Source organism: Stappia sp., from assembly GCF_048261845.1.
GTDB lineage: Bacteria > Pseudomonadota > Alphaproteobacteria > Rhizobiales > Stappiaceae > Stappia.
The window spans coordinates 1-223,190 of record NZ_JBLXFR010000001.1 but is presented as its reverse complement, the minus strand read 5'-3'; the positions used below and the strand labels follow the sequence as shown (position 1 = coordinate 223,190).

219 protein-coding genes, 2 tRNA genes and 3 pseudogenes (1 of these 224 running past the window's edge) are annotated in these 223,190 nt (G+C 63.0%); 161 read left to right on the top strand and 63 right to left on the bottom strand.

What is annotated here, in order from left to right; genetic code table 11:
• From ccoN to ACN0T5_RS01090, 7 genes are all read left to right on the top strand, one after another.
• A protein-coding gene (gene ccoN, locus ACN0T5_RS01120; RefSeq protein ID WP_417766772.1) for a cytochrome-c oxidase, cbb3-type subunit I crosses the window boundary here: on the top strand, positions 1 to 432 show its 3' portion. The gene continues 1,221 nt to the left of window position 1, outside the view; 432 of the gene's 1,653 nt are visible here — the last part of the coding sequence; its start codon lies off the left edge, out of view; the stop codon is at positions 430 to 432.
• A 13-nt stretch (positions 433 to 445) separates the two neighbouring features.
• Positions 446 to 1,180 (top strand): cytochrome-c oxidase, cbb3-type subunit II, encoded by a 735-nt coding sequence (ccoO, locus tag ACN0T5_RS01115; RefSeq protein WP_417766771.1) that lies wholly within the window; start codon positions 446 to 448, stop codon positions 1,178 to 1,180.
• Between the two features lie 16 nt (positions 1,181 to 1,196).
• The gene (locus tag ACN0T5_RS01110) at positions 1,197 to 1,352 is read left to right on the top strand and encodes a cbb3-type cytochrome c oxidase subunit 3 (RefSeq protein WP_417766770.1); all 156 of its coding nucleotides are present in this window, start codon (positions 1,197 to 1,199) and stop codon (positions 1,350 to 1,352) included.
• 4 nt (positions 1,353 to 1,356) lie between these two features.
• On the top strand, positions 1,357 to 2,244 hold the full coding sequence (gene ccoP / locus ACN0T5_RS01105; protein ID WP_417766769.1) for a cytochrome-c oxidase, cbb3-type subunit III: 888 nt from the start codon (positions 1,357 to 1,359) through the stop codon (positions 2,242 to 2,244).
• A 167-nt stretch (positions 2,245 to 2,411) separates the two neighbouring features.
• Positions 2,412 to 2,951, top strand: coding sequence for a hypothetical protein (locus ACN0T5_RS01100; protein ID WP_417766768.1), 540 nt, complete (start codon positions 2,412 to 2,414; stop codon positions 2,949 to 2,951).
• A gap of 7 nt (positions 2,952 to 2,958) precedes the next feature.
• The gene (locus tag ACN0T5_RS01095; protein WP_417766767.1) at positions 2,959 to 3,381 is read left to right on the top strand and encodes an SH3 domain-containing protein; all 423 of its coding nucleotides are present in this window, start codon (positions 2,959 to 2,961) and stop codon (positions 3,379 to 3,381) included.
• A 45-nt stretch (positions 3,382 to 3,426) separates the two neighbouring features.
• The gene (locus ACN0T5_RS01090) at positions 3,427 to 5,187 is read left to right on the top strand and encodes a peptidoglycan-binding domain-containing protein (protein WP_417766766.1); all 1,761 of its coding nucleotides are present in this window, start codon (positions 3,427 to 3,429) and stop codon (positions 5,185 to 5,187) included.
• Between the two features lie 20 nt (positions 5,188 to 5,207).
• On the opposite strand, the gene ACN0T5_RS01085 is transcribed toward ACN0T5_RS01090, so the two are convergent.
• Both ACN0T5_RS01085 and ACN0T5_RS01080 read right to left on the bottom strand, forming a co-directional pair.
• Positions 5,208 to 6,239: a helix-turn-helix domain-containing protein gene (locus tag ACN0T5_RS01085; RefSeq protein ID WP_417766765.1), complete on the bottom strand. Its 1,032-nt coding sequence runs from the start codon at positions 6,237 to 6,239 to the stop codon at positions 5,208 to 5,210.
• A 95-nt stretch (positions 6,240 to 6,334) separates the two neighbouring features.
• Positions 6,335 to 8,350 (bottom strand): tyramine oxidase, encoded by a 2,016-nt coding sequence (locus tag ACN0T5_RS01080; RefSeq protein WP_417766764.1) that lies wholly within the window; start codon positions 8,348 to 8,350, stop codon positions 6,335 to 6,337.
• Between the two features lie 512 nt (positions 8,351 to 8,862).
• On the opposite strand from ACN0T5_RS01080, the gene ACN0T5_RS01075 reads away from it, so the two are divergent.
• The 6 genes from ACN0T5_RS01075 (at position 8,863) to ACN0T5_RS01050 (ending at position 16,232) form a co-directional block, all read left to right on the top strand.
• A complete protein-coding gene (locus ACN0T5_RS01075) occupies positions 8,863 to 10,746 on the top strand; it encodes an amidohydrolase (RefSeq protein WP_417766763.1) in 1,884 nt (627 codons plus the stop codon).
• A gap of 398 nt (positions 10,747 to 11,144) precedes the next feature.
• Positions 11,145 to 12,602, top strand: a complete 1,458-nt coding sequence (gene ccoG / locus ACN0T5_RS01070) for a cytochrome c oxidase accessory protein CcoG (RefSeq protein ID WP_417766762.1) — start codon at positions 11,145 to 11,147, stop codon at positions 12,600 to 12,602.
• Between the two features lie 104 nt (positions 12,603 to 12,706).
• A complete protein-coding gene (locus tag ACN0T5_RS01065; protein WP_417766761.1) occupies positions 12,707 to 13,231 on the top strand; it encodes a FixH family protein in 525 nt (174 codons plus the stop codon).
• Between the two features lie 51 nt (positions 13,232 to 13,282).
• A complete protein-coding gene (locus ACN0T5_RS01060) occupies positions 13,283 to 15,505 on the top strand; it encodes a heavy metal translocating P-type ATPase (protein WP_417766816.1) in 2,223 nt (740 codons plus the stop codon).
• On the top strand, positions 15,505 to 15,681 hold the full coding sequence (ccoS, locus tag ACN0T5_RS01055; RefSeq protein ID WP_417766760.1) for a cbb3-type cytochrome oxidase assembly protein CcoS: 177 nt from the start codon (positions 15,505 to 15,507) through the stop codon (positions 15,679 to 15,681). Before ACN0T5_RS01060 ends, ccoS begins: the two co-directional genes overlap by 1 nt.
• Positions 15,682 to 15,731: 50 nt before the next feature.
• Entirely contained in the window at positions 15,732 to 16,232 is a 501-nt protein-coding gene (locus tag ACN0T5_RS01050; RefSeq protein ID WP_417766759.1) for a response regulator, read from the top strand.
• Positions 16,233 to 16,300: 68 nt separating this feature from the next.
• Here the strand turns inward: ACN0T5_RS01050 and ACN0T5_RS01045 are convergent, their stop codons facing one another.
• Positions 16,301 to 16,525, bottom strand: coding sequence for a hypothetical protein (locus ACN0T5_RS01045; RefSeq protein WP_417766758.1), 225 nt, complete (start codon positions 16,523 to 16,525; stop codon positions 16,301 to 16,303).
• Between the two features lie 201 nt (positions 16,526 to 16,726).
• On the opposite strand from ACN0T5_RS01045, the gene ACN0T5_RS01040 reads away from it, so the two are divergent.
• A tRNA-Thr gene (locus tag ACN0T5_RS01040) sits at positions 16,727 to 16,801 on the top strand.
• Between the two features lie 534 nt (positions 16,802 to 17,335).
• Here the strand turns inward: ACN0T5_RS01040 and ACN0T5_RS01035 are convergent.
• Entirely contained in the window at positions 17,336 to 17,875 is a 540-nt protein-coding gene (locus tag ACN0T5_RS01035) for a helix-turn-helix domain-containing protein (protein ID WP_417766757.1), read from the bottom strand.
• Positions 17,876 to 18,013: 138 nt separating this feature from the next.
• On the opposite strand from ACN0T5_RS01035, the gene ACN0T5_RS01030 reads away from it, so the two are divergent.
• Positions 18,014 to 18,310, top strand: coding sequence for a helix-turn-helix domain-containing protein (locus ACN0T5_RS01030; protein WP_417766756.1), 297 nt, complete (start codon positions 18,014 to 18,016; stop codon positions 18,308 to 18,310).
• A 99-nt stretch (positions 18,311 to 18,409) separates the two neighbouring features.
• Here the strand turns inward: ACN0T5_RS01030 and ACN0T5_RS01025 are convergent, their stop codons facing one another.
• Positions 18,410 to 18,673 carry a hypothetical protein gene (locus ACN0T5_RS01025; RefSeq protein WP_417766755.1) on the bottom strand — a complete coding sequence of 88 codons (264 nt, stop codon included), beginning with the start codon at positions 18,671 to 18,673 and terminating at the stop codon, positions 18,410 to 18,412.
• 196 nt (positions 18,674 to 18,869) lie between these two features.
• Here ACN0T5_RS01025 and ACN0T5_RS01020 point away from each other — a divergent pair, with 196 nt between their 5' ends.
• From ACN0T5_RS01020 to ACN0T5_RS00775, 50 genes are all read left to right on the top strand, one after another.
• The gene (locus ACN0T5_RS01020; protein WP_417766754.1) at positions 18,870 to 19,103 is read left to right on the top strand and encodes a hypothetical protein; all 234 of its coding nucleotides are present in this window, start codon (positions 18,870 to 18,872) and stop codon (positions 19,101 to 19,103) included.
• Entirely contained in the window at positions 19,100 to 19,966 is an 867-nt protein-coding gene (locus tag ACN0T5_RS01015) for a ParB N-terminal domain-containing protein (protein WP_417766753.1), read from the top strand. The genes ACN0T5_RS01020 and ACN0T5_RS01015 overlap by 4 nt, the downstream gene beginning before the upstream one ends.
• A 3-nt stretch (positions 19,967 to 19,969) precedes the next feature.
• A complete protein-coding gene (locus ACN0T5_RS01010; protein ID WP_417766752.1) occupies positions 19,970 to 20,434 on the top strand; it encodes a hypothetical protein in 465 nt (154 codons plus the stop codon).
• Positions 20,431 to 22,620 carry a DDE-type integrase/transposase/recombinase gene (locus ACN0T5_RS01005; protein WP_417766751.1) on the top strand — a complete coding sequence of 730 codons (2,190 nt, stop codon included), beginning with the start codon at positions 20,431 to 20,433 and terminating at the stop codon, positions 22,618 to 22,620. The genes ACN0T5_RS01010 and ACN0T5_RS01005 overlap by 4 nt, the downstream gene beginning before the upstream one ends.
• A gap of 66 nt (positions 22,621 to 22,686) precedes the next feature.
• On the top strand, positions 22,687 to 23,448 hold the full coding sequence (locus ACN0T5_RS01000; protein ID WP_417766750.1) for an AAA family ATPase: 762 nt from the start codon (positions 22,687 to 22,689) through the stop codon (positions 23,446 to 23,448).
• A complete protein-coding gene (locus tag ACN0T5_RS00995) occupies positions 23,448 to 24,080 on the top strand; it encodes a hypothetical protein (RefSeq protein ID WP_417766749.1) in 633 nt (210 codons plus the stop codon). The genes ACN0T5_RS01000 and ACN0T5_RS00995 overlap by 1 nt, the downstream gene beginning before the upstream one ends.
• The gene (locus ACN0T5_RS00990; RefSeq protein ID WP_417766748.1) at positions 24,077 to 24,457 is read left to right on the top strand and encodes a transcriptional regulator; all 381 of its coding nucleotides are present in this window, start codon (positions 24,077 to 24,079) and stop codon (positions 24,455 to 24,457) included. The genes ACN0T5_RS00995 and ACN0T5_RS00990 overlap by 4 nt, the downstream gene beginning before the upstream one ends.
• Positions 24,447 to 24,716, top strand: a complete 270-nt coding sequence (locus ACN0T5_RS00985) for a hypothetical protein (protein WP_417766747.1) — start codon at positions 24,447 to 24,449, stop codon at positions 24,714 to 24,716. Before ACN0T5_RS00990 ends, ACN0T5_RS00985 begins: the two co-directional genes overlap by 11 nt.
• On the top strand, positions 24,713 to 25,171 hold the full coding sequence (locus ACN0T5_RS00980) for a hypothetical protein (RefSeq protein ID WP_417766746.1): 459 nt from the start codon (positions 24,713 to 24,715) through the stop codon (positions 25,169 to 25,171). The genes ACN0T5_RS00985 and ACN0T5_RS00980 overlap by 4 nt, the downstream gene beginning before the upstream one ends.
• Positions 25,168 to 25,818, top strand: coding sequence for a DUF3164 family protein (locus ACN0T5_RS00975; protein WP_417766745.1), 651 nt, complete (start codon positions 25,168 to 25,170; stop codon positions 25,816 to 25,818). The genes ACN0T5_RS00980 and ACN0T5_RS00975 overlap by 4 nt, the downstream gene beginning before the upstream one ends.
• The gene (locus ACN0T5_RS00970) at positions 25,818 to 26,468 is read left to right on the top strand and encodes a regulatory protein GemA (protein WP_417766744.1); all 651 of its coding nucleotides are present in this window, start codon (positions 25,818 to 25,820) and stop codon (positions 26,466 to 26,468) included. Before ACN0T5_RS00975 ends, ACN0T5_RS00970 begins: the two co-directional genes overlap by 1 nt.
• 4 nt (positions 26,469 to 26,472) lie before the next feature.
• Positions 26,473 to 26,862 carry a helix-turn-helix domain-containing protein gene (locus ACN0T5_RS00965; protein WP_417766743.1) on the top strand — a complete coding sequence of 130 codons (390 nt, stop codon included), beginning with the start codon at positions 26,473 to 26,475 and terminating at the stop codon, positions 26,860 to 26,862.
• A gap of 96 nt (positions 26,863 to 26,958) precedes the next feature.
• Positions 26,959 to 27,906: a glycoside hydrolase family protein gene (locus ACN0T5_RS00960; RefSeq protein WP_417766742.1), complete on the top strand. Its 948-nt coding sequence runs from the start codon at positions 26,959 to 26,961 to the stop codon at positions 27,904 to 27,906.
• The gene (locus ACN0T5_RS00955; protein WP_417766741.1) at positions 27,903 to 28,103 is read left to right on the top strand and encodes a hypothetical protein; all 201 of its coding nucleotides are present in this window, start codon (positions 27,903 to 27,905) and stop codon (positions 28,101 to 28,103) included. Before ACN0T5_RS00960 ends, ACN0T5_RS00955 begins: the two co-directional genes overlap by 4 nt.
• A complete protein-coding gene (locus ACN0T5_RS00950) occupies positions 28,100 to 28,492 on the top strand; it encodes a hypothetical protein (protein WP_417766740.1) in 393 nt (130 codons plus the stop codon). The genes ACN0T5_RS00955 and ACN0T5_RS00950 overlap by 4 nt, the downstream gene beginning before the upstream one ends.
• Positions 28,493 to 28,498: 6 nt before the next feature.
• Complete coding sequence (locus tag ACN0T5_RS00945) at positions 28,499 to 28,837, top strand: DUF2730 family protein (RefSeq protein WP_417766739.1); 339 nt, start codon at positions 28,499 to 28,501, stop codon at positions 28,835 to 28,837.
• Positions 28,834 to 29,130 carry a hypothetical protein gene (locus ACN0T5_RS00940; RefSeq protein WP_417766738.1) on the top strand — a complete coding sequence of 99 codons (297 nt, stop codon included), beginning with the start codon at positions 28,834 to 28,836 and terminating at the stop codon, positions 29,128 to 29,130. Before ACN0T5_RS00945 ends, ACN0T5_RS00940 begins: the two co-directional genes overlap by 4 nt.
• A 2-nt stretch (positions 29,131 to 29,132) precedes the next feature.
• Positions 29,133 to 29,720, top strand: coding sequence for a DUF3486 family protein (locus tag ACN0T5_RS00935; protein WP_417766737.1), 588 nt, complete (start codon positions 29,133 to 29,135; stop codon positions 29,718 to 29,720).
• Positions 29,717 to 31,402, top strand: coding sequence for a hypothetical protein (locus ACN0T5_RS00930; RefSeq protein WP_417766736.1), 1,686 nt, complete (start codon positions 29,717 to 29,719; stop codon positions 31,400 to 31,402). Before ACN0T5_RS00935 ends, ACN0T5_RS00930 begins: the two co-directional genes overlap by 4 nt.
• Positions 31,399 to 32,994 (top strand): DUF935 domain-containing protein, encoded by a 1,596-nt coding sequence (locus ACN0T5_RS00925; protein WP_417766735.1) that lies wholly within the window; start codon positions 31,399 to 31,401, stop codon positions 32,992 to 32,994. The genes ACN0T5_RS00930 and ACN0T5_RS00925 overlap by 4 nt, the downstream gene beginning before the upstream one ends.
• The gene (locus ACN0T5_RS00920) at positions 32,984 to 34,249 is read left to right on the top strand and encodes a phage minor head protein (protein ID WP_417766734.1); all 1,266 of its coding nucleotides are present in this window, start codon (positions 32,984 to 32,986) and stop codon (positions 34,247 to 34,249) included. Before ACN0T5_RS00925 ends, ACN0T5_RS00920 begins: the two co-directional genes overlap by 11 nt.
• A gap of 256 nt (positions 34,250 to 34,505) precedes the next feature.
• Entirely contained in the window at positions 34,506 to 35,108 is a 603-nt protein-coding gene (locus ACN0T5_RS00915; RefSeq protein ID WP_417766733.1) for a hypothetical protein, read from the top strand.
• A gap of 628 nt (positions 35,109 to 35,736) precedes the next feature.
• Entirely contained in the window at positions 35,737 to 37,650 is a 1,914-nt protein-coding gene (locus tag ACN0T5_RS00910; protein ID WP_417766732.1) for an ATP-dependent nuclease, read from the top strand.
• Entirely contained in the window at positions 37,647 to 39,563 is a 1,917-nt protein-coding gene (locus ACN0T5_RS00905) for an ATP-dependent helicase (RefSeq protein ID WP_417766731.1), read from the top strand. Before ACN0T5_RS00910 ends, ACN0T5_RS00905 begins: the two co-directional genes overlap by 4 nt.
• A 512-nt stretch (positions 39,564 to 40,075) precedes the next feature.
• Positions 40,076 to 41,059: a phage protease gene (locus ACN0T5_RS00900; protein WP_417766730.1), complete on the top strand. Its 984-nt coding sequence runs from the start codon at positions 40,076 to 40,078 to the stop codon at positions 41,057 to 41,059.
• A 31-nt stretch (positions 41,060 to 41,090) separates the two neighbouring features.
• Complete coding sequence (locus ACN0T5_RS00895; RefSeq protein ID WP_417766729.1) at positions 41,091 to 41,492, top strand: hypothetical protein; 402 nt, start codon at positions 41,091 to 41,093, stop codon at positions 41,490 to 41,492.
• 39 nt (positions 41,493 to 41,531) lie between these two features.
• Positions 41,532 to 42,431 carry a Mu-like prophage major head subunit gpT family protein gene (locus tag ACN0T5_RS00890; protein ID WP_417766728.1) on the top strand — a complete coding sequence of 300 codons (900 nt, stop codon included), beginning with the start codon at positions 41,532 to 41,534 and terminating at the stop codon, positions 42,429 to 42,431.
• Positions 42,432 to 42,502: 71 nt separating this feature from the next.
• On the top strand, positions 42,503 to 42,832 hold the full coding sequence (locus ACN0T5_RS00885; protein ID WP_417766727.1) for a hypothetical protein: 330 nt from the start codon (positions 42,503 to 42,505) through the stop codon (positions 42,830 to 42,832).
• Between the two features lie 32 nt (positions 42,833 to 42,864).
• Entirely contained in the window at positions 42,865 to 43,281 is a 417-nt protein-coding gene (locus ACN0T5_RS00880) for a phage protein Gp36 family protein (RefSeq protein WP_417766726.1), read from the top strand.
• On the top strand, positions 43,278 to 43,757 hold the full coding sequence (locus ACN0T5_RS00875; RefSeq protein ID WP_417766725.1) for a phage virion morphogenesis protein: 480 nt from the start codon (positions 43,278 to 43,280) through the stop codon (positions 43,755 to 43,757). The genes ACN0T5_RS00880 and ACN0T5_RS00875 overlap by 4 nt, the downstream gene beginning before the upstream one ends.
• The gene (locus ACN0T5_RS00870) at positions 43,754 to 44,272 is read left to right on the top strand and encodes a hypothetical protein (protein WP_417766724.1); all 519 of its coding nucleotides are present in this window, start codon (positions 43,754 to 43,756) and stop codon (positions 44,270 to 44,272) included. Before ACN0T5_RS00875 ends, ACN0T5_RS00870 begins: the two co-directional genes overlap by 4 nt.
• Positions 44,269 to 44,835 (top strand): phage baseplate protein, encoded by a 567-nt coding sequence (locus tag ACN0T5_RS00865; RefSeq protein ID WP_417766723.1) that lies wholly within the window; start codon positions 44,269 to 44,271, stop codon positions 44,833 to 44,835. The genes ACN0T5_RS00870 and ACN0T5_RS00865 overlap by 4 nt, the downstream gene beginning before the upstream one ends.
• A gap of 12 nt (positions 44,836 to 44,847) precedes the next feature.
• Positions 44,848 to 45,060 carry a hypothetical protein gene (locus ACN0T5_RS00860; protein ID WP_417766722.1) on the top strand — a complete coding sequence of 71 codons (213 nt, stop codon included), beginning with the start codon at positions 44,848 to 44,850 and terminating at the stop codon, positions 45,058 to 45,060.
• Between the two features lie 3 nt (positions 45,061 to 45,063).
• Entirely contained in the window at positions 45,064 to 45,471 is a 408-nt protein-coding gene (locus ACN0T5_RS00855; RefSeq protein WP_417766721.1) for a GPW/gp25 family protein, read from the top strand.
• Positions 45,468 to 46,313 carry a baseplate J/gp47 family protein gene (locus tag ACN0T5_RS00850; protein WP_417766720.1) on the top strand — a complete coding sequence of 282 codons (846 nt, stop codon included), beginning with the start codon at positions 45,468 to 45,470 and terminating at the stop codon, positions 46,311 to 46,313. The genes ACN0T5_RS00855 and ACN0T5_RS00850 overlap by 4 nt, the downstream gene beginning before the upstream one ends.
• Positions 46,310 to 47,458: a phage tail protein gene (locus ACN0T5_RS00845; protein ID WP_417766719.1), complete on the top strand. Its 1,149-nt coding sequence runs from the start codon at positions 46,310 to 46,312 to the stop codon at positions 47,456 to 47,458. The genes ACN0T5_RS00850 and ACN0T5_RS00845 overlap by 4 nt, the downstream gene beginning before the upstream one ends.
• A gap of 7 nt (positions 47,459 to 47,465) precedes the next feature.
• Positions 47,466 to 50,675, top strand: a complete 3,210-nt coding sequence (locus ACN0T5_RS00840; protein WP_417766718.1) for a DUF4815 domain-containing protein — start codon at positions 47,466 to 47,468, stop codon at positions 50,673 to 50,675.
• A gap of 10 nt (positions 50,676 to 50,685) precedes the next feature.
• On the top strand, positions 50,686 to 51,867 hold the full coding sequence (locus ACN0T5_RS00835; RefSeq protein WP_417766717.1) for a hypothetical protein: 1,182 nt from the start codon (positions 50,686 to 50,688) through the stop codon (positions 51,865 to 51,867).
• The gene (locus ACN0T5_RS00830) at positions 51,864 to 52,367 is read left to right on the top strand and encodes a hypothetical protein (protein WP_417766716.1); all 504 of its coding nucleotides are present in this window, start codon (positions 51,864 to 51,866) and stop codon (positions 52,365 to 52,367) included. Before ACN0T5_RS00835 ends, ACN0T5_RS00830 begins: the two co-directional genes overlap by 4 nt.
• A gap of 177 nt (positions 52,368 to 52,544) precedes the next feature.
• Positions 52,545 to 53,807, top strand: a complete 1,263-nt coding sequence (locus ACN0T5_RS00825) for a phage tail sheath C-terminal domain-containing protein (protein WP_417766715.1) — start codon at positions 52,545 to 52,547, stop codon at positions 53,805 to 53,807.
• Positions 53,808 to 53,833: 26 nt separating this feature from the next.
• Positions 53,834 to 54,352: a phage major tail tube protein gene (locus ACN0T5_RS00820; protein WP_417766714.1), complete on the top strand. Its 519-nt coding sequence runs from the start codon at positions 53,834 to 53,836 to the stop codon at positions 54,350 to 54,352.
• Between the two features lie 35 nt (positions 54,353 to 54,387).
• Positions 54,388 to 54,789: a phage tail assembly protein gene (locus tag ACN0T5_RS00815; RefSeq protein WP_417766713.1), complete on the top strand. Its 402-nt coding sequence runs from the start codon at positions 54,388 to 54,390 to the stop codon at positions 54,787 to 54,789.
• Positions 54,789 to 54,914 (top strand): hypothetical protein, encoded by a 126-nt coding sequence (locus tag ACN0T5_RS00810; protein ID WP_417766712.1) that lies wholly within the window; start codon positions 54,789 to 54,791, stop codon positions 54,912 to 54,914. The genes ACN0T5_RS00815 and ACN0T5_RS00810 overlap by 1 nt, the downstream gene beginning before the upstream one ends.
• Before the next feature lie 12 nt (positions 54,915 to 54,926).
• Entirely contained in the window at positions 54,927 to 57,422 is a 2,496-nt protein-coding gene (locus ACN0T5_RS00805; protein WP_417766711.1) for a phage tail tape measure protein, read from the top strand.
• A complete protein-coding gene (locus ACN0T5_RS00800) occupies positions 57,422 to 57,853 on the top strand; it encodes a phage tail protein (RefSeq protein WP_417766710.1) in 432 nt (143 codons plus the stop codon). The genes ACN0T5_RS00805 and ACN0T5_RS00800 overlap by 1 nt, the downstream gene beginning before the upstream one ends.
• Positions 57,850 to 58,110: a tail protein X gene (locus ACN0T5_RS00795; protein ID WP_417766709.1), complete on the top strand. Its 261-nt coding sequence runs from the start codon at positions 57,850 to 57,852 to the stop codon at positions 58,108 to 58,110. The genes ACN0T5_RS00800 and ACN0T5_RS00795 overlap by 4 nt, the downstream gene beginning before the upstream one ends.
• Entirely contained in the window at positions 58,110 to 59,105 is a 996-nt protein-coding gene (locus ACN0T5_RS00790; RefSeq protein WP_417766708.1) for a phage late control D family protein, read from the top strand. The genes ACN0T5_RS00795 and ACN0T5_RS00790 overlap by 1 nt, the downstream gene beginning before the upstream one ends.
• A gap of 181 nt (positions 59,106 to 59,286) precedes the next feature.
• On the top strand, positions 59,287 to 59,457 hold the full coding sequence (locus tag ACN0T5_RS00785) for a Com family DNA-binding transcriptional regulator (RefSeq protein WP_417766707.1): 171 nt from the start codon (positions 59,287 to 59,289) through the stop codon (positions 59,455 to 59,457).
• A complete protein-coding gene (locus tag ACN0T5_RS00780) occupies positions 59,458 to 60,459 on the top strand; it encodes a DNA cytosine methyltransferase (protein WP_417766706.1) in 1,002 nt (333 codons plus the stop codon). It abuts the gene before it with no gap.
• Between the two features lie 134 nt (positions 60,460 to 60,593).
• A complete protein-coding gene (locus tag ACN0T5_RS00775) occupies positions 60,594 to 60,911 on the top strand; it encodes a hypothetical protein (protein ID WP_417766705.1) in 318 nt (105 codons plus the stop codon).
• A gap of 228 nt (positions 60,912 to 61,139) precedes the next feature.
• Here the strand turns inward: ACN0T5_RS00775 and ACN0T5_RS00770 are convergent.
• A pseudogene (locus ACN0T5_RS00770) lies at positions 61,140 to 61,379 on the bottom strand (IS3 family transposase); the annotation flags it as partial.
• Between the two features lie 294 nt (positions 61,380 to 61,673).
• Between ACN0T5_RS00770 and ACN0T5_RS00765 the strand changes: the two are divergent.
• The 6 genes from ACN0T5_RS00765 to ACN0T5_RS00740 all read left to right on the top strand — a co-directional run bounded on the left by ACN0T5_RS00765 (position 61,674) and on the right by ACN0T5_RS00740 (position 68,246).
• Entirely contained in the window at positions 61,674 to 61,904 is a 231-nt protein-coding gene (locus tag ACN0T5_RS00765; protein ID WP_417766704.1) for a YtcA family lipoprotein, read from the top strand.
• A gap of 48 nt (positions 61,905 to 61,952) precedes the next feature.
• Positions 61,953 to 62,960, top strand: a complete 1,008-nt coding sequence (gene mdtN, locus ACN0T5_RS00760) for a multidrug transporter subunit MdtN (RefSeq protein WP_417766703.1) — start codon at positions 61,953 to 61,955, stop codon at positions 62,958 to 62,960.
• A gap of 115 nt (positions 62,961 to 63,075) precedes the next feature.
• On the top strand, positions 63,076 to 64,779 hold the full coding sequence (locus ACN0T5_RS00755; protein WP_417766702.1) for an FUSC family protein: 1,704 nt from the start codon (positions 63,076 to 63,078) through the stop codon (positions 64,777 to 64,779).
• A 21-nt stretch (positions 64,780 to 64,800) separates the two neighbouring features.
• A complete protein-coding gene (locus ACN0T5_RS00750; protein WP_417766701.1) occupies positions 64,801 to 65,916 on the top strand; it encodes a linear amide C-N hydrolase in 1,116 nt (371 codons plus the stop codon).
• A gap of 49 nt (positions 65,917 to 65,965) precedes the next feature.
• The gene (locus ACN0T5_RS00745; RefSeq protein WP_417766700.1) at positions 65,966 to 67,345 is read left to right on the top strand and encodes a glutamate decarboxylase; all 1,380 of its coding nucleotides are present in this window, start codon (positions 65,966 to 65,968) and stop codon (positions 67,343 to 67,345) included.
• Positions 67,346 to 67,418: 73 nt separating this feature from the next.
• The gene (locus tag ACN0T5_RS00740) at positions 67,419 to 68,246 is read left to right on the top strand and encodes a hypothetical protein (protein WP_417766699.1); all 828 of its coding nucleotides are present in this window, start codon (positions 67,419 to 67,421) and stop codon (positions 68,244 to 68,246) included.
• Here the strand turns inward: ACN0T5_RS00740 and ACN0T5_RS00735 are convergent.
• The 7 genes from ACN0T5_RS00735 to ACN0T5_RS00705 all read right to left on the bottom strand — a co-directional run bounded on the left by ACN0T5_RS00735 (position 68,243) and on the right by ACN0T5_RS00705 (position 75,330).
• Positions 68,243 to 69,736: a TolC family protein gene (locus ACN0T5_RS00735; RefSeq protein WP_417766698.1), complete on the bottom strand. Its 1,494-nt coding sequence runs from the start codon at positions 69,734 to 69,736 to the stop codon at positions 68,243 to 68,245. The two genes, ACN0T5_RS00740 and ACN0T5_RS00735, sit on opposite strands and share 4 nt — an antisense overlap.
• 315 nt (positions 69,737 to 70,051) lie before the next feature.
• Positions 70,052 to 70,789: an SDR family NAD(P)-dependent oxidoreductase gene (locus ACN0T5_RS00730; protein ID WP_417766697.1), complete on the bottom strand. Its 738-nt coding sequence runs from the start codon at positions 70,787 to 70,789 to the stop codon at positions 70,052 to 70,054.
• Positions 70,786 to 71,739, bottom strand: coding sequence for a branched-chain amino acid ABC transporter permease (locus tag ACN0T5_RS00725; RefSeq protein ID WP_417766696.1), 954 nt, complete (start codon positions 71,737 to 71,739; stop codon positions 70,786 to 70,788). The genes ACN0T5_RS00730 and ACN0T5_RS00725 overlap by 4 nt, the downstream gene beginning before the upstream one ends.
• A gap of 10 nt (positions 71,740 to 71,749) precedes the next feature.
• The gene (locus tag ACN0T5_RS00720) at positions 71,750 to 72,634 is read right to left on the bottom strand and encodes a branched-chain amino acid ABC transporter permease (RefSeq protein WP_417766695.1); all 885 of its coding nucleotides are present in this window, start codon (positions 72,632 to 72,634) and stop codon (positions 71,750 to 71,752) included.
• A gap of 2 nt (positions 72,635 to 72,636) precedes the next feature.
• Complete coding sequence (locus ACN0T5_RS00715) at positions 72,637 to 73,350, bottom strand: ABC transporter ATP-binding protein (RefSeq protein WP_417766694.1); 714 nt, start codon at positions 73,348 to 73,350, stop codon at positions 72,637 to 72,639.
• Positions 73,350 to 74,114, bottom strand: a complete 765-nt coding sequence (locus ACN0T5_RS00710) for an ABC transporter ATP-binding protein (RefSeq protein ID WP_417766693.1) — start codon at positions 74,112 to 74,114, stop codon at positions 73,350 to 73,352. Before ACN0T5_RS00710 ends, ACN0T5_RS00715 begins: the two co-directional genes overlap by 1 nt.
• Positions 74,115 to 74,124: 10 nt before the next feature.
• Entirely contained in the window at positions 74,125 to 75,330 is a 1,206-nt protein-coding gene (locus ACN0T5_RS00705) for an ABC transporter substrate-binding protein (RefSeq protein ID WP_417766692.1), read from the bottom strand.
• Positions 75,331 to 75,608: 278 nt separating this feature from the next.
• Here ACN0T5_RS00705 and ACN0T5_RS00700 point away from each other — a divergent pair, with 278 nt between their 5' ends.
• The 4 genes from ACN0T5_RS00700 (at position 75,609) to ACN0T5_RS00685 (ending at position 80,773) form a co-directional block, all read left to right on the top strand.
• Positions 75,609 to 76,538, top strand: a complete 930-nt coding sequence (locus ACN0T5_RS00700) for a LysR family transcriptional regulator (RefSeq protein ID WP_417766691.1) — start codon at positions 75,609 to 75,611, stop codon at positions 76,536 to 76,538.
• A 188-nt stretch (positions 76,539 to 76,726) separates the two neighbouring features.
• Positions 76,727 to 78,820 (top strand): alpha-ketoacid dehydrogenase subunit alpha/beta, encoded by a 2,094-nt coding sequence (locus ACN0T5_RS00695; protein WP_417766690.1) that lies wholly within the window; start codon positions 76,727 to 76,729, stop codon positions 78,818 to 78,820.
• 3 nt (positions 78,821 to 78,823) lie between these two features.
• On the top strand, positions 78,824 to 80,089 hold the full coding sequence (locus ACN0T5_RS00690; protein ID WP_417766689.1) for a dihydrolipoamide acetyltransferase family protein: 1,266 nt from the start codon (positions 78,824 to 78,826) through the stop codon (positions 80,087 to 80,089).
• Between the two features lie 234 nt (positions 80,090 to 80,323).
• The gene (locus ACN0T5_RS00685; RefSeq protein ID WP_417766688.1) at positions 80,324 to 80,773 is read left to right on the top strand and encodes a VOC family protein; all 450 of its coding nucleotides are present in this window, start codon (positions 80,324 to 80,326) and stop codon (positions 80,771 to 80,773) included.
• A gap of 559 nt (positions 80,774 to 81,332) precedes the next feature.
• Here the strand turns inward: ACN0T5_RS00685 and ACN0T5_RS00680 are convergent.
• From ACN0T5_RS00680 to phnF, 3 genes are read right to left on the bottom strand one after another with little or no spacing between them, the layout of a single operon-like run.
• Positions 81,333 to 82,889 carry a hydantoinase/oxoprolinase N-terminal domain-containing protein gene (locus tag ACN0T5_RS00680; protein ID WP_417766687.1) on the bottom strand — a complete coding sequence of 519 codons (1,557 nt, stop codon included), beginning with the start codon at positions 82,887 to 82,889 and terminating at the stop codon, positions 81,333 to 81,335.
• Complete coding sequence (locus ACN0T5_RS00675; protein WP_417766686.1) at positions 82,886 to 83,965, bottom strand: DUF917 domain-containing protein; 1,080 nt, start codon at positions 83,963 to 83,965, stop codon at positions 82,886 to 82,888. The genes ACN0T5_RS00680 and ACN0T5_RS00675 overlap by 4 nt, the downstream gene beginning before the upstream one ends.
• 26 nt (positions 83,966 to 83,991) lie before the next feature.
• Positions 83,992 to 84,795, bottom strand: coding sequence for a phosphonate metabolism transcriptional regulator PhnF (gene phnF, locus ACN0T5_RS00670; RefSeq protein WP_417766685.1), 804 nt, complete (start codon positions 84,793 to 84,795; stop codon positions 83,992 to 83,994).
• A 96-nt stretch (positions 84,796 to 84,891) separates the two neighbouring features.
• Here phnF and ACN0T5_RS00665 point away from each other — a divergent pair, with 96 nt between their 5' ends.
• The 6 genes from ACN0T5_RS00665 to ACN0T5_RS00640 all read left to right on the top strand — a co-directional run bounded on the left by ACN0T5_RS00665 (position 84,892) and on the right by ACN0T5_RS00640 (position 91,766).
• Positions 84,892 to 86,496: a sulfatase-like hydrolase/transferase gene (locus ACN0T5_RS00665; RefSeq protein ID WP_417766684.1), complete on the top strand. Its 1,605-nt coding sequence runs from the start codon at positions 84,892 to 84,894 to the stop codon at positions 86,494 to 86,496.
• Positions 86,497 to 86,524: 28 nt separating this feature from the next.
• A complete protein-coding gene (locus ACN0T5_RS00660) occupies positions 86,525 to 88,066 on the top strand; it encodes an ABC transporter substrate-binding protein (protein ID WP_417766683.1) in 1,542 nt (513 codons plus the stop codon).
• 68 nt (positions 88,067 to 88,134) lie between these two features.
• On the top strand, positions 88,135 to 88,962 hold the full coding sequence (locus ACN0T5_RS00655) for an ABC transporter ATP-binding protein (protein ID WP_417766682.1): 828 nt from the start codon (positions 88,135 to 88,137) through the stop codon (positions 88,960 to 88,962).
• Positions 88,955 to 89,962: an ABC transporter ATP-binding protein gene (locus ACN0T5_RS00650; protein WP_417766681.1), complete on the top strand. Its 1,008-nt coding sequence runs from the start codon at positions 88,955 to 88,957 to the stop codon at positions 89,960 to 89,962. The genes ACN0T5_RS00655 and ACN0T5_RS00650 overlap by 8 nt, the downstream gene beginning before the upstream one ends.
• The gene (locus ACN0T5_RS00645; RefSeq protein ID WP_417766680.1) at positions 89,959 to 90,897 is read left to right on the top strand and encodes an ABC transporter permease; all 939 of its coding nucleotides are present in this window, start codon (positions 89,959 to 89,961) and stop codon (positions 90,895 to 90,897) included. The genes ACN0T5_RS00650 and ACN0T5_RS00645 overlap by 4 nt, the downstream gene beginning before the upstream one ends.
• Positions 90,894 to 91,766 carry an ABC transporter permease gene (locus ACN0T5_RS00640; RefSeq protein WP_417766679.1) on the top strand — a complete coding sequence of 291 codons (873 nt, stop codon included), beginning with the start codon at positions 90,894 to 90,896 and terminating at the stop codon, positions 91,764 to 91,766. The genes ACN0T5_RS00645 and ACN0T5_RS00640 overlap by 4 nt, the downstream gene beginning before the upstream one ends.
• Here ACN0T5_RS00640 and ACN0T5_RS00635 read toward each other — a convergent pair.
• Genes ACN0T5_RS00635 through ACN0T5_RS00610 form a run of 6 tightly spaced genes read right to left on the bottom strand, consistent with a single transcriptional unit; the run spans position 91,755 to position 97,845 of the window.
• Entirely contained in the window at positions 91,755 to 92,699 is a 945-nt protein-coding gene (locus ACN0T5_RS00635; protein ID WP_417766678.1) for a DMT family transporter, read from the bottom strand. The genes ACN0T5_RS00640 and ACN0T5_RS00635 overlap by 12 nt on opposite strands.
• 18 nt (positions 92,700 to 92,717) lie before the next feature.
• On the bottom strand, positions 92,718 to 93,764 hold the full coding sequence (locus ACN0T5_RS00630) for a glutamate cyclase domain-containing protein (RefSeq protein ID WP_417766677.1): 1,047 nt from the start codon (positions 93,762 to 93,764) through the stop codon (positions 92,718 to 92,720).
• Between the two features lie 54 nt (positions 93,765 to 93,818).
• Positions 93,819 to 95,393 (bottom strand): asparagine synthetase B family protein, encoded by a 1,575-nt coding sequence (locus tag ACN0T5_RS00625; protein ID WP_417766676.1) that lies wholly within the window; start codon positions 95,391 to 95,393, stop codon positions 93,819 to 93,821.
• Positions 95,394 to 95,443: 50 nt separating this feature from the next.
• Positions 95,444 to 96,337: a GHMP kinase gene (locus ACN0T5_RS00620; protein WP_417766675.1), complete on the bottom strand. Its 894-nt coding sequence runs from the start codon at positions 96,335 to 96,337 to the stop codon at positions 95,444 to 95,446.
• Between the two features lie 22 nt (positions 96,338 to 96,359).
• The gene (locus tag ACN0T5_RS00615; RefSeq protein WP_417766674.1) at positions 96,360 to 97,184 is read right to left on the bottom strand and encodes an NTP transferase domain-containing protein; all 825 of its coding nucleotides are present in this window, start codon (positions 97,182 to 97,184) and stop codon (positions 96,360 to 96,362) included.
• Positions 97,185 to 97,218: 34 nt separating this feature from the next.
• The gene (locus tag ACN0T5_RS00610; protein ID WP_417766673.1) at positions 97,219 to 97,845 is read right to left on the bottom strand and encodes a CDP-alcohol phosphatidyltransferase family protein; all 627 of its coding nucleotides are present in this window, start codon (positions 97,843 to 97,845) and stop codon (positions 97,219 to 97,221) included.
• Positions 97,846 to 98,280: 435 nt separating this feature from the next.
• Between ACN0T5_RS00610 and ACN0T5_RS00605 the strand changes: the two genes are divergently transcribed.
• From ACN0T5_RS00605 to ACN0T5_RS00580, 6 genes are all read left to right on the top strand, one after another.
• Positions 98,281 to 99,075 carry a DeoR/GlpR family DNA-binding transcription regulator gene (locus ACN0T5_RS00605; protein ID WP_417766672.1) on the top strand — a complete coding sequence of 265 codons (795 nt, stop codon included), beginning with the start codon at positions 98,281 to 98,283 and terminating at the stop codon, positions 99,073 to 99,075.
• Positions 99,068 to 100,579, top strand: coding sequence for an alkaline phosphatase family protein (locus ACN0T5_RS00600; protein WP_417766671.1), 1,512 nt, complete (start codon positions 99,068 to 99,070; stop codon positions 100,577 to 100,579). The genes ACN0T5_RS00605 and ACN0T5_RS00600 overlap by 8 nt, the downstream gene beginning before the upstream one ends.
• An 88-nt stretch (positions 100,580 to 100,667) precedes the next feature.
• Complete coding sequence (locus tag ACN0T5_RS00595) at positions 100,668 to 102,236, top strand: ABC transporter substrate-binding protein (protein ID WP_417766670.1); 1,569 nt, start codon at positions 100,668 to 100,670, stop codon at positions 102,234 to 102,236.
• A gap of 12 nt (positions 102,237 to 102,248) precedes the next feature.
• Entirely contained in the window at positions 102,249 to 104,219 is a 1,971-nt protein-coding gene (locus ACN0T5_RS00590; protein ID WP_417766669.1) for an oligopeptide/dipeptide ABC transporter ATP-binding protein, read from the top strand.
• Complete coding sequence (locus ACN0T5_RS00585) at positions 104,216 to 105,157, top strand: ABC transporter permease (protein ID WP_417766668.1); 942 nt, start codon at positions 104,216 to 104,218, stop codon at positions 105,155 to 105,157. The genes ACN0T5_RS00590 and ACN0T5_RS00585 overlap by 4 nt, the downstream gene beginning before the upstream one ends.
• The gene (locus ACN0T5_RS00580; protein ID WP_417766667.1) at positions 105,154 to 106,020 is read left to right on the top strand and encodes an ABC transporter permease; all 867 of its coding nucleotides are present in this window, start codon (positions 105,154 to 105,156) and stop codon (positions 106,018 to 106,020) included. The genes ACN0T5_RS00585 and ACN0T5_RS00580 overlap by 4 nt, the downstream gene beginning before the upstream one ends.
• Positions 106,021 to 106,023: 3 nt before the next feature.
• Here the strand turns inward: ACN0T5_RS00580 and ACN0T5_RS00575 are convergent, their stop codons facing one another.
• A complete protein-coding gene (locus ACN0T5_RS00575) occupies positions 106,024 to 106,926 on the bottom strand; it encodes a LysR substrate-binding domain-containing protein (protein WP_417766666.1) in 903 nt (300 codons plus the stop codon).
• Positions 106,927 to 106,952: 26 nt separating this feature from the next.
• On the opposite strand from ACN0T5_RS00575, the gene ACN0T5_RS00570 reads away from it, so the two are divergent.
• The 7 genes from ACN0T5_RS00570 to ACN0T5_RS00540 are packed head-to-tail and all read left to right on the top strand — an operon-like array spanning position 106,953 to position 113,732.
• The gene (locus tag ACN0T5_RS00570) at positions 106,953 to 108,095 is read left to right on the top strand and encodes an ABC transporter substrate-binding protein (protein WP_417766665.1); all 1,143 of its coding nucleotides are present in this window, start codon (positions 106,953 to 106,955) and stop codon (positions 108,093 to 108,095) included.
• A 44-nt stretch (positions 108,096 to 108,139) separates the two neighbouring features.
• A complete protein-coding gene (locus ACN0T5_RS00565) occupies positions 108,140 to 109,207 on the top strand; it encodes an ABC transporter ATP-binding protein (RefSeq protein WP_417766664.1) in 1,068 nt (355 codons plus the stop codon).
• Positions 109,200 to 110,087 (top strand): ABC transporter permease, encoded by an 888-nt coding sequence (locus ACN0T5_RS00560; protein ID WP_417766663.1) that lies wholly within the window; start codon positions 109,200 to 109,202, stop codon positions 110,085 to 110,087. The genes ACN0T5_RS00565 and ACN0T5_RS00560 overlap by 8 nt, the downstream gene beginning before the upstream one ends.
• Positions 110,084 to 110,878: an ABC transporter permease gene (locus ACN0T5_RS00555; protein WP_417766662.1), complete on the top strand. Its 795-nt coding sequence runs from the start codon at positions 110,084 to 110,086 to the stop codon at positions 110,876 to 110,878. Before ACN0T5_RS00560 ends, ACN0T5_RS00555 begins: the two co-directional genes overlap by 4 nt.
• A complete protein-coding gene (locus ACN0T5_RS00550; protein ID WP_417766661.1) occupies positions 110,844 to 111,200 on the top strand; it encodes a (2Fe-2S)-binding protein in 357 nt (118 codons plus the stop codon). The genes ACN0T5_RS00555 and ACN0T5_RS00550 overlap by 35 nt, the downstream gene beginning before the upstream one ends.
• On the top strand, positions 111,103 to 112,605 hold the full coding sequence (locus ACN0T5_RS00545) for an FAD-dependent oxidoreductase (protein ID WP_417766660.1): 1,503 nt from the start codon (positions 111,103 to 111,105) through the stop codon (positions 112,603 to 112,605). The genes ACN0T5_RS00550 and ACN0T5_RS00545 overlap by 98 nt, the downstream gene beginning before the upstream one ends.
• Positions 112,602 to 113,732, top strand: coding sequence for an NAD(P)/FAD-dependent oxidoreductase (locus tag ACN0T5_RS00540; protein ID WP_417766659.1), 1,131 nt, complete (start codon positions 112,602 to 112,604; stop codon positions 113,730 to 113,732). Before ACN0T5_RS00545 ends, ACN0T5_RS00540 begins: the two co-directional genes overlap by 4 nt.
• Before the next feature lie 39 nt (positions 113,733 to 113,771).
• Here ACN0T5_RS00540 and ACN0T5_RS00535 read toward each other — a convergent pair whose 3' ends face one another.
• The 3 genes and pseudogenes from ACN0T5_RS00535 to ACN0T5_RS00525 form a co-directional block, all read right to left on the bottom strand.
• Positions 113,772 to 115,019 carry an MFS transporter gene (locus ACN0T5_RS00535; RefSeq protein ID WP_417766658.1) on the bottom strand — a complete coding sequence of 416 codons (1,248 nt, stop codon included), beginning with the start codon at positions 115,017 to 115,019 and terminating at the stop codon, positions 113,772 to 113,774.
• Between the two features lie 46 nt (positions 115,020 to 115,065).
• On the bottom strand, positions 115,066 to 116,232 hold the full coding sequence (locus tag ACN0T5_RS00530) for an ornithine cyclodeaminase (RefSeq protein WP_417766657.1): 1,167 nt from the start codon (positions 116,230 to 116,232) through the stop codon (positions 115,066 to 115,068).
• Positions 116,233 to 116,522: 290 nt separating this feature from the next.
• A pseudogene (locus ACN0T5_RS00525) lies at positions 116,523 to 117,286 on the bottom strand (transposase); the annotation flags it as partial.
• Positions 117,287 to 117,691: 405 nt separating this feature from the next.
• Between ACN0T5_RS00525 and ACN0T5_RS00520 the strand changes: the two are divergent.
• The 6 genes and pseudogenes from ACN0T5_RS00520 (at position 117,692) to ACN0T5_RS00495 (ending at position 121,087) form a co-directional block, all read left to right on the top strand.
• A complete protein-coding gene (locus ACN0T5_RS00520; RefSeq protein ID WP_417766656.1) occupies positions 117,692 to 117,997 on the top strand; it encodes a hypothetical protein in 306 nt (101 codons plus the stop codon).
• 19 nt (positions 117,998 to 118,016) lie between these two features.
• Positions 118,017 to 118,445, top strand: coding sequence for a cysteine rich repeat-containing protein (locus ACN0T5_RS00515; protein WP_417766655.1), 429 nt, complete (start codon positions 118,017 to 118,019; stop codon positions 118,443 to 118,445).
• Between the two features lie 313 nt (positions 118,446 to 118,758).
• Positions 118,759 to 119,184 carry a hypothetical protein gene (locus tag ACN0T5_RS00510; protein ID WP_417766654.1) on the top strand — a complete coding sequence of 142 codons (426 nt, stop codon included), beginning with the start codon at positions 118,759 to 118,761 and terminating at the stop codon, positions 119,182 to 119,184.
• A 21-nt stretch (positions 119,185 to 119,205) separates the two neighbouring features.
• Positions 119,206 to 119,787 carry an OmpA family protein gene (locus ACN0T5_RS00505; RefSeq protein ID WP_417766653.1) on the top strand — a complete coding sequence of 194 codons (582 nt, stop codon included), beginning with the start codon at positions 119,206 to 119,208 and terminating at the stop codon, positions 119,785 to 119,787.
• 122 nt (positions 119,788 to 119,909) lie between these two features.
• Positions 119,910 to 120,149: pseudogene (locus ACN0T5_RS00500) on the top strand (transposase); the annotation flags it as partial.
• A gap of 146 nt (positions 120,150 to 120,295) precedes the next feature.
• Entirely contained in the window at positions 120,296 to 121,087 is a 792-nt protein-coding gene (locus ACN0T5_RS00495) for a hypothetical protein (RefSeq protein ID WP_417766652.1), read from the top strand.
• Between the two features lie 436 nt (positions 121,088 to 121,523).
• On the opposite strand, the gene ACN0T5_RS00490 is transcribed toward ACN0T5_RS00495, so the two are convergent.
• A complete protein-coding gene (locus tag ACN0T5_RS00490) occupies positions 121,524 to 122,405 on the bottom strand; it encodes a LysR substrate-binding domain-containing protein (protein ID WP_417766651.1) in 882 nt (293 codons plus the stop codon).
• A gap of 16 nt (positions 122,406 to 122,421) precedes the next feature.
• On the opposite strand from ACN0T5_RS00490, the gene ACN0T5_RS00485 reads away from it, so the two are divergent.
• Positions 122,422 to 123,411, top strand: coding sequence for an NAD(P)-dependent oxidoreductase (locus ACN0T5_RS00485; RefSeq protein ID WP_417766650.1), 990 nt, complete (start codon positions 122,422 to 122,424; stop codon positions 123,409 to 123,411).
• A gap of 363 nt (positions 123,412 to 123,774) precedes the next feature.
• Here the strand turns inward: ACN0T5_RS00485 and ACN0T5_RS00480 are convergent, their stop codons facing one another.
• On the bottom strand, positions 123,775 to 125,469 hold the full coding sequence (locus tag ACN0T5_RS00480) for a methyltransferase domain-containing protein (protein WP_417766649.1): 1,695 nt from the start codon (positions 125,467 to 125,469) through the stop codon (positions 123,775 to 123,777).
• Between the two features lie 462 nt (positions 125,470 to 125,931).
• Between ACN0T5_RS00480 and ACN0T5_RS00475 the strand changes: the two genes are divergently transcribed.
• Positions 125,932 to 126,096 carry a hypothetical protein gene (locus tag ACN0T5_RS00475; RefSeq protein ID WP_417766648.1) on the top strand — a complete coding sequence of 55 codons (165 nt, stop codon included), beginning with the start codon at positions 125,932 to 125,934 and terminating at the stop codon, positions 126,094 to 126,096.
• 52 nt (positions 126,097 to 126,148) lie between these two features.
• Here the strand turns inward: ACN0T5_RS00475 and ACN0T5_RS00470 are convergent, their stop codons facing one another.
• From ACN0T5_RS00470 to ACN0T5_RS00450, 5 genes are all read right to left on the bottom strand, one after another.
• Positions 126,149 to 127,453, bottom strand: coding sequence for a TRAP transporter large permease (locus ACN0T5_RS00470; protein WP_417766647.1), 1,305 nt, complete (start codon positions 127,451 to 127,453; stop codon positions 126,149 to 126,151).
• Positions 127,450 to 127,932, bottom strand: coding sequence for a TRAP transporter small permease (locus tag ACN0T5_RS00465; RefSeq protein ID WP_417766646.1), 483 nt, complete (start codon positions 127,930 to 127,932; stop codon positions 127,450 to 127,452). The genes ACN0T5_RS00470 and ACN0T5_RS00465 overlap by 4 nt, the downstream gene beginning before the upstream one ends.
• A gap of 69 nt (positions 127,933 to 128,001) precedes the next feature.
• Positions 128,002 to 129,066 (bottom strand): TRAP transporter substrate-binding protein DctP, encoded by a 1,065-nt coding sequence (dctP, locus tag ACN0T5_RS00460; RefSeq protein ID WP_417766645.1) that lies wholly within the window; start codon positions 129,064 to 129,066, stop codon positions 128,002 to 128,004.
• Between the two features lie 27 nt (positions 129,067 to 129,093).
• Complete coding sequence (locus ACN0T5_RS00455) at positions 129,094 to 129,888, bottom strand: alpha/beta fold hydrolase (protein WP_417766644.1); 795 nt, start codon at positions 129,886 to 129,888, stop codon at positions 129,094 to 129,096.
• Positions 129,888 to 130,439 (bottom strand): hypothetical protein, encoded by a 552-nt coding sequence (locus tag ACN0T5_RS00450; protein ID WP_417766643.1) that lies wholly within the window; start codon positions 130,437 to 130,439, stop codon positions 129,888 to 129,890. The genes ACN0T5_RS00455 and ACN0T5_RS00450 overlap by 1 nt, the downstream gene beginning before the upstream one ends.
• 165 nt (positions 130,440 to 130,604) lie before the next feature.
• On the opposite strand from ACN0T5_RS00450, the gene ACN0T5_RS00445 reads away from it, so the two are divergent.
• The gene (locus ACN0T5_RS00445; RefSeq protein ID WP_417766642.1) at positions 130,605 to 131,561 is read left to right on the top strand and encodes a LysR family transcriptional regulator; all 957 of its coding nucleotides are present in this window, start codon (positions 130,605 to 130,607) and stop codon (positions 131,559 to 131,561) included.
• Between the two features lie 35 nt (positions 131,562 to 131,596).
• On the opposite strand, the gene ACN0T5_RS00440 is transcribed toward ACN0T5_RS00445, so the two are convergent.
• Together ACN0T5_RS00440 and ACN0T5_RS00435 are read right to left on the bottom strand one after the other, a co-directional pair.
• Positions 131,597 to 132,658 carry an AI-2E family transporter gene (locus ACN0T5_RS00440; protein WP_417766641.1) on the bottom strand — a complete coding sequence of 354 codons (1,062 nt, stop codon included), beginning with the start codon at positions 132,656 to 132,658 and terminating at the stop codon, positions 131,597 to 131,599.
• Positions 132,659 to 132,778: 120 nt separating this feature from the next.
• Positions 132,779 to 134,338: a CHASE domain-containing protein gene (locus ACN0T5_RS00435; protein WP_417766640.1), complete on the bottom strand. Its 1,560-nt coding sequence runs from the start codon at positions 134,336 to 134,338 to the stop codon at positions 132,779 to 132,781.
• A 227-nt stretch (positions 134,339 to 134,565) separates the two neighbouring features.
• On the opposite strand from ACN0T5_RS00435, the gene ACN0T5_RS00430 reads away from it, so the two are divergent.
• A complete protein-coding gene (locus tag ACN0T5_RS00430) occupies positions 134,566 to 134,763 on the top strand; it encodes a CsbD family protein (RefSeq protein ID WP_417766639.1) in 198 nt (65 codons plus the stop codon).
• 124 nt (positions 134,764 to 134,887) lie between these two features.
• Here ACN0T5_RS00430 and ACN0T5_RS00425 read toward each other — a convergent pair whose 3' ends face one another.
• On the bottom strand, positions 134,888 to 135,682 hold the full coding sequence (locus ACN0T5_RS00425; RefSeq protein ID WP_417766638.1) for a response regulator: 795 nt from the start codon (positions 135,680 to 135,682) through the stop codon (positions 134,888 to 134,890).
• Between the two features lie 136 nt (positions 135,683 to 135,818).
• Between ACN0T5_RS00425 and ACN0T5_RS00420 the strand changes: the two genes are divergently transcribed.
• Both ACN0T5_RS00420 and ACN0T5_RS00415 read left to right on the top strand, forming a co-directional pair.
• The gene (locus ACN0T5_RS00420) at positions 135,819 to 136,019 is read left to right on the top strand and encodes a NepR family anti-sigma factor (protein ID WP_417766815.1); all 201 of its coding nucleotides are present in this window, start codon (positions 135,819 to 135,821) and stop codon (positions 136,017 to 136,019) included.
• Complete coding sequence (locus tag ACN0T5_RS00415) at positions 136,016 to 136,561, top strand: sigma-70 family RNA polymerase sigma factor (RefSeq protein ID WP_417766637.1); 546 nt, start codon at positions 136,016 to 136,018, stop codon at positions 136,559 to 136,561. The genes ACN0T5_RS00420 and ACN0T5_RS00415 overlap by 4 nt, the downstream gene beginning before the upstream one ends.
• Positions 136,562 to 136,573: 12 nt before the next feature.
• Here the strand turns inward: ACN0T5_RS00415 and ACN0T5_RS00410 are convergent, their stop codons facing one another.
• The 3 genes from ACN0T5_RS00410 to ACN0T5_RS00400 all read right to left on the bottom strand — a co-directional run bounded on the left by ACN0T5_RS00410 (position 136,574) and on the right by ACN0T5_RS00400 (position 138,492).
• Positions 136,574 to 136,912 carry a hypothetical protein gene (locus ACN0T5_RS00410; protein WP_417766636.1) on the bottom strand — a complete coding sequence of 113 codons (339 nt, stop codon included), beginning with the start codon at positions 136,910 to 136,912 and terminating at the stop codon, positions 136,574 to 136,576.
• An 84-nt stretch (positions 136,913 to 136,996) separates the two neighbouring features.
• A complete protein-coding gene (locus ACN0T5_RS00405) occupies positions 136,997 to 137,347 on the bottom strand; it encodes a DUF883 family protein (RefSeq protein ID WP_417766635.1) in 351 nt (116 codons plus the stop codon).
• 137 nt (positions 137,348 to 137,484) lie between these two features.
• Complete coding sequence (locus ACN0T5_RS00400; protein ID WP_417766634.1) at positions 137,485 to 138,492, bottom strand: PRC-barrel domain-containing protein; 1,008 nt, start codon at positions 138,490 to 138,492, stop codon at positions 137,485 to 137,487.
• Positions 138,493 to 139,062: 570 nt separating this feature from the next.
• Between ACN0T5_RS00400 and ACN0T5_RS00395 the strand changes: the two genes are divergently transcribed.
• Positions 139,063 to 139,242: a DUF1328 domain-containing protein gene (locus ACN0T5_RS00395; RefSeq protein WP_417766633.1), complete on the top strand. Its 180-nt coding sequence runs from the start codon at positions 139,063 to 139,065 to the stop codon at positions 139,240 to 139,242.
• Between the two features lie 64 nt (positions 139,243 to 139,306).
• Here the strand turns inward: ACN0T5_RS00395 and ACN0T5_RS00390 are convergent, their stop codons facing one another.
• The 11 genes from ACN0T5_RS00390 to ACN0T5_RS00340 all read right to left on the bottom strand — a co-directional run bounded on the left by ACN0T5_RS00390 (position 139,307) and on the right by ACN0T5_RS00340 (position 150,959).
• The gene (locus tag ACN0T5_RS00390) at positions 139,307 to 140,902 is read right to left on the bottom strand and encodes a sensor histidine kinase (protein ID WP_417766632.1); all 1,596 of its coding nucleotides are present in this window, start codon (positions 140,900 to 140,902) and stop codon (positions 139,307 to 139,309) included.
• A 34-nt stretch (positions 140,903 to 140,936) separates the two neighbouring features.
• A complete protein-coding gene (locus ACN0T5_RS00385) occupies positions 140,937 to 141,515 on the bottom strand; it encodes a sigma-70 family RNA polymerase sigma factor (RefSeq protein WP_417766631.1) in 579 nt (192 codons plus the stop codon).
• On the bottom strand, positions 141,515 to 141,712 hold the full coding sequence (locus ACN0T5_RS00380; RefSeq protein WP_417766630.1) for a NepR family anti-sigma factor: 198 nt from the start codon (positions 141,710 to 141,712) through the stop codon (positions 141,515 to 141,517). Before ACN0T5_RS00380 ends, ACN0T5_RS00385 begins: the two co-directional genes overlap by 1 nt.
• A 228-nt stretch (positions 141,713 to 141,940) precedes the next feature.
• On the bottom strand, positions 141,941 to 142,132 hold the full coding sequence (locus tag ACN0T5_RS00375; protein ID WP_417766629.1) for a PLD nuclease N-terminal domain-containing protein: 192 nt from the start codon (positions 142,130 to 142,132) through the stop codon (positions 141,941 to 141,943).
• Positions 142,133 to 142,360: 228 nt separating this feature from the next.
• Positions 142,361 to 144,157: an ABC transporter ATP-binding protein gene (locus ACN0T5_RS00370; RefSeq protein ID WP_417766628.1), complete on the bottom strand. Its 1,797-nt coding sequence runs from the start codon at positions 144,155 to 144,157 to the stop codon at positions 142,361 to 142,363.
• The gene (locus ACN0T5_RS00365) at positions 144,154 to 145,023 is read right to left on the bottom strand and encodes an ABC transporter permease (RefSeq protein WP_417766814.1); all 870 of its coding nucleotides are present in this window, start codon (positions 145,021 to 145,023) and stop codon (positions 144,154 to 144,156) included. Before ACN0T5_RS00365 ends, ACN0T5_RS00370 begins: the two co-directional genes overlap by 4 nt.
• 41 nt (positions 145,024 to 145,064) lie before the next feature.
• On the bottom strand, positions 145,065 to 146,006 hold the full coding sequence (locus ACN0T5_RS00360; protein WP_417766627.1) for an ABC transporter permease: 942 nt from the start codon (positions 146,004 to 146,006) through the stop codon (positions 145,065 to 145,067).
• Between the two features lie 158 nt (positions 146,007 to 146,164).
• Positions 146,165 to 147,706, bottom strand: a complete 1,542-nt coding sequence (locus ACN0T5_RS00355) for an ABC transporter substrate-binding protein (RefSeq protein ID WP_417766626.1) — start codon at positions 147,704 to 147,706, stop codon at positions 146,165 to 146,167.
• A 57-nt stretch (positions 147,707 to 147,763) separates the two neighbouring features.
• Positions 147,764 to 148,477 (bottom strand): SDR family NAD(P)-dependent oxidoreductase, encoded by a 714-nt coding sequence (locus tag ACN0T5_RS00350; protein WP_417766625.1) that lies wholly within the window; start codon positions 148,475 to 148,477, stop codon positions 147,764 to 147,766.
• 11 nt (positions 148,478 to 148,488) lie between these two features.
• Positions 148,489 to 149,667 (bottom strand): NAD(P)/FAD-dependent oxidoreductase, encoded by a 1,179-nt coding sequence (locus ACN0T5_RS00345; protein WP_417766624.1) that lies wholly within the window; start codon positions 149,665 to 149,667, stop codon positions 148,489 to 148,491.
• Positions 149,664 to 150,959: an NAD(P)/FAD-dependent oxidoreductase gene (locus tag ACN0T5_RS00340; protein WP_417766623.1), complete on the bottom strand. Its 1,296-nt coding sequence runs from the start codon at positions 150,957 to 150,959 to the stop codon at positions 149,664 to 149,666. The genes ACN0T5_RS00345 and ACN0T5_RS00340 overlap by 4 nt, the downstream gene beginning before the upstream one ends.
• Before the next feature lie 96 nt (positions 150,960 to 151,055).
• Between ACN0T5_RS00340 and ACN0T5_RS00335 the strand changes: the two genes are divergently transcribed.
• Positions 151,056 to 151,958, top strand: coding sequence for a LysR family transcriptional regulator (locus ACN0T5_RS00335; protein ID WP_417766622.1), 903 nt, complete (start codon positions 151,056 to 151,058; stop codon positions 151,956 to 151,958).
• Positions 151,959 to 151,981: 23 nt separating this feature from the next.
• Here ACN0T5_RS00335 and ACN0T5_RS00330 read toward each other — a convergent pair whose 3' ends face one another.
• Positions 151,982 to 152,386 carry an RrF2 family transcriptional regulator gene (locus ACN0T5_RS00330; RefSeq protein ID WP_417766621.1) on the bottom strand — a complete coding sequence of 135 codons (405 nt, stop codon included), beginning with the start codon at positions 152,384 to 152,386 and terminating at the stop codon, positions 151,982 to 151,984.
• A gap of 136 nt (positions 152,387 to 152,522) precedes the next feature.
• Between ACN0T5_RS00330 and ACN0T5_RS00325 the strand changes: the two genes are divergently transcribed.
• Together ACN0T5_RS00325 and ACN0T5_RS00320 are read left to right on the top strand one after the other, a co-directional pair.
• Complete coding sequence (locus tag ACN0T5_RS00325) at positions 152,523 to 153,725, top strand: NnrS family protein (protein ID WP_417766620.1); 1,203 nt, start codon at positions 152,523 to 152,525, stop codon at positions 153,723 to 153,725.
• 2 nt (positions 153,726 to 153,727) lie between these two features.
• Positions 153,728 to 154,396: an NnrU family protein gene (locus ACN0T5_RS00320; protein WP_417766813.1), complete on the top strand. Its 669-nt coding sequence runs from the start codon at positions 153,728 to 153,730 to the stop codon at positions 154,394 to 154,396.
• Between the two features lie 16 nt (positions 154,397 to 154,412).
• On the opposite strand, the gene ACN0T5_RS00315 is transcribed toward ACN0T5_RS00320, so the two are convergent.
• Positions 154,413 to 155,111 (bottom strand): helix-turn-helix domain-containing protein, encoded by a 699-nt coding sequence (locus ACN0T5_RS00315; protein WP_417766619.1) that lies wholly within the window; start codon positions 155,109 to 155,111, stop codon positions 154,413 to 154,415.
• Positions 155,112 to 155,391: 280 nt separating this feature from the next.
• On the opposite strand from ACN0T5_RS00315, the gene ACN0T5_RS00310 reads away from it, so the two are divergent.
• The 9 genes from ACN0T5_RS00310 to ACN0T5_RS00270 all read left to right on the top strand — a co-directional run bounded on the left by ACN0T5_RS00310 (position 155,392) and on the right by ACN0T5_RS00270 (position 168,295).
• Complete coding sequence (locus tag ACN0T5_RS00310) at positions 155,392 to 158,112, top strand: nitrate/nitrite transporter (RefSeq protein ID WP_417766618.1); 2,721 nt, start codon at positions 155,392 to 155,394, stop codon at positions 158,110 to 158,112.
• A gap of 12 nt (positions 158,113 to 158,124) precedes the next feature.
• Positions 158,125 to 161,877 carry a nitrate reductase subunit alpha gene (locus ACN0T5_RS00305; protein ID WP_417766617.1) on the top strand — a complete coding sequence of 1,251 codons (3,753 nt, stop codon included), beginning with the start codon at positions 158,125 to 158,127 and terminating at the stop codon, positions 161,875 to 161,877.
• On the top strand, positions 161,874 to 163,397 hold the full coding sequence (narH, locus tag ACN0T5_RS00300) for a nitrate reductase subunit beta (protein WP_417766616.1): 1,524 nt from the start codon (positions 161,874 to 161,876) through the stop codon (positions 163,395 to 163,397). Before ACN0T5_RS00305 ends, narH begins: the two co-directional genes overlap by 4 nt.
• Positions 163,397 to 164,107, top strand: a complete 711-nt coding sequence (narJ, locus tag ACN0T5_RS00295; protein WP_417766615.1) for a nitrate reductase molybdenum cofactor assembly chaperone — start codon at positions 163,397 to 163,399, stop codon at positions 164,105 to 164,107. The genes narH and narJ overlap by 1 nt, the downstream gene beginning before the upstream one ends.
• A gap of 11 nt (positions 164,108 to 164,118) precedes the next feature.
• Complete coding sequence (gene narI, locus ACN0T5_RS00290) at positions 164,119 to 164,829, top strand: respiratory nitrate reductase subunit gamma (protein ID WP_417766614.1); 711 nt, start codon at positions 164,119 to 164,121, stop codon at positions 164,827 to 164,829.
• A 63-nt stretch (positions 164,830 to 164,892) separates the two neighbouring features.
• Complete coding sequence (locus ACN0T5_RS00285; RefSeq protein WP_417766613.1) at positions 164,893 to 165,759, top strand: peptidylprolyl isomerase; 867 nt, start codon at positions 164,893 to 164,895, stop codon at positions 165,757 to 165,759.
• 33 nt (positions 165,760 to 165,792) lie between these two features.
• Entirely contained in the window at positions 165,793 to 166,410 is a 618-nt protein-coding gene (locus ACN0T5_RS00280; RefSeq protein ID WP_417766612.1) for a carbonic anhydrase, read from the top strand.
• Positions 166,407 to 167,687 (top strand): gephyrin-like molybdotransferase Glp, encoded by a 1,281-nt coding sequence (gene glp / locus ACN0T5_RS00275; RefSeq protein WP_417766611.1) that lies wholly within the window; start codon positions 166,407 to 166,409, stop codon positions 167,685 to 167,687. Before ACN0T5_RS00280 ends, glp begins: the two co-directional genes overlap by 4 nt.
• Before the next feature lie 11 nt (positions 167,688 to 167,698).
• Positions 167,699 to 168,295 (top strand): DUF2478 domain-containing protein, encoded by a 597-nt coding sequence (locus ACN0T5_RS00270; protein ID WP_417766610.1) that lies wholly within the window; start codon positions 167,699 to 167,701, stop codon positions 168,293 to 168,295.
• Here the strand turns inward: ACN0T5_RS00270 and ACN0T5_RS00265 are convergent.
• From ACN0T5_RS00265 to ACN0T5_RS00255, 3 genes are read right to left on the bottom strand one after another with little or no spacing between them, the layout of a single operon-like run.
• Positions 168,202 to 169,104, bottom strand: a complete 903-nt coding sequence (locus ACN0T5_RS00265; RefSeq protein ID WP_417766609.1) for a DMT family transporter — start codon at positions 169,102 to 169,104, stop codon at positions 168,202 to 168,204. The genes ACN0T5_RS00270 and ACN0T5_RS00265 overlap by 94 nt on opposite strands.
• A gap of 32 nt (positions 169,105 to 169,136) precedes the next feature.
• Positions 169,137 to 169,769, bottom strand: coding sequence for a 2-dehydro-3-deoxy-6-phosphogalactonate aldolase (locus ACN0T5_RS00260; RefSeq protein WP_417766608.1), 633 nt, complete (start codon positions 169,767 to 169,769; stop codon positions 169,137 to 169,139).
• A complete protein-coding gene (locus tag ACN0T5_RS00255; protein ID WP_417766607.1) occupies positions 169,756 to 170,751 on the bottom strand; it encodes a 2-dehydro-3-deoxygalactonokinase in 996 nt (331 codons plus the stop codon). The genes ACN0T5_RS00260 and ACN0T5_RS00255 overlap by 14 nt, the downstream gene beginning before the upstream one ends.
• Positions 170,752 to 170,824: 73 nt before the next feature.
• Between ACN0T5_RS00255 and ACN0T5_RS00250 the strand changes: the two genes are divergently transcribed.
• The 9 genes from ACN0T5_RS00250 (at position 170,825) to ACN0T5_RS00210 (ending at position 180,625) form a co-directional block, all read left to right on the top strand.
• On the top strand, positions 170,825 to 171,751 hold the full coding sequence (locus ACN0T5_RS00250) for a dihydrodipicolinate synthase family protein (protein WP_417766606.1): 927 nt from the start codon (positions 170,825 to 170,827) through the stop codon (positions 171,749 to 171,751).
• Entirely contained in the window at positions 171,748 to 172,917 is a 1,170-nt protein-coding gene (locus ACN0T5_RS00245; protein ID WP_417766605.1) for a mandelate racemase/muconate lactonizing enzyme family protein, read from the top strand. Before ACN0T5_RS00250 ends, ACN0T5_RS00245 begins: the two co-directional genes overlap by 4 nt.
• A 24-nt stretch (positions 172,918 to 172,941) precedes the next feature.
• Entirely contained in the window at positions 172,942 to 174,216 is a 1,275-nt protein-coding gene (locus ACN0T5_RS00240) for an ABC transporter substrate-binding protein (protein ID WP_417766604.1), read from the top strand.
• A 96-nt stretch (positions 174,217 to 174,312) separates the two neighbouring features.
• The gene (locus ACN0T5_RS00235) at positions 174,313 to 175,221 is read left to right on the top strand and encodes a carbohydrate ABC transporter permease (RefSeq protein WP_417766603.1); all 909 of its coding nucleotides are present in this window, start codon (positions 174,313 to 174,315) and stop codon (positions 175,219 to 175,221) included.
• A 10-nt stretch (positions 175,222 to 175,231) separates the two neighbouring features.
• Entirely contained in the window at positions 175,232 to 176,062 is an 831-nt protein-coding gene (locus tag ACN0T5_RS00230) for a carbohydrate ABC transporter permease (RefSeq protein ID WP_417766602.1), read from the top strand.
• Between the two features lie 3 nt (positions 176,063 to 176,065).
• Positions 176,066 to 177,172, top strand: a complete 1,107-nt coding sequence (locus ACN0T5_RS00225; RefSeq protein WP_417766601.1) for an ABC transporter ATP-binding protein — start codon at positions 176,066 to 176,068, stop codon at positions 177,170 to 177,172.
• Positions 177,172 to 178,155, top strand: a complete 984-nt coding sequence (locus tag ACN0T5_RS00220) for an NAD-dependent epimerase/dehydratase family protein (RefSeq protein ID WP_417766600.1) — start codon at positions 177,172 to 177,174, stop codon at positions 178,153 to 178,155. The genes ACN0T5_RS00225 and ACN0T5_RS00220 overlap by 1 nt, the downstream gene beginning before the upstream one ends.
• Positions 178,092 to 179,861 (top strand): SMP-30/gluconolactonase/LRE family protein, encoded by a 1,770-nt coding sequence (locus ACN0T5_RS00215; protein ID WP_417766599.1) that lies wholly within the window; start codon positions 178,092 to 178,094, stop codon positions 179,859 to 179,861. Before ACN0T5_RS00220 ends, ACN0T5_RS00215 begins: the two co-directional genes overlap by 64 nt.
• Positions 179,858 to 180,625 carry an SDR family NAD(P)-dependent oxidoreductase gene (locus ACN0T5_RS00210; RefSeq protein WP_417766598.1) on the top strand — a complete coding sequence of 256 codons (768 nt, stop codon included), beginning with the start codon at positions 179,858 to 179,860 and terminating at the stop codon, positions 180,623 to 180,625. The genes ACN0T5_RS00215 and ACN0T5_RS00210 overlap by 4 nt, the downstream gene beginning before the upstream one ends.
• A gap of 27 nt (positions 180,626 to 180,652) precedes the next feature.
• Here the strand turns inward: ACN0T5_RS00210 and ACN0T5_RS00205 are convergent, their stop codons facing one another.
• Together ACN0T5_RS00205 and ACN0T5_RS00200 are read right to left on the bottom strand one after the other, a co-directional pair.
• Complete coding sequence (locus tag ACN0T5_RS00205; RefSeq protein WP_417766597.1) at positions 180,653 to 181,327, bottom strand: GntR family transcriptional regulator; 675 nt, start codon at positions 181,325 to 181,327, stop codon at positions 180,653 to 180,655.
• Positions 181,320 to 182,357, bottom strand: coding sequence for a Gfo/Idh/MocA family protein (locus ACN0T5_RS00200; RefSeq protein ID WP_417766596.1), 1,038 nt, complete (start codon positions 182,355 to 182,357; stop codon positions 181,320 to 181,322). Before ACN0T5_RS00200 ends, ACN0T5_RS00205 begins: the two co-directional genes overlap by 8 nt.
• A 169-nt stretch (positions 182,358 to 182,526) precedes the next feature.
• Between ACN0T5_RS00200 and ACN0T5_RS00195 the strand changes: the two genes are divergently transcribed.
• From ACN0T5_RS00195 to ACN0T5_RS00065, 27 genes are all read left to right on the top strand, one after another.
• A complete protein-coding gene (locus ACN0T5_RS00195) occupies positions 182,527 to 183,552 on the top strand; it encodes a TRAP transporter substrate-binding protein (RefSeq protein ID WP_417766595.1) in 1,026 nt (341 codons plus the stop codon).
• A gap of 92 nt (positions 183,553 to 183,644) precedes the next feature.
• Positions 183,645 to 184,175 carry a TRAP transporter small permease gene (locus ACN0T5_RS00190; protein WP_417766594.1) on the top strand — a complete coding sequence of 177 codons (531 nt, stop codon included), beginning with the start codon at positions 183,645 to 183,647 and terminating at the stop codon, positions 184,173 to 184,175.
• Positions 184,172 to 185,455, top strand: a complete 1,284-nt coding sequence (locus ACN0T5_RS00185; protein WP_417766593.1) for a TRAP transporter large permease — start codon at positions 184,172 to 184,174, stop codon at positions 185,453 to 185,455. The genes ACN0T5_RS00190 and ACN0T5_RS00185 overlap by 4 nt, the downstream gene beginning before the upstream one ends.
• Before the next feature lie 16 nt (positions 185,456 to 185,471).
• Positions 185,472 to 185,762, top strand: coding sequence for a putative quinol monooxygenase (locus tag ACN0T5_RS00180; protein WP_417766592.1), 291 nt, complete (start codon positions 185,472 to 185,474; stop codon positions 185,760 to 185,762).
• Positions 185,759 to 186,553 carry an N-acyl homoserine lactonase family protein gene (locus ACN0T5_RS00175; protein ID WP_417766591.1) on the top strand — a complete coding sequence of 265 codons (795 nt, stop codon included), beginning with the start codon at positions 185,759 to 185,761 and terminating at the stop codon, positions 186,551 to 186,553. The genes ACN0T5_RS00180 and ACN0T5_RS00175 overlap by 4 nt, the downstream gene beginning before the upstream one ends.
• A gap of 106 nt (positions 186,554 to 186,659) precedes the next feature.
• A complete protein-coding gene (locus ACN0T5_RS00170; RefSeq protein WP_417766590.1) occupies positions 186,660 to 187,760 on the top strand; it encodes an isocitrate/isopropylmalate dehydrogenase family protein in 1,101 nt (366 codons plus the stop codon).
• Between the two features lie 169 nt (positions 187,761 to 187,929).
• Positions 187,930 to 191,328 (top strand): PAS-domain containing protein, encoded by a 3,399-nt coding sequence (locus ACN0T5_RS00165; protein WP_417766589.1) that lies wholly within the window; start codon positions 187,930 to 187,932, stop codon positions 191,326 to 191,328.
• Positions 191,329 to 191,482: 154 nt separating this feature from the next.
• Entirely contained in the window at positions 191,483 to 191,920 is a 438-nt protein-coding gene (locus ACN0T5_RS00160; protein WP_417766588.1) for a DUF2948 family protein, read from the top strand.
• 75 nt (positions 191,921 to 191,995) lie between these two features.
• A complete protein-coding gene (hisD, locus tag ACN0T5_RS00155) occupies positions 191,996 to 193,291 on the top strand; it encodes a histidinol dehydrogenase (protein ID WP_417766587.1) in 1,296 nt (431 codons plus the stop codon).
• 105 nt (positions 193,292 to 193,396) lie between these two features.
• A complete protein-coding gene (locus tag ACN0T5_RS00150) occupies positions 193,397 to 193,894 on the top strand; it encodes a UPF0262 family protein (RefSeq protein WP_417766586.1) in 498 nt (165 codons plus the stop codon).
• 5 nt (positions 193,895 to 193,899) lie between these two features.
• Positions 193,900 to 194,352 (top strand): low molecular weight phosphatase family protein, encoded by a 453-nt coding sequence (locus ACN0T5_RS00145; protein ID WP_417766585.1) that lies wholly within the window; start codon positions 193,900 to 193,902, stop codon positions 194,350 to 194,352.
• Between the two features lie 114 nt (positions 194,353 to 194,466).
• Positions 194,467 to 194,685, top strand: coding sequence for a translation initiation factor IF-1 (gene infA, locus ACN0T5_RS00140; RefSeq protein WP_224807306.1), 219 nt, complete (start codon positions 194,467 to 194,469; stop codon positions 194,683 to 194,685).
• Between the two features lie 54 nt (positions 194,686 to 194,739).
• Complete coding sequence (locus ACN0T5_RS00135) at positions 194,740 to 195,423, top strand: Maf-like protein (protein WP_417766584.1); 684 nt, start codon at positions 194,740 to 194,742, stop codon at positions 195,421 to 195,423.
• Positions 195,424 to 195,537: 114 nt separating this feature from the next.
• Positions 195,538 to 197,073, top strand: a complete 1,536-nt coding sequence (locus ACN0T5_RS00130) for an AMP-binding protein (protein WP_417766583.1) — start codon at positions 195,538 to 195,540, stop codon at positions 197,071 to 197,073.
• Complete coding sequence (locus ACN0T5_RS00125) at positions 197,070 to 197,876, top strand: SDR family NAD(P)-dependent oxidoreductase (protein ID WP_417766582.1); 807 nt, start codon at positions 197,070 to 197,072, stop codon at positions 197,874 to 197,876. The genes ACN0T5_RS00130 and ACN0T5_RS00125 overlap by 4 nt, the downstream gene beginning before the upstream one ends.
• Positions 197,877 to 197,929: 53 nt before the next feature.
• A complete protein-coding gene (locus ACN0T5_RS00120; protein ID WP_417766581.1) occupies positions 197,930 to 198,169 on the top strand; it encodes a DNA gyrase inhibitor YacG in 240 nt (79 codons plus the stop codon).
• A gap of 126 nt (positions 198,170 to 198,295) precedes the next feature.
• Positions 198,296 to 199,129 (top strand): FecR family protein, encoded by an 834-nt coding sequence (locus tag ACN0T5_RS00115; RefSeq protein WP_417766580.1) that lies wholly within the window; start codon positions 198,296 to 198,298, stop codon positions 199,127 to 199,129.
• Between the two features lie 268 nt (positions 199,130 to 199,397).
• Positions 199,398 to 201,035 carry a bifunctional metallophosphatase/5'-nucleotidase gene (locus ACN0T5_RS00110; protein ID WP_417766579.1) on the top strand — a complete coding sequence of 546 codons (1,638 nt, stop codon included), beginning with the start codon at positions 199,398 to 199,400 and terminating at the stop codon, positions 201,033 to 201,035.
• Between the two features lie 203 nt (positions 201,036 to 201,238).
• On the top strand, positions 201,239 to 202,657 hold the full coding sequence (locus ACN0T5_RS00105) for a tetratricopeptide repeat protein (RefSeq protein ID WP_417766578.1): 1,419 nt from the start codon (positions 201,239 to 201,241) through the stop codon (positions 202,655 to 202,657).
• Between the two features lie 36 nt (positions 202,658 to 202,693).
• Positions 202,694 to 205,498 carry a FecR domain-containing protein gene (locus ACN0T5_RS00100; protein ID WP_417766577.1) on the top strand — a complete coding sequence of 935 codons (2,805 nt, stop codon included), beginning with the start codon at positions 202,694 to 202,696 and terminating at the stop codon, positions 205,496 to 205,498.
• A gap of 177 nt (positions 205,499 to 205,675) precedes the next feature.
• A tRNA-Phe gene (locus ACN0T5_RS00095) sits at positions 205,676 to 205,751 on the top strand.
• A gap of 302 nt (positions 205,752 to 206,053) precedes the next feature.
• A complete protein-coding gene (locus ACN0T5_RS00090; RefSeq protein WP_417766576.1) occupies positions 206,054 to 206,509 on the top strand; it encodes a YaiI/YqxD family protein in 456 nt (151 codons plus the stop codon).
• Positions 206,510 to 206,877: 368 nt separating this feature from the next.
• Positions 206,878 to 207,639 (top strand): phosphonate ABC transporter ATP-binding protein, encoded by a 762-nt coding sequence (phnC, locus tag ACN0T5_RS00085; RefSeq protein ID WP_417766575.1) that lies wholly within the window; start codon positions 206,878 to 206,880, stop codon positions 207,637 to 207,639.
• 33 nt (positions 207,640 to 207,672) lie between these two features.
• Positions 207,673 to 208,539 (top strand): phosphate/phosphite/phosphonate ABC transporter substrate-binding protein, encoded by an 867-nt coding sequence (phnD, locus tag ACN0T5_RS00080; protein ID WP_417766574.1) that lies wholly within the window; start codon positions 207,673 to 207,675, stop codon positions 208,537 to 208,539.
• A 10-nt stretch (positions 208,540 to 208,549) separates the two neighbouring features.
• Positions 208,550 to 209,350, top strand: a complete 801-nt coding sequence (gene phnE / locus ACN0T5_RS00075; protein ID WP_417766573.1) for a phosphonate ABC transporter, permease protein PhnE — start codon at positions 208,550 to 208,552, stop codon at positions 209,348 to 209,350.
• 21 nt (positions 209,351 to 209,371) lie between these two features.
• Positions 209,372 to 210,418, top strand: coding sequence for an NAD(P)-dependent oxidoreductase (locus ACN0T5_RS00070; protein ID WP_417766572.1), 1,047 nt, complete (start codon positions 209,372 to 209,374; stop codon positions 210,416 to 210,418).
• A complete protein-coding gene (locus tag ACN0T5_RS00065) occupies positions 210,415 to 211,278 on the top strand; it encodes a LysR family transcriptional regulator (protein WP_417766571.1) in 864 nt (287 codons plus the stop codon). The genes ACN0T5_RS00070 and ACN0T5_RS00065 overlap by 4 nt, the downstream gene beginning before the upstream one ends.
• A 67-nt stretch (positions 211,279 to 211,345) precedes the next feature.
• Here ACN0T5_RS00065 and ACN0T5_RS00060 read toward each other — a convergent pair whose 3' ends face one another.
• Entirely contained in the window at positions 211,346 to 212,074 is a 729-nt protein-coding gene (locus tag ACN0T5_RS00060) for a GntR family transcriptional regulator (RefSeq protein ID WP_417766570.1), read from the bottom strand.
• A 368-nt stretch (positions 212,075 to 212,442) separates the two neighbouring features.
• Between ACN0T5_RS00060 and ehuB the strand changes: the two genes are divergently transcribed.
• The 6 genes from ehuB to ACN0T5_RS00030 all read left to right on the top strand — a co-directional run bounded on the left by ehuB (position 212,443) and on the right by ACN0T5_RS00030 (position 217,540).
• The gene (gene ehuB / locus ACN0T5_RS00055) at positions 212,443 to 213,294 is read left to right on the top strand and encodes an ectoine/hydroxyectoine ABC transporter substrate-binding protein EhuB (RefSeq protein ID WP_417766569.1); all 852 of its coding nucleotides are present in this window, start codon (positions 212,443 to 212,445) and stop codon (positions 213,292 to 213,294) included.
• Between the two features lie 101 nt (positions 213,295 to 213,395).
• The gene (gene ehuC, locus ACN0T5_RS00050) at positions 213,396 to 214,061 is read left to right on the top strand and encodes an ectoine/hydroxyectoine ABC transporter permease subunit EhuC (protein WP_417766568.1); all 666 of its coding nucleotides are present in this window, start codon (positions 213,396 to 213,398) and stop codon (positions 214,059 to 214,061) included.
• Between the two features lie 3 nt (positions 214,062 to 214,064).
• A complete protein-coding gene (ehuD, locus tag ACN0T5_RS00045; RefSeq protein ID WP_417766567.1) occupies positions 214,065 to 214,733 on the top strand; it encodes an ectoine/hydroxyectoine ABC transporter permease subunit EhuD in 669 nt (222 codons plus the stop codon).
• Positions 214,733 to 215,554 (top strand): ectoine/hydroxyectoine ABC transporter ATP-binding protein EhuA, encoded by an 822-nt coding sequence (ehuA, locus tag ACN0T5_RS00040; protein ID WP_417766566.1) that lies wholly within the window; start codon positions 214,733 to 214,735, stop codon positions 215,552 to 215,554. The genes ehuD and ehuA overlap by 1 nt, the downstream gene beginning before the upstream one ends.
• Positions 215,551 to 216,558: a hydroxyectoine utilization dehydratase EutB gene (gene eutB / locus ACN0T5_RS00035; protein ID WP_417766565.1), complete on the top strand. Its 1,008-nt coding sequence runs from the start codon at positions 215,551 to 215,553 to the stop codon at positions 216,556 to 216,558. The genes ehuA and eutB overlap by 4 nt, the downstream gene beginning before the upstream one ends.
• Positions 216,548 to 217,540, top strand: a complete 993-nt coding sequence (locus ACN0T5_RS00030) for a cyclodeaminase (RefSeq protein WP_417766564.1) — start codon at positions 216,548 to 216,550, stop codon at positions 217,538 to 217,540. Before eutB ends, ACN0T5_RS00030 begins: the two co-directional genes overlap by 11 nt.
• 36 nt (positions 217,541 to 217,576) lie before the next feature.
• Here ACN0T5_RS00030 and ACN0T5_RS00025 read toward each other — a convergent pair whose 3' ends face one another.
• The 5 genes from ACN0T5_RS00025 to dctP (ACN0T5_RS00005) form a co-directional block, all read right to left on the bottom strand.
• The gene (locus ACN0T5_RS00025) at positions 217,577 to 218,470 is read right to left on the bottom strand and encodes a hydroxymethylglutaryl-CoA lyase (protein ID WP_417766563.1); all 894 of its coding nucleotides are present in this window, start codon (positions 218,468 to 218,470) and stop codon (positions 217,577 to 217,579) included.
• A 23-nt stretch (positions 218,471 to 218,493) separates the two neighbouring features.
• The gene (locus ACN0T5_RS00020) at positions 218,494 to 219,771 is read right to left on the bottom strand and encodes a hydroxymethylglutaryl-CoA reductase, degradative (protein ID WP_417766562.1); all 1,278 of its coding nucleotides are present in this window, start codon (positions 219,769 to 219,771) and stop codon (positions 218,494 to 218,496) included.
• 11 nt (positions 219,772 to 219,782) lie between these two features.
• Complete coding sequence (locus ACN0T5_RS00015; RefSeq protein ID WP_417766561.1) at positions 219,783 to 221,096, bottom strand: TRAP transporter large permease; 1,314 nt, start codon at positions 221,094 to 221,096, stop codon at positions 219,783 to 219,785.
• The gene (locus tag ACN0T5_RS00010) at positions 221,093 to 221,596 is read right to left on the bottom strand and encodes a TRAP transporter small permease subunit (protein WP_417766560.1); all 504 of its coding nucleotides are present in this window, start codon (positions 221,594 to 221,596) and stop codon (positions 221,093 to 221,095) included. The genes ACN0T5_RS00015 and ACN0T5_RS00010 overlap by 4 nt, the downstream gene beginning before the upstream one ends.
• A 251-nt stretch (positions 221,597 to 221,847) precedes the next feature.
• Positions 221,848 to 222,882, bottom strand: a complete 1,035-nt coding sequence (gene dctP / locus ACN0T5_RS00005) for a TRAP transporter substrate-binding protein DctP (protein ID WP_417766559.1) — start codon at positions 222,880 to 222,882, stop codon at positions 221,848 to 221,850.
• Between the last annotated feature and the right edge of the window lie 308 nt (positions 222,883 to 223,190).

Here is a 223,190-nt window from a genome sequence, read left to right as displayed (position 1 = left end):
CACTATACCGACTGGACGATCGGCCACGTGCATTCCGGCGCGCTCGGATGGGTCGGCTACATCTCCTTCGGGGCACTCTACTGCCTGATCCCGTGGCTGTGGAACAAGAAGCAGGTCTATTCGCTCAAGCTGGTGAACTGGCACTTCTGGATCTCGACCATCGGCATCGTGCTCTACATCTGCGCGATGTGGGTCTCGGGCATCATGCAGGGCCTGATGTGGCGCGCCTACGATCAGCTCGGCTTCCTCGAGTACTCGTTCATCGAGACCGTCGAGGCGATGTACCCCTTCTACGTGATCCGCGCGCTCGGCGGGGCCCTGTTCGTCATCGGCTCGCTGATCATGGCCTACAATCTCTGGATGACCGTCCGGCACGGGGAGGCTGAGGAAGCCGACACCGTTCCGGCCGGCGCCCTGGCCCCCGCTGAATAGGGGAGAGGCAGACATGTCCCTTTGGAACAAGCACGAAGTTTTCGAGAAGCACTCCATTGTGCTGGTCATCGGCATTCTCGTTGTCGTCGCCATCGGCGGCCTCGTCGAGATCGCACCGCTCTTCTACCTGAAGAGCACCATCGAGAAGGTGGAGGGGATGCGTCCCTACACGCCGCTCGAGCTCGCCGGGCGCAATGTCTACATCCGCGAGGGGTGCTATCTGTGCCACTCGCAGATGATCCGCACCATGCGCGACGAACTGGAGCGCTACGGGCATTTCAGCCTCGCCGCCGAGAGCATGTACGACCACCCCTTCCAGTGGGGGTCCAAGCGCACCGGTCCCGATCTTGCCCGCGTCGGGGGGAAATACTCGGACGAATGGCACCGCGATCATCTCGCGAACCCGCGTTCGGTGGTGCCGGAATCGATCATGCCCGGCTATCCCTTCCTGCTGAACGCCCGGGTCGAGACACGCGACATCGCCGATCACCTGAAGGCCAATGCCGCAGTCGGGGTGCCTTACAGCGAGGCGCAGATCGGGGAGGCGGCACGAGACCTCGTCGCCCAGGCCAATCCCGACAGCGACAACGTCGACGCGTTCCTGGAACGCTACCCGAACGCCATTGTCAGGGATTTCGACGGCGACCCGAGCCGGGTGAGCGAAATGGACGCCCTGGTCGCCTATCTGCAGATGCTCGGCACGCTGGTCGACTTCTCGATCTACGACGACAAGGCCAACCTGCGTTGACGACAAGGAGTGTGCGATGAACGAGACATACGTAGCCGTCGCCGGTTTCGCCCAGACCTGGGGTCTGTTGTATTTCGTGATTCTGTTCGCGGGCGTCCTCGTCTATGCGCTGTGGCCGAAGAACGCCAAGCGGTTCGACGATGCGGCGCACATCCCCTTGCGGGAGGATTGAGAACATGGCTGACATGAAAAAGGGTGAGGTCGACCATATTTCCGGCGTCGAGACGACCGGCCATGAATGGGACGGCCTCAGGGAACTCAACAACCCGCTGCCCAAATGGTGGCTCTACATCTTCTATGCGACCATCGTCTGGGCCATCGGCTACTGGGTCGTCTATCCGGCGTGGCCGCTCGTCTCCGGCTACACCGCCGGTGTTCTCGGCGACAGCCAGCGCGCCACCGCGCTGGCCGAGTACGAGGCCGGCATGGCGGAGCGCGCGCAGATCGGCGAGAAGCTGATCAACGCCTCGCTGGAGGATATCCAGTCGACCCAGTCTCTCATGGAATTCGCGATGGCCAACGGCCGCGCAGCCTTTGGCGACAATTGCGCGGGCTGTCACGGCAGCGGCGCGACGGGGGCGGACGGCTATCCGAACCTGCAGGACGACAACTGGATCTGGGGCGGTACGCTCGAGGATATCCACCTGACGCTGCAATACGGCATCCGCTCCGACCATGACGAGGCGCGGTTTGGTGAAATGCCCTCGTTCGGCCGCGACGAGATGCTCGACAAGGAACAGATCGCGCAGGTGGCGAATTTCGTCGGCAGTCGCGCGGGCCTCGAACCGGAAGCAGGCGTCGACCTGGCCGCCGGCGAGCAGGTCTATGTCGAAAACTGCGCGGCCTGTCATGGAGACGACCTGAAAGGCTTGAGGGAAGTCGGCGCGCCGAGCCTGATGTCGAACAATTACCTCTATGGAAAGTCGATCCAGGCAATCAAGGCGCAGGTCACCAACGCGCGCAACGGTGTCATGCCGGCCTGGGCCCCGCGTCTCGACCCGGCGACCGTCAAATCGCTGGCCGTCTATGTCCATGCGCTGGGCGGCGGCGAACAGGTCCGCTGAAACCGCAAGGCGGCACGGCAATGAAAGGCGCCCAAAGGGGCGCCTTTTTTGCGTTTAGAGGGTGCGAGAGGCCGTTTTTCGCGCCTCGCAGGTTGCCCCCGCCCCGTCTCTTCGCCCAACATGGCAGGCGTCCGGCCGCCGTGTTTCAGCACCGGACAGGAGAACGGGTGGGGGTGCTGATGCGTTTTTTGCGTGCCGGACTGGCGGCCGTGAGTGTGTTCGCGTTGACCGGACAGGTGCAGGCAAGGGACCAGTTTTCTGTCTTCCAGGAGCAGTGGCGCGCTTATGTCGCCCAATGCTCCAGGGTTTTCGCGGGAGGTGACGATCATCTCTCGGATGACTTCGACCCCCGTCCCGTGCGCCGGAAGATCAGCGCGGACGGCGCGGCGATGGCGATGTCCGCCGGCTCCGCGCCGGACTACCTGTCCGTCTACATCGACACGCTTCCCGACAGGGAATTGCGAAGTTGCGCCGTGTACTTCGAGAAGTACGGGGCGTTCGATGCCGCGACGCTGACCCCGAAGGTTCTTGCCTGGCTGGATGAACAGGGGCTCTCGGCGGCGGGCGGGGCCGTTCCCCTCGACGATGCGTCTCATCACCAACTCGGCGTTCATGGAGCCTTCCCCGGGCAGGACCTGACAATCCGGGTTCGCATCTTCGATTGGGGGTTCCAGTTGCTGGGCCAACACACGATCTTGAGAAAGTGAGACAACAGTGAAGATCTGGACACGCCTTTCCGGTCGTTCGGGGAGCATCGCCGCTGCCGTGGTGCTCGGGCTGATGCTTGGAACCGTGCTCGAGACGCAAACCGTTCGGGCCGATGATCTCGACGTGCCGATCCACGAATATGGCGGCGACGACTTGCCGACCTGCGCGACAAGCGTCGTGTCCGGCCTGAAGGCGGGCGGCGACGGTTTCCTGGCGGTGCGCTCCGGTCCGGGCTCGCAATATCGCGAGATCGGCCGGCTAAAGAATGGCGACAAGGTCTACACCTTCGACAAGAGCGGCAAGTGGTTCGGCGTCATCTTCGGAGACTCCGAACCGGGTTGCACCTCGCCCGTGAAGAAGCGGCCGCTGCCCTATCGCGGCAGGAAGGGCTGGGTGCATGGTAACTGGCTGGCGGACCTCGCCGGCTGACCTGTCCCTGTTCGCCAATCCTGAACGCACTGAAGGACCTTCCGCATGCGTCTTTTCTCATGTCTTGCCCTGTTGCCCGCCGTTTTCTGGGGGCTCTGCGGTTCCGCTGCGGCGCAAGGCTGGTTTACCGAACGCCTTGACGGAGACACGCTCGTCGGCGTCGATGCCGGCGGAAACGGGCTGGTGGTCTTCTGCGGTCAGGCGTTTCCTTCCCTGGAGATCGCGATTGCAGGTACCGCACCGACCGGGCCCGCATCGGTCACGATCGATGGCGGCAGACCTTTCGGCTTCGCGTTCACGAAAGGCCGCTTCGAGCCGCGAAACGGGGCGCAGGCGGAATTGGTGCGCAACCTCATGGACCGGCTCGCGAAGGGCAGCGCAGCGGTGTTGTCGACGCCTGCCGGCGCCCACGCCCGGTTGTCGCTCGCGGGGTCCTCGCGCGCGCTTGCCGAATGCCCTGCGGCACGGTTTGCGACCCCCGCCCGGGGTGCGCCGGAGATGACGGCGAAGGCCGGGGGCTACGAGGCGCAACCGCAGGCAGCACAGGCGGGCGTGGCAAGCCCGGCGGGGCAGGAGATGCCCGGCAGGACGCTGCTGGCGGAGCGCTATCTGTCGGACCTCGGCTTTGAGCCCGGGACGGTTGACGGGATCAGCGATGCGGCGACGCGGTCCGCGATCCGGCGCTTCCAGGAGCGCCATGGTCTCGCCGAGAACGAGGAACTGCCCGCGTCCCATTTCGCCGTTCTGGAGGCGCTCGCCAAGGCCGGCGCCACCAGCATGGCGGCAACGCCCGCTCCCCTTGTCGGGGGGGCGGATGTCGGCGCACCGGCGGCGGAGCCTGCCGCGTCAGAAAAACCGTCACTGACGGTCAGCGCCGCAACTGCCGGCGCTGTCCTGACCGAAGGCGACGGCCCCTATCCCTACCACCGGCTGGCCGGCTGCGAGGGGGAAACCGGCCGGGCGCTCGCCTGGTACAACTTCACCGGCGATGCGATGCGCCGCGTCCTGGAGATGACCGACATTTGCTTCAACCGGGAAACCGGAAAGCTGGACGGATCCGAATGGGAAGACAGGCTGCAACTTGTCAGACGCGAAGGGGACACGGAATTCTACGAGGTGATCGAGACCGGGAAGAAATCCTACGAGCGTGCCCAGGCCAATGTCGGCCGTTACGGTGACGAAGGGCCTTTCGCGACGGGCTGGGTCAACTTCGGGTACAGTTCTCCTTCCGGGTGGCCTGTCGCGCGCTACAGCCGCCGCTTCGGCAACGCCGCGGCACACCTTCATGGCACGCTGTTTCAAGCCCACGGCGGTCGGGGACTGACGGACAACGGCGAGTTCAAGATTCACATAAGTGGCAATGATCTGCGGGCGCATGACAAGCGCAAGTACAACACGCCGCGTTCCGCGAGCGAAACGCCGTATATCGGTTTCGAAGGCAAGGCCGTCTTCACCGACGGTATGGGCAAGGTCACGCTCACCAACACCGAAACCGGCAATGGTACGGGATCGGGGGAACTGGACTTGCGCGTTTCGCAAAGCGGCGAAATTTCCGGTTCCGGGGTGCTGCGCCTGCAGAATGCCCGCCTTGCCGGGGCAAACCCGCAGGACTGGAAAACGACCGAGTGGCACATTCGCCTGCTCGCCGGAAATGTGGTCGGGGAGACCGGCGAGATACTCACGATGCATGCCATCGCGGATGGTGAGACGGTCGATCACGACGGGGTTGTCAATCCGGTGCTGGGCAGCCTGACCATCAGCGGTTACAGCCGCCATATTGCCGAGTTGACGGAAGACTGGGACTGACCGACCTGTCCGATCCGGCGTCAGTCATGCCCGCTTTGCCGGCGGAAACGGGAGGGCGGCATGCCGGCGGTGCGCCGGAAGGCGCGGGCGAAGGCGCCCTGGTCGTCATAGCCGAGCCGCCACGCGATCTCGCCGACCGGCAGGTGGGTCTCCCGAAGCGCCCACAGGGCATAGGCGGTGCGCGCGTCGTCGACCAGGGCACGGAATGACTGGCCCTGGCGGTCGAGCTGACGGCGCAGGCTGCGTTCGGACAGGCCGCAATCCTCCGCGATCGCCCCCTGGTTCAACGGCCCCTGACCCAGCCGCCGATAGATCGCCTCGACGATCTGCGTGCCGGATGGTTCCGTGACAACCGGGCGAAAGCCGAGGCGCGGCAGAGCTGGTTGGGCCCGTGACGAGTGCACCGGTGTTTCAAGAAGCCGTGCCGGAAAGGCCAGCGTGTTGCTGGGCTGGCCGTAGAGCGGCGCCGATCCGGCAAGATGTGCGAGCGAAGTTCCCGTGTCGCGCTCGTGCTCGAAAGAGAGTGCCACGGGAAACGAGGAATTGCCGCTGTTTCCGGCGAACCGGCGCACGACGGCATCGAGGAAGGCGAGGGTGAACTCCGCGTCGCGTGACCGGGGCCAGATCGCCGGGTCGATGATGCGATATGTGAGAATGCAGGTATCGCCCGCGACACTGCGCTGGAACGCGGTTCCGTGCTGCAGCGACTGGAGGTCGGCAAGCAGTCCGTCGAGGAGGCCGTCGAGCCGGCGTGCCGCAAGGCCGGCCGGGAAGAGCTCGGCCAGGGCCGGAGCGGCGATGGCCTGCCCGCAGCGCCACATGCGGCCCTCGTCCGGCGCCTGCGAGCCGCCGGCCTGCAGGAGATTGGTGAACTGCGCAAGCGGCAGGTCGCCGGCTCCGGCCGCGCCGTCCTGCGTCAGGCGACCCGGTCGGCCAAGACCGCTTTCGGCAAAGGCGCGAACGGCATCCACCCCGCTGGCCTGCATGGCTTCCGCAATCAGCGGCAGCGCGGAAGTCGAGATCGTCGCAGGAGGAAGGGGCAGGACAGACATGGCCGGTTCCGATCACTGCCCTGATCGTGGGCGCGCGCGGCGGCGCTGTCAATCGGCGGGCCGGATCCTGTCCGGCCCGCCTGCGGGTTGATCCTTCAGTTCGCCTTCGGCAAGGGGATGGTCAGCGCCGGATTGTGGGCGAAGAAGTTGAAGGGGCGCAACGTGAAGCCCTTCCACATTGTCGACATCACCGGCCAGTCCTCCGTATGCGGCACGTGGTGGAAACCCATCGTGTACCAGGTGACGATGTCGGTATTGGCGATCGGCCTGTCACGCTCGCTCCACGCGGCCAGCGTGTCGGACCCGTCGCTCTGGAAGGCGAAGCGCCCGCCCGCATAGCGTTCCTCAACGGAGTAGGGGGTGTTCCAGAGCGTGTACTCGATATAGGCGTTGCGCTTGAACGGTGCGTCGCCGGCAAAGTCGAACGGTCCGTAGGCGACCGAGTTCCCCGGCACGATCATGTAGCCGGGCTTGTGGCCGAGCGGCCCGTCCGCGCCCATGTTCATCACATGATACATGGCCGGCGTGTTCGGATTGACCTTGTAGCGTCCGGCCGTTTCCGTCTTTGCCATCGTCGTTTCCGTCACCCAGAACGAGCGGCGCGGGGCGCCGTCTTCCGGAGTTCCGGCAACGAGTGCGGTGCGCATGAAACTGTTCGCCTGGCCGTCGATGTCGAAGTCTAGCTTGAAGTTGAAGTAGTGGTCGTGATTGGGCGCGACGAGGTTGGGCGCGATCAGGGTGCCGTAGCGGGTTTCCTCCGCCGCTCCCGCGTCGTTCATCGATTTCGCAGCAGCGCCCTTGACCGCGTCGAGGCCGGTCGAGCCGACCATGACGTCGATACGGCCGTCCTGATGGAACACATAGTCGACGAGATAGTCGTAATTGCCGACCTCGGAGGCGGAGCGCACGACGAGCTGCGTCGCAGGGCGCCCCTCGGCCGGAACCTGCTCGGTCTCCGACTGGGCGAAAATCTCGAAATGCCGCCAGGCGGGATCGCCGATGTTGCGCTCGAAGATGCAGATCGCGTCCGGAATGGAGAGCGGGGCTCCCTCGTCGGTGTGAACCGTGGCAGGCAGGAAGGTGGCGTAGGCCGGGCAATCGACACCGGGCCGGAGCGGCGTCAGGAAGATGCCAAACCCGTATTCGCCGCTGTCCATGTAGGTGCGCCAGTACCAGCCGTCGTCCGGGTCCATGTAGGGCACGAAGACTTCCGACAGGTGCGCCTGGTAGAGCACGCTGCGCCAGCGTTCGCCCTCACGCACGTCGATATTGGAGAGAACGACGCCGGGCCGCTTGTCGACACGCGCCCGGAAGCGCCAGATGTCCCAGGAGATCAGTCCGTTCTCGATGGCGACGTTGGATCCGCCCGGTTGCGACAGTGCGGCCGGGCTGGTTGCCGGACGCAGGGCACCGGTACGGGCCTCGACCTCGGCCTCGCTGTAGCCCCAGCCGTCCTCGGGCACGGGACGAACGCCGGTGTCGAAGACCTCGACCACATTGCGGGCGTTCAGGTCGACCACCGCATAAAGCCCCTCGACCGGCTTGGCGTAGAAATTCGTGCCCTCCGGCAAAACGTAACAGGGAACCTTCATCAGGCGCCGGCCATCTTCCTCGGCAAGGCCGAAACGTCCGGCCGTCAGCGGCAGGCAGAAGACCTGCTCGGCGGTGAGGCCGCGCTTTTCAAGGCCGGCGACGAAGGCCGGGTCGCCGGTCGCAAGCTCCATCGCGGTCATGAACTCGGCCAGCAGGATCATCGTTTCGCCGCCGGCCGGCTCCACCGACACGACCCGGTCGCCGGCAAGGTCGACCTCGGCGACGAACGCCCCCTTGTCGTTCTTGAAGTGGACCTCGACCGCGCGCGGCTCAGGGTCGCCCTCCCGCCATGCAAGAACGACGGACTTCTCCGGTTCTTTCAGAGAGATATATGGGTAAAGCGTGCCGGCCCCGGTGTGATCCCCATCGGTCAGAAGCGCCACCGCCTCGCCGATTTCGGCTTCGGTGAGTGCGTCGAGCGGATGGGCGGATGCCGGCAGCGCCGACAGCGCGGCAGCCAGCAGCGTGCCGGCGAGCAGCGACGCGCGGACCGCGCGCCTCGAGCGGTGAGATGTCATGGGGATTGCCCCTCCTCGATATGAACCCGTCTGGTGTGCGGCGCCGGATCCCGTGGCCCGGTCTTTTCCGCGTTCGGCAGGATAGGCGTACCGGCGCGGTCCGGTTGTGCATTTCCGGCCAGACCGGAGTGTCCTGGCCGGAGCGGGGAATGCCGACGGCATGGCATGGTTCAAGGGTGTGAGGAGAGATTGCCGCCGGTCGCGACCAGTGTGTTTGCCCTGGGTCAGACTGCGACGCTGCGGGAGTGGTTTGCCGATCGGACTGCCGCAGACACATGAAAGCCGGAAATGGCCGGTTTTTTTCCGCATGCGCTTGACGCCACGGACACGCGACGTCCGGTGCCGGCCGCGCACCGGTTACCCCGCTTGGCGGGAGGAGAGGGGGCTTTTCTTCACATTTCCGAAACGGTCCGGGCGCCACCGTGGCTTTGCGCGGCTGGTTTCGAACCCAGTCGCGGCGCACCTCCCGAATGATCTGGATGGGGTTTCAACTGGAGATGATTGTGAAGAGCATGCCCAAGTCCCTCCTGGCGATGCTGCTCGCCGGGTTCAGCACGTTGCCCGCTTTCGCCGCCGAGACGGTGGCCGACCGGATCTGGTCCGGCGGTCCGATCCTGACCATGAACGACCTTGCGCCGCGCGCGGAAGCCGTTGCGGAAAAGGACGGCAAGATCATCGCGGTCGGCCGTGCGGATGAGGTGATGAAGCATGAGGGGGAGGGCACCAAGCTCATCGACCTGAAGGGGCGCGCGATGCTGCCCGGCTTCGTTGATGCCCATGGCCATGCCTTCATGATCGGCGTGCAGGCCGTATCGGCCAACACCCAGCCCGCGCCCGATGGCAAGGTGAACGACATTCCCGCTTTGCAGCAGATGCTTGGCGAGTGGCAGAAGGCTTATCCGGAGCGGATCAAGCGGCTCGGAACCGTGCTCGGCTTCGGCTATGACGATGCTCAGCTCAAGGAACAGCGTCATCCCACACGTGCGGATCTTGACGCGGTATCCGAGGATGTGCCGGTGGTGATCATTCACCAGTCCGGCCACATTGGCGTCTTCAACTCGAAGGCGCTTGAAGTGGCGGGCATCTCTGCGCAGACCAAGGATCCGGACGGTGGCGTGATCCGTCGGGAGGACGGTGGCAGCGAACCGAACGGCGTGCTCGAGGAAGCGGCGTTTTTTCCTGCCTTGATGAAACTGCTGTCCGGCCTTGACCAGGAGGGTGGCCAGGAACTTTTCGTTGCCGGCACCGAGCTGTTGGCGAGCTACGGCTATACCACCGGCCAGGAAGGACGCTCGACAACGAACGTCGTGAAGCTGATGCGGGCTGCGGCCGATGCCGGCCGCATCAAGATTGACGTGGTGACCTATCCCGACGTGCTGGTCGACCGCGACTACATCGCCCAGACCGTTTCCCGCACCTATACGAACGGGTTCCGCGTTGCAGGTGCCAAACTGACCATCGACGGCTCGCCCCAGGGCTTCACGGCTCTGCGTGACCGGCCCTACTACAACCCGCCAGCGCAGTATCGGCGGGACTATGCCGGCTATGCGGCGGCCAGCACCGACCAGGTGTTCGACGCCATTGACTGGGCTTTCGAGAACGACATCCAGATCATCACCCATGCCAATGGCGAAGGCGCTTCGGACATGCTGATTGCAGCTGTCGGAACGGCGAGGGAAAAGCATGGCGCTGCCGATCGTCGGCCGGTCCTGATCCATGGGCAGTTCATGCGCAAGGACCAGGTCGTCGCGATCGATGAGCTGGACGTGTTTCCCTCGCTCTTTCCCATGCACACCTTCTATTGGGGTGACTGGCATCGTGATCGCACCGTTGGCCCGGTGAACGCCGACAACATTTCCCCCACGGGCTGGGTGCGCGAGCGCGGCATGATGTTTTCCTCGCACCATGATGCGCCGGTGGCCTTCCCCGACAGCATGCGGATCCTCGATGCCACCGTGACCAGGCGGACGCGGTCCGGCGACATTCTTGGCCCGCACCAGCGCGTGGACGTGATGACCGCGCTGAAGGCCATGACCATCTGGCCGGCCTATCAGCATTTCGAGGAAGCCGAAAAGGGGTCCATCGAGGTCGGCAAGGTCGCCGATCTGGTCGTGCTGAGCAATGATCCGACGGCCATCGATCCCGAGGCGCTCGATACACTGAAGATCCAGGAGACCATCAAGCGGGGGCAGACCATCTATACCCGCAAGGACGATGAGAAGCAGGGCAACCTTCGGATGCGCCCGGGACCGGATGGAAGCGACGCACTCGGCAACTTCCTGCGGCACGCGTCCTCCAGCGCGGAAGCGTCCGGTGGCCACGCCCACGGACCCGACCTCCTGTACGAGGCTTTCGCCTTGGGTTTTGCGAAGGACATGCCTGCCGTCATCCGCTGACGCGCTGCGGCAACCGCGATTGCTGGCGCCCGGGCCCTGGTCCCGGGCGCTTTGCGTTTGCGGTGTTTCGGCGTTCGGGCGCGCAAGCGCGGACGTGTGCATTTCCGGCCGGATGGCGCATCCTTGCCCATGCCGGCAGGACGACGGCTTGACACGGATCAAGGAGGGAAACGGATGGTGTCGCTAGTCTTGTCCGGTGTTCGGGCTGCATCCCGGCAGCGGTGGCGGATTGTCGCGGTGTTGACGTGTCGCAATCTGCGCGCCGTTGCACCGTTGTAGTTTGACGGGATTGGCGAACCGGCAAACCGTCGGCACTCGCCCGCCAGTGCCCTTTGCGAACGTGTTTCGCGAGTGTTCCGTGGGGCGGGACAAAAGGGCCAAGGAAAATGGACGGAACAATGCGTGCAGAAACCGATCCCGCCGGCGGCGGATCCCACCCGGACGACTGGTTCGCCTCGGCGAAGAAAATCTATCCGATGGCGGTGCATGGCCGGTTCCGCAACATCAAGTGGACCGTGCTCTTCATCACGCTCGGGATCTACTATTTCCTGCCCTTCATCCGCTGGGACCGGGGCCCGAACGCGCCTGACCAGGCGGTTCTTATCGACCTTGCGGGCCGGCGTGCCTATTTCTTCTTCATCGAGATCTGGCCGCAGGAAGTCTACTACCTGACCGGCCTGCTCATACTGGCGGCGATGGCACTGTTCCTGATGAACGCCGTCGCCGGCCGGGTCTGGTGCGGTTACCTTTGCCCGCAAACCGTGTGGACGGATCTCTTCCTGTGGGTCGAGCGCCACACCGAGGGTGACCGGCGAGAGCGCATGATGCTGGCCGACCAGCCCTGGTCGGTTCAGAAGGTGGCGCAGAAGCTCGCCAAGCATACGCTCTGGCTGATGATCGCCTGGTGGACCGGCGGGGCCTGGGTTCTCTATTTCTCAGATGCGCCGACCCTGATGAAGGATCTGGCGACCGGCGCCGCGCCGTTCTCCGCCTATCTGTGGATCGGCATCCTGACCTTCTCCACCTACGCGCTTGCCGGGCACATGCGCGAGCAGGTCTGCATCTTCCTGTGTCCGTGGCCGCGCATCCAGGCGGCGCTGACCGACGAGGAGGCCCTCAATGTCACTTACCGCTACGACCGGGGCGAGCCGCGTGGGTCGCTGAAGCACAACCGCAAGCTGGAGGAGGAAGGCCTGCCGGCGGGCGATTGCGTCGATTGCAACCAGTGCTTCCATGCCTGCCCGACCGGCGTCGACATTCGCAATGGCACCCAGCTTGGCTGCATTCAGTGCGGGCTTTGCATCGACGCCTGCGACACGGTGATGGACAAGGTGGGCAAGCCGCGCGGGCTGATCGCCTATGACACCGACGAGAACATCAAGCGGCGCACAGAGGGCAAGGAAGCCGTCGTGCATATCGTGCGGCCGCGCACGGTCACCTACGCCGTCATCATCGCGCTGGTCGGTGCGATCATGGCCTATGCGCTGGCAACCCGTGCCTTCGAGGGCATAAGCGTCCTGCACGACCGCAATCCGATCTATGTCGAATTGTCCGACGGTGCCGTGCGAAACGGTTACACGATCCGTCTTCTCAACAAGCGGCAGATGGCGCGCGAGTTCATCCTGTCGGTCGAGGGCATGCCTGCCGGCACCCGTATCGAGGCAGTGGGCATCACGGAAAACGTGCTGGGGAAGCCGGTTGTCGGCGTGGGGCCCGACACGACCCGGGAAGTGCGTGTCCTGGTATTCTCGCCGGTGGCCGCCGAACTGCAGAAGTCAACGCCGGTGACATTCCGCATCACCGAGACGGTGATGGGCGCGGTCGCCCGGGCCGACGATTTCTTCAAGGCTCCCTGAGACCACGACCGGCCCGGTCGGGCCGGCCGCATGAGACCTGAGTAGTAACCCCGATCGGAGGCTTGCGGCTGTTGCCGCGCCGTCGGGTTCGCTAGGATCAAGACATGGCATATTCAACGGAACAGACCTTTCGCAGCGACAACGTCAGGCCGGTGACAGGGCGTACGGTGTTCTTCTGGCTTGCCGGGTTCTTCTCGGTGATGCTGGTGGCCAATGCCTTTTTCGTCTATTTCGCCCTCTCGTCCTTCCCGGGACTGGTGACCGAACAGGCCTATGAGGACGGGTTGGCCTATAACGGACGCATCGCGGCGTCGCGTGCCCAGGTCGAACTGAACTGGGATGTCGCCGGTCAGGTCTGGCGCGATGCCGATGGCATGGCGCGGATATCGGTGACGGCGCGCGACGCGGCCGGCGCTCCGCTGACGGGACTGGTGGTGACGGCCGAACTCCTGCGCCCGGCCAGCCCGGACCCCGCCCGTTTCGTGTCTCTCCAGGAGGGGGAGGCCGGCAAATACTCGGGCCGCATCGATGCTGTCGCCGCCGGAAGATGGATCCTCGATCTCGACGCGCGCTCGGGCGGAGAGGGGGAACGGTTCCTTTCCCGCAACCGCATCTTTCTCGACGAATGAGGCAGGCGCCGCCCGTTTTCGGTTGGCGCGCGCACGAGGGTTTTCTTGGCGATGACGGCGCATGAGCGCGACTGGGATGCCTTTGTCACGGTGACGCCCGACGGGCTCGCCCACATGGATCTCGCGGTGGAGGGCATCACCTGCGCCGCCTGCATGATCGAGATCGAGCGTGGCCTTGGTGCCCAGCCCGGCATCGAGAAAGCCCGCCTCAACCTGACCAGTCACCGCCTTGCGGTGGACTGGCGGCACAGGGAAGCCTCCGCCGAGCACGTCGTCTCGACACTGTCGCGCCTCGGCTATCGGGCCCACCCTTTCGATCCGGCGCAGATGCGCGAACGGGCCGACGCGGCGGGGCGCGAGTTGTTGCGCTCGCTGGCGGTCGCCGGCTTCGCGATGATGAACATCATGTTGCTGTCCGTGTCGGTCTGGTCGGGCAACGCGTCCGGCATCGACACCGAGACCCGGGATTTCTTTCACTGGCTTTCAGCACTGATCGCTCTTCCCGCCGCCGTCTATTCCGGCCGCCCCTTCCTGCGCTCGGCCTTCTCGGCGATCGCCGCGCGGCGCCTCAACATGGATGTGCCGATCGTCATCGGCGTGTCCCTGGCGTTGTTCCTGTCCGTCATGCAGACGGTCCAGTCGGCGCATCACGCCTATTTCGAATCCGCCGTGATGCTCCTGTTCTTTCTGCTGATCGGCCGTTATCTCGACCACATGATGCGCCGCCGCACGCGGGCCTTTGCGGAAAACATTGCCGCGTTGAAGGCCGAGACGGCAGCCCTCCTGCGCGCGGACGGTTCCTTGCGCGAGGTGCCTCTGTCCAAGGTGGCGCCGGGCGATCTCATCCATGTGCGCGCGGGCGAGCGTGTGCCGCTCGACGGCCGGGTCGAGGCGGGGCACTCTGAAATCGACCAGAGCCTGGTGACGGGCGAAACCGCGCTTGCCTCCACCGGGCCGGGGGACACCGTCTATGCGGGCACGCTGAATGCCGCCGCCAACCTGACGGTGCGTGTGACGATGGCCTCGGGGGCGACACTGCTGGATGAGGTGACCCGTCTTCTGGAGACGGCCTCCCAGGCCAAGTCCCGCCATGTGCAACTGGCGGACCGGGCGGCCGCGCTTTACTCCCCGCTTGTGCATCTGGCCGCTCTCCTGACCTTCATGGGCTGGTTCGTCCTTGGCGGTGACTGGCAGCAGGCGCTGGTGGTGGCGATCTCGGTGCTGATCATCACTTGTCCCTGCGCGCTTGGACTGGCCGTGCCGGCGGTGCAGGTGGTCACATCCGGGCTGCTCTTTCGCGCCGGCGTGCTCCTGCATGCGGGCGATGCGGTGGAACGGCTGGCGGAGGCCGACACGATCGTCTTCGACAAGACCGGAACCCTGACGCTGGCGGTGCCCGATCTCGTCAATGCGGCGGAGGTTCCCGTTGCGGCGCGCGAGCTTGCGGGACGCTTGGCTCTGGCAAGCCGTCACCCGCTGGCGGCGGCCCTCGCCCGCGCCACCAACGCCAGCGTGCCGCTCGAGGGCGCGCGCGAGATACCGGGCGAGGGGGTTGCGGCCGATCTGGACGGGCGGGAATTGCGACTGGGCAGCGCCGGCTTCTGCGGCGTGTCCGAAACGGCGGTGCAGGCCGCGCTTGCAAGCCATCCCGGGGCGTCCCTGATCCTCTTCCGCGACGGGGATGCTGCTCCGGTGCCCTTCGCGATTGCGCAGAAGCTGCGGCCTGATGCTGCCGAGACGGTCGACCGCCTGCGCGGGCTCGGCTACCGGCTGGAGATCCTGTCGGGTGACCGCACCGCGCCGGTGGCCGATGTGGCCGAACGACTGGGCATCGCCGGCTGGCGGGCCGGCATGAAGCCTGCGGACAAGATCGCGCGGATCGGTGAACTGGCGGCAGGCGGTGCCCGGGTGCTGATGGTTGGCGACGGGCTCAACGATGCCCCGTCTCTGGCTGCCGCCCATGTCTCCATGTCACCCGTCACGGCCGTGCATGTCGCCCAGGCCGTTGCCGATGCGGTGTTCCTGGGAGACAGGCTGATGCCCGTGGCCGATGCTCTTTGCCACGCCCGGCGCGCCCGTGCCGCCATGGTCCAGAACCTGTGGTTCTCGACCCTGTACAATCTGGTCGCGGTGCCTTTTGCCGTGGCCGGGCTGGTCACGCCGCTTCTTGCGGCGCTGGCCATGTCCTCGTCATCTCTCGTCGTTACCCTCAATGCCCTGCGGCTGCGCCTTGACGGTGCGCGGGCCGGGCCGGCCGCGCGGGAGAATCGCTGATGGATGTGCTGATCTATCTCATACCGGCAGCGCTGGCGCTGGGCCTTCTTGGGCTGGCCGGCTTCCTCTGGTCGCTCAAGGCCGGCCAGTATGACGATCTGGAAGGGGCGAAGTACCGGATACTTGAAGATGATGACCTGCCGGACCAGAAAGACGGGAATGGCCGCGGCGGCTAACCGTTATTTCAGATTTTGCGTGCCATAAGGAGGGCTACCGGAGGTTCACTGTGTCGCTTGATCTGGCATCCCTGACATTTCTCCTTGTCGAGGACAGCGCCTATATGCGTACGATCCTGCGCACCATGCTGCAGGGTTTTGGCGCGAGGCGTATCGTCGAAGCCGAAGACGGCGCATCCGGGCTGGAGGCCATGGAGCGCGCCAATCCGGACATTCTCATCCTCGACTGGGTGATGCCCATTCTCGACGGCGCCGACATGGTGCGGATGATTCGAAATCCGCACAATCCCTTCGCCTATATCCCGATCATCATGGTCACGGGCCATACCGAGCGAAGCCGGATCATCGAGGCAAGGCGTCTTGGCGTGCACGAGTTGCTGTCGAAGCCGATTTCGGCCAAGGCGCTCTACCAGCGGGTCAACAGCGTGATCATGCAGCCGCGCGACTTCGTCAAGACCCCGAGCTATTTCGGCCCGGCGCCGCGTGAAATCCGCAACCGCCAGAAGATCTGGCAGAGCGTGGATGGCAACGAGGATGGCCAGGCGGCCTGAACGGCATGCCGCCGGTCCGCTCGTTCCTGCAAGGCTCGCCTCGCGCGGCGGGGTCTACCGGGGCGTGCTCAGCTGTCGTTGTCGTCCTGCAAGGTGCCGGAGGCTTCCGGGGCGGCGGTGGTGCCGTGGTCTGCGTCGACCTGTCGTCCCGCCGCCTTGCGGCGGCGAAGATTGGCGCGCAGGGCTGCCGCCAGCCGCGCCTCGCGCGCGCTCGCTTGCCCGTCCGGGCTCCGGTTGCCTGAAGAGCTTGCGCCGGGAGCCTGTTGGCCGGGCTTTTTCGGGCGATCTGGCATGGGCGTGTCCGGGGTCTTTCTGTCGGTTGTCCGGGCGCGGAAGGGGTGTTCCGGCCGATTGTGCGGATATGCCGGAAAAACGCCGATGATGACAAGGGCGCAGGTTTTGCCACGGGTCGCGATTGTCGCGTGGATTGCGGCGGCAAATGCCGTGAAGACCCCTTGACCATGCCGGAATTTGCGCATAAACCCGCGCTCATCGCTGCCGTAGCTCAGGGGTAGAGCACTCCCTTGGTAAGGGAGAGGTCGAGAGTTCAAATCTCTCCGGCAGCACCATTCATCCCCTTGAAATCGTTATTCATCCTTGCTTTTCAGCCGCTTGCATACATGCTGCGCCTACAAAGGCGCATACAAACGAGCATGTCATGGTGTAACGCGCAAGAACACATGGCACAGAACCGGGATTAGGTGGGAATAGGCGAAAACAGCCGAAGAAGCCCGAAAACCTGCGGTTCGTCATGGCAGCGCAACGGGAAAACCCGAAACCAGCCGCGCAAGATCAAATGGCACAAAACGGCTGACAGAACCGTGTTTCCAAAATCGGGAACAGCGGAGAACCGCCAAACATCGGTTTGAGGTGGGAAATCGCGTTCCCACCATGAATTGGCAGAAATCCGCCACTCTCACTGTGTGAGGTGGGAACTCGCGATACTCTGAAAATACCACCAGAGACTTGGCCTCTGGCTGACGGGAGCACCTCAGCCAAGCACGGCTGACACGACGCAACTGGATGCGCGAAATACGTGCAAAACCGAGTTGCAAAACTCAACCAAAATACAATTAATACGATTATTCAGAAATCCAGAAGCATCAGGCCTGACGTTTACCGGTTCCAGGTTCGGCAGCCGCCGCTTGCAATTTTTTTCGCAGACGCGCTTCCAGCCACGGCAGCAGGCTTTCCAACTCCGCCGCATCGGCAGGATCTTCAGCGCGCGCCAGCAGTGCGTTATACGCCTCCGCCTGCTCGTCCAGAACCGCATCCGGCGGCAGCTTGACGCCTGCTTCGTTATGCATCCGCCCAACGAGCCGGCCGACCTGACGGAACACGGCCGGGTTGAGGCCTTGCATTGCAGGTTTGACGCCAACCTTGGACGGGTCAGTAAACATCTCTCCTTCGCCGGTGAGGAGCCAATTGAGGTTCGCACCGAAGACTTCGGCGTAGGCAGCAAGCACCGAGGCCGCCGGTTCCCGCTCCCCTCTCTCGTACGTGGCAATCGCAGTAACGCTGACGCCGAAGAGTTTAGCCAACTCGTCGCGCTGCGGATCGCCGCACCTACGGCGCAAATCCCGCAGCCTTTCTGCCAACGGCGTCTTGGGTTTGATCTCTGGTCGAGCCAATGGATCACGCATAAACGCATTCGCGCTTTACAAAAGCGCTTACGCGTTTTATCCCTGTTTTAACGGCCCGTGATTTGGGGCCGTTGTTTCACATCAACCGTTCAAAGAAACCGGCCTGTTGCCGCAGGCCGGTTTCGCAGGGGGTAGCCCATGAAGCCTGGAAAGCGTCCCGCATGGGACCAGCACTCCATCAAGGCCGAGCTGCACCGACGCGGCATGACGCTTTCGGCCCTGGCCGAGAGCATCGACATGAAGCCGAATTCCTTCGGCCATGTCTGGAAACGAACGAACCGCAAGGCCGAGGCGGCTATCGCCCAGTTCCTTGAGGTGCCCGTCGAACAGCTCTTTCCCGATCGGTATCCGATCACGAAAACCCGCATTCTTTCTAGCAGGTATGAGCCGAAGGCCACCAGTGCCAATCGCGGCCAGGACCGCGCGGCGGCATGAACGCCTCTCCTTCCGAGATCCTCGCGGCCAAGCGAGAGGCCCAGGAACACGTTCTTTCCAGAGTGCTGTCGGCAGCACGGGCTCAGATGGCGTCGCATTTCAAGGACGCTGTCCGGGATGCGGTGCGCGAGGTTCTGCCGGAGATCCTTGAGGAGCTCCGTGCGGAAGGATCAAACCGATGATCCGCCGCGTCTCCTCGTCTCCGAATGCGCGTATGGCGGACGGCGTGCTGTCGGGCCATTCCAACAACGTCTGCTCGGCAGCCTCCCGAACCACAGCGGTGAAGCCGGGCGTCAACTCCTCCAGGCAGGCTGTCAAAGATCGCAGGATGACGTCGCGAACGTTCTCCTGGTGCTCGTCCATCCAACTCGTCTCCATCATCGGCCTTTCCCCTCGGTTCGTCCCTGCTGGCGATCCTAGGAGGCCGACGACCGCCCGGAACAGGAAATTCCGGGCGCTCCGCGCTGACAGTTCGGCATCTGACACCCGTTGTCTGCGTCAGCACGAACGACGCCGGCTGACAGGTCCACTCCCAACCCTCTCCATGCTGGAGCCTTCCATGAAAGCCATTCTGACCAAGGTGTCGGCATCAGGCCGGCGCTACTACCACACAGGCCGCAACCACGTGATTAGCGTCGACGATGGCGGTTCCGCCATCGTCGCGGAAACGAGCTTTTTCGATGGCGATGCGCATCGGTTCGCCGATCTGGCGGAGGCACAAGCCGAAGTCGACTGGTTGAAAGGGCGCGGTATCGGCGGTGCGGACTGGCAGGCCAACGAGGTGCGGGCGTGACTGCACAAGAACAGCTTCCACTCACAAAAATTGATGCCAGCAATCGCCTACGCAAGGTGCTGCCGGCTCGCGCCGAGGCGCTCGCCGAGGACTTCGACCAACGCGGGTTATTGACGCCGATCGAGGTGGTCGGTCCGCTCGAAGGCGGCGGCTACCGGTTGGTGTACGGAGCCCACCGCCTGGCGGCGGTCAAACTGCTCGGCTGGGACAGCATTCCGGCTGCCGTGCACGCGCCCGATACCTTTGCCGACGAAGCGCAGGAACGCCTGCGAGAAATCCGCGAGAACCTGATGCGGTTCGAGCTGAACGCGCTGGAACGGGCCGTGGCGATCGCCGCCTGGCGGGACATCTACGAGGCTGCGAACGGCCAGGTGAAGCCCGGTCGCAAGGCGAAAAAGGCGGCGGAGGGAAATAGTGCAAACATTGCAGAATTGCAGCCCGCCGGAGATCTCGACGATCAAAGTGCAAAGTTTGCACTTTATTTTTCCGACGCTGCCCAAGTCGCATTCGGACTGAGCGGGCGAGCGATCTATCTGGCTCTCAAGGTCGCCACCATCCCGCAGGAAATTCGCGATCGCATTGCGGACAGTGCATTGGCCGAGAACCAGTCGGAGCTGCTCAAGCTCGCCGACCAATCACCTGATCGCCAGGCACAGATCGTCGGGATGATCCTCGCCGAACCACCACTTGCCGGGACGGTCAACGAAGCGATCGCCGTCCTCGACAAGACGCCTGCGCCCCAGAAAACCGGTGCATGGGAAAAGCTGTCGGACACGTTCTCGCGGCTGAAGAAGACGGAACAACATCGCTTCTTCGAAGCGCATCGCGAGGCCGTCGAACTCTGGCTGGCGGAGCGAGGCTAAGAGATGACCCGCCGCCGCGACCCTCTCACTCCAGACCTGTTCTCCTGGGAGCCGCCCAAGGTGACCGTCAGCCTTGGAGACGAGGCCCCGGGTCGCGGCGCGCTCGACAACCAGATTGCGCGAATGGTGTCACGCGCCCTTCGCGAGGCGCGCGAGGACGGATCATCACGGGCGGAGATTGCCCGGCAGATTTCGGCAACGGTGGGCCGCACAGTCTCCGAGTCCACGCTCGACAAATGGGCAAGCGAGGCGTCGGAAGAACACCGCATCCCGCTCGACGCCTTCATCGCGCTGGTCGAGGCCACGGGCTGCAACGGCGTGCTCGGCAACATCGTCGAACGCTTCGGCTTCGTCGTGGTGCCCGCCCGCTATGCCGATCTCATCGAACTGCACTTGATCGAAGAGCACGCGCAGGAGGTTGCCGCGCGACGCGCCGCCGTGGAAGCCAAGTGGAGGTCGCGGCGATGAAGGAGTGGTTCACCGCCCGCGAGATCGCCGAACTCGGATTGCCGGCAGTGCCTGGTACCAAGCGTGGCGTTCAGGCATTGGCCGACCGGGAAAACTGGACCACACATCCGTTCCTCGCCCGAGATCGCAAGGGAGCAGAAGGTGGTGGTGGCCGCGAGTACCATTTTCGCCTGTTCCCGACGGAAGCCCAGCTGGAGTTCACCCGTCGCGTCCTGGCCGTGCGCAAGGAAGTGGTGCGCGCTGATAACGGCGATGTTCAAATCACCTTCAAAGGCAGCGACAGCGCCCGCCGCGAGCGGGACGCGCGCCTCGCGATCCTAGCTGTTTTCGAACAGTTCCGGTCTGGCCTGTCGCTCGGCCTTGCATCCAGTCTCCAGATCTTTTGCGACCGCTACAATGTGGGGAGCTTGCCGGTTGAAGACTGGATCAGGGAGACGGTTCCGCATCTTTCCAAGCGCTCCTTGCAGCGCTGGCGATCAGCCAAGCGGTCCGGTGGCGCCGACCGGCTGGCGGTTGACCGTTCGGCCGCTCGCAAGGGCAAGGGCGTCCTCGACAGCGCCAATGGCGGCACCGTGCGGGCCTTGATCTTTGCGCTCGTGGCCCACCAACCACATCTCTCGGCCGACCATGTCCGCACGCTGTGCCGCGACGAGTTCGGCGACACGATCACCATCGATCGCCGAGGACGGTCCGTCACCGTCGACATGCCACCGATCCGGACCTTTCAGCACTTCATCAAGCGTTTGAAGGAGACTGAAAAAGTCGCCCTAACGAAGCTTTCGAACCCCGATCACTACCGCTCGACCATGGCGCCGGCCGGCGTGGGTGCGCTCCGCCATATCCGCGAGCCGAATGCCTTGTGGCAGATCGACGCCTCGCCGGTCGATGCGCTGTGCACCGATGGCCGGCACGCGATCTATGCCTGCATCGATATCGCGACACGGCGGACGCTGTTCTACATCTCCAAGACACCGCGCGCGGCCGCCGTCGCGATGCTTCTGCGCCGAGCGATCCTCGCCTGGGGCGTGCCGGACGTCATCAAGACCGACAACGGCCCGGACTTCGTTGCCCGCGACACCAAGCGCCTGTTTGCCGCGCTCGATATCGAGATGGACGTTTCCGACGCCTACAGCCCGCAGCAAAAGGGGCACGTCGAGCGCGTCATCAAGACGTTCCAGCACGATTGCGCCACCTTGTTGCCGGGCTTCGTCGGTCATTCGGTCGCAGACCGAAAGGCGATAGAGGATCGCAAGACCTTTGCCGATCGCCTGGGCGCGGATACCGCCGAGCTGTTTGGCGTCTCGATGACGGGGCCGGAGCTGCAGCGCTACGTCGATGAGTGGGTCGAACTGCGCTACCAGCACCGACCGCACGCGGGCCTCAAAGGCAAAACACCGGCCGAGGCGGCGACGGCCTCGACCGCTTCAATTCGCACTGTCGATCCGCGCGCCCTCGACGTGCTCCTTATGCCGGTTGCCGGTCAGGACGGGCTCAGAACCGTCACCAAAACCGGCATCCGGATCGATCACTTCCATTACGTCATCAACGCCGCGCTGCCCGGCGCCCAGGTCCTTGCCCGAATGGACCCGAACGACGCGGGCCGTGCGGTCGCCTTCGATGCCGGCGATGGTTCCTATCTTGGCGAAGCCATCTGCGCGGAACTGGCGGGCATCCATCCGTCCACGCTGCTCGCCGCCAAGCGCGAGGCACAGGCCGAGACGTTGAATGCGGCCACTCGGCAAGCACGCTCCAAGATCCGGGAGATCACCAAAGGCCGACCGCTGATCGAGCGGGTGCATGAAGTCGCCCGCCGCGATCTGCCGAATGTCCTCGCCCTGCCGAAACGCGAGGAACGCCACGAAACACCCGCCATCGCTGCCGCACTCGACGCGGTGACACCGGCCGAGGCTCCGGTACAGCCCGAACGAGCGGCGGAACTCCTAGAAGAGATGCGGAAGGAAATGAACGCGCCGACCGTGCCGGCCCCAGACACCGCCGCTTCGGCCGTCACACCGATCCGCCGACAGGAAACCCCGCAACTCCGGTTTCGCAGGGCGCTCGACCTGGAGCAACGGATTGCCGCCGGTGAGAGCGTCGACACGGCGGATGCCGTCTGGCTCGGCGGCTACCAGGCAGGACCGGAATACCGCGCTCTTTCTGCGATGCAGGAGGATTTCGGCGGATAGGTCCGCCCAAGAAAAAAGGAGCCCCGGCAAACCGGAGCCCCCCAAGACATTTCGAAGGACGAAACCATGACTGCAAACGAGAACACGGTCAAGGCACCACGCGGGTCAATCGCTCCGCTCAAGAATGTCGCTGCCCTGCTCATGATGATTGAAGCCCTGCGCACCCGCGCTGTCGGGTTGCCGGGGATCGGCGTGTTCAGTGGCGATAGCGGTTACGGCAAGAGCGTTGCGGCGCAATACGCGATGAACAAGACCGGCGCGGTCTATGTCGAGGTCCGCCACTATTGGGCGAAGAAGACGTTTTGCGAGGCCTTGCTTGCGGAGCTCGGGCAGCATCGTTCGCGCGGCACCATCGCTTCCATGATGGGCGACATCATCCACCGGCTGGGCGATGCACCCGACCGGCCCTTGATCATCGACGAGGCTGACAAGCTCGTTGACGGCAAAATGATCGAGTTCATCCGGGACATTCATGAAACGACGCAGGTCCCCGTCATTCTGATCGGCGAAGAGCTGTTGCCGAAGAAGCTGGAAGCGCACGAACGGGTGCACAACCGCGTTCTCGACTTTCAACTGGCACAGCCTTGCGACGAGGAAGACACAGCCGTTCTCGCCCGTTTCCTGTGCCCTGAGATCGAGATTGCGGCGGACCTGCTTGCGGACATCAGGACGCGGACGGCCGGCAAGGCTCGGCGCATTGCCACCACCCTTCATGAGGTCCGGCAATTTGCCCGCAACCACGGCCTCAAGGCCGTTGATCGCTCCAGCTACGAGGGACGGATCTTCACGGGTGAAACGCCAATCCGGCGGCGCGGAGGGCGGGTCTGATGGCGGCAGTCCTCAAGCTCCGGACTATCAAGGGGCGGCCCGTGTTGCGTGGATACGAGCATGTCTGGTCGGTCATTCTCGAGCTCACACGCGACGGCGCGGCCTTCACGAGATACGACGTCGATCAGGCGAGTTGCGATCCGGACGGCGGTTCCACACGCGATTATCTTAAGCGCCTTCGCGATGCCGGGATTATTGAGCAACTCGGCGAGCAACGTGTCGATAGCGGTCATCGGCGAAAGAGGTACCGCCTTGTCGAGCGTCGTGCCGAGGCACCCCGCCTGCGCAGGGACGGATCGGAGGCGCCGTCTTCGGTGCAACAACTGCTGTGGAACACGATGCGCAACCTCCTGCGCGACGGGTTCACATCCCGCGAGCTTGCAGCCTTCGCGTCGACCGACGATCGCCTGATAAGGACCCCATCCGCCAACAGCTACGTCAAACATCTTGCGGCGGCCGGATATCTCCATTGCCTGGAACTCGGTCGGCCAAATCATCTCACAAAATGGCGCCTCAAACCGTCCATGAACACAGGGCCGAAGCCGCCGAAGATACTCCGCACGCACGCCATCTACGACCCGAATACCAACAACCTGCACGGCGAACCGGTCGCCGAGGAGGTCGAACCATGATGCCGGTCTCCATGGTCGACAAGGCCACCACCGGATGGGGCGAAGCGCCCGATTGGGTGCGCGAACTGGCCGGTCTGGCGGATCGCGACGGCCTGAATGGTGCCGCCGCACGGATCGGGTATTCGCCGGCAACCACAAGCCAGGTGATCAACGGGAAGTATCTCGGCGACCTGGCCAAGGTCGAGGAGCGCGTGCGCGGGGCGCTGATGGGCTTGTTGGTCGATTGCCCCGTCGTCGGCGACCTCAGCCGGGACCAATGCCTCGACTGGCAAAAGAAGCCCTATGCACCGACCTCGGCTCACCGTGTCCGCATGTTCCGGGCCTGCCGAGCCGGTTGCCCCCACTCCCGTGTGAAAGGAGGCGGCGATGCTGTCTGATGACATCCGAGCTCTGCGCAAGTGGATCGACGATCACACCACGGACAGCGGCGGGCTTGTCCTGTCTCCCATGCTCACGCACCTCATGAAGATTGCCTTCCTCGACTTGCTGAAACGCTCATCAAGCATGGAGGCGAGCCGGATCGCGGGACCGTCGACGATCACGGACGCGGATCTTGCATCCGGCAAGGTCGAGCGTCTGCCGGTGATCGCACGGCCCGTGCCCCCCTCCCATGACGGCGGAGGGTCGGCGGCATGAACGAGACCCTCGAAACACTTGTCGACGACATCCTTGCCGTCGTCTTCGACGATCGTGGGCCGGACACGCCAGCTTCGATCGCCGCCGCCGAACTGGCCGCGCGGATCATGAACAAGAAGACAGGCCGATCCGATCTGGTCCGGTCGGTAGCTCAACTGATCCTTGCGATCAACGCAGAGCTGCGCGAGCGCGAGGCGCTGAAACGGGAAGCGGAAGCGAGGGCGGTCCTCGAGCGATGCGCCCGCGATCCAAGGTCGGTCGCGGGTTCGGCGACGACCAGGTCGGCGGCACCCTCCCGGCCGGCGAAACAGCCGGTGCCGGTCGGCCGGCGGTGGCGGATCAATCCGCTGCTCGACCAGATGCTGACCGGTCAACCCGCCGCCACAAGCAACCTCATGGGCGACCCGGCACCGGGCCGCTCCGCCCTCGACCAACGCCAAGGAGGCACCCAATGAACGATCAGAACCAGACCGCAGACGACGGCGTCATCGACGTCAACGGCAAGCCCTACATGACCGACGGCAAGGGCGCGCTGGTGCCGCTCGAAATGGTGAAGCCGGCGGACAAGCTTGAAGACGAGGTGGTGCGGAAGATCATGTGCTTCGCCAATGAGCTCTCCGCGCAGATCGCCCGTTTTCGCGGTCACACGATGACGGATCTCGGCGAACTCGACGCGCTGCTCGCCCAGGAATTCGGCCTTACCAAGGGCGGTCCGAAGGGTAATCGCACGTACCTGAGTTTCGACGGCCTGATGAGGGTGACGGTGCAGGTCGCGGACTATGTCGACTTCGGACCGCAGCTGCAGATTGCCAAGCGGCTCCTGGACGAATGTCTGACGGAATGGGCAGCGGACAGCAGGCCGGAGATCCGCGCAGTCATCACACGCGCCTTCAACACGGACAAGGAAGGACAGGTCAACCGCTCCGAAATCTTCATGTTGCTCCGCCTCGATATCGAAGACCCGCGCTGGCAGGAGGCGATGCGCGCCATCCGAGAGGCAATGCGGGTGACCGGCTCGAAGGAGTATGTCCGCTTCCATCGCCGCGCCCGCGTCACCGACCGCTGGGAAGCCGTCACCATCGATCTGGCGAGGGCCTCGTGATGAGCGGCGCACATGCAATCATTCACGTCGGACTGAAGACGCTCGGCATCACCGGCGACGACGTCCGCGATCTCTACGAGCGGGTCACGGGCGCGCGCTCCCTGCGGGAGATGTCGCCGCCGCAGCACCGGGCCGTGGTGGACGAGCTGCAGCGGCTCGGCTTCAAAGCGGCTTCGAAGCCCGGTCAGGCGAAACGGGCGGCGGGGCCGTTTGCCGGCAAGCTGCAAGCGCTGTGGATCGGAGCGTGGAACCTGGGCGTCGTCAACACCGGCAGCGACGAAGCGATGATGGCTTTCGTCACCCGGCAAACAGGCCTGTCGCACGCACGCTTCCTGCGCCACGCGGAGGATGCGGAAAAGGCGATCGAAGCGATCAAGGGATGGGTCCGCCGCGCCACGGGCAACGATGGACTGTACCGCCGGGATCGGAACCAGCCGCCGCTGCTCAACGATTTCCGTTTTCAGGTCCTGCTGACGCAATGGGCGCGCCTGACCAGTCTGGGCGCGGCACCGGCCACCACGCTTGACGCCTGGCTCGGGCGGACGGTTCCCGGCAAAGGGTATGGCGATCTGACGAAAGACGACTGGATCGATCTCATGAACGTGCTTGGTCGATGCCTGCGCGCAGCGGCCGCCAAGGCCGAGGCCTGATCCCGTGGCCGACGATCTCTCATATCTTCCCGGCATACTGGCCGAGATTGCGGAGGTCGCCGGCCTGGACGCTGCCCTGAAGCTCGCTGCCGAAAAGGGTGGCCAGACGGTCTATATCCCCAGCCACGCGAGCGATGATCACTGGCTGACCGATACGGTCGGCCGGGAAGCCGCCGCCGCCATATGCGAGCTCTACCGCGTCAGGAACACGGGCGGCCGTTTCCTGATACCGATCGCCCGCGAGGCAAGCGCGCGCCGCGCTCTTGTGAAGGCACTTGAAAACGGCGCGTCCGCGCGCCAAGCTGCCGCCGCAAGCGGGCTTCACGAGCGAACGGCGTTTCGCACCCGTGCCCGTCTCAAGTCGAAAGACCCGCGCCAGGGCGATCTGTTCTGACGGCCGGTTCTCACCCGCCTGACACTGTCAGTCTCACCACACAACCCGCGATCCGCCAACGTGTCGGCAACTCTCCACAGAGGCCGGGACGATCATATGCAGATCATCACCAACTTGAGCCCGCACGGGGCGCGCGATGTCGTCGCGCATGAAGGCTTTGTCAGTCGCGCCTATCGCGATCCGGTCGGCGTGCTGACGATCGGCACCGGTTACACCAACCGCTCGAAGGTCTTCCGGAATTACTGGATCGCAACGCGCGGTCGGCCGCTGAGGCCCGGCGACACGATCACGCGCGAGGAATGCCTGAAGATCCTTCCGAAGATCGTCAACGAGGAATACGGCGCGGCCGTGGTGCGGTACATCCGGCCGACACGCCAGCACCACTACGACGGCGCCGCGAGTGTGTGCTTCAACCTTGGCCCAAAGGCCGCGACCTGGAAGTGGGCGAAGGCGCTTGCCGCCGGTGACGCTGCGAAGTCCGCAGCGCTGCTGCGCAAGACCGGCACCACGGCCGGTGGTCGTCGCCTGCCGGGTCTCGTCAAGCGCCGGCAGGCCGAGGCACTGCTGATCCAGCGCGGTGTCTACGCAACGTCCGGCGCGATCCGCGTCGAGGCCCGTGACACGGTCGCCAAGGCCTCGACCGCTTCCGACGAACTGCGCCACTATCAGGGCATTCTCGCCAAGCTCGGCCATTATGACGGCGCGCTGGACGGCCTTGCCGGGCCGAAGACAACCAAGGCCGTGCGCGCTTTCCAGAAGGATCATCCGCATCTCAAGACGGACGGTGTGCTTGGCCCGGCGACGGCGGCAGCGTTGGAGCGCGCGGCGGCTGCCGGCGAAGCTGGCACGACGACGGGAGCCGGGCTCCTCGTCTCCGGCGCCGGTGCCACCGCCGCCCAGGGCGGTGCGCCCGAATGGGTCATTTGGGTTGCCGGCGGCGCGCTCTCCCTGGCGGTCGTTGCCGGTGCGATGTTTGCCTGGCGCTATCGCGACGAGATCGGCCATCGCCTGTCCGGCCTGTTCTCACGGAGGGCGTCGGCATGAGGGGATGGCGCACGCTGATCGTCAATGCGCTGATCGCGCTACTGCCCGTCGTGGCGGAGGTGCTGCGCTGGCTCGAAGGCTTCGACTGGACCTGGTACCTGGAGCCGCGTGACGCGCTCTGGGCGATGCTGATCGTCGGCCTCCTCAACATCTTCCTGCGCCGGATCACGCGCACGCCGATCGGGGGTGGCGAATGAGCTGGCTCCTGTCCGTTGTCCTGCGCTTTGCATCCTCCGGCCTGGTCGAGCGCACGCTCTCCTATCTCGAGCGGCGCCACGCCGAGGAGACGGGCCGCGAGAAGCTGCGCGCACAGGTCGAGATCGAGGCCATCCGGGCGGCCGTTGCCGAAACGAAGGAAATGACCGCCTTCAACACGGCGAAGCTCGAACACGCGGCCTTCTGGTGCTTCGCCGGCCTCTTCGTCCTGCCCTTGGGCGCATGGTGGGCGGCCGTCATCGCCGACAGCATCTTTCGCTTTGGTTGGGGCGTTGCGACGGTCCCCATTTTGGAAGCCTGGGGCGGCCAGATGATCCAGTGGCTCTTCTATGTCGGCGGCGGTGTCGCTGCCCTGCGAACGCTTCGGTAGGTGCCCATGTGGTTTGACTGGAAGACCCTGGACGCTTTCCTTGGCGTCGTCGCACTGCTCATCGCCTTCTCGTCCGCCTTCTACACCTGGTTGACGAGCGGCAGTCGGAAGAACACCGAGGCCATCGCCGAGCTCAAGGCGGACATGGAGCATCAGGAAACCCGGCTCGACCGGGTGGAAACCAAGCTCGATGCGTTGCCCGACCGGGACGATCTGCACCGCCTGGACAAGCAAATAGAGGGCATGGGCGTTCGCTTTGGAGCCGTTGAAGACACTTTGAGGGCGGTTCAACGGGCAACCGAGCGCATCAGCGATTACCTTCTCAAATCCGGGGGCAAACAATGAGTTTTGCCGAACATGTCGCGGCCGACTGCCGCCTGATCATCTTGCGCGCGCTCGCCCAGGAGACCGACCAGCAGCTCAACGAGACGATCCTCGTCGCCATCCTCGAAACCTTCGGCCATCGCAAGAGCCGTGACTATGTGCGGACGCAACTGCGCCGCCTTGAGGATCTCGACGCCGTGCGCCTGACCGAGGCCGGTTCGATCCTCGTCGCGACGCTGCGCCGCGCCGGGCTCGACCACGTCCAGCGCCGGGCCCTGCTCGAAGGCGTGGGCGTCCCGTCGCCGGAGGCCTGACCATGGCTCGCCCCAAAGGACGCGGCCGGCTGTCGGCGATCGACATCCTGCCGGAGGAATGCGACACCGCCGTCACCTGGGCGGCACAGGAGCTGACCGGTCGCGACCGCACGCAGACCCAGATCTATGCCGAGTTCCGCGAGAAGCTGATCGCCGTCCAGGGCGAGACGGGCGCGAGTTTCGACGTGCCGTCGTTCTCTTCGTTCAATCGCTACAGCGTCAAGCTCGCAGCGATGGCACGACGGATTGAAGAGACGCGCAATATCGCCACCGCCTTGAGTGACCGCCTGGATGCCGGGGCGTCCGATGACCTGACCGTCATCGCGGCGGAAGCCATCAAGACGCTGATCTTCGAAATCCTGCAGTCGGCCGGCGAAGGCGGGCTGTCGACCAAGGGCGCGCAGGAACTGGCCAACGCGCTGCGCGCCGCCGCTGCCGCGCAATCTGTTTCCACTTCTCGTCGCCAGAAGGTCGAGGCAGAGATTGCGGAGAAGTTCGAAGAGGTCGTCGAGACGGTCGGCAAGGAAGCCGGTCTGTCGGGCGAGCGTGTCGCTCAGCTTCGCCGCGACTTCCTGGGCGTGCGGACATGACCACGCCAGATCCGTCACACGACATCTTCGCCGGACCGCCGCTCCTGTCGCGCAAGACCGACGAACTGCCCGGCGAGCTGCCGCGCGGCGCGCAGGTGCCGGACGATCTCGACCCTCTCGCCGAGGGTGTCTTGATGCTTCACCAGGTCGAATGGCTTGAAGACAAGTCCGACCTGAAGCTTGCCGAGAAGGGCCGGCGCACCGGCATCACCTTTGCCGAGGCGCTGGACGATACGTTGATCGCCGCCGCCGCCCGCTCGGCCGGCGGCGACAATGTCTTCTACATCGGCGACACCAAGGACAAGGGCCGCGAGTTCATCGGATACGTCTCGAAGTTCGCGAAAGCGATCGGCGAAGATCTGGCGGCGATCGAGGAATTCCTGTTCGAGGATCAAAAGACGGACGGCTCGACGCGGATGATCTCCGCTTTCCGCATCCGCTTCGCCAGCGGCTACCGCGTCGAGGCACTGTCGTCCCGTCCGGAGAACATCCGCGGGCTTCAAGGCATCGTCGTGATCGACGAGGCGGCTTTCCACCAGGACGTGCGCGGCGTGCTCGACGCGGTCAACGCGCTCCTGATCTGGGGCGGCAAGATCCGGGTGATCTCGACCCATAACGGCGTCTTGAACCCGTTCAACGAACTGATCCGCGAAGCGCGCGCCGGCAAGGTCCCGTTCTCGGTCCACCACATACCTTTCGCCACCGCCGTTGCAAACGGCCTCTACAAACGCGTCTGCCTGATCAAGGGGATCGAGTGGACGGCCGAGGGCGAAGCGGAGTGGGAAGCGAAGATCCGAGGCGCCTATGGCGCGCGCCAGGCGGCGATGCGCCAGGAGCTCGACGCCATCCCGGCCGAAGCTGAAGGCTCTGCACTGACACGCGTGCAGATCGAGGCCTGCATGGAGCCCGGCATTCCCATCGTCCGATGGGCCTGCACCGATGATTTCAAGAACGCGCCGGAACACATCCGCAAGGCCGACACGCTCGACTTCTGCGAACGCGAGCTGAAACCTCACCTGGAGAAGCTTGACCCGCTCCTGTCCCATGTCTTCGGAGAGGACTTCGCGCGCAAGGGCGACCTGACCGTGATCAACGTCATGGCGATCACGCGATCGCTCCTGCGCCGGTCGGGACTGATCGTCGAGCTCAGGAACGTTCCCTTCGACCAGCAGCGCGACATCCTGTTCTACATCGTCGACCGCTTGCCGCGCATGTCGGGCGGTGCGCTCGATGCCACCGGCAACGGCGCCTATATCGCCGAGGTCGCCGCCCAGAAATACGGCCCCTCGATCGTCGAGGTGAGCCTGTCGCGGGCCTGGTACCAGATCGAAATGCCGGCCTATATCGAGGCGTTCTCGGATCGCACGGTCGTGTTGCCGAGAGACGACGACATCCTGCGCGATCATCAGGCGCTTCAATACGTCGACGGCATCATCAAGGTGCCCGACGATCACAGCGTCAACGGCGCGGACGGCATGAAACGCCACGGCGACAGCGCGATCGCCTCCGCGCTCGCCTGGTATGTGAGCCGCCTCGACCTGCCCGAATACGATTACACGGCCGCACGGCATTCACCGCTCGCGCAATTCGGCCACAACGGCGGACCTCCGCTCGACGACGACGACGACGACTTCGCCCGCATCGGCGGGATCAATCCCGGACATTCAGGAGGCTTGTGGTGAGCACCTATCAGCTTGTCGATCCGCACGGGCGGCCGGTTTCCTCTGCCTCGCTTCTTCGGGAGGAAGCCGCGCCGACCCTGACCGGGGTGCGCTCGATCTGGGGCGAACCTGTTGCGTCCGGCCTCACACCGGCGCGGCTTGCGCGCATCCTTCACGATGCCGTCGAGGGCGAGCCGGGCGAATATCTGGCACTTGCCGAGGAGATGGAGGAACGGGATCTCCACTATGCGTCGGTGCTGGGCACCCGCAAGCGCGCCGTTCTGGCGATCGAGCCCGTGGTCAACCAGCCGAAGAACGGAACGGTGGACGACAAGATCCTCGACGCCGTGCGCGACCTGGTCGAGGCTCCGATCTTCGAGGACATGTTGATCGACGTGCTCGACGGGCTCGGCAAGGGCTTTTCCGTGGTCGAGATCCTGTGGGACCACCAGGCGACCTGGTACCCGCGCGAGTATGTCTGGCGCGATCCGCGCCATTTCCAGTTCGACCGCAGGACCGGGCGCGAGTTGCGCCTGCGCGAGGATGGTTCGACCGAGGGCCGCGATCTCTCCCGCTATTCCTTCATCCGGCATATCCCGAAGCTGAAGTCAGGCCTGCCGATCCGGGGCGGTCTGGCCCGGCTTGCCGCCTGGGCGTTCCTGTTGAAGTCCTACACGCTCAAGGATTGGGCCGCCTTCCTGGAAGTCTTCGGCATGCCGCTGCGCGTCGGGCGCTACAACCGCAGCGCAACGCCCGACGAGAAGCGCGTCCTGCTGCGCGCGGTGCGTGACCTTGCCGCCGATGCGGCGGCGATCATCCCGTCCGGCATGGAGATCGAGTTCATCGAAGCCAAGGGCGGCTCGGGCAATGCCGTCTTCGGCGCCATGGCCGAATACCTGGATGCGCAGATCTCCAAGGCGGTTCTTGGCCAGACCATGACCACGGACGACGGCTCGTCGCTCGCCCAGGCGCAAGTGCACGAGAACGTCCGCTACGACCTCCTCCGGGCGGACGGCCGGCAGGTGTCGACAACGCTCAACAGGGACCTGATCCATCCCTTCATCGCCTTCAACTTCGGTCCGCAGGAGCGGTACCCCACCGTCGACTTGCCCGTGGCCGAGGCCGAGGACATCAAGACGCTGTCCGAAGCGCTCAACACACTTGTCCCGCTCGGGCTCAAGGTTGCCGGTTCCGAGGTGCGCGAAAAGATCGGGCTGAGCGAGCCGGAAGACGATGCCGATATCCTGCGCGCGTCGGCGGCCGCGAAGCCACCCGTGACCGAGCCTGGTCAAGCCGAGGCCGAGCCGGACGATGCGGGAACCGAGCCGGCAACGGCCCAGGCTTGTCCGAGCTGTGGCGGCTATCACGCGACGGCGCGGGCCGGCGAGGAGCCGGACGAACTCGACGCGCTCCTTGAGGAAGCGCTGCAGGAATGGGGAACAGATCTCGCCCCGGTGCTCGATCAGCTCCAGGCGGAGTTCGCCGCAGCCAGCTCCTATGAGGATCTCAAAGCACGGCTCGACCGGCTGGCCGGCACTCTCGACGTCGGGCCGTTGGCGCGCCGGATTGCCGATCTTGCCCTGATCGCACGCGGGCTGGGCGATGCCGGCTGATCTGCCCGTTGAGTTCCTGACCGCCTCGCCGGAAGTCACGCGCTATTTCCGGGAGAAAGGATCGCGCCCGACCTTCGACTGGCGCGACATCGCCCCGCGCGAACATGCCTATGCCTTCACAGTCGCCAAGTCCGCCGGCTTCGACGTGCTCGAGGATCTGCGCAAGGCCGTCGATGACGCCATCGTCAACCGCGTGCCCTTCGAGGACTTCAAGGCGCGGTTGACGCCGACGCTGCAGGCCAAGGGCTGGTGGGGCAAGCGCTTCGCGGAAGATCCAGCCGACGACGTTTCAAAGATCGTGCAGCTCGGCAGCCCGCGCCGCTTGCGCACGATCTATTGGGCAAACATCCGCACCGCCCATGCCGCCGGCGAATGGGAACGCACCCAGCGCACGAAACGGTTCTTGCCCTATCTCGTCTACACGCTTTCGCTTGCCGAGCGCCGCCGGCCGGAGCATCGCGGCTGGGTCGGGATCATCCTTCCGGTGGATGATCCGTTCTGGAATACCCACTATCCGCCCAATGGCTGGGGCTGCAAATGCGGCGTGCGTCAGATCTCGCGGCGCGAAGCCGAGCGGCTCGGCTATGACCCGGAAGCCGGCGGGCCTCAGATCGTCATGCGGCCCTGGCGCAACAGGCGCACGGGTCAGACGGTGACTGTCCCGGTTGGCATCGACCCGGGCTGGGATACCAATCCCGGCAAGACGCGCGGGCAGAACGTCGCCGAGTTGCTGTCCGGTCGGCTTGGCGAGTTGCCCACATCGGCACGGCGCGCGGCGATCGCCGACTTCACGGCATCCCCGGCGTTCAAGGTCTTCGTCCAGGATGCGATCGACGTCGGCTTGAAGCGTGCCGCGCGGGTTACAGCGCTCAAGGCGGAAGGGCTTTCGGGCCGCGATATTGAGGCGCGGCTGAATGGCGAGCTCGGCTTCGCCATGACCCGCTTTCCGGTGGCGGTCGCGCCGGGGCGTTTCGGAGACGACCATCTGCCCGTGATGATCGATGCGGCGACCATCGGCCATGCGGCCGATCACCGGCGGGTGGTCGATGTCTCAGCCTGGCCGGACTTCGGCGAGATCCTGAAACGCGCGCGGCTGCGCCACGACCTTGCCGGCACCATGCGTGCCTTCGATCCGAAGACAGGCCTGTTCATGGTGCTGGACCCGCTCGGCCGGCACTGGCGCCTGCGCACGCTCTTCCGCCCGCGCGGCAAGGCGCGGTACTTCGAGAAGCAGCCCGGTACGGATGTGGAGTGAAGGGCACACGGGCAGAAGGTCGCAAACCCTTCGCCAGCACGAGGTGGCCGAGCGCGCCCGAAGGCTTGATTTGCCCGTGTGCGAGGACGATTATACCGCAAGCTACGAAGTTACAAAATCGGATACTCGCTGAGCGAGGACAAATTGCTGCGGTGCGAACAATGCCAATCTACTTGAAAGCCAAGTTCGTCCACAACCGAAAGAACACTTAGTATTTTTGCAGGTCTATAAACAATTCGGACCGGAGGAACAACGATTGAATCGATTTTTTATCGTCGCCGTCATCGCGCTTACGAGTCCGGCCGCTGCCTTTGACGCAGGGATGCAGTACCAAAAGCATCTAACGCTGGGAAAAACCGCCCGTTACCAGATCGCGGGAGAGTTGCTCGCATGGCAGGAGCTTGGCGGGAAAGTTTGTACGGAATCTCTCGGGAAGACCTCCATCAATATGGAGTATGTTTCACGCCTTATAAAAAACGCCAAAACTGAACCTTCAAAAATGGCAGTATTGAGCGGGGCTTATCAGCGTGCAAAAACTGACCCAACCTACGTGTTCAGTGATCGCTTCGCATGCCAAATGCTACAGGCCAGCGCAGCCAATTTTGATTTGGTAGAACAGGTGCCGCTCTCCGACGCCGAGACGCAAGAGCTACTCCTGATCGGCGCATTAGATAACACCAACTGCGAACTACCTCGCAGCACTCTTTGGAAAGTCCTCATAACGCACCGATATAACTACCTTTCCAGTTCGCGCATTGGCGGTTCTGAAACCTACTCCAACGCTGTCGACGCTGGACTGGACCGCTCCTGTGCCGAATTGGAAGCGTTCGGCAAACAGATAGAAACGCCACAGGATTGATTTCATCGACATGTAGCTCGAATAGCGGCCCGTGCAGAGAGCAAAGCTTCCACATTTTGGCTGACGCGCCGAGCTATCGCTCAGCTTCTGCCAATGCCCATGCGTGACGAATATCGGCTAATCCCAATCGGAGCGTCCAAACCGCCAATCCTGTTCTTAAGAAAGACTTAAGGCTACTGCTAGAGGAAACGGCAGCTTTGTGCCCACGCTTCAGTTCGGCGGATACTAGCGCCTGCGCACGCTCTTCCGCCCGCGCGGCAAGGCGCGGTACTTCGAGAAGCAGCTCGGAACGGATGTGAAGTGAAGGGCACACGGGCAGAAGGTCGCAAACCCTTCGCCAGCACGAGGTGGCCGAGCGCGCCCGAAGGCTTGATTTGCCCGTGTGCAAGAGGAAGTATACAGGAATCTACGAGGCTGCAAAATCCGAACGCAGATCAACGACTGTTCGGCGGCCTCCAAATTTGACTCTGCTTATTGCCCTCCTTACAGCCACCCCCTACTTCCGATTGTGGTTATTAAAGCAGGAATTCATTCTTGAGGCAGATATAGATGAAATTTCGATGACCGAATTAAGAAGTTCCAATAAGTGCGATGTTAGATATCGTGCGGTCGTCGTGGGAGGGGCGATATGCAAATAACGCGTTTAAAGATTGCGAATTTTCGTTCTATTCAAAAGCTCGATATAGATCTCGGCGCTGTCACCGTTCTGATTGGCACCAACAACGCCGGCAAGTCGGCGATCCTAGAGGCGATCCGTATCGCGCTAACTCGAAGATGGGGGCAGCGGGGCACCGGATTTACTGAGTACGACGTCCATTTGTGTGACAGCAGGCCCGATCCCAAAGTCGGCGATCCGGTTATCATTGAGGTCGAGCTTCAGGAAGAAGTTGCCAACGAATGGCCTGAGGATCTCCAGGGCGAGTTGGAGGATATTATACAGCTCGACCCGGTCTCCGGTTGCGCCTCCATAATCATGCGCGTTAGCTGCTCCTGGGACGCGGCAGAAGAGAGTTTCGTTCCGCGATGGGAGTTCCTGAACGTCGATAGGAGCCCGCTGGCCGGCCGTGGTGCACGCGCCGTGAACCTCCAGGAATTTTTCCAGTTTCTGCCCGTCTTCTATCTTGAGGCGCTTCGGGATGCGGCGGATGAGTTTTCGTCGCGAAGCCAGTTTTGGGGCAAACTGCTACGGACTGTACAGATACCCGAGAATCTAGAGCAGAAATCGAAGCGCATCTTCGATCTCTTAAACCGTCGCCTCCTCGACGCCGATCCGCTGCTCGCCAACCTCGCAACCGGCCTGTCGCATATCAGCCGCGTCGCCGCGACCGATGCCCCCGGTCAAGCCGACTTGCGCCTCCTGCCGCTCAACACATGGGATATCCTATCGAAGGCAGAGGTGATCTATCAGACGGAGGGAGGTAAGCCTTGGCTACCGTTGGCGCGGCATGGACAAGGCGTTCAAAGCCTTTCCGTGATGTTCCTGTTTAAGGCCTTCGTCGAGTTGATACTCAAGGATCTGTACCGGCCCGAAAGTTCCGCCGTTCTCGCTCTGGAGGAGCCTGAGACGCACCTCCATCCCCAGGCAGCGCGCAGCCTCTGGCGTCATATCAGTGAGCTTCCTGGCCAGAAAATTGTTACGACGCATTCGCCGTACTTCCTTCAGCACGTTCCTTTCCGGGATATCCGCGTCGTGCGGGTTGAGGCCAACGGAACAACGGTCGGTTCGCTGCCCCGTCAGTTTCGTGCCTCGGTGCCCCATATCGCTGCCCTTGATCCGATCATTGCAGCGTCCGGCGGCCTGATCACTTATGATCGAGGTCTCAATCAATTGGTGCTTTCAGGCACCTTGCAGCAGAACCAATACCAGCAGCTCATCGTCGCCTACAACGGGCGGCCCGACACCACCGTCCTACATACGGCGCTGCGCCAATTGTCCGACGCATCCAAGGAGTTTATCTCTGACGTCGAACTCGATCAGCTTGAGACCTTCGCGCGCCGGATTCGCGGTGAGATCTTCTTTGCTCGCAGGTGGCTACTCGTCGAAGGGCAGTCAGACTACCATCTGGCGCACGGCATAGCCAAAGGCCTAGGCTATGACCTTGACGAGCATGGCGTTGCCGTCATCGATTTCCAGAATTGCGGCAATCCCGAAATCTTCGCCGTCCTTGCGAGAGCCTTGCATTATCCTTGGCTCATTGTGGTGGACGGAGATCCCGCAGGTCAGAGATACCTCACCAAGATTGCTGGCCGCAGCTTTTCGCCGCAGGAAATGGACAGACGTGCCTTTTCCCTCCCCGCAGGCTATCTTGAGCAGCAACTCGTTGCGGACGGACTGCAAGCCGAACTAAAGGCGATTCTAGTTTCGCTCGGCAACGTCGGCGCGGCAAATCTCAATGACGCAGATCTGATTACTGCGCTTAAGAAGGACAAGAGCGGCTATGCTGCCGTGCTTGCAAAACAGTGCGCCGACGACCCTGTGCTGGCTCAGCGCATGCCAGAACCATTTCGCAACGCAATCCTGTCTCTGAGAGGCCTGACATGACCGATTCTGCCCTCAGCGTCGCACTGTCTGAACTGACCGAAGCGCAAAGCGTCGCTGTCGCTTGGCGCGATGGGCCAATGCTCGTTCTCGCAGGTCCCGGCTCCGGCAAGACCCGTGTGCTGACGACGCGCGTAGCCAAGCTGCTTGCCGATACCCCTGACCGCTCATTCCGGGTCCTCGCCCTGACATTCACCAACAAGGCTGCCGATGAGATGTCGAGCAGAGTCACGGCGCTCGTGCCCGAACAAGAGCGCCGCGCGCTAATTGGAACCTTTCACTCCTTCTGCATGCAGATGCTGCAACAGCACGGTTCGCACATCGGGATTAACCCGGATTTCGCCATCTATTCACTCGACGTTGACCGTCAGGAAATCTTGCGAGATGCAATCAAACATGCGTGCTTGGAGCAGGATGATGTCCGACTGCTGTCAACCATCGACAAGCTGAAGTCGCAGCTCGTCCAGCCAGTAGGCTCAGCCCGGTATTTCCGCGATCCGTCTGATGGCGCGCGGGTGGAGCAGGTCTACTCCGCCTACGAGGCGGCGCTCACGCATGCCAACGCTCTGGATTTCGGTTCGCTCATCGCCCAGGCTCACCGGCTAGTCACGAGTTTTCCGGGGATCGCCGCACGATATCGCAAGACTTATGCCTATTGGATGTTCGACGAGTTTCAGGACACCACTGACGGACAGTATCGGCTGATCCGTGCGCTCGCTGGCGACGATTTCAGAAATGTCTTCGCTGTCGCCGATGATGACCAGATCATCTATCAGTGGAACGGCGCGAGCTATCAGCAGATCCAACGGTTCCGATCCGATTTTTCGCCGCAGGAATTGCAGCTCCCTACCAATTACCGCTGCCCGCCGGCAATCGTCGCGGCCGCGAACCACCTTGTGGTGCATAACCTTCAGCGCACCACCGCGAAGCAGCCGCTGGAGGCGGGTAAGACCTCGCTACGATATCCCGCCGAGCAGCACATCCGAGTCCTACGTTATTCCACCGATGAAGTCGAAGCCGCATCGATAGCGGAGGGTATTTCCAAGATCGACCGTGCCCGATGGGGCGAAGTCGCGGTGCTAGCACGTACACGTTACATGCTCGAAAAGTTACAAGCTGCTCTGACTAAAATGCAGGTCAGCGCGGTGATTTCCCAACGCCGCGACGATTTCAGGTCGCCCCAGTTCTTGTGGCTTGCCGCCGTCCTGCGTCAAGCCCTTCGCCCTCTCGATCACCGCGCGCTCGAAATTCTGACGGGCGCTTTTAATCGTTGGTTTGGCACCGATACACGAGTTGACCTTATCAAAACGGCGGTAGAACTCACCGAACGATCGTTGCTCGATGAGTGGGCCGTCGCCGTGAAAATCGCACTGCGCGAGCAGCCAGACGCAATGACCCTCGTGGACCTTGCCGCAAAGTTCGGAAAGGAGCCCACACGATTCAGATCGTTTATCGAAGCGGTTGTTGCCAAAATCCCCGTACAGGATGACGAATCCAGCGATATCGCCGAAGATCGTGCGGCCTGGAGCGATCTAGTAAGAAGCATAGGCAAGACCATCGGCCGCGATGCCCCGTTGGAGCAATTTCTCCAGGAACTGGCAATTCGTTCTAAGGAAGCTCCCGTAGGGACCAATACGGTTACACTTATGACAATTCATGGCGCGAAGGGAAAGGAATTCGATCACGTCTATGTGGTCGGTCTAGCAGAGGACATTCTTCCGAGCTTCCAGAGTCTCAAAGCGGGAGAGAACAGCCCAGAGATGGAAGAGGAGCGGAGAAACTGCTTCGTGGCCATTACCCGTGCGAGAGAATGGCTCTGCCTGTCCTACGCGGACAGTTATCGTGGCTGGGGTAAACAGCCATCACGTTTCCTGCGGGAGATGGGTGTTGATTTGCCTGTCACGCCGACCGGATGAACTCCAAATTTTATCGAGAAGTTTGTAAATTTCGATAATCGTTGGTTTGCGGCACAACAACGCTGTTGCTTTGCAAGTGGATGGCATCTTCGTATACGCGCCGAAAATGAGGGGCCGCAAGCGCCTCCCGAAGGGTGCTTCGACTACGGGACGCGGAATATCCGTTTTCGTGTACCAGCCGCTCCGAAGCCGTCAGTCTGGCTAAGGCTCCGGTTATTCGCTCACCCCGCGGCGACTGAACGCTTGCTGCGTATCCGGTCGCCGTTTGGTCGACATTTTAGGTCCCTCCGCCAAATTTGGCTTACGGGACACTTCAGATCGTGCTTCGCCCTCCCTCATCCGCGCCCCAGCCCAAACGCGCGTCCTACCCCCTTTGAAACCCCTTTAACGGCGATCCTGAGAGCAATGCGCGGTCGCATGTTGCAGCTGGCGGCGATGTTGGCTTGGGGGAGTGTCTCCGCCTGACAGTGTCAGGGGCGCGCGTGGTGCGGTCGACACGCACTTTGTCGCCCATGACGACACAATCCGCAACCGCCCTTTTTGCGACAACCGCCATCGCCTCCAGCGAGGGGGCGGCCGCGCCCGAATGGGTGCAGCTCTTCCCGGCCGGGCCGCAACTGGTCGCCCGTGACGGGCGGAGCTGGCGCCTGTCCGATCCGCAGGCGGTGATTGCTGCTTTCGAGGCGAACGGCGCACCCATCCCCATCGACTACGAGCACGGCCAGGCGCACCGCGCGCCAAAAGGCGAGACCGCGCCGGCAGCCGGCTGGATCACCGCGATGGAAATCCGCGAGGGCGCCATCTGGGCGCGTGCCGAATGGACCGACAAGGCGGCTGCGATGATCGCGGCGCGGGAGTACCGGTTCCTGTCGCCGGAGTTCTACCACACGAAGGCCGGCGAGGTTTTCCTCGTCGTCGGCGCCGGCCTGGTCAACCGACCGGCTCTGCGCATGACCGCGCTCTCACGCGCCGACGATCCGACTGCCCCTCACACCACGGAGACTGACATGGACCTCACAGCCCTTTGCCGTGCGCTCGGCCTCGATGCCGGCGCCTCGGTCGAGAACATTCTTGCGGCCGTGGAGCGGCTTCAGGGTGAACACCGCACCGCGCTTGCCGCCGCCGAAGCCCCGGCCATGGAACGGTTTGTGCCGCGCGCCGACTACGACCAGGCGATCGCCCGCGCCGACACGGCCGAAACCGAGCTGGCCGCCGTGCAGACCGAGCGCCAGACAGGCGAGATCAGTGCAGCGATCGAGGACGCGGTGAAGGCGGGCAAGATCGCTCCGGCCTCCCGCGATCACTACCGGGCGCTCTGCGCCGTCGAAGGTGGTCTTGAGAACTTCAAGAAGCTGGTCGGAACGATGCCGGTGATCGGCACCCCGTCCGATCTTGACGAGCGCGATCCCGCGCGCCCCTCGGGTCTCAGCGAACAGCAGCGCTCAATCGCCTCGATGATGGGGCTTTCGGAAGAAGACTACGCCAAGTCGCTCTGATCCCCCGGCCTGACCATCTCGGAGACATCCCATGCCCCTTGCCAAAGAACGCCAGACCTCGATGCGGCTTCCCGACCGCGAAAGCCACCCGGTCGCGGGAGCAACGAAAATCCAGGCCGGTGCACTCGTCGTGCTCGACGCGGGGCTTGCCAAGCCCGGTCACACGGCCACCGGTCTTGTGTCCCTGGGCCGTGCGGAGCGCACCGTCGACAACACGGCCGGCGCGGCTGGCGAGAAGCGCGTCGAGATCCTGCGCAAGCGCACGTTCCTCTTTTCCAACCTGGAGGCCGATCCGGTCGCGCTCGCCGACGTCGGCAAGACCTGTTTCGTGGTCGATGACGAGACCGTCGCCAAGACCGACGGCACCGGCACGCGATCACCCGCCGGCCGGGTGGCGGATGTCGATCCGTCCGGCGTCTGGGTCGAATTCTAATCCGGCCGCGAGCGCCGCCGTCCAACAAGGATTTTTCCCATGATCATCAACCAGACATCGCTTGACGATCTGTTTCGCGGGTTCTCCCGTGCCTACCAGAACGGCTTTGCAGAGGTGAAGCCGCACTGGCAGCAGGTCGCGACCATGATCACGTCGTCGACCCGCGAGAACTCCTATGCCTGGCTCGGCAAGTTCCCGAAGCTTCGCGAATGGATCGGCTCGCGCGTCTACGAGACGATGAAGACGCACCGCTACACGGTCGTGAACCGCAAGTTCGAGAGCACGGTCGAGGTCGATGCCGACGATATCTCCGACGACCAGATCGGGATCTATTCCCCGCTCTTCACGGAAATGGGTCGTTCGGCTGCCGCACATCCCGACGAACTGGTGTTCGAGATGCTCGGCCAGGCTTTCGAAGCGGAATGCTACGACGGCCAGCCGTTCTTCGACACCGATCACCCGGTGATGAACCCGGAGACGCGCAAGGAAGTGTCCGTTTCCAACATGCAGGCCGGCGGTGGCGTTCCCTGGTACCTGATGGACACGACGCGGGCTCTCAAGCCGCTGATCTACCAGAAGCGCCGCGACTATCGCTTCGTGCGCAAGGACGATCCCCAGACCTCCGATCGCGTGTTCGACCAGGACAAGTTCACCTATGGCGTCGATGGACGCGGCGAGGCCGGCTTCGGTTTCTGGCAGATGGCGTTCGCCTCCAAGGCGGACTTGAGCAAGGACAATCTGCGCGCGGCACGCCGCGCCATGATGGACCTGAAGAACGAGGCGGGCCGGCCGCTCGGTGTCAAGCCGAACGTGCTTGTCGTCGGTAGCACCCACGGTGACACGGCCCGCGACCTGCTCCTGGCCGAGCGCCTGGCGAACGGCGAGACCAACACCGACCGCAATCTGCTGCAGATCATCGAGATCCCGTTCCTCGACTGATCCGGCAGACCGGCCCGCGCCATCCGCCCGGCGCGGGCCGCACCTCTTCTTCCAACATTTCGGAGAACCCGATGGCCGCCCGAAAGACCTCCCAGAAGCCGAGCTCGAACCCCGCATCCGGCGACAAGGCTACGGACGCCCCCGCCACCGATGCCGCAGCCAAGGACCCGGCACCGGCCGCCGCGCCGGAGGACAAGGCAGCGACGGAAGACGCGCAGGAAGCGACCTTGGACGCAGCTTCGGCGCTCATCCTAGTCATTACCGCGCCGCGCGCCCGCCGACGTGCCGGGATCGCCTTCGGTCCCGACCCGGTTCGCATTCCGGTCGATGACCTCACCGAGGACCAGGTCCTGGCGATCGACAGCGATCGCCTCCTGACCGTGCGTGCCGAGAAGCCCTAAGCGGCGCAACCACCACCTGCCGGGGAACCGCCGTGGCCTATGCCAGCAAAACCGATATCGAAACACTTTGGGGAGCGGACTTCCTGTCCGATCTCCTGCCGGAGGATGTCGATGTTGACGCGGCGATCGCGACCGCTCTGCGCTTCGCCTCGGCCGAGATCGATGCGCATCTGTCGGCCCGTTACGAGCTGCCGCTTGCCGACCTGCCCGAGATCCTGATCGCGCCTGCCGCCAACATCGCCGTCTATGTCGCGGCCAACCAGCACGCCTCGCTCACGACAACGATCGAGGAGCGCTACAAGCACGCGGTCGAGCTGCTGAAACGGATCGCCGAAGGCAAGGCCGGGCTGGGCAGCAGCGAGCCGGTGATTGCCATCGATGGCGCGGCGAGTGACAGCGGCGCGGCCTTCTTCGCCGAGCCGCGCGTCTGGGGCCGGAGGCAGCCATGACCGGCATCGCCATTCGCGTTGACGACACGGACCTCGCCGCGCGCCTTGTGAAGATCGAGGGGCTTGTCGATGCGCCCCAGGACGATCTGCGCGACGGGATCGGCCGGCTTGTCCAGGAGCAGACGCGCCGGCGCATCGAGAGCGAGAAGACCGCGCCCGACGGCACGCCCTGGAAGGCGAACCGGGCCGGCACGTCGACGCTCTACGCGGAAGGGCACTTGTCGCGCTCGGTCGACTATGTGACGTCCGGCTCCGGCGTGCTGGTCGGCTCGGGCCTCATCTACGCCCGTCCCCATCAAAAGGGCGCGACGATCAAGCCGAAGGACGCCAGGGCGCTGCGCTTCATGGTCGGCGATGCGGCGGTCTTCGCCCGCACGGTGACCTTGCCGCAACGCGAATGGCTGGGCCTGTCCGACGAGAACCGCCGCGACATCGAAGGTGCCGTCATCGACTGGCTCGGGAGCATCCTCCCATGAGCCGGATCAACGCCTTTCGAACGGCCCTTGAAACGACATTTGCGGCGGCGCTGCCGCAGCTTCGAAGCTGCGATGCGCAGTTCGGCCGGTTCGACCTGGATGAACTTCAGCGCAACACGATCAAGGCGCCGGCACTGCGCGTCGCGATCCTGCGCGCTCCGGTCATGATCAATGCAGGCGGTTCCTATGACGCGGCTTTGGAATGCGCTGCCTTCGCCGTGACCGACGGCAAGGGGGAAAGCCGGGACGCGGACGCCTGGAAGATCGCGGAAGCCGCGCTTGCCGTTCTGTCGCCGCGACAGCGCTTCGGTCTGCCATCCATCGGCGCGCCGGGCGATCTGCGGATTTCACCGCTTTTGACCGGTCATCTGGACCGTCGCGGCGTGTCCGTCGTCGCGCTCGAATGGAAGCAGACACTGCGCGAGGTGACGGTGGGCGTCTTCGAAGACGGCGGGCCGATCGAACTGGAGATCGAGGTCAACGGCGAACCGTTCGACGTGGAGCCGGCGCCATGATCCCGACCATCTCCCGCGAACTTCGCACGCTCTACAAGGAGGTCGACGGGCTACACCGGCGGCTTGCGGCCTCGCACATGTCGGGCAAGGTGGTCGAGATCAAGGGCGACAAGGTCCGCCTTGAACTGATGCCGCCCGACAGTCGCACCGGCAAGCCGTTCCTCTCGCCCTGGGTGCAGGTGCAGGAAAGCGCCGGCGACGGGGTCGGCGGTTATTCCACCCATGTTCCGGTTACCGTTGGCGAGACCATGCGCCTGCTGTCGCCCCATGGCGAGCTCGGCCCGCAATCGCTGGCCGTGCGCGACGGCTACACCAGCGACAATCCGAGGCCGACCAACGAGGATAAGCGCCTGGTCATCAAGCATGGCGAAACGCGCCTCGTGATGGACGGCGAAGCGATCGAACTCGGCGTCGGCACTGCTGCCGTGAAGATCTCGGCTGCCGAGATCCTGACCACGGTTCGCACCCGGCTCAACAACGGCACCCGCAAGGTTCACTACGTCGACGGCCTGGACGATGCGGGCGACCGCGCGCTCGACGGCGCCGATGACGTTCTTGTCTGAAGGAGAAACCCCATGCTGAAAGCCTACCGCGTTACCGAAAAGGCCGGCCCGTTCGTCGCCGGTGCCCGCAATCCCGGCCAGGGCGAGTCGCTGCGCCTGACCGAGGACCAGGCGCGCTATGCACTGATTTCCGGTGAGATCGAGCCCGCCACGAAGACGGACACCACAAAGGCCGAGCCGGCCAAGTCCACAGCGTCGAAGACCGCCAAGAACGACGGCAAGTAAGCCATGCGCACCGGCATCTCGGCGGCAACAGGCAAGGTGCTGACCGGCTGGGACCATTGCGTCCAGTCACTCGCCAAGATCCTGACGACGCGGTTCAACAGCCGCGTCATGCGCCGGGATTTCGGGTCGCGTGTTCCCGACCTTCAGGACGCCAACGCCAACGAGAGAACGTTGCTGGAACTGTATGTGGCGATCGCCGAAGCGGTCGAGGACCCGGTCAATGGAGAACCGGCCTTCCGGTTGCGGACGATCGACCTTGCCGCCGGCGGCCGCTCGGGTCGCTTCGTCTTCATCCTTGAGGGCGACTTCTACCCACGCGGTCACCTCGGCGACTACTCGCAGCGCCAGTCCCGTGTCGCGGATCTCGCGGTCGGCAGCGGCGACCGTCTCGTGCTGGAGACACCATCATGACCCGCCCCGATCTTCCGCCGCCCGCGATCCTTGAGGAGCTCGACTATGAGCGGCTGCTCGCCGCGATCGTCGCTGATGCGCAGGCGCGGCTTGCGGCGGTCGGCATCGCCTGGGACGTGGGCGCGCTGGAAACCGACCCGGTGAAGATCCTGTGCCAGGCCTTCGCCTATCGCGAGCTGTTGTTGCGGGCACGGGTCAACGATGCCGCCCGCGCCAATCTCCTGGCCTTCGCCGGCACGTCGGACCTTGATCATCTCGCAGCCTTCTATGACGTGACGCGGCTTCTTGATGAGCCCGACGCACGGCTGCGCGACCGGGTCTGGTTGACCATCCTTGGCCGCTCAGCCGCCGGGCCGATGGAGCGTTACAAGGCCGTCGCGATGGCGGCCTCAACGCAGGTGCGCGACGTGGCGATCTGGCGGGAGGGTCGCGACCCGACCGTGCGTGTCGCGGTGCTGACCGATGACCTGTCGCCCAAGCCCTGGGAACTGCTCGATGCTGTGCGTGCGGCGCTTGAAGCACCGGCGGTGCGCGTCGTCTCCGACCGCTTCGAAGTCGTCTCGGCAATCCGCACCGTCACGGACGTTGCCCTGACCGTGCGGCTTGCGCCCGATGCGCCGGCCTCCCGCCTGGGCGATATCGCGACGGCCGTCCGCGCCGCCTGGCAAGCGGAAAGCCTGCTCGGCCTTGACCTCACCACGTCCTGGCTGGTTGCCAAGGCGATGATCCCCGGCGTGACGCGCGTCAGCGTGACCTGGCCGAAAGATGATCTGATCGCGCAACCGCATGAGGCGATCGGCATTGGCGGGATCGAGATCATCGACGGAGGGCGCGGTCGATGACATCGCTCCTCCCCATCAATTCGACACCGCTCGAGCGCGCACTCGACCTGACCGGCGCCGACATCGCCGACCGGATCGCGCCTGGGGTCGATGCGATCCCCGGATGGAAGCTTGTCACCCCGCAGCCAAGCCTTGCGCCGTGGCTGGTCTATGAATACGGCCTCGGCGCGCTGTCGCCCTTCGTGCCGAATGTCTTCGAGTTGCTCGAAGACGGCATCGCCTGGGAGCGGTTGCGTGGCACTCACGCCGGCATGGCGATGGGTCTCGGCTTTGTCGGCTACTCGGCCGAGCTGGTCGACCCGCCCGCGCGCCGGCTCGCCTGGGCCGACTATCAGCTCATGTTCGACCGGGTGCGCGACGAGCGGGCCGACCTGCCGCGTCTTGCCGGCATTGCACAGCTCTCGCAGCCGGTGCGCTCACGCTTCCGACGCGGCGTGCACGGCTACGACGTGCCGGCGGCCGAATGCTCCTGGGCGCGGCTTTCCGGGTCCATCGTCGGCGACGACAGCGGCGTGCATGTCGAGGCAACCGGCGGTCTCTCCGGCCCGAAGTGGTCCTACGGCCGCACCCACGAGGCGGAGGTGACGCTCACCCAGGCCGAGCTTGAAGCCCTTGGCATCTGGATCGCCGACGACGGGTCCGGCTCCCTTGCCTGGGCGGATCTGCCGGTTGCCTGGTCGACTGTCAACGACACCTGGGCCGATCTCGGCTCGGCCGGCGCGCGGGTCCGCCAGATGGCGGCGGCGCTCGGCGGCATGGGCGCCTATCTCGGCTTCTACAGTTCGGGCGGCGCGCTGACCGGCGCCCGCCTCTGCCGTACCTTCGCGCAAGTGGACCCGACGGGCGCGGCCGGACTTTACACGCTGCTCGGTCAGGGCTGGACGCCCGGCGAGGACGGCGAGGCCCTGGCCGCGATCGCCCTGACGGACTTCGGCGACGGTGACGGCACGGGCATCACTGCGCGTGCCATCGAGGCCGGCCTGCTCGTCGGGGCAACCCCGATCGATCCCGGAACGCCCGGCAAGCTCTGGCTTGGCCCCGGCGAGATCCACACGCCCTTCGCGGCCGTCGGCCGCGCCCCTGTCGACATTCGTTTCGGGGAGACGCTGCGCGAGCGCGTCGGCCTTCTCGTTCGTTTCACATGAGGTTCTAATGGCCTTCGAACACAGTCTCGTTTCCGGCGCCTATGACCGTTCCGGCGCGAAACCCGCCATGACGGACGTGGTCTTCCGGGAGGGCAACTTCCTCCAGGGCGCGGAGCTGAACGAGGCGCAGTCGATCCTGCGCGGACGCATCGCCCGTGCCGGGGGGCTGTCCGCCCGCGACGGCGACCGCATCTCCGGCGCCGGCATCGTGGTCGACACGGATGCGGGCAGCGTGCTCCTCGAGGCCGGGCGGATCTATGCCGCCGGTGACGTGCGCCCGGTCAACGCCTGGACCCTTGAAAGTGTGCCGATGGTTGGCGAGGTCACGATCGGCGTGCGGCTTGTCCGCCGGGTTGTGACCCACGAGCAGGACCCGGACCTTCTCGGTCTTGCGCCGGGCACTGCGGCCGAGGGCGAGGCCGGCGCGGCGCGGATCGAGGAAACTCTTGTCTGGGGACGTGCCGGCGACGGCAAGCCTGGCGATCTCTATCCGGTCTACCTCATCAAGGATGGCGTGGCGCTCGACCAGACGGCGCCAGTCGAGCTGTCCATGACGCTCCAGGCGATCGCCGGCTATGACCGGGATGCCAACGGCAGCTACGTGGTCTCCGGCTGCCGCGTGGCGGCTCTTGGCCGCATTGCAGGCGACCAGGTCTTCGTCATCGAGCAGGGCGTTGCCAACATCAACGGCTTCAAGCGCACGCGCTCTGCAAGCTTGCGCCTGGCTGTGCCGGAGACCTTCGATGTCGGCCGGATCGATGCCGAGCAGCACAGCTTTGCCGATGGCGGTACGGGAACGGCTGTGCTCTCCCTGCGCTTCCCGCCGCTCGCAAACCTCATCACGGCTCTTGTCACCAAGGAGACGACCGAGGCGGTGACGCACGGGCCGAGCGTGGGTTCCATGGATCTCCTGTCGCAGGACAGCGTCACGGCGCTGGTCGAGGTGCGCCAGGGCGGGACGGTCTACACGGCCGGCACCGACTACATCCTCAACGCCGACCGGGTCGACTGGACACCGGGCGGCGCCGAGCCGGCGCCGGGCTCGAGCTATCAGGTGACCTATCGCTACCGCGACGCGGTCGCGCCCGTCTCGACCACCGACGGCACGGTGACGCTGGCCGGCGGCGTGACCGGTGGCGAGGTTCTGCTGACCTACGATTACAAGCTGCCGCGCACCGACCTGATCTGTCTCGACCAGGAAGGCCGCGCCGTCTACATCGAGGGCCTGTCGAGCCGCTCGCGTCCCGTGCCGCCGGCAGCGCCGGCCGCCCATCTGCCGCTGGCCGAGGTTCACAACGCCTGGGGTGGCGCTCCTGCGATCGTCAACAGCGGCGTGCGCGCCTATGGCATGGCGGATGTCGACCACATCTACAAGCGCATGGTCGACCTCTACGACCTGGTTGCGCTGGAGCGCCTGCGCCGCGACATCGACAGCCGCGAACCGGTCGCCAAGCGCGGTGTCTTCGTCGATCCGTTCACCTCCGATCGCTGGAGGGACGCCGGCATCGCCCAGGATGCTGCCCTGTTCGACGGCTCGTGCCAGTTGGCCATCGATCCGACGATCCACCGGCTCGGACCTGTCCGCCCGGTGCTGCTCGACTGGACCTCCGAACCGGTGATTTCGCAGGGGCTCGTCACCCATTGCCGGCTGGTCAATCCCTACGCCAACTTCCTGCCGATCCCGGCCGAGCTGACGCTTGACCCGGCGATTGACCAGTGGGTCGAGACGCGCACCGAATGGGCCTCCGCGCAGACGGCCCAATTTGGCGCCGGCAACCAGTCCCGCACCACCACGACGACGGATATCGTCGACGAGCGGCAGGAACTCGCCGAGTTCCTGCGCCCGGTTGATGTCGCCTACACGATCCGTGGCTTCGGGGCCGGCGAGGCGCTTGAAGAACTCACCTTCGACGGTGCCGACGTGACGCCGGCGGGCATCACTGCCGATGGCAATGGCGAAGTCTCCGGCACCATCGCCATCGCGGCCGAGACCTACCCGGCCGGCCGCAAGCTCGTGCGCGCCGTTGGCGCCTCGGGCACGGAAGCGTCGGCACTCTTCGTTGGCGAAGGCCGGATCGAGGTCACGGTCATGCGCCAGGTCACCACGGTCACGCGCTGGAGTGATCCCCCGGTTTCCGTTGGCGTCGGCGTGAACGAGCCGCCCGGCGGCGGCGGTGCCGATCCGTTGGCGCAGACCTTCGTCCTGCCGGCCAGCACGGCTGGCCGCCATCTGGCGAGCGTCACGCTGCGCGTCTGCGCGATCGGCGATCCCGGCAACCCGCTCTTGCTCGAAATCCGCACCTGTTCGCAGGGGCTCCCCACGGCCGAGATCCTCAGTCAGGCGTATATCGAGATGAGCGGCATCGTGATCGGTCAGCCGACCGTGATCGACTTGCCGGAGCCGCTCTGGCTGGCTGCGGGCCAGGAATATTGCTTCATCGTCAAGAGCGACGATGCCGGCCATTCGATCAGCTCGGCACAGGTCGGGGCTTTCGACGCGGTGGCGCAGTCCTGGGTGACCGCGCAGCCGTACCCCGTCGGCGTCATGCTCTCCTCGAGCAACGCGCGCACCTGGTCAGCGCATCAGGACGAGGACCTGACCTTCACGCTCAACGCCGCGCGGTTCGCGCCGACGACCAAGCGGATCTCGCTCGGCCAGGCCGACCTTGTCGATTGCACGGACATGATCGTCCGGGCCGTCGTCGATCTGCCGACGGCCGAGTGCTCGGTCGTCTTCGAGATCGAGCGGCCGGGCGGCGGCATCTGGCGCGTGGCACCTGGCCAGGTGCTCGAGCTGACCGAACGCGTCACGGAGACGGTCGTCGTCTTCGCCGTGCTCACCGGCACGGCAACGGCCTCGCCGACGCTGTTCCCGGGCGTCCAGCTCATCGCCGGGTCCTTGCGCGATACCGCCGCATACGTCTCGCGCGCCTTCACGGTCTCCGGGGCAGTCCGCGTGCCGGTTCGTTTCAAGTCGCTCCTGCCGTCCGGGTCCGGCCTGACAGTCGAACTCCAGAAAGGCGATGGCGGCTGGGAGGCGATCCCGCTCCGGTCGACGGAGATCCTTGAGGCCGGCGGGTGGGTCGACCGCACACACGAAATCGACCCGCTCGATCCGCAGCCGGCATGGGGTGCCGAGACCCGCGTCCGTCTGACGCTCACCGGCGGGCCGGCGGCGCGGCCGTCGCTGGCGGACCTTCGCGTCGCAACCATCTGAGGAACCGCACATGGTCGCCAACACGACCCCGAACCGGAACTATCCGCTGCCGGACGCTGCCAACAAGGTGAATGAGGACGTGCAGCGGTTGATCGATGCCTTCGCAGCGATCGACGGCGATGTCGCCGCGCTTCTGGCTGCCCTGGCGACCAAGGCGGCGACGACGCACGGCCACGCGATCGCCGATGTCACCGGCCTTGCCACCGCGCTCGATGGCAAGGCGGCGGTTGCTCACAACCACACGCTGGCCGGCCTGTCGGACGTGTCGATTGCCGGCGCTCCCGTCGGTCGGCCGTTGACGACGCAGGCGGGCGGCACGATCGGCATTGGCGGCGAGCCAGCGCCCAAGGCACACGGTCACCAGATCGGGGATGTCACCGGTCTCGCGGCGGCGCTTGCGGCGTTGCTCCCGCTGGCCGGCGGCGTCCTGACCGGATCGCTGGCCGTCAAGGACACACTGGACGTGCGCGGCGCCGATGGCGGGTTTCGGATCTACCGGATCTCCAACGAGGCGGGCATTCGTCGCTGGGAGTTCGGCACCGACACCGACGGCAACTTCTTCCTCCATCGCTTCGATGCTGCCGGCAACCCTCTGACGCGGGTGTTCAGGGGCAACTACGGAACCGGCTCCCTTGAGATCGGAACGATCGGCACCGAGATCGGCCAGGCGCATGTCATCATCGGCGATGGCGTCCTGGAAGCGCGCTGGCTGCTCAAGACCGGCGGCTACAACCTGACCTTTGCCAAGAACGATGGCACAGCTTTCGTCGACGCCTTCCGGATGGGCGCTGACGGCGAACTGTACAAGGGGGCCGGCACCCACAAGTACCTTCATGAGGGCAACGCGCCGCTGAGGAGGCCGACCTATACCTCTGGCCTCCATCCCATCACGGCAATCGGCAAGATCACGATGGCTCATGGCCTTGGCGAAGCCCCGAAGATCATCCAGACGATGTTGCAATGTGTGACGGCAGAGCACGGCTTCGCGGTCGGCGAAGTGATCTACCTGTCCGGGCCGACTGCCGACGGCGGGTCGGCCTATCAGGGGGCCTCGATCAGGGCAGACGCAACGAACATCCACGTCACCTTTCCCAACACGGCCAACGCCTACTTCGTGACGCGGTCGGACAACGGCAACCCGGTTGGCCTCACCAACGCGAACTGGAACTTCCGGCTGAGGGCCTTCGCATGATCACCAGGTATTTCGTCGACGCCGAGGGCATCTATCTCGGCTCGGTCACCTCCGCGCCGGCCTATCAGGTCCTTGTCCCGCAGCCGCCGGTCCCGGACCCGGAAACCGGCGAGCCCGTCGAGCAGCCCGATCTGGTCGAGACGGTCACTCCCGAACTCGTCCCACCCCCTGGCGGGATCGAAGTTCCGCACCCGCCCGCGGACGGCCGCGCGGTGTGGGATTTCAGCACCGAGGCATGGCAGGAGCCCGCGCCGGTCCTGCCGCCGATCACCGCCCGGCAGTGTCGTCTGATGCTGCTTCAAATCGGCATCACGCCGGCCATGGTCGAGGCCGAGATCGCGGCGATCGCCGACGAGACCGATCGGGCCTGCGCGCAGATCGAATGGGAATACGCCTCAACCTATGACCGCCACCATGCGCTCATCGACCAGATGGCGGCAGTCTTCGAGCTGCCGACGCTCCAGGTCGACACGCTCTGGCTCGCGGCGGCGGATCTTTAAGCTGCGCGTTGCCAAGGGGCGCGGTTTCATGGCAGCGTGAGACCTGTTTGAAACTGTTTTCCTCCTGCCGCCAGCTGACCCCGCGTTCCCCTGACAAGTGACCTGACACTGTCAGGGGCGCGGGCAAAGGCATCCCCCACATAGTGTTGCGCTGACCCTGCAAACGAGGATCAGCGCATGCCCGTCGCCCCCTTCAATCACGGCACCCGTGTCCTGCGGCTCGGCGACGAGCCGCGCCCGATTGCCGTCTCGGACGTTTCCACCCTCGGCGCGCTTGTTACCGCGCCGGACGCCGACAACACGGCCTTTCCGCTGGACGAACCCGTCCATATCTACACCCACGAGACCGAAAAGATCGCGCTGCTCGGGGCGACAGGCACCGCGCTTGACGTGATCAATGCCGTCAAGGCGCAAGGGATCGAAGCTTCCATTGTCATGGTGCGCGTTGCCGAAGGTGTCGACGCGGACGCCACCCGCACCAACATGGTCGGCTCGGCCGCCTCGCAGACCGGCGCGCATGCCTTCGCATATGCCCTCGGTCATGTCGGCGTTGAGCCCGATCTTCTGATCGCGCCGGGCTATGCGGCGACCCGCATCGCCGATGCCAAGAACCCGGTCGCGGATGCCGTCGAGCAGGTGGCGAAGAAGCTGCAGGCGATCGCCATTTTCGACACCGGCGGCCCGACGAAAGACGCGAGCCTTGCCTATCGGGCGGACTTCTCAGACCGCTTCGCCTATCTGGTCGATCCCATGGTCAAGGTCAGTGCCGAAGGCGGGCCGGTGGTCAAGCCGGCCGCGCCGTTTGCGGCGGGCCTCTTCATCAAGCGCGACAAGGAGAAGGGCGGCCCCTACTGGTCGCCGTCCAACCAGGACTGTGGCGGCATTCTCGGCATCGCCCGGCCGGTTTCCTACTATGACGGGGAGATCGACCACGAGGCGAACCTCCTGAACGAGGCCGGCATCGCGACCTTCATACCGGCCCGCCTCGTCCAGGGCGCAGGCGGCGCCTTCGCCGCCAATGGCCGCATCCTGTGGGGCAACCGCACCACGTCGACCGACCCGCTCTGGCAGTTCGTCAATGTCGTCCGTACCCGCGCCCTGATTGAGAAGACGATCTCGCGCTCGTTCCGCTGGGCCAACGACCAGAACCTGTCGCCGCAGCTCGTCATCGCGATCATGCGCTCGCTGCAGCAGTTCCTGGACGAGCTGAAGGCGGTCGGAGCGATCCTCGGCGGCGACGTCTATTGGGACCGGGACGTCAACACCAATGCGGCCTTGCGATCGGGCAAGCTGCGCATCGAATTCGATGCCGAGGAAGCCCCGCCGCTCGAAGACCTCACCTTCGGCTCGCGTCGCAACGAGGTCTATTTCGACCTGCTCGCCGACGAGATCAATCGCCGCATCTCGGTCAGCTTCGAGCGCGTCGGCGAGGCCGCGTAAGTCCGCCCCTTCGAAAGGAGCTTTCCATGTCCCTTCCCATCCTGCGCGGGTTCACGCTGATCGTGAACGACGACATGAACCTTGCTATCCAGATCGAGAGCATGCAGCTGCCCGGCCTCGAGGAGATCACCGAGGATTTCCAGCCGGGCGGCAGCGATCTTCAGATCCAGGTTGCCGGCCTCGGCGTGAAGGCGCTGGAAGCCCCGTTCAAGCTCAAGTCGCATACGCCGGCCGTTGCCGGCCTGTTCGGCGGCGCGCCAGGCATCCGCCGAACCTTCACCGGCAAGAAGTTCATCGTCGACGAACTCGACGGCACGGAGCACGAGCATGCCATCGACATCGCCGGCCGGCTGGTTTCCGTAGCTGAGGAGGAAATGAGCGGCGGCAAGGCGTCCGGCTACGACCACAAGATCGGGTCGATCCTGAACTATTCCTACATGGCCGACGGCAAGGTGCTGCACCGGTTCAACTTCACCCAGGGTGGTTGGGCGGTGCGCAATGGCGTCGCCGTCAACGAAGGCCGGCGCCGCGCCCTGTTCGGCTGATCCACGCCTCCCGTTCTCGTAATCGGACCTGTCCCATGACCACGCCCAAGCTCACCGAGACCATCACCCTGACCGTGCCGGCCGAAGAAGGCGGGGACACCGACCGAAAGTCCCATTCCTCGCTGACGATGCGCCGGCCGCGCGCCCGCCACGTCAAGCGCGTGGTGGCGCTTCTCGGCCCGGACTTCGTCCGCAACCTGATGGCCACTGCCGAAGGTGAGGCGATGGCCCGCGCGGTGGCGGACAAGGACACGATCGCCGAGGCGCTGGCGCTGCTGACCGACCCGCAACGCCTCGACGGGCTGACCGAGATCCTCGCCGACCTGTGCGGCGTGTCACCGGCGGTGATCGACGATCTCGACCCGGTCGACCTGTTCAAGGCGGGCCAGGCGATGTTCGGTTTTTTTCCGGACCTTGGCACCGCGTTTTCGAGCTGATGAGCGATTTGGCGGCTGCCTACCACTGGCAGCCATCGGAACTTGAGGCCCTCGACTGGCAGGAGTTCCTGGCATTCCGCCGTGACCTGCCGCGCGTCCTCAAGGCGCTTGGCCAACTCCCGTAAGCGAGGGCGATCATGGCCGACATGAATGTCTCGCTCCTGATCTCCTTCCTGACAAAGGGCGCGGAGAAGGTTCGCAAGGATGTCGCCGGCATCCGGCAGGGCGCGAAGGATCTGCGCGAGGGGTTTTCCGGCGCGATCCGCCAGGGTTTTTCAACCACCAACATCGACACCGCCCTTGCCAATGCGGAGCAGCGGCTTTCCCGCGCGCGCGGCCGGCTGACCGATGCTCTCGGCATGGCGGTGGCGCTCGCCGCGCCGATCCGCGCGGCCGCGCAGTTCGAGGACGCCTTCGCCGACCTTGAGAAGGTCCTGGACGTCCCGGTGCGCAAGCTTGGCGAGATCCGCAAGGGCCTGCTCGGCATGAGCCGAAACATCGCCATGTCGGCCACGGGTCTGACCACGATCATGGCCGCCGCAGCGCAGGGCGGCATTCCGACCGAACAGCTGGAGCGCTTCACCGCCTTCACCGCGCGTGCCGCCGTCGCCTTCGACATGGCGGCCGAGGAAATCGGCACGCGCTTTGCCAAGCTGCGCAACGTCTATCGGCTGGGTCAGGAAGGGCTTGAGCTGTTTGCCGACGCGGCCAACCACCTGTCCAACAACATGGCTGCGACGGCGGCCGAGATCACGGACTTTGCCAACCGGGCGGCCGGTGCACAGCGAACCCTGAAGCTGACGGCCGTCCAGATGAATGCGGTCGGCGCTGCCATGGTGGCGGCCGGGATCGCGCCGGAGACCGCCGCGCGCGGCGTGTCGGCGCTGGCCAACCGCCTGGCGCAGGGTGGCAACAAGGTAAAAGGCGCGCTGAAGACGGCCGGGCTCACGTACAAGGGCTTCATGGCATCGCTCGATGCGGATGCGCCCGCCGCGCTTCAGGACCTCTTCGAACGTCTTTCGAAGTCACCCGATGGCATGAAGGCGCTGATCGACCTGGTCGGCCAGGACTTTTCCGACGACTTCTCCAAGCTCCTCAACAACCCGGACCTCCTGGCACAGGCCTTCCGGCTCGTGGCGGAGGAAGCCGACTACGCCGGATCGGCGACCGAGGAATACAACAAGCGGGCGCAGACTACGCTCAACCGGTTCGCGCTCTTCATGAACCAGATCGCCAGCCTCGCCATCATGCTCGGTGATGTCCTGTTGCCCACCATCAATGAACTGATGGAGACAACAAGCGGCCTCGTCGCCCAGTTTGCAGCCTTCGCCGAGGCCAATCCGGAACTCACTGCGCAACTGGTGGAAGGCGCCGCCGCGCTCCTTGCCTTCGGCGTGGCAAGCCGCGTGGTTTCCTACGCCTACGCCTTGATGGCCGGCCCCTTGATCCGGCTGACCTCGCTGTTCTGGCGCTTCAGTGCCAGCGGCCGGAACATCTCGCTTGTCGCACGCGCCTTGCGCGGACTGCGGGCAGCGAGCGGCGGCCTTGGCCGTGCCGCCGCGTCCGTCGGGTTGTTCCTTGCGTCCTTCGGTCCGAAGCGGTTGAAGTCTGCGATCGCCGGTCTGTCGATGCTCTCCACTGTGCTGCGCGGGAGCATGCTGACCGGAGCGTTCGCCGGACTGAAGACGGCCGCCACCGCCGCCCTTTCGGCAATCGCGGCGGCCGGCTGGCCGGTGACCGTGGTGCTTGCGGCGATCGCCGCCGCAGCCTTCGCTGTCTGGAAATACTGGGATCGGCTGAAAGCGGCGGTAGGCGGCTTCTTCGAAGGGCTGGCCTCGGCCTTCGCGCCGGAGATCGAGGCGGTCAAACAGGCATGGTCCGGCTTTGTTGACAGCGTTGCGGCACGGGCCGGCGAGATCGCCGCTTCTCTCGGCATCAACGTCGATGCGGTGCGAGACGCCCTTGCCCGCATGTTCGACGTCTCCGGTATCCTCGCCGGCCTCAACCAAGCCAAGGACGCCGTCGCCGACTTCTTCGCCAGCTTCTTCACGGCCGAGCAGCTGAGCGGTGCCGAGGCGGGCGAGATCTCGGTCGCCGGCCGCCGCATCGGCGAGCGTATCGGCAATGCCATTCGCGACACGCTGCGCGCCTTCACGGGTTTCGGCGCCGCGATCGTCGAGGCGATTATTTCAGGTCTCGAAGGCGCGTGGGGAACCCTGACCGCGTGGTTCGAGGCCAAGGTGGCGGCCCTCAAGGGGCTGCTGGATTTCGATTTCCTGACGTTCGGAGGGGGTGACGAGCGCCAGTCCAACTACAACGACTTGCGCAATGAATTGGGGATGAACGCCGCGACGGCTAACGCGGGCTCGCCCTTCCCATCCTCAGGCAACGACAATTCCATCCTGCCGCTGGAGAGCTATGCGCGGGAACGCGGTCTCGTTGACGCGCCCAAGGTTGAACAGAAGATCAAGGCGGAGGTCATCGACAAGCGTCCGCCGCAGGTCACCGTCAACGTCTCGCAGTCCATCACCGGCGTGACCGATCCGGTCGCCGCCGCCAATGCCGCCAATCGCGGCATCACCGATGCGGTGCGCCGCGCCAAGACCGGCGCCATGCACGGGGGAACCGAGTAGTGGCCGTTCCGCTGCTGGCGCTGGGGCCGCATGTCTTCGAGATCGCCCCGCTCAACTTCCAGGCGCTCGACCGCCAGACCGAGGCGATGTGGCCGGCCGTGCCGCGCTTCGGCAATGCACCCGGCCGCCAGTTCACCGGCTATGGCGAGAACCCGGTGACGATCTCCGGCCTCCTTTATCCCGAGGAGTTCGGCGGCCGAAACGAGTTCGAGGCAATCCGCGCCACGCAGGCCGCCGCGCTGCCGGTGATGATGGTCGGCTGGGCGGCCGCCGGCACCGCCGGCCGCGTCTTCGGCAAGGTGGTCATCCTGTCGGTCTCCGATACGCAGTCGATCATCTCGGCAAGCGGCCAGGGTCGACGTCTCGAGTACACGGTCGACGTCGCCCCGCACGGCGACAGCGCCGGCGGCAACCTGGGGATCTTCCGATGACCGAGACGACCCTGCCAGCCGCAAAGATCCGCGTGACACGCGAGGATGCGAGCCTTGAACAGCTTTGCTTCGAATATGCGCTGGAGATCCTCGGCAATGCCGGCAAGGCCGCTCGCCTTGCCGGTTATGTCGAAGCGGCCATCGAGGCCAACCGGGGCATAGCTGCAGAGGGTCTTGTCCTGCCACTCGGCACCGAAGTGAACCTGCCCGAGTGGCGTGTTTCGAACCAGGTGGAGCAGACGAGGCTTTGGGACTGATGCGCGATCGCCCGTTTATAGAGGTCATGGTCGACGGCCAGCCGGTTGCGGGCGTCTTCTACTCGCGTCTTGTCTCCGCCACCTTGAGCGATGCGACGGGCCAGGACGCGGACACATGCGAGCTGACGCTTGACGATGCCGGCAACACATTGGCGGCGCCACGCGAGGGCGCGAAGCTGCTCGTGCGGTTCGGCTATCGCGACGTCGGTGCCTGGGTCATGGGCCTCTACACAGTTGAACGCATCGCCTTCGAAGGCGGGCCGCAAGGTGAGACCATGACCGTCTCCGGCCGATCGGCCGACATGCGCTCCGACCTGAAGGAACCACTGTCCGAGCACTTCGACGACGAGACGGTCGGCGGCGTGATCCAGCAGCTTGCCGCCCGTCACGGGCTTCAGGCACAGGTGAGCCCGGAGCTTGCCAGTGAGCCGCTGCCCTATATCGCGCGCATCGATCAGTCGGCGCTCGACTTCGGGACACGGATCGCCGACCGCTTCGGCGGGCTCTTCTCGGTCAAGGGCGGCAAGATGGTGCTGGTCAAGCGCGGCTCCGGCTCGGCCTCCGGCAAGGCACTGCCGGCGCTCACCATCGATCGTTCGCAGGTGAGCGAGTGGCAGATCGAGGGCGACCCGCGTCCGCGCTACGGTGCGACCTCTGCCAAATGGTACGACCGCAAGACGGGCAAGGTCGAGATCGAGAAGGCAGAGACCGGCCAGAAGGGACCGGATCGCCGGCTGCGCCATGTTCTGTCATCGCAGGACGAAGCGAAGACGGCAGCCTCGGCCGAGGGCGAGCGGCTGTCCAGGGCGACCGGGTCGGGTTCCCTCACGCTTGCCGGCCTGCCGGAAGCGCAGGCCGAGGCGGACGTCGTGCTGACCGGCTTCCGCGCCGAGATCAACGGCCGTTGGCGCGCCGCCAGTGTCGAGCACCGCTTCGACAGCACCTACACCACCACCATTGAACTGGAGGCACCCGAAGGAGGGAAGAAGGACTAGGACTGCCCCGCACTCGTGCAATCGCTGGCGAGGAGCGGGGAGCCCGGAATGCGACTTCCGGACCGTGGGGACCCAACGCCAATCGAACCCCCACACGCTGCAAGCAACCTCAACAGCGACCCCGCCGCTTCTGCTGACCGGATCACGATCGGCAGCGGGGTTGATCTATCTGAGGTAGAGAGTGGAGTCCATCCGATGCGCGAGCTGCCGCCGTCTCTTGATGAAGGCCGCCCGAAACGCGATATCCGACGTGATTGAAATCAAGTGCCCGCGATGCGGGACGATCAATGCCTTGAGGCCTGCCGAGCCCACACCCGAGCGCCAGCCGAGCGACCCCGTCACGACTGTTTGAATGGTCTTCAAAGGCCGAACCAGTGAGCGCCACCCGAGCGTCCCCTCAATTCAGGAGATGCCCGGTGTGGCTATTCATCCCAATGACCGTTGCCGGCAGGACCGGCTCGGTGGCAACCTGCAGGGACTTGCACTCTGCGCAGGAGTTGGCGGACTGGAGCTCGGCCTCCATGTCGCAGAACCCGGATATCGAACTGTGTGTTACGTCGAGCGGGAAGCTTTTGCGGCGGCCTGCCTCGTGGCGCGGATGGCGGACGCGGCCCTGGATCAGGCTCCTGTCTGGGACGACGTGGCGACCTTCGACGGCAGGCCATGGCGTGGCAAGGTTCATCTCGTCTCTGGCGGATATCCATGCCAGCCATTCAGTTGTGCGGGCCAACGCAGAGGAAAAGACGACCCGAGGCACCTTTGGCCGCACATCCGCCGGATCGTCGCGGAAGTTGACCCGGAGTGGTGCTTCTTCGAGAACGTCGAAGGGCATCTCGATCTGGGAGCCGCCGACGTCTTCCAGGACCTTCAAGGCATGGGCTACGCAGTTAAAGCGGGACTGTTTTCAGCGCTTGAAGTCGGTGCATCCCACCTACGGCGCCGGCTCTTCATTCTGGCCCACGCCGACAAAGTCCCTCTACTGCAACCGGACGGAGATCGAGCTGTCGGATGCCGGCATGCGCCTTCGGAACGATCCATCGCAGACGGGTTCCCAAATCGCTCTGGGGAACGCCACTCGGCAATGGACGCAGACCTGGCTGCTCATTCGTGCCTGGAACGCCCGGCCGAAGGGGCGACCGAGCTTCCGCTCTTCGCGCCCGCTCCATTTGAGCTTGATGTTTGGACACAGGTCCTCGACAGGAGACCTGACCTTCAACCCGAGCTTTTCGGATTGGATCATGGGGTGGCCGATCGGTTGGACAGAACCGATGCGGCCGGCAACGGAGTGGTCAGCCTGGCTGCTGCGTATGCGTGGAGAACTCTCAAAACTGCCCACCTCAATTCGTGGCGGTGACCAAGTCGCTTGACGAAAGGTTCGAAGGCACTGTGAAGCGCCTTCGATCCTCCTGCAGGGTTGATGGCTCGCACCGCTGCGTGCACTGTGACGCCATTGCAAGCGACGTGCGGCTCAGCTGAGGATTGCAGACAATGAATTGCCGAACCTGGACCACATCCGTTCTGGCCAGCCTCCTGATCACATGGCCCGCATCGGCGATGCCCGATGCCTCGACGATGAAGCGACTGGAGACGGTGGCCTTCTATCTGGGGGCGGCAGACCATTGTCGGATCAAGATCGAGACACCGCGTCTGGAGGCCTACCTCAACCAGAGCAACGCGCTCGATGCAGTCACATGGGGAGCCATCACTCGCGAGGCACGGAAAGGGGCAATCATCCAACACCAGCCAGGCAGCGATCACTGCACCCAAACCGAGCGCCTACTGCGTGCAGAGGGTATCATCGACTAGGCGTGCCCGGCGACGCCTGAGCACCCGTTTGCGCGGCGATTTCTGTTGCCATTTGATCTTGCGCGCCGTGCCATTTGATTTTGCGCGCTACAGATGAGCATCCCAGCTGAATTGCGCGACGCGCTCGGCAAGCGTGAGCTTTTGAAAGCCTTGGGGGGTGATCGCCAGGTCGCACTTCGCGCGTTGCTGCGCTGGAGCTATCACGTGAGCGTCCCGCCCGTCGGTTGCTCATGATGCTGAGGAAGGCGAATAGCCCTGAATCTTGTGGACGCCCTCGGGTTGCATTTCCTGCTGCCGTTCGAACTCGACGGGTGACAGCATCCCGTTCCTGACGTGCTTGCGCTTCGGGTTGTAGGAAATTTCGATGTAGTCGAACACGTACTGCCTTGCTTCCTCGCGTGTTCGGTAGGTCCTGATCCGTATCCGCTCGCGCTTGAGAGGATTGAATAAGCTTTCCGCCAGTGCGTTTTGCAAGTTTTCGGGTTTCCTCCGAAATATATATCAAAGAGATCTTGTATCGTTGCAACCGGAGAGCGGAAATACATGCTGGTGCCAGCGGTTGCTTCTGAGTGCGGGAGGGGAGGCTCCCATCGGCGCGTGTGGCATTACGCCGGTCGAAGTGGATCGCCTAAAAGCGGAATGCCCTCAGAAATTGCTCCCCGCGACCAATCGTACTATGGTTCGCGCTCTGCGTGCTACCTTGCGCTCGAACACCTTGAATGATGAAAGTTTGGCTATCTGCCTGAAGAATAGTGATCTGGTGTGACGACATCGCCTTTCCTTTCCAGTTTGGCCCCCTCGATCCCGCTCTTCGGCAGCTATTTTCCGGCGTGGCTGGTGTGCCTGTTCGCTGCCATTGTTCTGACACTCATGACGCGGGCTCTGCTCGTTGTGACGGGAATTGATGATATTTTGCGCTGGCGGGTGCCCGTCTACATGAGCATGAGCCTCGCTTTCACCTATCTGTCTCTGATGGTATTCTTTGGCCGCTGAACCATGCCTCTACCAATAAGTTCAGGACGTCTCACCGCTCTTGGGGGTGTGGCAATCAGTTTCCTGGTCATCGCGACAGCGGTAGTTTTAGCCTATCGCAGTCATTTGGTTTCCCAAGCGAATCCTCTGTCGGACGATGCCTCCGTGTTTGCCAGCGTTACAAGGATGGCAACCGGTGCCGGTGGTCGGGTGAAGAGTGTTTCCGTCCGGGAAAACGCCTTTGTCCGGAAGGGAGCTCTCCTTCTCGAACTCGATGATACCGCCTACCGGCTGGCGGTCGAGCAGGCTCGCGCCGACCTTGAATTGGCCGAAGCCGCAGCCAGCGACAAGTCTCGTAATATCCAGGCAGAACTCGCCAACGCGGATATTGCGGCCGAACAGGTCGAACGGGCCCGATCGAACTTGGATTTGGCCTCGCAGTCGCTCGAACGGCTACGGCCCATGGCCGAGAAGGGCTATGTTTCCGCGCAGCAACTGGATGATGCTCGTACTCTGAAGCGCGATGCGGAGGTAAGTCTCAGAGAAGCCCTTCGTCAACAGGATGCGGCACAGGCGCTGGTCGGAGATGAGTTGGGAGCGGGGGCCCTTGTGCGAGCGCGCCGCGCGGCGCTGGCAATTGCGGAACACGAGTTGGCCGGAACGCGGCTGTTTGCACCGAACGATGGCCATGTCGTTGGATTGACGACTTCAACGGGCGACTACGTGCTGCCGGCGCAGCCTCTCTTTACCCTCATTCAGAGCGATGTTTGGTACGTCAATGCGAACTACACCGAGACTGTTATCCCAGGTATTTCAGTAGGCGACTGCGCTAGCGTCCATGTTCTGGCGAACCGCAAGGTCGCGATCAAGGGTGTGGTCGAGAGTGTTGGCTGGGGCATCAGGTCAAAGGACCTGATCAATGTTCCGGTCTCTCTGCCAATCGTGCCGAAATCGCTCGAATGGGTTCGGGTTCAGCAACGTTTCCCGGTCCGGATTCGCCTTGATGATCCACCTGCAGAACTGATGCGCGTGGGCGCCTCGGCCGTCGCGACCATTCATCTCGACGATGCCTGCTAGCGGGCCGCTCTCCAGCCTTGTCGTGCAGGCTTGGCACGACCTGCAGCCATTCGATGGGCGGTTTGCGCAGACCTGGCGCGTTGCGTTGCTGTGCGCGCTGGTAACAGGGGTCGCGATGACCTACCGGATTCCCGAGCCGGCGATCAGCTGCTATCTGATCATTTTCCTCATGAAGCGCGACGCAGTGATGAACTGTCTGCTCGGCATCGGTCTGATCGCTCTCGCCTCGATGGTGGTGTTGGTGATGATCCCGATCATCAACCTGAGTATTGACAGCGCCGCCACCCGACTGGCGATCATGTTCTTCACCTCATACGTCTTTCTGTTTCTCAGTTCGACCACCCCACTGGGCGAGCAAGCGGCAATCGTGGGATTGATTGTCGCTTTCATCATGACGCTCGTTACCGACGTTCCGATTGGGCAGATTGGAGATCAGGGTCTCCTCGCGGCATGGAAGATGGCCTGCATGCCGATGGCGCTCATGATCCTGTTCAATCTTTGTGTGGGAACGCCGTCGCAGGTTCTTGTGCGCAACCGGATCGTCGAGCGCCTGCGGGCGTCGGCGGAGGCGGTGGAACACGGCGGGGAAAGCGCAAGACTCATCGAGCTTTTGGCCGAGGGCAACGACGAGTCGCTGAAGCAGATGCTGCTTGTGCGGCTTCTCCACCTTGTCCCGCGCGCCGAGTCCCTCTGGCTGAGCGGCGCCGTCGAGACCAGCTATCGGATCGCGCTGGCGGCTCAGGCCCCTGACGATACCATCCTTCCGGACCGGCGGGCGATGCTCGCCGTCCAGTTGCGGGAGGTCGCAGATCTGGTCTCGGCGAGGGAAGTTCCGGTTTTCGCCTTCCCGCAGGAAACGGAACCGCAGTCATCAACACCTGCTGATGATGCGCTGCGCGCGGCGCTGAAAAACCTTGCCCGTCCCGATGCCGGCGCCAGTCCCAAGCCGGAGCCCGTGCCGCTGCTTGCTGCGGATGCCTTTTCAGCGCCGAGGCATCAGCTCTACGCGCTCAAGACCTCGATCGCTGCTGTCATATGCTACCTGATCTATACCGGCATCGACTGGAACGGCATCCATACGGCCATGATTACCTGCTACGTCGCCGCGCTTGGCACGATCGGGGAAACCGTCCGCAAGCTGACGCTTCGGATTGCGGGGTGCCTCGTGGGTGCGGTCATGGGAGTAGCGGCTTTGCTGCTTGTGATGCCACATCTCACAGATGTGGGCGGGCTGATGATCCTCGTCTTCATCGCTGTTCTCATTGCAGGGTGGGTCTCATCCGGCAACGAGCGCATTTCCTATGCCGGAGTTCAGATCGCATTGGCTTTCCTGCTGACAACGCTGAACGGGTTCGGTCCCAGTTTCGAGTTCTCCCAAGCCAGCGACCGCATCCTTGGCATTCTTCTGGGGATCTTCGTGATCTTCGTCATTTTCACCCAGTTCTGGCCCGTGAGCGTCGTGAACGGCTTGCGCTTGCGGCTCCTGGTGAGCGCGAACGCCCTTGCGGACCTCACCAGGCAGACCCCGGATGCCCGTATGGTCGACGTTGCAGCCTCATCAAAGATCCTCTCGAGCCTTGAGGAGACCGGCAACCTTCTGAGCATGGCATATTTCGAGCCACGCCGGCAGCGGGCCAGCGACGGGCAACTCCTCCAGCTCGCGTCGATCCGCGGAAGACTTGAAGGGCTTCATCGTCATATACGCTTCCAGAAGCAAATTCATGAAAACGTTACCGAAAGACTGGATGAGATTCGTCGCGAACTCGAAGCACAGTTCGTGAGTACGCCTGGACCTGCTCTGGTCACCCGGCGAACGTAGTCTAGAAGAGGAACTCCGAGCATGTGCACGTCACTCGTCTACCGCGATGCCGCCGGCAAGGCATACTTCGGGAGGACCCTGGAGTTGACCTCCGACTTGCCCTATCAGCTCGCCTACTGCCCGGCCGGACAGTTCTTCTCCTCACATCTGGAGGGCCACGCGCCGCTGGATTATGAGAGCCGGCATGCGTTTCTGGCTGTGACGATGCCGGGGCGGATGCCAACGCGCGAGGCGCCGCTCGGGCTGTCCGACTTCAAGGTCCTGGAGGGACTGAACGACCAGGGCCTGACCTTCAGTCTGCTGTCCTATCCGGCCGCTGGTGGACCGCAGCAAGCGGTCGCCGCGACACAGGCCGTGCTCTCTGCCTCCGATCTCGGCTCATGGGCACTTGGCCGCTTCGCAAGCGTGGGGGAGGTGAAAGCCGCGCTTCAGGCGCAACCCGTTCTGCTTGAGGCGCTCACTCTGCTTGGCGGGGTAGAGTCCCCTTTTCACTACGTAGTTCATGATGTCGGGGGCGCATCGCTTGTAATCGAATTCAACAAAGGTGAAATGTCGCTTTACGACAACCCGGTCGGAGTGATGACGAACGGGCCGGAGTTTCCCTGGCACCTCACCAACCTCGACAATTACACGTTCCTGACCAATGTGGATGCCTCCAGCGCCACCTTCGGCAGCTACAGGGCGGTTCAGCCGGATTCGGGGATCGCGACGGTCGGTCTGCCTTCTTCCAGCACTTCGGTCGGCCGCTTCGTGCGCGCGGCTTACTATGCACAGTTCACGGAAAAGGCTGCGACGCCCGACATGGCGGTGCTGACGCTCGCGCATGTGATGAACGCCTTCGATAGGCCGCGAGGGGTGTCCGTCGCCCGTGCAGACGCTGATGGCGGTCATCTGGAAGTCGCCGGTCTGCCTGGGCCGGAAAGCAAGGGGCCTGCCACCGAATACACCTGCTGGACCAACCTGTCGGACCTCGAGCGCAGGCGCTTCCATCTTCGCACCTACCGGAGTCTGAATTACGCAAGCTTCGATCTCGACGGCCTTTCGAGTGTCGGCGCACCGCTGATCCTGCCCCTCGATCGGCTTGACAGCCTTTCGGGCGATGCAACCGACCTCCTGAAACAGGCAAAACGCACCTGACCTCCGCTCACCCTACTTGACCTCTACGCACGCGAAACGGGAGAAACCGATGAGCCGCAAGGCCAACAATCCAAACGACGCGATCTACGGCGCCACGGAGCTGTCGTCCTCGCTGCCGAAGTCGAAATTCCCGAACCACGAGGAAAACCCGCGTCGGATCTATATGGCGGTACGCGACGAACTTATGCTCGACGGCAATTCCCGCCAGAACCTGGCCACCTTCTGTCAGACCTGGGAAGAGCCGGAAATCCACGACCTGATGGATGCGTGCATCGACAAGAACATGATCGACAAGGACGAGTATCCGCAGACAGCCGAGATTGAGGCGCGCTGCGTAAGGATGCTCGCCGACCTCTGGAACGCGCCGAAAGGCCCTGCGACGGGCTGCTCAACCACCGGTTCGAGCGAAGCGGCCATGCTGGGCGGACTGGCCATGAAACGCCGTTGGGAGGCGCGTCGCAAGGCGGAAGGGAAGGCAATCGACCGCCCCAACCTTGTCACCGGTCCCGTTCAGGTGTGCTGGCACAAATTCACCCGCTACTGGGACGTGGAGCACCGCGAGATTCCCATGGAGGACGGGCGCCTGCTCATGACGCCGGAAGAGGTGCTGAAACTGTGCGACGAAAACACCATCGGTGTCGTACCAACGCTCGGCGTCACTTTCACCGGCGAATTCGAGCCGGTGAAGGCGGTCAGCGACGCGCTGGACCGGCTGCAGCAAGAGGCCGGGCTCGACATTCCCATCCACGTGGACGGTGCCAGCGGCGGATTTCTTGCACCTTTCTGTGCGCCGGATCTGGAATGGGACTTCCGCCTGCCGCGCGTGCGATCCATCAACGCGTCGGGCCATAAGTTCGGCCTCGCCCCGCTCGGTGTGGGCTGGGTCATGTGGCGCGAGGAGGCCGACCTGCCGGAGGAAATGGTCTTCTGGGTCAATTATCTGGGGGGAGATATGAAGGATATCGCCCTCAACTTCTCCCGTCCGGGCGGGCAGATCGTCTGCCAATATTACAACTTTCTGCGTCTCGGACGAGAGGGCTACGCCAAGGTTCATGGAGCTTGCTACGACAGCGCTGCCTATCTTGCGCGGGAGCTCGCGGACATGGGGCCGTTCGAAATCGTCTTTGACGGGAACCGCGACAAGGGTATTCCGGCCGTATCGTGGAAGCTGAAAGAAGGACTGGAGGCGGAGTTCACACTGTTCGATCTTGCCGACCGGCTACGCGTGCGTGGATGGCAGGTTCCCGCCTATACCCTTCCTGCGCATTGCGAGGACAAGTCGATCCAGCGCGTTCTCGTGCGCAACGGTGTCAGTCGTGATCTTTGCACGTTGCTGATCGATGACATTCGCGCGGCACTAGCGCATCTCGATGCCCATCCGCGCAAGACCCCGCTCGGCGAAGACGAAGCCTCCGGCTTCCATCACTGACGGCCTGCCGCCCGGTAAAAAGAGATCCTGGAGGCAGCCGCCTGCTGCCTCCAGAAAGAACATGGATGCGAGAATGGACGCCAGAGGACCCTGGCCTTTCATTACCATGCGCCGCGTCCTGCGCGACGGGCGCGAGGTTGTTTTGCGTGCACGCCAGCACCGCAAAGGACTGCAGCGACACGCAAGCCGAGACGAAATCCCCTTCTGGCACCGTCCGGCATATAATTGGTGGAATGGGGTGTTGTTCGCCGTGGGGTCGCTGCATTTCATCTTCGCAAGCCTCTTGTCGATCACACCCGGACCGATCACGACACTGGAACTCGCTCTCGTCTTCTTCGCAGGGTCGATTTTCTTTACGATCGCCGGCTTCATGCAGAACCTGCAGGCTGCCAATGCCGGCCAGATGGGAGGCGAACTACCTGATACGTCGGTGCGTCCTCGCCTAATCGGCTGGAAGCCCTCGGATATCGGTTGGCTTAGTACCATCACGCAGTTCGTCGGGACGGTGATGTTCAACTTCAATACGCTGGATGCGATCGATCCGCCGTCAAAATGGTATCTCGCCGAACTGACGATCTGGCTGCCGGGCCTGATTGGCTCCGTGCTGTTCCTGATCTCGGGCTATCTCGCGTTCATGGAAACCAGTCACGGCTACTGGTCGTGGAAACCAGCCGATCTCGATTGGCAGATCGTCACCTCGAATCTGCTCGGCTGTATTCTCTTCATGGGTGCCAGCATATTCGCCTACGTGCCACGCGGACCAGAGCCCGGCTGGATTGTCGTCTCGGCAAACCTGCTTTTGTGCCTGGGAGCATCGGGCTTTCTTCTTGGTGCGCTTTTGATGATGAAGGAAAGCAGGCAGACGAGCACGGTCCCGTCCTGTCCTCTCGGACCTTCCTAGCGCAGCGCGTCCTCCGGGGCTGAACTGGATGTCATGTTGCCCAACATGAAAGCCAGAGATGAGGCGGCAAGAAGGGATGCTGCGTGCGCATCTGCCTGTGCCTCCCGGGCATCAAGAAGGGAACTGTCGGCGGCGGTGACATCCGTGAGCGTTCCAAGACCGTTCTGATACGCTTCGAACGCCGCATTGTAGGTGACGACCGAAGCCCTTCGGAGTTCCGATGCCGCCTCATAGGAGGCAAGCGCGGACCTGACTGAATTGGACGCAAGAAGGATCTCCCGTACGGCGGCATCCTTGGTCTGTCGATGAACCGCGGCGGCGGCCCTAGTGGCAGACGCAGCCTGACGCTGGCGGTTCTTGCGGATCTGACCGTCGAAGATGGGAACGGTGACGCCGAGCATCACGCCGCTCGTCGTACTTTGCAGGCCGGCGCCCGGCAAGTTGCCTGCCTGCACGCGCCCTCGATTGGCGGCGGCAACAGCACCGAGATAGACCTTTGGCAGAAATGCCGCTGCGGCAGCGCGTTCATTCGCTTCGCTCGCCTTCAGAGCAGCGTAGCTCGCCAAAACGTCAGGACGTCGCGACAAGGCCTGTTGGACAACTTTGTCCGTGGGTTCCCCTCGCGTGCCTGGCAATCGACGGCCTGTGGACGAGGCCACCTTGATTTGCACATTTGGTGCCAAGCCAACGGCGCCGGTCAGGCCTTGATACGCATCGTCGAGACCGTCGCGCGCCTGTACCAACCTGAAGCGAGATTGTGCAACCAGTTGTTTCGCCTGGGCAACTTCGATGCTGGTGCCTATGCCGCTGGAATACCGTCCCTGTGCAGCAGCCAGTATCTTGTGGCTGTTGCCAAGCGAGTGTTCGGCGATCTCACTTTTTTGTCTGGCAACGCCATACAGATAGTAGGCTCTCGTGATGTTGTGAATGAGAGCCTGATGGGTTCCGTTGAAAGAAATATTCGCTGCGACGGCAGTTTGTTGAGCAGCGTTCAACAGCGCTTGCCGCTCGCCGAAATCGAAGAGCAGCCATTGCAATGCAATATTCGGCGTCACGCCACTTGCTTTGGTCGACACGTAGTCAGTACCCCCCAGGAGGGTTGGCAGCGGCGTAACGACGTCCTGGTATCCTGCGATCACGTTGGCCGAGATCATCGGAAGAAATGTTCCTTCCGCAATGCCAACCGCAGCGGCAGCTTGTCGGGCTTGCTCCCAAGCAACCCGCGTCGAGGGGTGAGACCGCTGACCGAGATCGATCAACTCGGAAAGAGTGTAGACCTTGCCGCTTTTGACTTGGATCTCGGGACCGGTCGATGTTGTCGCGAGTGTGTCATTGATGGAACCGTGAACAGCGAAGCTTCCATTGCCGCCGCCTGGTCCCCACGGCTTGTCGGGCGCGGACGAGGTGAGCTTGGACGGGTCGCTCAGACACCCGCTTAACAACACGCAGCCGAACAGAAGCGTCGCACGCCTTGCATGTGTCGATTTCATGAGACTCACGCCAAATTCGTTCTTCTGTCGGTCCGCCTGCAATGAACCACAGGATCAATCTGTTGCACAACCCATTGAAATTTTTCAGTTGCCCTAGACGATAAAGGGCTCGACGTCCAGTATCTCGGTCATCGGCTGACCTGCGGGAACAAGTCGCATGTTTCGAGGATCAACACCGTATAGCGCTGGTGACCTGGCCGAACGGCAAACACTCAAACACTGTTCGAGTGTTTACACCACATCCTCGCCTCGATAACCGAACCGCAGATCAACCGCCGGCTAGAAACGCGAGAAGGTGTCGGCGGCGGGCGGGGATCAGTAGTCGGCGCGTCCGCCGGACATGTCAAAGGTGGCGCCGGTGGAGAAAGAGGCTTTGCGCGAGGCGACGAAGGCGACGAGTTCGGCAAGCTCCTCCGGTGTCCCGAAGCGGTTCATTGGGATCTTGGCGAGCAGGTCCTGCACGAAACTGTCCGACCAGTCATCGAAGATGCGTGTCCGGATGGCGCCGGGAGCGACGCAGTTCACCGTGACGCCAGTGGTTGCCAGTTCGCGGCCCAGTGTCTTGGTGAGGGAGATGACGGCGGCCTTGCTTGCGGCATAGGCTGCGATTAGCGGTCCGGCTTCCTTTCCGGCAACGGAGCCCAGTGTGACGATCCGCCCGTAGTTGCGGGAGACCATGTCGGGGATGACGGCCTGACAGCAGAGCAGGGTGCCGGTCACATTCACGTCCATGACCTGCTTCCAGTCCTTGACGGACAGGTCGTGCGAGGGGACTTGCGGCCCGGCTATCGCTGCGTTGCACACCAGTATGGAAACATCGCCCAGCGTCTTGCGGGTCGACGCCATGGCCTCGGCGACCTCCTCTGGGGAGGTGATGTCTACTGTGCAGGAGTGGGTCGGTCCGATGTCCGAAAGGGCTTCGGCACACTCCCGGGCGGCATCTTCATCCCGATCCCAGATCGAGACGCGGGCGCCCTGTTCGAGGAATTTGCGGACAATCGCCCGGCCCAAGCCGCGCGCGCCGCCGGTGACAATCGCTGAACGTCCCTTCATTGTGCGCCCTCCCGGTCGAGTTTCGCGGATCGTTCGCGGCCAAGGCGTTCGGCCAGTTCGCCCACGAAGCCCTTACGGAAGGCAAGGATGCATGTGAGGAAGACGACACCGATGATGACGGCGAGCCATTCGCCCACCTTGTCGGCCAGGAAATTCTGCAACAGGATCACGAAGAAGGCGCCTGCCACAGGGCCACCCAGCGTGCCGAGCCCGCCGAGAAGACACATCATCACGACTTCGCCGCTCAGGGCCCAGTGCAGATCGTTGAGCGATTCATAGGAAAGGGCCAGAGCCTTCAGGGCGCCGGCAAGGCCCGACAGGCCGGCCGACAGCGTCAAGGCGAGCACCTTGTACCGCTCGACGTCATAGCCCAGCGAGATCGCGCGCGTTTCGTTTTCACGGATCGCTGTCAGAACCTGTCCGAAGGGAGAGGTGACGATCCGCTGAATGGCCAGAAGGGCAAGGATGAAGCAGACTGCGACAAGTCCATAAAGCGCCAGATCGTTTTTCAGATCGAGGATACCCAGAAAGCTGCCCCGGGGGATGCCGTGAAAGCCGTCGTCGCGCCCGGTCCATTCCATTTGCATGGCAAGAAAGTAGATCAGCTGCGAGATGGCCAGGGTGATCATAGCGAAATAGATGCCTTGCCGCCGGACTGCGATGGAGCCGACCAGAAAGCCGATGAAGGCGGCCACGCCGACGCCGGCGAGAAGGCCAAGCTCCGGCGGCCAGTTCAGGTGCTTCATGGTCACGCCCAGAGCATAGCCGGCGGTCCCGAAGAACATCGCGTGGCCGAAGGAGAGAAGGCCGGTGTAACCAAGCATCAGGTTGAAGGCCGAGGCGAAGATCGCGAAACACAGCAGTTTGACGAGCAGCATCGGGTAGACGAAAGCCGGAGCAATGGCGAGCGCCACGACACCTAGGACGATCAGAAGAAGTCGGGTATTCATGTGTATCGCCTCACTGTTTTCCGAACAGGCCGTGCGGGCGAACCAGCAGGACCAGGATCATCAGGACGAAGATCACTGTCGACGAGGCCTCGGGGTAATAGACCTTTGCCAGTCCCTCGATGAGGCCGAGGCTGAGGCCGGTGAGGATCGATCCGAGGATCGAGCCCATGCCACCAATCACGACGACTCCAAAGACGGTGATGATGATGGAGTGCCCGATTTGGGGCGTAAGCTGCATCAGGGGAGCGGCGAGCACGCCGGCGAAAGCCGCAAGGGCAATGCCCCAGCCGAAGACCAGCGTGATGAGAAGCGGCACGTTGATGCCGAAGGCCTGCACGAGTTGCGGGTTCTCTGTTCCTGCGCGCAGCGTGGCACCGAGCCGGGTACGCTCGATCACGAACCAGGTTAGCAGGCAAACGCCGAGCGCTGCGACGATGATCCAGGCGCGATAGAGCGGAAGTCGCATGAAGCCCAGATCGAGCAGGCCGGACAGCGATGCGGGGACAGGGTAGCGAAGACCTGACACCCCGAAGTGAACCCGCACGAGGCCCTCGATGATCATTGCCAGTCCGAAGGTGACGAGAAGGCCGTAGATGTGATCGAGCTTGTAGATCCGTTGCAGGATCGCACGCTCGACGCCAATGCCGATGCCTGCGGCGACCAGGGGCACCAGGACGATCGCCCACCAGTAGCCGAGTCCGATCTGGCCCAGCAGGAGGAATGCCAGGAAGGCTCCCAGCATGTACATGGCGCCGTGAGCGAAATTGACGATGTTCAGAAGTCCGAAGATAAGCGACAGTCCCAGGGACAGCAGGGCGTAGAAACTGCCGTTGACCAGCCCGAGGAGGAGTTGGCCATAGAGGACAGGGGCGGGCACGCCGAAGATCTCGCTCATGGTCATACTCCCAGATACGTGCGGATGTCATCCATCCGGGCCGAGAGGTCGGCCTGGGGGATTTCCTCGACCACACGGCCGTGTTCGATGACGAAGAAACGGTCGGCCAGAGGGGCTGCGAAGCGGAAATTCTGTTCGACCATGACGATGGTGAAGCCGCGCGACTTCAGTTCCTGAATGACCCGACCGAGGGTCTGCACGATGACGGGAGCGAGCCCTTCCGAAATTTCGTCGAGAAGCAGGATGTCCGCGCCGGTCCGCAGGATGCGTGCGATGGCGAGCATCTGCTGTTCGCCTCCCGAGAGGCGGGTTCCGGGACTGTGCGCACGTTCCTTCAGGTTGGGGAACATCGCGTAGATCTCGTTCAACGGCACGGCCATGCCATTTCTCGTGTCGAGGACCGGCGGCAACAGAAGATTTTCCTCGCAGGTCAGGGTGGAGAAAATGCCGCGTTCTTCCGGGCAATATCCCAGCCCCGCAGTCGCCATGCGGTGGGCGGGCGTGTGGCTCATGTCACGCCCCTTGATCTGGAGGTCTCCCTCGCGGCGGTCCAGAAGGCCCATGATGGCGCGCAGGATCGTTGTGCGACCGGCACCGTTTCGTCCGATCAGACTGACGACTTCGCCGCGCCGGATCTCCAGATCAACCCCGTGCAGAACGTGAGATTCCCCGTACCAGCCGTGGACACTGGCAAGGGAGAGGATGGTTTCGGCCATCAGTGCGTCCCCTCCAGTTCGGTCTCGCTTCCCATGTAGGCTTCGAGCACGCGGGCGTCCGACGAGACTTCGGTGTAAGAGCCCTCGGCGAGAATGGAGCCGCGTTGAAGCACGGAGATGCGGTCGCAGATATTGGCAACGACCTTCATGTTGTGTTCGACCATCAAGACGGTGCGCCCTGTCGAGACACGCTTGATCAACTGGGTCACGCGGTCCACGTCCTCATGCCCCATGCCTTGCGTCGGCTCGTCCAGGAGCATGATCCTGGGTTCCATCGCCAGGGTTGCGGCGATTTCGATCGAGCGTTTGCGGCCATAGGGAAGGTCGCCAGCCTTCTTGTGCGCGAAGTCCTGAAGGTCAACCTGTTCCAGCAGTTCGAGCGCCCGCTCGTCCAGCACCTGGAGCCTGCTTCCCGGCAGCCAGAAGGCGAATGTGGGGGCGAGCCTCCGCTGCAGGGCGACGCGGACATTTTCCAGAACGGACAGATGAGGGAAGGTGGCGGAGATCTGAAAGCTTCTGACGAGTCCCTGCCGCGCGAGCGCGGCAGGTTTTTCTCTGGTGATGTCCCGCTCGTCGAGCAGGATCCGGCCCGACGTAGGAGAAAGGAATTTCGTAAGCAGATTGAAGACGGTGGTCTTGCCGGCGCCGTTGGGACCGATCAGGGCGTGGATATCGCCCTCCCGGACATTTAGCGACACATTATCGACCGCTTGAAATCCGCTGAACTCCTTGCTGAGTCCAATCGTCCTGAGAATGTGGGGCATGGAGGGATTCTCAGCCCTTGCCGACCAGCGGGCACTTGCTCTGTTCAAGCGGGATGAACGCCTCGTCCGCCGGGATCGTCTCAAGAATTTTCAGGTAATCCCAGTCATACTTGGATTCTTCCGGCGTTTTGACCTGCACCAGGAACATGTCGTGCACCATCATGCCGTCTTCCCGGATGCGGCCGCCTTCCGCGAAGGCGTCGTTGATCGGCATTTCGCGCATTTTGGCCAGAACTGTTTCGGCATCGGTGCTGCCGGCGGCCTCCACTGCGCGCAGATAGTGCAAGGTCCCGGAGTAGTCGCCCGCGTTCACCATGTTCGGCATCTTGCCGACCCGCTCGTAGAAGCGCTTTGACCACTTGCGGCTTTCATCGGTGCGATCCCAGTAGAAGCCGTCGGCGAACAGGAGGCCTGACGCCTGGTCGAGGCCAAGACCGTCGATTTCGTTGATCAAAAGGGTGAAGGCCACCATTTTCTGTTCGTCGGAAAGGCCGAATTCCTTCAGCGCGCGGATCGTGTTGGTCGTGTCGGACGAGGAATTCGACAGGCCAATGACCTCGGCCCCGGATGAGAGGGCCTGCAAGGCGTAGGACGAGAAGTCGCTGGCCATGAAGGCCGGGTGCTTGACGGTGCCGTTGAGCGTTCCGCCAACCTGGCCGATTGCATCCGTCACTGCGGCTTCCACGGACAGACCGTAGGCGAAATCGGAAACGACAAGAAACCAGTCATCGTTGCCGCTGGCAGCCAGCGCCTGCACAGGGGAGTTGGCCAGAGAATACGAGTTGAATGCGAAATGCAGGGAATTGGCCGAACAGCTTTCGCCGGTGATCCGGTCAGACCCCGCGCCGGTGACGATCACGACCTTGTCCTTGGCCTTGGCAATCTCGATCACGCCCAGAGCCGCAGCCGAGTTCGACAGGTTGATGATCATGTCCGTGCCGGTGTCATAGGCTTCACGTGCCTTGGTCACGGCAATGTCAGGCTTGTTCTGATGGTCGATGAAGTCGACATGGATGGACTGGCCGTTCAGGCTGCCGCCGAAGTCCTCGATCGCCATCTTCACCGCCTCAATGGCGCCTTGGCCGCCATAGTCGGCGGTTGCACCGGCAAGGTCGGTCATCAGCGCGATGCGGACCTGCTTTTCCTGTGCGGCGGCGGGTGAGGCGAAGATCGTGCTTGCCATTAGTGCAAGCGCATAGTTACGGATTTTGTTCACTTTTACTCCTCCCGGTTGTGTTTTTTTCTGGAACACGCAATAGCGATCCGGCCCTCGGAGAGAGTTGTCTCGGCTCCTCCAAATAAGGGAATCGGTTCTTGCTGTTTAGGAAAGTGCGCAGATGCTCCCGAATACTGCGACTTGGCTGGGGACGTCCGGCAAATGCCTTGACGTCTCCTGACAAACGCTAGGCATCTGCCAGACATATGTAAAATAGATAATTGACATGTGATCCATAATAGGAAGACATTTCGGCGTGGCGGGAGGACGGGGGGGACATGAAATTTCGGCAACTTGAATATTTCATGCACGTGGGGAGCACGCTCAACATCACCCACGCGGCGGAGCGGGCGAATATCTCGCAGCCGGCATTGAGCCGGCAAATCCAGCTTCTGGAAGACGAACTGGGCACGCAGCTCGTGGAGCGCCGCCCGCGTGGCGTGGCGTTGACACCGTCCGGACAGAGGCTGCTCGATCATGTGCGCGGCCTCATGCAGAATCTGGAGTTGATCAAGGACGACATTCTGGCGGCCGAAGCCCTGCCGACCGGGACCTTGCGCATCTCGTCCGCCTACTCCTTGCGGGGGCTCCTGGTAGCGGAGATCGCGGCGGAGTTCCATCGCCTTCATCCCCAGGTCAGTCTGGAGATACAGGAGGGGACCTCGGCCAATGTGCGGGAGGCGCTCGTGACGCGGCAGGTGGACCTCGCTCTTTACTCGGACCATGGCGCTTCGCGCGGACTGGACAGGAAATCCTTGTGTTCGGAAGCGCTTGTTCTCCTCTCTTCGGTCTCTGGAGGGTTGGAGATGGATCGTCCGGTGTCGGTGGCCGCTCTTGGCGAACTGGATATGGTTCTGACGCCGAGCCAGAACGGATTGCGCCGGGTCGTGGACGAGATGCTCACACCCTCTGACACGGGGCGGGTTCCGCCCATTACAGTCGAGACGAACTCGATCATCATCGATCTCGTCACGCGGGGGGGAGTCTATAGCGTCCTGCCCTACAGCGCCTGTCATCAAGCGTATCGCCGGGGCGAAATTTCGATTGCACCGATTGCCGGAATCCGCTGGCCCTGGGTGGTCGCGACATCGCGCGATCGGCCACGCACCGCCGCGATGCAGGTCTTCACGAACCTGCTTTTTACGCGGATGCGCGGTCTCGTCGAAGAGGGGGTGTGGGTGACGGCGGAGTTTCCGCCGGACAATTGACGTTGCGGCTTGTGCCCTTCGCGCCCGGTTTGGCATAGACAAATTCGATGACGAAAAATCAGGAATAACAAAAAGCTATTTCAGGTATATCCGCATTGATTTTGTTCTCCTGGGGCGAACATGCTTGCTTGCCCGGAAACGACCCGACCCGAAGGAGGGGCGGTTCTGTCATCCGGGAGGAAGAAAACGTGGCGACCAATGCCTTTCCCGCCGTTTCCGGCGATCTGACCCTGCGTGCCGGTGTCGAGGCTGCCGACCCAAGGCGTCTGAACCGAAACGTGCCCGAGCCGGGTCGCGATGACATGCTTGCCATGGCGCGGACGATGCTGCTGATCCGTCGTTTCGAAACCCGGACGGAAGAGCTGTTCAAGTCAGGAGTGATTAAGGGAACTGCGCATTCCTCGGCCGGGCAGGAGGCAATCGCAGCCGGGGCATGTTTTGCCTTGCGTCGCAGCGACTTCATCACGACGCACCACCGGGGACACGGCCATTGCATCGCCAAGGGCGCAGACATCAACGGCATGATGGCCGAGTTGTGCGGCAAGGTCGGAGGGATTTGCGGAGGCATCGGCGGGTCGATGCATGTCGCGGATGTGGACCTCAACATTCTGGGTGCGAACGGTATCGTCGGTGCCAGCATGGGGCTTGGGGTTGGCGCCGCGCTGGCTGCCAAGCAGCGCGGTTCGGATGATGCCGGCATTGCCTTCTTTGGCGACGGCGGCTCGAACGAAGGCATTTTCCACGAATCGCTCAATCTCGCGGCGCTGTGGAAGTTGCCGATCGTTTTCTTCTGCGAAAACAACCTTTACGGCATGTCGACGCCGTTCGACGAGGCGACAGCGGGCGGGTCCGTTGCAGGCCGTGCGGCCAGCTACGGCATCCCGGGGGAGCGGATCGACGGCAACGATCCGGTCGCCGTCTATGCCGCCGTGGAGGAGGCTCTCGCAAGGGCCCGTGCCGGAGAAGGTCCGACGCTGATCGAGGGCTTGACCTATCGCCACGGCGATCACTCCGTCCGGGGCAACCTGCTCGGCTATCGCACGGACGATGAGGTGCGGGAATGGCTCGATGCGGATCCGCTGGATCGCATCAAGGCGCGCCTTTCCGAAGACTGGGACGTTGACGGTGCCGCCTTCGAGGATCTGGAAACAGAAGCTGCCGAGGTCGTGGAAGAGGCGATCCGCAGGGCAGAGGCGGACTCCGAACCGGAAATCGAGGCGGTCTTCGACAAGGTTCTGGCCCCGCGCCGCACGCCCGTCTCGCCTCCGGCTCCCGGTAATCGGGAACTGACCTATGTGGAGGCCATCAACGAAGCCATTTCCCAGTCGATCGAGAGCGACGACAGCGTTTTTCTGATGGGGGAGGACATCGGTCCGGTAGGTGGCACCTTTGGCGTGACACGTGGTCTTTTCGACCGTTTCGGCCCGGACCGCGTCATGAATACGCCGATCTCGGAAGGCGTGATTTCAGGAGCTGCGGTGGGGGCGGCGCTGTCCGGGCGCAGGCCCATCGCCGAAATCCAGATCTTCGACTTCGTCACCTTCATGATGGACCCCATCGTCAATCAGGCGGCCAAGTTGCGTTTCATGCTCGGCGGCAAGGCCAGGGTGCCGGTCGTGTTCCGTGGGCCGCAGGGCGGGGGAATCCGGTTGGCGGCCCAGCATTCCCAGTCTCTGGAAGCTTGGTTCGCGCATATCCCCGGGCTGACGGTGCTGGCGCCCTCGACGCCCTACGATGCGAAGGGACTGCTGATTGCCGCGATCCGCGACGACAATCCGGTCATGTTTCTGGAGCACAAGCTTCTGTATCTGGGGGGCGCTTCGCCGGTCCCCGAGGCGCCTTACGAAATCGAGATCGGCAAGGCCGACATCAAGCGCGAAGGAACGGACATCACGATCATCGCGACACTTGCCATGGTCGAGCGGGCGTTGTCGGCCGCGCAGAGCCTGGCGCGTGAAGGTATCAGCGCCGAGGTGATCGATCCCCGCAGCCTGCGCCCGCTAGACATGGACGCGTTCGTGCGGTCGGTGAAGAAGACAAGCCGATGTCTGATTGTCCATGAGGCCTGGCGCACGGGCGGTCTGGGCGGCGAAATCGCGGCGCAGATCACCGAGGACGCCTTTGACTGGCTCGATGCTCCGATCGAAAGGCTCGGCGCGCTTGAAATGCCGATGCCCTACAACGACAAGCTGGAACGGGCGGTGATGCCGACGGCGGCAGCGATCGTCGATGCCGCCCGCCGTATCTGCAATCGCCCCGCTCCCGGACAAGGGGAGGGCTGAGCGATGGCTGTCGAAATCCTGATGCCGGCGATTTCTCCGTCCATGGCTTCGGGGAAACTCGTGCGTTGGCATGTCGAGCAGGGGGCAGTCGTTCGCAAGGGCGATATTCTGGCGGAGCTTGAGACCGACAAGGCGGCGCTGGACATCGAAGCCCCCCAAGACGGCGTCCTGGAGCGAATTTTGGTCGAAGGCGGAACGCCGGACGTTCCTGTCGAAACCCCGATCGGTCTTCTCGGCGATGGAAAGAGCGCAGCTCCGGCGGAAACCTCTCCTGAGGCGGAACCGGAACAGACGGCTGTTTCCAATGCTTGCGAGGCGGAGGAACTGGAGCCGGTCCGCCGGATCTCGCCTCTGGCGGCCAGACTGGCGCGCGAATACGCCGTATCGCTCGAAGGACTGCGGGGCAGCGGCCCGAAGGGCCGTATCGTGGCTGCGGACATTCACAGGGCGGTCGCGGACGCAGCGGAGATGCCGGCGCCGGTAGCGGAACAGCAATCCGTGCAAGTGGCCGCGCCCGACCGGACATCGGCGCAACCTTCCGTGGCTTCGCCGGTAGCTTTCACCTCTGCGGATCCCGGAGCGGCGGTCGAGCCGCATAGCGTCATGCGTCGGACAATTGCGCAACGGCTCGTTGCGTCCAAGCAAAGTGTTCCGCACTTCTATCTCGAGACGAGCTGCGATGCCGGCGCGATGCTGGCTTTGCGTAAGAATCTGAACGATACGCTTGCGGCCTCCGGAGCAACAACCGGTATCACCGTGAACGATATGGTCATGAAGGCCTATGCGCTAGCGCTTGCCCGCACGCCCGAGGCAATGGTGACCTGGACGGACGAGGGGCTTTTGCGCCATAAGACCGTGGATCTCGGTCTTGCGGTTGCGCTCGATGAAGGGCTGATCACACCGATCCTGCCGGATGTGGCCAGGCTGTCTCTCGGGGCTCTGTCGGCTGTTGCGCGCGAGGCCATTGGCAAGGCGCGTGAGGGACGACTGGCGCCGCATGAGTATGCCGGAGGCCTTGCGGGGATTTCCAATCTCGGGATGTATGGCGTCTCTGCCTTCTCGGCGATCATCAACCCGCCGCAGAGCATGAACCTTGCCGTTGGTGCGATTGAAACCGCTCTGGCCCTGAAGGACGGGGCTCCGGTCGAAACACGGCGACTGCGGCTGACGCTGTCGGTCGATCATCGGGCGATCGACGGGGCCTTGGGCGCGCGCGTGCTGCAGGCTCTCAGGGAGCAGATCGAGGCGCCGCTGCTGCTGGCAGTATGATCGGGGCGGCGAGCACGTCGCGGATCTGGCTGGCAGCTCGTTCCCCGGGAGCGAGGCGCTTGCCTGCGAAGCACAGGTGTGACGGTGTCCGGGGAGCCGGTCGCTCTTTCGCACACATTGGAGCATCTCCGGTGGAAGCCACCGGCTTCCAATCCTCTATCACTTTGACTTGCGCAATTCCGGACGAGAAACCGGTTTCCGGTTTCCCGGAATTGCTCCAGGGGAGCGTTTGAAATGAGTGTTACTCTCAATCATACCGGCATAACGGTGGCTGACCTCGATCACTCCGAAGCGATGTTTCGGGAGGTTTTCGGGTTCGAGACGATTTCTCGCGAGCCGCGCGATCCGGACGTGATTTCGCGGGTGATCGGCGTGGCAGGGGCCAAAGTCGAAACCGCCTATATGCGCAATGGAACCGCGACGGTGGAGCTCCTGTGCTACTCCGGGCCGGAGCAGCGGGGGGACTATCGTCCTCGCGCGTGCGATCTGGGGTCGTTGCATCTTGGTTTCAACGTCGACGACATCGAAGCGGCCATGGAGCGGGCGGCGCGCTGGTCGCTTGAGCCAGTGGGCGAGATCGCGGTGATCAATGCAGGCCCGAACAAGGGTGCGCGCATCGTTTACCTGCGTTGTGCGCTCGACGGCCTTATCCTGGAACTTATCCAGCAGCCGTCGGCGCAGTAAGGCGGCCTCTGTACGAAGCCAATTCGGAACAGCATTGCTTGTGAGGGCGGGGCGCTCCCGCTCTCGCGATCCTGTCGTGCGCCCGTATCGGACATGGTTGCGCATCTCGCAGATCTTGATAGTGATTAATTGTTAAAAATATATTCTGGGTCTTGATGTGGAAAAATGTCTGGCGAAGGAAGTAAATAATCAAATCTCCAAAATATAAATCGTTCTGATGGCATCGTCATCTAATAATAATCCGCTGGTCATGATTTGGTGTGACTTATGTTAAATGATTTATCTTTAGATCCTCTTCGTCGAGCATGCCGAGACGCTCAAGAGGCTTGGCGAGTAGCATGTCTGAGCCTCTTTGGCTCAAGATCAATGGCAGTCGTGAGCGGGAGGTGGACGTCTCGGCGTGAAGTTGCGCCATCATCACCGTCTTGTTGAAACCGGTCTTGAAGAAACTCTCGACGACGGCGTTGTCGTAACGGTTTCCGCATCGGCTCATGGAGTGCTTCAAGTTGTGAGCCGCGAGGAATGACACCCAGTCCATGTTGGTGAACTGGGCCCTGTGCTACGCTTCGAACACCATCTCGCCGATTGCTTTCACGCGGACCCGAAGTGCGTTTCCAGGAAGATAGGCAAGCGGGACTTCGTCTATTTCCGCAATGGATACGCTGGAGGCCTTCGCGCCTGCTGCCGCGGCTCTTTCCCTTGCAATTTCCTTGGCCGTACCAATCGCCTGGGCTCTGGGTACATTGTGAAAAATCTGGTCGACCTCTCCAGACACCTGAGACATCGCCGCGCCGATGGCGTTGGCGCATTCGCCGTGTTTCGGTCGCATCACATGCGAGGCGCCTTCTATGTCATCGGGAACAAGAAATGCACCGCCTCCCACAGCAACCAAAGGGAGTGCGCCAGCCCTGATTTTAACCTTGTCGATCGTGTCAGCAATCAGAGATCTGCAGTGTTCGGTGAAGTCCGCAACCAATTGTCGGGAAACATTTGATACCAGCTCACGGTTTCCCAGGCTGGTTAGTCCCTGGAGGGCGGCCAAGTCGGTGGCGGTCAGAACATCGCCACCGAATACTCTTGCCCTGGTCGTGAGTGAATAGCCGGCAGATTCCGGGCCATACCGCCGATCGTTTTCGTGAATGATGGTTCCGCCGCCGAGGCCCACCGACAGGACGTCGGGTACACGGAACATGGTCGGAACGCCTCCGATTCTGAATACCGTGTTGGTTTCATTCGGAAGTCCATTTTGTACAAGTCCGACATCCGTCGTGGTGCCGCCAACATCGGCAACGATGGCGTCCTTGACGTCGGCAAGAAGTGCAGCGCCACGAATGGAGTTGGTAGCGCCGGAAGCAAAGCAATATATCGGTTGCCGGACCACCGACTCAAGACTGGCGATGGTACCGTCATTTTGGCTGAAATAAACGGGGGTCTCTATTCCATTGGCCCTTGTCGCCAATACGACGGCCTGGCAGACCCTGCGAGCAAGCGGTATGAGGGTCGCGTTCAGGAGGGCCACGTTCTCACGTTGCAGAAGACCAATACGGCCGAGGTCGGACGAGAGCGTGATATCGGCATGAGGAACGGTGTTTGCGAGAATGTCACGAGCAATCATCTCGTGTTCAGGGTTGACGGGCGAAAAGACGGAGCTGACAACGATTGTACCTAGCCCAAGGTCGGCGATTTCTTCGGCGGCACTTTGAATTGCCCGTTCATCAAGTTTCGCAAAGATACTACCGTCGAATTCATGCCCGCCTTCAATATTCCAGATCCTGCCTCTTACCTTTTCAACAAGGTCGGCCGGCCAGCCGGAAAATGGAGCAATGGACCTGGAGGCGGGGTGCCCAATGCGCAAGATGCCGACTGGCGCAAGGTCACGCCGCTGGACTATTGCGTTGATGAAATGGGTTGTTCCGACAATGACCGTCGATACGGACTCATTCTTCGTGATGCCATTAGAAATGGTTTCTTGCCGAAGGGCGTCCAGTGTTGAGGAAATGCCCTCGGTGACGTCCTCTGTTGTCGCCGTTTTGGCCGTGGCAAGAACCTGGTTCGCCGATGATAGAACTACACCATCCGTGTTTGTTCCGCCGACGTCGATGCCGATCCTGATCATGTCGAGAACGCCGATGAATAATCCAAGGGAAACCCGAAGGCTCTGGGTCCCACCAGGGCAAGACCTGCGGTGGTGCAGAAGATGTCAGGTGGAGGCATGACGACTACGCAAACGCGTTGCCCGTACCGCGCGGCTTCGGTGCCGATCGCCTCCCCGGTAACCTCATCGAGAAGACAAATAAGGTCCGGAGACATTGCAACGGGTGCTTCATCCGACCGTGCGAGTAACCATTCGTTCTGAAATTCGATTTGAAGATTTTGGTGGGTGAAATCCGAAGAACCGGTGATCGTCAAACTGCCTCGAAGAAACCCCTCGGACGGCCGTCGCTCGACATCTGTTACCTTGCCCTGAAACAGAAGGGTTCCGCCGGTCAGTGCAAGAAGCGCTTCGATCGGACTTTCCTTGCGACTGTTCGCCAATTTGACAGTGGCGCCAATCTCGATGGCGAACGAAAGCGTTCTTGGGACGGCGTTGTTCTTCATTTGTTTGCCGGTGGCCGGTGGAAGGCAGATGGATGCGGTTGATCCATATGCACTACAAATCTTGCGGCTTATGTCTTCCAGCCGCTTCCAGTCTGTCGCGTTGGTAATCACTGTCTCGAACCCGCGCGGATCCACACTGACCAGCGGAAAGGGCGGGATGTCACTGAGGCACATGCCGGCCATCTGGAGTTCCGGATAGGCCCGACCCATCCAGTCGGCATCAACGACCGGAAGACCAAGCTCGGCAGCTGCCATAAGCGGATAAAAGGCGTTGCTGCCCCCCACTTCCAGAGCCATCAAACAGGAAAATTGTATTTCAAGATGTCTGGCGAGCAGTTCGACCGATCGGGCAATTACTTTTGGATCCTTGAACCTTTCCTGACTTACAAGCGGCGCGCCCTGGCTCGCGACGGTTGCTATACTGGCGTCGTCGCGAATGGTGTCAGGATCTATCAGTTGAACACGCGTGCCCTCCTTGTAGAGATTTTGCATGATGAGGCGTCCCGGCTCAGGGTTGCCACCGCCTCCTGTGCCAAGGATCCACGCTCCCAGCGCTAGACAGTCGATTTCTTCGGAAGTGATCGTTTTCAACATGATGCCCTTAAAACAAGCGAGAAAATCTACATGGAGTCGAGGACTGTTCTCGAAATGGAAGGCGGCGAAATTCGCGGGTCTGACTCAAGCTTGATTGGGTTTGGAAAATGAAGCCTGGTTTTTCTGCCGGAGAATATTGTTTCGTTGTATTCGATGGGCACTCCATCGACGTCCACGTCCACTTTTTGAGAAACAATTACCGGGTCACAGAGATCTATTTGAAGTAAATACGCCTCATGCTCCGTTGGAATACGTGTTGAGATCCAGGTTGACTGACGAAAATACGTCTCAACCCCGTACTCCATGTAGACTAATTTCATATCCGCCGTTTCTTTTCGCCGGTCCAGAATGTCCGGGAAACGTTCTGCAGGATGGAAAATGCGTCCGAGAGAAAGCGGTTCATCGTTGGCAAATGAAAGGGCGGTTATTCTCCACGTCTCCGCCCCGGGACCTAGCCTCAAAATGTTGGCGACGTCCTCGCTCGGAAGGATCTTGCTTGAGGCGAGGAATTCGTTGCGCAGGTTGAAACCCTGACATTTCAGGTTTTCCGCAAAGCGTGCGCGCTCTGAAATTGTGTATTGAACCACCGGCCCGCGCACAAATGCGCCTCGTCCCTGTTCTGTTTCCACAAGTCCCTGTTCTTTCAGCCTCGAAACGGCCTGCCGAACAGTAAACCGGCTGACTTCAAAGCGGGCCATGAGTTCGGTTTCGGAGGGAATTGCGCTTCCCGGAGGCAGAGACCCCTCTTCGATCTCCGCCGACAGTGCGTCTGTTATCTGTCGCCAAAGAGACAGACCTGGCCGTCGAGCTGAAACGATAGAATGACCCATATAATCCGACCTTGAATGGAACGACGTTTTTGCCCGCCTCACCGTCACAACGGCGTCACACAGGTTTGTTTATTGAATATACGGTTGTCCGGACAGGTGAGCAAGAAGCTGTTGAAAAAAATGCCGGAAAAGACGAAAAAAAATGTTTTGCTGATTGTTGCAGATCAGTGGCGTGGAGATCACCTGCCGTCAGGTTGGGGGGGCGATATGGAGTTGCCCAACCTCTCCAGGCTCGCAAGTGAGGGAACGCTGCTCGCAAGGCACTATTGCAATGCCTCTCCTTGTGGGCCTGCGCGTATGTCTATGCTTACCGGGCAGTATCCGATGAACCATCGGGTGGTGCAAAACGGAGTTCCGTTGAGGGACGGCAAGACAAACCTCGCACTGGAATTTCGAAAACACGGAATGTTGACCGGTCTTGTTGGCTATACGTCCTGGATTCCGGATCCTCATTCACATTCGCCAAAGGATCCCAGGTTTTCGATGTACGGCGCAAACATGCCGGGCTTCGTTCCGGTGCGTTCCTTCGAAGAACCGGAGTTCGAGGCGTATTTCGGTTATCTTCGCACGCTCGGATATGTACTTCCGGACAATCCTTTCGACATCTGGAGCGAAACGGTCACGGAGCGCGGGATCAAGCCGTCGCCGATTTGTGCCGACCATTCGGACACGGCATGGATGACGGACGCTGCGGTTGATTTTATCCGGGGTAGACAAGATCAGCCTTGGTCGCTGTTCGTCGGTTACTGGAAGCCGCATCCGCCATTGTCCGCCGCACCACCTTATTGCAGCTTCGCGGACCCTGCGGCAATGGCGGACCCTGTCCGGGCAGGCAGCAAGACCCATGAGGCTGCAAGCCATCCAGTCCTCGCGCATCTGTTGTCGCGAACGGAAGCCAGTGAAACGTTGCAGGGGCTCAAGGGTCTTGCCGCAGATCTTCCATTGGAAGCCATTCGAAATGCACGTGCCGTCTACCGTGGTTTGATGAAGGAGATCGATGACAATATCGGTCGCTTGATGTCCTGTCTGGAAGACTGCGACTTGTTGGAGGATACGCTGGTCGTATTCACTTCCGACCACGGAGAGATGCTTGGGGATCACTATCAGTTTGGCAAGGAAAGCTATTTCGAAGGCGCGTTCCATGTTCCCTTTATCATTCGGGATCCTCGGCCTTCGGCCGATGCTTTGCGTGGTCAGGTGCTCAATTGCTTCACCGAACACGTTGATATCATGCCGACGGCGCTGGATTTCATCGGAGCGCCGGTTCCGCGTCAATGTGACGGACGGTCGCTAAATGGGCTGTTGTCAGGGGCGGTACCCAAAATAAGAGACCATGCCTTCATGGAAGTGGATTTCCGGGATCTCAGATCCGGATGGCATGAGTCTCTTGGCATTGACGCTGACTATTGCGGCGCCTCGGTTCTTCGTGGTGAGCGCTTCAAGTATGTGCACTTTGCCGCTTTCGAGCCAATTCTTTTCGACTTGGAAATAGATCCGGATGAGACACGTAACTGTGCCCGCGATCCTGACAGACGCGAAGATGTCATCGCTTCAATGTCTGCAATGCTGAATTGGAAGATTTCGAGTGCCGACCGAACACTGACCACGGTCTGTACGTCGAAGGGTGGGCTCGTGGGTTGGCCAAATGAACGAGACCCTTCCCGAGAGCACCATGCCTCCACCTCGGAAAGTTCTTTTTGAAGTTCAGTTTCGGAAAGGAAATCGAATTATGTACATTTCCAAGGTACTGGGTGCCGTAGCTATTGTCGTGGCCCTGGTGGCAAGTCCTGTTTCCGCCAGCGACAGGCCTGACATTGTAATCGCTGTGCAGGACAATCCGCCGCAGTTGGATCCTGTCTTGTTCAGCCGGAACGTGTCTTTGAGAACGCTCTATAACGTCTTCGATTCTCCCATGAGGATCGACTTCAAGAATGGGTGGGCGCCTGAACCCGGACTGGCTGAATCATGGAAACGTCTCGACGACAGAACGCTTGAAATCAAGTTGCGCAAAGGTGTGAAATTCCACGACGGTTCGGAAATGACGTCGCAGGACGTGGTTTTTTCCTACGGGCCTGTTCATATGTCCGAGGAAGGTTCGCCTGGTTATGCGCTTACCCGGCCCTATCTTGGCACGATTTCGAATGTTGAGGCTTTGGACAAATATACGGTGCGCATTGAAACGAAAGCACCGGATCCACTTCTTGAGCAGCGGCTGGCGGGGTGGTCTTCCCAGATTGTCTCCAGGGCGGCCTTCGAAAAGGCCGGAAGCTGGGAAGCCTGGGCGCTCGCGCCGGTGGGAACCGGACCATACAAGGTGGCTGCCTACGTCGCTGGCGACCATCTCACGCTTGCTGCTCACGATGACTATTGGGGCGGAAAACCGCCCTTTGCCAGCCTCCGGTTTCAAATCGTCCCGGAGACCGCCGCGCGAATTGCGGGATTGATTGCCGGGGACTTCGACATCATCACAGAGGTGGAGCCGGACCAGTTCGATACAATCGAAGCCGCCGACGGCGTTTCGGTCGTTGGCGATGCGATCGTCAATCACAGGGTAATCAATCTCGGAACGCATTCCGGCTGGCTGGCGGATCCCAAAGTTCGCCGGGCACTGGGCCTTGCGATTGACCGGCAATTGATCGCCGACACGATCTTTTCCGGAAAGGTGCCGGTGCCGAACGGGTTTCAATGGAAAGCGTATGGAGATCTGTACGCGGCGGACTATCCGGGAGCTCGCTATGATCCGGAAATGGCAAAGGCGCTCTTGAGGGAGGCCGGATATGACGGTTCCCCGATCGTCTATCGTACTCAAGCGGGCTACTACACGAGCGAACTTCTGACCTCTCAAGCGGTTGCCGATATGTGGCGCGCCGTGGGAGTGAATGTCGACTTGCGGGTTGTCGATGGTTGGGGGCAGGTTCTCGATCAACCGATCAATGCGGCGTTCAATGGTTCGATCAACATGAACTACCCGGACATGCTTGGTTCTCTGTGGCCGCTTTATGGTCCCACCGGGTTTATCCAATCATCTGCGAAAACGTGGTCGAACGCTCGGTTTGCGGAAATCGGCAAAATTCTCGAAACCGAACTTGATCGCGAGATCCGCGCCGAGTTGCACCGCGAAGCTCTGGATATATTCCACGAGGTCGATCCGCCGGCGCTGGTCGTCCATGCAATGGGCATGTTCTACGGGATCCGTGATGATCTGTACTGGGAGCCTTATCCCTTGCCGTACATGGACTTCCGCCGGGAAAATGCCGGAACAAGAAAATAATCAATACATCAACGCGATCTCCGTGTGGCGGAACGCTGCGCGGAGATTGAACATATGTTGGTATGTCCATGAATACTATTTTGGATGTCAAGAATCTGTCGATTTTTACTGATGCCCAACCCGGCGGCTCAGAGCCAAACATTCTGGTAAACAGTGTCGATTTTCACGTAAACCCCGGCGAGGTGCTCGGGGTGGTGGGAGAATCTGGTTCGGGAAAGTCATTGAGTTGCCTGGCGCTGCTGGGGTTGATCGACGGTTCATTGAAAACGCGTGGAACCTTGCGGTTCTCCGGCCGTACTTTTTTCCTTGATGATCCGGGGTCACTGCGTGACCTGCGCGGGAAAAAAATAGGCGCCGTGTTTCAGAACCCCCGGGACTGCCTGAACCCGGTAAGGACGATCGGAGCCCATTTCTATGAAGTTCTGCGCAAGCACGGGGTGAAGCGGGCCGAAGACCCTCGGCGGCAGGTTGCGAAAATGCTTGAAGCGGTCGGAGTTGGGGATCCCGCGGGCCGTCTGGCGCAATACCCCCATCAACTTTCCGGTGGGCTGTGTCAGCGAGTAATGATCGCTCTTGCCTTGGTGGCCCGCCCGGAACTCCTCATCGCTGACGAGCCTACAACCGCGCTTGATACAACGGTCCAGGCTCAGGTTCTCGATCTTATAGATGAAATTCGGACACGGGAAGGAATGGGCGTAATTTTCGTCAGTCACGATCTTGGTGTCATCGCGGATATTGCGGATCGGGTTGCCGTCATGAGACGCGGAACAATTGTAGAAACGTCCGAATGTGCCGACCTGTTCCATAGACCGTCGACACCTTACGCGCGCTCCCTGGTAAAATCCTTGCCGCACCCCAATCGACATATTTCACAGGGGAGCGGCGCACATGGGTGAGCAGTCACGAGAGATCGGCCCGCTCCTTGAGGTCAATGAGGCCGGCTTCGACTACATGGTGCGTCCGGGCCTGTTTCAGGCAAGGCAACGCCTGCGAGCTGTTGATGCAGTATCGCTATCCCTGAACTCGTCTGAGACCCTGACTGTGATTGGAGAAAGCGGCAGCGGAAAAACAAGTCTTGGCCAGCTGATGATTGGAGAGCGGTCGCCAAGTGCCGGGGCGGTTACACTTGATGGCGCGCATGTTTCCAGGATTTCATCAAAAAAAAGGGCCCGTCTCGTTCAGCCGGTTGTTCAGAACCCGGGATCGGTTTTTGATCCGCGCTGGTCGATCGGGCGCTCATTGGCAGAGCCGCTGAGGATACATTTCGGGTCCAACTGCGATATCGACGGGAGCGTGCGGGCTATTGTTGAAGAAACGTGTCTCTCTCTTTCCGTCCTGACCCGGTTTCCTCATCAGCTCTCGGGCGGCCAGCTTCAACGGGCTGCAATAGCCCGGGCGCTGCTGTTGCAGCCAAAACTGCTGGTCTGTGACGAAGCCGTCACGGCGTTGGATGCTACCGTTCAGTCGAAGATTATTAATCTCCTGAACGAAGTACAGCGCAATTCCGGTGTATCAATCGTCTTTATCACACATGACATCAATCTTGCGGCGCGTATGGGACACCGCATTGCCGTCATGTATCTTGGAAAGATCGTCGAGCTGGGGCCTGCAGATCAGGTTGGCGGCAGGCGCTCTCACCCCTATACGAGAGCGCTTTTTCGTGCCGCTCCGCGACGTGAAGGACCTCGCCGAAAGCGTGCGACGTTGCAGGGCGAGTTGCCGAACCCGCTTCAACGGCCAAGCGGCTGCGCATTTCATCCAAGATGTCCCTCAGCCGGTCCACTTTGCAGGGAGCACGCCCCGCCCGTTCTTGCGATCGGCGCAGGACACGCCATCAGTTGCCACTATGACTTCTCGGCTTCGGAGCAACCGCAAATGCAGGAGCTGACCGGATGATCACGCTCATTGCCGGTAAACTCCTGCGCACGTTTGTCGCCTTGTTCATAGTTGTCACGCTGACTTTCTGCATTCTGCGCAGCTCGGGCGATCCTGCACTGACTTTCCTGCCGCCGGACGCGACGCCGCAAATGGTCGACGAGTTTCGATCCAAATGGGGGCTGAACAGGTCCCTGGGGCGACAGTATTTGACTTATGTCGGGACAGTGGCGCAGGGCCACTTTGGATACTCGTTCGTTGACGGCCGGCCAGCTATGGAGGTGGTGGCGGAGCGTATTCCCAAGACCATGATTCTACTGGGTTCTTCATTCATCTTTATGATAATTTTAGGTGTTTGGCTCGGGATTCTGAGCTCGCTCAATCATAATACCTGGATAGATCGCGCAATCATGGCGATCTCTGTCATTGGATACAGCATTCCAAATTTTTTTCTAGGTATTATTCTTATCTTGTTTCTGTCCATGCAATTCAAGTTATTGCCAAGTACGGGAAGCCATAGTTGGTGGCATCTGATCATGCCTGTCCTGACCATCGGAACGTCCGGAGCTGCCGTCATCACCCGTTTCGTCCGGGTGGCAATGCTTGATGTTTTGAAGCAGCCCTATATCCGCACGTCCAGGGCCAGAGGGCTGAGCGAGGCTACCGTGATTTTGCGGCACGCTCTTCCGAACGCCGCCATACCGACAGTCACGGTGGTCGGTTTTCTGTTGGGCAGCCTGGTTGCAGGTGCAGTCGTGACCGAAGCCGTTTTTGCGTGGCCGGGAATTGGAAGGCTTACTGTAACGGCGGTATCGACACGTGATCTGGCCGTTGTTCAGACGATCGTTCTCCTGATCGCGTCCACGATGATTTGCGCAAACCTTCTGGTCGATTTTCTCTATGGATGGCTGGATCCAAGGATCCGCGGAACCTCCGGTAGCAGGAGCAAACAGTGACAGCGTGGGGCCTTGGTCGTCTGGACGCAACGGACCGCCGGTCTTCGGGCCGATCCGTCCCCGTTTCGGTGTGGATCGCGGCAGGATGGCTTCTACTACTATTCCTTCTGGGATTGCTTGCGGCAGTTATCACGCCAGAGAATGCCCTGACGAGCGATCTGAGAGCCAGGCTGTTGCCGCCAGTTCTTTTTGGCGGAAACTTTGAGCACGTTCTCGGGACGGATCAACTCGGTCGAGATATGCTTGCGCGAATTCTTCTTTCAATAAAGACAAGTATGCTTGTTGCATTTCTCGGAACCATAATTGGTGCGATAATCGGGACGTCTCTTGGAATGATAGCTGCGGCCTGCCGTGGCATCGTGGATGATTTCATCATGATGCTGGTCGACGTTCAGGCCGCTTTGCCATTCATCATAGTTGCCATGGCTGTCGTGGCATTCTTTGGAGGGAACTTTTGGCTGTTCGTGGCCGTCGTCGGGCTGTTCGGTTGGGAGCGATACGCGAGGATCGCCCGGGGTGTAACTCTCGCGGCTCGGGAAGAGCCGTATGTTGCGGCGGTCAGGCACATTGGGGGCGGTACGTTCCGCATCTATGCCTTGCATATTCTACCGAATGTCAGCAGCGCCCTCATTGTCGCATTTACGTTGAACTTTCCCGAAACCCTCTTGCTCGAGACAACATTGAGCTTTCTGGGGCTCGGTGTTCGGCCTCCCAACACGAGCCTTGGGACCATGCTGGGAGAGGGAAGGGATTATCTGGTGAACGCCTGGTGGATTGCGGTGGTCCCGGGCCTTGTCATCGCGTTTGCAAGCCTGGCGGCTACCGTGATCGGTGACTGGCTGCGTGATGCACTCGATTCAAGATCTTGATTTATGATATGCGCGGGTCTTCACCCGCCGCTCTGATTTCTTCCGGAGAAAACATTTTAACTCGTGAAATACAGACAGATCGCTCGCGGCTACTGCGATTGATGTGAGAAATATGATCGCTATTCCACATAATGCCGGAATTGTGGGCACTGCTCCGAAGATGATGGCGCCCAAAAGAACTGCGCATACGACTTTGAGGAGTTCGTATGGTGCATTGGATGAAATAGTCGATTTCTCATAAGCATAGGCTCCCATGAGAATTGCCAGGAAGTTCGTCGTCGAAACTGCGGCCAATATCGGCCATGTTGAAAACTCCAGCTCTGGAGTTTGAAAAAGCGCGAATGGAAGTATCAGCCAACCGGCGATAGATAGAGATATAATAGTGTTTCGCAAAACGTTGGAAGAACGCCCAACGTAACGAGACGACAACGTCAGTGTGGTCGATGTTGCAACTACGAGTAACATGATGGATATTTCGAATATGGAGTATTCGAATTGAGGGGAGAGTGCCAGAAAAGCGCCTATTATTGTAAATATGCAGGCTATCAGTTGATTTTTCTGAGCCATTTCCGAAAAAACGAATGATCCAGCCAATGATGCAATTAGCGGCCCCAGCATAACCAGGAAGTAAACCGTCGTATAATCTATTCTTCGAACGCCTAGGAAGGTTGCGGCGATTGACGCCAAACATGCGCTGCCACGAATGCAGATTGCACGCTTTTCTCTCAAGGTAATTTTGTCGAAGCTTGATATCGCCAGCATAAGTCCGGGAACCAAGAAAATTGAGAGAGAAATCTCGATAATAAAAATGCTGGAAAAGTTTCCTGGAACAAGCTTTACAAACATTCCATTGAGAGGACTCAATATCGACCATATGCACATCGCCGATATCGCCTTCATCTTGTTCGAGAATACAATCGGTTCCGGGTTCATCGCCTTATACCTTGGTGATCAGGGGTGGTGGTCAGACAGATAACCAACGGCTGAAATGTATCCCGAGGCAGCGCGGGCCATTAGGCCAACTATATTTGAGTGATAGGGGTATTCGATCGTATCATTTCCAGTTGATGCATCGGCCAATCCACTGAATGGATCAATGGCGCCATTTTGAAGCGCCGCTTCGGTGCTTTTTACATCAAGATTTTCTGTGAATGCTCCGTGTGGACACACGGCGAGGGCTGAGATTGCGGCGGCCAGCGCGCTGGCAGCCCAGTTCGCACTGGTTCCAGGTAGAAGGAACTCGAAATCGGTCGATATCGGAGGGTGCTTTGTCGTTTCCGAATGCAGGCTGGCCGTGCCGACCTCATTGGGGTTGTCGAAACATGTTACGCAGGGAATGCCTTCGTCTTTTGCTGCCTTGAAGAGAGCTGTGGTCTGCAAGGCGCCGTGTTCGAAAGGCCTTCCCGATGAAAAATACCCGCGACCGTCCGTCGCAAGCCCCAAGTGCTCGACGGCGATGACTGCGCCCGGATGAACGTTGTTGAGCGCGTCAAGAAGTTCTCTCTCAATATTTCTATCGAAATCAAGCCCAATTATCTTGACAAGAAAAACATCGGTTTGCTTTGTCTGGGGTGGAAACGGGGCATCGTTTTCCAGAACTACGGCGCCTGCCGCTTTGAATGTAGCCGCTACCTGTCGAACCAGTGGATTGGCGGTAACAACAACGCTCAACGTGCCTGAGGACAAATAGGCTGACCGCGCGATCGCGGCTGCACCAACGGGTCCGTCCGGTTCGCCGATGCTGAGATCGATTTCGGGACGAACTGCACAGCCTGTGACGAACAGGAGCGAGTTGTTTTGTTCCAGGCCGGAAATGACCTTTGAGGCAATTGAAGTCGACAGCGGCGCGTTGGAATTCTTGCGACATTCTTTGTAGAATATTGTCGCTCTCCCGGTCATGTTGAGATCAGTTGTCATCAGATTGTCGAGGGTCGTTCCTAGACTGTTTATCAGATCTGCCTTCGATGGGGATAAATTCAAATAATTGAAGTATGACATGGCAAAGTATACCTTTATTGTGGTGTTTTAATTGCTTTAGTTCTGTTTTTAATCTCAGGTGACCGTTAAATCATGGTGTGCCGACTGAACAAATTCCCTGATCCAGAAGTCCACGGCGACCACGTTCCACGCCGCGTGCACGGTCTGCGTGGTGATATGCGAACGGAGTTCATCGCGAACAGCGTTGATCTGCGAATGGGTGAAAGGCAGTTCCGTCTTGACAAGATTGTTTGTCGCCAGGGACAAACGATACAGAAGCCAGTCGCGTAATACTTCATCATAGCGCAGCTGCTGTATGCCTTTTGGGCGATTGGCGATCGAGAGAGGAAGGGTGCGCGCAGCCACGTCTCTCAGTACGATCTTGTTGCGTTGGGCGGATACCTTGCAGCTGTCGGGAAGGCCGAGTGCAAGCGATATCAGGTCAGGGTCTGCATAGGGCATTCTCGCTGACAGCCCGAAGCGGGCCGCGAACATCTCCTGCGCGCTCAAGCGCTCGTCCCTGACCATCAGCGACTTGTGCAGGGCAGCCGAAAGAAGCATTCCGTCTTTGCTGCCGCCGCGGGAGCCCGCATCTCCCCGCTCCCATATCTGCCGGTGTTCGTTCATGCCCGCGAAAAGGGTGTCGGACAGATTGCCGGAAAACATGACGTCTATCTTGCCGAAGGCCGCTTCATGCGCGGCGAGGAGGCAAGGGTATTCATCGTGGCCACCAAGGTTTTCCATCGCTGCAACGGCCTTTGGCATCAGTCTGTCGAAATCGGCTGGTTTCAGGAAGATTTCGGTGTGCTGAAACCCCAGGGTGTCCGCTGTATCGCGGGCACCTTGAATCTCGGGATCATCGTCGCCGTAGCCCACCGTGTAGGACCGTAGCGTCTTGCCGGGAAGTGTCTGCTTGAGCAGACCGCCAATCAGGGCGGAGTCGACCCCGCCGCTCAGCATCAGGCCGGCTTCGGTGGCGTCGCACTCCGTGGACATCCTGTCCACGGAGTTCCGCAGCAGGCCCGCAACGGCCTGAACTGGATCAGCCGGTTTCTCTGTTTTTTCAACTCGTCTGGAGCTGCGGTGATTGCAGATCGCTTGGTCCTGTCGAAAATGACAGACGTGGCCGGCCGGAACCGGGCGGATGGTTTCAAGAAAGGTCCGGCCCGGGGGGGTCCAACCGGTTTTCAGGAACCCGCTCACGGCTTGTGTATCGATTTCCGGCTTGCGAGTTATCGCAAGGATCGCTTTGTACTCGCTTGCGAAAATGATCCGCCCATCGCCTCGGCCGACATGAAGGGGGGCGATGCCCACGGCGTCCCGGTAGAGAATGAGCCTGTCGTGTGCGCCGTCCGCGATCGCAAGCGCAAAATGTCCACTGTGATTGGAGAAATCGAGAGCTCCGGCCTTCTGATAGTGCCGCGCGAAGGCCTCGGCGGTCATTCTCCCGTCGTCACCGAAACAGGTTCCTGCAAGTGCGGCCACCAATGTCGAACCCGAAAAGAAGTCTCCTGGATCGTCGCTTATGCTGGCCACCACGAAAGGCCCTGCCGAGCCACTTTTGATAAGTGCTCCACGATGGCGCATCGTGCGTAGGGCGTCCTCGACTTCTCTCGGGTTGCTCCCGGCCGCACCGAAAATGCCGCTCATGGTCCTTGTCCTTTGTTGGTGCTCAGTTGCGTGGCAGGGTCGCGTGCCGCTCAACCTTCGAACGGGTGCGGTGTCCGATGGAATTCGGGAAAGAGACCAAGTGCCAGGAGGTCCGCCTGAATTGTTCGGACACACTTGTGCGTGTAGTGTGCGTCCGGCGGCAGCATGATGCCGATCATTCTGCCGCTATGGGCCACTTGAACCCCGGCAGCCTTGGCATTTCGGGCGATCATCAGAATGTCCTCGAAATGCGGTTGCGGCAGGTACCGCTGATTGATGATGGCGCTGCGGGTCGATATCTCGCCGAGCAGGCGCAGATCGCGTTTTCCCAGTGCCGTTCTCAAACGGCCCCTCAGGGCATCGAACTCCGCGATTTCATCGCGGCGGTAGCGCGCCGGAGGATATTTCAAGGTGTCCACCGGGTTGTCGGGATCTGCGTTGACACTGATAAGAGAGAAGGGCGGGAGGCTGTTCTTGAAACGCTCGAGAACCTCTCCCTCGCGCTGGCAGACCATCCGCGGCCGCTTCAGGAACATGGTTCCGTCACTTGCCTGTTCGGCCCGTACAGCGATCTTGAACAAGTCGCGCTTCTTCAGGGGAAATTTCAAAAGTCGAGCTGTTGCGTTCAGGCCGGCGATAATGTCCGCCGTGGACGATCCGAGTCCGAAGCCGTAGGGGATATTCGACCTGAGGACAATCTGCAGCCCGGACCCGGTGTAGCCCCGGTCTTTCAGGAGAAGCCGGACGGCGCCAAGCGCCTTGGTCTTGCTGGGTGGCTGAACAGAAATGCTCCCGCAATTTTCCGTAAGCTGCGCAAAAGCCGTTGTGTGCTTGGGCGTGAAGGGCAATGTCACCAGACCGCGATGGAGCCGGCCCGCGGCGTCATGAAAGGTGCCTTGTATGATTTCCCCGTGGTGTGCGATTGCGGTAGCGCTTGCGAACATGTTTCTTCCTCCAGGATCCAGATCAGAGAACTTGTGCGGCAGCCCAGCGTTCTGCGGATTGAAGATCTGACGGCCTGTCGACTTCGAAGGCGGACAGGTCCGCCTCTTCGATAGCGATATTGCTGATGGAAAAATGGTCCGTGAGGAGATCGGCCAGGACGTCTTCGTAGTAACGTTCTGTGAACCCGGCCGCGACTGCCTCGGCCACGCCCTTGAAGAACAGGTTCAGGAGGCTGGCGGAAAAAAGCAGGTAGAGGCTGATGGTTTTTCGGTCGCCGGAGCGGATCTCGGTGACGTCTCGCAGCACCAGCATGCGCCAGCCGCCTTTCTCCGGGCGAAGAACGGTACCGGCCTCGCCCGCTGCCAAAGGCCGTGTCGGTACGAGAATGTCGATGCCCGCGGTGCACATCCAGCTTGGCGGCAATTCGGACAGAAAGACGTCGCAGTCGGAAATGACGACAGGGCGTGTCTGTGCAGGAACTCTTGCGATGGAGGCAATATTGTTCGTTGTCTCGTAGTCCGGGGTTTCCACGTAGCGGACCGTCATTGCTCCCAATTCGGTCCCGATGGCCTGGCGTATCTGTTCGCCTCGGTAGCCGAGCACGACGGTCAACTCCCTGACGCCCGCATTCTCGAGCTGGTTTGCGAGCCGAACAAGCAACGGAGAACCGGCAACGGCTACCAAGGCTTTCGGCTGGTTCCTCGTAAGGATACCAAGGCGCGATCCGAGCCCTGCCGCGGTCACGATGGCGGACCGGACCGGCCCTTGATCGCCCGCCGACCGATGAGCGTGGTCCGGTTCGGACCGCAGCTTGACTCGGGATTTGCAAGGGACGTGGTCGATCATCGGGAAACTCCTTGCGTCAACCGGACTTCGCCTGTCAGCGGCCAAAACCGGCAAGAATCGGGGACAACGCGATTGCAAGGACAACGCTTGCGAGAATTGCGGTGTTGTTCATTTTAGGAAATGGAATGGGAAGAACATGCAGTGCTGCGGTCAAAATGGCGGAAATTCCGAGTAAAATGGGCCGAAAATCTTCCGGGGCGGCCAGGGAAAACCAATAGACACTGCACAGAACCAATGCGTTATGGGGAAGCGGCAGGCCGACAAAAGCCCCGCTGCTGAGACCGTGCACGTCGAAGTAGCTCAAGCGGAGAACACCTGCGGCACACAACAGGAAACCGCCCAACACCGCGACCGGTTCGCCGTTTCCGGCTGTTATCAGGAATACGAGCGGAAATGCGCCGCCCGACAGCAGGTCGGCGTGGGAATCAAGATGTTTGCCGAGTTGCTTTACAGATGCCGTTCGTCCGGGGCGTCTGCGTGCAGCCAATCCATCAAGAGAATCAGCAACATGTGCCCAAAGAGCCAAGACCAGGGCTGCGTTGAACTCCCGTTGGAGCGCGCAGTAGCAAGCGGCCATTGCCGCGAGTGCACCGGCGAATGTGATCAGATTCGGTATATCCTCCAACGCGCCGAGGATAGGGAGGGAACTGCGGAGCCGCATCTCGTTTCGCCTTCGGTCCGGGTGTAAATTGTCATCGAAACGTCATCAATCTGTCATGGAGACTGGGTGGCGGGATGGGGTTTAGTCAACCTGAAATTGAGTTCATAGAGAAATTGAATGCCTAATAACTAATTGGAATACATGCTTATTTTATCTCCTATCGGAGCTATTCACCGGATTGGTGTTTCCATTCATTAAACCAATGATTGCATAATGATCACCTGTGTAAGTTGCCGTCGATATGAAAGCCGGGACAACCTTGCCGCGCCCTACTGGAGATATCGATCCTTGCGGCTCATCTGAGCGAAGGCCTCAGAAAGGCAAAAAAAGCCACATATCGTCACATCGCTGAATCATTCCGTCTTTATGGATTGCCCTATCGATATGACTGGGCCGGGTGGAATGTTGAGACTTACCGCAGCCAGCAGGCAGCAAATGCTTGCAGAACTGATTGACGCCGGAAACGGAATAACAATCAGCACGATCGCCGAAAGCTACGGTGTGTCGACGGAAACGATCCGTCGTGACCTTCATCACCTGGAAAAGTCAGGCCGTATCCATCGGGTGCACGGGGGGGCATTGCCCGCTGGTCGCAGGGCACCTGTTGCCGCGAGAATGCAGGCGTATGGCGACCAAAAACGCCAGATCGCGAAACTGGTGGTCTCCCTGCTCGAGCCGGATCAGTGGATTTTCATGACGAGCGGCAGCACGACGCTGGAGGTCGCGCGCGAGTTGAGCCGCGGGCCGACCCTTTCCGTTCTTACCAACATGCCGATGATCGCTGAAGCCCTTCATGGCCCGGCGAAGCAGAAGGTTGCCCTGACCGGGGGAGATTACTCCTACGAAAACGGTGCGCTGGAGGGGCAGCAGGTCTTGGATGCAATTCAGGAATGCGTTTTCGACACATCGGTAATCGGTGTTTTCGGCCTCGATGTGAATCACGGGATGCTGGAGGCTGAAAAATACTATCAGCGACTCAAGCAGAAAATCGCCGAGCGATCACGAAGAGTTATTTGTGTTGCGGATCAGAGTAAATTCGGCGCCGCAGGCAATTATTGCAGTATACCTTTTGAAAAAATCGGAACTCTCGTCACTGACAAGTCGCCTCCTGATCCGATCGCGAAGAAGCTGGCCGATGCCGGAGTGTTTGTTGTTTTTCCCGGGCACGAACGGGAGGTCGACGAGGCGGGCGCCGAACACCCGGCATTGGAAGAGAGACCCTGTGGCTGAGCGGCACCGCGTTATCGTCGTCGGCATCGACGGGTTGCGTCCGGACATGGTGAATGCAGGCACCATGCCGAACCTCGCGGAGCTCCGGGGCAGGGGTGCATGGTGTGCAAACCACCGGACCGTGTTTCCGAGTGAAACCCGGGGCGCATTGACGGCGCTTTCAACCGGCGCTCCGCCAGCTGCCAACGGGGTTCTGGGAAACCAGTTCTTTGCGCGCGGGAAATCCGCAGAGCCGACGCAGACGCATCTGATGGGGCATTGGCAATCCGCGGAAAGGCAGCTTCATCATGGCATGGTGACGGTGCTTGGCCTTCCGCAAATACTTTCGAACGCGGGCAAGAGGCTGGCGGTGATTACCTCAAGCGGCCAGGGGTCGCTGGCTGCGCTCAACTGGAAGGGGGGCGATTTTGGGCATGTGGGCGCCAATGTGCGGCACCCGCAAATCTCCTTCCCTCGAAAGTTGGCCGCCTCGTTGTCCGCGACACACGGCGTGCCGCTTGATGGATGCCGCGAGTTGTCTATTCAAACGGCGCTGGACGTTTTTACCAGAACCATCTGGCGCGAGTACGATCCTGACGTTGCCATCATCTGGCTGACGGAAGCAGACAGTGCCGCACACCGGTACGGTTTGGGCGACGAGGGGCACTTGGTCGCGATGCGTCAATGCGACAGCGCGCTTGGCCGCCTGATGGAATGGCGCATGGCTCAGCCGGACGCTGGCAACATATCTCTTCTTGTCACCTCCGATCATGGCCATGTGACCATCTCGGGAACCGTATCGGTACGTGACGAACTGAACGATGCGGGGTTCAAGGCCGGTCATCGCTTTGGTGACGGGGTGGACATTCTCGTTTGTCCGGGCAGGGCGGCGGGGCTGTGGTTTGCAAACGACGATCCCGGGCACATGCAGGAAGTGTTCGACTTTGTTTCCGAAAAACCATGGTTTGGCGGAGCCTTCAGTCGGTGTGGGTCTCCGGGAGCCGAACTCGGCACTGTGGAGGGAACGATCTCACTCCGGATGTTGGGTGTCGATCATCCGCGCTCACCGGACCTCTATATCAATCTGGGTGCGGACGGGACCTGCAATACCAACGGTATTGCAGGTTCTGCCTGGTGCGATGTGAGCAATTACGAGATTGCCGTCGGTTGCGGGACGCACGGTGGTTTGCACAGGGACGAACTGTCATGCCTGCTGCTGGCGGAGGGCGAAAGGTTCAAAACCAACGCAACCAACGAGCAATCCACGGGTATTTGCGATGTCGCGCCGACCATTCTTGAACTGTTGGGTGTCGCGGTCCCAACCAGCATGAGCGGACGCGTCATCAACGAGATCATGGCCGACGAAGCCGTTGCCGGACAGCCGGAGCAGGTTCGTGTCAGTGCGACCCGGAACGGCAGGTCTACTTGCCTGGAAGTCTCAAGGTTCGGGTATGCATCCTATTTCACCGAAGGGTGGGCGGAGGCTGCGGCGGTGGATGGCCAAAGGGGTGTCGTGGCTGCCTGAGAGCGAAGATTTCGCGTAGCCGGCTGCGGATGGTGCGGACGGCATGTGTTTGCGAGCAAGTTTTTTGAAGACCTCGCGGGAGGGTGTCGTGAAGTTCAGAAAAGTAATCAATTCCAGCGTGCCGTCGGTCTTGGGCGGCGGTCGGGTGATCGCCATTGCGATGATCTTGGTCACCCAGATGTCAATGCAGGCTCGGGCTGCGGATGACCGGCCACGACTGACGGTCGCTGTCCAGGAGCTTCCGGACAGTCTCGAACCGGTGATGAAGACGCGGACATCCTCCTTCCAGATCGTGCCGAGCATTGCCGACTTCCTGATCCGAACGGACTACCAGGACAATTTCCTGAAAGAGCCGGGCTTGGCGATGCAATGGCGCCGTGTTGACGAGCGCACGCTTGAGGTCGATCTGCGGCCCGGTGTGGTCATGCATGACGGGCGCATTATGACCGCAGAAGATGTCGCCTTCTCTTTCGGACCCAAGCGTGTCAGCTCTGCAGATGCCCCCGCTTATGGTCCAAGCCGCGCCTATTTGAAGACGATAGAGCGCGTCGACGTTGTCGATGAGGACACAGTCCGGTTCATCACCGGCAAGCCGGACCCGGTTCTTGTCTCGCGCCTATCCGCATGGATGTCGCAGATCATCAGCAAGGAAGCCTTTCAGGCTGCAGAAAGCTTTTCGGACTGGGAACGGGCAGTCGTTTCGACGGGACCCTACAAGGTCGAAGCCTTCAAGCCGAAAGAAGAACTGCTGTTGGCAGCTCATGATGCCTATTGGGGCGGTCGGCCGCCCTACAGCGCCATCCGTTATGTCGAAGTCCCGGAGCAATCCGCTCGCATAGCAGGATTGGTGGCCGGAGATTACGACATCATCACGGATATCGATCCGGACCAGATAGCGCTGGTTGAAGGCTATGGCGACCTTGAAGTCGTCGGCGGCAATTCGATCATGACCCGCTCGATCCGCTTCGGAACCAATCATCCGGTTCTCGCCGATCCGCGCATTCGCCAAGCGCTTTCTCTGGCGATCGACCGCAAGGCCATCGTCGACAGCCTGTGGGGCGGCAGGGTTGATCTGACGAACGGATTCCAGTTCCCCTACTACGGCGATCTCTATATCGGGGAGCACAACGGCCCTGCCTACGATCCCGAAAAGGCGAGGAAACTGATCGCCCAGGCCGGATATGGCGGTGAATCCATCCCTTACCTGGTGCTGGAGCACTGGTATCCGGTCGAACTTCCGACCTCCGAAGTGATTGCTGCCATGTGGGAAGCGGTTGGCTTCAACATCGACATGCAGGTTCAGGCGGGTTGGGACACGATCCTGATCGCTGACCCGGCGTTCATTCACAACGGTGCGACACTGATGAACATCCCGGACCCGGTTGGTGGTGTATGGCGGGTGTACGGCAAAGGCAGCAGCGTCGATCTTCGCAATCAGTGGCGGAATGAAGAATTCAACCAGCTTGGAGAACAACTGGAATCCAGCCTCGACCCCGAAGTTCGCAGGGACGTTTTCAAACGCATGCTGGAAATCGTCGATTGGGAAGATATCCCGGCAACCGAACTGCATGTACGCGGTGCCTTCTATGGCAAACGTGCCGGTCTCGCCTGGACTCCGACGCCAGCACCGTTCCTTGACTTTGGGCCGGTCAGATAGAGGCAGCTAGCCGTGCTGGCGAAACGACTTTCGGATGTGCAGTCCGGGAACCAAGCAAGCTTCCGTCGGGATGTGGGCCCGGCGGAAGTCGTCAAGACGCAGCCGTTGCTTCGCCTTTCAGGTTTCGGGGTTGCCTTTCCAACGGCTGACGGCGGCCAAGTTCACGCCGTTGAAGGCGTGTCAATAACAGTCGGCAAAGGCCAGAGCTACGCGTTTGTCGGTGAAAGCGGCAGTGGAAAGACGGCCACATGTCTCGGGTTTGCGAGGTTGCTTGCAAGGGGAAGACACAGACTTTCCGGACAAGCCGTTTTTGACGGCATTGATCTGATCGCTGCCAATAACGGTGCGCTATCCAAAATCCATGGCCGCCGGATTGGAGTGGTTTTTCAAGATGCTGTCGGCAGACTGGACCCATTGAAAACGGTCAGGAGCCATTTCCTGACAACGTTCCGCCACCTCGTCGGCCTTCGGGGCAGAAAAGCTGTCGAGAAAGCTCATGCAAGTCTTGCTGAAGCCGGACTTGGCGATCCGGCTTCGGTTCTGGAGAAGTATCCTCACGAGTTGTCCGGCGGCATGGCACAAAGGGTCATGATTGCTCTTGCTCTCGCCGGCGATCCGGAGTTGATCATCGCTGACGAGCCGACAACCGCGCTCGATCTCGAAAACCGCCTCCGTATTCTCGCGCTTCTGAAGAATTTGACGAAAACGCGCGATGCAGCGCTCATTCTCGTCACGCATGACCTGCAGGCGGCGGCTTATTGCGATCGGATAGCCGTGTTCTATGCCGGCCAGCTTGTCGAAACGGCGGATATTTCCGCGGGTCTCGGCGAGTTGCGTCATCCCTACAGTACCGCGCTCCTGCGCAGTGTTCCGCGCTTGCGCCAGTCAGAACCTCCCAAGCCTATCGGAGGCGTCATGCCGGCGCATGGAGAGCGCGGCGACCTGTGCCGTTTTGCCGCCCGCTGCCAGCACCGGCGGTCCGATTGCATGCTGGAGCCCGTCGTCTTGAGAACCCATGGTGAGGGTAGCCTCAGATGCCACGTTCCGGCCGAAACCTTGCCAGCACTCGCAACCGAATTGCGCTTTTCCCATGCAAGCAAAGTGAAAATCGTGAAAAAGTCCGTCCCGGCCGTCATCGAGCTTCGCGAAATTTGCAAGGCGTATCAGACGAAGCCTTTTCTGGGGCTGATCAAAAGGGGGCCGGCAAGACAGATACTGAGGAACGTCTCTTTCAGTATCGGGGAAGGCGAATGTCTTGCGCTGATCGGGGAAAGCGGTAGCGGAAAATCAACGGTTTGCAACATCGTCCTTGGTCTTTCTGCGCCCACATCAGGATACGTCGAATTCGATTTCGACGGCAGCAACGGGCCGGACCCCATAAAGCGGCGTTTGCCCCGGGCCCAGATGGTATTTCAGGAAGTACATTCTGCATTCGATCCGCGCCTGACGATCGGTCGTCAAATAGCGGAACCGCTGCGCGTAAACGGCATTGGAACAGCAGCGGACAGGCGCGACGCTGCACTCAAGATGCTGCGCAAGGTCCGACTTGAAGACGATCTCATGAATGCGAGGTCCGGTCAGCTGAGCGGCGGCCAACTGCAACGCGCGGCGATTGCCCGCGCGCTCATGCTGAGCCCCAGGCTCCTTGTCTGTGATGAGCCGACTTCTGCTCTCGATGTGTCCGTGCAGGCAGAAATTATTGAATTGTTCAAGGAACTTAAGCAAACGCTCGGGGTTGCGATACTCTTCGTTACTCATGACCTTGCCACAGTCTGGCCGCTTGCGGACCGGGTTGCGGTCATGCTGGCTGGAGAAGTGGTTGAAACCGGACCTCCTGACCATGTTTCCGAGAAGCCGAGGCATCCCTACACACGCCGCCTGATCGAATTGTGCACCGCTTTTGAAAGCGGCCTTCCGGGAGCATGTGATTCAACTGCCGGGACCAACCCGGGCGATCACGGTCAGATGGAGAAGGTGGTATGATGTTCCTTCTTGGGAAAGTCTCCCGCACGGCATTTACCGTTCTCCTGGCTCTGACATTCACCTTCGTCCTGCTTCGCCTTTCCGGCGACCCGGCACTCGCATTGCTGGGTGTAGACGCCACCCCCGAGGCCCTGGAACATTTCCGGACCCGCTACGCCCTTGATCAAGGGATCGTCACCCAGTTCCTGTCCTATCTTTCAAACCTTGCGGCCGGTGACTTCGGGACTTCGCTGCGGGACGGGCGGCCCGTCGAGGAAGTGGTTTTCGAAACAGTTCCCAGGACCATGCAATTGATGGGTGCCGGTTTTTTGCTTGCGCTGGCGGTCGGTGTCCCGGCCGGAATGTACGCTGCCACGCGGCAGGGCACGGTGATGGACCGGCTGATCATCTCGTTCTCGGTAACGGGGTTCTGCATGCCGAATTTCTTTCTGGGGCTGTTGCTGATCCTTGTTTTCACCTTGTGGCTGCGTCTGCTTCCGGCGGGCGGTGCATCCGGACCTGCCCATTTCGTGATGCCTGTCATTACTTTGACGACAGCCTATATGGGGATCGTTGCGCGATACGCGCGCGCATCCATGATAACTGTTCTCGATCGGCCGTTTCTGTTGGCAGCGCGTGCTCGGGGGGCTTCTCCTGCGGCCATCTTGTGGCGACACGCCCTGCCGAATGCGGCCATACCCATCCTTACAGTGTCGGGATTGATCTTCGGTTCTCTTCTGGGTGGCGCTGCCGTCGTCGAAACGGTGTTTTCCTGGCCAGGCATGGGGCGCCTGCTTGTCAATTCGGTCCTATCCAAGGACCTGCCGGTTGTTCAGTGCATCGTCATCCTGCTGGCGCTCGTAATGGTTTTCACCAATCTTTGCATCGACATTGCCTACCGGTTTCTGGATCCGAGAATTGCATCGTCCGAGGCACGCCAGCAGCAGGTGAATGCATGAACTCGCGAGCCATCCGCTCTCGTGGAAAACGCCGGTTCTCCCGCATGCTTGGGAGTGTTCATCTTGCACTTTTCTGGATCACGGCACTGGTTGTTGCCGGAATTTTTGTTCCGATCCTTTTTCCTGACGGCCAAACCGAAATCGATCTGCTTGCAAGGCTGAAACCTCCACTCGGCTTTGGTGGAACAGCGGAACATGTGCTTGGAACCGACCAGCTTGGCAGGGATATTCTTGTGCGGCTGTGTTCCGCTATTCGGGTGAGCCTGCTGTTGGCGCTTTTCGGTACGCTGGCGGGAGCTTGCATCGGCATTTCAGCAGGTTTTGCTGCCGCTCACTTCGGCGGGATCATCGACGACGTCGTGACGACACTCATAGATCTGCAGGCGGCACTGCCTTTTGTTGTCCTGGCGGTCGCAAGCATTGCCTTTCTCGGGGCCAACATGTTGGTCCTGTTGTTGCTGGTCAGCCTGTATGGTTGGGAACGTTATGCCCGGCTTGCCCGGGGGCTTGCGCTTTCGCATATGAACAACCGATATATCAGCGCAGCACGTGCCTATGGCGCGAGCTGGCCGGCAATCTACTGGCGCCATATCTTGCCGAATATCTCTGGCGTCCTCGTGGTGAACGCGACGCTGAACTTTCCCGAGTCGATGCTCCTGGAAACGACGCTCAGTTTCCTGGGTCTGGGTGTCCAGCCGCCGAATGCCAGTCTGGGGTCGATCATGAATGCCGGTCGCGATCACCTGTTCTCCGCATGGTGGATCACGGTCATACCTGGCGTTCTGATCTTTCTCACCACGTTCTCCCTCAGCATCCTCGGAGATGCCTTGAACGGCACGGAGCAGAGCCAGCGCGCGGCGTGAGTATCAATCCGGCAATGTCTGGCCGGGCTGCCGAAGGCCTGCCAAATGGTCCAGGAACTCGTTCACGAGAACCGGGCGTGCAGTGTGTTTGGGCAATACCGCATGCGTGACAAAGGGAATTCTTGGCCGAAAGGGCCGGATGACGATATCCAGTGACTGATGCCTGTCGGCCGCGGTGACCGGATCGATAATCGCTACTCCCACTCGATCCTTCACAAACGAACAGGCTGTCGCCGACGAGCCCGTCTCGACGACAACACGGCGGGCAACTTCCGCTTCCTCGAAAACCCGGTCGATATGATGGCGGAATGCGGTTTCGCGGCCCAGCGAGATAAACCGTTCTCCGGCCAGGTCCCTGGGTTCAATCGCTGACTTGTCTGCAAGAGGGTGGCCTAGCGGTAGAATGCAAACACCTGCAAGCGATTGAAACGGTTGCAGCTCGACATTGGCGTTGACCGCAATATCCGAGGCGAAACCAAGGTCCGCCTGGTGACCGGCAATCCATTCAACGACCCTGCTGCCCGCGCGGGCGTTCAACTCGATGGTGACGTCTGGCCGCTTTGCCAGGAAAGAGGCTACGGCCTGGGGCAAGAAGTCGAGAGCGAGGGCCGGTATCGCAACGATGTGCAGGTGACCGGACTGACCTCTGGCCAGCTGGCGCGCGTGGCGCTCCACGTCGTCCATGGCGGTGAACACGCGGTCAATCTGGCGCAGCAACTGATGGGCCTCCGGTCGTGGAAGCAGCCGCCCGTGGGATCGATCGAACAGCTTCAGGCCCGCATGATACTCCAGATCGGAAATGAGTTTGCTTACTGTCGGCTGTGTTAGCCTGAGCAGTTCGCCCGCGCCCGTGACTGTGCCTGCAAGCATGACTGCCCGAAAGGCCTGAAGCTGCCGCATGTTCATGTTTCACGCCTGTCGGTATTCATATTGTGAATATTCTCGATATTTTTTTGAATTGGAATCTATATGGCGTGTTGATTAAGTTTGTCAAATCCATGACAGAACTGCCGGGGGGATCGATGAAGAGCAGTGCAAACACCATTCCGGCCATAATGCTGATGGTTTCAGCAGGACTGGCTGTCGCCGAGGACGCGCAAGCGGAACAAGTTCTCTATCTTGCTGCTTATGGTGGCTCGACGGAATCTGTTCTTCGGGACATGATCCTTCCGCCGTTCGAGGAGGAACACGGTGTCCGGATCGAATATGTCGCCGGAACATCGACGAATAATCTGGCACGCTTGCAAGCGCAGCGGGACAATCCGGAAATCGATATTGCGATACTTGACGATGGGCCGATGCAACAGGCCGTAGACCTTGGCCTTTGCTCACCCGTGGCCAAGGCTCCGGTGCTGGATGACATTTATGAGCTTGCCAAAAGAAATGGCGGAGGCAACTCGATTGGAGTTGGCATCGTCGCTACTGGAATTGCCTACAACACGGCAGCATTCGAAAAAGAGGGTTGGGAGCCGCCTGCTTCCTGGCTCGATCTCGGCGACAGCAAGTTCCATGGCCGTCTGACCGTACCCGCAATTACCAATACATACGGTCTGCACACGCTCATTTCCATCAATGCAATTCAAGGCGGCGATCTCGAGAACAGCGACCCTGGTTTTGAATTCATTGCCGAAAAAGTGGCGCCGAATGTGCGGTCCTTCGAGACCTCTTCAAGCAAGATCTCCGAACTCTTTCAGACCGGGGAGGTCGAAATCGGGGTTTGGGGTAGCGGCCGGGTCGCATCCCTGGCTGCCACCGGGTTTCCGATCGAGATGGTCTGGCCCAGGGAAGGCGCAATGGCGTTGCTGACGACGATTTGCCCGGTTGCCGGAAGTGATCAGCCGGAGCTGCAGCAACTGCTTCTGCAGCACATCCTGTCTTCCAAATCACAGGAAATTCTCGCCGAATACAAGGGCTGGGGACCAACCAACGGAAAAGTCGAGCTGCGTGAAGCCGTGGCTGCGTCTGTCGCCTACGGACCTGAAGAGGTCGCCCGGCTTGTCACCGTCGACTGGTCGGTTGTCAACCGGCTGCGCTCGGGCTGGACCAAGCGCTGGACGCGTGAGGTTGAGCAGTGAACGGTGCCTGGCATGCCCCTGGCGGACAGCGTGGAGATTTTTGAATGGCCTTTCTGGAGCTACATGGTCTGACCAAGGATTTCGCTGGTGTACCGGCAGTGTCCGAGCTGACCATCATGGTTGAAAAAGGTGAGTTTGTTTCACTCCTGGGGCCGTCCGGTTGTGGCAAGACGACAACTTTGAACATGATCGCCGGGTTCCTTGACCCGTCTGCCGGAAACATCCGTCTGAACAACACATCCTTGAAAGCCGTCAGGCCACGGGAGCGCCGCCTCGGCGTCGTCTTCCAGACCTACGCGCTTTTTCCTCACATGACCGTGGCGGAGAACATCGCCTTCGGGCTTGAGATGCTCAAGGTTCCGCAACCGGACGCACGGCGCCGCGTTGCGGATGTCATCGATCTGGTGCGCCTTGCGGGCATGGCGCACCGCTTCCCCGCGCAATTGTCCGGCGGGCAGCAGCAACGCGTCGCTCTTGCCCGCGCCCTTGTGATCGAGCCGCCGCTGCTGTTGCTCGATGAACCGCTATCCAACCTCGATGCCAAGCTCCGGGACGACATGCAGGGTGAATTGCGCCGCATTCAACGCACGGTCGGCACGACAACGATCATGGTCACGCATGACCAGGCCGAGGCAATGGCGCTGAGCGACCGGATTGCGGTTATGAACCAGGGCAAACTCGAGCAGGCGGGAAGTCCGCAGGAAGTATATGACAAACCGGCATCCGCCTTCGTCTCCGGGTTTCTCGGCAAGACGAACCTTTTGTCAGGAAGGCTCCAGGCAGGAGGCGGCGGGTCTGGGGTGCTTGAAATCGCCGGTCACCACTTCAGGGCTCCGGATGACCAGGCGCTGGTTCAAGGGCCGGTGAAAGTGTCGCTGAGGCCTGAGCACATTCGCATTGGATCCGGCGAAGAGGGGTTTCAGGACAAGGTCGAGGGGCAGGTTCACTCGAGGGTTTTTCTGGGCGACCGATGGATCTACGACGTCAATTGTGCCCTGGGTACCGTTCTGGTTTACAGCCCGAACGGGACTGCGCCCTTCGAAGAGGGCCAGCATGTGACGCTGAGCTGGGATGCCTTGAAAATGCGGGTCGTGGAGGCCTGTCATGCATAAGGCATCACGACCCTACTGGCTAAGTTCGCCCGCGCTCGCATTCTACATCCTGTTCGTGGCAGCGCCGCTCGCAGCGACATTCCTTCTGAGTCTGAACGGGTATCAGGACGGTGTTGGCATCCTGCCGGCCTACGGCCTCGGCAACTACCTCGAAATCCTCTCCGATCCGTATTTTCACACGATATTCGCCCGCACACTTTTCCTGGCTTTGACGGTCACACTCGCGTGCATCCTGATCGGGGTGCCGGAAGCATATATCCTTTACAGGATGCAGCCGCCGTGGCGGGGCCTGTTCCTGATGGTTATCCTGGGTCCGTTGCTGATTGCAGTTGTGGTCAGGACACTTGGCTGGGCGCTGATTTTTGGAGGCAGCGGTCTTCTCAGTCAGGGCTTTCAGGCCCTGGGTTTGACCGACCGGCCCGTTTCCCTGATGTACACAATGACGGGCATGGTGATTGCCCTGGTGCACGTTCTCGTCCCCTTCGTCGTAATCGCCGTGTGGGCTGCACTGCAACGGCTCGACCGCAATATCGAGCTCGCCGGCGAGTCTCTGGGGGCAGGTCCGTTCACGGTTCTCCGGCGTCTGGTATTGCCGCAGGTCATCCCGGGGATCGTCTCTGGTTCGATTATCGTGTTTTCCCTGGCGGCAACTGCCTTTGCAACGCCCGCCATCATAGGCGGACGGCGGCTGAAGGTTGTCGCGACGCTCGTCTATGACGAATTTCTGAACACCTTGAACTGGCCGCTGGGCGCTGCCGTTGCCGTGCTCATGCTGGTGGCAAATGTCGGCCTTGTCGTGACCTACAGCCGGATGATGGAGCGGCGGCGGGACCAGAAACAGAAGGCAATATCACTCGCGTTCAAGGAGAGAGCGGCATGAGGAGAAACGGACCGATCGCCTTGGCGTTTCACACGCTGTTCGTGATGTTCATTGCCGCTCCGCTGGTTGCGGTGGCACTGGTCTCGTTTACCGACAAGGCATACCTGTCGATGCCTTTCGACGGCGCGTCTTTGCGCTGGTATGTGGCGCTGTTGAATGAGCCTGCATTCCTGAGCGCTCTGCAAACCAGTATCGTGCTGGGTGCCATCTCCGCGACGATCGCGATCGTCTTGGCGGTTCCCGCTGCCCTTGCCCTGACGAGAGCGCAGTTCGCGGGAAAAGAGGCAATAAATGCGGCGTTGTTGTCGCCCTTGCTTATTCCGCATGTTGTCCTGGGGGTCGCGTTTCTGCGCTTTTTCTCCGGTCTCGGGCTTTATGGCAACTTCGGTGCACTGGTCGCGGCGCATGTCGTTATCGTTCTGCCCTACGCATTGCGTTTGACGGTCGCCACGTCGTCGGGAATGGATGTGAAGCTGGAGCAAGCGGCAGCGTCTCTTGGTGCGCGTCCCTGGGTGATTTTCCGGCGCGTGACCTTGCCCGTCATCCTGCCCGGTGTCGTCAGCGGCTGGATCCTCGCGTTCCTGCAGAGCTTCGACGAACTGACCATGACCGCTTTTCTATCGTCGCCATCGACGGTGACGTTGCCGGTGCGCCTCTATCTGCACATTGAGGAAACGATTGATCCGCTGGTGGCCTCGGTTTCCACCGTCCTGATCGTCGGTGCTTTGGCTCTGATGGCGGTGCTTGACCGCATCTATGGCCTTGACAACATCTTCATTGGGAAACGTTGAGATGGAGACGGTTTGGCAGGTCGCCTCTCCAGAGCCCGGCGAGGTCGGCGACACGGTTGTTGTCGAGATCGACGGAAAGCCGGTGGAGACACGCCGCGGAACGCGGATTGCAGCGGTTCTCCTGGCGCAGGGAGCAACGGCATTCCGCCACTCTCCCGTCAGCGGCAAGCCACGGTCCGCATTCTGCATGATGGGTGTGTGTTTCGAATGTCTCGTGGAAATCGATGGCTGTCCGAACCGACAGGCCTGCCTGGAGTATGCAGAAGACAGCATGCAGATCCGACGACAGTTATGCCTGCCTGGAGGATCGTATGAAGCCTAGGATATACGACATCACCATCGTGGGCGCCGGACCTGCAGGTATGTCTGCCGCTGCCGAAGCCGCGGCGTTGGGTCTTTCCGTAGTCATCCTTGATGAGCAGTCCGGTCCCGGAGGGCAGGTCTACAACTCCCTGGAGAACAGCCCGTTGCAACCGGGTGCCAAAAATGGCGCTCATTTCGAAAAGGGGGTCTTGCTTGCAGACGCACTTGGGAAAAGCGGGGTCGAATATGTGAGGGGTGCGGCTGTCTGGTTGATCGAGCAGGCCGGCGACGTGTGGCAAGTTGCGTACTCTTGCGGAAAAACGTCGGCGAGGGTGGAGTCGTCTTCACTTGTTCTGGCAACCGGCTCGTATGAGCGGCCCTTCCCAATCCCCGGCTGGGATCTGCCCAATGTCATGACGGCCGGTGCGGCCCAGTTGCTTCTCAAGTCATCGGGCATCGCAAAATCAGGAGCCATCTTCGCAGGAAGCGGTCCGCTCCTTTACCTGTCGGCGCTGCAATACATGCGCCTTGGGGTCCCGGTACGGGCGTTGCTCGATACAGCCGGTTTTGACGATTATCGGCGATCGCTCCGATATCTGGCCGGTGCGCTGCCGAAATTGCGAACATTGCTGGATGGCGCGCGCATGCTGTGGGAAATCCGGAACAGTGCCTGCAGCTACATCCCGGGTGTCAGCGGTTTGCGGGCCGAGGGTGCGGACAAACTGGAAGCGGTCGTTTTTGAAGCGGGAGGCAAATCCTTCCGGATGGAGGGCGCGGAGGCCTTGTTCCTTCATCATGGTGTCATTCCGAATGTCCAGCTGGCTCTGTCTGCCGGATGTGCGCACTATTGGGATGAGGACACGCTTGCCTGGTGTATTGCCTGCGACCAATACGGGCGAACGTCGCAGAAGGGCCTTCTTGTTGCCGGCGATGCTGCCGGAATTCTTGGCGCCGAGGCGGCACCGTTGCGTGCCAAACTCAGCGTAAGGGCAATTGCCGAGGATTTGGGAAAACTCGGCAAGAACCATCTGGTGCCGGGAAACCGGACCCTGGCCAGGGCACTATGCAAAGAACACGGTGTTCGGCGGTTTCTCGACAAGCTTTACCGTCCGCCTTCCTGGGTTCGAAGTCCCGACGATGGAACTCTTGTTTGCCGCTGCGAAGAGGTTACCGCCGGTGCGATCAGAACCTGCGCCCGGTCGGATCATGGAGATCCCAATCAACTGAAAAGCCTGTTGCGTTGCGGGATGGGACCCTGCCAGGGCCGAATGTGCGCGACCGTGATTTCCGAGATTGTGGCGGCCGCAAAGTCGGCAAGCCCTGCGGCCGTCGGGCGGTTCAGACCGAGGCCGCCGATAAAACCGGTCAGTCTTGAGGACCTTGCAACGCTGAGATCCGAAGACGAGGCGATAGTGGACGCATGAATATCAAGAGTGACGTGGTCGTTGTTGGCGGGGGGGTGCATGGGTGTTCGGTTGCACTCCATCTGCAACGCCGGGGTTTCAAGACCTGCGTGATTGAAAAGGATTATGCTGGCAGGCATGCGTCCGGTGTCAATGCGGGAGGGGTACGCACGCTGGGCAGGCACGTCGCGGAACTGCCACTGGCGATCAAGGCCAAGGAACTTTGGCGGGACATGGAGAATTTCATCGGGGACGACTGCGGTTTCCGGCCTGTTGGCCAGGTCCGGATCGCGGAAACCGATGCAGAGCTCGACTTGCTGCGCAAGCGCAGCAGCCAGGTCGCGGCACTTGGGTTGCCGCATGCCGAGACTGTCATAGGTGCCGAAGAAGTCAGGGACCTTCTGCCGGAGGTGAGCCCCGCCTGTATCGGGGGGCTTTTTGTTTCAGGGGACGGGTATGCGAACCCGTTCCGTACGACGAATGCCATGAAGCACAGGGCGGCAGAACTCGGGGCAAACTTCACCGAAGGTGTCGAGATCGTCTCTGTGGAACGGAGCAACTCGGTCTGGGTTCTTGAAGCCAGAGACGGAACGTCCTTTGAGGCCCCGGTCCTCGTCAACTGCGCAGGCGCCTGGGGCGACCGGGTAGCTGCTATCGCCGGTGATCAGGTGCCGCTCTCGGCCAATGGGTCGATGATGATGATCACGAGCCGTATCCCTGCTCTTATCGGACCGGTCGTTGGCGCGGCAGGCAGGGCCTTGTCACTGAAACAATTCGAAAACGGGACAGTGCTCATAGGCGGCGGACATCGTGCCCCCGTCAACAGGGACAAGAACGAGACGACTCTGGATGTAAGCAAACTTGCGGAAGCGGCCAGCACCGTTGTTGAATTGTTTCCTGTCTTTCGCCAGGTTCAAGTTGTCCGTTTCTGGTCGGGTATAGAAGGATTTACGCCTGACAAATTGCCCGTCATCGGTGCCAGCTGCAATGCACCGGACTGTTTTCACGCTTTTGGCTTTTCGGCGCATGGGTTCCAACTTGGTCCGATCGTCGGACAGGTTGTTGCCGATCTCATAGAAAACGGCAGGACAGACTTGCCGATCGAGGCCTTCAGCCCCTACCGCTTTCAACACCGGGTGGCGGCTTGACCACTGGTGTTTGCGGACCCTGGTTCGAGTGTCGGCATTCTAGTCCGTCTTGTTGTCCGGCAACCTCCCGGACAACCGCATCAGAACGCTGCAAGCGAGCATCAGCCCCGCCGCACTGAAAGCAACGCCCAGGGAAAAATGCTCTGTGAGGCTCCCCCAGATCAGGCTGCCGACCATCAGACCTCCAAAGGCACAGGTCATGTAGGCCGAGAGCGCCCTCCCACGATATTCCCTGTCCGAACAAAACTGCACGGCCGTATTGAAGGTTGTGAACACGATGACCCATGAAAATCCGCCAACGAGCAACGACAGAAGGGTTACCGGTATGGACGTGCTTGTTGCCAGACACAGGAACGAGCCCGCCAGCAGGAGCGATGCTCCCGAAAGCAATGCTTCTGGCGTGTACCTTTTGCGCCAGTGTACGAGTACGAACGTACTTGCAACTGCACCCACGCCAAAGAAACAGAGAAACAACCCATAAATCTCGGCTTTTCCGGCAAAGCGCTGACTTACCAGGATGGGAAGCAGTGCCAGAATAGCGCTGGCCGGAATGCCGGCGGCGGCGGCGCGAGGCAGGATGAGGCGCATCTGGCGATTGGTGATGACATACTCAACGCCGGTTCGCAAAGCACTCCGGATGTTGTTTTTCCTATCCGGGGACAGTGTCGGTGTTTCATAGGAAATCCTCCAAAGCGCGAGCAGGAAAACCATCGAGACAACAACATTGAATGCGAATGCTCCGGTTGGATCTGCCAAGGCGACGATCAGGCCACCAATTGCCGGCCCGACGATACGGGCAAAATTGAACCCGATGCTGCTGAGTGTGACTGCGGCGGCGACGTCCCGATCAGGCACGATATCCCTTATGGATGCCTGCCAGGCGGGTGCGCGGAGTGCCGCGCCTGTACCGGCGACAAAGGTAAGCAAGAGAACGAAGGGTGGTGTTGCCGCACCGGCCAGGCACAGTGCTGCCAGGCATGCCGCTCCTGCAATCACCCAGAACTGGGCCCTTATCTGCATCAGGCGACGCTCATAGAGGTCGGCCAGCGTTCCTGCCAGAAAGGAAAGAAGCAGAACCGGAGCGCTTGCCGCCGCCTGGACGAACGCTACCAGGTCTGTTCGTTCCGTAAGTTCAAGCATGAGCCAGGCTGCGCCGACAGCCTGGGCCCAGGATCCCATCGCGGCCAGGATCGCGGCCAGCCACAAGACCCGGAAAACCGGATAGCGCAATGGGGCGAATGCCGCAGCCAGCGCGGATTCGTTATGCCTGGTCGGTACAAAAACCATGCGGTACTTCTCCGTTGGACAAGCCGTGCGTTTACTTGCCGACGGATCACCAGGCGCTGCGGGCCTCGTGGGAAACCGGGACGAGACTTTCGAAAACGCGTTGCGCTACGTACAGGTCCAGTACCGGCAGACCGACGCAGGTTATCAGCGCGGGCCTGCGATAGGTGACCTGAGGGGTGCGGGACAGTGACCAGAGATTGCCGATCTGGTATTTCGGGGCTTCTTGGGAAAGCAACTGTCCACGCGACTTGAAATAATGGGCAATACTTTGCGACCCGCGGTGGCAGACGGCATCCGTGTCGTCGCAGAACACGGTGCCAACTTCCAATGCCCTGCGAATGAAATTGTCGGGCGATTCAAGCCCGCCGAGATGCAGGACGACCGCTGCATCGGCAAGCTGGCTGGCATCAAAAAGCGGCTTGCCTGCGTTCGATGCCGTGATGACGAAGGCACAAGTTCCCAGTTCGCTCGCATGCGGGGAGGGGATGACCTTGAAAGGCAGGCGGGAAAACCGTGCGGCCAGTTTTTCAGCGCCTTCGCTTGAATGGCTTTTGACGTATATTCTTTCGATCCGATGACCATGCCGAATGGCCAGATCCAGGATTGCCCGCTCGGCAACTTTTCCCGCTCCGAAGAGAAAAACACTGAACGTCTCCTGGTCCGGAGGAAAATGTTCGGCAACGATTGAGGCATAGGCGCCGGTTCGGGCGGCGGAGATCTCCGTTCCGTCCAGAACCATCACCGGCAGCATTGTCAGCTTGTCGAAAAGCAATATCGTCGAGCGGGAACGCGGCAGACCCAGGTTCCGATTGTAGGCATTCGAGCCGACTATTTTCACGGCGCCATATTTTTCGTTGATACTGACGAGGGCGCTGAGCTTCCAGTTGAGGCGCTGCTCCCGCAGGTCCAGCATGCTCACCGCCTCTCCCGTCAAACGCGGAAGTTCGGCGGGGTCCGGCTGCAAGGCGATTTTGGCACCGTAGGCGAGGCCGGTGGAAATCGCTTCCAACGCATCGCGCACAAGATCGCCAACATCGCTTTGGGTAAGGGGTATGTTGTCGTGACCAAGGGGCGGCTCTTTCGAGCGAGGTCCTGCAATGATATCTGCCAGAAACCCCTTGTCTACCGGTTCGGAAGCCTCGTGAAACATGTTTTCAAGAGTGCTCTCTTTTTTATTTTCTGGGTAGTAATCCGTTCTGTCGGCAGTAGACATGATTATTCTCCAGTAACTCGCTGTGACCATTCCCATATTAAGAGGTAATAATATTATTAATTGTATTTATTATTTATTTGCTCGTATATAGAGTACCGACTTACTGTTGCAGGGCGATGACGGTCTCTTCGGCCTCGTGGAGAAAGTTGCGAATTTTTGGTTATTTGTGCGATTTCGGGTGGCCTGGAACACTTGACTGGCGGGCGTCTTGAGGGAGCTCGCGCACTTTCCGCTTTTGTGGCTGAAACCAAACTCCGGGGTCTCGCGGCGTCGAAGTCCTGCCTTCATACGGCGATGGCGCTTCGCGCATGGTCGATGCCGAAGGCCAGGCTCTCGTTTAAAGGCTTGTCCCGCATCCGGCGGTTGACGGATTCGACGTAACCGCTCTGCATCGGCCTGCCTTGCACGATGTCGTGCCATTCGACACGCTGATTCTTCGATCGGGCAAGGAAGGCGTTTGAGGTGAAGTCGGTGCCTTGGTTGGAAACGCTCATGCCCGGCTTGTCGCAACGGCTGATCAGACCGGTCAGTTCACGGGCCACACGACGACCTGAGATCCACGTGTCCGGGAGCGCGGCAGGGCATTTGCGCGTCATGTCATCAACGATGTTTGGCACTCGGATGCGCCGTCCGCAGGCAAACTGGTCGTGCACGAAGGCTAGCGACCAGCGCGCGTTCGGTCTCGCCTCGATCAGGATCGGTGCCGACGAAGGAACAGGTCCGACGCTCCGACAGACCCATTGCTGCCTGCAACTGCGCGACCGCTTCGTGCTTGGCTGCGGGTCCGGCCATTTCCCTGGCAGAAGCTCGCGAAGTGCCGAGGCTTCCGGCATCTGACCGGAGAGCAGCTTCTTCAGCTTTGCGTTCTCGTCTTCCAGGGCCTTTAGGTGCCTGGCACCACAGAAACACCCATGCCGCCACACTTCGCCTTTCAGTTATATGGCGTCGCCTCGCTGACACCGTGCCTGCGGGCGAGACCGCCAGCCTTCGCGCCCGCTTCGTGCTCCTCGAGCACCGTGATGATCCGCTCTTCCGTGAACCGCTTCCGCTTCATCTGTCCGTCCTTTAATCGAGGCCGGTCTTCAACTCCAATTGGAGGAAAACTCAGTGGCGGGTCACTGGGGAGCGCCGCCATCGACGTCACGGAATAGTCTCTGTTTTTCAGGTGCGAGATACCGTAAGCTGCCTCCGGCCACCATGAAATGGCTGTCAGGATCGAGGCTGATCATAATTGTAGATGAGCGGTCGATCGCCGAAGGCGGTACCAGCCGAATCTCTCCAGTGCGGAACGGTGTCAATGACCACTCGGACCACGATCAGGCCTGTGACAGACGTGGGTGCGCGCCATTGCGATGGATCCATTGCGCGACGGGGCGAAATCGGCGGGCGCGGTGGCCGGCCGGTCGACTTGGAAACCAGTGAGTTCAGCCGCGGCTGAAGAGTCCAGGAGGATTGCGACGTGCGGAAGTCAATCGGGAAATGGGGCGCTGCACTTGTAGCGCTGTCGCTGGGGCTGGTTGCCGATGTCTCGATGGAACCAGTTCCGGGGGCAACACAACTCGCTGTCGTCCTGTCGGTCGATCAGGCACATGCCGCGCCGCGTCATGTGGCGCGCAGAACCAGCCGCAGGACCGCACGGCGCGTGGTGCGGCGCAGGTCCATTGCAGGCTGTACACCCTATCGCGCCTATTACAATTGCGGTGGTGTCTATTACAGGGCGGTCGTTGAAAACGGTGCGACGGTTTACGTCGTCGTAAACCCCTAGATCTTGAAGGAAGGCTGACATGCTCTCTTGGAAATCAGCGAAATTCGCCGGTATCGCAATCGCTTCCCTTCTTTTCTCGATTTTCGGCACGGCATCACCGCAAGCTCAGGGCGTGCTGGAAGACTGTGCCACCGATATCGTCACTTACTGCGGTGATGTCGAACCGGGTCACGGGCGGGTTGTTTCTTGCCTTTACGCATACGAAGACAAGCTTTCAGAAGCCTGTTATGCGGCGACGATCGACTATCATGATGTCATGGATTTCGTTTTCGCGTCGGTTCGCGACGCACTGGCGTCTTGTGCCGAGGACATTGACAGGCACTGCTCCGGAACCGAGTTCGGGCACGGGCGTGTCCTGACCTGCCTTTCCCAGAGCAAGGCGGAAATTGCACCCGCTTGCAAGAAGGTTGTCGACGGGTTCGAGATGGGGCTTTCCACTGCGGAATGAACATCTTTCTGCGCCGACCACAGGGCATGTCCGGGTTCGGATTGTGAGGCAGGAACCTGGAGTATCCCAGGCGCCGGGGCGCAGCCTGAGTCCCGGAGTGGATTGAAGTTGTACGGAAATTTGCAGCCTCGGTTATCGCCAATAGCGAAAATGCGAAGTGCCGCGACCTTCCGCCTTTGCAATCATTGTCATATTGATACCTGTCGGCAATCGGTAGGTTACCATCGATTGAGTCAGGGGTGGCATCACAACGGCCGGGACATCATAGTGGCGGCCGTCCATCATTCTGATCATGGATAAAGGGAGAAATTGCATGAAATCTGTCAGTCTTCGAACATTGTTTGCCATTGTCTTCTTCGCCAGCGTTCCCCTGACCGCGTCTGCGCAAACGGTCGGGTTTGCCGACGCCATCAAGATTCTCGCCGCAAGCTGCGGCAAGGATATCAATGCCCATTGCAAGTCTGCCAACCTGGCCAACAACGGCATCATGCAATGCCTTGATCAGAACCAGGCGAAGGTTTCACAGAAATGCAACGTGGACCGGGCGGTGGTTGCTGGCCTGATTCAGGCACGGCTCGCTGCCCAGGCGGAAGCCCCCAAGATTTGTGAGCGGGATGCAGCTCAGTACTGCCAGGGTGTGAAGCCGGGTGCCGGACACGTGTTGCGTTGCCTGCTCAAGGCGGAGCATTCGGTCAGCAAGAATTGCAACACGGCCATTGATCTGGCCGGCTACCGCTAATTCCGGGTTGGGAGACGCTCAATGAACAAGTTCATTCTGGCCGGTGTTACGGCCGCATTCATGATGTGTGTTGCCAATGACAGCCAGGCGCAGACGAAGCTCAGCCGCAACGAAATCATCAATTCGCTTCAGGGGGCGCAGAGCAAGGTCGATATCAACCCCGACCAGATACAGAAGGCCGCGCTTGAGAACATCAAGAAATACCCCGGGGCCAATTCACCGAAAAACCTGCCGCTGGCGGAAAAGCTCGCCACTCTGCGCCAGTTCAACATTGAAATCACATTCCATTTCGACTCGGCAACGATCGCTCCGGAATCCTATGAAGCCGTCGGGCTGATCGCCGACGCCCTTCACACCCCCTACCTGCAGGGGCAGACCTTTGTCATCGTCGGTCACACGGACGCAAAAGGCGCCCGGGACTACAATCTGGACCTCTCCATCAAACGCGCCGAGGCGGTCCGCGATGCGCTGGCAACCACGTTTCGCGTACCCGCCCGGTACCTGTACTCGGTGGGACTCGGCGAAGAGCAACTCCGAGACCCGGCAAATCCGGATGCGGCCGTCAATCGTCGCGTTCAGTTGATCAACCTCGGATACAAGTAGGTCCTCCGGTTGGATTGAATGGTTCCGTTCCTGATCTCGCATCGGGGACGGAACATCCGTTTGGCCTGTTGCCGGTTTCGCGGACACCGAGAGAAGGTGTTTGACGGAACCGGAGAGCTGGAATGCAGAGAAGGAAGTTCGACCGCGAGTTCACCCTTGAGGCGGTGAAACGGGTGGAGGATCGGGGTGCGGCGTTCGCGCAGGCAGCCTGCGGTCTGGACCTCCACGAGAATGTGCTGCGCAAATGGGTGCGCGAGCTATCGGCCGATCTGCCGCATGCCTTTCCCGGGTACGGGCAGATGAAACCGGAGCAGGAGATTGACCGGTTGCGCAAGGACGTCGCAAAGCTCAAGGCGGAGCGGAGCCATTTTACAATCTCCGGCGAGGGCACTCGACATCGGGCTATGTGGGCCCTGCCGAGTTCAAGGAGAATGCCATGCTAGCTTGACCTGGTGCCCGAGAAACCGGCAGCAGGCCATTCCGAAGTTGCCGCACAATGGGGAATGAGATGACCGTGAGACCATTTTCCAGCCTCGCATTTGCAGGAAGCCTCTTGTTCGCAGGAAGCGCGGAGGCGGCTGACATCAATTCGCCCGTCACGCCGATCGTCGAACAGGTCGAGACCGGTACCGGCTGGACATTTGCCGTTGCCCCGTACTTTTGGGGTGCCGGCCTGTCCGGTGAAATTGGCTCGTTCGGGCTGCCGGCCGCGCAAATTGACGCGGATTTCAGTGATGTTTTGAACAATCTTGATTTCGCCGCCATGGCGATGGCCGAGGCCCGCCGTGACCGCTTCAGCATCTTTGGCGATCTCATGTACACGAAGATTTCGGTCGGCTCGGCGACGCCAAAGGGCGTTCTTGCGACCGGCGTCGATGTGACGACGCAAACTTTCGCAGGCCTGGTTGGGGCAGGCTACACAATCGTCAACACACCTTCCGGACGCCTGGACCTCAGCCTCGGCGTCAGGGTCTGGTCGGTCGATACCGTCCTGACATTCCAGGGAGGCGTTCTGAACGGCGTATCCCGGAGCGACGGCGCGACATGGGCCGATGCGCTCATCGGACTGCGCGGCGAGTATGGGATCACGCCCGAAATCTTTCTCACAGGCTGGGGTTTTGTCGGCGCAGGCGGCGCTGACCTGGATTGGGATGTCGCGGGTGCGGTCGGATACAAGTTCAACGAGGCTTTCTCTGCGGTTGCCGGATACCGCGCCCTTGGTGTGGACTACAGCAAGGGCGGGTTCGATTTTGATGTGGTGCAGCAAGGGCCGATACTTGGAGTGAGATGGCAGTTCTGATGTCGGACAAGAATAGGCGGCTTGAAGAGGCCTCCTCCTCGATCCGGTGACCTCTTCAGCGGCCGATTTCATACCCGTCATCGCCAGGTGTTCCGTATCCCGATACGAGATCAGGAACGGAGCTGTTCGCTCCAGACCGGTGAGCTGATTGTATCCGAAGTTGACCAACTGAACCCGGCGGTTGACGGGCGCCTCCGGGCTTGCCGGCTCGCGGAGCTGCTTTTCGCCGGACCCGACCGGGTACAGGCGCCGGGCAGGTACGCGGAACGAGGCCGCGGGCGCATCGCGAACCGCCTGGGCGGATATGTTCGACTGTATCGAGCGGTTCCACGATCCCCGGAGACGGCACTCGACATCGGGCCATATGGGCCCCGTCGAGTTCGAGGGAAAAGCGATGTGAGCTTAACCTCATGTCCGATGAACCGGCAGCAGGCTGTCACTCCATCTGTGCGACATGCCGCAGGGCCGTCTTGCGAAGAACGTCGCCGAGATCCGCTGCCGCTTGCGTCGGATCTGTCCCCGTCAGCAGGCGCAAGTCGATCGGCGGCAGGTCCGGCAAATCGGTTCCGTCGCTGTCAAGCTCGCGCAGCCCGGCCGGAATCCGGTGCCGCGTCCTTGCGGTGATGCCGTGGCCTGCCTGCAAGGCGGCCCACAGGCCGGGCAGGCTCGGGGTTGTCAGCGCCAGCCGCCAGCGCCGGCCGATCTGGTCGAGGCGGCGCAACGCGGTCTGGCGGAACAGGCAGGGATGATCGAAAAGCACGAGCGGAAGCGGCTTTCGCTCCCTGCAGTTGCCCGACATTGCGTCGCCGATCCAGACCAGCGGCATCCTGGCGATCTCCTGCCCGTGCCCGTCGGAATGCGCCGGGAAGAAAGCAAGGGCCGCATCCAGCCGGCCGGCCCTCACGTCATGCTCCAGCGCGTGGTTGCGTCCCGCCCGCACCTCCACATGGGTGCCGGGATGGCGTCTGGCGAAGGCTGTCAGGGCATCGGGCATCACGTCCTCGAAGAAATCCTGGGGCAGCCCCAGCCGGATCGTGGCTGGTTCCGCCACTGTCCCGAGCGTGTCGAAAGCGGCATCGTTGAGCGCCAGGATACGCCTTGCATGGGCCAGCAATGCCTCGCCCGCCTCGGTCGGCACAAGGCCGCGCCCGCTGCGCCGGAACAGGACCTGCCCGGTCTGCTGCTCCAGCTTCTTCAAATGCATGCTGATGGCCGACTGCGAGCGCCCGAGTGCGGTTGCCGCGCGTGCGAAGCTGCCGAGGTCCATGCCAATCACCATGCTTCGCAGCGCGTCCATGTGGAGATTGGCTCTCATCATTCTGAAATCCTGAAGTGTGAATGGAAAATTATCTGATATTCGGAATTGGATCGACCGGCTAGCCTCATGTCGATATCGGCTGAAGCGGGAGGAGCGCAGGATGCGTGTAGGGTTTGTCGGTCTTGGCGTGATGGGGCAGCCGATGGCGCTCAATCTGGCGAAGGCGGGTGTCGACCTGCTGGTGTGGAACCGTTCGGCGGATCGGTGCGATCCCCTGCGGAAGGCCGGAGCGATGGTTGCGGAAAGACCGACGGAGGTGTTTCGTCAGGCCCAGGTGATCATCCTGATGATGGCGAACAGTGCCGCGAGTGACGCGGTTCTTGGTCGGCCGGGGCCGGCCTTCGCCGAGAATGTCAAGGGACGCCTGATCGTCAGCATGGGCACCAGTTCGCCCGACTGGTCGCGCGGCCTGGAGGCCGACATCGTCGCGGCGGGCGGGCGCTATGTCGAGGCGCCGGTCTCGGGGTCTCGCGTGCCGGCGGAGGACGGACAACTCGTCGGCATGCTGGCGGGCGGAGAGAGCGATGTCGCGATGCTGCGCGAGTTGCTGCGCCCGCTCTGCCGCGAGACGGTTGCCTGCGGCGCGGTGCCGGGTGCGCTCACCATGAAGCTCTCCGTCAACCTCTTCTTGATCACCATGGTCGCCAGCCTTGCCGAGGCGTATCACTTTGCCGAACGGCAAGGCGCGGATCTCTCTTGCTTTCAATCGGTTCTCGACGCGGGGCCGATGGCGAGCGCCGTGTCGCGAATGAAACTCGCCAAGCTGTGCGAGGGCGACTTTTCCGTTCAGGCGGCAATTACGGATGTGCTGATGAACAGCCGTCTGGTGGCGGAGGCTGCCCGCGCTGCCGGGATCGCCTCGCCGCTTCTCGATGCCGCCGGCGAGCTGTTTGCCGAGGCGCAGGAACTCGGTCTCGGCGGTCAGGACATGGCTGCCGTGGTGCGGGCGGTCGCGGCCCGCACCGATGGCGGATCGGCCGGCCGGATCGCTTGGGTGCCCGGATAGACAGGCGTCCGCTGCTCGATCAGCCGGTCGAGGATCGGACGTTCCGAAAGCCCTCGAGGTCGCCGTGAGCGGTCGTCATGAAGACGGTGAAGCCCTCTGTTCCCGTCGAACGGATCTCTGAGCGGCAGAACAGTGCTTGCAACCGGCTGTATGCCGTCGGCGCCTTTTCTGTCGATGCCCCGCGAGGATTGCCTGCGACCTCCGTTGGTTCCCGGTCAAGGGCGCCGGGAGGAGTGACAGGCAGGCAACCGGCGGCCGACCTCCCTCAAGCGGGAGAGGTGGCTATAGCGCCCCACGGCCGGGAGGGAGCCGAGAGGCGTGCGGGCCGGCCCAGGAAAGAGCCGGCCCGCACGGTCTGGCTGGTCAGTCGGGTTTGCGGAAGAGCTGGATGCCCCAGGCCAGATGCCCCGCATCCGCAGCCTTGACCCAGTTTTCGAGGCCGAGGGCCATCTTGTCGAGATAGCCCGCCGAGGCGTTGTTCTCGATAAGCGCGTCGTAATTGGCCAGCAACTCTTCCCGAACCCGCGCGTAATGCGTGCGGAGCTGCGAGGTCATGTCGTCCTGCGCAAGGATCTCGAAGCCGATCGACCGCGCCGCCTCGCGATAGAAGCGGAACGACCCAAGGCTCGTCAGGTTGAGACGGTCATAAACCGGCTGCAACATGCCCTCGGGAACGTCGTCCGCCTGCATCGGGTCGGTGAAGATGAAGTGTCCGCCAGGCTTGAGGACGCGCCATGCCTCCTGCAGCACGGTCTGACGCTGGTCGGAGTGAAGGATGGCATCCTGGCTCCAGACGACGTCGTAGCTGGCGTCGGCCTCGGGAATGTCCTCGAACACGCCGTGAACGACCTTGATCCGGTCGGCGACGCCGGCGCGGCGGTTGCGGTACCGGTTGGTGTCGTTCTGCGTCTCGGAAATGTTGAGGCATGTGGCCGAGCAGCCGGACCGCTCCACCAGCTTCCGCATGGCTCCGCCGTAACCTGCGCCCAGGTCGAGCAGGCGCGTGTCGGCGTTCAGCTCAGGCAACTGTTCGACCATTCGCTCAATCGTGGCATTGCTGGCAACGCGAATGTCGCTCGTCTCGTCATACAGGCCGATATGCAGGTCTTCGCCGCCCCAGATCGTGCTGTAGAACGTGTCCGCATCGTTGCTGTCGTAGTAGTCCTCGGCAATGTCACGGACGTCGGTCTCGCCATTGTCGCGCGTCCCGCCGCCCCAGCGAACAAGGTGAAGCGTCGACTTCTCCGCGACATGGACGAAGAAGTCCGGTTCACTCTCCGCATAGGTCTCCTGAAAATCACCATAGGTGCGGACACGGGCGAAGCCGGATTCCGAAAGCAGCTTCCGCATGTAGTTTTTGCGGATCGGGCACATATTGAGCGTGTAGTCGGAGCCGTCCGGGAAGCTGTACTTGAAGCGAACCAGTCCGTCGTCAATGTATTCCGGCTCGGCTGTGACCTTGTCGCCGCAATAATAATACTTGTGCTTCGACTGGAAGCCCTGATCCAGCATCGTGTCATAGTTGCGCTGGTCGAGAATAAGAATGCCGTCATGCTTCAGAGCGGCGTAGAATTCCGCCAGCGCGCGGCGGCGGTCCGCTTCTTCGTGCAGATGGGTGAAGGAATTGCCGAGGCAGATGATCGCGTCGTACTTGCCGTTGATGTCGCGGTTCAGCCAGCGCCAGTCGGCATGGACGGTCTTCAGGATCAGGCCTCGCTGTTGGCTGTTGTCGAAGGCCTTGGCAAGCATGGCGGCCGATCCGTCGGCCGAGGTGACGTTGAAACCGGCTTCGGTCAGGCGGACCGAGTGGAACCCCGTGCCGGTGGCAACGTCGAGGACGGTTTCCTTGCCCCGGGCGCGGAGGACGTCGATGAAGAACTGACCTTCGCTCTGCGCACGCGCGTCCCAGTCGATCAGTTCGTCCCACTTTTCGACGAAGGACATCACATACTCGTCGCGATAGAGATCGGTCTCCCGGTCCTCCAGCGGGTTCTCGCCGTAGACCTGTTCCCTGGGCTGAAGTTCGGCATTGGCCGGTTTCCGGGCGACGTAGCTCATCCTGGTCTCCTTCAAGTGTGCACGGCTTTTCAGGAAGGCACGACCATGCGGCCGCGGCCTCCAGGGCGCGTGTCTTGAGCGCGTGAACGAGGGGACGCCACGCGCGGTTCGGTAGCTGTAAGCGCCGTCGGCCCCGGGCGGCATCGCGAGATGCAGGGACGATCGCGGCGCCGGCACACGCTGCTGGACGCCACTCCGTTTCAGGAGCGACACGCATGCCGACAGGTTGCACGCAGGAGCCCTCTACGGGTCCAAGCATAGATGCGAGAAGCTGCGCAACTCTGATTTGCACCGCACTATAACGGCGGTCTGATACGATGCAAGGCCTGGGGGGCGATTGATGAAGCGATTGCCCGAAACGCGATATATATCTTTGTTATTTAAGCAATTTCGTTGATGTGAAAGATTTATGAAGAAGGGTTACATGCGCATCCCGGAGGATTTTGTGAGAGGTCGAATTCGATGACGCTGAAGGACGATTTTGTTCTGGTCAAAAAGAACGGAAAGACCATTCCGACAATGCTCGCCGCCTCCCTCGAAAGCGGGGCATTGCCGGAATTCGGTCTGTCGTGGTCCGTCTCTGCGTTGTCAGGAGGTGAGCGGACTTCAGCCGCTTTGGTCTCCTGAAACCGGACAATGTGCGCCACTGCCGTTTCTCTCCGGGGGCAAGGGCCCACGGCTAGAGCAGTGACGGCACCAGCGTCGCAAGCGCCGGGAAGACATAGACCAGCGCCGCGATGGCAAGGATCATCGTCCAGTAGGGGGCAAGGCCCCGAAAGACCTCGGAAAGCCGCAGCTCCTTGTCCGGAATCGCGGCCAGGACGACAAAGGCGCCGATGCCGAAGGGAGGCGTCAGCACGCCCGCCTCGATGACGAGAATGCCGACAATGGCGAAGACCATCGGGTCGATGCCCATGGTCTGTGCGATCGGCCAGAACAGCGGCACGGTCAGCAGCATGATCGAGATGCTGTCGACGAAACAGCCGAGCACCAGCCAGATCGCCGCCATGACGAGGATCGTCTCCGTCGGACCGAGGTCCATCGTCTCGAACAGCATGCCGACAAGCTGCGGGATGCCGGCCAGTGCCAGCAGCTTGGAATACATCGCTGCGCCCAGCAGCAGGAGCATGATCGGCGTGACCACCATGCCGGCCTCGCGGGTCGCCTCGACAATCGCGGTGCGGCTCATGCCCTTGGCCAGGGCCAGCAGCAAGGCGCCGGCGAGACCGACGGCGCTGCCTTCCGTCGGTGTGAAGAACCCGCCCCAGATGCCGCCAAGCGTCACCAGGATGATCAGCAGGACACCGCCGATGCCGACCGGGTCGGGCCGTGTCGCCGTCGCATCGGCCACCGCCGTCTCGGATCTGACCATTTCCGGATTTCGGATCGCGCGGACGACGCAGTAGAGGCCGAAAAGAACGGCAAGGGCGATGCCCGGCAGGACGCCGGCAGCGAAAAGCCGGCCGATGGACTGTTCCGTCAGGATCGCCCAGACGATCATGAACACCGAGGGCGGGATGAGCAGGCCGAGCACCGAGGAGCCGGCGATGCAGCCGGCAGCGAAGCTGCGCTTGTAGCCTGCCGCCTGCATCGAGGGATAGGCGATGTGGCTGAACGTGGCGGCGGCGGCAACGCCGACGCCTGTCACGGCCGCGAACAACGCATTGCCGGCCACGGTTGCCACCGCGAGCCGCGCCGGTACCCGGCTGAAAGTACGGTTGGCGGCCGAAAACAGGTCGTTTGCCGCACCCGAGCGAGCGATCAGGAGCCCCATCACCGCAAACAGCGGGATCACCATCAGATTGTAGTCGCGGATACCGTCGAAGGCGGTCTGCTGCAGCAGGCCCAGCGTCATCCACCAGTCCTGGAACAGCAGGTAGAGACCGACGGTAGAACCGATCAGGAAGGAGAGCGCGATATGAACGCCGGCCAGCGATAGAACGAAGATGAGACCAAGCGCGATCACCGCAGTTTGTTCGATCATCGGGAAGTCCTCTGCAGGGAAGTGCGCGCTTTTGTCAGGAAGGCAATGGCAAGCAGGCACCACAGCACGGCGACGGCCAGACGAACCGGCCAGGCGGTGACGCGAAAGGCATCGGTTCCGAAGAACTCGTGGGTCCGGTAGGCCTGCAGTATCGGTTCCACGGCAAAGGCCGCGAGGCAGAGGAACAACGCGGCGCCGACGACGTTTGCCGCGGCCATGGCGACAGCGAGCAGTCGGCCCGGAAGCTTGTTCAGAAGCAGCGTCATCTGCAGCAAGCGGTCCCGCAGCAGGGCTTTCATCGCTTGCAGGAAGGTGACAAGCACGAGGGCGATGGCAACGAGGTCGGCGGTTCCGGCGAAAGGCTGGCCAAAGGCTAGCCTTGCCACCACGTCATAAACGATCAGCGCCGCGCAGAGATAGACGATGAGACTGCCGGCATCTGCCAGCAGGCCCGCCGCCCGATGGATGAAGCGTTCCATGTTTTTCCCCATTGGACGAACGGCTGGAACGGATTTCCGGCCGGGCAGGGCCCGGCCGGTTCCGTCGGTTCAGAAGGTGTAGTCCGTGGGGAAACTGTAACCTTCTTCCGCAAGAATACGGATATAGGCTTTCAGGATATCGGCGGTAGGATACTCACGATCAGTGAGGCCTGCCACCGAGTTCGCCGGGATCCCGGCGGCCGCTTTGGCCCAGCGCGCCCGCTCCTCGTCGGAAAGATCGCGCACGGTGATGCCTTCCGCCTCGAGCCGTTCGGCCACCTCACGGTCCCGTTCGGCGCTGCGCTCGGCGATGATGATCGCGGCTTCGGCCGAAACCTCGTCGATGATCTTCACCACGTCTTCCGGCAGGCGGGCGCGGGTATCCTGGTTCATGAAGGCGACGAAGGTGGAAAGCGACCCGAAGCCCGTGCGGGTGAAAGTCGAGGAAACCTCCTTGAGCCGGAAAGCCTCCATGCCGGAGATGAAGAAGAGGCTGCCCTCGGCCAGACCCGTCTGCATGGCCTGGTAGTGCTCGCCGATGCCAAGGTTCACCGGAACGGCCTCGATGGGCACGAAGAGCGGAGCGTTCGTTCCCGCCATGGCGATGCGCCGGCCCTTGAGCTCGTCGATGGATGTCCAGTCGAAATTCGTGGCAAGGCCATAGGCTTCGGTGACCATCATCGACAGGATGTGGGCATTGTAGGGTTTCATGCTCTCCTGGAGGCTCGGCACCTCGGCAAGCATGCGGGTTGCAACCCGGCCCTGCAGCACCGGATCGGCCGTCGTGAACGGCACCATCGCGCTGTAGTTCAGGAGCGCCGCGCGGGATTGTTCGAACCCGATCGGCGACAAGCCGATATCCAGCGTGCCACGCTGGACCGCCTCGATGGCGCCGTCGACCTTCGCCACGCTGCCTCCCCAGGCCTTGATGAAGCGGATGTCGTGTCCCGTCTGCTCCTTGACCCGCTTCGTCACCTCGTCGGCGAAGAAGGTGTCATAGGTCGCCACATAGGTGAGGCCGGTCGTGTGACCGCCGCCCATGCGCAGCAGGAACGTGTCCGCATGCGCCTCGATCGCGGTGGTCGCCAGAAGCGTCATGCCGCAAAAACCCTTGATCCACGTGCCCAGTTTCATGTTTTCCCTCCCAGGTGATTGTTTTCGTCAGATTGAAGAAAGGACAGCGCGTGCGAAGTCCTCCGGTGCGTTGACATAAGGATAGTGACCGCCGGGCACCTGCCGATGGCTGGCATTGCTCCACGTCTCCCGGAAGCGTGCCCTAGCAGGGGCTGTCACGATCGGGTCGTCGGGGCAATCGATGACCGTCACCGGACCGCCAAACCGCTCCGGACCGGGAACCGGGCGCGAAGCCGTGACCTGCATCAGGCGACCCTTCAGGTCTTCCGCCGCAAGCCATCCCGTCATGGCTTTGAGCAGAAGACCGGAGAGCGGTGTTGATGGTCCGCCGGCGGCGCGCTCACGCCATTGCTCGCGCAACTCCGCCGCCGGCGTGGCCGCAATCGCGGCGTGATCGAAGAGCGGGTGCCCTTTCAGGTCTTCCGCTTCGACGAAGCCGTTGCACAGGATCAGGGCAGCGAAAGGGGCGGACGTTGCCGCATGTTGCAGCCACCAGGCGCTATAGGAACACCCTACGGCGACCGGCGCGGCAAGGCCGAGCCCGACAGCCAGCTTTTCCGTTTCCCGTGCCAGCGCGCGCGGCCCGATCGTTCCCGGATAGTCGACCAGCACCGGGTCGCAGCCGCCCTCGCGCAGAAGCGATGCGACAAGGCAGAAGAACTCGGAGGTGCCGCTTGCGCCCGGCAAGAGCATCACCGCCTGCCCGCTTGCTGGGGATGCGCGCCGGAACGACAGCGGGCTCTCCAGCAACTGCGCCTTGGGAAAGGCTGTATCGAATGCGGCCAGTTGCTCTTCTCTTGTCGACATCGCTTCGCCGGCCATCAGCTTTCCAGAAGGCCGCGGTCGCGCAGATCGTCCATGGCACCCGGCGAGAACTCGGCCTTCGGCTGGTTGCCGCCGATCACGAACATCAGCAGGTGCTCCTTGTCCGGCTCGTCGAAGGTGACGTTCTCGAAGCGGCGCTGCACGCCCGGGGGGAACGAGATGACGTCGTGCGGGCCGAGCTCGAATGCCTCGACCTGGCCGTCGACTTCCCAGGAGCAGCGCCAGCGGCCGGTCATGGGAATGAAGGTCTCGTTGGTGTCGTGGTTGTGCATCATCGGCCCCTTGCCGGGCTTGGCATGGCAATAGCCCAGGTTGAAGCCCTCGGAGATCTTGATCGAGGCATTCTCGGCCGCCTGCGCACCCACGGGCGATGTCGTTGCGGTGTCCGCACCCTCGGGCGGCTGGAAGCCGACGACATTATAAAGCGTCCGCTTGCAGTCGGGGTGGTCGCTGTCCGGCAGACCGCCGTCGAAACCCTTCAGTTCCGAAAACAGCGCAACGCGCTTGCGCATCTCTTCCCGGCCCACCCGGATGGTCTTCAGAGCCATTCTGCTCTCCCTGTACGATTTTCTGTATCCGGCATTCCACCGGTCAAGCCCTCCGGATAAATGCGGAGAACTATCAGGAAGGACAATGAAGGAGCCGCAATGTTTGCGGCAACTGGCTGGCTTTGATAGCCTCTATTCGGGAATCGAATAATCAAAGAGTATGAAATGGTTGGCGTTGACTACAGCCTGAAGGATCTGCGGGCGCTGGAAGCCTTGCTGCGCGAGCGGCATGTCAGCCAGGCTGCGGCACGACTCGGAATGAGCCAGCCGGCGATGAGCATGACCCTCAAGCGGTTGCGCGACGTGTTCGACGATCCGTTGCTGATACGGCAGGGCAACAAGCATGTGCTGACCGATGCGGCGCGCGGCTTGTACGAGCGTGTCCAGATTCTCATTCGCGAGATGGAGGGGCTCGTCGACGACAGCGGCGGCTTCGATCCGCGCCATTCACGGCGAACCTTCACGCTCATCCTGACGGACTACATTGACGCGATCCTGATCCCGTCCCTGCAACAGCGCTTCCGCCAGCTTGCGCCGCATGTGAAGCTGCGCATTGTCGGGCCGGATCCGTTCCGGCTGGCGCGTGTTTTCGGCGAGGGCAGCGTCGATCTCACGGTTTCGTACTTCCCCGACGCTCCGGGCGACCTGATCTCCAGGCGGGTTTTCTCCGACCGGATGGTCTGCCTTGCGCGCCGCGGCAATCCGGCCATTGCCGGCCCGTTGACGCTCGCCGGGTTCTGCGACCTCGACCATGTCGCGATCGAACCGGCCGAGGCGACCATGTACCGGGCGGTGCTCGACGAGGCGCTGGCGAAGATGAACCTGGTCCGCCGTGTGGCCATATCCAAGCCCGACTTCGTCGGCGTGCCGTTTCTGCTCGAGCGCTCGGACCTTGTCGCAACGATGCCGGAGCGGCTCGCGAAACTGTTCACCGCCCGTTTCGACCTCGTCACCTTCTCGCCGCCCATGGACCTGCCGCCGCTCGACATCCAGATGATGTGGCACAAGAGCACGCATCTGTCGCCGGCACATGTCTGGCTGCGCGACCAGGTGATCGAGGTCTGCCGGCGTCAGTCTCCCGACGCGACCGCGGAGCCGCTGCTCTTGCCCGAAACGGCCTGAGAACGGGGTGTGACGCCGGTCATGCCCTGGGGCCCCTACACCAGCAATTGCGCGGGGCCTTCAGGCGGTCTCGGCATGATGTTTCTGAGGACGGCGTCAACGATCAGCAGCGAGGGAACGGCGATGAATCCTCCCACGGGTCCCCACAGCCATATCCATATGGCGATCGACAGGAGAACGACGAAGGGGTTCAACGTCATGGTACGACCCAGTACGGCCGGGGTCAGGAACTGTGCCTCAAGCAGGTTGAGGCCGAGATAGACGGCAGGCGGCAGCAGGATGCCCAGTGTGGTGTCGGAAGTTGCAAGCCCGACGCCCGTCAGCACAAGCGCCATCACCGCAGGGCCGATATAGATCACATAGTTGAGTGCTCCCGCCAGCATGCCCCACAGCAACGGCGAGGGCACATCCAGCGCGAACAGGGCGGCTGACACGGCAAGGCCAAGCAGGATGTTCACTGCGGTGATCGAAAGGAGATAGCGCGACACGCGCGCCTCGACGTCCTCGAAGGTGCGTCGGGCACTCTGGCGCAGCCTGGGGTTCAGGCAGAGTGAGAGGGCGGCTTCGCGAAAATCGTTTCGCGTGGCGATGAAGAAATACATGCTTGCAAGGAAAAGAAGGATCTGAGCCATGAAGGCGGGCGCGAAGAAGACGACGCTCTCCACAGCGGACGTGTCTTCCACGTCGACCTTCATGCTTGGCCCCTGTCCCATCGCCGAGCGCAGTTTCTCCTGCATGCCGCCGATGGAGGCGACGATGCCCTTCCAGCTTGTCAGTTCCAGTTGCAGCCGTTCCCAGATGGAAGGAAGCCTGTCCAGCCAGTCGGACAGCGGAACCGCGAAGGCGGTTCCGGCCACGGCTATGAGCATGAGGAAGGTTGCCACCACGCCGAGCGCCGAGATCCAGCTTGGAATCCCCAACTGCTCAATCCGGTCGGACAGCGGACCGAACATGAGGCCGATGACGACGGCAAGGAAGATGGGCGCCAGGATCATCTGCGCGTATTCAAGAGCCGCAATCACCGTGATGACGCCTATCGCAATGATGGCGAGGCGCGATGTGTTGGCGAGAATCGCTTCAAAATCGACGCTTGGCACGGGGATCTGCGCCTCCTGAGGGGGATGCTCCGGCGCGTTTGCCAGCGGCTCCTCAGGACGAAACGCGTCCGGAAGGGAAAAGTTCCCCGCCGCCGCAAATCTCGCGCTCCGGCATGGTCACTACGACCCGAGAGGAATGACCATGGTGAAGCACATGCCCGTCGGCCCGAATTTCCGCTCCAGCGTGCCGCCGAGCTCGCCGCGGATATTGGCGTCGATCAGACGCGTCCCGAAGCCGGTGTCCTGAGGGGGGGCGACAGGCACAGGCGAGGTTTCGGTCCAGTCGAGCCGCAATCGCCGTGCCTTGCGCCGACCCGTTATTTCCCATCGGATGCGCAGGTCGCCGCCATCGTCCGACAGTCCGCCGTATTTCAGGGCGTTGGTCGCCAGCTCGTGGAACGTGAGGCCGAGCGCCTGGGTCGCGCGTTCATCGAGAAGCACCGGCGGGCCATCGATCTTCTCGTCCGCGTGGCTTGTTCCGAACACCTGCTCGAGTTCGGTTGCGAGCAGCTCGCGCAGGTCCGTGCGCCGCCAGTGAGAACGCGTCAGCATGTCCTGGACGTTGGCCATGGCGTTGAGCCGTGCGGTGAAGGATTGCGAGAATTGATCGATGTCGCTCGAGCTTCCTGCAGTCTGTCGGGCAATCGCGAGGATGCGGGCGATGGAGTTCTTGATGCGATGCTTCATTTCCTGGAGCATCAGGTCCTTTTCCTTGATCTCCCTCTCGGACGCGGCACGCAAGGCATGGGCCGCGGCGACGGACTTGATCAGGAACTGGGTGGACATTGCGAAGGCCAGGGCCAGAAGCAGGGAAATGCTGCCGACCACGATCGAGTAGAGATGATTGGCGTGGTCGCTGAACGCCCCGGTGGCATGCGCGGAGAGCAGCCATTTGCGGCCGGCGATCTCGACCGTCCGTTCCCCGACCAGTTTTGCGACAGCACCATTTTCGGTAAATCCGTCGGATCGGTAGAGAAGCACCGGCTCATCTTCGGTGACGTCCTGGGTCTGAAGGGCAACGGGGAGCTGTGGTTGCCTGTCGAGCGCCGCTGTGTGCAGGTCCCCCGCGCGAAAGGGCGAATAGACAAAGCCTTCGACTTTGCCCCCCGGGGTCGCGCTGAAGGGTATGTAGACCAGGAAGCCCGCTTGCTTGACCGGGGTGATTTCCTGGGCAAGTTGCACCGGCGCGCTCGCTCTCGGCTCTCGGCTTTCCATTGCATCTTGCATGGCCAGCCTGCGGCGGATTTCGCTGAACATGTCGTATCCAAGGGCTGCGCGGTTGCGCACATCAAACGGCTCCAGCAGCGTGATCGGAGCTCGCGTGTCGATCGTCGTGACGGGCCAGACGTTCTGCTCCAACGCGTAGTTGCGCAGGAGTTCCTGTTCGATGCCTTGTTCGTCGCCCGTCTCGATCAGACGTGCATAACCGATGCCCCGGATACCCTTGAAATCGCCCTCAAGATCGAGGCCCTTCACGAAACGGGCGAAGGCCGGACGAGACATCTCCCCGGAACTGGCCGAGAAAAACGCATGCGTCGAGATGAGCAGGGCGATGTGTTGATGGACACGGTCGACGACGCGGTCGACGGCATTGTCGACGAGACCGTCGAAACGGATGCGATCAGCGGTCTTTTCAGCGTTGTAGACGACCAGGGTCACACAAGCGCCGATCAGGGCCACGATTGCAAAGACGATCAACGGAAGACTTCGGATCACACGGCTTTTCCCTGCAACGGACGGACTTTTGTACAACCGGGGCATCTGCCCGCCAACGGTTTTCGCCGACCCTGTCGGCTGCGCAAGGGAGGGGAAACCGGCAGCCAGCGGTTCGTGGAACTACTCGCCGGGAAATGCGTTGAATTTATGGGACCACGAAGGATGGTCCCGGCAAACTGAAGGAGATTTCCATGAACTGGAACAAGGTTGAAGGCAGCTGGGAGCAATTCAAGGGTAAAGTCCAGGAGGAGTGGGGCCGTCTTACCGGCGACGACCTGGACGTGATCAAAGGTGATCGCAAGCAGCTCGCCGGCAAGATCCAGGAGCGCTATGGCCGGACGGAAGAAACGGTAGAGCGCGAGATCGACGACTGGTTGACACGTCACTGACGGCAAGCCTCGTCTCCAGGGCTTACATGCAAACGGCGGGGCCGGGTCCATTCGGGATCCGGCCCCGCCGTTTTCTCTTGCAGGACATCGTCGCGCATCCCCGCCCGGGTGGGGCGCATCGTGCTCAGGCGCTGGCGCCGGCACTCTGGTCGAAGAACAGCGCTTGGCTGATAAGGGCTTTGACCATGTCGGGATTGAACGGTTTGGTAATCAGGAAGGCCGGTTCCGGCCGTTCGCCGGTCAGCAGCCGTTCGGGGAAGGCGGTGATGAAGATCACCGGTATGTCATCGGTCTTGAGAATGTCGTTGACGGCATCGATCCCGGAGCTGCCGTCGGCAAGCTGGATGTCCGCGAGAACCAGTTTTGGCTGCGTCTTGCCGAAAAGGTCGACAGCTTCGGTGCGTGTGCGGGCAATGCCCGTGACCTGATGGCCCAATTCCTTGACGATATGCTCGATATCCATGGCGATCAGCGGCTCGTCCTCGATGATGAGGATGTCGGTGGCGATCTGGCTGGATATGCCATGCGAGGCTTCCGACAGGAGTACACTGATCTCGTCCGCGGAAACGCCGAGGATCTCCGCCGCCTCTTCGTTCGCGAAGCCTTCGACAGAGGTGAGCAGGAACGCCTGGCGTGCCTGTGAGGGCAGGACCGCGAGATTTGCGCTTGCACGCTTTTCCCACGCAAACGGGGAGGGGCTGTCATCAATCTCGATCCGGGCGGAGCCATAGACCCAGGCAAGGACCTTGTAGACGGAAACGCGGTCATTCCCGGTTTCCGGGAAACTCGAGACGTCGGCAATGAGGGCTTCCAGAGCCGCTGCTACATAGGCATCACCGGATTTCTGTGATCCCGTGACTGCCCTTGCGTATCGCCGCAAATACGGGAGATGAGACGCAATGCGGGTGGAAAGTGACATGTGTGTCTCCGTGTTCGCTTCTGCCGGCATTCAACACGAGGCAAACGCGCGGGAGAATGGAAAGTTCCCCAGGCAGGTGATTTTTTGTGTCGCGCCCTGTAACTTGGGGTCGGCAAACGAACCGGGCACATCTTCGATGAACGGATTCAAGAAAACCGCGGCAGGGACACCGCCGCATCCAGGCAGGCACTCAACGGTCAGCCACGAGCAGATCACGCAGAAGCTGCGGGAGTTCTACGATTCCGTTCAGGACGAGGGGATTCCGGACAGGTTCCTGGATCTTCTGGAGCAACTTGACGAGGCGGAGAAAAAAGCCTCCGAGCCAGGCAAAAAATGAGTGAAGCTCCCTCGTCTCCGGATCCGGAGTTCAAGCGTGCTTTGCTTGCGCAATTGCCTGCCCTGCGTGCCTTTGCGGTTTCCCTATGCGGCAGAAGCGACCTGGCTGACGATCTTGTTCAGGATGCGATCCTGCGAGCCTGGGCCAATCAGCACGCGTTCACGCTCGGCACGAACATGAAGGCTTGGCTGTTTCGTATTCTGCGCAACGGGTTCTACAGCCGGGCCCGGAAGTTCGGGAGAGAGGTGTCGGACAAGGACGGAGAACTGACCGAAGGACTTGCGGTTGGCCCCGGGCAATATGCGTCTCTCGCCTTTCAGGATTTCCGTCAGGCACTGGAGGCTTTGCCGGGCGATCAGCGTGAGGCAATCATTCTCGTCGGCGCATCCGGCTTTTCCTACGAGGAGGCCGCAGACATCTGCGGCTGCGCTGTCGGGACGGTGAAGAGCCGGGTCAACCGGGCACGCGCCCGGCTGCGCGAACTGCTTACGCTTGCCGAGGGCGAGATGCCCGCACCGGACATGCCAACGCCCGCGGCCTGACAGGCGGCAGTCTCAGGTGTCGTTGCGGTTTCGAGTGGCGAGGATCAGGGCCAGGCCTCCGGCCACGGCCAGGCCGACCCCTGTTCTCGAGCGCATGAGGGACGGCAGGGCGGAAAGCGCGAGCGTGGCGACCAGCGTCTGGCTACTCTCGCGTTTTCTCTCCCGTCGCCGTTCCAGCGAGTTGACAAGAGACAGCGCAGCCACCAGCAACGTGGCGACCAGCAGTTGTGCGCCGGCAATTGCAAGCGCCGCGTTGACGGCGCCCAGCAACGCGGAGAGATGAAGTCCCGCAGCCGCAAGCATGGCGGCGTAGGTGCCCAGCAGCAGGACGCCGGCCAGGAGATAAATCACGGCCGACCGGCGTCCTCTGCGCAGGACCGCGCCGAAATCCGTGCCAAGGGCCGAGGCCAGGAGTGGCACAAGGCGCAGCATCGGTCAGCGCCGCACAAGAAGGGCGACGAGAACGCCGATGCCCGCTGCTATGCCGAGCGACTGCAGCGGCTTCTCGCGAACCTGCGATGTCAGGGAACGCTCCAGCTTGTTGAGTTCTTCGGTCAGGCTGTCGAGCGTCTGCTGGGAGGCATGTGCGATATCCTTGCCCGTCTTGTTCGCCCGGTTCTTGTATTCGTTCGATTTGTCGGCGCCATAGCGCGTGATTGACTCCGCAAGGGCCGAAATGTCGCCGCGAAGACGCTCGATGTTCTCCTCGATCGTCGCCGCGTGCTCCTCGGAGCGCGCGTTGGAGCCGGAAGTCGTGTTGCGGGTAGCGGCAGCGGTGCTGGCCATCTTGTACCTCCTTCATTGGGTACTGGAACAACGCGTCAGACGCGGAATCGTTCCATGAAACCTGGGACCGGCGTCACAGGGCCGGGGCAAGCGAAAACGCCGACCGAGTGGCCGGCGTCTTCGTTGCGAGCGGGATGTTACTGGGCGATGTTCGCATCCGGCTTCGCTTCGGCGGCGTTGCCCGAATATTCCGGCAAGGCCTCAAGCTGCTCCTGCGTGTAGTCGGTGTAGATGTGCAGGGAGCCATTCTCGTCCTTCTTGATCGTGAGCGTGGTCACGTCGATTGCGACCGGCTTGGCGCCGATGCCGAGGAACCCGCCCACATCGAGAATGAAGGCCTCGACCATACCGTCCCTGGATACGATCACGTCGTTGACCGCGCCGAGATCCTCGTCCCCGGCACCGTAGACCGGAGTGCCGATCAGCTCGTCGGCGCTGGCGACAGACGCCTCGGCCAGGATATCCCGGTCACTGGCGTCGGACTGCATGGCCGTGTCGTTCGACGGCATTGCCGGGTCCTGCGAAGCAGCGGACTTGTCCAGCGGAACCGCGGGAGCGGTCGGCGCGGCACCCGTTGCCTCGCCCGAGACGGACGGCTGTTCGGTTTCGGTCGCAGACGACGTCATCCGGTTGTCAGCCATGACGCTCCGGTCGCGGGACATCGCGGCCGTGTTCTCGGGCATGAGAACCGTGCGATCGAAGGCGGGAGCGGTCTCCAGTTCTTCCTGGGTGGCACTGATCGTCAACCAGCGCTCGCCGTCCCGCTCGACCCAGCTCACACGCTCGAAGTCGATTGCAACGTCCTTTTCCCCGATACCGAGGAAGCCGCCGACACCCACGACAACGGCTTCGGCGTCGCCGGTCTGCGACAGGACAACGTCGTTGACCTCGCCGATGGCCTCAGCTTCGCCGCTGGCGCCGTTGTACAGGGATTTGCCGATCAGCGATGTCGCCAGGATCTGCGACGTCGAGGCGGCGAAGTAGCCGTTCTCGCTCTGCATCGGCTGGATATCGGACTGGGTGGAGAACACGGCGCCACCGGAGCCTGCCTCGGCCCGGCCGTCGGTCTTCAGTGTGTCGCTCGCCAGCGCCCCCGTGGTCAGGGCTGCGGCAAGAGCGGTGGTCGTCAGAAGCGTGCGGATCATGTCATGATCTCCCGATGTTTATAAGTCATCTATCAACCGCTCGGCGCAGTACTTGTGATCGCCTGCGCAGTTCATGCTGTTGATGTGATGTCAACTTCGGGGTGGCGGAAAAGTTCCGCGGGTTTTTGATTATCTTTGGATGGGACGGATGTGTGCGTAGCCGGGAGGCTGCGTGCGGTTTCTTTGGCACGAACTGCGCCTGGCGGAAAGAACGGGCGCTGCGCTCGTCGGTACTTGTTTCTTTATGGACGGAGCAAGCCGGTGGCCGCGACTTGGTCGGATTGCTCCAGCCATGCAGTGCTTGCCGGCAGGGCCGACCGGGTTGTTGTGCTTCCGGTTTTGGGGCCGGATGCCGATGTTTACGGGAAATGAGTCAGGAACAGGTGTTTTGAATCGAACCAAATCGGAACTGATGCGTTCTTCAGTGGACAGCGCATGATGTGCTGCATACCGAAAGCCCTTCTCTTTCGCAGAAAGAGGGAGAAAGGTGCCGGCATGAACGACGGGTACTTCGGATTATCGCGCGGCGCTTGCCACGCTCATCCGGATTACTGAAAAAAGGAGAAGAACATGTTTGCTTGGGCTCTGACTTTTCTGGTCATTGCGCTGATCGCGGCGTTCCTGGGGTTCGGCGGCATTGCGGGCACTGCCATAGGGATTGCCAAGCTGATCTTCGTGATCGCTCTGGTGTTGTTCGCCGTATCGCTGGTCTATGGCCTGATCAGCGGCCGTCGCCCGCCGACGGTCTGACCGTTCCCGAACCGGGCCTTCCTCCCTGCAGTTTCGTTGATGCGCGCACCATGCGTGACGCCCGTCAGCCTGGCAGGTCGCGCCCGCGGTGACGCATATCCGTCAGCCCGGCGGACGGCATTTCCAGACGGGTCGTATCGCCTTCGAGCGTGCAGGATGCGGACAACTGCCGGAGATAGGCCCGAACCAGCCGTGTCCGCAGCGGCGTCTTGTCCCCGGCGTCGTCCAGGAACTCCCCGATCTCGCCCGCTCCCGAGATAAGAAGGCAGATCGTTTCGTCGCCTGTGATTTCGATCTTGAGCGTCCTGTCGTCGTGCAGGCTGTCGAAGCGTGGTGGCAGGAGTTCGGCCAGGATGAAGGCCAGCGGGATTGCCCGATCGAGGTCGATCGACGAATGGCTTGTTTCTTCTACGAGAATACGAACCCTGCCTTGTGAAACCATCGCAGGCCCCCGCAGAGATTCCACGACATCGCGCACCAGCGCCTCGACGGCGACGTCCGTTCCGTCGTTGGAGGCGTAGGACACCCGGTACGCGGCGGAGATGGACAGGACGCGCTCCAGGGCAACGCGCAGGACGGCCTTTTCGTTGTCCTGTGTTGCATCGCGCCGCTGCATCGCCACAAGGCTGGTGATCATCTGCAGGGTGTTCTTGATCCGGTGGTGCAGCTCGCGGCTGAGGCGCATTTGCTCGCCAAGCGCCTCCTCCAGGTCGCGCGCCCGATGGTCGATGCGGTCGGCCATCATGTCGAATGTTATCCCGAGCAGGCTGATCTCGGGCGGAGCGGCGACCAGTTCGCCAACGCGCGCCCTGGTGTCGCCCGAACCGTATCTGCGGAAGGTCGCGTAGATGTGGCTGAGATAGCGCAGCAGGAAGCGCTGGATTCCGTAACGAAGCACGACGAAGACGACGGCCAGAAGCAGGAGCGGAGGCGCCAGGGCGCTGGTGATGCTCAGCCAGGGCTCCAGCAATGTTGCCGTGGGTTGGCTGGCGGTGACGACGCGGTATTGGGTGCCAGGCAAGGCAGCAGAGCCGATATACCACCCGTTGTCGTTCTCCGTGAAAGATCCGGCCGGCCAGTTCGCGGGCGTCAGAGTGCCGACAGCATCGAGAAAGGCTCGTTGATAGTTGGTGTCGTAGGTGTGCGAGGCGAGGACGGCGCCAGTCTCGTCAACAAGGGCGAAGCCGATATTGCTGGAAGCTGTGGCCGCGATCGGCGCCGTGAGAAGTGTCTGCGGACGCAGGCCGATTTCAATTCGTACGCCGGTTGCTTCATTGACGCGGGAGACGGCAATCGCCGTGCCGGCCGGCGAGCCGTTCGCCGTCGTTGCAAGGAGGGTGACTTTCCCCTCGCGCAGGACAACCCTGCACAGCTTCGCCCCGTTTCGGGCAATGTCTAGTTCGACGGCCTCGATCAGTTCCTCGCGCATCGAGACGAACAGGTCCTCGCAATCGCCGAGGCTGACGGGGGGGAGGGAGGCAAGCGCGCCCGCATAGCCCTCCGCCCGGGCCATCACCTTGGCGCTCGACTGGCCTATCAGGCGCGCATAGTCGATGAAACGCGCATGTTCTTCATCCGCGCGGCGCAGGTGGTCCGAATAGGACAACAGAAAGGCCAGCGCGGCGAGTGGTACCAGTGCCGCAGCGATATGGCCGAACAATCGGCGATCAAGCCTTGTGCTTGTCGGGGGAAGCTTACTCCATGGCACTGAGCTTTACCGTTGATACAGAGGACATCGACACTGCTGCCTGGATGGACTGGTCGGGTCCATACTCCTCGGCAGACTCCACGCTCAGAATTTCGGCCAGCCTGTTGCGGGCCCGGTTGACGCGGCTTTTAACCGTTCCGATCGCGCAACCGCAAATTTCGGCAGCGTCTTCATAAGAGAACCCGGATGCTCCGATCAACACAAGCGCCTCGCGCTGATCGTCGGGCAACTGCCCGAGGGCTTCACGGAAGTCCTCGAAGTCGAGATGACCGGTTTGGCTCGGATGCTGCGCAAGACTGTCGGAATGCCGGCCGTCCGGGTCCGGCACCTCGCGTTTCGTCTTGCGGCAGCTGGAATAGAACGCATTGCGGAGAATGACGAACAGCCAGGCTCTCATGTTGGTGCCCGTCTTGAAGCTGCCGATATTCGCCCACGCCTTCATCAAAGCTTCCTGGACGAGGTCGTCGGCCCGGTCGCGGGTGCCCACGAGGGATGTGGCGAAGGCGCGCAAGCTCGGGATGCAGGCCAGCATTTCCTCGCGGGTTTCGACAGGTACGTTCGCCATCAGCGTTTCTCCTGTTCGCGCGGGGAAGCGCATTGTTCGTCGAGCTGCCTCAACAGGTTTTCGAAACGGTCGGGCACGGGTTGCGCCAGGATGTCGTCGTAATAGGCCTTCAACCGGGTGCCGATCCGCGCGTGAATGTCCTTGTCGGAGCCCGACCGCGTTTCTTTTTGCAGGGTTTTCTGGCTCGGATTCGCCATTTCAGACATTTCCTTTTCAAGGACAGGCAAGGCCGGGACAGGGGATGCTCCCTCTGCACGCCGCTCGCCATGCTGTCCCGTGGTTCTGGGGCCGGACATTTCCGAACGCCGGGGCCGGGTAACCCGCGCCCGCGCCAATGCCGCAAGGGTGGAACGTTCAAGGCAAACGCATTGCGATCGCCTTGGTTCCATCGAATGTTGTTTTTTTCTGTGTTCAGTTGCCGGGCGCTAAGCGCGTGCCGGCCGTGACGGTCCTGCGACCAGCCAGATCAGGAAGCCGATTACCGGCAGAACCAGGATGAGGACCACCCAGATGACCTTGCTGCCTGTCGACGCGCCGGAACCCACCGTCTTGACGATGGCGTAGACGTCCAGAACCAGAATGATGAGGCCCAGCAGACCTCCGACCTCGATACCCATGATCTCGCTCCTAAGGTTTGTGTGCCGCAAACGTCTTCTTCGCTAACAGAACGCGGCCAGACCCTTTTGGTTCCACAGGAGCACCGGACGGGCATCTTCAAGGTCGCAGGGAAGGGGAGCGCCAACTGTGTCGCCCCCCTGGAAACCAGACGGTTTCCTGCCGGATCGCTCCTCGTATCCGGTCCCGTTACCTCAGGCTCTTGCTCATCACAATCATGGGCCCCGACCCTAGAATTCGCGCACCAGGTGCCCCTCGCCGACGGGATACATCCGCGAGGCCGGGCGCACCCAGTCAAGTGCCCGAACGGGGCTTTTCAGCTCATCGGTGAGCAGGTTCCGGCGCTGACGTTTCTCGGCCGGATTCGGGATCGGAACGGCCTCGATCAGCTTCTTCGTGTAGGGATGTCGGGGATTGCGAAGGATCGCGTCCCTGGGGCCGATCTCGACAATCTCGCCAAGCAGCATGACTGCGATACGGTGACTGACCCGTTCGACCACGGCGATGTCATGGCTGATAAACAGATAGGCGAGCCCCAGTTCCCGCTGCAGGTCCAGCATCAGGTTGATCACCTGTGCCTTGATCGACGCGTCGAGTGCGGACACGGATTCGTCCGCGACGATCACCCTGGGTTCGAGCGCAAGGCTCCTGGCGATACAGATGCGTTGCCGCTGGCCGCCGGAGAACTCGTGCGGGAACCGCAGAGCATGCTCTGCCTCCAGCCCGACAAGGTTGAGCAACTCGCTTACCCGGTCCGGAATTGCCTCGTCGTCCATCAACCCGTGCACCCGGATCGGTTCGGCGATTGCCGAACCGACCGCCTGGCGCGGATTGAGCGAACCGTAGGGGTCCTGGAAGATCATCTGCAACCGCCTTCTGGCGACCCGCAGCTCCGCATGGCTGGCCGCCATCAGGTCCTTTCCCTCGAAGAGGATCTCCGCGCTCGCGGGCTGCACGAGGCGCAGGATCGAACGGCCTGTCGTCGACTTGCCGCAGCCAGATTCGCCAACAAGTGCAAGGGTTTCTCCGGCGGCGAGCGTCAACGAGACGTCCTCGACGGCGTGGACATTGCCGACCGGCCTGTTGAGGAGGCCACCGCGGATGGTGAAGCGGGTGGTGAGGTTCCTGACCTCGAGCAGTGTCTTGCCGCGTGTGTCCGGTTCGTTCTCCGGCTCCGGGCCGGCGCCGTCCGCGTCGAGCTTGGGAAACCGGCGCGGGGTTGTGGTGTCGCCGAGCCCGCCGAGCTTCGGCACGGCGCCAAGCAGCATCTTGGTGTAGGCGTGCTTCGGCGCGGCAAAGAGATCCGCAACCGGGGCTTCTTCCACCTTGTCGCCGCGCAGCATGACGACCACCCGGTCGGAGATCTCCGCGACGACGCCCATGTCGTGGGTGATGAACATCACCGCCATGCCGATCTCTTTCTGGAGCTCGCGGACGAGTTCCAGGATCTGCGCCTGGATGGTGACGTCAAGCGCGGTCGTCGGTTCGTCGGCGATCAGCAGCTTCGGCTGGCAGGCCAACGCCATCGAGATCATGGCGCGCTGTCTCATGCCGCCTGAAAAGCTGTGCGGATACTCGCCAAGCCGTCTCCGGGCGTCCGGGATGCGCACCAGGTCGAAAAGGCGCAACACCTCGGCCTCGGCGCTGGCCGCGTCCATGCCCCGGTGCCGGCGCAGCACCTCGGCGATCTGGAAGCCGATCTTGAGAACGGGATTGAGGCTGGTCATCGGCTCCTGGAAGATCATGCCGATGTCGCCGCCGCGCACGTCCCGCATGGCCTCTTCGTCGAGGTCGAGAAGGTCGGAGCCGGCCAGCCGCACCGATCCCTCGATCTTGCTGCTTCCTGGCTGGAGAAGCCTCATGATCGACAGCGCGGTGACGGATTTGCCCGAGCCGCTCTCGCCGACGATGGCGACGGTCTCGCCCTTGTCTATGGTGAAGTCGAGGTCGCGGACGACCGGTTGCCATTTTCCCTCGACACGGAACGAGGTGGTCAGGCCGTCGACCTTGAGGACGGGTTCGGTCATTCTTCCCCCTTCAGGCGCGGGTCGACCGCGTCTCGCAGGCCGTCGCCCAGCAGGTTGAGCGAAAACACGACGATCAGGATGGCCAGCGACGGAAACAGCGCCAGCCAGAAACTGTCGAGGATGTTCTCGAAGCCTTCGCGGATCATGCCGCCCCAGGTGGCCGTCGGCGGATTGACACCAAGGCCGATGAAGGCGAGCGAAGCCTCGACGCGGATGGCGGTTGCCAGCCACAGCGACCCCATCACCAGCACTTCGGGCGCGATGTTGGGCAGGATGTGGCGGAACATCAGCCGGATATGCGAATAGCCGAGCGCGTGCCCCGCCTCGATGAACTCCCGGTTCTTGATGGAGATGGTCGGGGCACGCGCGATCCTCGAGAAGGGCGGGATCGCGGTGAGCGAGATGGCGATCACCAGGTTGGAGATCGACGGCCCCAGCATGGCGACGACGATGAGGCCGAGGATCAGCGAGGGGAACGCCAGCAACACGTCCATCACCTGCATGATGAGGAGATCGGTGCGGCCGCCAAAGTATCCGGCGACCATGCCGATCAGGGTGCCGATGATCATCGCCGAACCGATGGCCAGCAGGCCGATCACCAGCGAGATGCGGGCGCCCCACAGGATCCGCGACAGTGTGTCCCGTCCATAGTAGTCGGTGCCGAACCAGTGGGCCTCCGACGGCGGTTTCAGCCGGTAGAGGATATTCTGGTCGAGCGGATCGTAAGGTGCGATCACCGGTGCGAGAATGGCCAGCAGCGCCACCACCACGAAGATGGCGAGCCCCACCCACGAGGTCTTGTTGGCGTTGAAGGCGTTGAATACGCCACGGGCGACAGTCGCCAGGGCGAGGCGGTAATAGGTCATTCGCGACGGGCGCCTTGCCGTCGCGGCGGTCCGGGGCGTCGTCATGCGTATTTTATCCTCGGGTCGATCAGGCCGTAGGTCAGGTCGGTGACCAGGTTCACGAGCACGACGATGAGCGTGTAGATCACCATCATTCCCTGCAGCATCGTGTAGTCGCGCTGGTTGAGCGCACCGACGATGAGCTTTCCGAGACCGGGGCGGTTGAAGACGATTTCCGTCAGGACGGAATTGCCGATGAGAATGCCGAGATAGAGCCCCACCACGGTGACGACGGGGATCAGCGCGTTCCGGAGGCAGTGCCGCCAGACGATCACGGCGAAGGCCAGTCCCTTCGCGCGCGCCGTGCGGACATAGTCCTGGTTCAGCACCTCGAGCATGGCCGAACGGGTCACGCGGGTGATGTACGCGGCCATGATCAGGCCCAGGTTGATCGCCGGAAGCGCAAGGTCGCGGAGCCGGTCTGCGAGCCCGTCACCCTGGCCGGAACTGATCACCGGGAACCAGCGAAGCTGGATGGCAAAGAGCAGCAGGAGAAGTACGGCCGAAACGAAGGCGGGAAACGACAGGCCGAGGAGGGAGCCGATACGGGCAACATAATCGGGCAACTTGTTGCGCCGGACCGCCGACCATACGCCGGTCGGCAGGCCGACGGCGATGCCCAGGACGAGCGAGGCAAGCGTCAGCTCGATTGTTGCCGGCAGGACCTTGAGGATCTCCTCGATCACCGGCCGGCCGGACACCATGGAGACGCCCCAGTCGCCGACCAGGACGCCGGCGAGAAACTCCACATATTGCTGGTAGAGCGGCACGTCGAGACCGAGCCGGACACGCAAGGCGGCAAGGGCCGACGCGCTTGCCTGGTCGCCGAGAATGGCCATGGCCGGGTCGCCGGGAAGCACCCGGACGATGAAAAAGACGATTGTGAGCACGGCAAACAGCGTGATCGCCGCGAAGCCGAGCCGCTTGAGGATAAAGGCCGTCATGCAGGGGCACCTCCGTCGCTCGTGCCGGGTCGGGCCGCGAAGCGGCGACCGGAACGGCGGATGAGAGCGGTCCTCCCCGCCAGCCGAACGGTTGTCGGGGAGAAACGCGTCGTCACTTGCCGGGAGACCCGTCAGGGGTCTCCCGGTGCGGAGTGGGCTTATTCCGAGAACGAGGCGATCTCGGTCACCGGCGGGCTGAGGTTCAGCGACCCGTTGACCTCGACGCCGAGGTCAAGCGTGTCCTTCCAGGCCCACAGCTGCATGCTCTGCACGATCGGCACGGCGCAGACCTCTTCCATGATCTTGCGCTGGGCGGTGGCCCAGTACTCGAGCTGCTTTTCGGCGTTGCCTTCGGTCCGGGCGGCCTCGATCTCGGCATCGGCAACAGCGCAATGCGAGAAGTTGGTGATCGCCGTCGGCGTTCCGACAATCGCATCCGAGTGGAAGAACTGGCTGAGATAGACGTCGGCGACCGGGAAACGGGCGGCCGCGTAGTGCGTCACCTGGCTCATGTCCTTGCGGATCTGCTCGTGGAAGGTGGCGTGCTCGACGGTCTCGATTTCAAGATTGATACCGGCCTCGCGCAACAGCGCCTGCAGTGCCTCCATCGTCGACAGCATGCCCGGCAGGGTCGTGTGGATCGCCTTGATCGTGACGCCGTCGGGATGACCGGCTTCCGCCAGCAGGGCCTTGGCCTTCTCGATCGAGTACTCGTAGTCCGGCACGTCCGCGGTGAAGCCGAGATGACCTTCCGGCACGGGCGAGATCGCGGCGAGGGTGACGTCCGGCCCCTTGAACTGGACCATCGCGTCGCGGTTGATCGCATGGGCAACGGCCTTGCGCACGCGCACGTCGTCGAGCGGCGGCATCGTCATGTTGAGATGGATGACGGACATTTCGCCCGGCTTCATCACCACCACCTTGGTACCCGGCACCTGCTTGATGCGTTCGACCCAGGTCTGCTCCTGCTTGCCGTAGATCATGTCGATCTCGCCGGACTGGAAGGCGAGATCGCGCGAGGCGTCCGAGGGGATGTAGCGGTAGTAGATTTCCTTGATCTTCGGTTCGCCGCGGAAATACTCGGGGTTGGCGACCAGTTTCACGAATTGCTGCGGCTGGTACTCGGCGAACATGAAGGGGCCGGTTCCGATCGGGGTGCGCTGGTACTCCTCGCCGAGCGCCTCGACGGCATCTTTGCACACGATGTTGCCGCCGTGATACGGCACCAGCAGGCCGAGCAGGCTGGGTACCTTTTCCTTCAGCTTGATGGTGACCTCGAGCGGTCCGCTCGCCTCGATGCTGTCGATCGCGCTGTAGTCCTTGGCGAAGGCGGAAACGTCCGGATTGGCCGAACGCATCAGGGAATAGGCGACGTCCTCGGCGTCGAGCTTTCCGTAGTCGCCATGGCATTCGACGTCATCGCGCAGCGAGAAGACCCATGTCAGGCCGTCTTCGGAACTGGTCCAGCTCTTGGCGATGTCGGGCTCGATGAACCCCGGGCTGGCTTCACCGGGCTTGATCCGCACGAGGCCGTTGAACATCCAGTGCAGCAGCCCCTTGTCCGGCGTCGAGGTGGCGACATGCGGGTCCAGCTTGCCGGCGTCGGCGCTGCCCATGCCGACATTCAACGTCGTTCCGGCCGCGAAGGCGTTGCTTGCCGCCAGTATGGCTGCGAGTGCAATTCCCGTCCTCATCTTCATGTTCTCATCCTCTGGTCGTGGTTTTGTTTTTTGTTGAAGCCCTCGTTCACGCTGCTCCTACAACGTGTCTTCCAGCCGGCAGTTCACCAGCATTTCCGCCATGGCTGCCGTGTTCGGCAGGGCCAGAGCCAGGGCGGTTATCTCGGCAAAGTCCGCAGGGTCGATCATCTCCTCCCGGGAGATTTTGGTGACCCCGTCGGTCAGGTCGGTCGCGACGAAGCTCGGGCAGACGGCGGTGGCGCGTACGCCGTGATCCCAGCCGATACGCCGGGTGCCGTGGGTCAGTGCCATCACCGCATGTTTGGTCATATTGTAGGCAATGTTCTCGTTGCGGACGCGCTTTCCCGAGAGCGAGGCCACATTGACGACACGGCCCGAGCCTGCCGCCTTCAGATGCGGCATGCAGATGCGTGTCATGAAAAGCGGGCCCTTGACGTTGATCGCCCACAAGGCATCCAGTTCCGCTTCATCGCCATCCTCGATGGAGAACGTGTTGGACGTGCCGGCATTGTTGACAAGCCCGTCCAGACGGCCGAAGCGGGCCAGGGTTTCGTCAAGCCATGACTGGTGCGTGGTGCGGTCGGCCGCATCGTAACGACCGGCAAGGAAACGGTCTTGCGGGACGTCCGGCAACGCCTCCCTCAAAGGCGCCGGATCGCGCGCGCCAGCGCTGACGCTGTAACCCTTTTCCAGCAGTGTTTTCGTGATCGCGAGGCCGATCCCGCGGCTTGCTCCGGATACCATCACGACGCGACCTTCGGGATTGAGCACAGCGATCTCCTTTATCCGTGCAGGGTTAGCGGGGCGTGTGCCGGCGTGTCGTTTGCGAAACGGTCGAAGCGGAAGCTGTCGATCGTGTGACCGGGGGGCTCGTCTAGCAAAAGCCGGGCAGCGATCGGGCCTGTCACCGGACCGATGCCGAAGCCATGGCCGGAAAACCCGGCAGCAACCACGACATTGGCGAGGCCGGGAACGCGGTCGAGCACCGGCAGGGCATCGGGCGTGAGGTCGAGCGCTCCGGCCCATACACTCTCCAGTTCCGTCTCGGCAAAGCCGGGCAGAACCGCGGATACCTTTGCGATGGTCTCGCGCAGGCCGCGCATGCGCGGACGAATGGCAGGCCGGCCGTCGATGACGACCGTTTCGCCCGGCCAGTCCTCGGCGCCGCTCGTCACCCGCATGCGGCCGGAAATCTCCTGCCGGGCAGCCATGTCGGCATTGGCGACGCCAAGGACCGGCGTGAGTAGCGGTGCGCAAGGGGCGCTGCGCAGCACCGTCACCATCGGCCTGCGGAGCGGAATTTCGCGGCCGAGCGGACCGAGAAGGTCGTTGACGAGAAAACCGGCGGCGACGAGCACCGCACCGGGAGACAGGGTTCTTCTGTCGGTCACGACCCGGACGACGTTCTCCCCCTCCGTCTCGAGGCGCAAAACGCGCTCGCCGAACGAAAGCCGGGCGCCAAGTGTTTCCGCACGGCGGGCGTAGGCGTCGACCGTTGCCGTCGGGTCCGCATGTCCGTCGGTCGGGCAGAAGGAGGCGGCGAGCACCTTGTCTGAAAGGGCCGGAGCAATGTCGCGCACGGTCTTCAGGTCGGGGAGGAACTCCAGGGGCAGGCCGGCTGCGGTCTGGTCGGCGACGAGGGCGCGGACCGTGTCGACCTCGATCTCGTTGCGGGCAAGACGCAGGTTGCCCGAGCGCCGGTAGCCGGTTTCGGCCCCCAGCATCTCGTCGAGCCCGGACCAGATCTCCACGGCGGCGCGCGCCAGCGGCAGTTCCGCCGGGTGTCGGCCCGACTGACGTACGCCGGCGAGCGTCCATCCGGAGGCCATGGCGGCCGGGCCGTAGCTGTCGATGATCTCCACCCGCGCCCCGCTGCCGACCAGTTCGAGTGCGGCCGAGGTGCCGGTGATGCCGGCGCCGATGACAAGCACGTCGGGGGGCGGGGCAGCGGGCCGGGTCATGCTGCCGCCTTCTTCGTGAACCGGGAGAAGGCGAAGGGCTTCATGTCGACCAGCGGGGTCTCGCCCTCGATATGCTGGACAACCAGCTTGGCGACCCCCGGACCGATGCCGAACCCGTGTCCGGAAAGGCCCGTCGCGATTACCAGTCCCGCCCATCCCGGCGGCTCGTCGACCACCGGGATCTCGTCGGGCATGACGTCGATGAGCCCACCCCATGTCTCGGCGATCTCGACGCCGTCGAGGCGCGGATGCAGGGTCTTGGCGCTGGCGAGAACCCTGTCGAGAAGCTTCCGGTCGGGCGCCGGATCCATCACCCGCACCTGCTCGAATGGCGTAATCTCGTCCGCTTTCCAGCGATGCCGGCCGAGCGGGCCGAAAAAGTCGCCGGAGAGGCGGATCTTCATGATCCGCCAGCGGTCGGCGAGGATCGGCAGGAAGTCCCCGAAATGCCGGAAGGCGGCGGGAACAAGCTGGAACTCCGCCGCGCCGGCGCGGGCGATCGTGTATCCGCCATCGGCCCGGCGGCGGAGCGAGGCATTCGTTGCCCCCACCGTGCCGGCGATCACTTCGGGTCCGGGCGTGGTGCGCATCACCGACGATTTGACGGCCAGCTGCGGCAAGGACAGGCCGATATTCTCCAGGAAGGTACGCGACCATACGCCGCCGGCAAGCACAACAGACTGGCAGGCGATCTCGCCCCTTTCGGTAACGACCGAGCGCACCTTGCCGCCGGTGCGTTCGACGGAGCGCACCGCGCAGCCTTCAAGGATCGTCGCGCCGAGGCGTTCCGCGTAACGGGCCATCGCCGGAACCGCAAGACGCGGCTCGGCGGTCGCGTCGGAGGGCGTGTGCAGCGCGCCCGCGAACTGGCGGTCGTTGCGCTTCAGCAAGTCGTCCGTCTGTTGCGCGCTGAGGAGCGCTGCACCGTGGGCGAAGCCGCTGTTTTCGGCGAGCCAGGTCTCGTGCCTGGCCAGTTCCGCTTCATTCGTGGCAAGGTAGGTCGTGCCGCGAATGCCGTAGCCGATGTCCTCGCCAAGTCGCGGTGCGAGGTCGCTCCAAAGGGCGGCGCTCTCGATCATCAGCTGGAGTTCGCGATTGTCGCGCCCGGCCTTGCGGATCCAGCCCCAGTTGCGCGATGACTGCTCGCCGGCGATCCGTCCTTTCTCGCACAGGACGACGGGAATGCCTTTTTCGGCAAGGTAGAGAGCCGTGCAGACGCCGACGATCCCGCCGCCAATGACAACGACCTGGGTCTGCTCCGGCAACGGCCGGTTTTCGCCTGACACGCTCACATCGCCCCTCCAGACATGCGCCTTCTTGTCAGACTGCGGAGACGGGCGGTATAAGGCAAATACCGTTTTATTTCGCGTTTATACGGAAATGTTATAGTGTCGGCGCTATCCCAACGATCTCTGGAGGCTTTTCGTGCGGTGATGCGCACCGGCACCGTGTCCGCGGCGGCGGACGAACTTGCCATTTCGCAACCTGCGGTAAGCCGCCTGATCCGTGATCTCGAGGATAGGTTGGAATTGCCGCTTTTCGTTCGGCGGGGCGGGCGTGTCGTCGCCACGCGCGAGGCGCATGAATTGTGGACCGAGGTGGAGCGCAGCTTTGTCGGCCTGACACAGATCGAGCGCGCCGCGGCCCAGATCCGGCAAGGCTATCGGGCGACACTGACAATCGCGGCCGCGCCGGCGATCGCCCAGTCGGTATTGCCTGAAGTGATCGCGCTGCTGGCCGCCGAGCGGCCGGAGTTCCGGGCCGAGTTCCTGTCGATGACGACACTGCCCGTGGTCCGTCAGGTGGCACTGCGTCAGTGCCAGATCGGCTTCGGCATTCCCACCCAGCACAAATACGAGGTCGATGTGGTGCGCTCCGGCTCGGTGCCGTTCCGCTTCATCGCCGCACCCCGGCATCCGCTGGGCGAAAAGGAGGTGATCCGCCCCGAGGATCTCGCTGGTCTCGATTTCGTCGGCTTTGTGGATTCCACCATGTCAGGGCGCGCTTTCGACCGGCTTTTCGCCAAGATGCAGCACCCGCCGGTGCAGAAGATGAAGTCCTATCTTTCGCACATCGTCTCGGCGCTGGTCATGCGTGGCATGGGGGTCGGAATTGTCGACGCTTTCACTGCCGAGGATCACCGGAGCATGGGCGGAGTGGTGCGGCCGGTCGATATTGTCGAGCGGTTCGAGTATTCGATCATCAAGCCGCATGGCGACAAGCTGAGCGGCGAATGCGTGGCGCTTGTCGACTATTTCGAGCGCAGCGTCCTGCATTACCAGGACACATAGCTGCCGCTGTAGCCTGTCGGGGGTCAGGGCAGGTCGGCGCAATCCGCCAGCGTGCTGCGGTCAAGCTCGGCGAGAAACGCGCGTTCTGCCGCCGCCAGGCGCGGTTGCAGGCGGCATCTTCGTATCAGCGTACAGGCGCTTGTATCGTCCGCGAAACACTCGACCAGCGCCTGGTCGGCCTCAAGGACACGGGCGATCTCGCCCAGCCGTATGTCGCCGGCGGGACGTGCCAGCACGGCGCCGCCGGCGCCGCCCCGCCGCGTCGAAAGAATGCCGGCACGCGCCAGCCGCGAGATGACCTTGGCCAGGTGATTGCGCGAGATGCGCAGGTCTGCCGCCAGTTCGGACGTGGAAAAGGCCCGCCCGGGATCGGCGGCCATGCGCATGAGAGCACGGAAGCCATAGTCCGTGAAGGATGTGAGGCGCAATGTCACGCTCCTGAATTGGCATTTGAGATGCGTAATAACATCTGGTAATTGGTATTTCAAATACGTATTCATCGCGGGCACGCGCGACCGTGGCAACGGACCCGGCGCGGTTCGGCCGACGCAGAATGAGGGCGCGATGGCAATGGCGACGAGCGCGGAGCGGATGCGGACATGGAAAGGTCTTGCGATCCTCACATACGGTTTTCGTCCCTTCTTCCTGGGCAGCGCCGTTTTTGCCGCCCTTGCGATGGCGGCGTGGGTGCCCATGCTCACGGGACGGCTGTCACTGCCAACCGCGTTTGATCCGGTTTCCTGGCATGCTCACGAGTTCCTGTTCGGTTATCTCGGCGCCGTGATCGCCGGTTTTCTGCTGACGGCGGTGCCCAACTGGACGGGCCGCCTGCCTCTGGTCGGTTGGCCGCTCGCCGGCCTCTTCCTGCTCTGGCTGTCCGGGCGGGTCGTGATCGCCGTCTCGGCCGGATTGCCGGCGAGCCTGGTTGCGGCGGTCGATCTCGCCTTTCAGGCAACGCTTGCCGCCGCAATCCTGCGCGAGCTTGTCGCCGGGCGGAACTGGCGAAATCTCGTTGTGCTTGGAATGCTGGCCCTGATGATCGCCGGCAATCTGCTGTTCCATCTGGATGCGGTGCGCGGGGAGTATCCGGCGCAGGGAGTGGGCCTGCGGTTGGGACTGGCCGCTGCGGTGCTGATGATTTCGGTCATTGGCGGCCGGATTCTTCCTTCCTTCACCCGGAACTGGCTGGTGAAGCGGGGTGAAAGCCGCCTGCCGACACCTCCCGGGCGCTTTGACAATATCTCGCTTGCGGTCCTCCTTGCGGCGCTGGCTCTTTGGGTTTCGATGCCGGGATCAATCCTGGCGGGCGCTGCGTTGATCGCCGCCGGGTTGCTGCATGCCTTGCGCCTTTCGCGCTGGGCCGGGGTGCGTACCGGTGCCGAGCCGCTGGTCTGGATCCTGCACGCCGGCTACGGCTTCGTACCGGCCGGTGCGCTGGCGCTCGGCATTTCGATCCTCTGGCCCGACCTTCTGTCGAGCGCCGCCGCGCAGCATCTGTGGCTGGCCGGTGCCATTGGCGTCATGACGCTGGCGGTGATGACGCGGGCCACACTTGGCCATACCGGGCGGGCACTTGCCGCCGGTCCGGGGACCTCTCTGGTCTACCTGCTGCTGATCTGTTCCGTCCTGATGCGTGTGCTGGCCGGGTTGTCGCCGGCCCAGGCGGAGATGCTCTATGTCCTGTCCGCCCTCACGTGGATCGCGGCATTCGGCGGCTTCGCCGTCCTCTACGGTCCCTTGCTCGCCCGTCACCGAAAGGCGGCGTGAGCATGGCCTGGGCGGAACTGGCCATTGCCTTCTCGGTCTTTTTTGCCAGTCACTCGCTGCCCTTGCGCCCTGCCGTACGGAGCAGGGCCGAGGGCCTTGTCGGCCGCCGCACCTTCCTGATCGCCTATTCGACGCTCTCGGTGGCCGTGCTGGCGTGGCTGATTGTAGCCGCGGGACGCGCACCTTACGTGGCACTGTGGCCCTGGCGGGCCTGGCAGATGCATGTGCCGGCACTGGTCATGCTTCCCGCCTGCCTGCTGGTTGCGCTGGCGATCGCCCGCCCGAACCCCTTCTCCTTCGGAGGCCGGGACAACGACACCTTCGATCCGGACCGTCCCGGGCTTGTGCGCTGGTGTCGTCATCCGCTGCTTGCGGCAATGGCGCTTTGGGCGGCAGCGCATGTCATTGCCAATGGCGACCTGGCCCATGCGCTGCTTTTCGGAACGTTCGCCGCCTTTGCGCTTGCCGGAATGAAGATCATCGACCGGCGCCGCCAGCGTGAAATGGGCGCCGGATGGTTGTCGCTGTCAGATGCCGTTGCAGCCTCGCCACTGCTGCCTGTGCCGGTCTCCTCGAAGGCGCTTGCCTTGCGTCTGGCCGCCGGGCTCTGCCTCTATCTCGGCTTGCTCCTGCTTCACCCTCTGGTCATCGGCGTCAGTCCGCTGCCTTGACGATGGCCAGGCGCGATCAGTGCTCGGGGTCGTCGATCAGAGGTGTCGGCTTCGCCAGCTTGATCAGGTCGCCGGGGTTCTCGATCCGCACGCGGCTGTTGTCGACCTCGACACCATAGGGCTGCAGCGCCCGGATCGCCCGCGACAGGTTTTCCGGGGTCATGCCGAGAAGGGAGGCGAGCCGGCGCTTTTCCATGTCGAGCTCGAATTCCGGCCCCCCGCCCGACATTGCCCGCATGCGCAGCAAATAATTGGCAAGTCGCTCGATCGAGGTGCGAAGCTTCAGGTTCTTCTTGCCTTTCACCACGGTACGATAGGCCTGCGCCAATTCCGCGACGACGGCGCGTGCGAACGCAAAGTCGGTGTCGAAGACGGCGCGCACATCCGTCGACGGGACCAGCACCATGCGTGTCTTCTCGATGGTGCGCGCCGACATCAGATAGGGTGCGTCGCGGATCGTTGCGGCGAGGATGAAGGCATTGACCGGCTGCACGATCGCCATGCTCGTCTCGCGCTCGGCCCAACTGGCGAACAGCTCGACACTGCCTTCCACCACGATATGCAGGAAGTCGCAGGCCTCGCCCTCGGACACGATCTCGACATGCGGGGGAAAGGTCTGGACATAGGCTGCCCGCATGAGCGCGGTGAAACTGTCGTCGCTCATGTCGCAGAACAGTGGGAGGCTGCGAACCTCCGGGACGTCACTGGTTCTCATTCTTCCCCCTTGCCCGACGCGTCCTGACAGCTGCGATCACGGATCTATAATTGATAAATGTCAAGAAATCAGAAGAATAAAATCAAAAAGAAAAATAGCAGACATCAATAATTCATTTGATATTTCCTGAATGGCGATATGACTATTTTCTTTAAGTCGTTTATTTCAAAAGATTTTTGCGTCCTGCATGACCTAGATCAAGTTCCACGCACCCGCCTCCTGCTGTGTTGGCGCCTGAGTTTCTGACTCGAGCGAAGCGCATCCGCCTGGAGGCATAGACATGCAAACCACTGACAGCGTCAGACCCGCCGAACAGAATCGCGCGCTGGCACTGAGTACGATCGCGTTCACCGCCTGTTTCGCAGTCTGGACGATTTTCTCCATCATCGGCGTGGCGATCAAGGAAGAGCTCGGGCTCACCGACACCCAGTTCGGTCTTCTCGTCGCGACCCCGATCCTGACCGGCTCCGTCACGCGCCTTTTTCTGGGCGTCTGGACCGAGAAGTACGGCGGCCGTCTTGTCTTCTCGGCACAGATGATCTTGACGGCGCTGGCCACCTGGGCGCTGACGCTGGCTCATTCCTACACGATGTATCTGGTGGCTGCACTCGGCATCGGCCTTGCGGGCGGGTCGTTCATCATTGGCGTTGCCTATGTCTCGCGCTGGTATGATGCCGGCCACCAGGGAACGGCGCTTGGCATCTTCGGCGCCGGCAATGTCGGCGCGGCCGTAACCAAGTTCGTGGCGCCCTTCGTCATGGTTGCCTATGGCTGGCACGGTGTTGCCTATGCCTGGGCGATCGGCCTTGCCATCGTCGGCATTCTCTTCTTCCTCCTCGCCAAGGACGACCCGGAGCTCGTCGAGCGCCGCCGCAGCGGCGTCAAGTCGCCGAGCTTTGCGCAGCAGTTCGCGCCGTTGAGGAACCTTCAGGTCTGGCGCTTCTCGCTCTACTACTTCTTCGTCTTCGGCGCGTTCGTCGCGCTGGCCTTGTGGCTGCCGCATTACCTGATCGACGTCTATGGTGTCGACGTGAAGACCGCCGGCATGTGCGCTGCCGCTTTCTCCCTGTCGGCGTCGCTGTTCCGCGCCTATGGCGGCCATCTCTCGGACCGTTTCGGCGCTCGCGCGGTGATGTACTGGACCTTCGGGTTCAGCCTCATCCTTCTGTTCATGCTGTCCTATCCGCCGACCGACTATGTCATTCGCGGCAAGGACGGGCTGATCTCCTTCACCACGGAAATGGGTCTGTGGCCCTTCGTCGGCACGCTCTTCGCCCTCGGCTTCTTCATGAGCCTCGGCAAGGCGGCGGTCTTCAAGCACATCCCCGTCTACTACCCCAATCACGTTGGTGCGGTCGGCGGTCTTGTCGGCATGATCGGCGGTCTCGGCGGTTTCGTTCTGCCGATCGCCTTCGGCGCGCTGCTGGATCTCAGCGGCATTTACACCAGTTGCTTCGCTCTTCTCTTTGTTGTTGTCGCCGTCTCGCTCGCCTGGATGCACCTGTCGATCCGCGCCATGGAGCGGGCGTCCCACGGCGAGGCTCTGGATGCCTTGCCGCAACTGCCTGAAATGCAGCCGATCCACCATCCCGAGCGGACCGCGATGCCGCGCGTGCTCGACGACTGGCGGCCGGAGGACAGGAGCTTCTGGGAAGAAAAAGGCCGTCGTGTCGCGCGCCGCAACCTGTGGATCTCGATCCCCGCGCTGCTGCTTGCCTTCTCGGTCTGGATGGTCTGGTCCGTCGTCGTCGCACGGCTTCCCGCCATCGGTTTCGACTTCACACCGGAAGAGTTGTTCTGGCTGGCGGCGCTGCCGGGCCTGTCGGGCGCGACCCTGCGCATCTTCTACAGCTTCATGGTGCCGATCTTCGGTGGCCGGCTGTGGACAACGCTCTCCACCGCCTCGCTGCTCGTGCCGGCCCTCGGCATCGGCTATGCGGTCCAGAACCCGCAGACCCCGTATCTGATCTTCCTCACACTGGCACTGCTGTGCGGCCTCGGCGGCGGCAATTTCGCCTCCTCGATGGCCAACATCGCCTACTTCTTTCCCAAGGCGGAGAAAGGCAACGCGCTGGCGCTCAATGCCGGGCTCGGCAATCTTGGTGTCTCGGTGATGCAGTTTCTGGTGCCGCTGGTCATAACGGCCGGTGTCTTCGGCGCGGTTGCCGGGGAGCCGCAGGTGATGTCCGATGGCGGCCGGCTGTGGATGCAGAATGCCGGCTTCGTCTGGGTGCCGCTGATCCTGGTTGCGACCGCGGCGGCCTGGCTCGGCATGAACGACATCGCCGACGCAAGGGCGAGCTTCCGCGAGCAGGCGGTGATCTTCGGCCGCAAGCACAACTGGCTGATGTGCATCCTCTACACCGGCACATTCGGAAGCTTCATCGGCTACTCGGCCGGCTTCCCGCTGCTCACCAAGCTGCAGTTCCCGGAAGTGAATGCCCTGCAATACGTCTTCCTCGGACCGCTTGTCGGCGCCCTGTCGCGCGCGGCGACGGGATGGATCAGCGACCGTTTCGGCGGCGGACGGGTCACCGTCTGGGTCTTCGCGGGCATGATCCTGTCTGTCTTCGGCGTCATCGCCTCGATCGGCGCGGGCAGCTTCGAGGGCTTCTTCGCCGCCTTCATGGCGCTCTTCCTGCTGACCGGCATCGGCAATGCCTCCACCTTCCAGATGATCCCCGCGATCATGGGCCGGGAAATCCCGCGCCTGATGCCGGACCTGGATGCGGGCGCGAGCCGCAAGCAGGCGGATCGCGAGAGCGCCGCGATCATCGCCTTCACCAGCGCGATCGCCGCCTATGGAGCCTTCTTCATCCCCAAGGCCTACGGCTCGTCGATCGCCATGACCGGCGCCCCGGTGGCGGCTCTCTGGGGCTTCCTCGCCTTCTACGTGATCTGCCTCGTCATCACCTGGGCCTGGTACACGCGGCCAGGCGGCCTCCTCCACGACATCGAGCGCGGCCGTGCGACGCCTGTCACTGCCCAGCCCGCCGAATAGAAAGGACCGACCATGAGTCATCTGCTCGACAGACTGAACTTCTTCCAGTCGAACGAACTGGAGCGGTTCTCCAACGGCCACGGCCAGGTTACGCGCGAGAACCGTGACTGGGAGGAGACCTACCGGAACCGTTGGCGCCACGACAAGATCGTGCGCTCCACCCACGGCGTGAACTGCACGGGCTCGTGCAGCTGGAAGATCTACGTCAAGTCGGGGATCGTGACCTGGGAGACCCAGCAGACCGATTATCCCCGTACCCGCCCCGACCTCCCCAACCACGAGCCGCGCGGCTGTGCGCGCGGCGCCAGCTACAGTTGGTACCTTTACTCGGCAAACCGGGTGAAGAACCCGCTGGTGCGCGGCCGGCTGATGAGGATCTGGCGCGAGATGCGCCGCACGATGAGCCCGGTCGCGGCCTGGACGCGGCTGCAGAACGACCCCGTCCTGCGCGCCTCCTATGTGGAGAATCGGGGCAAGGGCGGTTTTGTGCGGGCGAGCTGGGACGAGGCGACCGAGCTGGTCGCCGCGGCCAATGCCTACACCACCCGCAAGTATGGCCCCGACCGGGTCTTCGGCTTCTCGCCGATCCCGGCCATGTCGATGGTCAGCTATGCCGCCGGCTCGCGCTATCTGAGCCTGCTCGGCGGCGTCTGCATGTCCTTCTACGACTGGTATTGCGACCTGCCGCCGGCCTCTCCCATGACCTGGGGCGAGCAGACGGACGTTCCGGAATCGGCCGACTGGTACAATGCCGGCTACCTGCTTCTGTGGGGATCGAACGTTCCCCAGACCCGCACACCCGACGCGCATTTCTACACCGAGGCGCGCTATCGCGGCACCAAGTCGGCCGTCATCTGTCCCGACTATTCGGAGGCGGCGAAGTTCGGTGACGTCTGGCTCAACGTCAAGCAGGGCACCGACGCGGCGCTCGGCATGGCCTTCGGGCACGTCATCCTGCGCGAGTTCCATCTCGACCGGCAGGCGGAATATTTCGAGGATTATTGCCGCCAGTATTCCGACATGCCGATGCTGGTGCGTCTGGAGGAGCGCGACGGGCGACTGGTTCCCGGTCGCTTCCTGCGCGCCGACGACCTCGACGGCAAGCTCGGAGAGGCCAACAATCCCGAATGGAAGACCGTCGCCTTCGACGAGAATTCCGGCTCGCTTGTCGCCCCCAACGGGGCCATCGGCTACCGGTGGGGCGAGAAGGGCACCTGGAACCTGGAGGAGCGCGCCGGCGCGGCCGAGACACGCCTTCGCCTGACCTTTGTCGGCGATGAGGACCGCGACGAGGTGGTCGGCGTCGACTTCCCCTATTTCGGCGGCGCGGCCAGCGAGGCCTTTACCACCGGCGACACACGGCCCGACATCCTCACCCGCAATGTGCCGGTGAAGCGGGTGATGACCGCCGATGGCGAGATCGCGGTCGCGACGGTCTTCGACCTGCTTTGCGCCAATTACGGCCTTGATCGGGGGCTCGGTGGCGACTGGGTGACCAGCGACTACGCAGCCGACTGTCCCGGCACGCCGGCCTGGGCGGAGAAGATCACCGGGGTTCCGGCGGACAAGATCGCGCATGTGGCACGGGAATTTGCTTCCAACGCCGAGAAGACCAGGGGCAAATCCATGGTCATCATCGGCGCGGCGATGAACCACTGGTACCACATGGACATGAACTATCGCGGCGTCATCAACATGCTGGTGATGTGCGGTTGTATCGGCCAGTCCGGCGGCGGCTGGGCACACTATGTCGGCCAGGAGAAGCTCCGGCCGCAAACAGGCTGGGCACCGCTCGCCTTCGCCCTCGACTGGGGCCGCCCGCCGCGGCACATGAACTCCACCTCCGCGTGGTACGCACATACCGATCAGTGGCGCTACGAGACGCTGGAGGCGAGCGAGATCCTGTCGCCGACCGCGCCCGAGGGCGACTGGGACGCCAGCATGATCGATTACAACATCCGCGCCGAGCGGATGGGGTGGCTGCCGTCCGCGCCGCAACTGAAGCAGAACCCGCTCGACGTTGCCCGTGCGGCGAAGGAAGCCGGCGTCGAGATCAAGGACTATGTCGCGCGCGGCCTGAAGTCCGGCGAACTGGAAATGGCCTGCGAGGATCCGGACGCGCCGGAGAACTGGCCCCGCAACCTGTTCGTCTGGCGGTCCAACCTGCTGGGTTCCTCTGGCAAGGGGCACGAGTATTTCCTCAAGCACCTGCTCGGCACCGATCACGGCGTCCTGGGCGGCGATCTGAAGGAGGAGGGCAGGCCTCTGCCGAAGGAGGCGCGCTGGCACGACGAGGCACCGCGCGGCAAGCTCGACCTGCTGGTCTGCATCGACTTCCGCATGTCGACCACGGCGGTCTACTCCGACATCGTCCTGCCGACGGCGAGCTGGTACGAGAAGAACGACCTCAACACCTCCGACATGCATCCCTTCATCCATCCGTTGCAGGCGGCGGTGGATCCGGCCTACGAGAGCAAGTCGGACTGGGAGATCTTCAAGGCGATTGCAGCCAAGTTCCAGCAGGTCGCGCCGGAGGTGCTCGGCCGCGAGACCGACATCGTCGCACTGCCGATCCTGCACGACACGCCGGCCGAGATCGCACAGGACCAGGTGAAGGACTGGAAGAAGGGCGAGTGCGACCTGATCCCGGGCAAGACCGCGCCGGCCTTCATCGCTGTCGAACGGGACTATCCGGCGCTGCATGACCGCTTCGTCGCCCTCGGCCCGCTGATGGACAAGGTTGGCAACGGCGGCAAGGGCATTGCCTGGAAGACCGGCCACGAGGTCCAGCACCTGCGCGATCTCAACGGCGTGTGGGAGGAGGGGCCGGCCAAGGGCTGCGCCCGCATCGTCACGGATATCGATGCGACCGAGGTCATCCTCATGCTTGCGCCGGAAACCAACGGCGAGGTGGCGGTCAAGGCATGGCAGGCCCTTTCGGACTTCACCGGCCGCGACCACACCCATCTGGCGCGGCCCAAGGAAGACGAGAAGATCCGCTTCCGCGATATCGCCGCCCAGCCGCGCAAGATCATCTCCTCGCCGACCTGGTCGGGGATCGAGAGCGAAACGGTCTGCTACAATGCCGGCTACACCAACGTCCATGAGCTGATCCCCTGGCGTACGCTGACCGGCCGCCAGCAGCTCTATCAGGATCACTTGTGGATGCGGGCCTTCGGCGAGGGCTTCGTCTCCTACCGGCCGCCGGTCGACCTGAAGACGGTCACCGGGCGCATCAACACGGATGCGCGCGACGGCGAACCGCATCTGGTGCTCAACTTCATCACCCCGCACCAGAAATGGGGCATCCACTCCACCTACAGCGACAACCTCTTGATGCTGACGCTCAACCGCGGCGGCCCGGTGGTGTGGATCAGCGAGACAGACGCGAAGCGGGCCGGGATCAAGGACAATGACTGGGTCGAGGCCTACAACGTCAACGGTGCGTTGACGGCACGTGCGGTCGTCTCGCAGCGCATCAAGGACGGCACGATCTTCATGTACCACGCACAGGAGAAGATCGTGAATACGCCGGGCTCGGAGAAGACCGGCCTGCGCGGCGGCATCCACAATTCGGTCACCCGTGCCGTGCTCAAGCCGACCCACATGATCGGCGGTTATGCCCAGCAATCCTACGGTTTCAACTATTACGGAACCGTCGGCTCCAACCGCGATGAATTCATCGTCCTGAGAAAGATGCGCAAGGTCGACTGGCTCGATGAGCCGGCGTCCGCAGACGCAAGCCACGAGGAGGCCGCCCAATGAGAGTGCGCGCACAGATCGGCATGGTTCTCAATCTCGACAAATGCATCGGCTGCCACACCTGCTCGGTGACCTGCAAGAACGTGTGGACCAGCCGCGAAGGCGTCGAATACGCCTGGTTCAACAATGTCGAGACCAAGCCCGGCACCGGCTATCCCACCGACTGGGAGAACCAGAAGCGCTGGAACGGCGGCTGGGAGCGCACGCGCTCCGGCAAGCTGCGGCCGAGGCAAGGCTCCAAGTGGCGGATCCTGGCGAATATCTTCGCCAATCCGGACCTGCCGGAGATCGACGACTACTACGAGCCGTTCGACTTCGACTACGACCACCTGAAGTCCGCGCCCGAGATGAAAGCCTTCCCGACGGCGCGTCCGCGGTCTGTGATCACGGGCGAGCGGATGGAGAAGATCGAGAAGGGGCCGAACTGGGAGGAAATCCTCGGCGGAGAGTTCTCCAAGCGCGGCGAGGACTACAATTTCGAAGGCATCCAGAAGGAGATCTACGGGGAATACGAGAACACCTTCATGATGTATCTCCCCCGCCTGTGCGAGCACTGCATCAACCCGGCCTGTGCGGCCAGTTGCCCGTCCGGCGCGATCTACAAGCGCGAGGAGGACGGCATCGTCCTGATCGACCAGGAGAAGTGCCGCGGTTGGCGGATGTGCGTGTCCGGCTGCCCCTACAAGAAGGTCTATTACAACTGGTCGACCGGAAAGTCGGAGAAGTGCACGCTCTGCTATCCGCGCATCGAAAGCGGCAATCCGACCGTCTGCTCGGAGACCTGTGTCGGGCGCATCCGCTATCTCGGCGTCATCCTCTATGACGCGGACCGGATCGAGGAGGCCGCGAGCGTCGAGAACCCGATGGATCTTTACGACGCGCAGCTCGGCATCTTCCTCGACCCCAAGGACCCGGCGGTGATCGAGGCGGCGCGCGCCGACGGCATCCCCGAGGACTGGATACGCGCGGCGCGTGAAAGCCCGATCTGGAAGATGGCGATGGAATGGAAGGTCGCCTTCCCGCTGCATCCCGAATACCGGACCCTGCCGATGGTCTGGTACATCCCGCCGCTCTCGCCGATCCAGAACGCCGCCCAGGCCGGCAAGATCGGCGTCGACGGCGCCATGCCCGACGTCCGTTCGCTGCGCATTCCGGTGAAGTATCTGGCCAACATGCTGACGGCGGGCGACGAGGGGCCGGTGGTGCAGGCGCTCGAGCGGATGCTGGCGATGCGCGCCTACATGCGTGCCAAGACCATCGAGGGCGAGCTCGACGAGGGTATCGCCGAGCGCGTCGGTCTCACCGGGCGAATGATCGAGGACATGTACAAGATCATGGCGCTTGCCGACTACGAGGACCGTTTCGTCATCCCCACGACCCATCGCGAGCAGGTCGAGGAAGCCTACGACCTCAAGGGCGGTTGTGGCTTCACCGATGGCAACGGGTGTTCGTCGGGAACCAGCCAGGCGTCGCTGTTCGGCGGCAAGAAGCGTCCGCTGAAGATGCCGACGGAGGTGATGTGATGGACCGCTCGATGAAAGCCCTGTCCCTGGTGCTCAGCTATCCGGGCGAGGAACTGCAGCACGCCATGCCGGAGATTTCGGCGGTCTTCGCTGCCGACACGAGGCTCACGGGCTTGACGCGACGCGGCCTGCGCGACCTCTGCGACATGCTCGCCACAGGCGATATCTACGATCTGCAGGAAGCCTATGTCGGCCTGTTCGATCGCTCCCGCACCTTGTCGCTGAACCTGTTCGAGCACGTTCACGGCGAGAGCCGGGATCGTGGCGGGGCGATGGTCTCGCTTCTGGAGACCTATCGCGCCGCCGGTTTCGAGCCGGCGACGTCCGAATTGCCGGACCACCTTCCGGTGCTGCTGGAGTTCCTGTCGACCCGCCCGGCGGAAGAGGCGAACGAGATCCTCGCCGACGCCGCGCATATCCTGGAAGCCTTGCGTCAGCGCCTCGAACGGCGTGAAAGCGCCTATGCGGCAGCCTTCGAAACCCTGGGACAACTCGCCGGCGCGCGCCCGGACGACACGGCGCTTGCCGGGCTTCTGGCAGAGCCGGAGGTGGATCCCTTCGACCTGGAGGCGCTGGACCGTGTCTGGGAGGAGAGCGAAGTCACCTTCGGTCCCGACCCCAATGCCGGATGTCCGCAGGTGCGGGACATGCTCTCACGCATGGAAGCTCCTGTTTCCGTTCCGCTCGCTCACGGCCACGCGGCTGAATGATGGAGGTCGAGATGCACAATTTCGTATTCGGTATCTATCCCTACATCGCTCTCTCGGTGCTCGCGATCGGCTCGATCGCGCGCTACGAGCGCGATCCCTTCACCTGGAAATCGTCGTCGTCGCAGCTTCTGCGCCGGCGCCAGTTCGTTGTCGGCTCGGTGCTCTTCCATGTCGGTGTGCTGGTGATCTTCTTCGGCCATCTCTTCGGCCTGCTGACGCCGATCTGGGTGTTCGACATGCTCGGCATCAGCCATGGCGCCAAGCAGCTGCTCGCCGTTGTCGTTGGCGGTATCGCCGGCGTGATGGCCCTTGTCGGAGGGGGGATGCTCTTCCACCGGCGCTGGAGCGACCCGCGCATTCGCAAGACGTCCAGCTTTGCCGATATCGCCATCCTGGCGCTGCTGCTCGCCCAGCTTGTGCTGGGTCTTGCGACCATCATCGTCTCGCTTCAGCATCTCGACGGCCACGAGATGACGAAGTTCATGGCCTGGGCGCAGGGGATCTTCACCTTCCAGAAGGATGCGGCCGCGCATATCGCCGACGTCTCGCCGATCTTCAAGCTGCACCTGGCTCTCGGCCTCACGATCTTCCTGGTGTTCCCCTTCACCCGGCTCGTCCACATGCTTTCGGCGCCGCTGCGATATCTGTTGCGGCCGGGCTACCAGATCGTGCGTTCCCGGCGGCAGACACCGCTTGCCGGGCGCAGCACGCGTCACTCCTGAAATGATCCCGACACCGGTGCGGCGGCGACCTGTCGCGGCCGCGCGAACCCTCGGAGAAAGAACATGGCCAATGCCCGTCGTACAGTGATCGCCGTGAAAGGGGTCACGGTTGAAGGAGAGGAACACGCGGCCGAGCCGTTCATGCGCGAGATCGTCGTCAACGGCGAGCGCCTGCCGGTCGCGACGATCGGAACGGAAGCGCAGAACCATCCGGTCTCGGGCGGATCGCCAAGGGCCGCCTGGCAGCGTGCCGCCGAGGCGCTCGCCATCCGCACCCTGTTGCTGCAGGAAGCGGCGCGCCGGGACATCGTCACGGAACAGCGTGAGGTCGGCCCCGGGCGCTACGAGACGGATGAGGAGGCGCGCATCCGGGCGCTTCTCGACCTGGCGGTGGAAGCCGCATTGCCCGAAGATGCGGCGGTTCGCCAGGAATGGGAACGCGATCCCTCGCGCTTCCGGTCGCCGCCGTTGTGGGAAGTCTCGCATATCCTTTGCGCCTGCGAGCAGGGAGACAAGACGGGGGCGGCGATCGCCCGTGACCGGGCACGCCGGCTTTGCGCCGAGGCGCTGGCCGATCCAGCCGGCTTTGCAAGGCTTGCCGCGCGGGAAAGCGACTGTGGCTCGCGATCCGGTGGCGGTGCCCTCGGCCAGCTCGGCCCCGGCGATACCGTGCCGGAATTCGAGGCGGCGCTGCGTCTTCTTGGCGACGGGGAGATCACGGCGGAGCCGGTGGCCACACGGCACGGTTATCATGTGATCCGTCTCGACGCGCTGGCGGAAGGCAAGGTCCTTCCCTACGAGGCCGTGGCTCCCAAAATCGCTGCCGCAATGGAAAAGGCATCCTGGGCGCGCGCCGCCCGGGACTTTGTCGCGGAGCTCGTGGCCACGGCCGAAATTTCCGGCGTCGATCTTTCCGCCCGGAGTGCCTGAGGCGGCGCTCTGATCTCATTATGGAGGTCCCGCATGCTCAATGACCTGCTCAGGCGAAATGGCGAATGGTCGGCGCAGCGCAATGCGCAGGAGCCCGGTTATTTCGCCCGGCTCGCTATCCGACAGTCGCCGGAATTCTTCTGGATAGGGTGCTCGGACAGCCGGGTTCCGGCCAATGTCGTGGCCGGTCTTGATCCCGGCGAAGTCTTTGTCCACCGCAACGTCGCCAATGTGGTGCATTCCTCGGACATGAACCTTCTGAGCGCGCTGGAATTCGCCGTCGACACGCTCGGCATCCGCGAGATCATCGTCTGCGGGCATTATGGCTGCGGCGGCGTCAAGGCCGCGACGGAAGGCCTGCCGCACGGGCTTGCGGACCACTGGCTCGAGCCGATCCGCCGTCTGGCGCGCGCTTATGCGATCGACCTTGCCCGCGCCGGGTCGATCGAGGACCGGCGCGACCGGCTGGCCGAGCTCAACGTCATCGAGGGTGTCCGCCGGGTGTCGGAAACGCCGATCCTGCAACGCGCCTGGGCGCGGGGCGACGGCATCAATGTTCACGGCCTCATCTACGGCCTCAAGGACGGGCTCCTGCGCGATCTGGACTGCACGGTCGCGCTGGCTCACTTCAACCCGGAGGTGGCTTCATGAAGACCCTGCATCGGCTTGAAAGGCCGGGATGCGGTTGCGGTGAGAACGAGGCGGGCGACGGCCTCCTGTCACTCGACGAGGCGCTGGCCCGGATCGCGGGGACATCGGGCGCGGTCGAGGAGGTCGAGATCGTCCCGCTACAGCGGGCCCGAGGCCGGGTTCTGGCCGAACCGGTCGTTTCCTCCACCCTGTCGCCTCCGTTCGACAATGCCGCGATGGACGGCTACGCGCTTTCTGCGGGCGCGCTCGAGGGCGACGGTCCATGGGTCCTGCCGGTGGGCGGTTGCATCGCCGCCGGCCATGCCCCGAGCGATGTGGTGCGCCGGGGCACTGCGGTGCAGGTGCTGACCGGTGCGCCCTTGCCGAAGGGGACGGACACGGTCGTCATGCAGGAACATGTGCTGCGCGAGGGCGGCCGCATCGTCCTTCGCCATCGCCCGGACGTGGGCGCCCATATCCGCCCGGCCGGCGAAGACATGATGCCCGGCCAGGTGATCATGGAGGCCGGAACCCGCCTCGGGCCGCGAGAGATCGCCGCCGCAGCAGCGGCAGGCGCTGGATCGCTCCGCGTGCGCCGCAAGCTCAGGGTCGTGATCCTTGCCACGGGCGATGAATTGTGTCCGGCCGGCGATCCGCTTGCCGGGGCTCATGTTTGGGACGTCAATTCGCCGATGCTGGCGGCGGCCATTTCCGGCGAGGATGTCGAGGTTCTGCTGGCCCGCCACGAAGGGGATGCCCTGGGCCCGCTCAAGGCGCGACTGGCAGGTCTGGCGGAGACGGCCGATATCATCGTCACGACCGGAGGCGTATCGGTCGGTTCCGCCGACCTCGTCCGTCCGGCCATGGCCGCTCTTGGCGGTGAGACCGTCTTCGCCGGTGTTGCCATCAAGCCGGGAAAGCCCGTGGTTTTCGGGCGCCTCGGCAAGGCCTTCTGGCTCGGACTGCCGGGCAACCCTCTGGCTGCGTTCACGACCTGGATGCTGTTCGGGAACCGGCTGCTGGAGTGCCTTGCGGGGGTTTCGGTGCCGCGCGCCGTCAGGCGTCACGTGGTGGCCGGGACGAGGCTCCGCCACAAACCCGGTCGCTGCGAGCTGCGGCTCGCCCGCCTTGCCGGGTTCGATGGGCTCGGCCGCGAAGTGATCCTGTGTCCCGACGTGACCAATTCCGCCCGGGTGTCGCTGCTTCCGGCGGCGGACGGGCTGGTGCTGATCCCGGCCGAGGTCGAGTCAATCTCGGAAGGAGAACTGCTCGAATTCGTGCAATTTTGCGCAAAATAGGGAGTTTTTTTATGAAACTTGGATTCGCGATATCGCCCGGGCGCGGAGATGTGGACCTGCTTCTGGCCGGTCTCGCCGAGGCCTTGCAGGCGGATGGCCTGAGGGTTTGCGGGACGGTCCAGATCAATTCGGAACGGCCGGATGACGGCCCCTGCGACATGGATGTCAGGGTGTTGCCCGAAGGGCCTGTGATCCGCATTTCCCAGTCGCTCGGCAAGGCGTCGCGTGGCTGCCGGCTCGATCCGGACGCGCTGGAGAGCGCCGTCGGACTTGTAGCCGCGCGGCTTGCTGCCGGAGCGGATGTCCTGATCATAAACAAGTTCGGCAAGCACGAGGCGGAAGGACGCGGTTTCCGCGACCTGATCGCCGAGGCGCTTGTCCGGGAAATCCCCGTTCTGGTGGGGCTGAACCGCTTGAACGTGCCGGCCTTCCAGGAGTTCTGCGGCGGCCTTGCCGTCGAACTGCCGCCACGCACCGCGGATCTTGCCGCATGGGTCCGGGAGGCGGCGGGCACTCAGGACGGACGCCGTTCCGTGCGCATCAGGCCGACACCGCAAATGGCGATCAGCGCGGCGCCGGCGAGCGTCAGCGGGCGCGGGGCCGCCTGAAAGAGGACGAGATCGAACAGGGCTGCCCAGATGACGGCCGAATAGCGCGTTGCCGCGACCAGCGTCGAGCGGCGGGCCCGCGTCGCCGAGGCGATCAGCAGGTTGCTGAGGATGTAGAAGCCGATCATCGCAGCGAGGATGCCGCTCTCGCCGACTTGCAGCGGACGCCATTCGGTGATGGCACCGAGCCCCAGGGCAAGGATCAGCGCCGCGATGCTGGCGCTGAAGGACAGCTCCAGGCTGGAGGCGTCCGATGCCCGCCGGCTGGTGACGAGGTCGCGCGTCACGTAGAACGCGGCCGAGACGATCGCAAAGAGCGCGCCCTTCGCGCTTCCCGCCAACGCCGGCCCCGTCGCCATCATGGCGCCGGCAAACCCGACCAGCAGCAGGATCCGGCCGCGCGGGCTGAGCGGCTCTCCGGCCAGCACCCAGTTCGCCGCCATCACGCCGATGGGGATCGTCATCATCACGGTGGCGATGAAGCTGAGCGAGGCGAGCGTCAGCGCATGCATCAGGCAGACGGTCGCCAGCGCCTCGAGGGCGGCACGCGCGATCACCGCCGGCGGCGGGCGGCGCAGCCCGCGCCGGATCATCACCGGCAGCAGGACGACCACGGTGCCCACGGCGCGCAGCAGGATGAGCTGGCTCGTCGGCATCGTCGCCAGCAGCTTGACGCAGGCATTGTTGACGACGCCGGCGCCAACGGCGAACAGCCCTTCGACAAGGGCGCGCTTCTCGTCCGGCGCCGGTCGTTGCGGGGCCGCCGTCACCGTGACCGGTGCGGTTGGCACGTCTGCCTTGCGGCTCATGAATGCTCCGGAGCTGGAGGCGGGGGCGGAGGTCAATCCCGGGGAAAGGCGGCTTTCGCGGCGGCGACGAACTCTTTTGCGGTGCCGGCCAGCGTGTCGGGATCGATGCCCGGCCGGTAGAGTGCACCGCCAATGCCGAACCCGTCGGCGCCGGCCTTTCGCCAGCCGGCGATCGAAGCGGCATCGACACCGCCGACCGGCAGCAGCAATGCGTCCTTCGGCATCACGCTGCGCCAGGCCTTCAGCGCACCCATGCCGATGGTGTCGGCAGGGAAGAGCTTCAGCCCGTCGACCCCCTGGCGCAGGGCGGCGAAGGCCTCGGAAGGCGTGGCAACGCCGGGCAAGGTAGCGAGGCCGAGGCGCTGTGCCTCCTCGACGACATCGGCGGCATAGTTCGGCGCGACCATCAGCCGGCCTCCCGCGTCGGCAAGGCGTTGGCAGTCGGCCAGTTCGGTGACGGTTCCGGCGCCGATCGCCGCCTTGTCGCCATAGGCGCCAGCCAGGCGTTCGATGCTGGCGAACGGGTCGGGCGAGTTCAGCGGTACTTCTATGGCGCGGAAACCGGCATCATACAGGATCGCGGCGACGTCGAGGATTTCGTCCTCCCGGACACCGCGCAGGATCGCGATGAGCGGACAGGCGGCGAGAGCGTCATGCAGCGTCATGTCGGGTCCCCTTTCCGGCGGCAAGAATGGCGCGTGCCCCGTCGATGGCGGCATTTTCGCTGCCGGCGATGATCTCAAGCCCGAAATGGCGGGCGACATCGGCATAACGCCGGTTGAGCCCGTCATTTCCGACAATTCCGATGCGGTCGCCTTCCGCGAAGAAGCCGCAGGTCCGCGCCTGGCGGAATTCCTGGGCAATCAGCAGGCCGGAGACATAGTCGCGAATGTCGCCGGCGGCGAGTTCTCCGGCCAGCATGCCGGTGCGCGCCGAAAACACCAGTGACAGCATGGCCTCGCCGTCGACCGTGCCCGTCGCGCCTTCGGCGATGCCGCGTTGGAAGGCGGCGGGAACCTCGTCCGCTCCGGTGTCCGAACCGGCAGCCCGCGCGATGAAGGAATGCTGGACAAGCAGCGCGTAGAGTTCACCCGTCACGAAGGTGCGAAAGCCGGAAATGCGGCCGCCGGCGACGCGCGCCCATTTGCTGTGCGTGCCGGGAAGCACGATCGTCGCGTCCTTCCCAAGGCCGAAGCCGACGATCTGGGTTTCCTCTCCGCGCATGACATCCGGAAACGGCTTTCGGGCCGGATCGTTGATGCCCGGCAGCAGGATCACGGAAGACCCGTTGGCAAGCTGCCGTCTCACCGCGCCGCCTGCAAGGTCGTCGACCGTGCAGGGACAGGGAACATAGGGCACCTCGATCCAGCCGTTGCGGCTGGTCACCATGCCGACGAGCACGATGTCGAGAGCACCTTCCGCCGCGAGCCAGGGGGCGAGCAGGCGCAGCAATGTCGCCTCGAACGCGCCCTTGTCGACGAACTGTATGCCGTCGCCGGTCTCGAGCCGCTCGCGTATCACCCCGTCGGGCGACAGGAGCACCGCGCGAAACGAGGTCGTGCCCCAGTCGACGACGACATGTGCTGCAGGCAATTCCGGAATGGAGGGCATGAAGGTCCTTTCGGGCACGGTGTGGCGCGAGAGCATTGATGCTTGTCTTAGCCCGAGAAACAAGATAGTGTCAATTTATGAAACATAGTCTCACATGTTGGACAATCAAATGACGAGCACACTTTCCGGCATTCTCCCGGTTCTTCCGACCCCCTTCACCGATGCGGGGGAGGTCGATGCGTCGGCAATGCGACGTCTGCTGCGCTTTGCGCTCGACTGCGGTGTCGATGGCGTCGTGTTTCCGGGATTTGCCAGCGAAGTGGAAAAGCTCGACGGCGCTGAGCGCTCGCGGTTGCTTGCGATCGTGGCGGAGGAGGTCGGCGGACGCGTTCCGATCATTGCCGGTGCCAGTGCGGGATCGGTCGCTCAGGTGATCGAGCACGGGCGCGCGGCTGCGGCGGTTGGCGTCCATCACCTGATGATCCACCCGCCGGTGGCGGTCGGCTCTGAGGCAGCAGCGGTAACGGCCTTCATGGCCGAGGTCGCGGCCGGGCTTCCCGACGCGCGCATCGTGCTTCAGAACGCTCCGGCGCCGCGCGGCTCGGATATCTCGCCCGAGGCGCTTGTCGTCATCGCCAGGGCGGTGCCGCAGGTTGTCTATATCAAGGAGGAGACCCTGCCTGCCGGACCGGCAATCTCCCATCTGGTCGCGCACGGACCGGAGACGCTCGCCGGGATCATCGGCGGAGGCGGCGCGCGCTATATCCTGGACGAGTATGCGCGCGGGGCCTGCGCGGCCATGCCGGCAATCGAGATTGTCGACGAGCATGTCGCGATGGACCGGGCCTGGCGCGCCGGTCGCCGCGACGAGGCGCGCGCGATCTATGTGCGGACCCTGCCGCTGCTGACGCTTCAGGCGGTCTATCGGATGCGCCTGACCAAGCATGTCATGAGCCGGCGCGGCATCCTTGAAAACACCATCGTGCGGGCGCCGACGCCGGAGCTGGATGCGCAGGCCATTGCCGACATCGATGCCAATCTGGCCGAACTCGGATTGGTCGACGTGCCGCTGGCGGCCCGGGGAGGGCGCCAATGAACGACGTCGTTCGCACCATCGAGGTTTTCGCGCTGACGCAGACGCGCGACACGCCCTATCTGGGAGCCTCGCGCCCGGGCGAAGAGCCCAATGCGCGTGGCTATCTGGTGCGCAAGGGAAACCGGACGGTCTACCCGACCTTCGACCGCAGCGTGCTCTTGCGGATCGAGACAAGGGACGGTGTCGTGGGTTGGGGCGAGACATACGGGCTCGTGGCGCCCGGCGCCGTGGCCGAGATCGTCAGGGACCTGCTTGCCGACTTCACCATCGGGCGGGATCCGTCCGATCCCTCCGCGATCCATGACGACCTCTACGACCTGATGCGCGTGCGCGGCTATACCGGCGGCTTCTACGTCGATGCCCTTGCCGCCATCGACATCGCGCTTTGGGACATTGCCGGCCGCATCGCGGGGCGTCCGGTCTTCGAACTCCTCGGCGGCGCGCGGCGGATGACGATCCCGGCCTATGTGTCCGGCCTGCCGGAAAAGACGGCGGATGCCCGGGCGGCGCTTGCCGTGTCCTGGCAGGAGCGCGGCTTCGATGCCTTCAAGTTCGCCACGCCGGTCGCCGATGACGGTCCGGCAGCGGAGATGGAGAGCTTGCGCGCGGCGCTCGGACCAAACGCGCGGATCGCTGCCGACATGCACTGGAACCAGAGTGCCGAGGAGGCGCTGGCGCTGATTGAGGCTATGAAACCGCACGGGCTGTGGTTCGCCGAGGCGCCGGTGCGCACGGAGGACATCGCCGCGCTGGAACAGGTCTCGAAGGGCACCGACGTGCCGATCGCCGTCGGCGAGGAATGGCGCACGGTCTGGGACATGCGCCACCGGATCGAGCGCTGCCGGATTTCCATCGTCCAGCCGGAGATGGGGCACAAGGGGATCACCAACTTCGTCCGTATTGGCGCGCTGGCCGCCGAACGGGGCATCGACGTGCTGCCGCACGCGACCATCGGTGCGGGGATATTCCTCGCCGCCAGCCTGCAGGCGAGCGCCACCCTGCCGACGCTTGTCGGCCACGAGTTCCAGCATTCGATTTTCGAGCCGAACCGACGCCTTCTCGCCGGTGACATGGATTGCAGGGAGGGTGCCTATCATCTGCCGACCGGAGCGGGGCTCGGTGTCAGGCCATCGGAGGAAGCGCTGCGCCTCATGCAGCGGATCTAGAAAAACCAAGTGGAGGAAACGCAAATGACCAAATTCTTCGGACGATCCGTCAAGTCCCTGACGATTGCCGCCATGCTGTCGGCGACCATGCTGTCGCCGGCGCTGGCCGACACGACGCTCAAGTTCGTCTCATGGCAGGTGGACGATGCCGGTACCGGCGACTGGTGGAAGGCGGCGATCGCTGCTTTCGAGGAAGGCCATCCCGGCGTCAAGGTCGAGTTCACCAAGGTCGAGCGCGGCGCCTATGCCGACACGATGACGACATTGTTCGCCGGCGGCCAGCCGCCGCATATCGTGCATCTGGCCTCGTTCGAGTATCAGTCCTTCGCCGAGAACGGCTGGATGGAGAACCTTGGTCCCTGGCTCGAGAAGGACGGCATCGACACCACCGGCTGGGCCGGCCAGGGCAAGTGCATGTGGAACGGCGAGACCGCCTGCATCATGCTGAACTATTTCGGGTTCATCATGGCCTACAACAAGGCGATCCTCGAAAAGGAGGGCCTCGCGGTCCCGACAAGCTATGAGGAATTCCTCGACGTGGCGCGCAAGACCACGAAGGACCTCAACGGCGACGGCATCACCGACCAGTTCGGCACGGGTCATGAGACCAAGGGCGGCGCCGGCCAGTATCTGACCGAGATGCTGAGCTACGTCCTCGACGCGGGTGCCTACTGGACCGATGCCGACGGCAAGATCACCATCGACACGCCGGAGATGGTCGAGGGACTGACCCGCTGGAAGACCGTCGTCAAGGAAGGCCTGACCCCGGTCGACATGTCGGCCGGCGACATCCGCAAGCTCTTCGCCGACGGCAAGGTGGCGCTCCGGCTCGACGGCCCCTGGCTCTACGGAACGATGCAGAAGGGCGCGGCCGCGGCCGATACCGTCGTTGCGGTTCCGCCCTTCAGCCCGCCGGTCGGCGGCTCGTCCAACGTGCTCGGCATGGCAAGCGAGATCTCCGACGAGGAGAAGGCACTCGTCTGGGACTTCGTCAAGCTGGTGATGTCGCCGGAATGGCAGCGCAAATACGCGACCATCGGCAAGAACACGCCGCCGAGCCCGGCGGCCGACGTCTCCGGCGTCGAGCAGGAGGTGCCGCATTTCCCGCTGCTCATCGAGACGATGAAGGCAGCCGCAGCCGCCAATATCGATCGCATCCCGACCGGCCTGGAGATCCAGTACAACGAGTTCGGCAAGATGGTGCAGGAAGAGGTGCAGCGCATGCTGATCGAGGATCTCGATCCGGCGGATGTCGTCAAGACGATGCAGGCCCGTGCCGAAGCCATCCAGAAGGGCTGAGTTCCCGCTGCGACGACCGGCCCCTCGGCATGAGGGGCCGGTCATTTTTCGAGGTTTTGAGACGCCGCCCGCGCAGTGCCGGCGGCAGGAGGTTGCATGACACGCGCCCGGATATTCGACCTGGCCCGGCCCAGCCGCCAGCACCTGCTCGGCTACATCCTGCTCGCGCCGGCGGTGCTGCTGGTCGGGCTGATCATCGTCTACCCGCTGGTCATCTCGATCGACCTGTCCCTGCAGGCGGTCAAGCTGCCGCGCATCGGCGCGCCGCGGGCCGATTTCACCCTGGCGAACTATGAAAAGCTGTTCTCTTCGGCCGAATTCTGGATGGCCTGCTGGGTGACGCTGAAGCTCGTCTGCGTCGTCACGATCGGCAGCCTGGTGACGGGGGTCTCCACGGCGCTTCTCGTCAACAACCGGTTCCGGGGACGGACGCTCGCGCGCCTTGCGATGGCGCTGCCCTGGGCGGTGCCCGAGGTGATCGCCGTTGTGATCTTCGCCTGGATCTTCGACAGCTCCTTCGGGCTGATGAGCTGGTTGCTGGTGACGCTCGGCCTGTCCGACGGCATGATCGCCTGGGTCTCGACGCCGGGCGCTGCCTTCTGGGCCGTGGCGATCACCATGATCTGGAAGGGGTTCCCCTTCGTCTCGATCATGACGCTGGCCGGGTTGCAATCGATCCCGGCCGACTTCTACAACGCCGCCAAGGTCGATGGCGCCAACGTCTTCCAGCGGTTCCGCTGGATCACCCTGCCGCTCTTGATGCCGGTGCTCGGCGTCACCCTGGTGCTGGTCATCCTCTGGGTCTTCCGCGACTTCTCGATCATCAAGGTGCTGACCGAGGGCGGGCCGCTCAAGTCCACCCAGACCCTGTCGATCATGACCTATGACCAGGCGTTCGGATTCTTCAACTTCGGCTACGCCTCGGCGGTCGGTGTGGTCACGCTGGTGATCTGCGTCGTAGCCAGCCTGCTGATGCTGGGTCGCGAGACCCGCGCCATGTATTGAGGTGAGAGCAATGAAACGAACCCCGATACAGAGCCTGGTGCTCTACGGCACGGTCGTCCTGTTGGCGGCACTGATCCTGTTCCCGGTCTACTGGCTGCTGGTCACCGCGCTGTCGACCTCCGCCGACCTGTCGCAACTGCCGCCGAGCTTCTGGCCGGACGAGGCCCAGTGGCAGATCTTCGCCAAGGTCTGGGAAGAGCGGCCGATCCCGACCTGGCTGGTGAACTCGATGCTGGCGGCGGTCGGCTCCGTGGCGCTGTCGATGGTGGTCTCGGTGATGGCGGGCTACGCGCTGTCGCGCTTTTCCATCCGCGGCGGCCATTCGCTCGGCCTCTTCATCCTGACGGCGAAGATGCTGCCGGCGACGCTGCTCGTCATCCCGCTCTTCTCGATCTTTCGCAGCTTCGGGATGATCGGCAGCCTGTGGACGCTGGTCATCGCCCATTCGACGCTGATCATTCCCTTCACCACCTGGATGCTGAAGGGGTATTTCGACACGATCCCGCGCGAGCTTGAACAGGCGGCGATGGTCGACGGCTGCTCGCCGATGGGCGCGATGTTGCGGGTGGTGCTGCCGGTGGCGACGCCGGGGCTTGCCGCCACCGCGCTCTATGCCTTCGTGCTCAGCTGGGCGGACTACGCCTATGCCCGCACCTTCCTGATCAACGCGCAAGGCAGCTGGACCGCCAATCTCGGCATCACCACGATGCGCGGCGAATACACGACGGACTGGAACGAGATCTCGGCTGCGGCCGTCTTCGTCGCGGTGCCGATCATCCTCATCTACCTGTTCCTGGAACGCTACCTGGTCGGTGGCCTCACCGCCGGTGCGGAGAAATAAGACATGGCGAACATCTCTATCCGAAACGTCCACAAGAGCTATGGCGCGCTGGAGGTGCTGAAGCCCTTCTCGCTGGAAATAACCGAGGGCGAATTCATCGTGCTGGTCGGCCCGTCCGGCTGCGGCAAGTCGACCATGCTGAAGATCCTTGCCGGGCTGGAACCGGCGAGCGGCGGACAGATCTTTCTCGGCGAGCGCGAGGTGACGGACCTTGCACCCGGTGACCGCGACATCGCCATGGTGTTTCAGAACTACGCGCTCTATCCCCACCTCACCGTCCGCCAGAACATCGGCTTCGGCCTGAAGATGCGAGGCATGCCGGCGGCGGAGGTCGAAAAGCGCGTCGACGACGTGGCACGCACGCTGGAGGTGGAGAAATATCTCGACCGGCGGCCGAAGGACCTGTCCGGCGGCCAGCGCCAGCGCGTCGCGCTTGGCCGAGCCATCGTCCGCCAGCCGCAGGCCTTCCTGATGGATGAACCGCTCTCCAATCTCGACGCAAAGCTCAGGGTGCACATGCGCGCCGAGATCGGTGCCCTGCACCAGCGCATCGGCGTCACCACGGTCTATGTCACCCACGACCAGATCGAGGCGATGACCATGGCCGATCGGGTCGTGATCATGCGCGACGGGGTGATCCAGCAGATCGCCGATCCGGACACGCTCTTCCAGCGTCCCGACAATCTCTTCGTCGCCGGGTTCATCGGTTCGCCGGGCATGAACTTCCTGTCAGCCGACGTGGAGAGGGATGGCGGCCGCACCTGGCTTGACGTCTTCGGCAACCGGATCGAGGTGGAGGAGGCGCGGCTCGCCGGCGCCTCCGCCGTGATCGCCGGCCTCCGGCCCGAACACCTGACGCTCGGTGCGGGACCAGCTTCCTTCACGGTGCGGCCAAGCCTTGTCGAAAGCCTCGGCTCGGAAAAATACGTCTATTTCGACGGCGGTCCCCACACGCTCGCCCGCGAGGACGGAGAGGAAGACAAGTCCAAGGGCCTGATCGCCCGGCTGAGCCATACCGGGCACATGCCCGAGCACGACGAGATCCAGCTCTCTTTCGACCCTGCCGATCTCTATCTTTTCGATGCGAAAACCGAAAAGGCGCTGCGCTGATGCGTGTTCTTGTAACCGGAAGTTCCGGGCGTGTCGGGCGCTCGGCGGTGGCGGCACTTGCCGCGGCGGGGCATGAGGTCACGGGTTTCGATCTGCGCGCCAGCGGCTGCGAGCTGCCCGGATGGCGGGAAGTCACGGGCAGCTTCGACGATCCGGACGCCTGCGAGCGCGCCGTTTCCGGGATGGACGCGGTGCTGCATCTGGGCGCCTTCATGTCCTGGATCGCGGCCGACCGCGCAGCGATGTTCCGCGCCAATGTCGAGGGCACGCGCGTGCTGCTCGACGCTGCGTCGGCGGCCGGCATCGGGCGTTTCGTCTTCGCCAGTTCCGGCGAGGTCTATCCGGAGAATGCGCCGCTGTCGCTGCCGGTGACGGAAGACCACCCGCTGCGCGCCAACTCGCCCTACGGCCTGACCAAGCTGCTCGGCGAGGAACTTGTCCGTTTCCACCAGCGGGCAGGGCGGATGGAAACGGTCATCCTGCGCTTTGCCCATACGCAGGATGCGAGCGAGTTGCTCGATCCGGGCAGCTTCTTCTCCGGCCCGCGCTTTTTCCTGCAGCCGCGCATCCGCCAGCAGGAACGCATGGGCAATTCGGCTGTCGCGGACCTGCTGCGCGCCGCCGATCCGGGCGAGCCGGCACATGTGCTGGCCCGCAACGAGGCCGGGCGTCCCTACCGAATGCACATCACCGATACGCGGGATATGGTGGCGGGCCTGATGCTTGCTCTCGAGTCGGACAAGGCCGCCGGCGAGACCTTCAATCTCGGCGCGACCGATCCCGTCGACTTCGGCAAGCTGCTGCCCGCCATGGCGGAAATCACGGGATGGCCCGTGGTTGCCGTTGACCTGCCGGGTCCGGGGGTCGATTACGAGACGTCGAACGCACGCATACGCGAAACACTGGGGTTCAGGCCGCAATGGACGATCGAACGCATGTTGCAGGAGGCGGCGGGGACGTGGCGGGTGTCGACACACGCCTAGGGGGCTTGCGCAAGGACGTGCCCTCGGGCACGGCCGCGCTCGCCAAGGGGCTGACGCTTCTCGACATGGTCGCGGACGCGGAGACGCCGATGCGTTTCGCGGACCTTTTGCGCCAGTCGGGCCTGCCCAAGCCGACCTTCGCGCGCATCCTGCGTACGCTCATCGCCTTCGGCCTCGTTCGGCAGAACGAGGAGCGCGGCACCTATGTCATCGGCCCGCGCTTTCTGGAGCTCTCCCACCGGGTCTGGGACACGTTCGACCTTCCGACGGCGGCGGCGCCCGAACTCGAACGCCTGTCGGCGGAACTGGGCGAGACCGTCGCCCTGTGCAAGCTGGACGGCGAGCACGTGCTTTATATCGACGAGCGCTCTGGCGACGGGCTCGGCGTGCGGGTCGACACCGGCCGGCGGGCGCCGCTGCACTGCACGGCGGCGGGCAAGGTGCTGCTCGCCTTCCAGGAGCCGGGCTTTGCCCGCGCCCTTCTCGAACGCCTCGCGCTTGAACGCTTCACCGCCCAGACGATCACGGGCACCGAGGCCCTGCAGGCGGACCTCACTCTCACGCGCGCGCGCGGTTACTCGGTTTCCTATGAGGAGCATCTGGCGGGCGTGAATTCCGTTGCCGTCGCCATCGCCGGCAAGGACGGCACCCCGATCGGCGCGCTGGTGGCGCTTGGGCCCTCGTCGCGGCTCGATGCCTCGCATATCCATCCTGTCGGCCGCGAACTGATTGCCGCCGCGCGGCGGATCACCGGCGCCGCCGGCGCCATCGCCATCAGCTCCAGGCCCCGCCCGCGCAGCTCGCAATCGCAGACGCCGAGCGATCTTGCCTGCGTGCTGCCCTGGGGCGCGCAACTCGGCGAAGCTCCGGTCTGGGATGCGGGTGCGCGCCGGCTTTACTGGGTCGATATCCTGCACCCTGCGGTCTACCGCTTCGATCCCGAAAGCGGCCGCAACGAGATCTGCGAGACCGGCAAGCTGGTCAGTGCGGTCATGCCCTGCAGGGATGGCAGGCTGATTGCCGCGACACAGGACGGGATCGAGTTTCTCGACTTCGCCAGCGGCCGCCTCGACACGCTGGTCGATCCGGAGGCCGGCATCCAGGAGAACCGCCTGAACGATGCCAAGGTGGGTCCAGGAGGGGCGATCTGGGTCGGCTCCATGCGCCTCGATGCGAGCAAGCCGAGCGGCGCGCTCTACCGGGTCGGCGCGGACGGGACGGTCGCGCGCAAGGAAAGCGGCATTTCGGTCGGCAACGGCATGGCGTGGAGCCCGGACAACAGCGTCTTCTACTTTGTCGATACGGTGCCGGGCCTGGTCTACGCCTATGACTTCCGGCCCGGCGAGGGGGTGCTTGCCAACCGGCGGGTGCTTGCCCGGATTCCGGAAGCGGAGGGGCGTCCGGACGGCATCGCGGTCGACAGCGAGGGCGGTATCTGGTGCGCCATCTGGGACGGCTGGCGGGTCAACCGCTACCTGCCCGACGGGAAGCTCGAACGCAGCATCGACCTGCCGGTACCTCGTCCCACCAGCGTTGCCTTCGGCGGCGACGACATGGAAACGCTCTACATCACCAGTGCGAGGACACGCCTGCCTGCCTCGACCTTGTCCGAGGCGCCGCTGTCGGGAGGGCTCTTCGCCTGCCGGCCGGGCTGGCGCGGAACACCGGCGACCCTTTTCAACCCGTCCACCGGATTGCCAGCATGACATCATTGCAGGACGTCTTCGGCCTCTCGGGCCGTGTTGCGCTCGTCACCGGATCGAGCCGGGGGATCGGTGCCGCCATCGCCCGCGGACTGGCCGGCGCCGGCGCGACCGTCATCGTGCATGGCCAGAGCGAGGCTTCGACGGTGGAGACCAGGGCGGCGATCGAGAGGGACGGCGGCCGGGCACTGGCGCTTTCCGGGGATCTCGGCGCGCGCGGTGCCGGGAGCAGGCTGGTGGACGCGGCGGAGGACCTCGCCGGGCATCTCGACATTCTCGTCGTCAACGCGTCAGCCCAGGTCAATGCAGACCTTGCGCACCTCACCGAGGAGGATCTCGACCTGCAACTGTCGGTCAACCTGCGGTCGACCGTCGAGATGCTGCAGGCCTGCCTGCCACGGATGGCGACGCGCGGCTGGGGGCGTGTCGTCAATATCGGATCGATCAACCAGTTGCGACCCAAGGCGATCGTCACCGCCTATGCGGCGACCAAGGCGGCCCAGCACAACATCGTGCAAAGCCAGGCGCGGGACTACGCCCGCCACGGCGTGCTGCTCAATACGCTGGCTCCCGGGCTTGTCGACACCGACCGCAATGCCGGCCGCAAGCAGGCGGACCCGGACGGCTGGGAAGCCTATGTGCGTGATCTCAACTGGATGGGCCGGGCCGGTGACCCGTCCGAAATGGTCGGCGCCGCGATTTTCCTGGCATCCAACGCCTGCAGTTTCATGACAGGCGAGACTGTTGTGCTCTCGGGCGGCTACTGACCGCAGGACGCCGGCCGGCCCGGGCTGTCAAACGTGGTGGAGACGGTGCCTGACCAGCAGGTCGATCAGCACTTTGCGAGCCTGCTCCCGATGGGTGCGGTGGCGCTTGCGTGCCGTGTCCGCGTCGCCCCGGCGAATGGCGTCGTAGACCGCGCGATGGTCCTCGTTCGACTTCACCGGACGGGGCCGGATATGCAGCGTGATGGCGCGTGCCCGCCGCACCTGGTCGCTCATCATCGAGACAATGGCCTGCACCCGCGAGTTCCCGCCAAGCCGGACAAGTTCCGTATGGAAGGTGTCATCCGCCTGCGCCCAGGCTTCCAGGTCGTTCTGGTCGAGCGCCGCCTCCATGGCTTCGATCGCCGCCTTCAGCCCGGCAAGTTCCTCGTCGCCATGTGAGGCGCGTGCGGCCTCCTCCGCGGCGAGGCTCTCCAGTTCGGTGAGAACCGCGTAGATCTCCGCCATGTCCCGGGTGGACACGGAGGCGATACGCACGCCCTTGCGCGGACGGACCTCGAGCAATCCTTGCTGGGCAAGCATCAGCGTCGCCTCCCGAACGGGCGTCCTCGACATGCCGAGGCGCAGGGCGAGTTCGCTCTCCAGGTGGTCCGATCCGGCGGCAAGCTCGCCGGAGAAGATGAGTTGCCGAAGTTTGTCCATCGCCTGCGTGGTGATGGTTTTCGGTTTCGATGCCTCAAGCACGGATGAACTCCCTGATCTTGCACCCCGTGCGGCTCGCTTCGTAAACCGCCTGTTCCGTGGCGATCACCTTCAGGTAGTCGCGGGCCCGGTTCTCGAGCGGCGTCCCGTCGAGCACCCCCTTCACCACATGCTGCATGAGAGCATGAACGCAGTCTCCCGCAAACCCGGGCCAGTCGCGCGGGGCGAGCAACTCGTGTGCATCGCGCGTGCCGAAGGTGCGCATCAGCACGCGGCCGTCGCCGTCGAGCGTCAGCGTTCCCCGCGTCCCCTCCAACAGCGCTTCGCCGAAGGTGGTCCGGCCGCTGTCGGAGGAATGGTCGAGCAACCTGTTTCCGTCGAAGAGCGCGCGCACGCCCCCGGGGTAGTCGAAGATGATGTAGCCGGCGTCCTCGCCGCGAATGACCGGGTTGAGGCGGCGAAGGTCCGCGTAGACGGCCTCCGGCTCGCCGAGGAGAAAGCGGAACGTGTCGATCCAGTGCACGCCGGTTTCGTGAATGAGAAGCCGGGGCATGGTCTGGAAATAGGGCTGCCTGTCGAGATAGGCGGCCGGCCCCTGGCCGTCGCCGGTGCGCAGCCGGAATGTGAGCTGGAGCACGTCGCCGACAAGCCCCTCGGCGATCGCCTCGCGCATGACGCGGTACCAGGGCTGGAAACGGAAGTTCTCGTGAATGACGAGATCGACGCCGGCGGCCTCCGCAAGGTCCGTTGCCTGCCTTGCCTCTTCCAGCGAGCGGCAGAACGGTTTCTGGCAGATGATCGTGCGGACACAGCCGGCGGAAAGAGCCGTGCGAATGGCCTCCAGATGGGTTTCCGGCGGGGTGATGATGTCCAGGAGATCCGGCCGGGTGGCCGACAGCATCTCTTCCAGCGTGGCAAAGGCCGGCAGACCGGTGTCCCGGGCCTTGCCGATCTCCCGATTGGCCACGCCGACAATCTCGGTGCGTTCGATCCGTCGCCAGCCGTCGAAATGAAACCGCGAAAAATAACCGGCGCCCAGGCAGGCAACACGGATCGTGTCTGTGCTGTTCACGGTGCTTGTTCCCTTCCTCCCAATGACGCTCCCGCATGCGCATCGGAACCTGCGACGACCGCTGACAGATAGTCGAGAGCGGGAATGTTGACAAGGTATTGATTAATGTATACGTAAAAATCGCAGACTGAAACGTCTCGGTGAGAGGGCCGGGACAAGGGAGGATTCAATGATGAAAAACAAAGGTGTGGTTGCAGCAGGCTTGACGACCCTGGCGGTCGGGCTGCTGGTCGTCACCGCCGGAATGGGCGCGGCTCAGGCGCAACAGGTGCTGCGGTTCAGCCATACGGACAACCCTGGCGGCTCGCGCCAGGCCGCGGCGGAGGTCTTTGCCAAGAAGGTCTCCGAATACACCGAGGGCCGCTACGAGGTGCGCATTTTTCCCTCGGGCCAGCTTGCCAATGATCCCAAGGCGATCGAGATGCTGCAGCTGGGCGGTGTCGACTTCACGGTTTCAGCAACGGGAAGCTACGCCTCGCACCTGCCGTCGCTGAACCTGACGGCCATGCCTTTCCTGGTCGACACCTACGAGCAGGGCTGGGAACTCTACGACAAGTCGGAGTGGCTGCAGGGCGAGTTCGCAAAGCTCCCCGAGAAGGGGTTCCGCGTCCTCTCCACCTGGGAGGCGGGTTTCCGCTCCTTCACCACCAACGAGCCGCTGACCGCTCCGGCGGACGCCAAAACGATGAAAATGCGGGTCTTCCCCAATGACATGATCCGCTGGACCATGGAGGAGATCGGTTTCCAGACGGTGGTGATGCCGATCACCGACGTCTATCTGTCGATCCAGCAGAACATCGTCAACGGACAGGAAAACCCCGTCGACACGATCCGTTCGCTGCGCTTTTACGAGGTCGCGCCGTACATCACGCTGACCCGCCACGTCTACAGCCCGTTGCCGCTGACGGTGGCGGAGAAGACCTGGCAGGGCTTCTCCGATGCCGACAAGGACGCGGTCCGCAAGGCCGCCGTCGAATCCGCCGCCTTTAGCCGTGACCTCGTCAAGAACTCCGTCGACAGCCAGCTTGCCGAAATGGCCGAGGAGGGCGCCAAGATCAGCGCGCCGGACATCGGTCCGTTCCGGGATGCCGTGCAGCCCGTCTACGCCAAGGCGAAGGACGTCTATGGCGCCGAGGCGGTCGAGAAGATCCTTGCCGACGCTGCCGCGATCCGCAAGGCGCTGCCGTCGAACTGAACCGGAGCCTCCCGCCAGCCGCGCCGGCACCGCGTTGAAACCGGCACGGCTGGCGCCGGGACTTCAGGTTTCTCTCCCAAGAGGGTCACTCCGTGGATTACCGAACCCACTATCCGGCTGCGCTCAGGGCGCTCAGCCACCTGATCGACGGCGCCCTGGCGCTGGGCGGCTTCGCCATCATTGCCCTGGTCTTCTGCAATGCCTCCTTGCGCGGGTTTGCGGGGTTCGACCTGGCCTGGTCGCTGGAGGTCACCAGCTTCCTGCTGCTGTGGAGCACGTTCATCGGATGCGCTGCCGCCGCCGCGCGCGGTGCCCACATGCGGGTGACGGAAATCGCCGAGCACCTGTTGTCGAGGTCGGGACGGCGCGCGCTTGCCATCGCCATTGATGTCGTGATCGCCGTCCTGCTCGTCACCCTGATCTACACCGGCATCAACATCTCCGCCCATACCTGGGCGCAGAAGACCACGGTCCTCTACTGGCCGGTCGGGCTGCTTTACGCCTCGATGCCGGCAGGCATGGCGCTGACGCTGGTCTTCCATGTCTTCAATTTCTGGTTCGACATCCGCAACCCGGTGTTGCCGGATGCGGCACATTCCGACGGCGGCGAGGTCCGGCGATGATCCTTCTCTTTGTCGTGGCCGTCTTCCTGACGACGGTGTTTCTTGGCGTGCCGCTTGTCTGGGCGATCCTGCTGACGGCAGTCCTGCCGATCATCGTCTTCGACCTTGGCTACCCGCTGCAGGCCCTGTTCCTCAACTTCATCGGCGGCGTCGAGCCGAACCATTTCCTGGCGATCCCGCTGTTCATCGTCGCCGGCGAGATGATGAGCCGGGGCGGTGTCGGCCTTCGCATCATCGGCTTCGCGCGCGCCGCCTTCGGGTTCATGGCCGGCGGCCTCGGCATGGTCGTGGTCGGCGCCTCGATGATCTTCGGCGGCATTTCCGGGTCGGCCATCGCCGATTCCGCCGCCATCGGTTCGGTGATGATCAAGAACATGTCGCGCGAGGGTTATGATACGGCCTTCGCCGCCGGTCTTGTCGCCGCCGCGGGGACCATCGGCATCATCATCCCGCCATCGATCCCGATGCTCATCTACGGCTTTGTCGGCAATGTCTCCGTCGCCGACCTGTTCCTCGGCGGCATGGTGCCGGGCCTTCTGTTCGGCGCCTTCTTCATGGCCGTCTGCTACTATGTCGGCAAGACGACGAAATGCGATCCCGGCGGTCGCCGGACCAGCTTCCGCGAGCTTGTCAGTTCGTTCATCGGAACGGCGCCGGCGCTCTTCATGCCGGTTCTCATCCTGGGCGGCATCTTCACCGGCTGGGTGACACCGACCGAGGCCGCGGCGCTGGCCGTCGTCTACGGCCTCTTCGTCACGACCGTCGTCTACCGGGATTTCCACATCCGGGACCTGCCGCGCCTGCTGGTGGATGCCTTCGTCACCAGCGCCGTGGTTATGGTGGTGATCGGCGCGACCACCGTGCTCGGCTGGCTGATCACACTGGAACAGATGCCGCAGATCCTTGTGCGGGTGGTTCAGGACCTTTCGTCGGGTCCCTGGATGTTCCTGCTGCTGGTCAACATCGTGCTTTTGGTGCTGGGCCTTGTTCTCGACCCGGTTCCGGCGATCCTGCTGACCGCACCGCTCTTCCTACCCACCGCCGCCGCATTCGGCGTCGACCCCGTCCATCTCGGCGTGATCATGACCTGCAACGTGGCGGTCGGACTGTTCACGCCGCCTGTCGGGGCAACGCTCTACGTCGCCTCGCGGATCTCGGGCGTCGGCGTGCTGGCCATCGCCCGGAAGATGGCGCCGCTGTATATCGCGGCGATCGCGGCGCTCCTCCTCGTCACCTATGTGCCCTTTGTCTCGATGGGTATGGTGCACCTGTTCCGATAAGGGAGGAGATCCGGAAATGTTTGCAGTCACAGTGAGTTTCACATTGCATGCCGGCGCGGCGGAACGCTTCCGCCCGCTGGTCGAGGCCAATGCCCGGGCCTCCGTGGACACCGAGGACGGATGCAGGCGGTTCGACGTGTGCACCGACCCGGCGAGGCCCGACCAGGTGTTCCTATACGAGTTGTACGACGACGAGGCGGCCTTTCAGGCGCATATGAAGACGGCGCATTTCGTCGCTTTCGACGGCGCAGTCGGCGGGATGGTGGCGGACAAGACCGTGCTCACATTCGGGCAGGTGGTGTCATGAGCGAATGGCAGGTCCGGGCCGTCAAGTATGCCGACCGCAACCAACGCAAGCGGTTCGACAGTTTCATCTTCGACGACAACCACGATGCCCCCCACCCCATGGACTATTACATCTGGGTGCTCAGCCGGGGCGACGAGAACATCCTTGTCGATACGGGCTATGACGAGGAGGAGGGCCGTCGGCGCGGCCGTCCGGTGACGCTGGACCCGCTCGCGGCGCTTGCGCCGCTCGGAATCTCGGCGGAGACGGTCTCGACGGTCATCGTCACGCATCTGCACTACGACCATGCCGGCGGCCTGAGACATTTCCCGAATGCAACGATCCACCTGCAGGCGGCGGAGATGGCCTATGCGACCGGGCCCTGCATGTGCCACGGCGTGTTGAATGGTCCCTTCACCGCCGAGCATGTCTGCGAGGCCGTCCGCAGGGTCTATTCCGGGCGGGTCGTCTTTCACGACGGCGATGGCGAGGTACGTGACGGCGTGACGGTCCACCGCATCGGCGGCCATAGCCGGGGATTGCAGGCGGTGCGCGTACTGACGCAGTCGGGTTGGCTCTGCCTGGCCTCTGACGCTTCGCATTTCTACGAGAATTTCCGCGAGCGAAAACCGTTCCCCATCGTTGTCGACCTTCAGGACATGCTGGTCGGCTTCGACAGGCTGCATGAGCTTGCGAGTTCTCCCGATCTCATAATCCCCGGTCACGACCCGCTGGTGCGGTCGCTGTTCCCGGCCGACGGCGCGGACCACATCGTCCGGCTGGACGTGGGGCCGCAAGGGGCGGGGACGTGAAGAAAAGAAAAGTGCAGGCCCATGCGGGCTTGCGCAGGCATGAAAGCCTGCCGGGAGCGACGTGCGTTCCCGGCGCGATACGGGAATTGACGGCATGAGGGACGGGATGCGAATTGCCCTGATCAAAGGCGACGGAATTGGTGTTGATGTCGCCGAAGCGGCGATGGCGGTTGTGGAGGCCGCCCTGGCAAAGGTCGGCATGCCGGCGCCGAGCATGGACGAGATCGACGCCGGCGCGGCCTACTACCGTGAAACCGGCCGGGATATCGCCGCCGATGCCGAGGACAGGGCGGCGCAGGCGGACGCAATCTTTCTGGGCGCAATCGGCCTGCCGAGCGTCCGCTACCCCGACGGAACCGAGATATCACCGCATTTGCGCCTGCGGGACCGGTTTGGCCTGTATGCCGGCGTCCGACCGGTCCGCGCCTATCCCAATGCACCTCAGCGTCTTGCCGATCCGCGTGCCTCCGGCATCGACCTGATCATCTTGCGGGAATCGACAGAGGGTCTGTTCTATTCGGCCGCCGCCCATGGGCGCAGCCTTGTCGTCAACGACGACGAGGTTCAGGACATTCTCCGCATCACCCGCAAGACGACGACCAAGCTGCATCGTTTCGCCTTCCGGCTCGCCCGCAAGCGGCGCGAGCGCGGCCGGTCTGGCCAGCTCACATGCGTCGACAAGGCCAATGTCTTCACTTCGCTGGCCTTTTTTCGGAAGATTTTCGACGAGGTGAGCGCCGAGTTCCCGGATATCTCCGCCGGCCACAACTATGTCGATGCGCAGGCACTCGACCTCATCCGCCGACCCTGGGATTTCGATGTCCTGGTCATGGAGAACATGTTCGGTGACATTCTCTCCGACCTCGCAGGCGGACTGGTCGGCGGGATGGGCATGGCAGCCTGCGCGGAGATCGGCGACGAGACCGGCATGTTCCAGCCCGCCCATGGCAGCGCGCCGGACATCATGGGCCATGACAAGGCCAACCCGCTGGCTGCGATCCTGAGTGGCGCGCTGATGCTGGACTATCTGTCCGAAAAGCTGGAACGGTCCACGCTCGCCGATGCAGCAGCCCTCATTGACGGGGCTGTCGAGACAGGGTTCGCCGGCAACCTGCTGCGACCAATGGAATTCGGCGGGAACATGGGGACAGTAGCCGTTACCCGGCAGGTGCTTGATCTGGTCAACCGGGCCGGAATGGCGCGCTGAAACCAGGAGGCCGATCGCGGGTCTGTTCCACGGCAGAGGGACCTCGTAAAAATCACGATATTGCCTTGCTGGCCTGTTTCGTTAAAACAAGGCAGAATCGGGGTGCCATTCACTACAATTTTCCGGTGATTGTTTGGAAGCGTTTACTCCTTCCATGCATACTGCACCCATGAACGCGCTTCCAACCGATCCGCTGCCGCATAACGAGAAGAGCCGCCTGCAGGCATTGCACCGCCTCGGGATCATGCATTCCGTGCGGAGTCCGGAATTCGACGCGATCGTAGAGGTCGCCGCGACACTGTTCGATTGCCCCGTGGCACTGGTGACGCTGGTCGACGAGGACGAACAGTGGTTCAAGGCGCGCTGCGGGCTCGACATCGACGGCACCAGTCGCGATGTGGCCTTCTGCCGGTATACCATCCTGGAATCCGAACCGCTCATCGTGCCGGACGCGCTGGCTGATGAACGTTTCCGCGACAGCTCTCTCGTCACGGGCTCAGCCGGTGTCCGTTTTTACGCAGGCTGTCCGCTGACGCTGGATGGCGAGCATATGCTCGGCTCCCTTTGCGTGATCGATACCAGGCCCCGAACTCCCTCGCAGGCACAGATAGATCAGCTTCGCCGGCTGGCAACGGCCGTGGAGGGGCTGATCCAGTCCCACGCGAGGGCCACAGAGGCGGACCGTTTGCGGGAGGAAACAACCCGCCAGCGCGCCCTGGTCGAGACGCAGTCGGAGATGATCGCCCAGACAACCAGCGTTTCTGGTGTTGGCGGGTGGGATATCGACCTGGGGCGCGGGGAGTTCTCCTGGACCGACCAGGCGCGGGCACTCCACGAGGTTGCTGACGGCTACGTGCCGGATATCGACGCGGCAATCGGGTTCTATGCACCTGAGGCGCAGCCGCTCTTGAGAGAGGCGATCCGCGCCGCATGCGAAGAGGCGCAGCCGTTCAGCCTGGAGTTGCCGCTTCTGACCGCCCGGGCGCGGGAGCGCTGGGTTCGCACCATTGGCCGGCCGATTTGCCAGGACGGCAAGGTCATCCGCATCATCGGTGCGATCAGCGATGTCACGGACCGCAAGACGGCCGAATTGCGGCTGCAGCATTCAGAGTTGCTGTATCGCAGCACGCTTGAATCGCTGTCGGAAGGGGTCCTCGTCGTCGACGGCGATGGAGCGGTTGTTTCCTGCAATCCGGCCGCGCTGGCGATGCTCGGCATGGATACGCAGGACCTCACCGGAACGTCGTTGTCCGATCTTGCGCTCTGTTTCGTCGACAAGTCAGGTGACCAGGTGTCGCTTGGAAACCTGCTCGCCGACGGGGCCTCCGACCCTTCCAGACTGTCGAACACGGTGGCCGGGCTCAACCTTGCCGACGGTCGTGGGTTGCGATGGTTCAACCTCAATGCCGTACCCTTTGCCAGCCCTGCCGACGGCGGTGAAACGGGCGTCGTCATCTCGCTGGGTGACATCACCGAGATGGTACGCCAGGCCATGACCCTGGAAGGCGTGTTCCAGAATTATCCGGGCGCGGTGGTCTATTTCGACGAGGATCACAAAGTTGCCGGCTGGAACCGCAATTTCGAGGTTCTTCTCGATGTGGCGCCCGGGTATCTGGCGAACCGGCCATCCCTTGAGGACTACGTTCGGATGAATGCCGAGCGGGGCGAATACGGTGCCGGCGACGTCGAACGACTGACCCGGGAACGGCTGGAGGCGATCCTCAGCAACAACACGCACGGCTACGAGCGCAGCCGTCCGAACGGCAGGGTGATTGACGTTCGTGGCACGTTCCTTCCTGGCGGCGGGCTGCTTTCCACGTTTCTCGATATCACCGACCGCAAGCAGATCGAGCATCGCTTGATCGAGAAGGAGCGGCTCGCGCGGGAAAAGTCCGACGAGCTTGAAACCGTTCTCGCCAACATGAACCAGGGTGTGAGCGTCTTCGACAGGAACGGGCAACTGCTGCTGTGGAACGACAACTATGTCTGGCTCTTCGAGCGTCACCTGAAGGACCTGCGCCAGGGTTTGAGGCTGGAGGAGATTGTTTGTACGGAAGGGAGCTGCGGCGAAACCCCGGAAGATGTCGACCGGCATGTCGCGGACCTGCGGCGCAGGCTGGCGGCAGGGGAGACGGTCAGGTCGCTCTTCCAGCTGCGGTCCGGTCGCATTGTCTCGACTGTCCATGCACCGCTTCCGGACGGGGGCTGGGTCGGCACGCACGAGGATGTCACCGAACGCGAGGCCGCCGCCAACCAGGTGCTCTACGCTGCCCGCCACGACACGCTGACCGGGCTTGCCAACAGGACCTATCTCAACGAGTTGCTGAGTGACCTCGTCGCGCGTCCGGAAGCGCGGGAGCAGGGCGAGTCGTCCGGAACATGTACCGGCATTCTCATGCTGATCGACCTTGATCGCTTCAAGCCCGTCAACGACGCCCTTGGCCACAATGCCGGCGACCAGGTGCTGCGTGAAGTGGCCCAGCGTCTCCGGCAATGCGTACGAGATTGCGACATCGTGGGGCGCGTCGGAGGCGACGAATTCGCGGTGGTGCTTTCCTCTGCGTCCGGCATGTCCTGGCCCTCGGGTCTGGCCGAAACCATCGCCCGGCGCATACTCGAGGCGATGGAGCCGCTATTCGTCATCGACGGCAGCGGTGTGCGGATCGGGGTGAGCATCGGCATCGCCCCAGTCACGCATGGTGCAAGCATCAACGAACTGATGCGCAAGGCCGACGAGGCGCTTTATGCCGTCAAGAACGAGGGCCGGAACAATTTCCATGTCTACCGGACTGCCGACAGGCCGGCGGACAATCAGGTCCCCGTTGCGCATTCGCAGCGCCGTCCGGCGTCTATTGCCCGCGTGCCTGCCGCGTCCGTGGAGATGCCGGAGGTGATGTTCCAACCCGTCGTCTGTCTGGGGACGTCGGAGGTCAGGGGCTATCACGCCGTGGAAAGCCGGAGCCCGGAACCGGAAGAGACACGCGGAACCGATGCCTATCAGGACGTTGCCGCGCTTGAGGCTTCGACCGCGGCGCTGATCGGGTCCGTTGTCGAGAGTGCCACGGCATGGCCGGATGACTACCTGGTCGCCCTTGACTTGAGCGTCCGGCAGTTTGGCCTGGAATCCTTGCCGGCCATCGTTTCGGCCGCCGTCGAAAAGAGGTCGTTCGATCCCTTGCGGTTGCAACTGCAGGTGTCCGACGGCTATTTCCTGGTCAATGCGGCGGATGCGTTGCGCCAGCTGCGGAACTTGCGCGGCATCGGCGTGCGGTTGGTGCTCGACCGTTTCGGATCGGACTCCTCCTCGCTTCGCCTGCTCGGCCGTTTCCGTTTCGATGCGTTGAGAATGGACCGCGCCGGGCTGAACGATGTGCTGGCGGGCGAGCGTGGCGAGATGGTCCTGCGGGCGCTGACTTCCGTTGCCGGCACGCTCGGCGTGAATGTCAGCGTCGACGGAGTGGACACGGAAGAGCAGCTTGCCTTGCTGCATGCCGTCGGTTGCGTGCAGGGAACCGGGCGACTGTTCGGGCCGCCTAAGCCGGCCGAGGCTCTGCGCTTCGTCGCCTGAGGCTTGGACCCGCCGTCCTTCGATCCCTTCCGTGTTTCCGCCGCCACCTTGCCACTCGCCTGTTGCTTTGCCGTGCGAATTGATTAGGTAAGAGCGGAACCCTTGCCCGGTCCGGGCGTGCGGATTTGAACCCGATCAATGAGGTGGCTTGCCGATGCCGCAGCTCAAACTCGCCGCGCTTGACGAGGAAGACCTCGCCGTCATTTCCGCGCAGGTGCAGGACGCGGTGCTGAAGGTTGGCGACATCAGATACTATCCGCGCGACCGTCATCTGGTCGTCGCCATGAACCGTTTCGCCTGGGACAAGGAGGCGACCCGCCCGCGCGATGCCAAGGAGCGCCGCCGTGCCGCCCTGTCGTTTGCCCGGGCAGGCGAGCTCAAGGCGAAGAACATTCGCCAGGATGCCAAGGATGCCGTCCTGTCGCTCCTTGCCGTCAGCTTCACGCCCACCACCGCGCCGGCCGGCCGTATCGACCTGCTGTTCGCCGGCGGGGGAACGTTGTCCTTCTCGGTGGAATGCATCGAGGCGCAACTCGCCGATCTGGGCGCTGCCTGGGCAACGGACCACCAGCCGCGCCATCAGCTCGACTGACCAGCTTCGCCTTTCGCATCCCCGGCACGGATGAGGGAGGTCGTCCCGACAGGTTTCTTTGCGGAGTGAAAACCATTGGCTATCCGCCTTTCCACCAGCGCGCCTGACTTCGGCGCAAGGTTCGACACGCTTCTGGCGAGCAAGCGCGAGGCGTCGGCGGACGTGGATGCCGCTGTTCGTGACATCATCGAGGATGTGCGGGCGCGCGGCGATGCCGCGCTTCTCGACTATACGAAGCGGTTCGACCGGCTTGACGCGGCATCGATGGCGGAACTCGCGGTGACGCCGCGGGAGACCGAGGAGGCACTTGCCCGCGTCGATGCGCGGACCCTTGAGGCGCTGACCCTGGCGCGCGACCGGATCGCGGCTCATCACTCCCGCCAGATGCCTGGCGACGATCGCTACACCGACCCGATCGGCGTGGAACTCGGATCGCGCTGGACGGCGATCGAGGCCGTCGGCCTCTATGTGCCCGGTGGCACGGCAAGCTATCCGTCCTCGGTCCTGATGAACGCGGTGCCCGCGCGTGTCGCCGGCGTGTCGCGCATGGTCATGTGCGTCCCCAGCCCCGACGGGGTTCTCAATCCGCTGGTGCTTGCCGCAGCGCACCTGGCCGGGGTTACGGAGATCTACCGCATCGGCGGGGCGCAGGCGATTGCGGCGCTCGCCTTCGGAACCGGGTCGATCAAGCCCGTTTCGAAGATTGTCGGCCCCGGAAATGCCTATGTCGCGGCCGCCAAGCGGCGTGTCTTCGGCACGGTCGGCATCGACATGATCGCCGGTCCCTCCGAGATCCTGGTGGTCGCCGATGGCGAGAACGATCCCGACTGGATCGCCGCCGATCTGTTGTCGCAGGCGGAGCACGACGTCAGTGCCCAGTCGATCCTGATCACCGATGATGCGGCTTTCGCGGCCGCGGTCGAAGCGGCGGTCGAACGCCAACTTGCGACCTTGCCGCGCGGCGAGGTGGCCGGGGCGAGCTGGGCCGATTTCGGCGCGGTGATCACGGTCCGGTCCCTTGACGAGGCGCCGGCCCTTGTCGACGCCATCGCGCCGGAGCATCTCGAACTCGCGGTGGCCGATCCCGACGCATTGTTCGACCGGGTCCGCAACGCCGGTGCCGTCTTTCTCGGCCGCCACACGCCGGAGGCCATCGGCGATTACATCGGCGGGTCCAACCATGTCCTGCCGACGGCGCGCTCGGCACGCTTTTCCTCCGGTCTTTCCGTTCTCGACTTCGTCAAGCGGACATCCATCCTGCGCTGCACGGCGGAGACCTTGCGGGAACTGGGGCCCGCCGCGATCGCGCTGGCGGAGGCGGAAGGTCTCGACGCCCATGGGCGCTCGGTCGCCATCCGCCTCAATTTGTGACGGAGCCGCGCGATACCCTTGTCGGGACGGCGGATGCCGGGCTAGGTGTTGAAGGCAAGGGGTTCGGGCGCCTGCCGGCGGCCGTGTGCAAGGCGGGATCGAATGATGACGGCATTGCCGGACAAGGCTGAAGCGAAGAAGGCGCGCCTCGTCGCCGTTCAGCTGGACGAAGGGTCCATCTCCCGCTCCACGCCCGATATCGAGCACGAGCGGGCGGTCGCGATCTACGACCTGATCGAGGACAACGAGTTCGAGCCGGTCGACGACACTTCGGGCCCCTATCAGTTGCATCTCTCCCTGGTGGAAAAACGCCTGGTCTTCACCGTGTCGGGCGAGACGGGCGAACGCGTCGTCACGCACATTCTTTCGCTGACGCCGCTGCGCAAGGTGGTGAAGGACTATTTCCTCATCTGTGAGAGCTATTTCGAGGCGATCAAGACGGCGACGCCGAGCCAGATCGAGGCCATCGACATGGGCCGTCGCGGTGTTCACAACGAGGGATCGCGCATCCTGATGGAGCGCCTGGAAGGCAAGATACGTGTCGACATGCAGACCGCCCGACGGCTCTTCACGCTCGTCTGCGCCCTGCACTGGAAAGGATAGGAGGCGTGACGCGGCCGGGAACGACGCCCGGTGCGGTGCTTTTCACCTGCGGCATGAACGCTGTGCGTTCGCCGATGGCAGCCGCCATCCTCGCCAAGCTGTTTCCCGGCCGGGTCTATGTGAAGTCCTGCGGCGTGCGGGAGGGCGAGCCTGATCCCTTCGTCGACGCGGTGATGGAGGAAATCGGGTGCGACCTGTCGGCACATCGTCCGAAAACCTTCGAGGATCTCGACGAATCCGGCTTCGACCTGGTCATCACCCTGGCGCCCGAAGCGCATCACAAGGCGCTGGAGATGACGCGCACGGACGCGGTCGAGGTCGAGTACTGGCCCACGCCTGACCCCACGCTTGCAACCGGCTCGCGCGAACAGATTCTCGACAGCTACCGCAGTGTTCGCGACATGCTGATGACGCGGATCAAGAAGCGCTTCGGCTGGACGTCGACCCCCGGGGGCTGACCCGCGTCCGGGTTGCGCCGGAGACCGGCGAAATTCCGCGAATCCAGCCTGTTCCCTTTCTCGATGCGATCCGCTAGGTTCCCGCCACATCTGGCTCGCTAATCAGGAATCCATATGGCCAAGGAAGAAGTCCTCGAATTTCCGGGGGTGGTTACGGAACTGCTCCCCAACGCGACGTTTCGCGTCAAACTCGAAAACGAACATGAAATCATTGCCCACACTGCCGGCCGCATGCGCAAGAACCGCATTCGCGTGCTTGCGGGCGATCGCGTGCTCGTCGAGATGACGCCCTACGACCTGACCAAGGGTCGCATCACCTATCGTTTCAAGTAAGGTCGGCGTGACCTCTCGTCACCGCCAGCCGCGCGACAGGAAGAACGCGGTCCGATGATCGCTCCCTCACCCGACCAGAACGACATCTCGCGGGGCCGGCAGGATACCGGCCGCCCGACGCTCGTGCTCGCCTCCGGTTCTCCGCGCCGCCTGGCCCTGCTGCAACAGGTAGGCATCGACCCTGACAGCCTGCTGCCGGCGGATATCGACGAGAGCCCGCGCAAGGGCGAGACGCCGCGCGCGCTGGCCCAGCGGCTGGCCCGCACGAAGGCCGAGGTCTCCCGGCGGGCGGCGGACCGCGTTGAAGCCAATATCGACGGGCTTGTGCTGGCCGCCGACACGGTTGTCGCGGTCGGACGCCGCGTCCTTCCCAAGGCCGAGACCCATGAGCAGGCCGAGGCGTGCCTGCAGCTTCTGTCGGGGCGCGGCCACCGCGTCTACACGGCGCTTTGCATCAGTGCGCCGAAGGATGTGGTGCGCCAGCGCCTTGTCGAGACGCGGGTCCGCTTCAAGAAACTGTCCCGTGCCGAGATCGCCGCCTATCTGGCAAGCGGGGAATGGCGCGGCAAGGCAGGCGGCTATGCCATCCAGGGGCTTGCCGGTTCCTTCGTGGCGAAGCTTGTCGGCTCCTATTCCAACGTCGTCGGCCTGCCGCTGCATGAGACCGTCAACATGCTGGCGGGCCTCAAGTATCCGGTTCTCGACGGTTGGCAGGATCCGGCGCGGATCCGTCCCTGACAGCATCCCCTTTCGTTGTTTTCGGCTTGGCCTTGCCGTCTCTTCCCTGCGATAAATGCGCAGGGCATGCGTTCGCGTGACCCGGCAAGAACGACAAGACGGATGGGAGGACACATGAATCTCGCTGCCTGGCTGGCGCGGGCCGGCCGGTCTCGGCCCGAACAGACGGCACTGGCGAGGGGGAGTGAACCCGTCGCCACGTATCGCGATTTCGCCGGTCGTTCCGCCCGGCTTGCCGGTGCCCTGCGTGGTCGCTACGGCCTTGAAACAGGCGATCGCGTCGCGATTGTCGCCAAGAACGGCCCCCACTACCTGGAGGCGCTCTACGCGATCTGGTGGGCGGGCCTCGCCGCCGTACCGGTCAACGCCAAGCTGCACGGTGCGGAGATCGGCTGGATCCTTGAAAACAGCGGGGCGCGTCTTGTCTTCGTCAGCGAGGGGATGGAGACCGAGGTCGCTGCCCACGCACCCGAAGCCCTGCGCGATATCGTGCCGCTCGGCAGCCCGGCCTTCTGGACGCTCGTCGCCGGCCATCCCCTGCCTCTCGCGGATGCGGCGCCGGACGATCTTGCCTGGCTCTTCTACACATCGGGAACCACCGGCCGGCCCAAGGGCGCGATGCTCAGTCACCGCAATCTGGCGACGATGAGCTATGCCTACCTGACCGACGTCGACCCCACCGGACCCGGCGACACGCTGCTTCACGCGGCCCCCATGAGCCATGGCTCGGGCCTCTACGCGATGGCGCATGTCATGCGCTTCGGCGTCAATGCCGTTGCCGCGTCCGGCGGGTTCGAGCCCGAGGAGGTGCTGGGGGTCGTTTCCCGCACGAAGCGCCTGTCGATGTTTGCCGCGCCCACCATGATCAAGCGCCTGACCGAATGCCGGATGGAGGCCGAGGTCGACAACATCCGCACGCTCATCTGGGGCGGGGCGCCGATGCATGTGGCCGATGCCATCCGGGCGATCGACCGCTTCGGTCCGCGGTTTGCACAGATCTACGGACAGGGCGAGACGCCGATGACCACAACGGTCCTGTCGAAGGCCGACATTGCCGATCGCGATCACCCGCACTGGGAACGGCGCCTTGGCACGGCCGGCATCGCGAACCCGGCCGTCGAGCTGCGCATCGACGGAGCCAACGGGGTGCATGGCGAGAGCGGCGAGATCCTGGTGCGCGGCGATACGGTCATGCTGGGTTACTGGAACAATCCCGAGGCAACGGCAGAAGCGCTCGCCGGCGGCTGGCTGCACACCGGCGATGTGGGGATGCTGGACGCTGACGGCTACCTGACGCTGCAGGACCGTTCCAAGGATGTCATCATTTCCGGCGGCACGAACATCTATCCGCGCGAGGTGGAGGAGGTGCTCCTGACCCATCCCGGCGTGCGCGAGGTGTCGGTGATCGGGCGCCCCGACGCGGAATGGGGCGAGAGTGTCGTCGCCTATTATGCGGGCGAGGCCGAACCCGGTGAACTCGATACGTTGTGTCTGGAACGGATCGCCCGGTTCAAGCGCCCCAAGGACTATGTCCGGGTCGAGGCGTTGCCCAAGAACAACTACGGCAAGATCCTGAAGACGGAACTGCGCTCCAGGGACGCGCGGCGCGTGGCGGGAAACGACGACCTGCAAGAGGGGGGAACGGCATGAGCGGACGTCTGGCAGGCAAGGTGGCGCTCGTTGTCGGCGCCGGATCGGTCGGCCTCGGCTGGGGCAACGGCAAGGCGACGGCAGTGCTCTTCGCCCGCGAAGGTGCAAGGGTGGTCTGCGCCGATATCAGTGCGGCCGCAGCCGAGGAAACGCGCGCCCTGATCGAGGAGGAGGGCGGCGAGGCCGTTGCCATCGCTTGCGATGCGACGAAGAGCGGCGAGGTCGCGGCGGCCGTTCAGCTTGCCGTCGATCGCTTCGGCGGGCTGCAGGTGCTCGACAACAATGTCGGCATTGCGGAGGTGGGTGGTGTCGTCGAACTCGACGAGGCCGAATGGGACCGGGTCCATGCGGTCAACCTGAAGAGCGTCTTCCTCGCCATGAAGCACGCCATCCCGGTGATGGAGCGGGGCGGCGGCGGCTCGATCGTCAACATCTCGTCCATTGCCTCGCTCCGCTACACCGGCGTTGCCTATTCGACCTATTATTCCTCCAAGGCTGCGGTCAATCACCTCACCGCCACCACGGCCGTCGAATATGCGTCTCGGGGGATTCGGATCAATGCGGTGTTGCCCGGCCTGATGAAGACCCCGATGGTCGAGCATGCCGCCGGCCTTGCCAGCGTCTATGGCGACGGAGACGTCGAGGCGATGTGGCGCAAGCGCGATGGCCAGGTGCCGATGGGCCACATGGGAGATGCCTGGGACGTTGCCCGGGCAGCCCTGTTTCTGGCGAGCGACGATGCACGCTACATCACGGGCCATTCGCTGGTGGTCGACGGCGGCATCACGCTAAAGTATAGCTGAGGACAGGTTGGCTGCCGTCCGGCGGCCTTGTTGTCGACTATCAGGAATTGCAGATGCCCCCAGTGGAAGGCCAGTCCGGCAAATCCTCGCGAACGGATTTTCGCGCCCGGCCGTGCCCGGTTTGCAACAAGCTTTCGATCGAACGGTTCAAGCCGTTCTGCTCGGCGCGTTGCGCCGATGTCGACCTCAATCGCTGGCTCTCCGGCGGCTATAGCGTTCCCGTTGTGGAACTCGAGCCGGAAGATCTGGCCGCACTCGCCGAGATCGATGCCCGTGATGACAGCGATCGATGACCTATGGGCGGTAACGCCATAGTGTGATCATTATCACCGACAGGGAGCAGGGCCGGAAGTAGGCTGACTTTCAGGATCCGGAAAGTCCGCCCGTTCCGGCAGAAACCGCCCGACAGGAGCCTTGAAATGACCTTGTGCGTCCGTCTGCTCGCCACCGCGTTCGTCGCGGGATCGCTTGTTTCCGCGCAGGCGGGTCGTGCCGCGGCGGCAGACAGGGTCGGGGTCGCCAGCGCGGTCAACCAGAGCGCCAGAAGCCAGGTTGGCGGCGCTGCGATGAAGACGGTGCGGATCGGCAAGGAGATGTTCAACCGCGAGCATATCGCGACCGGGCCCTCCGGTCTCGTTCAGGTGCTTCTGGCGGACGGTTCGAATTTCGTCGTCGGCCCGAATTCCAGCCTGGTGATCGACGAGTTCGTGTACCGGCCGGCGCAAGGGCAGGGCAAGCTTGTCGCGACCTTCGGGCGCGGCGTGGCGCGCTATGTCGGCGGCAAGATATCCAAGAACCGCGAGGGCGTGACCATCAACACCCGTCAGGGAACGATCGGTGTGCGTGGCGGCATGGCCAATCTTGTCGACCGCGGCGACCAGACGATCTACTCCTTCCTTTTCGGCAAGGATCTCACCTTCACCGGGCGCAACGGCAAGGTAACCAGGGTCTACCGGCCGGGCTATTCCATCGTGCCGTCCGGCGGGGGCGGGATATCGCAGCGGACACCGAAAGCGATCCTTGCAATGGTCAACAATCTCCTGTCGGGCAACGGACCTTCAGGCAATCGGCCGGGCAATGGCCAGTTGCGGGAGTTCTCGCAGGTCAACTCCGCACTGGACTCGGCTCCCTTGCCGCAGTTCCCCGGACCTGTTCTGGGGCAGCGCCAGGTGCCGCGCGGCCTGCTTGATCTCAATTACGCCAACTCCGTGATCCTGCAGGAAACCAAGCAGTATTGCGGCTACTACTGCTGACAGGACGGTTTCTCCCGCCGCGGCCCCGCGGCAGGCGCATCCGTACCTGTGAATGTCGGGCAGGCAGGACCGCCGACGTCCGGTGAGTTGTTGATATCCCTCCGGCAAGCTGGCAGTCTCGACAGGCAAGGGCGATTTCCCGAACCTGCCACCATGGCGCGTATCCGGTGCCGGCAGGCTGGGCTCAACGGCTCCGGTGTCCGCTCGTTTGCGTAGCCTTGGCGGTTCCAGAGGGGCCCCGACAAGGATGACCTGGGAGACGACGGACATGCGGCTGGGAATGTTTGGTGCCTGCGCCTTGGCGCTGACCTTCGGTTTTGGCGGAACCTCGGTCCTGGGAATGACGACTGCGCGGGCCGATTACGCCCTGACGATCCTGCATATCAACGATCTGCACTCCCGCCTCGAGGCCATCAACAAGTACGATTCGACCTGCAGCAGCGAGGACGAAACCGAAGGCAAATGCTTCGGCGGCATCGCGCGCATCAAGGCGAAGATCGACGACCGGCGCGCCGCCCTGTCCGCCGCCGGCCGCAACGTGCTGACGCTGGATGCCGGCGACCAGTTCCAAGGGTCGCTCTTCTACACCACCTACAAGGGAGCTGCCGCGGCCGAGTTCATGAACATGATCGGCTTCGACGCGATGGCCGTCGGCAATCACGAGTTCGACGACGGGCCCAAGGGTCTGGCCGATTTCATAGACAAGGTCGATGCTCCCGTTCTGTCCGGTAATATCAACGTGGAGAACGAACCGGCCCTGAAGGGCAAGGTGCCCGGCACGCTGGTGCTGGAGGTTGGCGGCGAGCGGATCGGCATCGTGTCCGCCCTTGCAGAGGATACCGTGGAAACCTCGTCGCCGGGCCCCAATGTCCTGTTCTCGCGGGCCGAGGACTACCTCAAGGGCGCCGTCGAGGGGCTGGAGGCCGCGGGCATCACCAAGATTGTCGCGATCACCCATATGGGCCTGCCGCGCGACATGGAGATCGCCTCCCGCGTGCCGGGGATCGATGTCATTGTCGGTGGCCATTCGCACACCCTCCTGTCGAACACGTTCGAGGGGGCGGCCGGTCCCTATCCGGTGCTTGTCCAGAACCCGTCCGGAAAGCAGGTTCCCATCGTCCAGGCCTATGCCTATGGCAAGTTCCTCGGCGAGATCGAGGTCGTTTTCGACGATGCCGGCAATGTGACCTCGGCCAGCGGCAACCCGATCCTTCTTGATGCTTCCGTTCCGGCCGACAAGGCAGTGGCCGCGCGGCTTGCGGAGCTTGCCGCGCCGCTCGACGAGGTTCGTGCCCGGGTGATCGGCAATGCCATCGGCATGATCGACGGTTCGCGCGACACCTGCCGTGCCGGCGAGTGTCCGATGGGCAACCTCGTTGCCGACGCCATGCTCGAGCGGACGAAGGCGCAAGGCGTCCAGATTGCCATCCAGAACGGAGGCGGGCTTCGCGCCTCGATCGAGGGCGGCGACATCACCATGGGCGAGGTCCTGACAGTTCTGCCTTTCCAGAACGCGCTGGCGACGTTCCAGCTCAAGGGCAAGGATGTCATCGCGGCGCTGGAAAACGGCGTTTCCCGGGTGGAGGAGGGGGCTGGACGGTTCCCGCAGGTTGCCGGGATCCGCTACTCTTGGACCCGGGCCCGCAAACCTGGCGACGGCCGCATCATCCAGGTCGAGGTGAATGGCGAGAACGGCTGGGAGCCGATTGATCCGGACAAGACCTATGGCGTCGTTACCAACGACTACATGCGCCGCGGTGGCGATGGCTACAAGGTGTTCGCCGAGGCCGGCATGAACGCCTACGACTTCGGACCCGGGCTCGAGGTGGTCGTCGCCGACTATATCGGCGCGCTCCAGGATGGCTACACGCCGTTCACGGAAGGTCGCTCGCGCGAGGTCGAGTAGGGCGCGCGGGCTTTCGTCCTCGCGATACTGACTGCATTTTGATCACACCACGCGCGCGGCCGCCCTGGCCGCCTGCCTTTTGTGCCATGAATGCAACATCCCGATGGAAATTCCTGCGGGCTTGGCCAAGGGCCGGGACTCCCGCAACTCGCCTAACGTAAGCTCGCCGCGTTCTTGAACATGAATTCGGCTCGGAGGGGCTTGTGAGCTTGGCCCAGTTTGCCTGGCAAGGTGTGTTGCGTGTCGCTGGTGTCGCGTTGGCGGTCGCCGGGTTCGCTGCTCACGCGCTGGCCCAGGCGCCTGCTCAGGCCCCTGCCCGGACATCGGCGGAGGTAGCCGGGAACCGGATCTCCTCCGCGGCCTTGCCGGAGGACCGGTTGCAGGCCCGGCAGACCGAGCTGCTGGCGGCGATGCTGCGCGATCCGGCCAATCTCGACATTGCCTTCGAATATGCGACCGTGTCGGCCCGCCTCGGCGACTACGAGGCGGCAATCGGGACCTTCGAGCGCATGCTCATCTATGCGCCGGGCCTGCCGCGTATACAGCTCGAACTCGGTGTTCTCTACTACCGCCTCGGTTCCTTCGACGCGGCGCGGTCCTACTTCGAGGCGGCCCTGCAGGCGCCCGACGTTCCCGCTGAAGTCGAGCAGCGGGTGCAGACCTTCATGGCGGCGATCGACAATGCCGAGGAACCGGCGAAGTTCTCCGCCACGGTGGTTTCCGGTCTGCGCTGGCAGTCGAATGCCAATGCCGGCCCCGGTGGACGGCTGGTGACGCTCAATGGCGTGAATTTCCTGCTCGATGACACGGCTGTCGGCCGGGCCGACTGGAACGTGTTCGTCGCCGGCAATATCCATGCGGCCTATGATTTGGGCACCCAAGGCGATCTGCTGGAGGCGGATCTGCTTTTCTACGGAGGGCGCTACTTCGACACCACGCGGCTGAACAGTGAATTGGCGGAGCTGACCTTCGGCCCCTCCTTCAACCTCGCGCGGTTCGATATCGACAATGCGCGGTTCGGCGTCTACGGCATTTTCTCCGGCGTGCGTCTCGACGACACGAACTACTCCGGCGCGACCGGCTTTGGTGCCCGCGTCGCTGCCCAGCCGAGCCTGCGCTCCGCGCTGACGGCCAAGCTCGAATACCGCTACCGCTGGTTCCGCGACAGCGCCGTCTATCCGACGGTCAGCAACCGCAACGGCTACCAGATCCTCGCGGAGGCAGCCCATAGCTACCAGCTGACGGACGACTGGTCGGCACGCCTTACGGTACTCGGCGACTATGAGAATGCTGCGGCCCTCTTCGAGCAGAGCTGGGAGCTTGGGGCCGGCATCGGCGCCACTTACCGGTTCGCCTCGCCGGTCGACATGATCGAGGCGCCCTGGTCGCTGGACTGGGACGCCGGCTACATTCGCCGACAATACGATCAGCCCGATCCGGCGGTCAGCCGCACCGAAAGCCAGAGAGACAACGAATTCTGGGTCCGCAGCGGTCTGACGGTGCCGCTGCGCGCGGATGTCGCGCTGGCCCTGTCAGCCGAGTTCCGGCGATTGCAGTCCAATTACCAGACGCGCGATTATTCCAATACGTCCGTGACGCTGAGCGTCGTGAAGGCGTTCTGAAACCTGTCTTTCGGCTGTCGGAGCGAGGAGCCTGACATGCACAAGCACCTTGGCGCTGCCGGCGTCGCCGGTATGGCACTGTTGCTCGCTCTGCCGGCTTCCGGCGCCAGCGAACGCGTCGGTGTTGCCGCGGCGGTCAACCAGGACGCTTCACGAACCCCGCCGGGGGCAGCGGCGCGCACGGTCATTCTCGGAGACAACCTGATCTTCCGCGAGCGTGTCGAAACGCGCGGCGACGGGCTCGTCCAGATCCTGCTGGTCGATGGCTCGACCTTTACGGTGGGTGCCAATTCCGACCTGGTGATCGATGAATTCGTCTACGATCCGGATGCGGGAACGGGCCGTCTCGTCGCCTCGTTCGGCAAGGGCGTTGCCCGTTTCGTCGGCGGCAAACTGAGCAAGAACGCAGGCGGCGTCACCGTCAAGACGCCCGTCGGAACGATCGGCATTCGCGGCGGCATCGCCAACCTCAATGTGCAAGGAGAGGAAAGCCGGTTCTCGCTGCTCTTCGGCGATGAACTGAGTTTCATCGGCAGGAACGGCGAACAGAGCCGCATCTACGAGCGCGGCTACACGCTCTCCGTCGCCGCAGCGCTGTCAGGGGGGCTGCAGCGCCCGGTCGTTCGCCGTACGACACAGGCCGATATCAGCGGCGTGCAACGGGGGCTGGCCGGTTCGCCGGGGCAATCGGGCGGCGCACCGGCCCGTCCGACCGACAGGACGGTCTCCCGCTCTCCGGTGGGGGGCGTGAACTCCGGCCGGTCCGCGACCAACGTCGCGCCGCGGCCGAAACCGCAGGTGGTGCGCTCGACCAACATCAACGAAAGCGGCCATGTCACCAATGTGATCAACCGGGGCGCCAACAGCGATATCGTGCGGCGCACCGACCCGCCGGCCGACGGATCGACCGTCAGCCTTCGCGTGCTGTCGGCAGGGGCGTCCTACAGTCCTGCCTCCGAGACATTCTCCGTGACCGACCCCGGTGCCCAGGGACTGCTTGGCGGCAGCGCCGCGGCGGACCGCGAGGTTGTTTTTACCGTCGGGGAGGACGGCACGCAGATGACCGGAACGGTGGATGGCGAAACACTCACCATCCCCTTGCCAAGCGGCGGCGAAGCCGCCTTCCGGGTGGTGACGAGCGGCAATCGCGTCGTGGTGGGGACCGTTCACAGGACCGGCGAACATTTCGTGGCCTTCACCTATTTCGAGGAGATTTCGGCCTCGTTCCTGAGTGCGTTCGAGGGCGGGTCGACGCCGGTTCTGGCGACCAGCCAGCCGGTTTTCGGCTTCTGGGGCACACGCACCGATCCGGCTGCCGTTCGGGCCGGGAACGGCGCGCAGGTGCGTCGCTACCGGTTGTCCGCCGATCCGGTCCAGACGGCGCGGCTTGGCGCCGGCCACGATCTCTATTTCCTCAATCCGATCGCAGCGGATGCGCTCGGTTCGGCTTTCCTGGCCAATGTTCGCACCAGCGACCTTCTGCTGGTCGCCGGCGACGACCTGATCGCCGATGATCCGCGCTTTCTTGTCGCTTCGATGAACATCGAGGGCAGCGGCGCTTCCCAGGCCTCGGCGCTTTCGCTGTCGGTCGGGCGGATCCACGAGGACGAGACCAGCGGTTTCGTCGTCGCCGGCCCCCGCCGCGGTGGTTACCGCACATCGGCGGTCGCGCCTTCGGTCTCCTTCGCCGGCCCAGTCGGCTCGGTCGCCGCTGCCGATGGCAGTCATGTCTTCGGTCCGGATGCGGAGACCTTCGTGCTTGGTTACGGGGTCGGGACGCGGGATGTGGGGCACGACATATCGGCCGTTCCGCCTTCGCCTTACAACAGCCCGGGCGAGCAGGTGGCGGGCTATCTGCATGTGGCTCAGCTCCACTCGGTCTCGCCGATCGGGGAGTACACGCGCACCTCCCGCACCCTCAACGGCTTTGCCTCGGGGATGGTGGAAGCCGGATCCCGTGGCGGGGTGGCGACACCGTTCTGGTCGGTGACGCCGGATGCGCTCGCCATGATCTTCGACGCGACCTCCAACTCGGTCGGCGCCAGGATGGTGGTGGCGGACATCCATGACCGCGACCCGCATCTTGCCGGCCTTGTACTCGGGTTCGGCGACAGCCTGTTCAATACCGGTGCCGGCGGCCAGTCGGCGCTGATCGATGATGGCACCTATGCCCTGACCCATAATTTCGGCGAGACCTTCGCCATCACCGATACCGAGGAAGTGCTGGTGCCGGACAGCAATCCGCGCAGCTACATGGTGCCCTCGACACTGGTCGGCGGTGCCGATGACGCCCTGTTCACGGACGTGGCGCGTTGCACCTGCGCTTTCCTTGAATGGGGATACTGGGGCACCCGGATCGCCGGCGAGGATACCTCTGTCACGGGACCCGGTGCGCGGCGCAATGACATCGTGCATCTGGGCACCTGGGCGGCCGGTGATGTTTCCACCTTCGGCGAGTTGCCGATGGCGGGGTCGGCCTCTTATTCGGGACACGCGGTCGGCAATGTCGCGCGGAGCACCGAGGGCGGACAGGCGCAGTATCTTGCGGCCGGCAATTTCAACATGACCTACAATTTCGCCTCGCGCCTCGGCTCGGCCAGCATCACCGGTTTCGATGGTGTGGATGTCGGCGGGACGGTTGCCGGGCTGGTCGGGCCAGCCTCCTCGCTCAACCGGTTTGGCGGTGCCATCGCCGAGGTGGAGGGGGATATTTCCGGCACGCTGACCGGCGCCTTTGTGCGCGGCCCGGCCGGCCCGGCGCAAGGCGTGGTCGGCAGCTTCGGGCTGAGCAATCCGGCCGGCACCTACACGGCGACCGGTGTCGTCGTCGGCCAGCAGTAGGGTCTGGCCTCGCGCTGAAACCTGTTCCTTTCCAAGGCGGTGAAGCATGGCCGGCAGCTTGCGCCGGCTTTCAAACCGGGCTTGTGCAAAACTTGCAAGCTGTCGCTGGACAGGCCGGGAACGAGCCTCTATAAGACCGGCACTTCGAGGCGTCGCGGATGATCGCGAACCGCCCGGGCCCAGGTAGCTCAGTTGGTAGAGCAGCGGATTGAAAATCCGCGTGTCGCTGGTTCGATTCCGGCCCTGGGCACCACCCATCCCCTTGAAAAATCTTGTTATCGGCCCTGGCGAACCCGGGGCAACCATGTCCGGCGACCGGACATCGGCTTTCCGGGTGTTCGGGCATGGTCTGGCGAGGGGCAGGGGACGCGGTCGGGCAGGGCGGTTGCCGGTGGCAACGGCCTTTCGTCAAGACAGCCGCAAAACCCTCCGGAGCGGCTTTTGTCGGGGCTGACTGCCGGGATCGGCCGGGCCGGGGCAGGGTTGAACAAAACCGTCTGATGGAGGAGGTTCGCAGAACCTGACCTGTGGCCGTCAATACGGGGAACCCGCGAAGTGACAACGCTCTATGTCGATGCCGATGCCTGCCCGGTCAAGTCCGAGGTGGAGCGCGTGGCGACCAGGCTGGATATCCCGGTTGTGCTTGTCTGCAACGGCGGCCTGCGTCCTTCGCGCAATCCGCTCGTCTCGCTCAGGATCGTCGCCGAGGGGCCGGATGTGGCCGACAAGTGGATCGCCGAGCATTGCGGCCCCGGCGATGTCGTGATCACCGCCGACATTCCCCTCGCGGACAGGTGCCTGAAAGCGGGGTCGCACGTGCTGCAGCACGACGGCCAGATCCTGAACCAGTCCAACATCGGCGGGCGGCTCGCGACCCGGGACCTGATGCAGGATATCCGTGCCGCCGATCCGTTCCACCAGGGCGGGGGGCGCTCCTTTTCGCAGGCGGACCGGTCCCGGTTCCTGCAGGCGCTGGACAGGCTGGCGCGGCTGGCACTGAAACAACAGTAGGAATCGGGGCGACCCGGTATCGGGCCTTTGTTGCGACGGGCATCGCCGTTGCCGGCCCGCTCTCCTTCCTTGCTGCCCCGCGTGGCACGATTGCCCGGGATGGGACCGTTGAAACCCGAACGGGATCGGCCCGGTTGCCGGCCGGTCTCTGCAATCCTGCACATCCCCTCGAACGTTGCGGTCAAGGCCGCAGCCGGAGCGCATGCCGGTTTGCGCGACTGTTCGGCCGATCCCGTCGTCCTGCCGGACTGTTGTCATTTGCCGCACTGTCATCTGCATGACACGTCGCGCCTCTAAGCAAGAAACCGAACGAAATGACGTCTTGTTTGGCTTTGCCGAACAAGAGGGCAATCTGAAGGTGCTCAGCGATGTTGTCGGTTGCAGATGTCGAGGTGACCTATCCAAACGGGGTCATGGCCCTCCTTCCAACGAACGCGACCTTCCGGCGTGGCGGTTTTTTCGTCCTGCTGGGAACCTCGGGCGCGGGGAAGTCGACACTGTTGCGCTGTCTCAACGGGCTTGTCCGGCCAACGCGCGGCGACGTTCTTTCCGAGGACCGCGGGTCGATTTTTTCCAGCCGCTCGGCTCTGCGCGCGCATCGCCGCAGGACCGGCATGGTGTTCCAGCAGCATCACCTGATCGGCCGATTGACTGTGCTCCAGAACGTCCTGATGGGGCGCTTGTGCGAGTATGGCACGCTGCGTTCGATGTTGCCGCTGCCGCGTGCCGACCGGCTGCTCGCACTGGAGGCGCTCGACCGTGTCGGGCTCGCCGACCGCGCCCTGCACCGCGCCGACCAGCTTTCGGGCGGCCAGCAGCAACGGGTCGGGATTGCCCGCGCCATGGCGCAGCGCCCCGCCATCATGCTGGCCGACGAGCCTGTCGCCAGTCTTGATCCCGAGACCTCCCTGAAAGTGCTGGGCGATCTTCATCGGATCTGCCGAGAGGACGGCATCACCGCCATCGTCAGCCTGCACCAGGTGGACCTCGCCCGCCGGTTCGCCGACCACATCATGGGGCTGTCCCTGGGCAATATCGTTTTCCAGGGCGGACCCGAGCAGCTCTCCACATCCGCACTCGACAAGATCTACAAGACCGCCAGCCCGAGCTTGTCGGAAGCGGCCGAGTAGCGAACACCGCCACCAAAGCCAAGAGGATCAATCATGAACCGTCGTCAAGTTCTTGCCGCCGCATTCGCGGTCGGCATGATGGCTGCCGCCAGCCCGGCAATCGCCGACAAGTCCAATCCCGACACGTTGCGTGTGGCGCTGTTGCCGGACGAGAATGCGTCGACGCTGATCCAGAACGCCCAGCCGCTGAAGGAATATCTCCAGGTGGCCCTCGGGAAGGACATCGAGATCGTCGTCACCACCGACTATTCCTCGATGATCGAGGCGATGCGCTTCGGCCGCATCGAGGTCGCCTATTTCGGGCCGTTCTCCTACGTTCTTGCCAAGACAAAGGCCGCCGAGATCGAGCCGTTCGCGGTCGGTGTCGAGAAGGGCAAGCCCAACTATCAGTCGATCCTTCTCGCCAATGCCGAAGGGCCCGTGAAGGAGCTCAAGGATGTCGAAGGCCGTCCGTTCGCCTTCGGCGACCAGGCCTCCACCTCCAGCCACCTCGCGCCGCGCGCGCATCTGGCAAGGAACGGCCTCATCGGCGAGACCCATTACAAGGTCGTGCATCTGGGCAAGCATGACGCCGTTGCCCGTGCCGTCGCCGCCGGCCAGGTGCCTGCCGGTGCCCTGTCGGAGCAGATTTACCGCACGCTGGTCGAGGGCGGGAAGATCGATCCGTCCAAGGTACGCCAGCTCGCGCTTTCGGACCCGATCCCCAACTATCCGATGACGATGCAGGGCTATCTGGCGCCGGAGCTCAAGGACGCGATCAAGAAGGCGATCCTCGAGCTGAACGATCCCGAGATCCTGAAGCTGTTCCGCGTCGAGGGGTTCGCGCCCGCCACCGACAAGGACTACGACGTCCTGCGCGACATGGCGAAGGTGCTCGATCTCAACATTGCCAAGATGTGAGGACCCGTCGATGGCATCGGTCTCCTTCGATGCGATCCTGGCCGACGAGCGCCGTTCCGCCTTGCGCGGCGCGGGGCTCGTCGCCCTGATCGCGCTGGCCTGCATCGTCTCGCTGTGGGTCACCGGGTTTTTCGACGCTGCGCGCTTTGCCGACGCCGGCCCGGCCATCTCGCAACTCGCATCCGAGATGGTGCCGCCTGACTTTGGCCGCTGGCGGATGTGGCTGCGGCCGCTGGCTGACACGCTGGCAATGTCGATCGCGGGAACAGTGCTGGCGGTCGTGTTCTCGCTGCCGCTGGCGCTTCTTGCCGCCCCGAACACCGGCCCAGGCTCGGTTGTGCGTGTCGGCGTGCGCACGCTGCTGGCGTTCCTGCGGTCCGTTCCGGAAATCATCCTTGGCGTGCTGTTCGTCGCCGCCGTCGGTTTCGGCGCTCTTCCGGGCGTGCTGGCGCTGGGGCTGCATTCGGTCGGGATGGTCGGCAAGTTCTATGCCGAGGCGATCGAGCATGTCGATCCGAAACCCCTGGAGGCGGCGCGCGCCGCCGGTGCCACCCCCATGCAGGTCATCCTGCACGCCGTGTTGCCGCAGGTGCTGCCTCAGCTGACCGATGTCACGATCTACCGCTGGGAATACCATTTCCGCGCCTCGGCCGTGCTTGGCATCGTCGGCGCCGGCGGTATCGGCTTCGAGTTGATGGCGGCTCTGCGCCTGCTTGCCTACGATCAGGTCTCGGCGATCCTGCTGTCGATCCTGGCCTGCGTCGTCGTGGTCGACGCAATCGGCGCATTCCTGCGCAAGTCCCTTAAATAAAGACAAGAAACGAGGAACGAAGTGAACAAGTCGCCGCTGCCGCTCGTCGTCATGACGAATGTCGTCTTTCCTGAAACCGTGGCGTTGTTCGAGGGTGTCGCGCGGGTCGTTGTCAATGACCGGCCCGAGCCGTGGCCGGCCGACGTGATGCGTGAGCATTGCCGCGAGGCGGTCGGCCTCATGGCGTTCATGACCGATCGCATCGACGGCGCGTTTCTCGATGGCTGTCCCCGTCTTCGTGTTGTCGGCGCCGCGTTGAAGGGGTTCGACAACATCGATGTGGAGGCCGCAACCCGGCGCGGCGTCCAGGTGACAATTTGCGAGGACCTGCTCACGGCCCCGTCGGCGGAACTGGCGATCGGCCTGATGCTCTCGTTGGGCCGGCACATGCTGCCGGGAGATGCCGGGATCCGGGACGCCGGGTTCGGGGGTTGGCGACCGGTCCACTATGGCGTCGGCCTCGCGGATGCCGAGGTCGGCATTGTCGGCTTCGGCCGGGTCGGCCAGGCGATTGCCGAGAGGCTTGCCGGTTTCGGCTGCCGGATATCGGCCTTCGACGCCTCGCCGGGCGCGTTTCCCGAGCGGTTCGACGCGTCTGTCGCGCGCCGCGGTCTTCCCGAACTTCTGGAGAACAGCGACTTCGTCGTGCTTGCCTTGCCGCTGACCCCGACAACGCTCCATCTGATCGATGCCAGCGCCATCTCGACCATGAAAACCGGCGCCCTCCTGATCAATCCGGCGCGAGGTTCGCTGGTCGATGAGCAGGCGGTCGCGGACGCTCTGGAAGGCGGCAAGCTGGCGGGATATGCTGCCGACGTCTTCGAATGCGAGGACTGGGCGAGGCCGGACCGGCCGGACTGTGTCAATCCGCGTCTTCGTGAAAGGACCGCCTCGACCGTGCTTACCCCGCACCTTGGATCGGCGGTGACGCGCGTTCGCCGCGAAATCGAAGCCTCGGCGGCGCGCAGCATCATCGACGTTCTGAGCGGAAGGCAGCCAGCCGGCGCCATCAACGTGCCTGCCGACACCGGCAACGGGCCGGACACGGAAATGCGCAGGACCTCATGATCAACCTTGTCCATGTCCGCACGTTTCTCGCGGTTGTCGACGAGCGCGGTGTGCGCGCGGCCGCCAAGGCGCTCGAGCTTTCCCCGTCCACGGTTGCCGAGCACATGAACCAGCTCGAAAGCGACCTTGGCGCGCCGCTGGTCTTTCGTGATGGCCGCTCCACCCGTGCAACCCGGCAAGGAGAGCGCTTTCTTCCCTACGCACGCTCGCTGATCGGAACGGCCCTGCGTGCCCGCGAGCTGATCGACCGGCCGGTCATACGCATGTCTGCGGCAAGCAACGTGGGGACCTATCTGATCCAGAAGCCGTTGGCGGAATTCAGTCGCCGCACGGGCGTCAAGGTCGAGTTGTGGATCGGCCCGAACCCCGACGTGGCGGAGCGTCTGGCGAAAGGCGAGGCCGATCTCGTCGCCATGGAGTGGTGGGACCGGCGTCGCGGCTACCAGGCCATGTCGTGGAGACGGGAGGCCCTTGTCGCCATCGTCTCGCCCGGGCACCGATGGGCGGCGCGCAAATCCGTTTCCATCGAGGACCTTCTCGAGGAACCGGTGCTCGGCGGGGAACCCGGCAGCGGAACAGGGAGGCTCCTGCGCGAGCGGCTCGGCCCCCTGGCCGACCGGCTGAAAACCGTTTCCGGCTATGGAAGCACCGAGGCCGTGAAGCGCGCGGTGCGGGCCGGGCACGGCACGTCGGTCGTGCTGGCGGCGGCCGTTCTTGACGAGATCGCGTCCGGCCAGCTGGTCGCTCTCGACATCGCAAGGACCGAGTTGCACAAGGAAATCTGGCTGGTAACGCCCGAGCACATGCCGGCCGGTTCGCCGCCATCCAGACTGGTGGCCGAACTTCAGGCAGCGCCCTGACGCCGTCCGCCCCGTGAAGGCCCGGCGGCGACGCTCCCGCCCGGCCGGCGGTGTCTGGACGAAGGCATCAGGTCGCGGCGCTGGCCGATCCGCCGTCCGCCCCCGCTGCCTTGCGGATCCTGCTGAAGCTCATTGCAATATGCGCGCGCCTCACATGGCCGGCGGCGACCAGGTCGCCTTGTTCGACCGCCTCGGTTATGTCGGCGACTTCGCGCTGGAAGGTGGCGAACTCGTTATTGATGAGTTCCTCGAAATTTCTCAGGCGCGAGGCCGTCTTCAACCAGATGCGGGCGGTCTGGTAGTAGAGCCGCTCGCTGATTTCGCGCAGCGGCTCATTGGCGGTCAGCGTGGTGAAAAGGTGGAAGAATTCCATGTTGATCTGTGAGAAGGAACGCGGATCGCCGTCGGCGACCATCTGGTCGCAACGCGCCCGGATGTCGCGGAACCGTGCGACCAGTGCCTTGTCGACGACAACCGGAGACAGCTTGCCGGTGAGCTCGGCCAGTTCGACGCGCAATTCATAGACCTGGGCCAGTTCGTCGGCCTCGATGTCGGTGACGATCGTGCCGACGCCGTGCATGGAGCGAAGCAGGCCTTCCGCCTCCAGCTTGACAAGAACGCGCCGGATCGGGGTCCGCGACACGCAGAACTCGTCGGCGAGATCTTCCTCGCGCAGACGGCTGCCCGGCGCGTAGTCGAGCAGACAGATGCGCGCCCGCAAGGTCTGATAGATCCGCTCAAACCGCCCCCTGGCCCCTTCGTCGGCAGGGCCTGCAGCTGCGCGTCTGCCCGTCATCGGCTATCTCCATCCCGGTTCAAAAGCGTCTCTCCTGCGCTGCGGGTGAGCGTCGCAGCTTTTCCGGTATTTCCAGGCGGACGGCAAGGTGCCCGGATTGCATGACGGCTGGACCGGGCGCGTGCGGCTGCCGGGTTCCGGCAACCTTGCGCAAATATCCATTTCTGAAACCGGGCGGTTCAGCCACCGGCACACGTCGTCCCTGTTGAGGCGGAGGCGCCGCCAATGTGTACATCTTAAAGGCAAATTTCTCAGAGTGTCGATTTTCTCACGTAAACCGCACCAAATATCGTTGACACGATCTGATGCTGCGTGATGTTGTGCACAACATAAGAAATCAGAGATTGATGGAACACAGGAGCAGCCTCATGAAACGCGCCTTCTTCAAGGGTCTTGCCACACTCGGCATGGCCATGTTCGCTTATGGTTTTGCCGGTGCCGCCAACGCGCAGTCCCTGCTGGAACGCGCGGAAAAGGGCGAGGCGATCCGCATCGGTTTCGCAAACGAGATTCCGTTCGCCTATCCCGGTGACGACGGCAGCCCCAAGGGCTTCGTCAACGCCTACACGATCGGCGTTCTGAAGAAGATGGGCTTCGAGAACATCGAGCCGGTGCAGACCGAGTGGGGCGGGCTCATTCCGGGCCTGAATGCCAACCGCTTCGACATCGTCACCGGCGGCATGAACATCCTGGCCAGCCGCTGCGAGAACATCGCGTTTTCCGAACCGATGGCGAAGGTCGGGGACGGCTTCATCGTGGCCCCGGGAAATCCCAAGAACATCAGCGATTACAGCAGTCTCGTGGATAGCAACGCAGTGATGGTCACCGGCGCCGGCTATTCCAACATCGAGGCGGCGAAGGCCGCGGGCGTTCCCGAGGCCAACATCATGCAGGTGCCCGGGCCTACGGAAATCCTGGCTGCCGTGCGCGCGGGTCGTGCCGATGCCGGCGCGGGTACGTATTTCACCATGACCCAGCTTGCCGACAGCTCCGGTGGCTCCGTCGAGGTCTCCGATCCCGATGCCATGCCGGAGGATTCGTTCAACTGGGCCGGCATCGGTTTCCGCAAGGCCGACCAGGCGTTCCTCGACAAGTTCAACGCTGCGCAGGCGGAGTATATCGGGTCCGAGGAAATGCTCGCCGCGGTTGCCGAGTACGGCTACGGGAAAGGCTCGCTTCCCGGCGACAAGACCACCGAGTGGGTTTGCGCCAACCGCTGACATGACGACGGGCGGGCCGGCTTGTCCGGCCCGCCATCCTCCGGCGCATGGGCAGGCATCGCCTGCCCGGCCTTCGCGGCCTTGAGCAAGGTCTGAGCGGCATGTCCTATTTCGAGTTTCTCGGCCAGTATGGCGACCGCATCGCCAGCGGCACGCTTGTCACCGCGGCCTTGACCGTTCTCGCCGCGCTTCTGGCCGTGGCTGTTGCCGTTGCCGCCGGCCTGATGCGCATGGCGCCCAATCTGGCGGTCCGCGGCGTCGCGACCGTCTATATCGAGATCTTCCGCGGCACCTCGCTACTGGTCCAGCTTTACTGGATCTTCTTCGTGCTGCCGCTCTTCGGCATCACGCTGGAAAAGTTCACGGCCGGCTTCGTCGCCGTCGGCATGAACCTCGGCGCCTATGGGGCGGAACTTGTTCGCGGCGCGATTCTCTCCGTGCCGAAGGGGCAATGGGAGGCGGCGCTGGCGCTCAACATGTCACCGGCCAAACGCATGATCCGGGTGATCCTGCCGCAGGCGGTGCTCATCATGCTGCCGTCCTGGGGCAATCTTCTGATCGAACTCCTCAAGGGCACCGCGCTCGTCGCGCTGATCTCCGTCGCCGACCTGATGTTCCAGGTGAAGCAGATCAACGGAACGACCTTCCTGTCCGCGGAAACCTTCGGCACCGCGCTGATCATCTACTACGTGCTGGCGCGCTTCATGATCACGCCGTTCATGCGCTGGCTCGAACGGTTCATGATGCGCAAGATGGGGAGGGCCTGAGCCATGTTCGACTGGCGCTGGGACTTCACCTTCGAAATCCTGCCCCGTCTGCTGGTGGCGACCGGCAACACGCTGCTGGCGGCCGGGCTCGGTTATGCCATCGCGGTGGTGCTGGGGCTGGTGCTCGCCCTGGCACAGCGCACCCCGTTCAGGCCGCTCACCATGGTCGTGCGCGAGGCGGTCGAGTTCGTGCGCTCGACGCCCCTGGTCCTGCAGATCTTCTTCGTCTTCTATGTCGGGCCGCAATTCGGCATTCGCCTGTCGCCATGGACAGCCGGCATGATCGCCATCGGCCTGCACTATGCGGCCTACCTGTCGGAGGTCTATCGCGGTGGCCTGGAATGCGTGCCGAAGGGGCAGTGGGAGGCGGCCAAGTCGCTCAACCTCTCGACGCAGCGCACGTATTTTCGCGTCATTCTTCCGCAGGCCCTGCCGCCCTCGCTGGCGGGCATGGGCAACTACCTCGTCGGCATCTTCAAGGACACGCCGATGCTGTCGGTCATCGGCGTTGCGGAACTGATGCACACGGCCAATGCCATCGGCTCCGAAACCTACCGCTTCCTCGAGCCCTTCACGCTCGTCGGCATCATCTTCCTTTGCATTTCGCTGCCAACGGCGGCTGCAGTCCGGTTCTTCGAGACCTGGGTGCGCCGCAAACTCGGATTGAGCTGATGGACACCAGAGACGTATCCGGCTTTCCCCTTGTGCTCGAGGGCGATCCGACCCCGATGGTGAGCTTCAGGAAGGTCACCAAGTCCTACGGCAGTCTGGTGGTCCTGGACTCGCTCGACCTCGATGTGGCGGAAGGGGAGATGGTGACGGTCATCGGCCCGTCCGGCTCGGGAAAGACCACCGTGCTGCGCATGCTGATGACGCTGGAAACCATCAATGGCGGCGTCATCTATGTCGATGGCGAGCCGCTGACCCACATGCCGGAGGGAGGCGGGCTGGTCCGCGCCAACAACCGGCACCTGCGTCAGATGCGCTCGAAGATCGGCATGTGCTTCCAGCATTTCAATCTCTTTCCGCACATGACGGCGCTGGAGAACTGCATGGAAGGTCCCGTGCATGTGCTCGGCCTGTCGAAACAGGATGCCCGGGAGCGGGCCGAGGAGCTGCTTGCGATGGTCGGCATGGCCGACAAGCGCGACCAGCATCCCTCCCGCCTGTCAGGCGGCCAGCAGCAGCGCGTCGCCATCGCCCGGGCGCTTGCCATGCGCCCCAAGGTCATGCTCTTCGACGAGGTGACTTCCGCGCTCGACCCGGAAGTCATCGGCGAGGTCACCACGGTGATCCGCAAGCTCGTTTCCGAGCACAATCTCACCATGCTCATGGTCACGCACCAGATGGGCTTCGCCAAGGACATTTCCGATCGCGTCTGCTTCTTCTATGGCGGCCGCATCGAGGAGCAGGGCACCCCGGACGAGTTGTTCGGCAACCCGCAGAAGGAGCGCACGCAGCAGTTCCTGAGCGCGGTGAAGGAGGCAGGTTGACCATCGATCTTGCCGACATCCTGGCGGCGCGGGCGACGATCGCCGGCGTGGCCGTGCGAACGCCGCTGGTGCCCTCGCCGCATGTCAGCGGCCTTTCCGGCAACGAGTTTCTGATGAAGCTGGAGACGACACAGCCGATCGGCGCATTCAAGCTGCGCGGCGCGCTCAACGCGGTCGCCGCCGTTCCGGCCGGTGCCCCTGGCGTCACTTGCTGCTCCACCGGAAATCACGGCCGGGGCGTCGCCTATGCGGCGCGGGCGAAGGGGCTGAGAGCCGTCATCTGCATGTCCTCGCTGGTGCCGCAGGCGAAGGTCGACGGCATCCGCGCGCTGGGGGCGGAGGTCCGCATAACCGGCCGCAGCCAGGACGATGCACAGGTCGAGAGCCTGCGGCTGGCGCGGGACGAGGGATTTGTCGAAATCTCGCCCTTCGACGATCCGCTGGTGATCGCGGGGCAGGGCACCATCGGCCTGGAGATGCTGGAAGACAGGCCCGACCTTGCCGCGATCCTCGTGCCGCTGTCCGGCGGCGGGCTTGCCGCCGGCGTCGCGTTGGCGGCGAAGGCGGTCAAGCCGTCGATCAAGGTCATCGGAGTCACCATGGACAGGGGCGCGGCCATGTACGCGTCCGTCCGCGCCGGAAAGCCGGTCGAGGTGGAGGAAGTGGCAAGCCTTGCCGACTCGCTTGGCGGCGGCATCGGGCTTGAGAACCGGTTGACCTTCGCCATGTGCCGCGACCTTCTCGACGACTATGTCCTCGTCACCGAGGACGAAATCTATGATGCGATGCAGACGCTCTATTACGAGGACCGGATGGTGGCGGAAGGTGCCAGCGTCGTCGGCATCGCCGCCACGAAGGCCGGCAGACTGCCTGCGTTCGACGGTCCGGTGGCGACCATCCTGACGGGGCGCAATGTCGACATGACCAGCTTCACCGACGTCGTCGCGGGGCGGGGCGTCCGGCTGGGCGATGTCGAGGTAAGGGGACGCAGCTATGGCGCATGAGGTGACCATCCTGACCGAGGCCGAATTGCGGGGGCTGGTGAAGCTCGACCTGCCGGCCGTCGAGGTGGTGGAACGGGCGTTTTCCGCCCTTGCCTCCGGAACGGTCGTGATGCCGCCGATCCTGTCGATGGCGATCCCGCAGGCCAATGGCGAGGTCGACGTGAAGACGGCCTACATCCCCGGCTTCGACGGGTTCGCGATCAAGGTCAGTCCGGGCTTTTTCGACAATCCGAAGATCGGCCTCCCGAGCCTCAACGGCTTGATGATCCTGTTTTCGGCCAGGACCGGTCTTGTCGAGGCCATGCTGCTCGACAATGGCTACCTGACGGATGTGCGCACGGCTGCTGCCGGCGCCGTCGCCGCACGGCACCTTGCCCCGTCGAGGGTCGAGACCGCGACGGTCATCGGCACCGGCATCCAGGCACGGCTGCAGATCGAGGCGGCCCATCTGGTGCGCCCGTTCTCCCGCGTTCTCGTCTGGGGGCGCGACATGGCCAAGGCGCGCGCGTGCGCCGCCGACCTCACTGAGCGGCTGAAGATTACGGCCGAGGCCGTTTCTGACCCGGCCCAGGCTGTGGCGCAGAGCCAGCTCGTCGTGACGACGACGCCGGCGGAAGACCCTGTGGTCAGGGCCGAATGGCTGCATCCCGGCCTCCACATCACGGCAATGGGCTCGGACCAGGCCGGCAAGAACGAGATCGAGGCGGCGGCGCTTGTCGCGGCCGATCTTTATGTCTGCGACCGGGTCAGCCAGTGCGAACTGTTGGGCGAGCTGCGCTCTGCCATGGCCGCCGGCGTGTGGCGCGGCGGCACGCCGCCCGAGCTTGGCGAGATCGTCGCCGGCCGGCAGACGGGGCGCACCTCCGACGATCAGGTCACGATTTGCGACCTGACCGGCACCGGCGCGCAGGACACGGCCATAGCGACCTTCGCCATGAAGGCCGCACGCAAGACCGGTGCAGGCTCCACCATCCTGACCTGACACGGGTCGTGGTCCTGCCCGGGCGGTTCGATGCTGTCAGGTGCCGCGCAGCGCCTTGTAAACGCGGCTGGTCGGGCGGATGCCCATGTCGCGCTCGATGAAGGCGACCGCGTCGAGCAGCGGCTCCATCGAGATTTCGCAGCTGTAGCCATCGCCCTGCAGCAGGTGGAGAACGTCCTCGGTCGCGACGTTGCCGCTTGCGCCGGGCGCGAAGGGGCAACCGCCGAGCCCGCCGGCGGCTGCATCCACGGTGCGGATGCCGAGACGCAGCGCCTCGGCGACATTGGCGACGCCCATGCCGTAAGTGTCGTGAAAATGCGCGGCGAGTTCCGTAACCGGCACGTGCCGTGCGACCGCCTCCACCACCGCCGCGATGCGCGCCGGCGTTGCCTTGCCGAGTGTCTCGCCGAGTGAAATCTCGCCGCAGCCCATGTCGCGAAGGGCGCGTGACACCTCCGACACCGGGTAAGGGGTGACCTCGCCCGAATAGGGACAGTCGGTGATCGTCGAGACGTAGCCCCGCACGAAAACCCCGGCATCCCGTGCCCTTGCAACAAGCGGGCGGAAACGGGCGAGCGATTCCGCCACCGTCCGCCCGATGTTCTTTTCCGCGAAGGCGTCGCTTGCGGCGGTGAACACCGCGATGGCGCGCGCCCCGCTTTCCAGCGCCTGATCGAGGCCACGCTCGCTGGCAACGAGCACCATGTCGCCGTCCCGCCCGCGCGAGCCGGTCGCGGCCATCACCTCGGCGGTGTCGGCCATGCGTGGCACGGCTCTGGGCGAGACGAAGGAGCCGACCTCGATGCGCCTAGCGCCGGCGCGGCGCAGATGCTCGACGAGGCCGATGCGTGCCGTCGTCGCGACGGGGTCCTTGCGGGCCTGCAGCCCGTCGCGCGGGCCGACTTCGACGATTGCAACGCGCTCGCTCATCCTGGTCTCCTCGCGGCTCTGGCTTACTTGCCGGCGCGCAGCCGCGCGAGGATCTCCTCGGCGACGTCCTGTCGGACCTTGCCGAGCGCCTTGAGCTCGCTCGCCACCTGGTCGATCTCATCCCCGACCGCGCCCACGAGCAGCGCGACGTTCTGGGCATGCAGCGCCATGTGGCCTTTCTGGATGCCGGTCGTCGCAAGCGCGCGCATCGCCGCGAAGTTCTGGGCAAGGCCGATGGAAACGATGATGCGGGCCAGCGCATCGGCCGTCTTGACGCCGAGGATCTCAAGGTTGGCCTGGGCGGTCGGGTGGATCTTCGTCGCTCCGCCGATCAGGCCGACGGCCATCGGCATTTCCAGGATACCGACAAGGTTGCCGTCGCCGTCCGCTTCCCAGCGCGACATCGAGCGATAGTGGCCGTCCCTGGCCGCGAAGGCATGGGCCCCGGCCTCGATGGCGCGGGTATCGTTGCCGGTCGCCAGCACCACGGCGCTGACGCCGTTCATGATGCCCTTGTTGTGCGTGGCGGCCCGGTACGGGTCGGCATCGGCGAAGCGATAGGCCGACAGCATGTCGTCGCGCACCTGCTCTCCGCCGATCTCGGCGAGCGGCCACACGGCCCGGGCCCGCACCACGCGCCGGTCGGCAAGGTTGGTCAGGATGCGCAGCAGGCTGCGCGCACCGGTCCATTCGACCAGTTTCGGCGCCAGTGCCTCGGCCATGCTGTTGACGGCATTCGCGCCCATGGCATCGCGCGTATCGACGATGATGTGGACGATGGTCATCGGCCCTTCGTCGGTGTCGATGACGCGAATGTCGAGGTCGCGGAAGCCGCCGCCGAACTTGACCAGAAGCGGGTCGGTCTCGTCGCAGATGGTGCGGATCTCGTCCATCCGCTCATAGACCTTGAGACGAACGTTTTCCGGGTCGCTCGCGCCCAGAAGCTGGATCTGCGCGGCCATCACCGGACCGCTTGAGGAGGTGCGGAAGCCGCCGGTCGGTCGGCAGCGCTTGGCTGCGTTGCACACGGCGGCGACAACGGAGGATTCCTCCGTTGCCATTGGCACCAGCACCTCGTGCCCGTCGACGATCATGTTGGTGGCGATGCCGACCGGAATGGACATGGCCGAGATGGCGTTCTCGACCAGGCGGTCGGCCAGTTCGATCTGCCCTTGCGCGGCGGCGGAAAGGTTGGCGATGGCCGCGTTGCCAAGGCCTGCCTGCCGGGCCACGGCCTGGAGGCGGGCCTCCGGGGTCATCTTGTGGAGGCCTTCGATACGGGACGATCGGGCGTCGCTCATCATGTGTCCTGTTAGTTGATCATGGAGTTGGGAAGCCAGAGCACCAGCTCCGGGAAAGCCGCGCAGATCAGGATCCCGAGGGCCTGGAGCAGCATGAAGGGAATGATCGCGCGGTAGACGGTGCCCATGCCGATGCCGGCGGGCAGCACGCCCTTCATGTAGAAGAGCGTGTAGCCGAAGGGCGGGGAGATGTAGGCCATCTGCGCCGAGACGAGGAACAGGATGCCGAACCACAGCCTGTCGAAGCCGAGGAAGTCGATCACCGGCAGGAAGACCGGCACGCAGAGCAGGATGATGCCGATTTCATCGAGGAACATGCCGAGGAAGAACAGCATGGCCAGCATTACGGCAAGGACGATCCAGCGGTCCGCGTCAAGCGTCTGGATGAAGCCGAGCAGGAAGTCGGCGCCCCCGGTGCCGGTGAAGATCGCGACGAAGGCGCGGGCGCCGATGGTGATCCACAGGATCATCGTCGTCACCTTGACCACGTCCATCCCGACGTCCTGCAGGAGCTCCCAGCCGAAACGCCGTTCAATGATCGCCGAGACGAAGGCAAGCGCGACGCCGACAGCGGCCGCCTCGGTCGGCGTGGCGATGCCCATGTAGATGGTGCCGAGCACGCCGACGATGATCAGCATGGGCAGGACCAGCGACTTGAGCGCGGCGATGCGGATGCCCCAGGTGATGTCCTCGATCTCTTCCGGGCGCGGGGCGATCTTCGGGTTGAGCGCGGCCCGCAGCACGATGTAGCCGATATAGAGCGAGGCGAGCAGCAGGCCGGGAACCACGCCGGCGATGAACATCTGGCCGATGGAGGCCTGGGCCGTCACCGCATAGACGATCGTGATGACGGAGGGCGGGATCAGGATGCCGAGCGTGCCGCCGGCGCAGATCGTGCCGATGGCCAGTTCCGGCTGGTAGTTGCGCTTCAGCATCGAGGGCAGCGCCAGCATGCCCATGGCCGCGACGGCGGCACCGACGATGCCGGTCATCGCGGCGATGATGGTGCAGATGGCGATGGTGCCGACAGCAAGCCCGCCGGGCAGGCGCCGCGACCACAGCTCCATCGCCTTGTAGAGGCTCTCGATGACGCCGGAGCGTTGCAGCACGCTTGCCATCATCACGTAGAGGGGGATCGCCAGAAGCGATTCCGAATGCATCGTGTCGTAGAGATTGAGCACGGTGACGGCCAGTGCCGCCTCGCCCCACAGCGTGATGGTGAAGACAAGGGCGAGGGCGCCGAGCGTGAAGGCAAGCGGCACGCCGGTCAGCAGCAGGCCGACAAGGCTTGCGAACATGACCGCCAGGACGAGTTCTGAACTCATGGCCGTGCCTCCTCGGCCGGGGTGCGCGCAGCGGGGGCGAAGAGTTCGACCAAGGCTTGGGCGAAGAGCATGACGAAGGCGAAGGGCACGATGAACTTGACCCACCAGATCGGCGGGTTCCAGGCGGAGAAGCTGGTTTCGCCGAGGGCGTAGGCGTTCATCGCCAGCGGCCAGCTGACCTTTGCGAAGACGGCGGCGAAGATCGCGATCACCGAGAAGGTGAAGATCTCCAGCATTCGCCGGGGGACGCCCGAGACACGGTCGCTGAGAATGTCGACGGAGACGTGACCGCGCAGATGCAGCAGGTAGGGACCGGCCAGCATGAAATGCGGCCCGAAGACAAGCGTGCTTGCCTCCATTGCCCACACGGTCGGGGCATTGAAGACATAGCGTGCCACGACCTCGTAGAGCAGCATCGGCACGACGGCGAAGATGATGGCGGCCGCGACCACGAAAAGGATCCGGTTGAGGCCGGTGACAAGGGAGCTGAGCGTTTTCATGGGCTGCCGTGTAGCCGCGTCCGGTGCGGCAGGAAAGGGCGGGCAGCACAGCGCTGCCCACTAGTGTCCTGACGCTAGTCACCCGCATATGACGTTTGCGGCAAACAGCAGCGGGCTCTCGCCGCACGTCGTATTCAGGAAAGTGACCAGCAAGCTATTGTTTCTGGACCGGCTTTCGGTTCGTTGCATCCGTTTCGGAGCGTGCCGCAACCAATGCAACGAACCTCAAGTCGTCCACGTCAGGCGTCGGCTCAGAGCAGGCCGAGCGACTTCATGAAGGCCGTCTGGCTTTCGACGATCTTCGTCGCCAGCGCGTCGCCCTTGGTCGCGTTGGACCAGGACTGGACGGCCTTGGAGCGGGCCTCAGAGATGTCGCCCTGGTCGAGATGGATCACCTCGACGCCCTTCTCGCGATACTTGTCGAGCACCTCGGTGTTCTGCACGATGATGCGCTGGCGCAGCGATCCCGAGATTTCCCGCGCAGCGACGGCAAGGGCTGCCTTGAAGCTGTCCGGCAGGGCAGCATGGGCTGCCGAGTTGGCGACATAGCTGGTCGCGGTCGTCGGCTGGTGCACGCCCGGCAGGATGATGAACTTGGCCACCTCGGCGAGGCCCGCCTCGTAGTTGGCGGTCAGGTCGCCGCGGTCGGCGAAGTCGATCAGGCCCTTCTCGAGGCCGGAATAGACTTCCGCCGTCGCCATCGGCGTCACGGCAACGCCCAGATCGCCCATCACGGCCGAGGCGAGGCCGACGAAACGGCCCTTCTTGCCGGCCATGTCGGCGATGCTTTCCATGCGCACCGTCGAGTGGATCGGCTCCTCGCCATAGACGGTCGGCGCGATATAGGTCAGGCCTGCCTTGCCGTAGGCTTCGCGGGCCATGTCGAGGCCGCCGAGCTCGTAGAACCACGCCTCGTACTGGTCCGGATCGGGGAAGCCGAAGGGGATGGTCGAGGTGAAGGCGAAGGCCGGGATCTTGCCCGCCTCGTAGCCGTCGAAGGTCTTCATCATCTGGAATGCGCCGGAGCGCACCGCGTCGAAGGCCTGTGCTGCGGGAACCAGCTGACCGGCCGAGAAGAGCTTGATCTCGAACTTGCCGTCGGTCAGTTCGCCGACGCGCTCCACGAACTTCTTCTCGAACTCGAACGGCGTGGTGCCACCGTCCCAGAGCGCCTGCATGCGCCACTGGACGGTGTCCTGCGCATTGGCGATTGCGGGCATTGCAAGCGTGGCGGTGCCACCAAGTGCCGATGCGGTCAGGAACCGGCGGCGGTTCAATGCGGTCATGTGTTTCCTCCCAGGGATGGTTTGATTGTCGACCGACGTAAATTGTCATAAAATAGACTGGGACAATCAAGGGACAGTCTCAGGCATTTTTGCGATGACTGTCCCAATAATCGGAGTGGGACAGTCATCGCAAAAATTAGCAATGCACGGGTGACTCGCGCCGGACGGATTGTCCAGCATGTAAGCGGTCTTTTGTCAGCTGGAGCCTACAAGCCGGGAGAACGTCTGCCGTCGGTGCGCCAGGCGGGGCGCGAGCACGGCGGCTCCAAGAACACGAGGGGCGATGCTTATGACCACGTCGGGCGGCA

What these genes read in the sequence shown, in the direction of transcription:
- ccoO (WP_417766771.1), top strand. Translation starts at nt 446, where the DNA reads ATGTCCCTTTGGAACAAGCACGAAGTTTTCGAGAAGCACTCCATTGTG.
- ACN0T5_RS01110 (WP_417766770.1), top strand. Translation starts at nt 1,197, where the DNA reads ATGAACGAGACATACGTAGCCGTCGCCGGTTTCGCCCAGACCTGGGGT.
- ccoP (WP_417766769.1), top strand. Translation starts at nt 1,357, where the DNA reads ATGGCTGACATGAAAAAGGGTGAGGTCGACCATATTTCCGGCGTCGAG.
- ACN0T5_RS01090 (WP_417766766.1), top strand. Translation starts at nt 3,427, where the DNA reads ATGCGTCTTTTCTCATGTCTTGCCCTGTTGCCCGCCGTTTTCTGGGGG.
- ACN0T5_RS01085 (WP_417766765.1), bottom strand. Translation starts at nt 6,239, where the DNA reads ATGTCTGTCCTGCCCCTTCCTCCTGCGACGATCTCGACTTCCGCGCTG.
- ACN0T5_RS01080 (WP_417766764.1), bottom strand. Translation starts at nt 8,350, where the DNA reads ATGACATCTCACCGCTCGAGGCGCGCGGTCCGCGCGTCGCTGCTCGCC.
- ACN0T5_RS01075 (WP_417766763.1), top strand. Translation starts at nt 8,863, where the DNA reads ATGCCCAAGTCCCTCCTGGCGATGCTGCTCGCCGGGTTCAGCACGTTG.
- ccoG (WP_417766762.1), top strand. Translation starts at nt 11,145, where the DNA reads ATGCGTGCAGAAACCGATCCCGCCGGCGGCGGATCCCACCCGGACGAC.
- ACN0T5_RS01065 (WP_417766761.1), top strand. Translation starts at nt 12,707, where the DNA reads ATGGCATATTCAACGGAACAGACCTTTCGCAGCGACAACGTCAGGCCG.
- ACN0T5_RS01060 (WP_417766816.1), top strand. Translation starts at nt 13,283, where the DNA reads ATGACGGCGCATGAGCGCGACTGGGATGCCTTTGTCACGGTGACGCCC.
- ccoS (WP_417766760.1), top strand. Translation starts at nt 15,505, where the DNA reads ATGGATGTGCTGATCTATCTCATACCGGCAGCGCTGGCGCTGGGCCTT.
- ACN0T5_RS01045 (WP_417766758.1), bottom strand. Translation starts at nt 16,525, where the DNA reads ATGCCAGATCGCCCGAAAAAGCCCGGCCAACAGGCTCCCGGCGCAAGC.
- ACN0T5_RS01035 (WP_417766757.1), bottom strand. Translation starts at nt 17,875, where the DNA reads ATGCGTGATCCATTGGCTCGACCAGAGATCAAACCCAAGACGCCGTTG.
- ACN0T5_RS01030 (WP_417766756.1), top strand. Translation starts at nt 18,014, where the DNA reads ATGAAGCCTGGAAAGCGTCCCGCATGGGACCAGCACTCCATCAAGGCC.
- ACN0T5_RS01025 (WP_417766755.1), bottom strand. Translation starts at nt 18,673, where the DNA reads ATGGACGAGCACCAGGAGAACGTTCGCGACGTCATCCTGCGATCTTTG.
- ACN0T5_RS01020 (WP_417766754.1), top strand. Translation starts at nt 18,870, where the DNA reads ATGAAAGCCATTCTGACCAAGGTGTCGGCATCAGGCCGGCGCTACTAC.
- ACN0T5_RS01010 (WP_417766752.1), top strand. Translation starts at nt 19,970, where the DNA reads ATGACCCGCCGCCGCGACCCTCTCACTCCAGACCTGTTCTCCTGGGAG.
- ACN0T5_RS01005 (WP_417766751.1), top strand. Translation starts at nt 20,431, where the DNA reads ATGAAGGAGTGGTTCACCGCCCGCGAGATCGCCGAACTCGGATTGCCG.
- ACN0T5_RS01000 (WP_417766750.1), top strand. Translation starts at nt 22,687, where the DNA reads ATGACTGCAAACGAGAACACGGTCAAGGCACCACGCGGGTCAATCGCT.
- ACN0T5_RS00995 (WP_417766749.1), top strand. Translation starts at nt 23,448, where the DNA reads ATGGCGGCAGTCCTCAAGCTCCGGACTATCAAGGGGCGGCCCGTGTTG.
- ACN0T5_RS00990 (WP_417766748.1), top strand. Translation starts at nt 24,077, where the DNA reads ATGATGCCGGTCTCCATGGTCGACAAGGCCACCACCGGATGGGGCGAA.
- ACN0T5_RS00985 (WP_417766747.1), top strand. Translation starts at nt 24,447, where the DNA reads ATGCTGTCTGATGACATCCGAGCTCTGCGCAAGTGGATCGACGATCAC.
- ACN0T5_RS00980 (WP_417766746.1), top strand. Translation starts at nt 24,713, where the DNA reads ATGAACGAGACCCTCGAAACACTTGTCGACGACATCCTTGCCGTCGTC.
- ACN0T5_RS00975 (WP_417766745.1), top strand. Translation starts at nt 25,168, where the DNA reads ATGAACGATCAGAACCAGACCGCAGACGACGGCGTCATCGACGTCAAC.
- ACN0T5_RS00970 (WP_417766744.1), top strand. Translation starts at nt 25,818, where the DNA reads ATGAGCGGCGCACATGCAATCATTCACGTCGGACTGAAGACGCTCGGC.
- ACN0T5_RS00960 (WP_417766742.1), top strand. Translation starts at nt 26,959, where the DNA reads ATGCAGATCATCACCAACTTGAGCCCGCACGGGGCGCGCGATGTCGTC.
- ACN0T5_RS00955 (WP_417766741.1), top strand. Translation starts at nt 27,903, where the DNA reads ATGAGGGGATGGCGCACGCTGATCGTCAATGCGCTGATCGCGCTACTG.
- ACN0T5_RS00950 (WP_417766740.1), top strand. Translation starts at nt 28,100, where the DNA reads ATGAGCTGGCTCCTGTCCGTTGTCCTGCGCTTTGCATCCTCCGGCCTG.
- ACN0T5_RS00945 (WP_417766739.1), top strand. Translation starts at nt 28,499, where the DNA reads ATGTGGTTTGACTGGAAGACCCTGGACGCTTTCCTTGGCGTCGTCGCA.
- ACN0T5_RS00940 (WP_417766738.1), top strand. Translation starts at nt 28,834, where the DNA reads ATGAGTTTTGCCGAACATGTCGCGGCCGACTGCCGCCTGATCATCTTG.
- ACN0T5_RS00935 (WP_417766737.1), top strand. Translation starts at nt 29,133, where the DNA reads ATGGCTCGCCCCAAAGGACGCGGCCGGCTGTCGGCGATCGACATCCTG.
- ACN0T5_RS00930 (WP_417766736.1), top strand. Translation starts at nt 29,717, where the DNA reads ATGACCACGCCAGATCCGTCACACGACATCTTCGCCGGACCGCCGCTC.
- ACN0T5_RS00920 (WP_417766734.1), top strand. Translation starts at nt 32,984, where the DNA reads ATGCCGGCTGATCTGCCCGTTGAGTTCCTGACCGCCTCGCCGGAAGTC.
- ACN0T5_RS00910 (WP_417766732.1), top strand. Translation starts at nt 35,737, where the DNA reads ATGCAAATAACGCGTTTAAAGATTGCGAATTTTCGTTCTATTCAAAAG.
- ACN0T5_RS00905 (WP_417766731.1), top strand. Translation starts at nt 37,647, where the DNA reads ATGACCGATTCTGCCCTCAGCGTCGCACTGTCTGAACTGACCGAAGCG.
- ACN0T5_RS00900 (WP_417766730.1), top strand. Translation starts at nt 40,076, where the DNA reads ATGACGACACAATCCGCAACCGCCCTTTTTGCGACAACCGCCATCGCC.
- ACN0T5_RS00895 (WP_417766729.1), top strand. Translation starts at nt 41,091, where the DNA reads ATGCCCCTTGCCAAAGAACGCCAGACCTCGATGCGGCTTCCCGACCGC.
- ACN0T5_RS00890 (WP_417766728.1), top strand. Translation starts at nt 41,532, where the DNA reads ATGATCATCAACCAGACATCGCTTGACGATCTGTTTCGCGGGTTCTCC.
- ACN0T5_RS00885 (WP_417766727.1), top strand. Translation starts at nt 42,503, where the DNA reads ATGGCCGCCCGAAAGACCTCCCAGAAGCCGAGCTCGAACCCCGCATCC.
- ACN0T5_RS00875 (WP_417766725.1), top strand. Translation starts at nt 43,278, where the DNA reads ATGACCGGCATCGCCATTCGCGTTGACGACACGGACCTCGCCGCGCGC.
- ACN0T5_RS00870 (WP_417766724.1), top strand. Translation starts at nt 43,754, where the DNA reads ATGAGCCGGATCAACGCCTTTCGAACGGCCCTTGAAACGACATTTGCG.
- ACN0T5_RS00865 (WP_417766723.1), top strand. Translation starts at nt 44,269, where the DNA reads ATGATCCCGACCATCTCCCGCGAACTTCGCACGCTCTACAAGGAGGTC.
- ACN0T5_RS00860 (WP_417766722.1), top strand. Translation starts at nt 44,848, where the DNA reads ATGCTGAAAGCCTACCGCGTTACCGAAAAGGCCGGCCCGTTCGTCGCC.
- ACN0T5_RS00855 (WP_417766721.1), top strand. Translation starts at nt 45,064, where the DNA reads ATGCGCACCGGCATCTCGGCGGCAACAGGCAAGGTGCTGACCGGCTGG.
- ACN0T5_RS00850 (WP_417766720.1), top strand. Translation starts at nt 45,468, where the DNA reads ATGACCCGCCCCGATCTTCCGCCGCCCGCGATCCTTGAGGAGCTCGAC.
- ACN0T5_RS00845 (WP_417766719.1), top strand. Translation starts at nt 46,310, where the DNA reads ATGACATCGCTCCTCCCCATCAATTCGACACCGCTCGAGCGCGCACTC.
- ACN0T5_RS00840 (WP_417766718.1), top strand. Translation starts at nt 47,466, where the DNA reads ATGGCCTTCGAACACAGTCTCGTTTCCGGCGCCTATGACCGTTCCGGC.
- ACN0T5_RS00835 (WP_417766717.1), top strand. Translation starts at nt 50,686, where the DNA reads ATGGTCGCCAACACGACCCCGAACCGGAACTATCCGCTGCCGGACGCT.
- ACN0T5_RS00830 (WP_417766716.1), top strand. Translation starts at nt 51,864, where the DNA reads ATGATCACCAGGTATTTCGTCGACGCCGAGGGCATCTATCTCGGCTCG.
- ACN0T5_RS00825 (WP_417766715.1), top strand. Translation starts at nt 52,545, where the DNA reads ATGCCCGTCGCCCCCTTCAATCACGGCACCCGTGTCCTGCGGCTCGGC.
- ACN0T5_RS00820 (WP_417766714.1), top strand. Translation starts at nt 53,834, where the DNA reads ATGTCCCTTCCCATCCTGCGCGGGTTCACGCTGATCGTGAACGACGAC.
- ACN0T5_RS00815 (WP_417766713.1), top strand. Translation starts at nt 54,388, where the DNA reads ATGACCACGCCCAAGCTCACCGAGACCATCACCCTGACCGTGCCGGCC.
- ACN0T5_RS00810 (WP_417766712.1), top strand. Translation starts at nt 54,789, where the DNA reads ATGAGCGATTTGGCGGCTGCCTACCACTGGCAGCCATCGGAACTTGAG.
- ACN0T5_RS00805 (WP_417766711.1), top strand. Translation starts at nt 54,927, where the DNA reads ATGGCCGACATGAATGTCTCGCTCCTGATCTCCTTCCTGACAAAGGGC.
- ACN0T5_RS00795 (WP_417766709.1), top strand. Translation starts at nt 57,850, where the DNA reads ATGACCGAGACGACCCTGCCAGCCGCAAAGATCCGCGTGACACGCGAG.
- ACN0T5_RS00790 (WP_417766708.1), top strand. Translation starts at nt 58,110, where the DNA reads ATGCGCGATCGCCCGTTTATAGAGGTCATGGTCGACGGCCAGCCGGTT.
- ACN0T5_RS00780 (WP_417766706.1), top strand. Translation starts at nt 59,458, where the DNA reads ATGGTCTTCAAAGGCCGAACCAGTGAGCGCCACCCGAGCGTCCCCTCA.
- ACN0T5_RS00775 (WP_417766705.1), top strand. Translation starts at nt 60,594, where the DNA reads ATGAATTGCCGAACCTGGACCACATCCGTTCTGGCCAGCCTCCTGATC.
- ACN0T5_RS00755 (WP_417766702.1), top strand. Translation starts at nt 63,076, where the DNA reads ATGACCTACCGGATTCCCGAGCCGGCGATCAGCTGCTATCTGATCATT.
- ACN0T5_RS00750 (WP_417766701.1), top strand. Translation starts at nt 64,801, where the DNA reads ATGTGCACGTCACTCGTCTACCGCGATGCCGCCGGCAAGGCATACTTC.
- ACN0T5_RS00745 (WP_417766700.1), top strand. Translation starts at nt 65,966, where the DNA reads ATGAGCCGCAAGGCCAACAATCCAAACGACGCGATCTACGGCGCCACG.
- ACN0T5_RS00740 (WP_417766699.1), top strand. Translation starts at nt 67,419, where the DNA reads ATGGACGCCAGAGGACCCTGGCCTTTCATTACCATGCGCCGCGTCCTG.
- ACN0T5_RS00735 (WP_417766698.1), bottom strand. Translation starts at nt 69,736, where the DNA reads ATGAAATCGACACATGCAAGGCGTGCGACGCTTCTGTTCGGCTGCGTG.
- ACN0T5_RS00730 (WP_417766697.1), bottom strand. Translation starts at nt 70,789, where the DNA reads ATGAAGGGACGTTCAGCGATTGTCACCGGCGGCGCGCGCGGCTTGGGC.
- ACN0T5_RS00725 (WP_417766696.1), bottom strand. Translation starts at nt 71,739, where the DNA reads ATGAATACCCGACTTCTTCTGATCGTCCTAGGTGTCGTGGCGCTCGCC.
- ACN0T5_RS00720 (WP_417766695.1), bottom strand. Translation starts at nt 72,634, where the DNA reads ATGAGCGAGATCTTCGGCGTGCCCGCCCCTGTCCTCTATGGCCAACTC.
- ACN0T5_RS00715 (WP_417766694.1), bottom strand. Translation starts at nt 73,350, where the DNA reads ATGGCCGAAACCATCCTCTCCCTTGCCAGTGTCCACGGCTGGTACGGG.
- ACN0T5_RS00710 (WP_417766693.1), bottom strand. Translation starts at nt 74,114, where the DNA reads ATGCCCCACATTCTCAGGACGATTGGACTCAGCAAGGAGTTCAGCGGA.
- ACN0T5_RS00700 (WP_417766691.1), top strand. Translation starts at nt 75,609, where the DNA reads ATGAAATTTCGGCAACTTGAATATTTCATGCACGTGGGGAGCACGCTC.
- ACN0T5_RS00690 (WP_417766689.1), top strand. Translation starts at nt 78,824, where the DNA reads ATGGCTGTCGAAATCCTGATGCCGGCGATTTCTCCGTCCATGGCTTCG.
- ACN0T5_RS00685 (WP_417766688.1), top strand. Translation starts at nt 80,324, where the DNA reads ATGAGTGTTACTCTCAATCATACCGGCATAACGGTGGCTGACCTCGAT.
- ACN0T5_RS00680 (WP_417766687.1), bottom strand. Translation starts at nt 82,889, where the DNA reads ATGATCAGGATCGGCATCGACGTCGGCGGAACAAACACGGATGGTGTA.
- ACN0T5_RS00675 (WP_417766686.1), bottom strand. Translation starts at nt 83,965, where the DNA reads ATGTTGAAAACGATCACTTCCGAAGAAATCGACTGTCTAGCGCTGGGA.
- phnF (WP_417766685.1), bottom strand. Translation starts at nt 84,795, where the DNA reads ATGGGTCATTCTATCGTTTCAGCTCGACGGCCAGGTCTGTCTCTTTGG.
- ACN0T5_RS00660 (WP_417766683.1), top strand. Translation starts at nt 86,525, where the DNA reads ATGTACATTTCCAAGGTACTGGGTGCCGTAGCTATTGTCGTGGCCCTG.
- ACN0T5_RS00655 (WP_417766682.1), top strand. Translation starts at nt 88,135, where the DNA reads ATGAATACTATTTTGGATGTCAAGAATCTGTCGATTTTTACTGATGCC.
- ACN0T5_RS00650 (WP_417766681.1), top strand. Translation starts at nt 88,955, where the DNA reads ATGGGTGAGCAGTCACGAGAGATCGGCCCGCTCCTTGAGGTCAATGAG.
- ACN0T5_RS00645 (WP_417766680.1), top strand. Translation starts at nt 89,959, where the DNA reads ATGATCACGCTCATTGCCGGTAAACTCCTGCGCACGTTTGTCGCCTTG.
- ACN0T5_RS00635 (WP_417766678.1), bottom strand. Translation starts at nt 92,699, where the DNA reads ATGAACCCGGAACCGATTGTATTCTCGAACAAGATGAAGGCGATATCG.
- ACN0T5_RS00630 (WP_417766677.1), bottom strand. Translation starts at nt 93,764, where the DNA reads ATGTCATACTTCAATTATTTGAATTTATCCCCATCGAAGGCAGATCTG.
- ACN0T5_RS00625 (WP_417766676.1), bottom strand. Translation starts at nt 95,393, where the DNA reads ATGAGCGGCATTTTCGGTGCGGCCGGGAGCAACCCGAGAGAAGTCGAG.
- ACN0T5_RS00620 (WP_417766675.1), bottom strand. Translation starts at nt 96,337, where the DNA reads ATGTTCGCAAGCGCTACCGCAATCGCACACCACGGGGAAATCATACAA.
- ACN0T5_RS00615 (WP_417766674.1), bottom strand. Translation starts at nt 97,184, where the DNA reads ATGATCGACCACGTCCCTTGCAAATCCCGAGTCAAGCTGCGGTCCGAA.
- ACN0T5_RS00610 (WP_417766673.1), bottom strand. Translation starts at nt 97,845, where the DNA reads ATGCGGCTCCGCAGTTCCCTCCCTATCCTCGGCGCGTTGGAGGATATA.
- ACN0T5_RS00605 (WP_417766672.1), top strand. Translation starts at nt 98,281, where the DNA reads ATGCTTGCAGAACTGATTGACGCCGGAAACGGAATAACAATCAGCACG.
- ACN0T5_RS00585 (WP_417766668.1), top strand. Translation starts at nt 104,216, where the DNA reads ATGATGTTCCTTCTTGGGAAAGTCTCCCGCACGGCATTTACCGTTCTC.
- ACN0T5_RS00580 (WP_417766667.1), top strand. Translation starts at nt 105,154, where the DNA reads ATGAACTCGCGAGCCATCCGCTCTCGTGGAAAACGCCGGTTCTCCCGC.
- ACN0T5_RS00575 (WP_417766666.1), bottom strand. Translation starts at nt 106,926, where the DNA reads ATGAACATGCGGCAGCTTCAGGCCTTTCGGGCAGTCATGCTTGCAGGC.
- ACN0T5_RS00565 (WP_417766664.1), top strand. Translation starts at nt 108,140, where the DNA reads ATGGCCTTTCTGGAGCTACATGGTCTGACCAAGGATTTCGCTGGTGTA.
- ACN0T5_RS00560 (WP_417766663.1), top strand. Translation starts at nt 109,200, where the DNA reads ATGCATAAGGCATCACGACCCTACTGGCTAAGTTCGCCCGCGCTCGCA.
- ACN0T5_RS00555 (WP_417766662.1), top strand. Translation starts at nt 110,084, where the DNA reads ATGAGGAGAAACGGACCGATCGCCTTGGCGTTTCACACGCTGTTCGTG.
- ACN0T5_RS00550 (WP_417766661.1), top strand. Translation starts at nt 110,844, where the DNA reads ATGGCCTTGACAACATCTTCATTGGGAAACGTTGAGATGGAGACGGTT.
- ACN0T5_RS00545 (WP_417766660.1), top strand. Translation starts at nt 111,103, where the DNA reads ATGGCTGTCCGAACCGACAGGCCTGCCTGGAGTATGCAGAAGACAGCA.
- ACN0T5_RS00540 (WP_417766659.1), top strand. Translation starts at nt 112,602, where the DNA reads ATGAATATCAAGAGTGACGTGGTCGTTGTTGGCGGGGGGGTGCATGGG.
- ACN0T5_RS00535 (WP_417766658.1), bottom strand. Translation starts at nt 115,019, where the DNA reads ATGGTTTTTGTACCGACCAGGCATAACGAATCCGCGCTGGCTGCGGCA.
- ACN0T5_RS00530 (WP_417766657.1), bottom strand. Translation starts at nt 116,232, where the DNA reads ATGTCTACTGCCGACAGAACGGATTACTACCCAGAAAATAAAAAAGAG.
- ACN0T5_RS00515 (WP_417766655.1), top strand. Translation starts at nt 118,017, where the DNA reads ATGCTCTCTTGGAAATCAGCGAAATTCGCCGGTATCGCAATCGCTTCC.
- ACN0T5_RS00510 (WP_417766654.1), top strand. Translation starts at nt 118,759, where the DNA reads ATGAAATCTGTCAGTCTTCGAACATTGTTTGCCATTGTCTTCTTCGCC.
- ACN0T5_RS00505 (WP_417766653.1), top strand. Translation starts at nt 119,206, where the DNA reads ATGAACAAGTTCATTCTGGCCGGTGTTACGGCCGCATTCATGATGTGT.
- ACN0T5_RS00495 (WP_417766652.1), top strand. Translation starts at nt 120,296, where the DNA reads ATGACCGTGAGACCATTTTCCAGCCTCGCATTTGCAGGAAGCCTCTTG.
- ACN0T5_RS00490 (WP_417766651.1), bottom strand. Translation starts at nt 122,405, where the DNA reads ATGATGAGAGCCAATCTCCACATGGACGCGCTGCGAAGCATGGTGATT.
- ACN0T5_RS00480 (WP_417766649.1), bottom strand. Translation starts at nt 125,469, where the DNA reads ATGAGCTACGTCGCCCGGAAACCGGCCAATGCCGAACTTCAGCCCAGG.
- ACN0T5_RS00475 (WP_417766648.1), top strand. Translation starts at nt 125,932, where the DNA reads ATGACGCTGAAGGACGATTTTGTTCTGGTCAAAAAGAACGGAAAGACC.
- ACN0T5_RS00470 (WP_417766647.1), bottom strand. Translation starts at nt 127,453, where the DNA reads ATGATCGAACAAACTGCGGTGATCGCGCTTGGTCTCATCTTCGTTCTA.
- ACN0T5_RS00465 (WP_417766646.1), bottom strand. Translation starts at nt 127,932, where the DNA reads ATGGAACGCTTCATCCATCGGGCGGCGGGCCTGCTGGCAGATGCCGGC.
- dctP (WP_417766645.1), bottom strand. Translation starts at nt 129,066, where the DNA reads ATGAAACTGGGCACGTGGATCAAGGGTTTTTGCGGCATGACGCTTCTG.
- ACN0T5_RS00455 (WP_417766644.1), bottom strand. Translation starts at nt 129,888, where the DNA reads ATGGCCGGCGAAGCGATGTCGACAAGAGAAGAGCAACTGGCCGCATTC.
- ACN0T5_RS00450 (WP_417766643.1), bottom strand. Translation starts at nt 130,439, where the DNA reads ATGGCTCTGAAGACCATCCGGGTGGGCCGGGAAGAGATGCGCAAGCGC.
- ACN0T5_RS00445 (WP_417766642.1), top strand. Translation starts at nt 130,605, where the DNA reads ATGGTTGGCGTTGACTACAGCCTGAAGGATCTGCGGGCGCTGGAAGCC.
- ACN0T5_RS00430 (WP_417766639.1), top strand. Translation starts at nt 134,566, where the DNA reads ATGAACTGGAACAAGGTTGAAGGCAGCTGGGAGCAATTCAAGGGTAAA.
- ACN0T5_RS00425 (WP_417766638.1), bottom strand. Translation starts at nt 135,682, where the DNA reads ATGTCACTTTCCACCCGCATTGCGTCTCATCTCCCGTATTTGCGGCGA.
- ACN0T5_RS00420 (WP_417766815.1), top strand. Translation starts at nt 135,819, where the DNA reads ATGAACGGATTCAAGAAAACCGCGGCAGGGACACCGCCGCATCCAGGC.
- ACN0T5_RS00415 (WP_417766637.1), top strand. Translation starts at nt 136,016, where the DNA reads ATGAGTGAAGCTCCCTCGTCTCCGGATCCGGAGTTCAAGCGTGCTTTG.
- ACN0T5_RS00405 (WP_417766635.1), bottom strand. Translation starts at nt 137,347, where the DNA reads ATGGCCAGCACCGCTGCCGCTACCCGCAACACGACTTCCGGCTCCAAC.
- ACN0T5_RS00400 (WP_417766634.1), bottom strand. Translation starts at nt 138,492, where the DNA reads ATGATCCGCACGCTTCTGACGACCACCGCTCTTGCCGCAGCCCTGACC.
- ACN0T5_RS00395 (WP_417766633.1), top strand. Translation starts at nt 139,063, where the DNA reads ATGTTTGCTTGGGCTCTGACTTTTCTGGTCATTGCGCTGATCGCGGCG.
- ACN0T5_RS00385 (WP_417766631.1), bottom strand. Translation starts at nt 141,515, where the DNA reads ATGGCGAACGTACCTGTCGAAACCCGCGAGGAAATGCTGGCCTGCATC.
- ACN0T5_RS00380 (WP_417766630.1), bottom strand. Translation starts at nt 141,712, where the DNA reads ATGGCGAATCCGAGCCAGAAAACCCTGCAAAAAGAAACGCGGTCGGGC.
- ACN0T5_RS00375 (WP_417766629.1), bottom strand. Translation starts at nt 142,132, where the DNA reads ATGGGTATCGAGGTCGGAGGTCTGCTGGGCCTCATCATTCTGGTTCTG.
- ACN0T5_RS00370 (WP_417766628.1), bottom strand. Translation starts at nt 144,157, where the DNA reads ATGACCGAACCCGTCCTCAAGGTCGACGGCCTGACCACCTCGTTCCGT.
- ACN0T5_RS00365 (WP_417766814.1), bottom strand. Translation starts at nt 145,023, where the DNA reads ATGACCTATTACCGCCTCGCCCTGGCGACTGTCGCCCGTGGCGTATTC.
- ACN0T5_RS00360 (WP_417766627.1), bottom strand. Translation starts at nt 146,006, where the DNA reads ATGACGGCCTTTATCCTCAAGCGGCTCGGCTTCGCGGCGATCACGCTG.
- ACN0T5_RS00355 (WP_417766626.1), bottom strand. Translation starts at nt 147,706, where the DNA reads ATGAAGATGAGGACGGGAATTGCACTCGCAGCCATACTGGCGGCAAGC.
- ACN0T5_RS00345 (WP_417766624.1), bottom strand. Translation starts at nt 149,667, where the DNA reads ATGACCCGGCCCGCTGCCCCGCCCCCCGACGTGCTTGTCATCGGCGCC.
- ACN0T5_RS00325 (WP_417766620.1), top strand. Translation starts at nt 152,523, where the DNA reads ATGGCAATGGCGACGAGCGCGGAGCGGATGCGGACATGGAAAGGTCTT.
- ACN0T5_RS00320 (WP_417766813.1), top strand. Translation starts at nt 153,728, where the DNA reads ATGGCCTGGGCGGAACTGGCCATTGCCTTCTCGGTCTTTTTTGCCAGT.
- ACN0T5_RS00315 (WP_417766619.1), bottom strand. Translation starts at nt 155,111, where the DNA reads ATGAGAACCAGTGACGTCCCGGAGGTTCGCAGCCTCCCACTGTTCTGC.
- ACN0T5_RS00310 (WP_417766618.1), top strand. Translation starts at nt 155,392, where the DNA reads ATGCAAACCACTGACAGCGTCAGACCCGCCGAACAGAATCGCGCGCTG.
- ACN0T5_RS00305 (WP_417766617.1), top strand. Translation starts at nt 158,125, where the DNA reads ATGAGTCATCTGCTCGACAGACTGAACTTCTTCCAGTCGAACGAACTG.
- narH (WP_417766616.1), top strand. Translation starts at nt 161,874, where the DNA reads ATGAGAGTGCGCGCACAGATCGGCATGGTTCTCAATCTCGACAAATGC.
- narJ (WP_417766615.1), top strand. Translation starts at nt 163,397, where the DNA reads ATGGACCGCTCGATGAAAGCCCTGTCCCTGGTGCTCAGCTATCCGGGC.
- narI (WP_417766614.1), top strand. Translation starts at nt 164,119, where the DNA reads ATGCACAATTTCGTATTCGGTATCTATCCCTACATCGCTCTCTCGGTG.
- ACN0T5_RS00285 (WP_417766613.1), top strand. Translation starts at nt 164,893, where the DNA reads ATGGCCAATGCCCGTCGTACAGTGATCGCCGTGAAAGGGGTCACGGTT.
- ACN0T5_RS00280 (WP_417766612.1), top strand. Translation starts at nt 165,793, where the DNA reads ATGCTCAATGACCTGCTCAGGCGAAATGGCGAATGGTCGGCGCAGCGC.
- glp (WP_417766611.1), top strand. Translation starts at nt 166,407, where the DNA reads ATGAAGACCCTGCATCGGCTTGAAAGGCCGGGATGCGGTTGCGGTGAG.
- ACN0T5_RS00270 (WP_417766610.1), top strand. Translation starts at nt 167,699, where the DNA reads ATGAAACTTGGATTCGCGATATCGCCCGGGCGCGGAGATGTGGACCTG.
- ACN0T5_RS00265 (WP_417766609.1), bottom strand. Translation starts at nt 169,104, where the DNA reads ATGAGCCGCAAGGCAGACGTGCCAACCGCACCGGTCACGGTGACGGCG.
- ACN0T5_RS00260 (WP_417766608.1), bottom strand. Translation starts at nt 169,769, where the DNA reads ATGACGCTGCATGACGCTCTCGCCGCCTGTCCGCTCATCGCGATCCTG.
- ACN0T5_RS00255 (WP_417766607.1), bottom strand. Translation starts at nt 170,751, where the DNA reads ATGCTCTCGCGCCACACCGTGCCCGAAAGGACCTTCATGCCCTCCATT.
- ACN0T5_RS00250 (WP_417766606.1), top strand. Translation starts at nt 170,825, where the DNA reads ATGACGAGCACACTTTCCGGCATTCTCCCGGTTCTTCCGACCCCCTTC.
- ACN0T5_RS00245 (WP_417766605.1), top strand. Translation starts at nt 171,748, where the DNA reads ATGAACGACGTCGTTCGCACCATCGAGGTTTTCGCGCTGACGCAGACG.
- ACN0T5_RS00240 (WP_417766604.1), top strand. Translation starts at nt 172,942, where the DNA reads ATGACCAAATTCTTCGGACGATCCGTCAAGTCCCTGACGATTGCCGCC.
- ACN0T5_RS00235 (WP_417766603.1), top strand. Translation starts at nt 174,313, where the DNA reads ATGACACGCGCCCGGATATTCGACCTGGCCCGGCCCAGCCGCCAGCAC.
- ACN0T5_RS00230 (WP_417766602.1), top strand. Translation starts at nt 175,232, where the DNA reads ATGAAACGAACCCCGATACAGAGCCTGGTGCTCTACGGCACGGTCGTC.
- ACN0T5_RS00225 (WP_417766601.1), top strand. Translation starts at nt 176,066, where the DNA reads ATGGCGAACATCTCTATCCGAAACGTCCACAAGAGCTATGGCGCGCTG.
- ACN0T5_RS00220 (WP_417766600.1), top strand. Translation starts at nt 177,172, where the DNA reads ATGCGTGTTCTTGTAACCGGAAGTTCCGGGCGTGTCGGGCGCTCGGCG.
- ACN0T5_RS00215 (WP_417766599.1), top strand. Translation starts at nt 178,092, where the DNA reads ATGGACGATCGAACGCATGTTGCAGGAGGCGGCGGGGACGTGGCGGGT.
- ACN0T5_RS00210 (WP_417766598.1), top strand. Translation starts at nt 179,858, where the DNA reads ATGACATCATTGCAGGACGTCTTCGGCCTCTCGGGCCGTGTTGCGCTC.
- ACN0T5_RS00195 (WP_417766595.1), top strand. Translation starts at nt 182,527, where the DNA reads ATGATGAAAAACAAAGGTGTGGTTGCAGCAGGCTTGACGACCCTGGCG.
- ACN0T5_RS00185 (WP_417766593.1), top strand. Translation starts at nt 184,172, where the DNA reads ATGATCCTTCTCTTTGTCGTGGCCGTCTTCCTGACGACGGTGTTTCTT.
- ACN0T5_RS00180 (WP_417766592.1), top strand. Translation starts at nt 185,472, where the DNA reads ATGTTTGCAGTCACAGTGAGTTTCACATTGCATGCCGGCGCGGCGGAA.
- ACN0T5_RS00175 (WP_417766591.1), top strand. Translation starts at nt 185,759, where the DNA reads ATGAGCGAATGGCAGGTCCGGGCCGTCAAGTATGCCGACCGCAACCAA.
- ACN0T5_RS00170 (WP_417766590.1), top strand. Translation starts at nt 186,660, where the DNA reads ATGCGAATTGCCCTGATCAAAGGCGACGGAATTGGTGTTGATGTCGCC.
- ACN0T5_RS00165 (WP_417766589.1), top strand. Translation starts at nt 187,930, where the DNA reads ATGAACGCGCTTCCAACCGATCCGCTGCCGCATAACGAGAAGAGCCGC.
- ACN0T5_RS00160 (WP_417766588.1), top strand. Translation starts at nt 191,483, where the DNA reads ATGCCGCAGCTCAAACTCGCCGCGCTTGACGAGGAAGACCTCGCCGTC.
- ACN0T5_RS00150 (WP_417766586.1), top strand. Translation starts at nt 193,397, where the DNA reads ATGACGGCATTGCCGGACAAGGCTGAAGCGAAGAAGGCGCGCCTCGTC.
- infA (WP_224807306.1), top strand. Translation starts at nt 194,467, where the DNA reads ATGGCCAAGGAAGAAGTCCTCGAATTTCCGGGGGTGGTTACGGAACTG.
- ACN0T5_RS00135 (WP_417766584.1), top strand. Translation starts at nt 194,740, where the DNA reads ATGATCGCTCCCTCACCCGACCAGAACGACATCTCGCGGGGCCGGCAG.
- ACN0T5_RS00130 (WP_417766583.1), top strand. Translation starts at nt 195,538, where the DNA reads ATGAATCTCGCTGCCTGGCTGGCGCGGGCCGGCCGGTCTCGGCCCGAA.
- ACN0T5_RS00125 (WP_417766582.1), top strand. Translation starts at nt 197,070, where the DNA reads ATGAGCGGACGTCTGGCAGGCAAGGTGGCGCTCGTTGTCGGCGCCGGA.
- ACN0T5_RS00120 (WP_417766581.1), top strand. Translation starts at nt 197,930, where the DNA reads ATGCCCCCAGTGGAAGGCCAGTCCGGCAAATCCTCGCGAACGGATTTT.
- ACN0T5_RS00115 (WP_417766580.1), top strand. Translation starts at nt 198,296, where the DNA reads ATGACCTTGTGCGTCCGTCTGCTCGCCACCGCGTTCGTCGCGGGATCG.
- ACN0T5_RS00110 (WP_417766579.1), top strand. Translation starts at nt 199,398, where the DNA reads ATGCGGCTGGGAATGTTTGGTGCCTGCGCCTTGGCGCTGACCTTCGGT.
- ACN0T5_RS00100 (WP_417766577.1), top strand. Translation starts at nt 202,694, where the DNA reads ATGCACAAGCACCTTGGCGCTGCCGGCGTCGCCGGTATGGCACTGTTG.
- phnC (WP_417766575.1), top strand. Translation starts at nt 206,878, where the DNA reads ATGTTGTCGGTTGCAGATGTCGAGGTGACCTATCCAAACGGGGTCATG.
- phnD (WP_417766574.1), top strand. Translation starts at nt 207,673, where the DNA reads ATGAACCGTCGTCAAGTTCTTGCCGCCGCATTCGCGGTCGGCATGATG.
- phnE (WP_417766573.1), top strand. Translation starts at nt 208,550, where the DNA reads ATGGCATCGGTCTCCTTCGATGCGATCCTGGCCGACGAGCGCCGTTCC.
- ACN0T5_RS00065 (WP_417766571.1), top strand. Translation starts at nt 210,415, where the DNA reads ATGATCAACCTTGTCCATGTCCGCACGTTTCTCGCGGTTGTCGACGAG.
- ACN0T5_RS00060 (WP_417766570.1), bottom strand. Translation starts at nt 212,074, where the DNA reads ATGACGGGCAGACGCGCAGCTGCAGGCCCTGCCGACGAAGGGGCCAGG.
- ehuB (WP_417766569.1), top strand. Translation starts at nt 212,443, where the DNA reads ATGAAACGCGCCTTCTTCAAGGGTCTTGCCACACTCGGCATGGCCATG.
- ehuC (WP_417766568.1), top strand. Translation starts at nt 213,396, where the DNA reads ATGTCCTATTTCGAGTTTCTCGGCCAGTATGGCGACCGCATCGCCAGC.
- ehuD (WP_417766567.1), top strand. Translation starts at nt 214,065, where the DNA reads ATGTTCGACTGGCGCTGGGACTTCACCTTCGAAATCCTGCCCCGTCTG.
- ehuA (WP_417766566.1), top strand. Translation starts at nt 214,733, where the DNA reads ATGGACACCAGAGACGTATCCGGCTTTCCCCTTGTGCTCGAGGGCGAT.
- ACN0T5_RS00030 (WP_417766564.1), top strand. Translation starts at nt 216,548, where the DNA reads ATGGCGCATGAGGTGACCATCCTGACCGAGGCCGAATTGCGGGGGCTG.
- ACN0T5_RS00025 (WP_417766563.1), bottom strand. Translation starts at nt 218,470, where the DNA reads ATGAGCGAGCGCGTTGCAATCGTCGAAGTCGGCCCGCGCGACGGGCTG.
- ACN0T5_RS00020 (WP_417766562.1), bottom strand. Translation starts at nt 219,771, where the DNA reads ATGAGCGACGCCCGATCGTCCCGTATCGAAGGCCTCCACAAGATGACC.
- ACN0T5_RS00015 (WP_417766561.1), bottom strand. Translation starts at nt 221,096, where the DNA reads ATGAGTTCAGAACTCGTCCTGGCGGTCATGTTCGCAAGCCTTGTCGGC.
- ACN0T5_RS00010 (WP_417766560.1), bottom strand. Translation starts at nt 221,596, where the DNA reads ATGAAAACGCTCAGCTCCCTTGTCACCGGCCTCAACCGGATCCTTTTC.
- dctP (WP_417766559.1), bottom strand. Translation starts at nt 222,882, where the DNA reads ATGACCGCATTGAACCGCCGCCGGTTCCTGACCGCATCGGCACTTGGT.